Source organism: Rhizobium sp. CCGE 510 (assembly GCF_000292525.1).
Lineage (GTDB): Bacteria > Pseudomonadota > Alphaproteobacteria > Rhizobiales > Rhizobiaceae > Rhizobium.
The window spans coordinates 1-230,686 of sequence record NZ_AEYF01000055.1; the positions used below are offsets into that span (position 1 = coordinate 1).

The following is a 230,686-nucleotide window of genomic DNA, read 5'->3' on the forward strand; positions in this document are numbered from 1 at the left end:
GATCTCCCTGCCCTGTAGTAGCATTTAAGCCCTTGTTGCATTTACATTAGAAGTCACACGGCTATTTAGTAATGCGACAGTTGGGCCAGTTAGAGATGCGACACTCTCGCCTCTCGACGCGCTGGTCAACGTCAATGTTGGGAGCAAGCCTTTCCACTCAGGCGGTCCGTCTAACCATGCGCGCGATCGCGATAAGGATGCAGGCTCCAACGAATCCCGCGATGAGATATCCCAGCCATCCGCCGAGGACGACACCGAAGAGCGACAGAATGAAGTTGGCGACGATCGCGCCGACGATGCCAAGCAAGACGTTCATGAGGACGCCCATGTTGCTCTTCATGAACATTTCGGCGAGCCATCCTGCCAAACCGCCGATGATGATTGCTGCAATCCAGCCGATACCTGCGTTTTCCATGTGAATTCCCCCGAATGTTGGACGAAATGGCGATCGGCAGCGGACTGTCAGGTCGTCATCAATCTTCGCGGGAATGATTGCCGCGCGACCGAGAATTAAACACGCGCGGTGCCGATTGGTTCCAGCGGCCAGACGGCCTCCATTTCTGCAAACACTGGGCCGCCTTATCCAGCCACCGACTGATCGGATCGCATGGTTGGCCGCGAACCTGCACAAGGCGCATACGTCAAAATCGAAAAACTGTTCAACTCCAGATGCATGTGCCGCATCAAGCAGCTGAGCTTCTGCTGGTTGCGAATGCCGCATTCGAACCAGGAGACAAGCTCCCTTGCCACGTGCTGCGCTGCCGGACTGCCAATGTCATATGATTTTTCCTGACACCATTGCCTGAGCACCGCTTTCAGCATGGCCACGTCATCAGGCTGCAGCGCCGGCTTCGTAATTCCCGAATGCTGGGTCATCCGCATTCCCTCCCCATTACGTAAGTCGATCCTAATCTTCGGATTTCCGTTTTCAACCTCGCGTACGAAAACGTACGTATCCTGGCGGCGCCGGAATCCGGACAGCCGGCTGCATGTCAGGTCCATCTGCCTGCCGTGCCGGGCGACCACGATCATCCAAGTCACATCACGATCTGCGCCGACTCCTCCCCTCCGCAGGCACGCCGGGCGATCGCCCGAAGCTGGCGGCCTTGGCCGAGCCAGCATGGCGCCAACTGTGCAGACCCTTATCGCCCCCAGTCTAAGTTCCCGATTTCGAGTAGAGCCCAAGATCGCTGCCAATGGCGAACCCGCAGCGCTGATAAAATTTTGACAACGCGCCTTCTCGCTGCGAGACCAGCCAGACGCTGTTACAACCTTCGGCCATCGCTGTTTCGTAAATTGCCGAAAGCAGCGCTGTCCCTATCCCCGCGCCCTGCGCTTCAGGCAGCACCGAAAGCTCGTCCAGGTACATCACCGGACCGGAGTGACGCCGCTGTCGTATGCCCAACGCCACCCCTAGCACCTTGTCTCCCTCGATCGCCGCAAGGGCAATCGATTTGGGCGTTTCAAGTACAGTCCTCACATTCTCAACCGCCGCTTCGAGCGACCAATCCTCGTTCCACGGAGGTCGAGCGTAGGCACTTACCAGTACAGAGGCGGCGTTGCTGAGATGTTCTGGAATAAGACGTTTAATCTGAAACGGCATGAATCCACCCTACGTTGAGTAAGATGACATTTGCAGCAGTTTGACCGTCAACGCAACAGGGGCCACAGATGCGACGCACCCGCTGCTCATCACACCGTGAGCGATGGTATTGCGGAAGGGCCTTAGAAGCAGTCGCGGCAGGCCCAGCCAGGCCAGCCTCTGCTCTCGCTACTGGCCGATCCCACCCACAATTGACCCGCGCCAGGCCCGTGATTCAGCGGCAAATGGCAAAGCCGCGCATTCGAATTTAAGTTCTGGAACGTGGAACGAATAGGGTCGCATGAGGTTCTCTGCTCACGGATCTGAGAGGTCCGGCACGAGAGGAAATTCCCATGAACAAGTTTATTTTTGCTGCTGCGCTTCTCGGCGCTTCGGCATTGTCAGCCCTGGCCCAGACGGCGCCCGCAACGACAAGCGATGGCAAGACGCCCGCCGTTGCAACCCCTGGATCAAACAATGCGACCGCCCCGGTGGAAGGCGCCAATAGCTTCACCGAAGGTCAGGCAAAGGATCGCATTGAAGAGGCTGGATATACCGAGGTCAAGGACCTCAAGAAGGACGACAAGGGCATCTGGATGGCATCGGGCATGAAGGACGGCAAGGCCGTCGCGATCGCTCTCGACTACCAGGGCAACGTCGTCGCGAAGTGACGCAACAAGGTCTTCAGGAGAAATGAACATGAGAACCGTAACTGGACTTTTCGATGATTATACCGATGCGAGCTCTGCAGTCAGCGCGCTTGAATCCGCTGGTGTTCCCTCCAATGACATCAGCATCGTTTCCAATAATGCCGACAATCGCCACGGCGAGCATTCGAATGCAGGCGAAGGCGCCGGCACAGGTGCCGGCATTGGCGCGGTCGTCGGCGGTGCCGGCGGCCTTCTGACAGGCCTCGGCCTGATGGCTATCCCGGGTGTTGGCCCAGTCGTCGCAGCCGGCTGGCTGGCCGCAACCGCCGCCGGCGCTGCCGCCGGTGCTGTCGCCGGCGGTGCGACAGGGGGCATCATCGGCGCGATGACGAGTTCGGGCGTCTCTGACGAGGATGCGAACGTCTATGCCGAAGGCGTTCGTCGGGGCGGCTCGTTGGTCACCGCCAAGGTTCAGGATGCGCTTGTCCCGGAAGCGGAAGCGATCCTCAAGCGATCCAACTGGGTCGATCCAGCCGCGCGCCGCGCCGCCTACACCAAGGAAGGGTGGACCAGGTTCGATGACGCGCTCGACCCCTATGGTCCAGAACAAATCGAAAAAGAACGCAGCCGCTACCGCCTCTGAGACGTGATCCAGCGCGCGTCCTGAAAAGGGCGCGCGTTTAACACTATCACGGAATGCTGGTCAAAAGCGGGAGATGATCACGGGCCAGCAGCCATTACAGATGAATTCGGTTTAGCGTTGCCTTAAACAAACTGTGCAAGGGTACAGGCCTGTCACCCACACCGGCAACCTGATGAAGTTTCGAAGAAATCCAAAGATGGTGCGCAGCCTCACGGGCGCTGTAGATCGAACCGGCGCATTTGCTCCCGCGATATTTGCTGCAATTATTGCAATCATCGTCGTCTCTGTTGCAACGAACTGGCGGCTCGAGCGCTCGCTCGCCGATGAACGTTCGATTGTTGCCGGTGAGCTCGCCACCATATCATCTCGGCTCCAGACGAACCTCAATAGCAATGTGAAGCTGTTGCAAGGGTTGGCGGCTGGAATTGCGGTCGACCCGGCGATGGACCAGAACCGATTTTCCAAGCTTGCCGCGCAGATCCTGCAGCCTGATTCACAATTGCGCAGCTTCGCGGCGGCACCCGGCATGGTGGTCAAATGGGTCTACCCAGAAAAAGGCAACGAAAAGGCCATCGGGCTCGATTACCGAACGAATGAGAAGCAACGCGATAGCGCAATGCTGGCGCGCAACACCCATAATATCGTTCTGACCGGCCCTGTGGACCTTGTCCAAGGTGGAACCGCTTTCGTGGTCAGATGGCCAATTTATGTCACCGACGGAACGAGCCAGGTCTTTTGGGGGCTGTTGTCCGGGCTGATAGATATACCAAGGCTCTACCGAGAAAGCGGCCTTGAATCGACCGACCTTGAGATTGCCATCAGTACAGTGCCGGAGCCGGATCTGCCTAAAAAAGTTTTCCTCGGCAGCCTGCAAACTTTTTCGAAAAAACCGGTCAAGGCCTCCGTCGATATGACTTATGGACGATGGACCCTCGCCGCGGCGCCTAAGGGTGGATGGGGCCAAAAGAGCGAGATCGGCATTTTTGAGCTTTATGCGAGCCTACTGTCGTTATGTGTCGTTGCGCCGATTATCTGGGTCGGTTTTCTGACGAAATCACGCCAGAGAACCATTGAAAAGCTTCGCCTTCACAAGAAAAAGCTCGTTCGAGCACGGCAACGGCTGGAGTACCTGTCGTTGCATGACGCACTCACGGGACTTCCCAATCGACGTTTTGTCGACCGGATGATCTCGCAGCCACCGAGACCTGATCCAGAAGATTGTCTGATACTTATCCATATCGACCTGGATCGGTTTAAGGAGATCAACGATACGAAAGGGCATGCCGGCGGTGACGCGGTCCTGCAAGCGACAGCGTCGCGGCTTGCCGGGTTGGCCGGCCCAAACGAGGTCGCCGCTCGGATCGGAGGAGATGAGTTCATCTTTGCCAGCTGGAGTGCCAATCCCGAGCCTAAAGCAAAGGCATTGGCCGGCCTGATCGTCGATACCCTCGAGAAGACCATCCTTGTTGATGACGTGGAGTGTGTCGTCGGTGCCAGCGTCGGGGTCGCCTGGGAGACCCCGCGGGCTTTCGGGCGGGACCTCAGCCAATTGCTTCTGAATGCCGATCTGGCTCTGTACGAGGCAAAGAAGACCGGCCGCGGTCGCGCCGCCGTTTTCACCGAAGAGCTCCGCAGCGCCGCAATCCTTTCGAAAGAACTGGCGGATGAATTTCATCATGCGCTCGATTGCGACGAACTCGTTGCATTCTTCCAACCACAGTTCGATGCGAACACGTTGGCTATCGCCGGCGTTGAGGCACTTGCCAGGTGGGATCACCCGAAAAAAGGTCTGCTCGGCCCAAACAAATTTCTTGATGTCGCCGAAAGGCTGGGGCGTAGCGGGGACATGGACCGGCTGATCCTGCAAAAGGCTCTCTTCGAGCTTACACGATGGGACAGCTTGGGAATGCAGATCCCGCGGGTCTCCGTGAATATTTCAGCGCGTCGACTGGCGCAGGCAAATCTGCTTGCGGAACTGTCCGAGCTTCCCCTGGCGAGGGGCCGCCTGTGTTTCGAGTTGCTGGAGACGATCTCCTTCGAGCATCTCCAGCCTGTTCTCAACGAGATAATTCCAGCTGTCAAAGAGCTCGGCATTGAAATCGAGATTGACGATTTCGGCACCGAACATGCCAGTATCGTCAGTCTACTGAGATTTGAGCCGCGAAGATTGAAGATCGATCGGGAAATTATCAAGCCGATTATCGCCTCTCCATCTCAACGCCGTCTGGTTTCCTCGATCATCGAAATTGGCCGGTCACAGAACATCGACATCGTTGCCGAGGGCGTGGAGACAATGGAGCATGCAAAGATCCTGAAAGATCTTGGTTGCCATTTGCTGCAGGGTTACGCGCTGGCGCGACCGATGACCTCGGAGCAGTTGATCGAATTTTGCCGTGCGAAGAACGAGCGACTGACAGAGGCAAGCTGATCGCTATGCCCTGCCTCCCCAAGCACTCCAGGCCGGCGCGCTCCACAATCGGCTCAACGGGGGTTTGGCATCGCCGTGATAGGCATCGAAATAAGCAAGGGCTCGACGCGCTCCAACCGATTGATTTCGCTCGACCCGGCTGGGCAGATGCGCCCAGCCGGGTCGAGTCTGCACCTTTACTTGCCCATCATTTGCTTCGCGTTTTCGGGCGTGATGGCTATTGTATCGACCGTTACCGTTGGCTCAACAGACGACGCGCAGTCCAGCAATATCGACTTTGCCATGTCGATCGCCTCCTTCCCTCCCGTAGGATAGGTAAAGGTCGCAGACCAATCGCCCTTTGCGACCGCTTCAATTCCTCCGGCAGGGCCAGGCAAGCCGTCGGTGCCGATGATCTTCACGCTCTTACCGGCGCCTTTTGCGGCAAGCAGCGCCCCGGCCGCCATCATATCATTGCTGGCATAGACCATCTTGATATCGGGATGGGCCTGCAGCATGGCGGCAAACGCCGTTTGCGCTTTATCCGGCAGCCAGTCGGCCGCCTGTTCTGCCACGATCTGGATCTTGGAATTGGCTTTCACGCCATCCTTGAAGCCATTGAGCCGTTCGACGGCCGGTGTCGAACTCGGCAGCCCCTGCAGCACGGCGGCCTCGCCGCCATCTGGGAGAAGCGTCTTGCTGGTATATTCGCCGGCCGCCAGCGCAATCTTGTAGTTATCGCCTCCGATGAAAGCTGTGTAGTCCTTGCCGGCTTCGCCGTTCGTCTTGCGATCGAGTTCGATAACCGGGATACCCGCGTCCATTGCCCGCTTGACGGCGGGTGTCAGCGGAGCCGCCTCGAAAGGCGAGATCAACAGAAGGTCGACCTTTTGGGTGATGAAATTGTCGACCTGCGACGTCTGCGTGTTGACGTTGCCGGCCCCGTCGGCAATCTGCAGTGTGAACTGCGGGACTGCCTTAGCGGCTGACTCAAGTTCATCGTTGACGTGCTGCCGGTAGGGCTCCGCGTTGTTTGCCTGCGAGAAGCCGATGACGAATTCGCCATCCTTGGCGCAAGCCTTTACAAGCGGATCGGCAGCTTGGGCCACGCCGGCAATACAAAGACATGAGCCGGCCAGGAGCGCCATACGCCCGACATTCGAATATCGAAGTGCATTCTGTGTCATTACTTTCTCCTCCACATTGGTCCCGGATCCACCCTCCGGAAGATGCCGCCACACTACCTGCCCAATCCTTCGCGGCGACGAACGAGGGATTGAAGGACTGCCGCCAGAACGATAATTGCCGCTGTAGAAAGCAGCTGCATGGCTGGCGTGATGTTGTTGAGCTGAAGAATATTGGCCAAGGCGCCAAGCATGATCGTACCGGCGATCGTTCCGACCATGGACCCCGAGCCGCCAAACAGGCTGGTCCCGCCAATGACGACAGCCGCGATGGCCGTCAGTTCATATCCGGTGCCATCATTGGCACTTCCGAAATTAAATTGCCCGGCATGGACGATGCCGGCTAGCGCCGATGCAAAGCCGGTAATGGCGTAAACGGCGATCTTGATTGCCGAGACCGGAACACCTGAGATGCGAGCGGCGCGCTCGTTGCCGCCGACGGCATAGACGTAACGGCCGAACCTGGTCGTGTTCAGCACCAGCGTCGCGATGCAGGCAAAGATCAAGAAGACGATCGTGGCCACGGGAACGACGTTGCCGAACAATCGCCCGCCGAGAACGGCAAAGATGGGTGGAGCGAGCCCAGGGCCATCGCCATAAGAGATATTGATGTACTGATTGCCCGATACAACGAGTGCAAGCCCGCGAGCTGCCTGCAAACCGGCAAGCGTGACGATAAATGCTTCAAGCCGAAACTTGCTTGAGATCGCTCCCTGGACCAAGCCGAAACAAGTGCCCATCAGCAGCACGGCCAGCACTGTGGTAATCAGCCCAAAACCGCCGGAGACCATCAATGTTGCCGTGACGACGCTCGCAAGACCAAGGGTCGCCCCAACCGAGAGATCGATCCCGGCCGTTATGATCACGAAGGTCATCCCGATGGCGATGATGCCGGTTTCGGATACCGCGCGGACGATGTTGGCGATGTTGTCGGGTTGAATGAACAGGATGACTCCATGCCGACGCGGCGAGAATATGATGCCGCCGGCAAAGACCAGCACAAGCCCGATCAGGCTTTGGAAGCGGACGATCACCGCCAACGGATCAATGCGTTTTGCCGGTTGAATCGGAGAACTCGACGTAATTTGCTGTTCGGACATCATCCCTCCCTCCCGTTGGCGGCGGCCAGAACTTCGTGTTCGCTCACACCGCCAGAAAATTCGGCAACGCTGCAGCCGTTGCGTAGAACCACTATTCGATCGCATAGGCCAATCAGCTCAGGCATTTCGCTTGACGCGACAAGGATGCCCAATCCGTCCGAGGCAAATTCGCGCAAGCGGGCGTAAATCTCACCCTTTGCTCCGACGTCAACACCGCGGGTCGGCTCGTCGAGAAGCAACAAGCTGGGATTGCCCAACACTTCCTTGGCAAGAACGACCTTCTGCTGGTTGCCGCCGGACAGAGCGCCCACCGCGATCCCGGGATTCTTCGGACGGATGTCGAAATTCCCGAACGATCTCTTGATCGCATCGTCCTGTCGGCGTGCAGACAATAAGCCGTTTGGGGATATTCGGCGGATGATCGACATGACCAGATTGAGGCCGACAGACATGCGCAGCATCAGCCCGGCGCCGCGCCGATCATCGGTTACGAATGCGAGCCCGGCCCGGCGCGCGGCGGCGATGGATCTCAGCCTCGCAGGCCTGCCGCCAATGCTAACCTCACCCTGCCATCGGCCCGGCACGCCTGTCCCGTAAAGAGCGCTGAGAAGCTCCGTTCGCCCTGCACCCATCACGCCAGCCAAACCGACAATTTCACCGCGGTGAACATCCAGATCGATCTTCGATGGAGCTTGCCACCCGGGTGACGCCCGGTGCGGACGGAAGGAGGCCTGCCGCATCCTCAGTAGCACGTCTCCGACGCGGTCCGACCGAGGCGGGTAAAGCTCGTTCAACGGACGGCCGACGAGAAGCTGCACCAACTGGGCCTGTGGCGCGCTCGGTTCGGTAATGCCGGCGACCTTGCCGTCGCGCATGACCGTCACTCGATGGGCAATCTGCGGCACTTCCTCAAGGCGATGCGAAATATAGACGATACCGACGCCCGACGAGGCGAGCCCGCGCATGATATCGAACAATCGATCGACTTCGCCGACAGTCAACGCCGCTGTCGGCTCATCCATGATCAGCGCGCGCGATGCATAGGACAGCGCCTTGACGATGGCGACGACCTGGCGCTGGCCGATAGACAGCTCACCGACAAGCTGAGCGGGATCGATCGATCGGTCGATTGCCTCCAGTCTTTTGCGCGCTTCGTGCAGCATCGCCTTTCCGTCGAGCATGCCATGGCGATGGACGAGTTCACGCCCAAGAAAGAGATTGGCCGCGACGCTCAAACTCGAAACGAGATCCAATTCCTGGAAAATCGTCGCGATTCCTGCGGCTTGCGCATCCCGGGGGCTGTGAAATCGAGCGGGTTTGCCATCGATGAAAATCTCTCCCTGGTCCGGCGTGTGCACGCCGGACATCAGGTTCATCAACGTTGATTTGCCCGCGCCGTTCTCTCCAAGCAGGGCATGGATTTCCCCCACGTTAAGATCGAAGTCCACGCCACGCAGCGCTTGAACCCCGCCGAAATGCTTGGTGACCCCTCTCGCTGAAAGAACAACCTGGTTCATGCTGCTTCTCCACACGATTCACGCACCCGCAAAACCGGCGACAGTCGAACGGTCTCGCGCGGGCGGTGCTTGTTGCCGATCCGCGCAATCAGCAAGTCCGCCGCCTTCCTGCCGATCTCATCGCAAGGCTGGGCCATCAGCGTCAGGCGCGGCTCGAAGTAATCTGCCCATTCGAAATCATCGATCCCGAGCACCGAAATGTCCTCGGGAACGCGCAGCCCCCGTTCCCGAATGGCTCTCATCGCGCCGATCATCGCGAGATTGTTTGAGGCAAGGATTGCTGTTGGTGGCTCCTTCAGCTCCAGCAAGCGGTGCGTCGAAGCGGCGGCGTCAGCAGTGCTGTGGTTGCCGTTGCTGATGAAAGCATGCGGGACCTCTATTCCCCTCTCCGTCATCGCTGCCCGGAAAGCCTTGGTGCGCTCCACGGTCGTCGCAAATCCGGGCTGGCCGAGGATGATCCCAACCCGGTGGTGATGGAGCGTGACGAGATGATCGACCAGCATGCGAATTGCCGCCGTATTGTCGGTCCCGACCTGATCGAAACGATCGTCGGAGAGCCTGTCGACGAGCACACAGGGAACATCGCATTCGATGAGGTAGTCCAGCGACTTTTTAGGATCGCCTGAAGCGGCAAGGATAATCCCGTCGACACGGCGCTGGTGCAGATGCCGGACGAGCTCCAGTTCCCGATCAGGATCGTCCTGTGTATCGCACAGAAATACGATCAAGCCGCGCTTTGAACACTCGGCTTCGATCGCGCAGATGATGTCGCTGAAGTAAGGGTTCGAAATCGCCGAAATCGCCAGGCCGACCGTGCCCGTCGACGATAATTTGAGAGAGCGCGCAACCGCGTTCGGGATATACCCGATCTCATCCACCGCCTCCAAGACGAGCTTCGCCTTCTCGGGCGACACGTAGCGCGTCTTGTTGAGAACATGGGAAACCGTGGAGACCGAAACCCCCGCCGCCTTTGCAACCTCGGAAATAGTGGTCATGAGCGCGCTCCGGCGTTCGCCGGCAGCACAACAAGAAAGCGTCTCAAATTATCCTCCCAGGCGGAATTCCAACCTTAAAAAGGCTCTCCAAGGATCCGCGAATATGATCACGCTACCGCCATCGAAACGTTTGCGCAATCGTTTTTTTCCGGATAGTTTCCACTCGTGATCATTTCTTGGGAGGGAAGCGAGATGCTGAAAGGCGTTCCGTCGTTCGTTACGGCCGACTTGTTGTGGGTTATGGCCTCTATGGGCCATGGTGACGAACTGGCCATCGTCGATCGAAACTTCTCGGGCTTTCGGGTGGCGAGCCAAACCACCAGCAGAAAGCTTCTCATCCTGGAGGGGGTCGATGCACCGACTGCCGTCAGTGGCATCGTTAAGATGATGCCCCTGGACACATTCGGTGACACGCCGCTGATGCACATGGAGGCCGTCGACGCGCCGGGTGAGTTGCTGGAAGTGCACCGGGACGTCATCGCCGTGTGCAGTGAGGCAGAAGGGCGTCCGATCGCGAGCCAACTTGTCGAGAGGTTTGCATATTATCCCATTGCGATGCGATCGTTTGCGATCATCCAGACTGCTGAATCGCGCCCCTATGGAAACTTCATCCTGAGGAAGGGCGTGCTCTGAGGGTCATCCCTCAAGCAGCGCCGGCGATTGGGCTGCGTGGCCCTGACCTGGGCTCGACCGATATGGCCCATCCGAACGATGCAGGACATCGCGCGATCTTTGATGCTTTTACAAATGTGGGTCGGTCATAGCGAAGCGAGGGTAGCACGGTCTCCATCTGGAGCGCGACCAAGTGCGGCATATACCGTTGATCGGGGTCGAGACGACGGAACCGAATTTCGATTGCTTGAGTTATCGCAGAAGCCAAAAGCCCTTTATTTATGCGTATTTCGAGAGCCATGTATAATTTAGAAGAACTGAATGCTCGAAATAGCAAAATCGCCGGAAGTACTTATCCGATTTCCGCATTGAACGTCTTTAAACCTATAGGCGCAATCCTTACGTCGTCCATCGTCATGTCTATCAAGGCGACACCGATGTGAAAGCATTCACGACCACGCCGCCCCTCATCGGGGACTCGGGACGCGCGGTCATTTTTCCCAGACAATGAGCAGCCCAAGCGTTCGATGCACCTTTAGTGCCTCGAGCAAATAGGCGCGCCATTTCCCCGTCTTATCAACCAACACCAACCGGGCGGCCAGCGGGTGGACGAACCCGTGCGCCCATACGAGAGAAAAGATGGAAAACCTGCAATATTTTGGTCCGATGGGGTGGAAGGCGATCGAAATCGCCGTCCCGGTCATCGTGGTGGCAATCCTGTTTCGGTGGAGCGGGGTGATCCGCTATATCCCCAACGACAGGCTCGGCATTCTCGAAAAGCTGTGGAGTTTTCGCGGCTCCGTCGAGAATGGCTTCATTGCGCTCTACGGTGAGGCCGGCTTCCAGCCGGAAGTCGTGCGCGGCGGCCTGCATTTCTTCATGCCGTTCCAGTATTCGATGCATCGCGCCAATCTCGTAACCATTCCGCAGGGCCAGATCGGCTATGTCTTCGCCCGTGACGGCGAGCCGTTGCCGCCGACCCAGACGCTTGCCTCGAATATCGAAGCCGATGATTTTCAGGATGTGCGCGGCTTTCTCACAAAAGGCGGACAGAAGGGGCCGCAACGCAAGATCCTGCGCGAAGGCACCTATGCCATCAATCTCGCGCAGTTCATCGTGCTGACCGCACAGTCGAACTATGCGGTCAGCCTGAACGCGTCGGAACAAAGACTGTTCGCCGACATGTCGACGCTGATTACCGAGCGGAATGGCTTCGAGCCCGTCGTCATCCACGACGCCGAGGACCTGATCGGCATCGTCACCATCCATGACGGTCCGGCGCTGCCGGATGGCGAGATCATTGCGCCGACCGTTGCCAACAACCCTGGGGATGCAAACTTCCACAATAATTTTCAGGACCCGGAGAAGTTTCTCAATGCCGGCGGTTATCGCGGCCGGCAATTGCAGGTGCTTGCCGATGGCAGCTATTTCCTCAACCGCATCTTCGCGACCATCGAACTTGTGGAGAAGACGATCATCGACGTTGGCACGGTGGGTGTCGTCGTCTCCTATACCGGCCGTCGAAGCGCCGATATTTCCGGCTCATCCTATCGCCATGGCGAACTGGTCGAGACGGGCGCGCGCGGTGTGTGGTCGACGCCGCTGCTGCCGGGCAAATATGCGTTCAACACCTATGCCGGCAACATCATCATCGTGCCGACCACCAACTTCGTGCTCAAATGGACGAAGGAACAGTTCGGCGAGCACAGGCTGGACGAGAATCTTTCCGAAGTATCGCTGATCACCAAGGATGCGTTCGAGCCCGTGCTGCCGCTCTCGGTCGTCGTGCATATCGACTATATGAAGGCGCCCCTCGTCGTGCAGCGTTTCGGCGATATCAAACGGCTGGTCGAACAGACGCTCGATCCGATGGTCTCGGCCTATTTCAAGAATATCGCCCAGACCAAGACCTTGATCGAACTGCTGCAGGAACGCAGCGAAATCCAGCGTAAATCCGGCGACGAAATGCGCGAGAAATTTAACTCCTACAGCCTCGAACTGCAGGAAGTGCTGATCGGTACGCCGCGGGCCAACAATGGCCAGAACAGCATCGAGCAGATCCTGATCCAGCTGCGTGAGCGTCAGATCGCCGTTGAAAAGGTAGAGACCTATAAATTGCAGGAGGCGGCGGCGGTCCAGGAGCGCACATTGCGCGAGAAGCAAGCGCTCGCAGAACAGCAGGCGAAGATCACGACATCGGCACTCACCATCGAGATCAGCGAGAACGAAGGTAAGGCGCAACTCGCCCGCACCCGTCAGCAGGCAGAGACCATTCAGGTTACCGCCAAGGCCGAAGCCGAGAAGGTGCGCCTCGCCGGCCTCGGCGAAGCCGATCGGATCAAGGCCGTCGCGCTCGCCGATGCCGAACGCATCAAGGCGACCGGTTTTGCCGATGCCCAAAAGGTGCGCGCAATCGGCTTGGCGGAAGCGGAAGCCACGGAGAAGAAGGTCGCGGCCTTCGGTGGACCGGACTATCAGCTTCACTCGCAGGTCCTGATGCGTTTCGCCGAAGCGATCGAAAACGGCAGGCTGCCGCTCGTACCGCAGATCCAGGTCGGCGGTGGCGGTGGCGAAAAGGGCGCCACCAATGGTCTTGTGGAAATGATGCTGTCGATGCTGGTCGCCGATCGGCTTGGACAGCCGGTTTCACCGGCTGCAGTGCCGGCGCCGATCGAGCAGCAATGATTGTGGATGGGCCGGCTATGCCGGCCCATTATGCCGACGCCCTACCAAGGCCGCGATCGCGAGGAGACCCCTGCCGTCATGGCTCACGACGCTTGCTGTGCATTCTCACCTTTTACTGCCGAGCAACAACAATCGCGCGTTTATCTGTCAGGCTGCACCTGCTACACCGTCCTATCGCAACATCATTCTGTATTCATGGCCTATCGTTTCGTCCACACTGCCGATCTCCATCTCGACTCTCCCCTGCGTTCCCTGGCTCTTCGCAACGCGGAGCTGGCCGATCTCGTGAGCGATGCCAGCCGGCAGGCGCTGGTGGCGATCGTCGATCTGTGCCTTGAGGAGCAGGTCGACGCGCTCGTCATCGCCGGCGATCTCTATGATGGCGATCAGACCTCGATGAAGACGGCGCGCTTCCTGGCAAGCCAGCTGGAACGGCTGCACCGAGCGGCGATTAGCATCTTCAAGATCCGCGGCAATCACGATGCGATGTCGAAGATCGCCAAGGAACTGGTGATGCCCGATACGCTGAAGATCTTCGGCAGCCACGCCGAGATCGTGGAGGCCACGAAGGGTAACCTGTCGGTCGCGATCCACGGCCTGAGCTTCGCCAAGCCGCAAGCGCCAGACTCGCTTCTGCCGAAGTTCAAGCCGCCGGTGACGGGCGCGATCAATATCGGCATCATGCATACGAGTCTTGCCGGATCCGCGGGACATGACGTCTATGCGCCCTGCAACGTGCTCGACCTTCACGCCTCGGGATTCGACTACTGGGCGCTCGGCCATCTCCACCAGCGCAGCCAGCATTCCGGCACGGCGACGGTCATCATGCCTGGCATGCCGCAGGGCCGCGACATCAACGAGTCGGGCGTCAAGACCGTATCGCTGGTGACCGTGGCGGACGACCGGACGGTGACGGTCGAGGAGCGGCTCACCAGCGTCGCGCAGTTCGAACGCGTCGATGTCGATCTGACGGGTGTCGATGATTGGCGTGATGCGGCCATGGCGGTCGAAGCGGCCCTGACAGCGCAACGCGACCGCACGGCCTCGCCGCATCTCGTCGCGCGCCTGAGGCTTTCCGGCCGCACGCAGCTTGCCTGGCAGCTTCGGCGCGATATCGACGTCATGCAAGCGGAAGCCGAGCAGCGCGGCGACCGGATCGGCCGGACCTGGATCGAGAAGCTGGAACTCGCCTTCGAAGCACCCTTGCCCCCCTCAGACGCATCTGCCGCCGATCCCGTCGTCGAACTCGGCGCGCTGATGCGGGACGAGGTCATCACCCGCAGCGGGTTTCGCGACGATATCAGGGAGGTGGTTCGCGACCTGCTCGCCGACCTGCCGCCCGAGAGCCGAGCATTCGCCGGGCATGACGAGGCGGGCTTCGAACGCTTCATCGACAGCCTTCTCACCGATGGCGCCGAGGACATCGCCGCCCGGATGAAGGCAGCGGACCGGGCAGAAAGCTGATGCGCCTCCGACGCCTCGATCTCACCCGCTATGGCAAGTTCACCGATCACTCGATCGATTTCGGCGCAGTCCGTCCGGGTTCGCCCGACTTGCACATCGTCTATGGCCTGAACGAAGCGGGCAAGTCGACCACCTTCGCCGCCTATCTCGATCTGCTCTTCGGCATCGGCGAGCGCAGCACCTACAATTTCCTGCATCCTTACAACACGATGAAGGTTGGCGCCCGGCTGGAATTCGATGGCGCGCAACACGAGCTGGCGCGGCTCAAGCTCCGGACCGGCAGCCTCGTCGACGATCGGGGGCAAGCTGTGAACGAGGCGCTGCTCGCCGGCGCACTCGGCGGCATCGGCCGCGAGGCCTATCGCACGATGTTCTCACTCGACGACCAGTCGCTTAAAGAGGGCGGTAACGCCATCATCCAGAGCAAGGGCGAGCTTGGCGAGTTGTTATTCTCGGCAAGTTCAGGCCTCGCAGGCCTAAGCCGTTCGCTCGTTTCCGCCGCCGACGAAGCCAATGTGATCTACAAAAAGCGGTCGTCGAGCACGAAGCTTGCGGAGCTCAAGCGCTCGCTCGAAGCGTTGAAGGCCGAGCGCAATGCCATCGACACACTGGCCTCCGCCTATTCTGCGCTGAAATCGACCCATGAGCAGGCCGATGCCGCCTATATCGCGACCACGCGGGAACTGGCTGAGGCCAAGGCTCGGCATCAGGAACTGACGCGCCTTCTCGGCGCCCTCCCGGCGGCACGGGAACTCCGGCGGCTGGACGCAGATGCGGCCGTCATGGGCGACCTGCCGCGGCCGCCATCCGAATGGTTCGCGCTTCTGCCGCAACTTTTCCACGATGATACCCGGCTGCAGGTGCTTGTCGAAACCACCGACCGCACGCTGCGCCAGCTTACAGACGAGATCGAGGCGATCGCGATCGACGACAAGGCGCTGGCGCTAACTGCGAATGTGGACCTGCTGGATCAGGGCCGGGTTCGCTATCTCGCGGCCGAGAGCGACCTGCCGAAGCGCCGGCTGGCGCTGGCCGAACAGGACGGTGTGCTTGTCCGGCTTCTGGCCGATCTCGAACAGCCGGGCCATGCGACGCCCGAGGCGCTGCTGCTGCCAGCCTCGCTGATCGGTATCATCCGCGATCTCATCGAACGTCGTTCCGGCGTCGAGGCGAAACTGGCTGCCGCGGGTCGCGAACTGGTGCGAGCGCGCGAGAATCTCGAAAGGCTGGGCGAGGAAGGCAGCTCGCAAAATGGAGCTGCGGTGCTTGATCCTGCGCGTCTTGGCCGCATCGAGGCCGCCCTGGGCCGGCTGGCGGGGTCCGATCTGGCAGTGCGGCTCACCATGGAAGAACGTGCGCTTGTCCAGGCAAAGCGAATACAGGCGAACCAGTTCGCACAGCTTGCACCCTGGACCGGCGATGCCGCGGCACTGCAACGGACGCCCGCGGCAGAGCCTCGACAGATCGAGGCCTGGCGTGGCCAGGCGACTTCGATCGACAAGCGGATCGCGGATCACCAGGCCCGGCTACGCGATCTCGGCACCGAACAGGCGCTGACCAAAGCCCGGATCGCGGCCTTCGTCGCCGGCGGTTCGATCGACGATACCGAGGCCGCTAGGCTGCGCGACGAACGCGATGCCGCCTGGCAGGCGCATCTGGCCAACCTGAATGCCGCCACGGCCCGGACATTCGAGGATCGGATGCGCCAGGACGACATGTTGTCCGCCGGCCGGCTGTCGCGTGCGCAGGAACTGGCCGAGCTTCGCCAACTCCGCCAGACGGAGGCGGCAACGGCTGCAGCGATCGAACGGCAAAGGGAACTGCTCGCCGAGGCGCGCGCCGAACATGATGCGCTTGCCGAGCGCATCCGTCACCTGCTGCCCGGCGCGATCGAATCTGACGCCGAAGCCGCGGCGCGCATTGCAGCCCTCGAGGCATGGAGCACCAAACGGGCCGCGGCGCTGGCCGCCTGGGACGATCTGCAGCGAGCCGACGACGCCGTGGCCGCGCTTCGCGTCGAACTGGACCGGCATGCCGCAACCCTTGCGGCCAGCCTTGCGGATGCCGGTCGTGGTGACGCCGACCATCTGCCGGTCGCCGACCTGATTCAGGCCGCGAATGAAATGCTGGCTGCCGGCAAAGCCGAGCTGACGGCGCGCCAAGCGCATGAGAAGGCAGTCAGCGACCTCAGCCGCGATGTCAGGGAACGCGAGCGCGACCAGCAGGAGGCGGAAGCCACTATCGCGGCCTGGGACCGGGAATGGGCGGAGGCGCTGGCGCGAACCTGGTTTGCCGACAAGGCCGGCTCGATGGCCGCCGTCCGCGCCATGCTGGACGTGCTCGGCACGCTGCCCGCCATTCTGAAGGAGCGGCATGACCTCGCAAACCGCGTAACCGCGATGGAGCGCGATCAGGAACAATTCCGCGCAGATATTGCCGATCTTCTTGCAGAATGCGGCCTCAGCCAGTTGGCAGCGGATGCGCTCGCCGCTGCCAATGCGCTCGTCGAACGCCATGAGGCAGCACGGCGCGCGGCGCAGCTTCGGGCAGACCGGCAGGCGGGTCTCGAACAACAATCGGAGAAACGACGGGCGCTGGAGGAGGAACTGGCCGTTCACAATGCCCGCAAGAACGAATTGACCAGCTATTTCGGCACGGACTCGCTTGCTTCAGTCGAAACATTTTTGAACCAGGCCCGGGAGCGGGACCGGCTGGAGGAGCGAGCCACCACCTTGCGCAGCCAGATCACCGAGGCCTTGCGGGCTGCGAGTTTCGCCGGGGCCGAACGGCGCCTTGCCGATATCGACGCCGATGCCGTCGAGCGCGATGCAATGGAGCTGGACGCTCGCATCGAGGATCTCACCGAGCGGGCGAAGCTTCTCTATTCCGACATGTCGCTGGCGCGGCAGAAACTCGAGGCCGTCGGCGGAGACGATGCGGTAGCGCGGATCGAGGCCAAGCGGCGAACCATCTTCCTTGAGATCGAGGAACTGGCCGTGCGGCATCTGACGCTGCGTGCCGGGGCGCTCGCGGCCGAGCAGGCGCTGCATATCTATCGCGAGAAACATCGCAGCTCGATGATGAAACGCGCATCGGAAGCCTTCCGCCTGATCACCGGCGGCAACTATTCCGGCCTGACGACCCAGCCCGACCGCGACAAGGAAATACTGATCGGCGTGTCACGCGATGCCGGCTCGAAGCTTGCGGACGCGATGTCGACGGGCACGCAGTTCCAGCTCTATCTCGCGCTTCGGCTTGCGGGCTATGAGGAATTTGCAGCACTTCGGCCGCCCGTGCCCTTCGTCGCCGACGACATTATGGAGAGCTTCGACAATCCTCGATCCGAAGAGGTTTTCCGCCTGCTCGGCGAAATGGCAAAGGTCGGACAGGTCATCTACCTTACGCATCACTGGCATCTCTGCGAGATCGCGCGGAACGTCGTTTCGAACGTGACGATACACCAGCTGCCGTAACAGGCATAAGAAATGCCTTTCCAGGAAGCCGGAAAAGGTTCCGCAGTTCCGCCGTCAAACATTTAGCGCGTTGCGGTTCTCGGCTTGCTGCAACCGGCTCTTGTCTTGATCGAGGATAGTTCATATTGACTAAAGCATGTCGCGCAAAAGTGTGCAGCGGTTTTGCGCGACATGTGTAAAAACAAAGACCTAGAGCGCGAGGAGCGAATCTGAAAGATCGCGACGCGTTTTAGGGCGCCGGTCCCTTAAAAAACGAGTTATCCATGGCTTTCGTCTCTCGCCTGTGTTTGCTTGTTGCCCTCAGTGGTTGTCTTTTCTCAGCGGTTTCCCATGCGCAATCCTTTGATTGCGGCAAGGCGCAGTCCGCCATTGAAAAGGCGATTTGTGCTTCCCCTGCCTTGATTGCTCAGGACACCGCCTTGGCGGCCTCCTATCGGCAGGCATTGACGGATCGCAACGGCGACCCGACACGGCTGAACGATCTACGCCAGCAACAGCGACGCTGGTTGGCCGGCCGCAATAAATCCTGTGTAGACACCGATCCGGTTCGGCTGTCTGCATGCCTGACAACAAGCTATCAGACGCGTCTTGCGGCATTTGAGGCAGCGGGCGCTTCTCCGAGCCAGAAGCCTCCCGAATCTGGAGAGGCCGTCGAGGCTGCGCCATCAACCGCGCCGGAGACACCGTCGGGGGCCACACAAGATGCACCAGCACCGTCGGCTGCAGCTGTGTCGCAACCCGCGCCCATAAAAGCCCTGCCGCGGCTGGTGTCGCAGCCGCATCTGGCATTGGATCAACTGCCTGCCGATCGAGATGGCAGCACCTTGCTGACCGTCGAAACGCCCGGCCATATCACCATCCGCACGCAGAGCAACGCGGGTGTAGCATTGCAGCTCGTCGATATGATCGCAGGCCCGGGTGACCGCATGGGCGCAGCCGGCGTCAGCGACGGCCGGATCGATGCGCTGCTCGACAAAGGCACCTACAAGATCCGTGTATTCGGAGCCAAGGGCGCCGCCGGAGACGTCAAGCTTACCGCACAAGCCTATCAGGAGCTTGAACAGCCCGACGCCGCTTTGACCTCCGCCACCCCCATCCATGCCGATCTCAGCGATCTGCAGCAGAGATCCTATTGGATCGACATTCCCGCTTCCGGGCGCGTCGATATCGAGGCGGTTGGACGCTCGCTTCAGGATTTGCGCGTGTGGCGAAACGGCAGCGATATTGCCGCTCTCTCGCCGAAAATGGCGATCTTCGAACTGAAGCCGGGCCTCCCCATGACCCGAGCCACGCTGACGGGAACGGTCGAGCCCGGCCGCTACCTCGTGACGGCCTATGGCGGCCAGAAGCTTGTCTGGACCAACTCGGAGGCCGCAGAGCCATTCCATATTCGCACCGGCACGCAGATCTCGCTGGCCGGCGGAATTGCCGAAAATGTCATCGGACCTTTCGGCTCGATACGTTTTGAGGCGCCGGCAGATCTCGATACCTTCCGTCTGGAGCTGCCGCAATCGGCGCCGGCGGTGCTCCGGGCCGGGCGAATTTCCGATGTGGCGACGGCTTTTCAGAGCGCAGCGATCGACAAGGCTAGCCGTGAACCGACAGCCACGCTTTCGCTTTCGACAGACAGCCAGCCGAGCATTGTCGAAGTCTCGGGTTATGAAGGCCAGCCTTTCCAGCTCCGGGGGCTTCGGTTCGGCACCGAGACCCAATTCAAAGGCTCGGTGGCCAATCTCATCAGTCTCGACGTTGCCGGCGAAGGCGGCGATGAAATTCCGGCCACGGCCTTGCTGGTGCGCCAGGATCGCACTGGCAAAGCAACTATCGTCGCTTCCGACTTGCCTCATCTGGGCCCTGGCCAGGCGTGGCGGCGGCGCTTCAACTTGCGCGGGCCGACATCGCTGCTGTTCGAGATGACGCAAGCAGGCCAGATCGCGATCCGCACCTCAGGCGTTGCCCTGCATGCCGACATCAGCCCGGTTCAGATTGGCAATGCCCCGCGCGCCGATGGCCGCAATGCCGATCGTTTCGATCTGGACGCCGGCTATTATCTGCTGCGCCTGCTGCCCGACAATAATGCCGTCGGCATCGTCGACCTCTCCTTCGGTACGCCGGGCCTTGTCCCGCCGGTCCAACCCGCCGCTCCGGCACGCACCACTATTTCCTTTGGCATCCGCGAAGCCGAAAAGGCCACGCGCTACCAGATCATCACCAATGCCGCGCCCGGCTTGCTGACGGGACCTCGTGCGGTGGCGTTGCCTGCCGATCTGCAGGTGCGGCCACTGGCGCTTTGGCAGCCCGCCGATGCCTCGGCGCAGCCGCAACCCCTGCCGGATCAGCCGATGTCCAATATGCCGGCGCCCGTGCCGCGGGCCAAAGGCGCCGCGAATGACGACGCGAACGCCCTGTCGCGGCCGGCGTCAGCGGCGGATCTGCAGATCGACGTCCATGTGCCTCCAGGCGGGACCATCGCCGGAGTCGACATGCACAACACATCAGTCGCCTTTGCGACCAGCAACCAGCGCGCCGACGCAAAAGGCCGGACATTGACCCTGCGCTTCCCCGCTCCTGCCGCTGCCCGGTCGATTGTCGTCAGCTGGCAGCCCGATGCTGCTGCAACGCAGGAAATCGCACCACCTACCCCCGCATCGCCGTTGATTGCCGGCCAACGCCAGTTTCTCGAACTTGGCGAAAACGCGCAGAAATCCTACCGGCTCGAGGTTGCGGAAGGCGGGCTTTACCGCATCGAGACCCTTGGCCGGTTGCAGACGTCGCTGAGTCTCGGCACGTCCTTCCTGCCGGGACTCGGGGAAGCGTCGGACAATGGCGATGGCCATAATGCGCTGCTGCAAACCTATTTGCGCGCGGGGACCTATCAGATCGACGTCTCCGCCCAGAATTCCTCCGGCCATCTTGGCGTCGCCGTTACGCCGGCCTCGCTGTTGACCGCAGCAAGCCTAGTCGCCGATGGCACCAGCCGAGGGGCCCTCTCAGGCGGGCGCGGCGCCATCGTGCCGATCGAAATAACAACTGTAGGAACGTATCAGCTCGATCTCTATTCTCTTGGCGAAGACCTTACCGCGCGCCTCGAGGATGCGGAGGGATGGCCGCTCACCGCGCCAGGGCCGCTTTCCACGCTCAGTCAGGATTTTACGCCGGGGCACTACCGCCTGGTGATCCTGCCGCGCGACGTCGATACGCGGTTTGTCGCACGGTTAAGACCAGTGATCGATCCACCGCAGTGGCAGGGCCACGGACCACACCCATTGGCCGTCAATCAGGCCCAGGCATTTCAGTGGCGCGAGCCTCAGAGCAAAAATGACGCGCGCGTTGCCGATAGCTGGACTTTCGATCTCTTGGCCGATGCGGATGTCAGCATCGATCTCACCGAAGGCATGGTCGGTAGCCTGTTTCGCGACGACAACGACCAGATCGCCCGATTTGTCGCCGCGCCCCAATTTACCGGCACATTGAAAGCCGGGCACTATCGGATCGATCTCATGAGCCTCGCCCATGATGACCGGCTGGATTATCAGATTACCCTGAACATTCAGGACCTGCAGCCCGGCGAGGCACGCTTCGTCAACCTTCCGGCCAAGCTTTCCTTCAATGTCGAGACGGACCGGGTCGTCAGCCTCGGCACGTTCGGCCGCAGCGAAATCAAGGGCGTGTTGAAGGACGAGCATGGTACCGTCGTCGAACGCCTGACGGGGCGCAGCGATGATTGGAACATCGCCCTCTCCACCCGTCTGCCGGCTGGATCCTACACGGTGGTGCTTGATCCGGCGGCAGCGTCAGGTACGGCCAGCAGCCAATCGGATGATGGTTCCGACGATCAAGACGCCGACTCCGGTGACGGTGAGCAGGAGACAGGCGACGACCAGGCCGATGTCGGGGATATCGAGGTTCAGTTTGCCCTGCCGCAAGAGCAGCCGCAGCCAGCCCTCACCGCGAGCGGCACCGCCGAGGTCGACGGTGCTTCCGTCTCTATTTTCCCCCTACCGGCCAACACGAGGGATCAACTTGCGCTGGTGGCGGCGCGGTCCACCAGTGACCTCGTTCTCTCGGTCGAAAAACGGGACGCCGACGGCAGCTGGAAGGCGCAAGCCTTTGCCCGTGGCCGCACGCCGCTGATCGCCTGGCCTGTGTCCGAGGGGGATGCACAATGGCGCGCATCTGTCTGGACCCTTGATGGCGGAACAGCACCCATCAAAATCGCCGCGCGTGGCATCGCCCGCGATATGCGCGAGCCCGGCGACATCGCGTTGGAGCCAATGGCCATCGATGGCCTTGATCTCTCCTTAAACGTTGCTCTCGCGCACGCACCATCGGCCGGCCTCGTCGACGTCGGCGCTGCTGCGGACCTGCTTGTCGGCGCAAGTGCGGACCGTCCGCTCACGGCCGCCGGGCCGGGACTTTTTGCTCCGCAAACGGATCGTTTATGGCTGGTCTCCCGCACGACCGACCATGTGCAGGTGAGCCCGGCGCAGCCCGAGGAAGAGATCGCACTGACGCTTGCGCCAAGAGATCGGGCGGTTATTCCAGTCGCACCTCCTTTGCCGGGCAAAGTAAGATTGTGGCGCGCGGATTCGGCTTTTGGACAACCGGGCCTGACGGCCGGACGCGGCATGGGCATCAGCCTCAACAGTGCGGTCGCCGTGGCCGATAATCAGGATCTGCATATCTGGAACGCCGCAAGCGACGACAGTCTGCAGCTGCGTCTCAAGCCGATCGATGCGGCCGAACTCGAGGCGGTGCAGCTGAATGGCTCGTTGACGGCGACCATTCCAGCCTTGAGCGCGCGGCCGGTGAAGCTCGCACCGGGCGTGAAACGGCTCACTCTCGATCTGGCGCCGGGGATAGCCGTCGTCTCCGCTCCTTCAGCCTCGCAGTTGTTGAACGTCTGGTCCGGCGCGGCTCCGCTGTCGCGTAGCATCGCGACGTCGGCCGAAGAGCTCTGGCTCGTCAACCTGACGGGTGATGCCGGCTCGGCGCGCGTCAGCCTGTCGCCGGGACAAACGGTTACGCTTAGCAATGATCAGATCAAGCGCCGGTTCTTCGGCACGGTCGGATCGGAAGAAATCGCGGTTGATGCCATGAAAGGAGATGTCCTGAACGTCTCCGGCGGCGCGGCGACCTTTATCGGCCCCGACGGTCGGGTCTTGCGTGGTGACAGACTTCCCGTGTCAGGACCTGGGCAACTGATTGTCGATCACGGTGCCGGGCTGGTGGCGCTGTGGCTGGAACGTGACGGCAAGTCGCCATGGCCGAAGCCCGAACCAAAATCGATGACCCTGCCGCAGAGCGTGACGCTCGAGGGTGAAGCAATGGCGTTCCGCCTCGACCCGGCCGAACCGATGGTGCTTAACGTCAGCACCGACGCCCCCGTCATCGTCGGCCTGGAGCAAGAGGGGCACCGCGACCTGCAGCTGTTTCCGACGGGCGCGGAATTTCACGGCTATCTGGCCGCGGGCGAGGCTGTCCTGACGCTCTATTCCACGCATGAGGGCCCCTTGTCGGGCCGTGTGGATATGACGGCAACACCGGTCGTCCCGGTGAATGACGGCATCGGCGCCCCGGTCGTGCTCGCACCGGGCGCGACCGCCTTGTTCGGCTTCGAGGTTAGGAACAGCAACAATATCGGTGTCGGCCTGCGTTCCGATCCGGACCTTGTCATCGGCCGGCTGCTGGATGCCAAAGGCCAAGTGCTCGGCGACGGCGTCAATCAGCTGAAGCAGCTTGCCGCAGGCTCTTACCTCCTGGAAGCGCGCGCACCGGCGGACGCACCGACGCTCATTGTCAGGCCATCGGTAGTTGGATTGTCACCACCGCCCGCAGGTCCGCCACCCGAAATTGTCAGCGATTATTTGCAGCGTGCCGGTTTGAAGCCCACGGGATCGAAGTGAAACCAATGAAAAAGATCGTATTTCTCATTGCCCTCGCTCTTGCCTCTTCAACGCTGCTTTCAAGCGGTCACGCGCAGCAAGGTGCTGCCTCGCCGACACTGGATGTTCTGCAACGCGCAGACGGTGTCAAAATCGTGCCGGAGAGGTTCTTGCGCGCCTATGATCCGGTCACGATCTTCTTCCCCACCGATACCGGCCCCGCAGCCGGCGGCCCGGAGGATTCGCCCGAGCGTTTTGTGACCATGGAACCGGCGGCTGCCGGCGCCTGGCAGTGGCTCGGTCCGCGCGCCCTGCAATTCCGCCCGGCCGACAAGTGGCAGCCGCTGTCGCGCGTCAAGGTAACGATGCTAGCTCATGACACGGAGGCTGGTGGCGAGACGGAACTGATACCGCTGCTGCCAGTACCGGTATCCACGGCTCCGGCCGCAACCGATGATCCCGTCAGCGAGCTTGACCAGATCACATTGACCTTTGCCGAGCCCGTCGATGTCGCGGCGCTCAGCCGACTTCTGTCGATCGAACTGCGTCCGGCGCCCGGCATTGGCGACGAAGGCGGTTTGATGCTGGGGGCGCAGGATTTCGATATCCAGCCGCTTGAACGCAACAGCCGCAGCGACCAGCAATCCTATGTGGTGAAGCTGCATGCCAGCGTGCCCGATGGCCGCGTCGCCATTCTGCGGTTGAAGCTTGCCGACACGCCAGACTTCAGCGACCAGACCTTCGAGTTGCGTGTGCGCACCGCAGTGCCCTTCACCATGACCAGTTCCGATTGCGGACGAGGCTTCGACGCCGCCACAAGCGATGACATCATGCGCTGCACGTCCAATGCCACCGTCAGCGATGACAGCGCCGCAGCCGATGATGACGGCAACTCGCTCGACAATGCCGAGGCAGCGCCGACCGCTCGATCGGGTCGTGGCCTGATCTTCCGGTTTTCGAGCAATCCGGTGGCCGGGAAACAGTTTTCGGTCCGGGACGCCTTGCGCATTTCTCCACCGGTCGACGATCTGACGGCGGAAGCCAGCGACGGCCGCCTTTATATCAATGGCCGCTTCCTCACCGACAAGGTCTATACACTGGATGTCGCCGCCGGCGCCTTGACGGATGACCGCGGCAGACCGCTGGCGGCCGGTTTCGGCCAAAAATTTGCCTTTGCGCCGGAACAGTCCTCGCTGGTCTGGGATGCGTCGCAGGGCGTGGTCGAGCGCTTTGGTCCGCAACTCGTGCCGCTGCGCGGACGCGGCTATGACAGGGCCGATGTGCGCATCCACGCGATCGATCCGCTGTCCCGCGATTTTTGGCCTTTCCCGCAATCCGGCCTCGATACGGATGACGACGAAGCACCACCCTTGCCCGGCAAGGAGCCGCAGAAATGGGCCGACAGCGATGAGATTTCAGCCGACGCGATCCAGGCGCGCGTCAAGGCGCTCGGATCGCCGGCTATATCCGAGTTCGTGGACCTGCCGATTCGCAAGGGCGGCGTCGACAGCAAATTCGGCCTGGATCTGAAATCCTTTTTTGCCCGGATCGCCGGGCCTGACCAGCCCGGCACCTATCTCGTCGGCCTGCGCGCGGTGGACAATCAAACCCGACATTGGCTTCGTGTGCAGGTCACCGACCTGACCTTGAGCGCGGTGGAGGAGCAGGACCGGGTGCGCTTTGCCGTCACCTCGCTTGCCAACGGCAATCCGATCAGCGGGGCGCAAATCCGCCTCGATGGTTTGCGCGACGGCAAATTCGTCACGCTGGCGACAGGGACGACAGACGAACAGGGTTTCTTTTCCTGGGAGCTGCAGCAGCGCGCCGAGGCGAAGATCCGGCGCGTCATCGTGACGAAGGGGCTGGATACACTGGTCGTCGACCCCGATCATGCGCCTTCCCAATATGCTGCGGACAACTGGACCAAGCCGTCGGCCGCCTGGCTGGACTGGACGACCAATCCCGCGGAAAGCCGCACCGAACAGAGCCGCACCCTTTGCCACGTTTTCACCGAGCGGCCGATCTACCGTCCGGAGGAGCCCGTCCATATCAAAGGCTACGTCCGCAGCTATCTCGGCGGCCACTTGACGCTGCCGACGCAGGGCGGCCAGATCGTGATTATTGGCCCCGACAAACAGGAGTGGCGCGTACCGGTACAGCTGGACGCGTTCGGTGGCTTTTACCACAAATTCGACGCCGAGACGCCGGCAACCGGTGATTACGAAGTTCATTTCGAGCCCGGCGACACGGCGAAGGCTACGGACCAGACTCAACCGGCGCAGACATCCGGTGACGACGGAAATGCCGACGGCCAGGCGAGTGATAACGCGACCGATGATGCCCAGGCAGACGATAGCCAGGCCGACACTGCTGAGAGCGCCGATAGCGACAGCAGCGCCGCGAGCCCGGCCGACAACACGGTTCAATGCGGCAGCATCTCCTTCAAGAAAGAGGCCTATCGCCTGCCGACTTTCGAAGTCGTGCTCAACAATCCGCAAACCGTACCGCTCGATTCCTCCTTCAACGTTGATCTGATCGCCCGCTATTTCGCCGGTGGCCTGCTGGCGGATCGCCCGATCCGCTGGCGCGCCGTACAGTATCCCTACAATTGGACGCCACCTGGCCACGAGGGCTTCCTTTTTTCGACGGATTCCCGTTACTCCGGCGGCGATGAATTCAAATCCTCGCCGGCGCTCGAACGAGACGGCAGCACAGACGCCGGCGGTGCCTCGCGCATCAGCTTCGACACGACGATCGAGCCGACGGCACAACCCCGCCGCTATATGATCGAGGCGACCGTTACCGGCGACGATGATCTGCAGGTGCGCAGCATCACCAACGTCTTTGCCGTCCCGCCTTTCGTGCTTGGCCTGAAGGTGCCGCGTTATGTGCCAAATCCCGGCGCCATCGAGCCTGAGATCCTGGCGGTCGACGGCAATGGCGACCCGGTGGCCGGGCTGGAGATGACCGCACGCCTGATCCATCGCAACTGGACGTCGAGCCTGCAGGCGAGCGATTTCAGCCAGGGTTCGGCAAAATACGTCACGCAGGTCATGGACGACACCGTGCTGGAGCGCAAGATTACCAGCACCGGGGATATCCAGACCCTGGCGCTCGAGGCAAAGGACGCAGGCGTCTATGTCATTCAACTCGAGGCCAGCGACCGCATCGGCCGCCGGCAGCAGGTGAGCGTCGACTTCTTCGTCGGCGGCACCACGCCGGTTACCTGGGCACAGGCGCCCGCGCGCACCGCGGTGGTGACCACAGACAAGGACAGTTACATTCCCGGCGAAACCGCCAACCTGCTGATCCAGTCGCCCTTCCAGACGGCCCGCGCGCTCGCCGTCGTCGAAGAGCCGGAGGGGAAGTTCCGCTATGATTGGGTCGATATCGCCGATGGATACGGCCACTATGCCGTGCCCGTCCGCAAGGAATATACGCCGCAAATTCCCGTGCACTTCCTCATCCTGCGCGGCCGGCTGGAGACCAGTATCCCGTCGCCGAACGCACCCTTCGACCAGGGCAAGCCTGTAACGATCGCCGCGACGAAGACGGTGACGGTAAAGCCGGTGAAGAACACCGCAAATGTTACCTTGGATTATCCGAAGAAGGCCCGTCCCGGTGACGAAGTGGAGGTCACGCTGCATCTGGCCGACGATACCGGCCAGCCGATCGCGGGCGACGCGACTTTCTGGATGATCGACCAGGCCGTGCTGTCGCTCGCACCGGAACAGCCGCTGGATCCGCTGCCGAATTTTATCGTCAAGCGCCAGTCCACCATGGCGCTGCGCGATACCCGCAACATGGCCTTCGGCATCATTCCTCTGGACGAAGTGCCGGGTGGCGACGAGCGGGAGGAATGGGGCACCGACAACAATATTTCCGTCCGCAAGAATTTCACGCCGGTCCCGATCTATCTTCCCGACGTGAAGATCGGCCCGGATGGTCTCGCCAAGATCAAAGTGAAACTGCCGGACTCGCTGACCGTCTTCAAGCTGCGGGCCAAGGCCGTCAGCGGTCCCGACCGCTTCGGCTACGGCACCGGCGAAATGCTGATCCGGCAGGAAATTGTCGCTCAACCCGCCCTGCCCCGCTTCCTGCGCTATGGCGACCAATTCGAGGCAGGCATCATTGCCCGCGTCGTCGAGGGCGGTGGCGGCGCCGGCGCTGCTTCCATTGCTTCCGACGGACTGACGCTTGAGGGCAGCAAGGATCTCTCCTTCACCTGGGAACAGAACAAGCCGGCTCACATCGGCGTTCTGGCTGAGGTGCCCGAGCCAACACCTGGCAAGGAGGACGTGCAACTGCGTTTCGGGGTCGAGCGTGTCGCCGACCATGCCAGCGACGCCGTGGAAATCACGCTGCCTTTGAAGTCCGACCGCATCCCGAGCAAGCATTATGAGATCGTCGAAATCCCGGCGGGCGGCTCGAAAACGCTGCCGGCACCCCAGCAAGATGTGCGCACCGGATCGTTTCAGCGTGCGATGACGCTAACCGCCGATCCAGCACTGGTGAAGCTGGTCGCCGGGCTCAACACTTTGGTGGAATCTCCCTATGGCTCCACCGAACAACGCATATCGCTCGCCTCCTCCGGCCTCGCATTCAAAAGTTTCGCACCGATCCTGGCAGCGGCAAACCTTGAAAAACGCATCGATGGCGATGTGCACAACACGGTGCTGGCAATCGGCCAGGCGGTCGACGCCGATGGCCTTGTCGGCTTCTGGCCGTACAGCAAGGGCAATGTCTCGCTGACAGCCTGGGCCTATTCTTTCCTGGTCGCGGCCGACAAGGTGGGCGTGCCCACCGACAAGGCTTTGTCGGATCGCCTCGCGAGTGTGCTGAAACTTTCGCTGCGTTCGGATTATCCGCATCTGCTCAGCGGCGACGAAATTCGCGAGCGGGTCGAGGCTCTGACGGCTCTGGCCGAAGGCGGCAAACTCGACCCGGCCTATACAGCCGAACTTGCCCGCTCGGCCGCCTTGATGCCGAATGTCAGCGTTGCCAGAATGACGGCGGCAGCAGCTGGTGCGGCCGATGCCGACCCACGCCTCGTCGGCGGTCTCGCCGACACGATGTGGTCACGCGTCCGCGTCCTCTCCCGCAATGGCCAGCTGGTTTATGACGGCCAGGCAGAGGATGGGGGCAGTCCGATCATCCTGCCTTCGGAAACCCGTAGCCTCGCCGAAATGGTGCGCGCCGCGGCTTTGACCTCGGAAACGGATCCGCGCTATCCGGCTTTGAAAAATGCCTTGCTGCAACTCGGCGAAGGCGACGGCTGGGGCTCGACCAATGCCACTTCGGCTGCGATCCGCGCACTTGCCGCCGCCTGGCAAAGGCCGACGACGCCTTTGCCGCTGACGCTGGCGCAGAACGGCAATGTTCAAAACCTGACGCTCGACGCAAATGCTCCCGTGCTGCGACAGGTCACCCTGGATCCGGGCGCCGTCACCATCCAGAATGCCGGCACGACGACCGCCCTGGCGCTGGTGGAAACCTCCTACCTGTCTGCCGCAGCCGGCTATACTGCACAGGCCGAGAGCCGGGGATTTGCCCTTACCCGCACGCTTTACCGCGTCCCCACGGGCAACGCACCGCTGGAGAAGCTGGTCCCCGATGCTACGGGCGCGATCCAGCTCAAGGTCGGCGACGTGCTGGAGGAAAGGATCGAGCTGGTCGTCTCGGAAGATCGCACCCATGTCGCTCTTACCCTGCCGCTAGCAGCAGGGCTTGATCCGCTCAACCCCAACATCGCCACCGCCCCGCCTGAGGCGACACCGGCAGTCGCGCCGACCCTGCCGACCGATTGGGTCTCCTATGGCGACGATCAGGTATTTTGTGCTTCCGACCGGCTGCCGAAGGGCAACTATACCTTTGCCTACCGGACGCGCGCCTTGATCCCCGGTTCCTACACGCAGCCCCAGGCCTTTGCCGAAACCATGTACCAAAAGGGCGTGCAGGGAATGAGTGCCGCCGTGCAAATCGTGGTGGCGAAGTGAGCCTTCACAATCGGAACAGATATCAGACGAGGAGCCAGCCAGCCGGGCGATGACACTCTTGAGAAGCCGCCGATCAACGCTGGTCCGTCTCTCCTCGCTGGTTCTCGCAGCCGGCGTCCTGGTCTATGGCTATCTCATCAATCAGCGCGCGCAGCTGATCGCGCCTGCGCCGACGCCGATACTTTATGATCGCGGCGGCACGTTCCTCGCTCAGATCGGCCATGCCGACGGCGCAAGTGGGCGCATCGATTATGGCTATTGGCCGCTGGAGCAATTGCCCGACCGCGTCGTCAAGGCAACGCTTGCCCTCGAAGACGGGCGGTTCTACGACCATATCGGCATCGATCCCTATGCCGTCGGCCGCGCAGCCTGGCAAAATCTCGATGCCGTCGGCCGCCGCTCGGGCGCCTCGACCATTGCAATGCAAGTGGCGCGGATGCAGCAGCCGGAATCACGCACGCTCATCCACAAGGCTCTTGAGGCTGGCACCGGCGTCCTGCTGACCCTGCGCTACGGCCGCGACGCGATGCTGGGGCAATATTTGCGGCTGGCGCCGTACGGCAACGGCAGCCACGGCATCGCCCATGCGGCGCGGCTCTATTTCGACAAGCCGGTCGAAGACTTGTCCTGGGCCGAAATCGCGCTGCTGTCAGCCATCCCGCAGTCGCCGACGCGGCTGAACCCGCTGCGGCCGCAGGGCTTGCGCCGGGCCATTCACCGCGGCCATCAAATGCTGGGCGCGCTGGCGAAACAGAAGATCATCAGGGCTGACGAGGCAGAGATCGCCCATCGCCAGCTCGATCGGATGCGGATGCCCGACATGCCCCGCCGCCCGGATGCCCTGCACCTGATATTGCGCTATCACGACCTCATCGAGAACGGCCAGATTACGCCTGCCTCCGCCGGCACGCCGCTTATCCATACGACGATCGACCTCACCCTGCAGGCCGACACTACCGCTCTTGCGCGACAATATCTCGATCACTGGCGTTCTGCGGGCGCGCAGCAAGTCGGCGCCATGGTGGTGTCGCGCCAAACAGGCGAGGTTCTCGCCCAGGTGGGTTCGAGCAACTATTACGACAAACATGCCGGCGCCTTCGACTACACCCGGACACAGCGCTCTCCGGGTTCGACCCTCAAACCTTTCGTCTATGCGCTGGCCTTCGAGCGCGGCTTGCTGAAGCCAACCGACATGTTGCTCGATCTGCCGGAAGGCGCATCGGGCATCGGCGATGCGGACCGCGAGTTCCTCGGTCCCATGCTGCCGCGCCAGGCACTGGCCAATTCGCGCAATGTGCCCGCCACCAATCTGCTGCGCAGCATCGGTCTTGAGACGACGTTTCGGTTTTTGCGCGATCTCGGTCTGCACGACCTGGAAACCCCAGCCGATTATTTCGGCCTGTCGATGGCAATCGGCTCGCTGCCGACCCGCCTGGACAGGCTGATGCGGGCCTATGGGGCACTCGCCAACGATGGCCAGATGCAGGATTTGCGCTGGGCGCGCGAGCAGCCACAGCCGCAATCCGTCAGGGTCATTTCGCTCGATACCGCCCGGTTGATTACCTCCTTCCTGTCCGATCCGCAGGCCCGGCTGCCGAGCTTCCACCGTTATGGCACGCTGGAATATCCATTCCCCGTCGCCATCAAGACCGGCACCTCCCAAGGCTATCGGGATGCCTGGGCGATCGCCTATTCGGAGAAGGTCATCGTCGGCGTTTGGATCGGGCGGGGCGATGACGGCACGATGAGCCGGATGACCGGCGCCGGCAGTGCCGCTCGCCTCGTCCACGCGATCCTCGACAGAGTGCACGGCAATAAGCCGGGAGACATCGCCGATGTGCGCTTTCCGACGCCGCCGGACCGCAAGCCGATGCAGGTCTGCGTCGTCAATGGAAAGACGAATGACAACAGCTGCAGCCAGACGCTGGTGGAATGGCTAAAGCCCGACGAGATGCCGAAGGTCGCTGCACGATCGCCTGGCGCAGACGCCAACCTCAAACCTCCGCCGATCAGTGCAACAGCCGAGAGGAGCCAAAATTATTCACTCGCCAACGCCGATGGCTCCAGCCCGCAGATCCGCCTCGCTATCTCGACACCGGCCCGCAACAGTCAGATCTGGCGCAATCCGGAACAGCCGGCGGCATTCGACCGGCTGCCTTTGAAGGCCGATGTCCAACCGCATGTGCCGCAGATCGTCTGGTATGTCGACGGCCAGCCCTTCGCCGTCACCGACCCCGACAAGCCTGTCTTCTGGCCCATCCAGAGCGGGGAACACCGCTTCCAAATCCGCCTGCCCTACCGCGACGAAACCTCGGCAGTCGTCCCGGTGTATGTGCAATGAGGACGTCGCAGTGCCGCAATCGTACCGCGGCCGGCATATGGAACTGGAAATCCTTTGAACGAAGGGGGTCAGCAACGGCCGCAGAACCGCATAGAACAGGATGATTTTAGGCCCGGTCGGCCTACAATCTGAACCCTGTCCTACATTATAGGGTTAGAGCATGATGTCATGAGAAAACCGCTCACACTTTTCGGCATCATGCTCTAGCCATCGTTCCTCATCGCGGCGCGGAGCACATCGTTGATGCGGTCCTGCCAGCCCGGGCCATCCTCCTGAAAATAAACGAGCACGTCGCTGTCGAGTTTCAGAGTGACCTGTTCCTTGACGTTCGGCAGCGCCGGCCGCTCGACGGGCGGTGCGGCGGCCACCTTTTTGGCGGGCTTGAACAAGGCTTCCGCGGCATCAAGCGCATTGACGGGGCGGCGTGGAGTTTTGGTCACGGTTCTCTCCAATGGTTCGCGCATTTCCGCGGTCACGGTCTTATCATGGGATTGATCGTCCGCCTGGACGCTTCTGGGGTCGTTTGACCTGCTCCCGTCACGGCAACGAGACCCCCGTTTTGCAAATCGACCGCTCCTTCAGCAGTGCGTCGTATCGATCACGAATCTCATTTAACGAATAGAGGAAACGAAATCCAGACGACTTGGTTAGACCTTGGAAAGCGGCGCCTGGTTCCAGAGCCGCACCATGTGTAGCCGAGGAGCATGTTATGAAGCCGCGCTTTCTCTCACCGTAGACCCGCGCAAGGTGGATGGCACTCTTGCCCTTCATGTATCCCACAACCTGACTGATATTACTGGGTCAACCATCGCGATGGATCGTCATTCGATAGAGGATGGTTTCTGGCAAAGTTTGAGTTGACCGTTTTCGATGGCGAGGCGACACTTGCAATCGACAGCAAGGCAGGAGGAAAAATGATGGACGAGCCAGAGCGCTGGCGCGACATGGCAAGCGCACCGAAGGACGGCAGCCGGATTCTCGTCACCATCCGTCAGTCCGAACAGGGGCCGGCAGAAGTTGACCTCGCATATTGGTCGAATGGCGATCATTTCGGTTCAGAAGGCTGGCGCGCCTCCGATTCCTCGCCTGGCCGCATCATCGAATATGCCGCGCCGGAACTGAAGTGCTGGATGCCGATGCCCTCTGCCAATCTCAATCGCACCTCGATGCCCGCACCCTGGGAAGGCGAGGACGCTCAGCAGCTCGACGGGTCAGGAATTTAAGAACTCGCGCCAAGAGCGTTGTTCACAAGGCCATAGTTCGGCGTCGACCGTCGCAACAAATATCAGCGGCCCTTCGGCGGTTGGGAGACAACCTGCATCTGGAGTTCGCCTGTTTAAAAAAATCTTGAAGTGCTGCTGCGCGCAACCCCTACAGGTTCTTCCTCCGGATTGTCTTGTTGCCGCGCGGTCCAGTTTCCTGCGGCGTGTTCTTTACATTCTCGTCGAATAGGGCCCGCCATCGGGACAATCGATCACGAGACAAAGTTCCGGCCTCCACTGCCGACAGCACTGCGCAACCAGGTTCGTGCTGGTGGCTACAGTCCCGGAACCGACAATTTGGCGCCAGCTCGGTTATCTCTGAATATAATGCGTCGATTCCATCGGCAGCGTCGCTCACCTGGAGGGTACGCATTCCAGGCGTATCGATGACCCATCCGCCCCCTGGAATTGCGTGGATTGAGCGTGCTGTTGTCGTATGGTTGCCCTTGGCATCATGCTCTCGAATGCCGCCGGTCTTTTGAGACTGGTCACCGCGTAGTCCTGCCAAAGCATTGACTAACGTCGATTTACCGACCCCGGAAGAGCCGACGAGCGCGATCGTCTGCCCGGGCTGACACCACGGTGCGAGAGCGGCCGCGGCATCTACGGAGCGCGCGTCCAGTACCACCACCGGCAGATCGCGCTGCAGCGCCGCTGCGTCGCGCCGATAGATGTGTACGTCGTCGGTCGTATCCGCTTTTGTAAGGACGATTACGGGCGTGGTTCCTGCCTGATTGGCGAGTGCGATGTAGCGTTCCAATCTTGCCACGTTGAAGTCCAAATTGCAGGACGTGACGATCAACAATGTATCGACATTGCAAGCAGCGAGCTGGTAGGTCGCTCGGCCTTCGATCCGGCGCTGCAGCAACGTTCTGCGCTCCAGACGCCGAACCAACGCATGATCGCGCGGCTCGACCAGCACCCAGTCGCCCACGGCGAACTCGCCGGTGTTGATTTGATGCGATATCTTCAGCTTCGCTAGACCCTTTAGCGAGACAATGCTCAGACGGCTACGGTGAACCTCGGCAATGCGCCGTGGGACGAGATCGCTCTCTGCCAATATTACCTGATCCGAAAAGAATTCAGACCATCCCTGCGATTTCAGGAATGCCAATTCGCTTTCAAGGTTCGAAGACCAAGCCGTGGGTGTTGTGTCGCGTTCGATGTGCTAACTCCGTTCTGTGGAAACCGACGGTTTCGGTTAGTAGGGCAAGTACCACATTTTTCCGGCATTGTGCTGATCATGCGTGCACGAACGATGCGGGCGGCAGCCTGTCCGCTCCCCTATCAGGACTTTCGAAACGCGCTGAGGTGTCAGGTTGGGTGATCAGGCGAGGCAAGCTGGAGCTTGTTACGCGAAGCGGATCGCTGTTTTCGCGCGCGCCTTTGCGGCAACTTCCTCTCGATCGCGAGGGGGTTGAGATGTCTCAAGCGAACTCAACAGCTCGTGGGCGCACTTCGCGATTGCAATGACCGCCTGCTCGAACGCCGCCTCATTGCGTTTCGACGGCTTCGTGGCTCCGCTCAACTTGCGCACGAACTGAAGCGCGGCGTCATGAACTTCTTCGTCCGTAGCCGGCGGATCGAAATTGAATAGGGGTTTGATATTTCGGCACATCGCTTGCTCCCGATCGTCTCCGCTCTTCCACCGAGAAGAGGTTTGCCTCATATAAGTAGTCGCGTAGGCATGATTTACAAACGGACCGCCAGTTGAACGTTCCGAAAAGACGTTGATGCTGAACCAGTGCTCCCGATCAATCAGGCCGGCATCAATCGCTTTTCAGTCTTGGCGTCGAACAGATGCAGCTTGCTGAGATCGGGGGCAAGACCGAGCTTGTCACCCGCACAGAGTGCAAGGCGCTCCCTCACCGTCACAACGAGGTTCTCGGCACCGTGTTTGGCGGTGATCTCGGCTCCGGTCGGCTCGATGAGGGCGACTTCGGCCGTCACAAGACCTTGTCCGATCGTCGGGTGCTCAGGCCGGATACCATAGATGATTGCGGCGCCGCGCTCCACCTGAAGCCAAAGAATGGGCCCTACGGAGCAAGCCCTTTGCCCCGCCGGGCACTGCGCGAGACATCAGCCAGCTCGAATTCCAGACGAGTTAGTCGGCCGCCAGTGAGACCGGTCTCGCATCGTGTGCATCCCTAGTCGGGGTTTGTTTTCGGGGACGGTTTCAACGGGCGCTGTATTTCGCGTCGAGATCATCCATGGCCTTGACGTTACCGGCGGAGCGGCCGTTCTCGTCGAAGGTCTGGGCAAGAAACGCGTCAGCGATCGACTTTGCAAGCTCCGTTCCGATGACGCGGGCTCCCATGGTGATGATCTGCGCATTGTTGGAAAGCGCGGCACGCTCGGCTGAATAGGTGTCGTGCGTCAGGGCGGCGCGGATGCCCGGAACCTTGTTGGCCGAGATGCACACACCGATGCCGGTGCCGCAAACGAGGATCGCCTTGTCGTAGGTGCCGTCGATGACGCCTGAGGCAACGCGATCCGAGAGGTTGGCGTAGAAAGGATCGGCACCGGCGCTGGTGCGCGAGACTTCGTACACGTCGAAACGGTCCTTCAGATGGTCGGCCAGAACCTTGGCGAGGCCTTCGCCGGCGCTGTCTCCTGCAATGGCAAGCTTCATTGTCTTTCTCCTCAGAGTTTGGCGGCGCATCTGGCCAGGATGTCGAGGTAGCCTTCGACATTCCAAGCCGAACGGCCGATGAAGAGCCCGTCGATATGCGGGCTCGAAATCAGTTCTTCGCAGTTCTGCGGGTTGACCGATCCGCCGTAGAGGCAGGGGATCTTCCGGCCCAGCACAGTTTCGGCAACGGCGATGATTTCAGACTGGCGGGCATCCGCATAATCCGCAGTCGCCGGGATGCCTTTCTCGCCGATCGCCCAGACGGGCTCGTAGGCGAGCAGGATTTCGGCGCTTTTCTGGGCGCCCGAAAGTTTCGATAGCGCGCCGCGCACCTGGGTTGCGAGGATGTCGGCAGCCTTTCCGCTTTCGCGGTCGGAAAGCGTCTCGCCAATGCAGATCAATGGAATGAGACCGTGGCGAACCGCCGCTTCGGTCTTCAGACCCACAGTCTCGTCGGTCTCTCCAAAATGTTCGCGACGTTCGGAATGACCGAGCTCGACGAGATCGAGATTGCAGTCCTTCAGCATCACCGGCGAGACTTCGCCGGTCCAGGCACCCTGGTCGGCCCAATGCATGTTCTGGGCGCCGACCTTCACCGAGGTCTTGGCAAGCATCGCCTTGACCTCGCGCACGGCTGTGAAGGGTGGAATCACGAAGCGCTGGATACGCGGGTCGCGCGCGGCATCGGCAGCTTCGAGACCGCGGGCGAAATGCTCGGCTTCAGCAAGCGTCTTGTTCATCTTCCAGCTGGTGCCAATCCAGAAGCGCGGCTTTTCGGTCATGTCGGATCCTGCGTTGATGCAATGGTGAGCGTAATGCCCGCCTGCTCGAATTCCTCCAGGACAGCGGCATCCGGTGCGCTGTCGGTGATAATCGCGTCGAAGTCGGCCAGATCCGCCATGACATGCAGCGCGGTGTGGCCGATGCGCTGATGGTTGACCAGAAGGCAGGTCCTGGTCGACGACGCGATCATCGCCCGTTTGGCGCGCACGACGTTATCGTCCATGTGATAGGCGCGCCCGCCGCTGACGGCGGGCGTCGAAATGAAGGCGATGTCGGCCCTCAGCCGCGACAGTGCCTCCTCGGTGACAACGCCGAGATAGGCGTTGAACTTGGCCGAGTAGATGCCGCCGAGCGCGATCAGCGCGATGCCGGTTTCGCCTTTCAGCCGCTCCATGATCGCCGCGTTGTTGGTGATCAAGGTCAGCGGCCGCTTCTGCAGCAGCATTTCCCCGAGCACGGCCGCCATCGAGCCGTCATTTACCATCACCGTCATCCCCGGCTCGACCAGTTCCAGCGCGGTCTCAGCCATAGCCAGCTTGGCCTCGCTGCCTTGGCGCTCGCGAATGCGGAAGTCGCTTTCGAACTGAGTTCCGGCGTCAATGGTCGCGCCGCCGCGAACCTTGCGCAGGACGCCGGCCTGCTCGAGATCGTCGAGATCGCGATGGATCGTCATCTTTGACACGGTGAAGCGATCGGCAAGGTCGTCGAGATCGACGGTCTTGTTTTCGACGAGCAGGTTGACGATCAACTGCTGCCGCTCTTCCCGCCTCATCCCGATCTCCACCCTCGTTTGATGTTAAGATAACGGAGTATGCGTGATAATCAACATTTATTATGTTATTTTGCGATCAAATATTGTTGTGTTTCCATGGCTACTTCAGCAGCGCCTGCGCGGTTCGTTCGTCGGTGATCAGCCCGAAAAGGCGGCGGCTATTCAGAATTGCCCGGATGGCAGCCACTTTCGATTGTCCGCCCGCCAGCGCCACAAGCCGCTCTTTCTTGGTTTTGGGAAAAGACGCAGACAGCGTGCGCGCCGTCAGCGCGGTGTCGAGGATATGACCGTCGGCGTCGAAAAAATGTCCGAGGATTTCGCCGACGCCGCCCGCGGCAGCGATGTCGTCGATTTCACCGGGTTCGACCATGCCAGACAAAACCAGCTGCGCCTCGGCATCGACAGTGCCCAGGCCGACCAGCTTCAGATCGGCATTGTTGGCAAGATCGAAGACCTCCTTGACGGCACGCTGCGCCTTCAGCACTTCGCGGTCCTCGCCGGTATTGGCGAAAAAGGGAACCGGCATGACATAGGCATGGGTGCCGGTCTTTTCGGCGATGCGATGCATCACGTCATAGGGGTTGGCGCCGTAGTTTCGTGTCAGTCCGCCAAGCAATGAGACGAAGCGCAGGTTCTTCGCGCTTACCCTCGGCATATATTGGACGGCGGCGGAAAGCGTGCGGCCATGACCGAGGCCGATGACCGTATTGTCGCCGCGCTCGATCTCGCGCTTGAGATAGCCGGCGCCGGCATGGCCAAGTGCGCGCAGCGGCAAGCCTTCCTCGCCGAGATCGGGTGCGACCTCGCAATATTGAAGTCCGAACCGCTCCGAAAGCCGCATCTCCAGCTCGACGCATTCGACGATATCCCCGTCGATGGTGACTTTGACGACACCATCGGCAACCGCTCTGGCGATCAGGCGATGGGCCTTTACCGATGGCACGCCGAGGCGGCGAGCAACGTCGGACTGCGTCAGGCCACCGGCATAGTGAAGCCAGGCAGCACGCACGGCAAGCGTATCATCGGCGTCTGTCATCACGGCTCCTTTTCGAAGGTCATGCGGCGATTCCGCCGTATCGCAGTGCTGCCTTTTAAAGACCTCCGCCTCAGATGTTCAAGTCGGCGACGCCGGTGTCGATATGCGGCGCCCAGAAGGCGACGCTTTCGGCAATCTGCGGGATGACCTGGCGATCGTTCGGCTCGCGTTCCTTGAAGGAGAGTTCCAGGCAGATTTCATTGTCTTTTGCCCCACCTTCGGCCAGCGCCTGAAGCAGAGGTGCCGGCTGGATGCGGCCCTTGGCGTTGAATTCGGCGGTAAAGGGCCGGTGCCCGCCCTTGTCCATCAGGCTCTGTTTGATGTGGATGATCGGCGATACCGGCGGGACGGCGCGTGCCCAGGCATAGGGGTCGTAGTCGTCGGGATCGGTGGAGGTGATGTCGCCATGATCGATATCCGCCATCATCCACATCGGGATGGCCATTCCGGCGGCTGTCAGCCGCTCCTGCAGCGACAGACAGGCGGCGATCGTCTCGCCGAACTCGCGGCCGATGCTCATCGGCTCCCAGAACATGTAGGAGAGGCCTGCGGCGCGCGCATGCTCGGCGACATCGGCCCAACAATCGATGGCGATCTTGATCAGTTCCTCGCGCCTGGCCGGATCGTCGAAGTCCTTATAGGTGAAGATCGCAAATTGCGTGCCGACCGAGTGGCCGCCGAGATCGGCGGTGATGTCGGCAAAGGTCTTGAACCACTCGACGTAGTAGCGGCGCACATCGGCATCCGGATGTCCGAAATGGTTGAGGCGCCCATAGGGGCCCGTCATGCCCGAGGTGACCCGTACGCCGGTGCGCTGCAGGGCAGCGCTCATCGTGCGCGTCAGGCGGCGGATGACGGGCGCCTGCCAGCTCGGATTGATGAATTCGTGGGTCAGTTGGAGGTCGCGGATGCGCAAATCATGCGCCACCGTGTCGATGAGGTCGTCTGGGTCGGCGAAGCGGTTGACCAGCGGATTGGTATTGAGCGAAAGGGTCAGCGGCATGGCGGCATCCTTCAGGCGGCGGCAAGGCGGGTTGAAGCAAACCACTCGCCAAAGGCCGCGCGCTCCGCTTCGTTCAGATGGAGGTAGTGTTTGGTGCGGCGATAGAGAATGTCCTCGGCCGTTTCGGCCCATTCCGTGGCGACGAGATAGCGGGCCTCGGCCTCGTAGAGCTGTCCGCCGAAATGCCGCCCGAGCCCTTCCATGCCTGGCGCGCCGGCAACCACGTTCCTGGCGCGGGCGCCATAGAGACGGCCGTAGTGATGCACGAGCTTGCGGGGCATCCAGGGATAGATATCGCGCAGGCTGTTGGCGAAGCTCTCGTAGTCGGCATTCGGAATTTCGCCGCCCGGCAGCGGCGCTTTCTCAGTCCAGTCGCCTCCCATGTTCGGGAAGATGTGCTTCAGACGCTGCATGCCGCGTTCGGCGAGCTCGCGGAATGTGGTGATCTTGCCGCCGAAGACGTTGAGCAGCGGAGCGCCGCCTGTCTCGTCGAGATCGAAGACGTAGTCGCGGGTAACGGCCGACGGGTTGCCCTTGCCATCGTCAAACAGCGGGCGCACGCCGGAGAAGCTGTGCAGCACATCCTGCCGACGCAGCTTTTCCTTGAAATAGCGATTGACCGCCTTGAGCAGATACTCGATCTCCGTCTCCTCGGCGGCGACATCCTCGGCCCGGCCTTCGTAAGCGATATCGGTCGTCCCGATCAGCGCCTTGTCGCCCTCGTAGGGATTGATGAAAATGACGCGTTTGTCGTGGTTCTGCACCAGATAGGCATTGGCGCCCGCCCAGAACTTGGGCACGATGATGTGGCTGCCCTTGACGAGGCGGACATTGCGGCCGGAGTTCGAACCGGCGACGCGATTGATGATGTCCATCACCCAGGGGCCGGCGCAGTTCACCAGACATTTGGCACGAAAGGTTCGCGTCTCCCCCGTGGCGTTGCTTTTCGTGACCACGGTCCAACCGCCATTCTCGCGACGGGCCGACACGGCCGGCGAGCGGGTCAGCACCAGAGCGCCGTTTTCCGCTGCGCTCACCGCATTCAAGGTCACGAGGCGGGCGTCGTCGACCCAGCAATCGGAATATTCAAAGCCGCGTGTGTATTGATCGAGGATCGGCGTGCCTTCCGGGTCGCGGAGCAGATTGAGCGTGCGGGTCCCGGGCAGCTTCTTGCGGCCGCCAAGATGATCGTAGAGGAAGAGCCCGAGCCGCACGAGCCATGCGGGGCGATCCTCAGGGCTGTGCGGCAGGACGAAGCGCATCGGCCAGATGATATGCGGCGCGGCGTTGAGCAGCACTTCACGCTCGATCAGCGCCTCACGCACTAGGCGGAATTCGTAATATTCGAGGTAACGCAGACCTCCATGCACCAGCTTGCCCGAGCGCGACGACGTTCCCTGTGCCAGATCGTCCTTTTCGCACAGCACGACCTTCAGGCCGCGGCCGGCAGCATCGCGTGCTATCCCCGCACCGTTGATGCCTCCGCCGATGACGAAGAGATCCAGGAGTTCGGGTTCGGTCATGTCATGCTCCTTCGATGCCTGCTGCATCAGAATTACGCGCCCAGCGGCGACGTCGTTGCGGCTTCGGCAAGCTTGTCCCAGGCGGGCGTCATTGCCTGGCGCACATCGGTATAGGCAGAAAAGAGCCTGTCGAATCGGGCAGCCTCGCTGGCATCCGGCGTTTCCGGATCGCCGAGCAGCGGCGTCACCCAGTCGGCAATGCAATCGTCCATGCTGGAATAGACGCCGACGGCCACCGCAGCCATCATCGCCACGCCGGCCGCCCCCGTCTCCTCGCGGCGCGACTGGCGGATCGGTGCGTTGACGGCGGCCGAAAGCGAACGGCGAAGGGCGACGGAGCGTGTTGCCCCGCCCGTGACCCGCAGCTCTCCGGGCATCGGGCCCATCGCCGCGTAGCAGTCGCGGGTAGCAAGCCCCAACCCCTCCACCACGCTGCGCAGCAGGTCGGGGAAGCCGTGACGCATCGAAAGCCCGGTGAAGCCCGCGCGCGCATTGGCGTTGACGAAAGGCCCACGTTCGCCCGCTTCGGAAATGTAGGGATGATAAAGCACCGACCCCGGTCGGCTTTCTGCAAACCAGCCGTCGATGCGCGCAATGAGTTCTGCATGCGAAGCAGGCTTGCCTGCCTCGGCCATGAGATAGGCGGCGACATCGAGGATCCAGTCGATGTTGATCGTGGCGCCCATATTGGTCTGGACCTGGGTGACGATGCCGGGAATGGGCAGGGCGATCACATAGCCGGTACCCTCACGATTGAGCTGAACGTCGGCAACGGACTTGGCGCGCAAGTGCACGCCGGTCGAGCCGATCGTCGAACAGGCGGCGTTGCGAGCGCCGCTGCGCACGCCTGCACCAAGCGCCGTCATCACCATGTCGACATAGCCGAGGCAAACCGGCGTTCCGGCAAGCAGCCCGCAGGCCTTCGCCGCCTCTGATGTCAGCGCGTGGCTGATCTCGCTGCCGTCGATGATTTCGGGCAAAAGCCCGCGTCTGTGCTCAAGGCCGAGCGCGTCGATCACGACGGCATCATACTGGCGCGTTCTGAAATTGCCGAAGGTGAAACCTGCCTCCGATGGATCGGTTGCCCGCACGCCTGTGAGGTTGAGATAGAGCCAGTCCTTGCAGTGCAGCGCCGCCTCCGCCCGATCGAGAAGGTCCGGCGTGAAGCGGTCCATATGGGCGAGTTGCGCACCCTGCTGGCACGTGTTGAGGCCGGTGCCCGTTGCCTCGAAGCGGGCACGGTTCTGCGTTCCGCCGGCGAGCGATGTGACTGTCGGCGCGGCGCGCGCGTCGAGCCACAGCCAGGCATCGGCAACCGGCCTATTGCCGCGGCCGACGAGCCAGGTGCCGTCGCCCTGTCCGGTGACGGCGATGGCTGCGGTGCGGGATGCAAGATCAGTGACCTTTTCTCCGAGGCCACGCAACGCGCTGGCGCAATCGAGCCAGGTCTGGTCCAGCGACTGCGTTGCCGAGCCATCGTCTCCGGTGGCATATCGGTTGCGAACGGAGGCCGTGGCGATCTGGCGGCCGGACAGATCGAAGGCGACAGCCTTGATGACCGAGGTGCCGGCATCTATCCCAATGATGATCTTCCCGGTCGATGTCATTGCAGGCCTATCTCGCCATCCTAGCAAGTGTCACGGCGAGTAATACGCGCATCAAATTCATCTGAAGCCTCCCGATCCCTCAACTCTCTGGGATGATGCATCGGCTGCCAACTTCGGTTTTTAAGCCCAGATCGAGCACGCAGCCGAAACCTCTCTAGGTTCGCTTAAAAACATAACATAAAGATACCATAAAGCTAGTAAGATTTTTCTAGCGATGTAATTTTTTTCATCTAAAATAGAAGGGTACGGACGTTACGTCTGTGCCGCCCAACGATTGCGGTGCGGCATTGAAAACGGCCGCATCCGCAATGCTTAGTGAGAAAAATTATCATTTAAAAACAGCCATACACCGCCACAACGCAATCGAATGACAGACGTGACGATTTTAGCTTTGCCTGCCCCTTTTTGCTGCAATGCAGCGTGATAAACAAGATGTAAGGTCGGGTATTTTTATCGAAATACGGCGGAGGCGCCGTTGACAGCTCATAAAATTTATAACATCATTTACGGCATAAATAACATACTTCTATCACGGAAGCGCTCTTCCTGATGGAGAATTTGCAGGCCCAAGCGGTGGGAGGAGACAGCCGCCGGTCGTGTTGAGGAGGCTTCCAATGCGAATATTCGTCCAGAGTTGCGCTCTTGCGGGTGGCCCGCCGGTTTCTGTTCCGGTGCGGCGCAATGCTTCAGCCCGCGTGCGATCATCATCGCGCTAGCCCTCTCCATCTTGCCATTCCAAGCCAAAGGCCGTCCGGACATGAGTACCTCGCCCGATCATGCAGCATCAAAACCGAGTAGCGGCAATCGCGGGCTCCTTGTCAGCGCGGCGTTGGCAGTCATCGTCGTTGCAGCGATCGCGTTCGACACGACGGTCGTCAAGATCGGCTCCGAAAACGACGTCCGCCAGCAGGCATTCTCTCCGGAAACCTTCGGCGCCGAGCAGTTTCCGAAGATCAAGGCGAATGTCGAGGAGAGGGCGATTGCAGCCGCCGATCTCGCAGCCGCCATTGCCGCCGACAAGAAGGCGGCGGCCGAGAAATACGGTACCGCGACGAGCACCGGGCCGGTCATCCCCGTCACGCTGACCGGCGTTTTCGGCGCCCGCAAGTCGAACACCAACGAAATGAAGATCGATGGGTTGCCTCCCGAGACGGTGGTCCGTGTCCAGACCGGCCCTGCGGTCAACGGCACGGACCTCCGCGACGCAACCGGCACCATCGAATTCGGCCAGTTTACCAACCAGATCCAGTATCAGGATGCCGGCTCGGCCATCAATAACGAGATGAAGAAGGCGGTTTTCGCCGGCCTGGATGCTGACACCCTGGACGGAAAGCAGGCGACCGTCGTCGGCGTCTTCAAGCTCATCAACCCGAAGAACTGGCTCGTCACGCCGGTGAAGGTCGAGCTCAAATGAACCAGCCGCAACGCAGCAACGGGGCGAAAGGCGAGGTCGTCCTCGCTGCCCGCAACATCGCAAAATCCTACGGCAGCGTTCACGCCTTGAAGGGGGTGAACTTCGACATTCACCGCGGCCAGGTCACAACGCTGTTCGGGGAGAACGGCGCGGGCAAGTCGACCTTGATGAAGATCCTCTCGGGTGTCGCGCAGGCAAGCTCCGGCGAGATCATTCTCGACGGCTCGCCGATCAGCTTCAGCTCGTCGACCCATGCGCGCGAGTGCGGGATCTCCATCATCCATCAGGAGCTCAGCCTGGCCCCCAATCTCAGTGTCCGCGACAATATTTTCATGGGCCGGGAGATCGTCAAGGGCGGTCTCGTCGACTTCGCCGAAGAGGAGCGTCAGACCCGGGCGCTGATGGAAGAGCTCGAGGAAGACATAGATCCGCTGACGCGCGTCGAGGATCTTCGCCTCGGCCAGCAGCAGATTGTCGAAATTGCACGAGCCCTCTCCGTCAATTCGCGCATCCTGATCATGGACGAGCCGACCTCGGCGCTGAGCGCGACGGAGGTGGAAGTGCTCTTCAAGGTCATCCACGACCTGACGAGCCGCGGCGTGTCGATCGTCTACATCTCGCATCATCTGGAAGAGGCGCTGCAGATCACCAATCACGCCGTCGTTCTGCGCGACGGAAACATAACGGCCTATGCCGAGCGCAAGGATATCGATCTCGAATGGATCGTCCGCAACATGGTCGGCGAGAATTTCGACCTCGGTAGCCCACCGCAAGGTCACCAGTTCGGAAACGTCTCGCTTTCCATCGAAAACCTCAGTGTCCCCGGTCCCTCCGGCGCTGCTTATAATGCAGTCGATCGTCTGTCTCTCAAGGTGCGTGCCGGCGAAATCGTCTGCATCTACGGGCTGATGGGCGCCGGGCGTACGGAACTGCTCGAGTGCATTGCAGGACGTCTGCGCGCAAGCGGCGGACAGGTTCTGCTCGAAGGACAGGACGTCAGTGGGCTTAGCATCGCCGGGCGCATTGCCACCGGTCTCGTGCTCGTGCCCGAAGATCGCCAGCGCGACGGTCTCGTCCAGACGATGACGGTCGGCTCCAATCTGTCGCTTGCGAGTATCCGCGCCTTCACCAAAGGGCTTTTCACCTCCGGCCATCGGGAGCGCGATCTCGTCAATGACGCGATCCGGCGGGTGCATGTGAAAACCGATGGCGGTGCGGCTTCGATCGGCTCGCTCTCCGGCGGCAACCAGCAGAAGGTCGTTATCGGCAAGATGCTGGCAACCCAGCCGAAGGTCATCCTGCTTGATGAGCCAAGCCGCGGCATCGACATCGGCGCCAAGGCGGAAGTTTTCAAATTGCTCGCGGAGCGCGCCAAGCAGGGATTGGCGGTCGTCTATTCAACGTCCGAGGTCAATGAATGCCTGAGCATCGCGCACCGCATCATCGTCATGCACCGCGGCAGGATATCGGCCGAGTTCGGCTCGGATGTCACCAAGGAAAAGATCATGGCCGCCTCCGGCGAAGCCGTGGTCGCGCACTAGATCAGGATGATTTTAGGCCCGATCGGCCTAAAATCTGAATCCTGATCTAAATCAAAGAAGTAGAGCATGATGTCGTCCGAAAACCGCGCACACTTTTCGGCATCATGCTCTAGCCTGGATTATGGAGCACTGATTATGTCAGTCACGAACATCACCGAAAAGAAATCAGTTTCCAGCGGGCAGAAGCGCAACACCAATATCGTGCGTCTCATCTTGGAAGGCCGTGCCTTCTTCGCGTTGATCGTCATCATCGCGGTCTTCTCGTTCCTGTCACCCTATTACTTCACGCTGAACAATTTCCTGATCATGGCGTCGCACGTCGCGATCTTCGGCATTCTGGCGATCGGCATGCTGCTCGTTATCCTGAATGGCGGTATCGATCTGTCGGTCGGCTCGACACTGGGGCTTGCAGGCTGCATCGCCGGTTTCCTGATGCACGGCGTCACCCTCACCTATTTCGGCGTCATCCTCTATCCGCCGGTCTGGGCCGTCGTCGTCATCACATGTGCGCTCGGTGCGCTGGTCGGTGCGGTCAACGGCGTGCTGATCGCCTATCTCAAGGTGCCGGCCTTCGTCGCCTCACTCGGCGTGCTCTACGTCGCCCGCGGCATCGCTCTTTTGATGACCAACGGCCTGACCTACAACAATCTCGGTGGCCGTCCGGAACTCGGCAATACCGGATTCGACTGGCTCGGCTTCAACCGCCTCGCAGGCATTCCGATCGGGGTCATCGTGCTTGCGGTTCTCGCCATCATTTGCGGCATCGTGCTGAGCCGCACTGCCTTCGGCCGCTGGCTCTACGCCTCAGGTGGGAACGAGCGTGCTGCCGATCTCTCCGGCGTTCCGGTCAAGCGCGTGAAGATCATCGTCTATGTGCTTTCCGGCGTCTGTGCCGCAATCGCCGGCCTGGTCCTCTCCTCGCAGCTGACCTCCGCCGGCCCGACGGCAGGCACAACCTACGAGCTGACGGCGATCGCAGCCGTGGTCATCGGCGGCGCGGCGCTGACCGGCGGCCGCGGTACGGTTCGCGGCACCATGCTCGGCGCCTTCGTCATCGGTTTCCTTTCGGACGGCCTCGTGATCATCGGCGTCTCGGCCTACTGGCAGACAGTCTTTACCGGCGCAGTGATCGTTCTCGCCGTCCTCATGAACAGCATCCAATACGGCCGCCGGGTCAAATCGTCCTGACGGCTGAGACCGAAACTTATCCACGACGGCAGGCTGGAGTCCAGGAAAGCCGATTGGGGAAAGCAACGCCGGATCACCGGCAATAACTGAGCTCACGAATGGGAGAGAGACTATGTTTAAGAAAGGCATGCGCATACTTCTGGCCGCCGCGGCCGTAGCACCGCTTCTGGCAAGCTCGGCTTGGGCAGCGGGCATGATGACGATCATCGTCAACGATCCGTCGAATCCCTATTGGCTGACGGAAGGCAATGTCGCCAAGGCAACTGCCGAAAAGCTGGGCTACACAGCCTCGGTCAACGCCCACAAGGGCGACACCAATACCGAAAGCAACCTGATCGATACCGCGATCACCAACAAGTCGGTGGCGATCATCCTCGACCCGGCAAACGCCGACGGTTCCGTCGGTGCGGTCAAGAAAGCCGTTGCTGCCGGTATCCCGGTCATCCTCGTCAACGCCGAAATCAACCAGGAAGGCCTGGCGAAGGCGCAGCTTGTTTCCAACAACGCACAGGGTGCCGCCCTCGGCGCGCAGCAATGGGTCGAAGCGATCGGCGACAAGGGCAACTATGCCGAACTCTTCGGCGCGCCGTCCGACAACAACGCTGCAACGCGGTCGAATGGCTACGAGACTGTTCTTTCGCAGTATCCGGATCTGAAGAAGGTCGCCAAGGAAGTTGCCAACTGGGACCGCACCCAGGGCCACAACAAGATGCAGTCCATGCTGCAGGCCAACCCGGATATCGTCGGCGTCATCTCGGGCAATGACGAAATGGCACTCGGTGCGATCGCCGCGCTGAAGGAAGCCGGCAAGCTCGCCAATGTTAAGGTCGGCGGCTTCGACGGTTCACCGGACGCCGTTGCTGCCATCAAGGCGGGCGAACTCCAATACACCGTCCTCCAACCGGTTGCCGTCTTCTCTGAAGAAGCCGTCAAGCAGGCAGACAATCTGATCAAGACGGGTAACACGGGTGCGAAGAGCGAGAAGCAGCTCTTCGATTGCCTGTTGATCACCAAGGACAACATCGACAAGTACACCGGCCCGTTCGTTCTGGCGCAGTAAACGGTAAAGGGCGCTCGCAAGAGCGCCCTCATTTTCATGCTGGAAGCGATGGTCGGCGGTCCAACCGCGGGTTGCGTTTCGCCTTTTTGCCTTGGCGCGGCAATCACTGTACGAAGCTGGGATCCATAATTCAGCGACAGGGGTAACCCGTGACACAGAAGACCAGCCGGGACGACGATCTGTTGGACCAGCTCACCAGCGACAGCCGGCAGACGCGCCAGATCGCGCGCCGCCGCATGATTGCAGAGGCCGTAATGGGTGAAGGCTCGATGCGGATTGAAGACCTGACCGACCGCTTTGGGATCAGCCTGATGACGGCTCACCGTGATGTCGATGAACTCGTCAGCCGCGGCCTCTTCAGGAAAACGCGCGGCATCGTCACTGCGGCAGCGACCAATCTCATCGAATCCAGCGACGTCTACCGCGCGAACCGTCAGTCGGTGGAAAAGAAGTTGATCGCCGAGGCGGCAATGCAATTCGTCGAACCGGGACAGGCGATCTTTTTCGATGACTCGACGACGGTACTTCAGATGGCGGCGCATCTGTCTTCGAAGGTGCCGGTCACGGCAATTACCAATTCCCTGACGCTGATGAATGCGCTGACGGGCCTGCATGACGTGACGCTACTCGCCCTCGGCGGCCAATATTACAATTGGTGCAATGCCTTCATGGGTCGCATGACCATCAACGAGATCAAGGCTCTCAGGGCCGATGTCGCGTTCATCTCGATGTCGGCGATCAGCGATGGCACGGTGCTGCACCAGTCTCCTGAAACAGTCGATACCAAGCGCGCCATGTTCGACTGTTCCGTAAAACGCATCCTGCTTGCCGATCATACCAAGTTTGAACGGCGTGCACTTCATAGTTTCGCAGCACTGGATGAGTTCGACGTCGTTATCGTCGATGACAAGACCCAGCCGGTGCACATCGACCGCATGCGGTCCAGAGATATCAACGTGGTCATCGCCAAGGGCGCCGGAGGGCGCTCCTGACGGCGCGGGCCGGTTGTCCCTCATGAGGTGAACGTGAATGCCGACACTGCTCGGGATCGATAGTGGTTTGACAGTCACCAAGGCGGTCATCTTCAATATCGATGGCACGCCGCTTGCTGTCGCCCGGCGCCGCGTCACGCAGTTCATTCCGAAGGCCCGCCATATCGAGCGCGACATGGATGAATTGTGGAACGCGACGGCCGACGCCATCCGCGAAGCGATTTCACTCAGCGGGCGGCCGGCAAGCGACATTGAGGGCATTGCCACTACCGCGCATGGAGACGGCATCTACCTGCTCGATCACGCCCGGAAGCCGCTCGGCCGGGCCATTCTCTCGCTGGACAGCCGAGCAGGGTCGGTCGTCGACCGGTGGACGAAAAGCGACGTCGCCGAGCTGGCGATCGAACTGACGGGACAGATCCCGCACGTCTCCGCGCCATCGGCATTGCTTGCCTGGATCCGCGAAATGGAGCCTGAGCGCTACAAGCGCATCGGCCATTTCTTCAGCTGCAAGGACTGGCTGCGGTTCTGCTTGACCGGGATCATCGGTACGGACCGCACCGAAGCCAGCACCTCCTTCACCAATGTCAAAACGCAGACCTACAGTGAAGATGCCATGCGGCTGTTTGGACTGCAGGATCTCGTCCACGCCCTGCCACCAGCCTCACGCTCCGACCAGATTGTTGGACGCGTTACCCCTGGGGCCGCGCAACTGACTGGCCTTGTCGAGGGAACACCTGTCGTTGCCGGTCTGCATGACGTCACGGCCTCGGCGCTCGGGGCGGGGGGCTATGCCAATGGCGTTGTCGCCGTCATTGCCGGGACCTATTCGATCAACGAGACGCTTTCGTCGGAACCGCGTGTCGACCGGCGCTGGTTCTGCCGCAACGGGATTGCACCCGGCGTCTGGAACAGCATGTCGATCTCTCCGGCATCGACGGCCAATTACGACTGGTTTCTGGACACGCTCTGCGCTGCCGAACGGAAAAATGGCGAGATGCAAGGCAACTCGATCCACGGCTTGCTGGCGCCCGAGATCGAGGCCGCTTTCGAACGCCCCTCGACCGCGCTCTTCCATCCCTATCTGTTCGGCTCGCCGTATGGCGCGGCGGCCAGCGCCGGCTTCTTCGGGCTCGGTGGATGGCACGACCGCGGCGACATGCTGCGCGCCGTGCTTGAGGGCATCGCTTTCAATCATCGCATTCATGTCGACGCGCTTCGCAACGGCTTTGCCTTCGATCGGGCGCGGCTCGCCGGTGGCGTCTCGCGCAATCCTGCCGTCGTGCAAATGTTTGCCGATGTGCTTGGCATGCCGGTCACGGTAACCGAGACGGATGAGGCGGCCGCCTGGGGTGCTGCGCTTTGTGCCGGTTCCGGCGCCGGTATCTTTGCCGATCCGCAGAGCGATCCGCGCGACACGGCTTCCATCGCGAAAACTTGCCGGCCGGATGCGGCGCGCAGCGCGGATTATGAAAAGCGTTACCAGGTGTTCCGCGACATTGCCGACGCAATGGTCCCCCTTTGGTCGAAGATTGCCGCGCTTGCACCGGAGCAATCGGCAAACTGAAAAGACAGATGCCTGCTGCGGCGGGCAATTTAGGACGATGAGCATGACCCCCGATTTGCAGCAACGCTTCTCGAACCTCGGCGAGAACGATATCGACGTTTTGATCATCGGGGCGGGCATCAACGGTGCCGGCCTGTTCCGCGACCTCTCGCTACAGGGTGTCAATTGCCTGATCGTCGACAAGGCCGACTTTGGCTCCGGCACGAGCGCCGCACCATCGCGGCTCATTCACGGCGGCCTGAAATATCTGGAAACGGGTGAGTTCGGGCTGGTGGCGCAGTCGACGCTTGAGCGCAACCTCCTGCTCAAGAACGCGCCGCATTGCGTCGAACCGCTGCCGACCTTCATTCCGGTCTTTTCCTGGACCCGCGGCATCTGGGCAGCGACAAGGACGCTCCTTGGGTCGAAGACGGCGCCACGCAGCCGTGGTGCGGTTCTCATCAAGATCGGGCTTCGGCTCTACGACTTCTTCGGTTCGCGCGACCAGGTCATGCCGCGCCACCGGCTGATCCTGAAGAAACAGGCGCGCAGGGAAATGCCGCATATTACCCCCGCCATCGTCGCCGGCGGCATCTATTACGATGCCAAGATCAGCAGGCCGGAGCGGCTCGTCTATGAACTCGTGAGCGATGGTCTCGACGCGAATGCGAGGAGCCTCGCGGCAAATTTCGCGACACTGGCTGCCGTTTCAGAAGGGCGTTTGACCTTCCGGCAGCCCGATGGTCGCGATGTCACCGTTGCTCCCAAGCTGGTCGTCAATGCGGCAGGTCCTTGGATCGATCACGTCAACACTTTGCTCGGCGCTCCATCGCGGCTGATCGGCGGCACGAAGGGTTCCCATATCCTGCTTGACCATCCCGAATTGGTGCGAAGCCTCAACGGCCATATGATCTATTTCGAGGCCGACGACGGCCGCATCTGCCTGGTCTACGACTATCTCGGGCTGGCACTGGTCGGGTCGACCGACATTCCGGCGGATGATCCGGACAATGTCCGCTGCGAAGAGCCGGAAACCGAGTATTTCCTCGAAAGCGTCCGCTCGCTGTTGCCGACGCTCCGCTTCGATCGCAATCAGATCGTTTACAGCTATAGCGGCATCCGCCCGCTGCCGGCATCGGATGCGACCGCACCGGGGCTGATCAGCCGCGACCACTCCGCGCCGGTGAAGGAACCCGAGGACGGCAGACCTTTTCCGGTCATTTCGCTGGTCGGAGGCAAGTGGACGACGTTCCGCGGTTTTGCCGAAGAGGTCGCCGACACCGTTCTCTCCCGGCTGCAACGCCGCCGCAGCCAGTCGACACGCTATCTGGCGGTCGGCGGCGGCAAGGCCTTTCCGGCTGATGCTGAGCAGCGTAACGCCTGGATCAGCGATGCCGCGGCGCGCAGCGGCGTTGCTGCCGCGCGTGCCGACGAACTACTCGGCCGCTACGGCACGACGGCTGTGGCCCTGCTTTCTTCCCCTTCAAGCTATTCCGACCAACAGCGGCTGACGGGTGCTGCACGTTACAGTCTCCGGGAGATCGACTGGATCGCCCGGAATGAACTCGTTATCCACCTGTCGGACATCGTGATGCGCCGCACGACGCTTGCGATCGAGGGCCGGTTGACGCCGGAAGGCCTGCGGGAAATCGCCAACGTTGCCGGGGCAGCGCTCGACTGGGACGACGAACGAACGGCAAGCGAAATCCAGGAGGTTGTCAGCCAGCTGAGCCGTTTCCACGGCCAAGCACTGACAGGCAAGGTTGCGGCCGAGCCGGAAAAGGCCGCACGCCCGGCCGCAGGCTAACCCAGTTTCACAGGCTAACCCGGTTTCAAGAGAACGCGGGATCGAGGGAACCGGATTTATAACGCTTCGCCATTTCCGAAACGGCAAGGGGCGTGATGCGGCCAGCCATGCCAGCAGTGCCGAACTGTTCGAACCGCTCCTTGCAGAGCTTGGTCAGCGCCGTCATTGCCGGCTTCAGATATTTGCGCGGATCGAACTCGCTTGGGTCCTCCTGCAGCACGCGGCGGATCTGACCGGTCATCGCCATTCTGCCATCGGTGTCGATATTGACCTTACGCACGCCGTTCTTGATGCCGCGCTGGATTTCCTCGACCGGCACTCCCCATGTCGGTTTCATCTGGCCGCCATACTTGTTGATGATCTCCTGCAGCTCAATCGGGACCGAGGACGAGCCATGCATGACGAGATGCGTGTTCGGGAGCTTACGGTGAATTTCTTCGATGACGTTCATCGCCAGCACCGAACCGTCCGGCTTGCGGGTGAACTTGTAGGCGCCATGCGATGTGCCCATCGCGATGGCAAGCGCATCGACCTTGGTTTCGCGCACGAACTTCACGGCTTCGTCCGGATCGGTCAGCAGTTGGTCATGCGAAAGCTTGCCCTCGGCGCCGTGGCCGTCCTCGGCCTCGCCCATGCCGGTCTCCAGGGAACCGAGAACGCCGAGTTCGCCTTCCACCGAGATGCCGCCGAAATGCGCCATATCGGTCACCATCTTGGTGACGCCGACATTATAGGCCCAGTCGGCGGGCGTCTTGGCGTCCGCCTTCAGCGAACCATCCATCATCACCGAAGTGAAACCCGCCTGGATCGCCGTCATGCAGTTGGAGGGATCGTTGCCGTGATCGAGATGCACGCAGACCGGAATATGCGGATAGATTTCGACGACGGCATCCATCATGTGCTTCAGCATGATGTCATTGGCATAGGCGCGGGCTCCGCGCGACGCCTGCATGATAACCGGCGCCTGACAGGCGTCCGCGGCCTCCATGATGGCGAGCGCCTGCTCCATGTTGTTGATGTTGAAAGCGGGAACGCCGTAGCCTTCCTCCGCAGCATGGTCGAGCAGTTGCCTCAGCGTAATGCGTGCCATCCAAGATTCCCCCATATCGATGGTCGCACGAAACGCCGCCATCTCTTCGAGACTAGAGCCCGTGCGTGAGCCGTTCAAGCCTCTTATTTTAACAGCAAAATGGCATAGGAGGAGAACCGCAACAAGCAACAATAACAATAATGTGCATGCCCCGAAGCAAGGCTGTCCGTGGGAAGGATGTGGTTGCTGAGGGCTCGGTCACGCTCGATCTACCGGGCGTCGAGCTGCGTCTTGTCGTGGAAAGGGTGACACCGCTTCGGTTCTTTTCGCTATTGCGTCACACGAAGGACCGCTGAACCCGTTGTCGATCGACCTTCAAGATCCCGATGAGCCTCGACGAGGTCGTCGAATGAATAGATGCGGGTAGGATCGACCCTCAGGACGCCCGATTTTATTGCCGCAAACAGATCGGCGGCCGCCGCAGCGGTCTGGGCAGGCGTTGAAACGTAATGCTGCAGCATTGGCCATGTGAGATGCAGCCCTCGCGGGCCAAGTTCATAGGGATCAATAGGGGTGATTTCGCCGGACACTTTACCGAACTGGACCAAGGTGCCACGAACTTTGAGGACGGCGAGCGAACCACGGAAGGTGTCTTCTCCGACGGAATCAAACACCGCGTCTACGCCAACTCCATCAGTCAGTTCGAAGGTGCGCGCCACGAAATCTTCCGTGCTGTAGTTGATGACGTGATCGCATCCCGCCCGGCGTGCAACGTCTGCCTTGCTTTGGCTGGATACTGTTCCAATGACACGATACCCCAGTGACTTTGCCCACTGCACGAAGATCTGGCCCACGCCACCCGCGGCGGCGTGATAGAGGATCGTGTCGCCGGGCCTTAACGGCACAACGTCCTTGACCAGATATCTTGCCGTCAAACCCTTCAGAAAACTGCCCGCAGCCTGCTCGTCGGAGACGCCGTCCGGTATGATCACCAATCGGTCGGCGGGGTGGAGGCCAGCGCTGGCGTAAGCGCCTGTGCTGTGACCGAAGACGACGCGGTCGCCGACTTTCACAGAGGCAACGTCTCTTCCGACGGCCTCGACGACACCCGCTGCCTCGTTGCCGATAGTTGCGGGAAAGGACGGAACCTCCATCGTGCCGCGTCTGAAATAGACATCCACAAAATTGAGGCCAATGACTGTGCTGCGGACGAGGACCTCTGCGTCACCAGGATCTGGGACCAGGATGTCTTCGAACTTCAGGACCTCAGGCGGACCGTACTCGTGAATGCGTGCTGCTCGTGCTTTGAGCGACATTATGATTTCCTTTCAACGAAATAACGGCACTGTTTTGCGTGGCCGTCACCAAGACTGGCATTCCGCATATTGAACGTTTCCGCTAGGTCGATAGTCCTGTCGTTTTCTCCGCCCCAGGGTTGCCTGCGACCCACGCGTTTCCGGGCGCGCTTCTTGAGCACCTCCCTTAGGATCTGCCGGTCGGTGAACCTACGCACCGCCCGTCGGCTCTTGACCGCGTCACGTCCGTGATCGTTCGCCTCTTGGTCGGGCAATCAGGAGGTATCAATTCGAGACAAGCCGGCCAATTCTGCTCGGTATTAGTCCGCGCACTCCATTTGGTGGCCGAAATCCTCCCGGGGGTTAGACGAAGTCCTACCGACGTCGAGGATATTTGCGGGAGTTGAACAGGCAAATCCGCCGGATGTTTACGCCGAGGCAGCTTATCGTCGGTGGAGGGTTCCGCCCCATCACTATGGTCGCTTCAAGAATGCCGCGGGCTCGTCGGAGCAAATACTCTAACGGATCTGCTCATCACTCGGACCGACTTCGCGATGGAAATGCGGCAGCGTCGGGTATAGGATTGAGGTAAGGTCATCCGCTTGTGACCTGAAGCATCAGGCGCGGAACAACATCATGAACCCCTTATCCCGTTCCAGTCGCGCTCGTGAGCGTTTTCTCGAAGCCATACTCCAGAGTGCCATTGAATATGCAATCATCGCCGTGGATCTCGATTGCCTCGTGACCACCTGGAATGAGGGTGCGCGCCGGATCCTCGGGTGGGAGGAGAATGAAATTGTCGGCCAGCCCATGGCGGTAATTTTCACGCCGGAAGACCGTGAGGCAGGGGTTCCTCAACGGGAAATGGCCGCCGCGTTGACAGAGGGCCACGGAGATGATGAGCGCTGGCACATTCGGAAGGACGGCTCGTTATTCTGGGCGTCCGGCCAGATGATGGCGTTGAGATCGGATGACGGCGAGCTCGAAGGCTTCCTGAAGATTCTCAGAGATCGAACCGAGCAGCGAGACAATGAGGAGCGTCAGCGCATTCTGATGCACGAACTCTCTCATCGCATCAAGAATACGCTGGCCGTCGTCCAGGCTATCACCAACCAAACATTCCGAAGTGCCGTCAGCATGGAGGAGGCGGAGCAGTCGATCTCGGCGCGGATCAATGCTTATGCAAATGCGCATGACATTTTGCTGCAGAAGAACTGGCTGTCCGCGACCATGAATGCGATCGTCGAGGCGACCGCGCTCAATCTCGGACTTGGGTCGAACCGTATCAAGGCAACCGGCCCCGCAGTCAACCTCGCCCCCCAGGCGGCCCTTTCGTTCTCCCTCGTGCTGCACGAACTTGTCACGAACGCGACGAAGTACGGGGCTCTATCGGTGGATACCGGCTCTATCGAAATCGAGTGGTCGGTACGTCAAAACGCCGGCGATGATCGCTTCGACCTCTCTTGGCATGAGCGCGGCGGCCCGGTTGTGGAGGCTCCGAAAAGGAAGGGCTTTGGCTCCAGGCTCATCAATTCCAGCCTCTCCGCATTCGGAGATGTCTCTATCGACTACGCCGAAACAGGCCTCACACTCAGGCTCGACGCGTCGCTCCAGAAGCTGCAGGCTCAAAATTATTCCGACTCTCAGTTATAGATGTGCGGTGCGGCGGTCCGGACCGGAGAGCTACCCTGTATCCAGCTATACCGCTGCCCAAAGGCGTTGGCGCCAATATGAGAGCGTCATTCTCGTCCCGGTCCCAGCCGTTGCTTTCAGCGGTCGCCACAAGAGCTGCATAGTCCGCGCTTGTCCCTTCCAGCTTTTCACCAATCCCGAATCAGCTCCGCCAACGCCTTGTTTGGACGTCTCCCAATGTCCCCGGTGTCGGTCATGCACCGACTTAGAATGGACAGCTCATGCCTATATCCTTTCCGTCTCCCGCGTCGGGGGCCAGAGGATCGCGGCAAACAGCAGCGCGTAGACCAGGGCTCCGGCGACATAGGCGATGCGGGTGGCGAAAGATTCTGCAGCACTCCCCGGCAGAGGCGAGACCCCGAGGCCGAAGAGGATCAGGAATGTCGTCAGGGCGCCGGCGAAAACCGGAGCACCCTTCGAGCGGGCAGCTGCACGTCCTCCGATGAGGAGGACGACGACGAGAGTGATGAGGAAGGTCGACAGAAGGCTCGGGCGCAGCGACAGCGCGGCATAAGCGACGGAGGCGAGCACGCCGCCGAAGAGGTTGACGAGCACGAGCCCGACCGCCGCCCGGGCGCTCGCAGCAACGTCGAGTTGCCCCAGCAGCGACGCCACGGTTATCGGAACGACCGCCGCAGCGGTCAGGTTGTCGCTCGTCAGGCAGATCACAACGGCACCCAGCAGGATGACCGTGTTTGCCATTGCGCGAAACAAGGCCGGCGGCCGCCCGTTGGCCGGCGCCGTCTCGACATTCCGGGAGAACGGCTCGGGAAAGACCGCGTGGGCGAGCCACATCAAAATCGTGCCTGATAACACCCCGGCGACCAGGATCGACAGGATCGAATTAGCGAGCTCCTTGTTCAGAATGCCGAGCAGAGGCACGATAATCGAAACGACAAGCACGAGAAAAACCGCCGCCCCCCCCTTTCCTGTCGACTGTACGAAGAAGCACACAAAATAGGTCAGACCCAGGATCAGAAGAAAGGGCGCCGGACGGTCACCGAGGACATTGGTCAGAACCATCATCGCCGTCCCGGCGATCAGGATGACCATCGCCGCGCCGATGGTCTTGCTAAGTGGCATGGGGTGCGAACTGGCAAGCAGAAACTGGGCGGCAAAGAGCGGACCGAGGAACGGCACGATCGCTCCGGCATAGACTGCAAGCGTGAAGCCGATGGAGACCGCTAAAGCAACCCGCAGCCCCTTGCGTTTCTGCTCCTCGACCGCATGGCTCCTCTCAGTTGACATAGGTCAGTACCGACATGATGCGGATCCAGAGCGATCCCCACGCATTGGTCACCGGGTTATCGCCCGTATAGATGACCACCGTCGCCTGCGAACCGTAGCGCACGCCGCCCTTGGGCCGCTCCGTCTCCTCGATGACGAGCCGGACCGGAAACCGCTGCGCCTCCTGGACCCAGCCACTGTCGTTCCGGATCGTCGGCAATCCGGTATTCGGATCCGTGCTGCCTTGCGATACACCAAAACCAACGCTCTCGACGGTCGCTGGAAACAGTCGGCCCGGAAGGGCGTCGAAAAGGATGTCCGCTTTGTTACCGACGGCGACCTTCTCCAAGCTGTTCTCCTTGAAGGCCGCATTGATCCAGATCGTGCCGGCGTCGATGAAGGTCATGGCTGGCTGGCCGGCCGAGACCACCTTGCCGATGGTGAGCTGAAGGTTGGTGACGACACCGGCGGAGGGCGCGTGGACAGTCGTTCGTACCAGATCGAGCTGTGCCTTCTCCAGTCCCGCAAGGGCAGCACGCAGCTGAGGATTGTCGTTTCCGGACGGGCCGAGCTGCTCTTTCGCCTTGGCAAGGTCGGCCTGTGCCCCCGAAACAGAGGCCTCCGCCTGATCATAGGCGGATTTGGCCGCATCGAACCGTGCCTTGGAGAAGACCCCACGCTTCACGAGCTCGGTCGCTCGGGCATACTGGTCGCGCAAATTGTCTCTGTCGGCCTGTATCTGGACGAGCTTGGCCTGCGCCGCATCGACTGATGCAGTCGATGCCCCAATCGATTGGCCGACACTTGCAAGCGCTGCTTCGGCCTCGCTGACGGCGAGTTCATAGCGCTCGGGATCGATCCGAAAAAGAACCTGATCGGCCTCGACGCGAGAGTTGTCGGCAACCCCGACTTCCACGACCCGCCCGGTGACTTCAGGCGCGATGCCGACGATATAGGCCTGGACCTGAGCCTGGGAGGTCGATGGCGTCCGCCGCTCCATGAAGACGGAGAGGACGAACAGGACGAGCGCCAGCAGGACGACGGCGAGGGCTACCGTGCGGAGTGGATTCCGAGGCGTTGGGGAAATGGCAGGCTCGTCCAAGTTTTCTGGAACCACAGCAATATCCTTCGGATGCGTTTCGTTTCGTGGAAGCGCGGAATTTCAGCGCTGGACGTTTGTCGCGATGGTCGCTACGGGCCGATGGAACGCAAGTAGGTAACCGTAACATACGCCCGGCGATGCCTTACCACCGGCCTGGTTGCTCGTATCAGCGAGTACGTGGCGGCGGCGATGCCGAGATCTTGTCGAGCGCGCCCTCGATCTCCTTGGAAAGCTCTGTGATCAGCTCCCGGTATTCGGCCACGCGCTCGTCGCGCTTTGGTTCGGTTGAGGTGTTCCATTTCTCCAGCGCCGATTGCGCGTCGGCAAAGTCCCTGCAGATTTCCCGAAAATCCTCACTGCTGGCAGAGAGATCGTCGATCGCCTTGATCCTGGCTGGAAATTGCCGACGGACTGCGGTCACGCCTTCGTCCATGGTTCACTCCTTAACGGCATTTGGAACGCTGCCTCTGCAACGTGTGCCGGGTCCAATCTTCGTGGACGACGGAGGGTTCGTGGAGTATGTTACCGTAACATACGGTCTGGCAGTGATGTGACTCAACGGGGGATTGGGGCAGACATGCAGACGTGGATACCAGCAGAGGGGTCTGCAGCGCCCATTTTTTCAGAGCCTGCGCCCCAAGCCGACGACATCAGCGACCAACTCGAGCGTGTCATCGCCAGCCCGGAATTTCCGGGCGTCGGTCGCGCCGCTGCGTTTCTGCGCTATGTCGTCTCGGAAACCCTCGAGGGTCGAGGCAACCGGATCAAAGCCTATTCGATCGCGATCGAGGTGTTCGGCCGGGATGCCGGCTTCACCCAGGACGATCCTGTGGTCAGGATCGAGGCGGGACGGCTGCGGCGATCGCTTGAGCGCTATTATCTCGTCGCCGGGCAGCATGATCCGGTCAGGATCGACATTCCCAAAGGCGGATATATTCCAACCTTCACCTGGTCCTGTCCGGCGTCAATCGACACCGGAGACGAAGAAGCCGAAGACACATCGCCCTCTGAGGTCCGCTCGGGGCGCTGGTGGGCCGCAAGGCGGGTCTTGTTACCGGGTGCCGCCGCCCTCGCTGCGGCCGCTCTTTCGCTATACTGGATTGGGACCCGGTCTCCGGCTCCCTCGCTCGAACGCGGTGCGAGCCTGTCGCCTGATCGTCCGGCCCTTGTGGTGGCCCCTTTTGCAAATCTCGGAGAAGGGCCGGAGGCGCAGCTCTACACTGCCGGCCTGACCGAGGAACTGATGACCATTCTGCCCCGGTTCAAGGAGATCAAGGTCTTCGGCCGTGAAACGTCCAAGTCCCTCTCTGCGGATGTGGGCACATCGGAGATCCGGACCGAATTCGGCGCACGTTATCTCCTTGCCGGCGGGGTACGCACGTCGGGCAATCGTCTTCGCGTGACGGCCAGGTTGCTCGACACGTCGGACGGCGAAATCCTCTGGTCGGAGAACTATGACAATGACCTCGCATCGGGAGATCTGTTTGCGATCCAAACGGACGTCGCCAGAAAGGTCGCGACCGCCATTGCCCAGCCCTACGGAGTCATGGCGCAGGTCGACTCCGCCAGTCCGCCGCCGGACGACCTGGGCGCCTATCAGTGCACTTTACGATTCTATGCCTATCGTTCGGAACTGAGCGTCGAAGCGCATGCGCGCGTCCGGGATTGCCTCGAAGCCGCGCTCGCGCGGTTTCCGAGCTACGCCACCGCATGGGCGATGCTGTCGATCGTCTACCTCGATGAAGACAGATACAAGTTCAATCCGACAACAGGCCAGGATGCAGCCATACAGCGTGCACTGGATGCCGCCAGGAGGGCAACACAGATCGATCCGAACAATACGCGCGGCCTTCAAGCGCTGATGACCGCGCTGTTCTTCGACAGGCAGCTCGCTGAATCACTTCGTGTGGGAGAGCAGGCGCTCGCCACCAACCCCAACGACACTGAGCTGATGGGCGAGTTCGGAACGCGGCTTGCGATCGCTGGCCAGTGGCAGCGCGGAGCAGCCCTCCTTGATCAGGCCATCGCCCTCAATCCGGGCAGCGGCGGCTTCTACCACGGAACGCGAGCCCTGGCTGCCTACATGCTCTACGACAATGAGACCGCTGTGCTGGAGATCAGGCAGGCGAACATGCAAAAGTTCCCTCTCTTCCATGTTGTCGCCGCCATCATCTATGCCGAGGCCGGGATGATGGACGACGCCCACCGGGAAGGACAGGTGTTCGTCAGCATACGACCGGACTTCCTGCCGAACGTCGTCACCGAACTCGCGATGCGCAACATGCGGCCTGAAGATCGTGACCGCCTGATCGAGGGACTTCGCAAGGCAGGGATGACGGTGCCCGGCCCCGCTACGATCGCGTCGACGGCTACCACCTCGGACCTGCAACCCCGCTGATACTGTCTCCTCGACCGTAACATACCCGATCATACGGGCAAGCCATCTCATCTTCGCATAGTCTGCCTCAGTGCCGACTTCGAGCGCCGCGGCGCGTGGCGTCGAGGCCTGCGCGACCTTGACGGGGCGATGAGGAACAGCTGTGAGCACGAAATCCCGCGATGGCCAAATTCAACCAAACCTTTCCCCAGGTCTAAAATGGATCTCGGCTCTCCTGCTGCTCGGTGTGTTGGCCGGATGTGGCGGCCACCCGAAGAACGTGCTCATCCCGGTTGCCGATAGCGCGCCGAATTCCACCAAGGTCGACATGCTGGTGACCACGACGCGCAGTCGCTCCGCGATACAGGGCGAGATGTTTACGGGCGAGCGCGCACTCGCCCCGGCCTTTGCCGACATCACTGTGTCTATTCCCCCAGCCAACGTCCGCAAGATCGGCGAAGTCGCCTGGCCGAGGCGGCTTCCATCCAACCCGGCAACCGACTTCGCAACCTTGAAAGCCGATGAGATCACCCGCGACGACGCCAAGAAATGGCTGAGCGCCTCGGTCAGGAAGAGCCAAGACCGCAGCGTGCTGGTGTTCATCCATGGCTTCAACAACCGTTTCGAAGACTCCGTCTATCGCTTCGCTCAGATCGTCAAGGATTCCGGCGTCCACAGCACCCCCGTGCTGGTGACATGGCCGTCGCGCGGCAGTCTGCTGGCATACGGATATGACCGGGAGAGCACGAACTACACGCGCAACGCCTTGGAGACGCTCTTCCAGTATCTCGCCAGAGATCCCGAGGTGAAGGAAGTCTCGATCCTTGCGCATTCCATGGGGAACTGGCTGGCGCTGGAAGCGCTTCGCCAGATGGCAATCCGAAATGGTCGACTTCCCGCCAAGTTCGAGAATGTGATGCTGGCCTCGCCCGATGTGGATGTCGACGTCTTCCGCCAGCAGATCGTCGACATGGGCAAGCAGCATCCGAAGTTCACCTTGTTCGTGTCGCGAGACGACCGTGCGCTCGCAGTCTCCCGCAGGGTATGGGGCGACGTCGCCAGACTGGGCGCCATCGATCCCGAACAGGCCCCCTTCAAGAAGGAACTGGCCGACAGCCAGATCACCGTGATCGACCTCACCAAGGTCAAGGCCGGCGACAGCCTGAATCACGGAAAATTCGCGGAATCGCCCGAGGTCGTCCAACTGATCGGTGCGCGAATTTCCAACGGCCAGACGTTGACCGACAGCAAGGTCGGGCTCGGCGACAAAATCCTTGCCGCGACAACAAGCACGGCCGCGGCGGCAGGTAGTGCAGCCGGCCTGATCCTTGCCGCCCCGGTCGCCGTCGTCGATGCCGACACCAGAGATAATTATGCCGGCCAGGTCAGCGGGCTCACCGGTCCTGTCGGCACGAAGCCGCGAGCGCCCGACTGCACTGCCGCAGGCCGATCGAAGGAGTCGTGCAGGCAATAGCGATTCAGGAGCCGGCAAACTTACAGGTTCACAGATCAGGATAGATAATGCCCCTAGTTTCCAAGATCCGCATGATTAGACCGCTGCTCATGGCCGCCGCTCTGGCGTTCATTCTCCTTTGTGCCTCCATCGCTGTGGCGCAGAGCGTGACGCCTGCGAGCCCGCAGCCTGAAAGTGTCCAGCGCTTTATCGGTATGTTTTCGGATCCTGATGTCCAGCGCTTCCTGCAGCAGCAGTCGCAAGCAGCCAAGGTACAGGCGGAACCGTCCTTGGAAACGCCGAACGCCGACCCTTCGTTCTCGGAATTCGCGATGCGATTCCGTGCCCACGCCTCCGGCCTTTTCGGCGCCATCCAGACCTTTCCCCTGGAGACGATGCGCGGCGGAACCGTGCTCGAACGGGATATTCAGGCAAACGGTGGGACGCGGCCGATCTTCCTGATCGCCGCCTTCGTCGCCGCCGGGCTGGCCGCACAATGGCTGTTCTGGTGGATCAGCGCCGGCTGGCGCTCATGGATGGCGCGCGCGCCTTTTGCCACGGTTCTGGAAAGAGTGACCGCACTGACCGCGCGGCTTCTATGGGCGGCATGTTACGTCTTTTCCTTCGGCCTCGGCAGCATCGGCTTCTTCCTGCTGTTCCAATGGCCGCCAGTTATCCGGGAGGTCGTTGTCGGCTATCTTTTCGCGATCGTCCTCTTCCGCCTGGCGAGCGCGCTTTTCGACGTGCTTCTGGCGCCACGGGCGGAGGAAGAGGGTCGGTTCCGCGTCGTACCGATCACCAAGGATGCCGCCGGCCACTGGACGAAACGCCTGGGCTATCTCGTCGGCTGGTATGCCTTTGGCTGGGTGACCATCCGGCTGCTCGGCAACCTCGGCTTTTCCGTCCCGGCCCGGCAACTCGTAGCCTATTCGCTTGGCCTCGTGCTGCTGGTCATCGGCATCGAAGCTGTCTGGAGGCGTCCGTCCCGATTGCCTGCCGGCCAAGCCAGCCGGATCGGCCTGCGGGCGCGAAACTGGCTCTGGACGGTCTATTTCGTTGCCGTCTGGCTGCTGTGGGTGGTCGGCGCCATGAAGCTGTTCTGGATTGCGGTGGTCTGTGCCGCCCTGCCCGGCGCCATCGCCCTCACAAAAGCGTCGGTCAACAATATCCTGCGCTCTTCCGCGACCGACGAGGACGGCCACCAAAGAAGCACTGTCGTCTCGGTGATCGTCGAGCGCGGCATAAGAGCGGCGCTGATCGTCGGCGCCATCGTTCTGCTTGCGGACGCCCTCGATGTCAGGCTGACTGAGATGACGATGCAGGACTCGCCGCTTCTGCGCCTTGTGCGCGGCCTTCTCAGCGCCGGGATCATTCTGCTGGTCGTCGATCTCGCCTGGAATATCGTGAAAGTGCTGATCGATCGCAAGCTCGGCGATACCGAGGCCGTCCTTGAAATCGGCAGCGAACGGGAGCGGCGGCGCACGCGTATCAGAACCCTGCTGCCGATCCTTCGCAATTTCCTGATGATCCTCTTCGCCGTCATCGCGATCATGATGGCACTGTCCTCGCTCGGCGTGGAGATCGGTCCGTTGATCGCAGGGGCCGGCGTGGTCGGTGTCGCTATCGGTTTCGGTGCGCAGACAGTGGTCAAGGACGTCATTAGCGGGATGTTTTATTTGCTGGATGATGCCTTCAGGGTGGGCGAATATATCCAGAGCGGCAGCTACAAGGGCACCGTCGAGTCCTTCAGCCTGAGGTCGGTCAAGCTCAGGCACCAACGCGGCGCGGTCTACATTGTCCCGTTCAGCGAACTCGGCGCCGTACAAAACATGAGCCGCGACTGGGCGATCGAGAAGATGACGATCACCATCACCTACGATTCCGACGTCGAGAAGGCCCGCAAGATCATCAAGAAGATCGGTCTGGAGCTGTTCGAGGATCCGGAATTCAAACCGACGACGATCGAGCCGCTGAAGATGCAGGGGATCGATAGCCTGGGCGACTCCGGACTGCTCCTGCGCATGAAGGTCATGACCCTACCGGGCCAGCAGTTCACGCTGAAGCGGCGGGCCCTGCGAATGATCCATCAGGCTTTCAACGAAAACGGTATCAAGCTCGCCGTACCCACAGTCCAGGTCTCGGGCGGAAAGGACGATGCCGTTGCAGCCGCCGCCCAGCAGACGCTAGCAGCGCACAGCGCGGCGACCGCCGCGAACCCGGCTTAAAGAGCGATACTCTTCGGGCCATGAAGCGAAACACGACAGCAAGGAGGAAGTAAAATGAAGTTCATGAACATCCTATCGCACATGCTTGCGACGCTTGCCGTGCTGATGACGGTTTGCGCGCCCGTCCTCGTTCCGGCGACCGCCGAAGCCCGTCGTGGCGTGGCGGCATGCGGCCCGAGAGGCTGCGGGGCTGCGGCCTGCGGGCCGCGCGGATGCGCCGCGGTCGGACGCGCCCGTCCTGCCTACCGTCCTGCCGTTCGGCCACCCGTCCGGCGCGGTGTCGTGGTCGTCACCCCCCGCCGCTACTGGCGTCCGGGTACCGCCATCGCCGCAGGTGCCGCCATCGGCTTTGTTGCCGGAGCTGCCGCCGTTTCCCTGGCAGGTACGCCACCTCAGTCCGGTCAGTGCTGGTACTACACCTCGCCCGCCAAAACGACGGGCTTCTGGGACGTATGCCCGCGCTAAGCGGCTCGCAGAAAGACTGACGAGTCCGTCTGGTTTTCTTCGTCACCACCCTCCCCACCGTGGGGAGGGCCACGATTTTCGCACCACAAATTTTAGAGGGTATGTTCCATGGATTTCACAGTCATCGACACCGCACTCGTCGGAAAACTTCTGCTGCTGCTGCTGATCGGCATGGGGCCGAAGATCGCCTTGGTGCCGTTTCTGGAAAAGACCCACGCCTTCGATACCGAAACCAAGGTGCGCATCGGCCGCCAGATGGTTCTGATCGCTGTCGTCACCGCCCTCATCCTGTTCGCCACCGGAGCTCTGCTGATGCGGCTGCTCCACATTACCGGCGGCTCAGTCGCCGTTGCCGGCGGCATCATCCTCGCCCTTATCGCCATCAAGATGGCATCAGGACCGACAGAGAAGCCGCACGACGACTTTGCGGCTCCGGTCGACCCGGACAAGCTGGCCATATTTCCGCTCGCCGTCCCATACCTGCTCAATCCTGTCGGCATCACCGTCATCATCATCGCGTCCGGCGAAGTCGTCTCGATCGCAAGCGCGGTACTCGTCATCGCTCTAATCCTGATCGTCGGCGCGTTCGACTATCTGGTGTTCACCAACATCGACAAGCTCGCCAAGCGCATGAAGCCAGTCAGCATGATCGTTTCGGAGGTCGTCTTCGGCATTCTGCTGACCGCAGTGGCAGTCCAGCTGATCGTCGTTGGTCTTGGCAACCTCGGAATTATTACCCCGACCGGTGCGCATTAGAGGCGATAATGCAGGGTTTTTGGCCCGCCGATCCATCAGTATGAGGTCGGCAGCGGAAAAGTGGATCGGTTTTGTTTCAATCCCGATCCGGTCGGAAGTTGACGCCTTGCGAAGCGGACGAGCCAGCCGCGAGGACACGACAACAACCAGCCGACGATACCCCGTCCCCCGCCCAAACGGTCCCTTAGCGAGACAATAGTCGGTTGAAACGCGTCAGCCGACGATCTGGCATCAAGGGGCGGCCGGAAGCGGTTACTCGCCCTCGAAGAGTCCGAGCTGCAGACGGCGGGCTGAGTGGAAATCGTGGCTGTCGATCATCTTGGTCGTCATGTTGCCTGGCCATGTGTGCGGAGGCAAGAAGATCCGGCGTGGCACCTCGACAGATTCACAGTCGCTCATGAACTCGTATGGCCTTTGGGCGCTCGGCTCAGCGAATAAAGGGAACGAAATCCAGATGCCATGGTTAAGCCCTGGAAGCGGCGCCCGGGTCTGCGAGCCGCACGTTGAGATCCAGCCGAGGAGCTTAGTTGTGAATGTCCTGATGTTTAGCAGAGTAAGAAACAGTCGCGACGCTCCGGATGCCGCTTTTGTCACCACCGACGGTGATGAGCGGAAGCTCTACAGGTTCGCTCTGCAGTACGATATGGACGGCAAGAGCTGGGCGACCGAAATATGGGCCTATTCCTCCAAAGATGCGGAAGAGCGCGTGGCGGCGATGCGCGGATCGCTGACGATGTGCGGCCAGCTCTATGGCGAGGTGGAAGCTTAAAGCGGAATGGTGAAGCTCGAGCGGAGCCGCCCCGAGGTTCTTCGCATCTCCGATCATCGGCAACGAAGGTGCTCGTCCTTGTCTCCCGCCCTCGTCCGGAGCTGAAAGCGTCGAAATCGCGAAAATTCTCCACCGATCCAAACGATCCGATTGTCCGGTATCGTACAGCAACGAAGAGCGCGTGTGCGGCTTTCCTTCTTATAACAGGAGGAAAAAATGAAGTCCTCATTGCCAATAAGCTCTGCGTCGGACTGCAAAACAACGTCCGCCATCGAGTCGGAGATCGTCCAGTTGACGCCGGCTTTGCGCGCCTTTGCCCGAAGGTTTCTGCGCAGCGAGGACGACATCGATGATCTCGTGCAGGAAACCCTGCTGAAGGCATTAAACTCGCGACACCTCTACAAGCCGGACACCTCTCTCAAATCCTGGCTGTTCACCATCCTCAGAAATACGTTCTGCACCAACTACCGCCGACAGAAACGCGAGCCGACCGCGATGGACGCGGCCATGGAGCAAGTTGCGATTGCGCCAAGCCAGGAATGGGCGCTGCGGGAGCGCGAGCTGCAACAAGCACTCACCCGACTTCCGGACGACAGGCGCCGCGCGCTGATACTGGTGGCAGCCGGGACGAGCTACGAAGACGCCGCAAAGCTGTGCGGATGTAGGATCGGCACCTTGAAAAGCCGCGTCAGCCGGGCGCGCGGGTCTCTGTTGTCAATGCTCGGAAACGCCCTCGTCGACTGACCCTCATTGCGCAGGCGGCCAGCCAACTATTTGTCCGCGCTTCACTCCCGCAAATGAACGCTAACAGCCGGGCTTTCACGCCTCCGCATGGAACAGTTTGTCTCCGGCGGAGTTCGGCGTGAGCGAAGCGTCCGCCGGGAATTCTTGCTCGGAAAATGTCGAGGCGAAAATGTCAGCGAGATCCAAAAATCACCCCAAAATCGGTAAAGGAAGCCATGCAGCGGGGGGGTGGGGAGCAGCCAGATCGACCGGAGAGATTCTTCTGCGCGAGCACGTGCCGCGATCCGGATCGTCGCTGCTTGCCCATCAAAACAAGGCCGACGGCTATATGTGTGTCAGCTGCGCATGGGCGAAGCCTGCCAAACCTCACCCGATGGAATTCTGTGAAAACGGCGCAAAGGCAACCGCCTGGGAAATCACCTCCCGCCGGGCAGACCGCACCTTTTTCGCCGCCCATACCTTGCAGGAACTCGAAGAGTGGAGCGATCACGACCTTGAGGAGCAAGGCCGCCTGACCCACCCGATGCGCTGGAACAGCGAAACCGATAAATACGAACCGGTGAGCTGGGAGGAAGCCTTTACGGAAATCGGCCGGGAGCTAAGGGGCATCGCTCCCCAGAAAGTCAACTTTTACACCTCCGGGCGGGCCTCGTTGGAAACGGCCTATATGTACCAGCTTTTCGCCCGCATCTTCGGCAGCAACAATCTGCCCGACTCCTCGAATATGTGTCACGAAAGTTCCTCAGTCGCTCTCCCGGAAAGTATCGGCTCCTCCGTCGGTACGGCGATCCTTTCCGATTTCGAGAATTGCGATTGCATTTTCTACATGGCCCAGAACGTCAACACCTCTTCGCCGAGAATGCTTCACGACCTGCAGGATGCCGTCGACAGAGGCGTGAAAATCGTCACCTTCAACCCGTTGCGCGAACCCGGTCTCGAACATTTCATCAATCCGCAAATGCCGAGCCAGATGCTGACTGGCCGTTCGACGCCGATCTCCTCCGAATATTACCAGGTGAGAAACGGCGGCGACATTGCAGCTCTCTTCGGCGTCAGCAAGGCGCTGATCGAAGCCGACGATGCGCTGAAGGCATATGGGATGAGCAAGGTTGCCGGTACCGATGCCGTGCCGAAAGATCCGTCGAATGCTGCAACGGTCGCCTTTGCCGCCTCCATGGCGGCAGCTGACAGGAGGCATGTTCTCGACCATGATTTCATCCAGACACACACTGCAGGCTTCGAGGAATTTGCCGATGCGGCGCGCGGACACGATTGGGCCGAGTTGGAGCGGGTGTCGGGTCTGACCCGCGAACAGATGACCCAGGCAGCACACACCTATGCCAAGGCCGAAGCCGTGCTGATGATCTACGGCATGGGGCTGACCCAGCACGTGTTGGGCGTTCAGAATGTTCATATGGTCGTCAATCTTGCTCTTCTGCGCGGGAATATCGGCAAACCTGGCGCCAATATTTGTGCTGTGCGCGGTCACTCGAACGTTCAGGGGCAGCGCACGGTCGGAATAACCGAAAAGCCGGGCCTGGCGCCCCTCGACAAGCTGTCGGAACTCTACCGCTTCGATCCGCCGACCTGGGAGGGTCGCTCGACTGTCGATACCTGCAAGGCGATCATGCAAGGCGAGGCCAAGGCCTTTGTCAGCCTCGGCGGTAATTTCCTGCGCGCCGTACCGGAAACGGAAGCGATGGAAGCAGGCTGGCGAAAGCTTCGCCTGAGCGTCCAGATCGCCACGAAGCTCAACCGCAGCCATGTCATCCACGGCGAGATCGCCTATCTCTTGCCCTGTCTCGGCCGCCTGGAGATCGACGAACAAGCAAGCGGTCCCCAAGCCGTCTCCATCGAAAGCTCGTGGCGCATTTCCACGGATCGCGCGGCAGGGCAAAGCCCGCGAGCCAGGAACTCCTGTCGGAGCCTGCGATCATCGCCGGCATTGCCAAGGCAACGCTGACGAAAGGCCGTGTACCCTGGGACGAATGGGTTGGCGATTACTCGAAAATTCGCGATGCGATCGAAGGGACCTATCCCGAAACCTTCAGAGACTTCAACAAACGCATGTTCCAGCCGGGCGGCATTCCGCGGCCGGTACCGGCGCGGCAGCGCAAATTCGCCACGTCGAACAAGAAAGCCAATTTCATAACGCCGTCGCGGCTCTTTCCGGAATTCGACATCGACCCCGCCGCAGGCGAGGTTCTGAACCTCGCCACCCTGCGCTCGAACGACCAGTTCAACACGACGATCTACGGCTATGGCGACCGCTACCGCGGTGTCGATGGCACCAGAAAGGTCGTCTTCATGAACGAGGAGGACATAAAGCGACTGGGCTTTAAGGATGGCGATTTCGTCGATCTGACGACCGCTATCGATTTCGCGGCGACGCGCCGTGTCACCGGCTTCAGGGTCGCCCGGCATGACATGCCAAAGGGATGCTGCGCGGCCTATTACCCGGAGGCGAACCCGCTCTTTCCGCTGGCCCACCACGACGCGAAAGCCAAGACCCCATCTTACAAGCTGTTGCCGGTGAGCCTCAGCCTCTCCGGCACCTCATCGCCATCCTGATTCAGGAGCGCGGCGATGGGCGCGACAAGACATTTCAATTGGTTTGCGACAGGATCGCTCCTCTGCATGCTGCTCATCGGCGTATCCATCGGATGGGCACGACATCCGCGCCAATATCGGGCCGACCCGCCTGTCACTTCAGCCCTTGACCAGTTCCGGCTGACGCCCGGCCGCATCGGCGGCACACCGCCGGACGTCTATTTTGCCCTCGGCAAACCCTATGAGGCGACGGCCTATGATTTGAGCCAGGGCAAGCGCCTTTATTCCTGGTTCGGCTGCTCTACTTGCCATGGAGATGGACGCGGCGGAACAGGTCCCTCCTTCCTCGACGGGTGGTGGTTCTATGGTCCTGAAATGGTATCGGTCGTGGCGTCCATTCGCGACGGCCGGCCTCACGGCATGCCGTCCTACGCGAACAAGATGACAAGCGACCAAATCTGGCAACTCGCTGGTTATGTCAGGACGATCGGCGCCTATTCCACGCCCTATACCGCGCCGAGCCGCAATGACGATAAGCATACGAGACCGTCCGAGAACCGCGCACCGGCCGCGGGTCTTTTCGAGGAAGGACCGGCCGGCGTCCGTTCCGATCGAGGTGTCCAGCCTTGAAAATCGCCCCGGCATGCGTGCTTTTTCTCTCCGGTTGTGCCGGTCGACAATCGGCACTGGATGCGGGCGGGCCGTCCGCATCGGCGCTCGAAAACCTCATATTTCTATTCGTCGCCGTCTGCAGCATCGTCTTCGTGCTGGTCATGGGCGTCATGGCCTGGGCTTTGCTTCGTGCAAGGAACCAGACGCCTGGCAGGCCGCAGACCGAGCGGTCCATGGGCAGGGTGGTGGCCGGCGCAATCGTCGCAACATTCGTCGTGATCACTTTCCTGACCGCGGCCAGCTTTTACGCTACCCCCAGCCTCGATCGTGGGCAGGCTAACACCCCGACGATCGTCGTTCGCGGGCAACAATGGTGGTGGCAGTTCATCTACCTCGATCCCGACCCTGCAAAGTCTTTCCAGACCGCCAATGAGCTGCATATCCCCGTCGGAACGGATATCCGCCTTCGCCTGGAGGCAAGCGACGTCATCCATTCCTTTTGGGTCCCGAACCTCACAGGAAAGCAGGATCTGGTTCCCGGACGTGAAAATGCGTTGACGCTTCACGCCAGCAAACCCGGCGTCTACCGCGGTCAGTGCGCCGAGTTTTGCGGCCTGCAGCACAGCCATATGGCATTGCTGGTCGTCGCCGAGGAGCCCGAGGACTATGCCCGCTGGCTGGCAGCGCAAAGGGCCGCAGCAGCCCCGGTGGATGGTGAGGCGGCTGCGGGAAAGCTGGTGTTCATGAGCAAGCCCTGCGCCGCCTGCCATACGATCCGCGGCACCGAGGCATCCGGCACCACAGGTCCTGACCTCACCCATATCGGCAGCCGGAGCACGATCGGCGCCGGACTACTGGAGAATACGCGGGGCTCGATTGCTGCATGGATTGCCGATCCGCAAACGCTGAAGCCCGGAAACAACATGCCGTTGGTTCCCGTCACCAGTGAAGAGTTGCGCCAATTGAGCGCCTATATGAGGGAGCTCCAATGATATGGCGCGGTAAAATTCCCTCCCCCGCTGATCTGGCGGCCGGCGACGAAAAGGCCGAGGCCCTTCTCCGGCGCACCTGGTCGACGCCGTCAGGGCTGCTGGCGGCGCTCTCCACGGTCGATCACAAGGTCATCGGCCGTCGCTATATCGCCACTGCCTTCGTCTTTCTGATGCTTGGCGGCATTCTGGCGCTGGCGATGCGCCTGCAGCTCGCTTTCCCGGAGGCCCGTTTCATCAGCGCGGACCGTTATAACCAGATCTTCACCGTGCATGGGAGCAACATGATGTTCCTGTTCGCAGTGCCGGTGATGGAGGCGATGGCGGTCTATCTCGTTCCGCTGATGGTCGGTACCCGCAACATTGCCTTTCCCAGGCTGAATGCCTTTTCTTACTGGATGTTTGTCGCCGGAGGGCTGGTTCTGTGGATCTCTCTTGCCCTCGATACCGCTCCCGATGTCGGATGGTTCGCCTATGTGCCTCTTTCGGGCCCGCAATACGGCGCGGGCAAGCGGGTAGATATCTGGGCCCAGATGATCACCTTCACGGAAGTCTCGGCCCTTGCCGTTGCCGTCGAAATCGTCGTGACCGTCTTCAAGCTGCGGGCCCCCGGCATGTCGCTCGACCGCATCCCAATCTTCGTCTGGTCGATGCTTGTCACCGCCTTTCTGGTCATCATGGCAATGCCGGCGATCATGCTCGCCAGTTCGTCGCTCATTCTCGATCGCTTGGTCGGCACCCAGTTCTTCAATCCGGCGGAGGGCGGCGATGCCCTTCTCTGGCAGCATCTGTTCTGGTTCTTCGGGCATCCGGAAGTTTATATCATTTTCCTGCCCGCCGTCGGCATGGTGTCGGCGATGATCTCCACCTTCACGCAGCGCCCCACCTTCGGCTATTTGCCGTTGGTGCTGGCGATGATTGCCACAGGCGTTCTCGCCTTCGGTCTCTGGGTGCACCACATGTTCGTGGCCGGCCTGCCGCGCTTGGGCAGCAGCTTCTTCACCGCATCAAGCATGGCGATTGCCATTCCGGCCGGGACCCAGATCTTCTGCTGGCTGGCGACACTGTGGGATGGCCGCCCCATCTTCAAGACACCGATGCTTTTCATCATCGGTTTCCTCATTACCTTCGTTATCGGCGGGCTGACCGGGATTATGGTGGCGTCGGTGCCGTTCGATAGCCAGGTTCACGACACTTATTTCGTCGTGGCGCATTTCCATTATGTGCTGATCGGCGGGTCGGTCTTCCCGCTGATCGGCGCGATCTATTACTGGTTCCCAAAGATGACCGGCCGGATGATGAGCGAGAGGCTCGGCCGCTGGGCCTTCGGGCTGATCTTCACCGGCTTCCACCTCACCTTTTTCCCGATGCACATCCTGGGCCTGCAAGGCATGCCGCGGCGGATCTACACCTATCCGCCAGATCTGCCCTGGGCGGGTCTGAACCTCTTCGTCAGCCTCAGTGCTGTCATCCTCGCCGCCGGCTTCCTGGTCTTCGTCGTCGACGTCCTGCGCAGCTATCGGCATGGCCCGCCGGCCGGCGCCAATCCCTGGAACGCCTCGACACTGGAATGGGCGATGCCCTCGCCACCGCCTCCCTATAACTTCCGGCATATTCCCGTCGTCGAATCCCGAGAGCCGCTCTGGTGGTCGCGCGAGACGCTGCCAGTGGCAACTGGATTGCGGCTCGACCGGCGCGAACTGATCGTCAGCAGCGTCACATCAGCCGATCCGGAAGCCCGGGAATCCTCGCCAGCCGATTCCATCTGGCCATTCCTGGCAGCCATTGCGACGACCGTCATGCTGATTGCCTCGATCTTCAGCCCCTGGGCGGTGATCTGGGGGGCAATTCCGGTGGCGGTCACGCTGACCGGATGGTTCTGGCCGAAGCAAACGCCGGAGGACGAGTCGTGAAAGAACGCATAGCCCTCGATCTGTCGAAACTTCCCCCACACGGCATGGGCAGTGCAAGTCTGACCTTCTGGGGCACCAGCGCCTTCATGCTGATCGAAGGGACGGGCTTTGCTCTGGCGATCGCCGTCTATTTCTACCTGATGAGCCTGGCGCCGCAGTGGCCGATCAAAGCTCCTCCTCCGGATCTTCCTGCCGGAACCATCCTGACCCTGCTCCTTCTTGTCAGCGTGGTGCCGAACATTTTGGTATCGCGATGGGCAAAGCAGAGGGACCTTCGCAAGGTGCGGGCGGGACTGGTGGTCATGGCGTTACTCGGCATTCTTCCCCTGATACCCCGCGCCTTCGAATTTCCTGCCCTCCATATCGGTTGGGACAACAACGCCTATGGATCGATCGTCTGGACCATGCTCGGCCTGCATACGACCCACATCGTCACCGACCTCATCGATACCATCGTTCTTGCCTGCCTGATGTTTTCAAAGCACGGAGACAATGCGCGGCGCTACGGCGACGTCGAGGACAACGCGCTTTACTGGAACTTTGTCGTCCTGACATGGCTTCCCCTTTACGGATGCCTCTATTGGGTGCCGCGGTTATGAGATCAGGACGCGCATTGATGTTTCTTGCTGCCATTGCGGCAAGCCACCCGGCAGTCGCGCATGAAGACCATGTGCATTCGAGTTCGCTCCCATGGACTGCCGATCCCTGGATACTCGTGCCGCTTGGTCTCAGCGCAATCCTCTATGGCTGCGGCAGCCTTCGCTTACCCGTGCGATCACTTGCAAGCCGTCGTGCCGTCGTACGTCGGACCTTGATCTTCTGGAGCGGCTGGCTCGTGCTTGCCGGCGCGCTTGTCTCTCCGCTGCATTGGCTGGGAGAACAGCTGTTTACCGTTCACATGATCGAGCACGAACTGGTTATGGCGGTTTCCGCGCCGCTCATCGTGCTTGCGCGCCCTCCGGCGGTGCTGCTCTGGGGCTTTCCGAGGACCATCAGGCGCCGGACGGGACAGGCCCTTGCCAACAAGACGGTGCGCAGAACATGGACCTTCCTCAGCAGCGGCACGGTTGCAACGCTGGTGCATGGCATGGCGATCTGGGCGTGGCACGCGCCTGTGCTGTTCGACGCGGCTGTCGAAAGCGTTCCCCTCCACCGCCTGCAGCACCTTTGCTTTTTTGCGAGCGCCATCCTGTTCTGGTGGTCCGTCATCTGGAAGACCAACAGGGGGCTTGCCGCCTGGCATCTTTTCCTGACCATGCTGCATATGAGCATCCTCGGCGCCCTGATCGCGCTTTCACCAAACGTACTCTATGGCCTGCAGACACGAGCCTCGGAGGATTGGGGGCTCTTGCCGCTCGAAGATCAGCAAATGGCAGGCCTGGTGATGTGGGTGCCCGCAGGGGTGATCTACGCAGTTGTTGCCCTGGTGTTGGCAGCCCTTTGGATCAGGGACTCGGGGAAAGGAGGCGCAGGTGGAACACGCATCATCGCCCGGTAGGTCCCTGCGCCCGATCTTCGTCATAGGCGCGTGTGCGCTGAGCCTGACCGCGGCATTGGCTTTGACCGACATCTATCGTGGGCGATCCGAAAGACAAGCAACGGCTATCGCCATGACAAAAGGCGACCCCGCCCGCGCGCCGGTGATCTTTCGCCGATACGGATGCAGCGGATGTCATACGATCCCGGGCATCCACGGTGCCGACGGCAAGGTGGGCGGCGATCTCTCTGGTCTGCGCGAGCAGGTCTATATCGCCGGCGTGCTCAACAATTCCGCCGACAACCTCGTTGGCTGGATCGTCGCGCCTCAGGCCTATTCTTCCAAGACGGCGATGCCCGCTACTGGAATATCGGAGAACGAGGCGCGCGATTTGGCCGCCTATCTTTATGCTCGCTGATGCGCCCGCCTTTTCCCGTCAACGGCGGCGGCTGCCGTCAGTGAGCAAGGGATCCTTTGCCCGTGTCCCAGGACAAGGGATTATCGTTTTCTAATACAGACAATAAGCGCATGATCTATTGCCGGCAAAGGAGATTGAACATGGACCGGGTAATGGTGGAGAAACATTTGCAGCAGGCGCGAGAGCATGTCGTGTTGGGAGAACAGCACATCGCTCGGCAGCGCGAGATTGTGGTCGAACTGACCGCCCTTGGCGCCGACTTGAGGGAAGCGGAGCGCCTTCTACTGAATTTCGAAGAGTCGCAGGTCATGCACGTTGCTCACCTCGATCGGCTTAAGGCGGAGTTGCTTGCGCTGTGATCGGAAGCATGACGCCGGCTGCTAGGCCAAGGCGAACATTGCGAACTATCGATCGACAGGGCGATCGATTGACTAGGCGACTATGCCCCGCGAGACGTGCCGATAGCATTTTGCAAAGCTTCCACCAGCCGCGGCATATCGATAGGTTTGGCACAGCAACCCATCAACCGGAACCTTGCCGGCAGAACGGAGGCATCATAGCCGGTTGTGAACACAAAGGGGATATTGCGCTCCATCAGCAAATCAGCAAGCGGGTATACCTGCTTGCCCTGCAGGTTGACGTCCAGAATCGCTGCGTCAAGGACATCAGGCGTCGCCAGCAGCTCGATCGCACGCTCCAGCGATTGCGCTGGGCCGACCACCACGGCGCCGGCATCAGCCAACTCCTGGGACAGGTCCTCCGCCAGCATGAATTCGTCCTCGACGACCAACACATGACAACCGTGCAGGGACCCTTCAGCCATGTCCTTCATCCTCGATCAGATTGCTGAGGGAAACCGGGATCCCGATCATACAATGGATCCCGTCATCGCCAATTGAATAGGAGGTCTTCGCATCGAGCTGGTAGGGCAGCGCTCGCTCGATCAGTTCTCGACCTTGGCCACCCCCTTGCGGTCCAGAATTGGCGGGCGGCATCTCCACCTGGCTCTCCCGCCAGTCGACATGAAGCCATGGCTTGCCGCCTTCGCCTTGTTGCTCGATACGCCAGATGATAGCCAGATGCGCCTGAGGTTGACTAAGCGCTCCATATTTGGCGGCGTTGGTGCCAAGCTCATGCATCGCCAATGCCATCGTCTGCACAGTCGTCGAGCGAAGCCTCACGCCGTCCGGACCTTCCAGAGTGATCCGGTCCGTCTCGCTTTCCGATACGCCGTGGGCTGCAAGTTCAGAGCGGATGAGTTGATCGAAAGTGATCCGATCCCCCTCCTGCAACCGCGATAACAGGCCCTGCACTCGCGCCAGCACATCCAGGCGATCACGGAACCTCTCCTGGAAATCCGCCAGATCGGTGCTGGTGCGCATGGTCTTGTCGGCAATCGACCGAACGACGGCCATCAGGTTGCGCGTCCGGTGCTGAAGCTCGGCGACGAGAACTTTCATACGGTCGGCAGAGGTTTTTTCATCCGTGATATCGCGGCCGATCCCACCGATCTGCTTGACATTCCCGTCCTCGCCGACAAGCGGGAAGTCCGCACTCCGCAACCAGCGGATCTCGTGGTCCGAGGCGCGCCTGATACGGTACTCGAATTCCACGCGCTCGCCATCTCGCACCCGGCCGATTTCGGAAAGCGCCTGTTCCCGGTCTTCGGGAACGATGAGTTCGGCCCAACTGCGGAAATTGTTGCCGGTCATCGCCTGCTCTCGCTCGACACCATAAATGGTTTCGAAAGCCGGCGTCAGATAGACCCATTGCAGCGTCTCGGCGTCGCGGATCCACAGCACGTCGGAGGAGGCTTCGCCAAACAGGCGGAACTGCTCCTCCCCTTGTCGCAAAGCTGCTTGTGCCTGTTTTCGTGCCGAGATGTCGATGCAGAACTCAACGGTCGTGCCGTCGCCAAGATCGCGCCCGGCAAACAACAACCAGCGACGCGTCCCGTCGGCGAGGAAGTATTCTTTCTCGTATGGCCCGATCTTGCCCGTTTCTTTCAGAGCGTCCATCTGGGCCTCGCTCTCGGCAAGGTGCTCATCCGGGGTTAGCCGGCGCCAGTGCAGTTCGGCGCGCTCCATTTGCGAGCGACTGTAGCCGGACATCTTCAAGAAGACGTCGTTGGCGTCGAATATGACGCCTTCCTGATCGAAAAAGATCACTCCGACCGCATCGGTCTCCAGGACGCGCTGCAAGCGCTCCTCGCTGCGCCGAAGCGCCACCTCCGCCTCGTAAGTGGCGGTCAGGTCGGTAAAGGTAACGACAGCACCGCTGATATAGTTGTCGACACTGCGATACGGCAGGGCGCGTGCAGCGTAATGCCGGTCATTGGCGGGGTCGCTGACCTTTCTGTCGACGGGCATCAGTGTTCTGAGAACGAGACGAACATCGTCCAGCAGTTCGGGATAGGCGACGCGTGATACGACATGGTCGAGCGGCCGCCCGACGTCCGTGTCAAGCAGATGGAAGATTTCGGTGGCCGCCGGCGTGAAACTCCTGACGCGCAGATCATTATCGAGGAAAACCGTGGCTATCTGCGTCGCCTCGAGGAGGTTCTTCAAGTCCGAATTCGTCCGGTCAAGTTCGGTAACCCGATGGGCAAGCTCACCGTTGACGGTCTGCAGCTCCTCGTTGACCGACTGCAGTTCTTCCTTTGAAGTCTCCATCTCCTCGTTGGCCGACTGCAGCTCTTCGTTGATCGACTGATATTCTTCGTTGGACGATTTGAGTTCCTCGTTTGTCGATTCCAGCTCCTCGATTGTCGCCTGCAGCCGGTCACGCGTAACGCGCAGGTCGGTCTCCAGCCGCTGGACATGCTCTTCGCTTGTCAACCGTCCTCCGTCAGGCGCCGTCCCCTCGGCCACCTGCCCGGCGTCTTGAAACAGCACGATCAGCGAAGTGACGTCGCCGCTGCCAAGCGGTTCGACGATGATATTGACGGCGTAGGTGCGATCGTCCTGGCGCAGCAGCACCCTTGGAACCTCGACCTTGACGGCTTCAGTCGTTGCACGCTGCAGGGCTGAGCGCATGTCGAGCCGAAGATCGCGATGGGCAAGGCTCAGGAGATTGAGCGTCGCCGTTCCCGATGCCGGTTCGAGGTAGCGGCCCGTGCGTCCTGAGAAATGCAGCACGTCATAGTGCGAATCAACGACCACATAGGCTGGGGCAAAGCGCTCCGCGACGACCTCCGCTTGGCGACTGATCGTCGCTGACAGCCGCCCGGTCTGCAGCATGGGAGCAGGTATCGAGAGTGCATGGTCGGGGCTACGCGGGCGCGGACTGAGCGGAAAGTCCGGAATAATGCGGATTGCCGTCTCCAGCCTTCGAAACAGCCGATTTTTGCGGTCGACGGGCGCAAAAAGCTTGGCGTGCCGGGTGACGTTCTCCGAAGACCCCAAAAACAGAATGCCGCTTGATCTGAGGGCAAAGTGAAAGATCGGAATGACCCTGTTTTGCAGATCGCTGTCGAGATAGATCAGCAGGTTTCTGCAAGACAAGATGTCGATGCGGGAAAATGGCGCGTCCTTGACGATGTTGTGCGGCGAGAAGATGCACATCTCCCGCAATTCCTTGACGACGCAATAGGTGTCGCCTTCACGCACGAACCAGCGGGCAAGGCGTTCGGGCTGGACTTGCGACGTTATCGCGGCAGGATAGCGACCGGCGCGCGCAATCCCCAGCGCGCGGGCGTCGAGATCCGTCGCAAATATCTGCACGTCTGGCGGGTAGTCCATGGTCGCCATATGCTCTCGCAGCAGCATGGCGATCGAGTAAGCTTCCTCGCCGGTGGCGCAGCCCAGCACCCAGACGCGCAATTGGTCCGTTGGTTCCTTGCCCTCGAACAGCCTTGGAATCTCCCGTTCAAGCGCTTCGAACTCGCCGGGATCCCTGAAAAACTGCGTGACGCCGATCAGCAGGTCCTGAAAGAGGTTCTGAACTTCGTCACGGCTAGTGCGTAGCCGCTCGATATAGGCGTCAATGCTGCCGATCTGCAGCACCTGCATGCGTCGCTGAACCCGCCGCGTGAAGGTCCCGCGCTTGTATCCATGGAAATCGTGGCTGGTGACATTGCGAAGAACGGTGGCAATTTGGATAAGGTGCGCCTCCATGCCGCCGCTCGGCGGCTCGTCGTCCAGGCCAGCATCTTCTTCCTCGATAACGTTGCTCGCATAAAGCGCGATCTGCGTTGCGATGCTCTGGGCCGGCAGACGCAAGTCGGCAATCGCCACTGCCCCTCTCCCTTCTTCGGGAGATCCATTTTCGCTTTCGTTTATCTCCACGATCGAGAGGCCGCCGAACTTCTTGGTTGCCGCGACCCCGGCGGTGCCGTCGTTATCCAGCCCCGCCAGGACCACAGCAATCGCCCGCTCATGGGCGTGTTCTGCCAGCGAGATCAACATCGTGTCGACCGTGCCACGATGGCCGACGGGTTCGGAGGCCGGCCGGACGCGGATATGACCGTCTTCGAGTGTCATCATATCGTCGGAGCCACCGATGTAGATGTGATCCTGAAGGATCCGCTCGCCATCGACTGCGACGGTCACCGCCAGTCTGTCCTGCCGGCCCAGCATTTCAAGGACGGTCGCAGCACTGAGGCCCTCCTGCTGGTGCACTGTCACAAGGTAGGACGCGCCCAGGCTCACGCCGGTCTCGGAAAATATCTGTTCGAGCGAGCGAAGCGACTGCGCTGAAACCGCAATACCGACCAGCACGAGCGGCTGTTCGAGCTGATCCCGTTCAGGCGCGGCTGCCGGTTGCTCCATATTGTCCTGTTCGTCGTACGCCATCGTCGATCCATGTCTCTGTTGCACCGACTTTAGACGTTCGGCACGGCACAAAGATACACCTTTATCAAACGTCTTGGAAACGTGACGCTCGGCCGAGGCGCAGGGATGTCAGGGCGGCGTCGCGCAGGGTCGCGGAATACTGCCGATATTCTATAGCCCTCGCCTCGTAGAGTTCGGCGACGGCGTTGCGGCCGGTGTCGCGGGCGTCCCGCGCCATCCGCTCCACGAGCGTCACCCGCTCCTCCATGACCCGCATGGCAATCCTGATCGCACCATCAAGCTCATCGATATGCGCAGCAAGCGCGTCAGCGGTATAGGCGTGGCCGATCTGACACCGAAATCGCAACGGCCGGGAACCCCGAACCTCTGAAAGCACGCCATGGCAGTCCGGACAGGTGATAGCGATTGGCGACGCGATCTTACGAAGCTCGGCGCTGCCGGTTCGCCCACCAGTCGCGATTTCGACCTCGAGCCGCAACTCGTCCGATGGCAGATCAAGTTCCGGCCCCGCTTTGCTTCCTGCGATATCGGTCAGAAGTCTGCCGAGATCAGCGGCCGGGGCCACATGATCGACCTCCACTGCCTCAAGCGCGGCCAGCGGCATTTGATCCGCCTCCGCATCGAGAGGGTGTTGCACCACGGCCGTGCCACCATTAGATTTGATCGCATGCAGGCCTGCAGCTCCGTCATTGAGCATCCCGGTCAGGACGAGCCCCACCACACGTGGACCGAAGGACAGGGCAGCAGAGCGAAACATCGGGTCGATCGAGGGCCTGACCATGTTTTCCCGCGGGCCGGCTCCGAACTTGATCGTTTCCCCCATGAGCAGCAGGTGGCGATCGGGAGCTGCGAGATAGACATGGCCGCGCTCGATCGGCTGTCCGTCAACCGCCTGCGTCACCGGAAGCTTGCATCTTGCCGCCAGCATCTCCGGCAGAAAACCGGGAGAGTTTGCAGGAATGTGAGTGCTGACGAAGATACTCGCTGGAAGGTCGGCGGGTAAATCGGCGACGAGTGTCCTAAGGACGGCACCACTTCCTGCCGATCCGCCGATTGCAATAATATCCTTGGTCGCGCTTGAGGACATGACCTTTGACCTTTCATGATCATGCTCAACAATCGGCAAGGCCTCATGGTTCCGCATGGTGCGCGGACTTGCCTCATTCTTCCCCCGCATACCGCAGCTCACCCCGGCCATCGGCAGGATCAACGGCACGTCAGCAACTTTAAGACAGCTTCTGCGAGACGGTCAGTTAAGCCGTTCGATCCCGCCAGCTGGACCAAAGAGTGCGACGGCGATGTGTTCGAGTTCGGTCGGTTTTTCGCAGAGGGCAAATCCCTTGTATTTCACAGGAATGTGGGATGGGTCGTAGCCGGTAGCAAAGACGAAGTTGATGTCTCGCGCCTCCAGTTCATCGGCGACGGCAAATACCAGCTCGTCACCCAGGTAGACGTCGAGGATCGCCGCGTCGATATGTTCCTTGTTGATTAGGTCGAGGGCGCGGCTGACGTTTGACGTCGGTCCGACGACGATTGCGCCGAGGTCTTCGAGCTTGCGGCGGGTCTCGTCGGCAAGAAAATATTCGTCTTCAACGATCAGGATGCGCTTTCCCGAGAACAGTTTCGTTTGATTGTTTTTTTCCACCGTGCACCTTTCCAGCGAGGCGGGAGTGATAGGTGTCAAGACACCGGATGCACTCCAGGCCTCTGCTGCCGTGCCGGCAAGCCGGCGAGCACTGTCAATAATTCTTGTTCGTTACATGGTTTGTTGAGGTAAGGCATGGCCTTGAAAGGTTCTGGCACGGAAGAACACTCGTAGCCGGTGACAAAAACGAATGGGATTTGGTATTCGGTGAGCTTCTCGGCAACCGGGTAAGCCATCGTTCCGCGCAAATTGATGTCGAGAATTGCCCCGTCGAGTTCCAACGCCCGCTCGCGGACGAGTTCCACGGCACCCGCAACATTCGATACGGGTCCCGCGACTTCAGCGCCTTCGTCCTCAAGGGCGGTCATCATGCTGGTCGCTGCCAGATACGCGTCCTCGACGACCAGGTAGTAGCGCCCCGCGAGCGCGAGCGATTGCTGCATGATCGGACTCCTTCGCCTCTCAAACGATTGCTGAAGGGAAAAGTTGCGTCCGTTAACAGGATTAAGTGCTGCCACGAGGTGCTGACCGTTCGTGGATATAGACTTCATTTTCGCCCCTGGAATTGTGAGGCTGTAAAAGTGGAGAGACGATTGGCCGTGTTTAGTGCAATGTTCTCCGGGCTCCTCAAAGAAAAACCCATCAAGCGTTCGTATTCCGCCTCGGGGATGCCGTAGGAACCATGGGCTTTCAGGATGAGGCCATCCCGATCGACGACAATCACCTTTCCTCGTATGGATCTGATGAGCTTCTCGCCCTCCAGAACGTGGAGAGCGCTTGTCACGCCGGAACGCCGGACGCCCAGCATGAAAGACATATATTGGTGGGTAAGATTCAGCACTTGGCTGTCTACGCGATCATTGAGCATGAGCAGCCAGCGCGCCAGTCTCTGCTCTATGGAATATCGGCCGTTGGCCAGGGCCGTGTAGCCTATCTGAGTCCCGAGCGACCTCGCAAACGACGAGGAAAGCGCGCGCAACTGTGGCGCCTTATGCGTGACCCGAAGAAAGCTGTCGACGTCGATGCGCTGAGCTGTCCCTTCGATCTGTACCATCAGATTGTAAGGCGTGCGCCAGTCGCCTTGGAGCAGGCCGGTGCCCGTCACGCCTTCACGCCCGATCAGGCCAGCCTCCACCTGCGAGCCTTCGAGGGACATGGCGACGAGTGAGATAATTCCGGTTTCGATGAACGAGACAGCCGATATCTCTTTAAACTGCTGTTCGAGGATTTCGCCTTGGACCAATCGGACCCGTTCTAGGTGCGGCCGAATGACATCATTTTCACGGGGAGAAAGCGCGGAAAGAATCATATTTTCTTGATCGCCCGGTGCCTTCTGCGTGGAGTCCCGGCAGTCGGAAATGGCCCCGTAAATCGCGTTCTTATCTAGCGGCTTTTCGACGAATATCCGATCTGCGAATCGGGGAGGAACAACGTCCCGGCTGTAGCCGGTTGCAAAGAAGAAGGGGATATTTCGCTTCGATAGTTCATCAGCGACCGGGAACACCATCGTTCCTCGGAGATTGATGTCCAGAATTGCAACATCGATTTGAGAAAAATCCTCGATAAATTTAAGCGCTTGCTGGACATTGGGGGCCGGCCCAATAATCTTCATCCCGACTTCTGACAGCTTCGACGCGAGGTCACTCGCAAGGACGTAATCGTCCTCAACGACCAAGGCGACCCGCGCGGGCTTGTCAAAAGCCGTATTCATGCCGATGGCCTCCTGACGTCATGGTCTGTTTCAGACGAAAACGTTTGGGTTACCGACCTGTTCCGAGGAACCCGCAAAGCATCATTATCAGATATCGTGATCGGCTGTGGTATCAGAGACGTGCGAGAGATCGTATAGGGAGCCGCTTCGCGGTAGCCCTATGGCTAGGGATGGGGCGTCGGGCGCGGGGGAAGCGACTTCAGGTATCGAGCGATAGCAGTACGGTCGGCCTCAGTCAGTTCCGAGGTATTCTTAACGACATCTGCCATCGACCAGCCGACATAACCGTGATCAGGCGTCTTGCCGCTTTTGAGCATCTCCACGATATCATCCTCCGACCATGAGCCGATGCCCTCCGGCGTGATGTTCGGATTGAAACCGACACCCTCCGAGCTCACTCCGCCGGCAAAGCGGGTTTTCGGTTTTATCGCGCCGAAGACGTTGCGGGAGGCATGGCATTCGGCGCAATGGCCGAGGACCTCCACGAGATAAGCGCCGCGATCATGCACGGGATCACCGTTCAGCATCCCCTCGGATCGGCCCTCGTGAAAGAACAAGAACTTCCAGACGCCGACGAACCGCCGGATGCGAAACAGCAAGGCGATATCATGCGGTTGTGGCCGATCGGCAACCGGCACAAGCGTATGCAGAAAGGCATAGAGGTCCCTGACATCATCGAGTGTCATTCCAGTATAGCTGGCATAGGGAAAGACCGGGTAATAATGCTGCCTTGTCGGCGATACACCCGCAATCAGGGCGTTAGCCAAATCAGCCACCGACCAGGATCCTATGCCGGCTTGAAGGTCTGGCGAGATATTGGGTGTCCTGAAGGTTCCAAAGGGCGAGGCAAGCGCAAGATCGCCCCCGAGTTTCAGGCGATCCGGCTGACCGGGAGAGGCATGGCAGGAGGCGCAATCGCCAGCGGCAAATACCAGCCGGCCGCGCTCAGCATTTCCTGGTGTCAGCCTCGGATCGTCGGCAGCGAAAGGAGCGTGCGACCTAGTCAGCAGCCAGACCGTGGAGAAGCCAACGAGGATCGCCGCGATGGCGATGGAAAATAGCCGGGCACCTTTCAGCATGTTGAACCCGCAAAGTGTTGAACCATCGTCTCAAGCCGGCGACGGCTAGACCATGTACTCCCGCCGGCCGTGGCGAGAAACCGCAACTGCACACCATCGCCTCGTCCTCCGCCGGCGTGCAATCCAAACCACAGACAACAGCGAATGTTCCGACCTCGCCTGTTGGCGTGGACCTGCCGCAGGGAAAAGGGTGAAGAGTGATGGCGATTGTGCAGCTCGACTTTCAAAACCGCGTTCGTCGCCGGACTGAATCCCCGCATAGGGATCGATGGGAACATTTCTCCGACATCGAGGTTGGGCGCCATCAACGACTGCTGAGGAGAAACCGTTGTGAGAGCCCTTACCTGGCACGACAAGCATGATATTCGTTGCGACAGTGTCCCTGATCCTCAGATTGAAGATGGTCGGGACGCCATCATCAAGGTAACGGCCTGCGCGATCTGCGGATCCGATCTGCATCTTTACGACGGCGTCATGCCGGAGATGCACAGCGGCGATATCATGGGCCACGAGACCATGGGCGAGGTCGTGGAGGTCGGCAAGGAGAACACGAAGCTCAAGGTCGGCGATCGCGTCGTCGTCCCCTTCACCATTTCCTGCGGTGAATGCTTCTTCTGCAAGCGCGGTTTTTATTCCGGTTGCGAGCGCTCCAACCCCGATCGCTCGAAGGTGACGAAACTGTGGGGCAATTCACCGGCGGGACTTTTCGGCTACTCGCATCTGCTTGGCGGCTATGCCGGCGGACAGGCGGAATATCTGCGCGTGCCATATGCCGATGTCGGACCTATCAAGGTGCCGGACGGACTTTCTGACGAGCAGGTGCTCTTCCTTTCGGATATTTTCCCGACCGGCTACATGGCGGCGGAGTTTTGCAATATTCAGCCCGGCGATACGATCGCGATCTGGGGCTGCGGACCCGTCGGCCAAATGGCAATTCGCTCAGCTTTCCTGCTCGGCGCGGCGCGGGTGATTGCCATCGATGCCGTGCCTGAGCGCATGGCCCTTGCGAAAACGGCCGGAGCCATCCCGCTCGATTTCATGGATAAGGACATCTACGACCAGATCATGGAGTTGACGGATGGCCGCGGTGCCGACGCCTGCATCGACGCCGTTGGAACCGAAGCAGAAGCAGCTGCCAGCTGGGATTCGCGCCTCGACCGCATCAAGGTGGCGATGTTCATGGGAACCGACCGTCCGCACGTGCTTCGCCAGGCCATCCACTGCTGCCGCAACTTCGGCACTGTCTCGATCGTCGGCGTCTATGGTGGTTTCCTCGACAATATCCCGATGGGTTCGGCCATCAATCGCGGTCTGACCTTCAAGATGGCCCAGACGCCGGTCCAGCATTATCTGCCGATCCTGATGGAGCGTATTCAGAATGGGGAAATCGACCCGGCCTTCGTCATCACTCATCGCGGCACGCTGGAAGACGGTCCGGCTCTCTACAAGACGTTTCGCGACAAGCAGGACGGATGCATCAAGGTCGTTCTGAAACCTTAGAGGAGAAGCATCATGAGCCAAGGTCAAACAGGCAAGGGCCTCGCCGTTGTCACCGGCGCATCGACCGGCATCGGCTACGAGCTTGCGAAGTGCGCGGCACAGGACGGCTATGATCTCCTCATCGCCGCCGATGAGGAGCGCATCAACTTGGCGGCAGAAAATCTCAAGCAGTTCGGTACGGCAGTGGATGCCGTCGAAGCCGACCTTTCGACGCTTGAAGGCGTGGATCGCCTTGTCGAGCGCATCACTGCCGGCGGCCGCTCCGTCGATCTGCTGATGGCCAATGCCGGACGCGGCCTCGGCAAGGGCTTCCTCGACCAGAATTTCAGCGAAGCGCGCCGGGTGCTCGATACCAACCTCACCGGCACGATCTATCTGATCCATGCGATCGGCAACCAAATGCGCAGCCGCGGCGAAGGCCGCATTCTGCTGACGGGCTCGATCGCCGGTTTCATGCCCGGCTCTTATCAGGCCGTCTATAACGCCACCAAGGCCTTCATCAACAGTTTCTCCTTTGCCTTGCGCGAAGAATTGAAAGAATCCGGCGTGACCGTCAGCTGCCTCATGCCGGGCGCGACGGAGACCGAGTTCTTCAAGCGGGCCGATCTCATCGATACTGCAATCGGCCAAGCGAAGAAGGATGACGCCGGTGACGTTGCGAGGATCGGCTATGACGCGATGATGGATGGCGAAGGCGATGTGGTCAGCGGCTGGAAGAACAAACTACAGGCAGCCGTTGCCAACGTCACGCCGGCAAGCATTCTAGCCCATCAACATTCTAAAATGGCAGAGCCCGGTTCCGGCACAAAATAAGAGCAGGTCCTTGAGGCGGCGTGGGATCGGGTCCTCACGTCGCCGTCCCGGGATTTAATCGCGCTCGACGAATTTGTTGAAGCGGCTGGTCTTCCCGTCCTTGGTCTTGTCCTGGTAGAGAAAAGCCAGCTTGTTCTGGTCGAAGATCTTGAAGAATTCGTCCCAACCGATCTCGTCGAATTCCTCTTCCTTTTCTCCGAAGTCGATGCGCAGCACGCCGCCTTTGCCGCCGGCGCGGATAACCGCCGGCTTACCATCGCGTTTCTCAGCCCATTTCTGTATTGCCTCGTGGTCCGTCGTCGTCTCTGAACTGCTCATTGCTGCCTCCATCTGTTTTCGAATTCGGCGTAGATCGTCGGGCCGTCACAGCAGCGGTTGCCTTTGCTTCCAGTTGCGATAGGGCGCGAGCAGCTCGCCGGGATAGCGCCGCTCGATCTCGCTTTCGGTCAAAGCAATCCGGGGAAGGATCTCTTCCGCTGCGTCCTCCCTGGAAATGTCGCTGGCCTTTTCCAGCGCGCTCATAATCATGAACACCTCGTCGTCGGTCATCGCCTCTAGGCGGGAGGCAAGGTCTTCGACCGGTTCGTTGATAAGTGGGTTCGTGGACACTGACACCTCAGGGAAACGGAATTTCCTAGTTTGCATATGCCTGTCGAACTTCGCCCTTCACACTAAGTTCCCCACATGGACCGGGCAGCGCATCGCAATGACGGGGCCGTCCCTTGTTCCCATTCTTCTGCCGGGCCGGGAGCTTGCCCCTAGCCACAAAGCCGACAGTGGAGTTGCTCCATGGATATGACGCAAAGCCGAGATCGCATGGTGGAGCACCAATTGACGCGTCGTGGCATTCGCGATCGTAGCGTCACCGAGACGATGCGCACGGTGCCGCGCGAAAAATTCGTCTCTTCAGGCTGTGAGGAATTCGCCTACGAGGATGCGCCGCTGTCGATCGGCGAGGGCCAGACGATTTCTCAGCCGTTCATTGTGGCCCTGATGCTCGAAAAGGCCGAGTTGAAAGCCGGCGACAAAGTACTCGAGGTCGGAACGGGCTCCGGCTACGCTTCAGCCCTGATGAGCCGAATAGTAGGGCAAGTCTATTCCGTCGAGCGCCATGAAAGTCTGGCGCTTCAGGCCCGGGAACGGTTCGAGACGCTCGGATACCACAACATTGACCTTCGCGTAGGTGATGGCAGCAAGGGCTGGCCGGAAGCCGCCCCTTTCGATGCCATTATCGTTTCTGCGGCAGCACCCCAGGTGCCGCCCGCCTTGAAGGAGCAGTTGGGTGTTGGAGGGCGACTCATCATCCCGGTCGGCCGCAGCGAAGAGCAGCGCTTGAGACGCATTACCCGCAGCGGCGGGGCCGTGTTCGAAGATGAAGATCTCGGTGGGGTGGTCTTCGTTCCTCTGATCGGCGAAGACGCCTGGACTGCCGCACATCCGAGGTACACGGCGACGGTCGAGGTGACGCAGTTTACGACCGACATCGGCCTCTCCTACGTGAAGAGGTGGTGGCCGCGCGCAGCGCATATCATCGATGGCGTTCCAACCGTCCTGGTGACGGATGGCGTCTACGACGAACGCGCGCTCAAAGGAGCCCGCCTGCAGAAGGACGATGTCATGCAAGCGGCTCGACGTCAGGAAGGCATCGAGAGCGTGACGGAAATAGAATTTGCCATCCTCGAAGTGAGCGGCAACATCAGCATCATCAAGAAGCAGAAATCCGGCTGACAATCGGGGAACTCTCGGCTCGTCCGATAGTTGAGCGGATGATCAACCCAGGAGATCCCGATGAAACGCTTTATTATCGCCTCGCTCGCCCTCTCGCTTGCCGTCCCGGCCTTCGCACAATCCGCGGCCGAACAGACCGGCGTCAATTCTCTGATCGGCGTCCCGCCGAAAACAGAGGATTTCGTCAAGGAAGCAGCGACCAGCGACATGTTCGAAATCGCCTCCAGCAAGCTGGCTGTCGAACGCGGTGACGATGCGACGAAAGCTTTTGCGCAGCAGATGGTCGCCGACCATCAAAAGACCAGCGACGAACTGAAGGCATTGGTCTCCGGCGGCAAGGTCAAAGCTGCCCTTCCCAGCGCCATGACGTCGGCTCAGCAAAGCATGCTCGACAAGCTGAACGGTCTGCAGGGCGACGATTTCAACAAGCAATATCACTCGGACCAGGAGTCCGCCCACGAAGACGCCGTCGATCTCTTCAAGCGCTATGGCGACGAAGGAGATAATCCCGAACTGAAGGCATGGGCCGCAAGCACCCGGCCTGCTCTGGAACATCACCTTGAGATGGCCAGAGAGCTCAATAAGTAGGCAGGGAAAGCAAGAGTCGTCCGAAAGGCTGAGAGGTCGAGGTGATCTCGTCATTCGGCCTGTCAGTATGCAACGCCGATGATGCCTGGCACGCCGAACGGGAAGTGGACGTCTCAGGCATTCCGACGATCCGGGCGGCCTGAGAAAAAGCGCCGATCTGCCTCAGAAGGACAGGTCGAGCGCCCGGCCCTCGAACAACCGGTCGCGGGAGCCCTCGAGATGCGCTTTCATCAGCCTTTGCGCATCGTCAGGCAGGCCATCGGCGATCGCTTTGTAGATGGCGTTATGCTCTTCGTAGACCTGTTCCAGCCCTTGGCGGGGCCCAAGCAGCGAAAGGCCGTGGAGATGCATGCCGACGGCGATATGTGCCTTCAGCGCATCGATCGACGCCGTATAATAGTGATTGTTGGCTGCCTCCGTCACCGCGCGATGGAAGATGAAATCGGCATCGGTGCGGTGAAGCTGATGGCTGGTCGCCTCGCGCAGATCCGCAAGGGCGCCGGCGATTTTTTGGATCGCCTGCTCATTGCGGCGCTTGGCGGCGAAATAGGCGGCGGCCGGCTCGATGGTCAGGCGGAATTCGTAGCAGCGCTGAATGTCGGCGATCGTCTTGACCGGCGAATAGGCGAGCTGCGTCGTCGGCGATCCATGGGCGCTGACGAAGGTGCCGGCGCCCTGCCGGGCATAGACCATGCCCTGGTCGCGCAGGCGGGCCAGCGCATCGCGGACGATCGGCCTGGAAACACCCAGCATCGAGGCAAGTTCATGTTCGCCGGGAAGACGTGAATCCGGCGGATAGTTTCCGCCGCGGATACGCTCGAGCAGTTGGTCGAAGACGCGATCGACCAGCTTGACGGCCTTGCCGCGTTCGGGCTTGCCCGGCGGGCCGGCTTCCGCGTTCAAAGATTCGCCATTCACTTCAACCACGTCATTCTCCCCGGCGGTATCTTATGCCGCCTGATTCCAAAGAACCAGTTTTAACAAACTATCCGGATTGCCGAAGCCCCCCGACTTCACGGCGCATCGAAATTGCCGCCCGTCAGCGACCGTGACATCGAACCACGGCACGCCCGGTTCGATTTCGCCCTTCGGCGCCAGCACCCTGACCCCAAGGGCCTGGAAAACGGCAAGCGCCGTATCGCCGCCGCCGACCATCAGCATCTCAGGCTTGGTATCGTCGATGGCCAACCTGACGCTTGCTGCAAAGCGGCGGGCGACCAGTGCTGTATCGGCCTCCATCTCGCCGGTGCAGCGCAGCAGTGCCGGCAGCGCCAGGCCCTCGCCGCATTCGATCTCGCCCATCGGCGCGTCCGCCAGCACGCGCAAGGCGCCCGAGGCTTCGAGCCGGTTCATCTGGACTGAGGTGATCGGATCGCGTGAGCCAAAGGCAAACAGCGTTCGCGGGGTCGCCGTAAATTCCGTCATCGGCCCCCGCCCCGTCTCGCCGAGCCGGCGGGCGAATGCGCCACCGAGACCACGCGCACCGACGCCGAGCGTCGTCAGCCAGTCATGGCCCTCGGCGATCTGATCGAGATCGCCATCATCCTCGGCATCGGCAACGACCACATTGTCCGCGTTGCCCTCGAACAGCGTGGCGATCGGCAGCGGCTTATTGACGCCGCGGCCGACGACACAGCCGCGGTAGGTCACGCGTTCCTGATCGGGAATGGCGGGCGCCACGAGGATATTCTTCAGGCCAAGCGCCAGCGCCAGCGCCAGGCTTTCCGCAGCGACATTGCCCTTCAGCCTGGAGTCGATCTTCTTCATCACGATTGAAGGTCTCGCGTCACGAATGACTTCGGCAGCCGATCGAACCCTCTCGGCAGCTTCACGCTCACTGAGCGCCCGAGAGGCGGTATTGATGACCAGGACATCGCAGCCGGTGGCGATCGCATCCTGTGCCGCCTCGACATCGATGGCGACCGCAACCGAAAGGCCGGCCGCGACAAAGGGCGTGCCGGTATCGAGCGCACCCGTCAGATCATCGGCAATGATCGCAGCCTTCAGCGTCATGTAATCTCTGCCATATTGACGGCGTGGCAGGCGACGAGATGGCCGGGCTTGGCCTCCATCCAGGCGGGAATAACCTTGCTGCAGACATCCATGGCGATCGGGCAGCGGGTGTGGAAACGGCAGCCGGAAGGCGGGTTCAGCGGGCTCGGCACATCGCCCTGCAGGATCTGGCGCTGGCGGGTGCGCTCATGCTCTGGATCGGTCTCCGGGACAGCCGACAGCAGCGCCCTGGTATAGGGATGCAGCGGATTGTCGAACAGTTCCTCGCGGCTGGCAAGCTCGGCAAGCCGCCCCAGATACATGACGCCGACGCGGGTGCTGATGTGGCGCACCACCGCCAGATCGTGGGCGATGAACAGATAGGTCAGCCCATATTTCTCCTGCAGATCGAGCAGCAGGTTGATGATCTGTGCCTGGATCGACACGTCGAGCGCCGAGATCGCCTCGTCGCAGACGATGAATTTCGGCTGGCAGGCAAGCGCCCGGGCGATGACGACACGCTGGCGCTGGCCGCCGGAAAGCTCATGCGGGTAACGCTGGGCAAATCGCGTGGGCAGGCCGACATCGGTGAGCAGCGTCGCCACCTTCCCCTTCAGCTCGGCCTTGGTGCAGAGCTTGTGAAAGAGGATCGGCTCGCCGATCGCCTCGCCCACCGTCATACGCGGATTGAGCGTCGAATAGGGATCCTGGAAGACGATCTGCAGGTCGCGGCGGAAGGGCCGCATCTGCTTTTCGCCGAGTGTCGCAAGGTCCTGGCCCTGATAAATGACCTTGCCGCTGGTCGCCTTGTAGAGGTTGAGGATGGTGAAGCCGGTCGTCGATTTGCCGCAACCGGATTCGCCGACGAGGCTCAGCGTCTCGCCTTCCATGATGTCGAGGTTGACGTTGTCGAGCGCATAGACCGTTGCCGAGCGTTCGCCAAAGGCGCCGAGCTTGACGTGGAAATGCTTGACCAGATTTTCGACCTTAAGCAGCGGTTGAGCAGCCATCACGCGGCCTCCTGCATTCTCTGGACGACGAAACAGGCGGCCCGGTGATTGCTGCTGCCGTTTAAGCGTTCAAGCTGCGGCACCTTTTCGTGGCAGATCGCCTCGGCGAGCGGGCAGCGCGGCGCAAACGGGCAGCCCTTCGGCCTCCGGCCGGGTTCCGGCGGCGTGCCGCCAATCGAACTCAGCCGGCTTGCCGGCGAGTCGGATAGCTTCGGGATCGAGGAAAGCAGGCCGCGGGTATAGGGATGGCTGGGGCGGGCATAGAGCTCGTCGACCGGCGCATCCTCGACGACCGTGCCGGCATAGAGCACGGCGACGCGGTCGACCAGGCCGGCGATCAGCGCCAGATCATGGGTAATCCAGACGACCGACATGCCGAGCTTGGCGCGCAGGTCCTTCACCAGATCGACGATCTGAGCCTGGATGGTAACATCGAGCGCCGTCGTCGGCTCATCGGCGATCAGAAGCTTCGGATTGCAGGCAAGGCCGATCGCGATCATCACGCGCTGGCGCATGCCACCGGAAAGCTCATGCGGAAAGGCCTGCAGGCGCTCTTCCGGGCCGGGAATGCCAACGAGGCGCAGAAGCTCGACGGCGCGGGCGCGGGCCGCTGCCTTTTTCATGCCGCGGTGATAGATCAGCGGCTCGCAGATCTGGTCGCCGACGCGCATGACGGGGTTGAGAGACGTCATCGGATCCTGGAAGACGAAGCCGATATCGCCGCCGCGCACCTTGCGCAGCTCGCGATTCGACATCGTCTGCAGATCGCGCCCGTCGAAGGTGGCCGTTCCCTTGGTGACCTTGATCTTGTTCGGCAGCAGCCGCATCAGGCTCAGCATGGTCAGGCTCTTGCCGCAACCGGATTCGCCAACGACGCCGAGGGTCTCGCCCTTGTCGACGTGAAGATCGATGCCATCGACGACGACGGCCGGGCCATTGCGGCCGTCGATCTCGACGGTGAGACCCCTGACATCGAGCAGGCGTTCGGTGTTTTGGGTGTCGATCATTTGCTGCCCCGCGGATTGAGCGCGTCGTTGAGACCGTCGCCGAGGAAGCTGAAGGCAACCGAGGCAAGGCCGAGCACGGCCGCCGGAGCGGCGAGGAGATGCGGATAATGCTGCCAGACGCGAAGACCGTCCGAGATCATGTTGCCCCAGCTCGGCGTTGGCGGATTGACGCCGACGCCCAAAAAGCTGAAGGCGCTTTCCAGCACCATTGCCGTGCCGAGACCGGCGCTGACCGAGACAATCAGGGGGCCAAGCGCATTCGGCACGACGTAACGCTTGATGATGACCCAGTTCGAAAGACCGAGCGCCTGGGCCGCGGTGATATAGGGTCGGCTGCGGATCGACAGAACCTGGGCGCGCACGAGACGGGCATAGGGCGGCCAGGAGATCAGCGCCATCGACCCGAAGACGAGGATGAAATCCACCCATATCGTTTGGCGGTAGAAAGGATTGAGGGTCTCGAGGTAACGCGCCTCCATCCATCGGGTGATCGGCGATTTCAGCGAAGCGTTGATGACGACGACGAGCAGCAGATTGGGCACCGACATCGTCACGTCGGTCAGCCACATGATGGCGCGGTCGAAGGGGTTGCCGAAGAAACCGGCCACCGCGCCGAGCGTAAGACCGATCAACACCGCGAAGAAGGTGACGATGATGGCAACGAGGAAAGCGGTCCGCGTGCCGAAGACCACCCGGCTGAAGACGTCGCGGCCGAGGTCGTCGGTTCCAAAAAGATGGCTCATCGACGGCAGCGCGTTGCGGGCGTCGAGATCCTGGCTCAGATAGTCATAGGGCGTCAGGTAAGGCCCGAAGATCGCTGTGAAGGCGAGGATCACGACGATAACCAGGCCGAAGACGGCGAGCTTGTTGCGCTTCAACCGATACCAGGCGTCGCGCCACAGGCTGACCGGTGGTTCCTCGACGGTTTCGGTGGTGGAGAGAGGGATTGCGGACATGGTCAGCGGCTCCTTCTTGCATCATTGGCGCGCGGGTCGAGCAGCGGATAGAGCACATCCACCAAAAGGTTCGACACCATCACCAGGAACGATCCGATTAGCGTGATCGCCAGGATGACCGGATAGTCGGAATTGATCAGCGCCTGCACCGTCAGGCGTCCGAGCCCCGGCAGGCCAAAGACCAGTTCGACGAAGATCGCGCCGTTGACGATGGTGATCATGATCAGGCCGAGTTGCGTCACCACAGGCGTCAGCACCGGCCGCAGGATATGGCGCAACGCCACGATGATCTCCGGCACGCCCTTGGCACGGGCGGTGCGGACGAAATCCTCCGACAGCACCTCAATGACGGCAGCCCGGGTCTGCCGCACGATCAGCGCGATCGGCTGAAAGGAAAGCACGAGCAGCGGCAACAGGATGCGGACATCGAAGATGCCGCCCCAGCCATAGGGCACGCTGGCGCCCGGCAGCAGCACGATGAGGCCGACCATCAGCAGCGGCCCGGCGACATAGGCCGGGATCGCCCAGAGGAACAGAGCCGAGCCCAGAATGGCGTAGTCGAGGCGCGAGTTCTGGTTCAGCGCCGCGATCATGCCGAGCGGGATCGCAACGACGGTCGTCAGGACGACGGAACAGAGGGCGAGCTGGAAGGAGACGGGGGCGGCGGCTGAGACCATTGCCCAGACGGCGCGGCCCGACGTCAGCGAGTTGCCGAATTGGCCGTGCAGCAGGTTCCAGATGTAAAGGCCGAACTGCTCGATGAAGGGCCTGTTGAGGCCAGCACTTTCGCGGATGGCTTCGATGCGCTGCGGATTATAGGCGACGTCGCCCGGTGCGCGCAGGAAGATCAGCTTGATCGGGTCGCCGGCGCCATAGAAGGCCAGCGCGTAAACGGCCAGCATCACCACCAGAACGGAGGGAATCCAGATGGCAAACCGGGTTAGCACGTAGCGCAGCATGGCCACCTCCCACCAGTTGTTCGATGCGTTCTGTCCTTCGCAAAAGTCCGACAGATCGCATCTCTACTTGAAATTTGCGCGAAGACCTTGCGGCCTTCGCGCGCTTATCGCCAGGAATGATCGTTCAGGATCAGCCGATGGAAATGTTCCAGGGTTCAACGATCTGCCAGTCGAGGTTCTTGTCCAGACCCTTGACGTCCTTTGTTGCCCAGCGCGACATCGCCTGAGAATACCACGGAATGAAGGCCCAATCGTCGCGGAACGCCTTCTGAGCTTGCTGGGCGAGAGCGATGCGCTGCGGATCATCCGCCGCCTTGGTCGTCGCCTCGGCAAGGGCGCTGTCGACCTTGTCGTTCTTGTAGCCGCCGAGCTTGTTCTGCGCATTCGACGAGGTCGAGGCAATGCAGCCTGCCAGATAGGAGACGGCATCGGGAACGCGGGTGCCGACATCGTCGCGGAAGATCTGGACCGAGTTCTGGTCCGGGCCGGCATACGCATCCTGCTGCGGCTTCATGTCGACAGCAGTGATGCCGAGGTTCTGGCGCCATTGCTCGGCGATGAACTGGGCGGCGGCCTGAATGGCCGGCGCCGAGATGCCGACGAACATGATCTTCGGCAAGCGCTCAGGCCCGCCATAGCTCGATTCGGCGAGCAGCTTCTTTGCGGCTGCCGGATCATAAGGAAAGGGTTCGAAGCCGGAATTTTCGGCGCCCGGAACCGAGTTGAGGATCTGGTCGGCCTTCTTGTGCGGCCCGTCCGGATAGGATGCCTTGAACAGGCCGTCTCGGTCGATCGCCATGATCAGTGCCTGGCGAACCTTCGGATCGTCCATCGGCGCCCGGGAAATATTGAACCAGAAGTGCTGGCTGGTCGGGATCAGCGGGCCGGCCGAAAATTCGGGGCCGAGATCCTGGATGATCGTCGAGGTGACGAGTTCCGTATGCGCGTTGAACTCGCCGGATTTGATCAGCGATGTCGCCGTCACATTGTCCTCGATCGAGGTAACCTCGATGCGCGCGAGCTTCGGCTTCGGGCCGAAGAAGTTCTCGTTCGGCTCGAAGGTGAGCTTGCCGGCATCTATATCGATGCTCGTCAGCTTGAAGGGACCGGAGAAGGCCGGCTTGCTGTCAGGCTTGTACCAGTCGGCGATCTCCTCGCCGTCGCTGCCGCGCGACTGCGACGCCTTGGTGATCGGCGCGATGTGGTTTGCCAGGCGCATGAAGAAGATCGGATCGGCTGCCGTCAGCGTCACGACGACCGTCCCCTCGTCGGGTGTCGCGACACCGGTCAACTCCTTGCCGGAGCCGGCAGCGATCTCAGCGTAACCCTTGACCTTGCTCAGCACCTGGTCGGCGCGCTGGCTCTTGGTGTTCGGCATCGAGGCGACTTCCCACGATCCCTTGACATCGGCCGCGGTGATCTTGCTGCCGTCGGAGAAGACGGCCTTGGGGTCGATCTTGAACGTCCAGACGGCGTTGTCGGCAGATTCCCAGCTGGTGAAGACGTAAGGCTTGATTTTGCCTTGACTGTCGAAATACATCGGCGCGGCCCACCAGATCGAATTCCAGCGGAACGTCCTGCCGCCACCGCGCAGCGGCGACCAATCCTGGTCGAAGGCCGGATGTGCGACCTTGAGGACCTGGCCCTCGTCAGCCATGACGATGCGGGCATTCATCCCGAACACGGTGAGGCCGACGCCGGCCGCAAGGCCGAGCTTCAGCGCGTTGCGACGCGATATATTGGTTTTATCCGATTGATCTAAAGACATGGCATTCCTCCCAGGTGAATTCGGCAGCGCTCTCCCTGCCCCTTGCCAGGCGCAGCACAATCCGTCCCGTATCGTTCTCTCGTTATTGTAAATATGTCAACAAAAAATCGCATTTCTTTCTACAGCAAAATTTATGGCGAAAAATATGATAGCAATAACAATTAGATAATTTTTCCATCGAGAAAGAACGCATTTTGTCTTCTTGACAAAAGCACCGCAATGGAAAAGTTTTTCGCAATCCATCGCGACAAACGAATGACAATTGCCCGTGCAGCCGGAAAAACGGGACGCACCGAGGAGGGCGAAATGAGCCACAGGATTACAGGCGTTTTCAGCGCCGCCGCAACGCCGCTGACTGCGGACAATACGCCGGATCTCGCGCTTTTCACCGGCCATTGCCGGCAGTTGCTGGCCGAGGGATGTCATGGCGTCGCCCTGCTCGGCACGACGGGCGAGGCCAATTCCTTTTCCGCATCCGAGCGCCGCGCCATTCTGGAAGCGGCTGTGAAGGCCGGCATTCCGGCCGACAGGCTTTTGCCGGGCACCGGCGTCGTCGCCATTCCGGAGACCGTGGAACTGACCCGGCACGCGCTGTCGCTCGGCGTCACCAAGGTGGTGATGCTGCCACCCTTCTATTACAAGGGTGTCTCCGACGACGGCCTCTTCGCCGCCTATTCGCAAGTGCTGGAAAAGGTCGCCGACACGCGTCTGCGGGTGATCCTCTACCACATCCCGCAGGTTTCGGGCGTTCCGCTTTCCATTCCGCTGATCGGCCGGCTGATTGCGGCCTTCCCGGAAACGATTGTCGGCATCAAGGAATCTGCGGGCGATTTCAACAACATGCAGGCGATCATCGCCGCCTATCCCGGCTTTTCGGTGCTGGCCGGTGCCGACCCGCTGCTGCTGCCGCTGATGAAGGCCGGCGGCGCCGGCTGCATCACCGCAACCTCCAATCTAGTGGCGGATTCGCTGCGCACCGTCTACGACCATGTCCATGACCCCGCACGCGCCGCCGATGTCGAGGCGGCGCAGGCGCGCATCAACGCCTATCGCACCCTTTCCAACTCCTACGTCCAGATCCCGACCATCAAGGCAATGGTGGGGTTAAAGACCGGCAATCCCGCCTGGAAGCGCACACGCGCGCCGCTGATGCCGCTTGATGATGCGGACTATGCCGCGCTCGCCGAAAGCTACGCCAAGCTGCCTTGAGGAATTCTGCCATGACCTTTACCGGCCTGCCTTCGGAAGCCGTGCCCGCCCTGATGACGGGGCTTATCACCCCGCACTCCTCCATTCACGGCCGAGCGGATGCCTATCTGCCCTCCCCTTGCATCCAGAACCATGCGGCCAATCTCGCCTTTCTGCCCGACGGCACACTGACCTGCGTCTGGTTCGGCGGGACGATGGAGGGCATGGGTGATATTTCGATTTACATGTCGCGGCTGGCGCCGGGCTCCGAGCGCTGGTCCGAGCCGGAGAAAATGAGCGACGACCCGGAGAAATCCGAGCAAAACCCGTTGCTTTTCAACGCCCCGGACGGGAAAACGTGGCTGCTCTACACCTCGCAGACTTCGGGCAATCAGGACGGCTCTGTTGTCAAATGCCGGATATCGGGGGATGGCGGTAAAAGTTTCGGCCCGGTTCGCATCCTCTGCGACAGTCCCGGCACCTTCGTTCGTCAGCAGATCGTCGTCAACGACCGGGGCGACTGGCTGCTTCCGGTTTTCCGTTGCGTCGGCCTCAACGGAGAGCGCTGGAGTGGCGACGCCGATACGGCGGCAGTGTTGATCTCGCGAGACGGCGGTGCCAGTTGGCAAATGCGCGATATTCCAGACAGTATCGGCGCCGTGCACATGAACATCTTGCCGCTCGGCGGCGACGAGATGGTCGCGTTCTACCGCAACCGTTTCGCCGAGAGCATACTTTCCAGCGGATCGACCGATGGCGGCGAGACCTGGAGTGTGCCTGAGCCTACCGAACTGCGAACAACAACTCCTCGATCCAGGCTACCGTGCTGAATGATGGAGCGATCGCAATGGTTTACAACCATTCGAATGCCGGCATGTCGGATGCGCGGCGCCAGTCACTCTATGACGAAATCGAAGGCGGCGAGGCCAACGAAGCCACTGTTGGGACCGCCGATATCGGCCGCAAGGCGGTCTGGGGTGTTCCGCGTGCGCCGCTCAGCTTGGCGATATCGAGGGATGGCGGCAGGAGCTTTCCGCATCGCATGGATCTCGATACCGGCGACGGCTTCTGCCTCAGCAACAATTCCAAGGACGCGCTGAACCGCGAATTCTCCTACCCCTCGATCATCCAGGGCAGCGACGGCACGCTCCATGTCGCCTACACCTACTACCGGCGCGCCATCAAATATGTGCGGCTTGCACCGCAATCCCTGCCGTAAGCGAGCCGGCGGCCAAAAATTGTAAACCTGTGTCCGGTTGAGCGCGAAAGCATACAGGCTGGAACTGGCATTGATCGGCATCGCGATAGAATGTGATAACATCTCCGCGCTGTTCGTCGCCACGCAAATGGCGGCCCATCCTTCATTGTCGAATGCCACTTCATCGAACTGAAGTTTCATTAACATACTGATATAAAACAATATATTGGCGCGATGAAGGCAGTTTGAACCGCATTCGACGCCATGTTCGGCGATAAAAATTCCCGCGCTTGGGAATGCTGGCTTGACATTAATCTTACAACTTTACATTAAAGAGAGACGACATTGCCGCAAGGTCTTGCAGGGAGGACTGGTTCATGGCCAGCTTGGATTCGCCAATCACGATCGTTCGGCCGCACCTGATCGAATTCGGCATCGGCACGGCGGGAAAGCTCGGCAAATGGGCTGCCGAAAAGGGCTATCGGCGCACGCTAGTCATCTCCGATGCCTTCAATGCCTCGCGCATCGACGTGCTGGAACTGAAGGGCGAGGTGACGGTGTTTGCCGAGGTGACGCCCGAGCCGGATACGGCCAATCTCGAAAAAGTCCTGGCCGCGGCCAACGGCGCCAACGCCGAACTGATCGTCGGCTTCGGTGGCGGCAGCGCCATGGACCTGGCAAAACTTGCCGCCGTCCTTGCCGGCTCCACGCAAACGCTGCATGACGTCGTCGGCCCCAACAAGGTGCAGGGGCCGCGCAAGGCAGCACTCGCCCAGGTACCGACGACCTCGGGCACCGGCAGCGAGGCCGGCATCCGCGCGCTGGTCACCGATCCCAAGACGATGGCCAAGCTTGCGGTGGAAAGCCTGCATATGCTGGCCGACATCGCCGTCATCGACCCGGCCCTGACCTTCAGCGTTCCCACGCGCACGACAGCTGCGACCGGCGTCGACGCGATGGCCCATTGCGTCGAGGCCTTCACCAATCGCAAGGCCCACCCGATGGTCGATATCTATGCGATCGAGGGAACGCGGCTGGTCGGCAAATATCTCGCCCGCGCCGTCAGGGATGGCAACGATGCCGAGGCGCGCGCAGGCCTGTCGCTCGCCTCGCTTTACGGCGGTTTCTGCCTCGGTCCGGTCAATACCGCCGGCGGGCATGCGCTCGCCTATCCCCTCGGCACGCGATGGCATGTCGCCCATGGTGCCGCGAACGCGCTGATCTTTCCGCATGTGCTTGCCTTCAACACGCCGGCCGCCCCGGAAAAGACCAAGACGGTGATGGCGGCGCTCGGACGTCAAACCTCGGAAACCATCGCATCCGTCTTCGATGCGGCTTACGCTTTCTGCGCCGAACTCGGTATCGAGATGAAGCTCTCCGGCCTCGGCGTGCCGGAAAGCGATCTCGACGCCATGGCCGACGACGCCTTTGCCATTCGCCGCCTGCTCGACAATAATCCGCGCGATCTCACGCGTGCCGACATCCGCTCGATTTACGCAGCCGCGTTCTAGAAGGAAGTTTGACGATGGACAGGAATGCGAAAGTCGCCGTGACGCTCGGCGATCCGGCCGGTGTCGGCCCCGAGGTGATCGTCAAGGCCCTGGCGGCCCTTCCGAGCGAAGAGCGCCGCGATTTCGTCATTGTCGGCAATGTCGAAGCGCTGGAGCGCGCCGACCGCGTCACCGGCACCGGTCTGCGGTTCGGGCCCGCCGATGCCGCGGGTGACGACAGGATCGCCGTCGATGAGGTCGCGCTCGGCGCGGCCCTACCCGAGATCGGCAAGGTCAGCCCGGTCGCCGGCGATGCCTCCGTGCGTTATATCACCCGCGCCGTCGATCTCGCCATGTCTGGTCAAGCCGACGTCATCGTCACCGCCCCGATCAACAAGGAGGCGATGAACCTCGCCGGCCATCACCATGACGGCCATACCGGGCTTCTCGCCCATCTCACCGGCTCGAAGAGCTCCTTCATGCTGCTTGCCTCCGAGCGGCTGAACACCATCCACGTCTCCACGCATATTTCGCTGAAGGGCGCGATCGAACGCGCAAAGACCGAACGGGTGCTCGCCACTATCGAAGCCGGCCACAGGCATTTCCTGCGGCTCGGCAAAAAGGCGCGCATCGCCGTTGCCGGCCTCAATCCGCATTGCGGCGAAAACGGCCTGTTTGGCACCGAGGATACGGAATTCCTGGCCCCCGCCGTCGAGCAGGCGCAGGCGAAGGGCATCGACGTCGTCGGCCCGATCTCCGCCGACACGGTCTTCGCCCGCGCCTATAACGGCGCTTTCGATCTGGTCATCGCCCAATATCACGACCAGGGCCACATCCCGATCAAGCTCGTCGCCTTCGAGACGGCGGTCAACATCTCGCTCGGCCTGCCGATCGACCGCGTCTCGGTCGACCACGGCACCGCCTTCGACATTGCCGGCACGGGGAAGGCCAATCACGTCAACATGCTTTCGGCCATCGCCTATGCCAGACTGATGGCGCGTTCGCCGCGGCAGAAGGGGTGATCGCAGCAATTCGAGAGCAGCGATGGGCTCGGAAGGCGTCCGGTTTTTACCACAAACGTGGCTGCAACCAGCTGCCTTATCACACACCGAACAAACGGCGATCCCAGAAGACGGGTTGATGGAGACTGACGGTGATCGATAGGAATTCCGGGTGTGCCGGGTTGATCAATATGTTGCGGTCGACGCGGGCGACAACGCTTGGGACCAGCAGGATGGCGCTGCGTCTCTCCTGGCACCAGCGTTCGCCGAAAGCCTTGCTGACTCCAGCAGGCATGCTGTCCCAGCCCGGTAAAGCGGGTTCGGAGAACACCTCGTAGCTTAGCCCGCGCGGGATGGTGATGGTGACATAGTGCTGGTTGGGCGGCAGCCTGCCGCTGCCATGGACGAGCTTTTCGAGCAGCGCCGTCGAATAGTGCTCGCTCGTATAGATGATCGGGCTGGCCGATGTATTCCACCGCCCCGGCGCGATGGTCGAGCCGGTGGCATCGAAGATCGGATAGGTTCCACTGGGATCTCCGATGCGAACGGATGTCAGCGTGCGATCGAGAAGCTGTGCGCTCACGCAGCGCTGCCGTATTTCAGGCTTCCAAGGATATCGAGCACGAGCTCGCCGCCGATCTCGCTCTGGATGACGGCGTCGATCGGCCGCCTGTCTTCCAGCATCGCATGCGGCCGAAACAGGAAATCGCGCGCCTCGGTCTCGGTCTGCCAGACATCGAGCGCCAGGCCCCAGACACGCGCGAGACGGGCGAGCTTTATGCCCTCGTCGGTGGAGAGCCGATGCTTGGATTTGCGCCGCTCATAGGTGGCCTTGGGAACGAGCCGGTATTTGAACTGGGTATCATCAGGCGCCAGAAGCAACGCCATGCGGTCAAGCGCCTTGACCGGCAATCCCGCCTCGATGCTGGAGAGCAGGCCGAAGGCCGAGCGCGACGCCGGCTCCCTGGCAGGCAATCCAAGAACGTCGGCGACGATAGAAAATCCCATCATGACAATGGCTCCTTTTCACTTGATGTTATATTTAGTCTCAAGTGGAACGATGATCAAGCGCGTCATTTGCTTGCTTGGGTCCGACTGGTGGTTCGACACCCATGGCATCAGTCTCTCCGAACTCAGCGAGACGATCGACGAATAGCAAAACAAGGCCTCCTGGAGATAAAAACGGGAGGCCTTGCCGTATGTGGATAGTGTCAGCTTTTGGCCACATCCATTGCCGGCATCACTCAAGGCTACGCTGCATCGATCGTTCGCCAGAAATCTTAGGTCAGGAATGAGCCTGCGGTCCGCCTACTCTTTTTCTCGGAGAGCTTCTTTTTGGAAATTCCTTTCTCCTCATTCTCATTAGTCTACTTAATTTATAGACATAACTTAATTGGAGAGAGTGGTAATGAGCATCGAAAAGTCCGGAAGCGGTCTCGGAAGACGAGACCTGTTGAAACTGTCTGCCGCGGCGGGGGTCGCCGTCGCCGGCGCTTCGCTCGTCGGGCAGAAGCCGGTTTTCGCAGCCGGTGAAGAACTGTCGCTGAAAGGCAAGCGCATCGCCATCAGCGCAACCGGCACCGACCATTTCTTCGACCTGCAGGCCTATAATGCCCAGATCGAAGAGGTAAAGCGCCTCGGCGGCGAGCCGATCGCCGTCGACGCCGGACGCAATGACGGCAAGCTGGTCTCGCAACTGCAGACCCTGATCGCCCAGAAGCCGGACGCGATCGTTCAAATCCTCGGCACGCTGAGCGTTATCGACCCCTGGCTGAAGAAGGCGCGTGACGCCGGGATCCCGGTTCTGACCGTCGACGTCGGCTCGACCAACTCGATCAACAACACCACCTCCGACAACTGGGGCATCGGCAAGGACCTGGCACTGCAGCTGGTCTCCGATATCGGCGGCGAAGGCAATATCGTCGTCTTCAACGGCTTTTATGGCGTCACCCCCTGTGCGATCCGCTACGACCAGTTGGTCAATGTCGTCAAATATTTCCCGAAGGTGAAAATCCTCCAGCCGGAACTGCGCGACGTGATCCCGAATACCGTGCAGGACGCCTTCACGCAGATCACGGCAATCCTCAACAAATATCCGGAAAAGGGGTCGATCAAGGCGATCTGGTCGGCCTGGGATATTCCGCAGCTTGGCGCGACCCAGGCTTTGGCGGCTGCCGGTCGTACCGAGATCCGTACCTACGGCGTCGACGGCAGCCCGGAAGTGCTGCAACTCGTCGCCGATCCGAATTCGCCGGCCGGGGCTGACGTCGCGCAGCAGCCGGCGGAAATCGGCCGCACCGCCATTCGCAACGTCGCCAAGCTGCTCGCCGGCCAGACCCTGCCGCGCGAAACCTATGTTCCGGCGCTGCTCGCCAACAAGACCAATGTCGGCGAAGTCACCAAGAAGCTCGGCATCGGCTGACAAGACCCACGAGCGATCCGGCCATGCCGGATCGCTCAGCATCTGCTCGCCCGGAGAGATCGATATGACGGCCATTTCATTGAGCCAGCCAGTGACGGCACCAGACGACATCATCCGCCTCGAAGGCATCGTCAAGCGCTTCGGCGGCGCACAGGCGCTTGCCGGTGCGTCGCTGATCGTCGGGCGCGGCACCATCCACGGCCTGGTCGGCCAGAACGGTGCCGGCAAATCGACGCTGATCAAGCTGCTGGCCGGCCTTCACCAGCCGGATGGCGGCCGGATCGAGATCGAAGGACAAACATTCGATAGGCTGACGCCGCATCTTGCCGAAGAGCTCGGCATCCACTTCATTCACCAGGACCGGCTGCTGGTCCCGACCTTCACGGTCGGCGAAACCCTGTTCCTCGGCCGGGAACCGCGGATATCAGGTACGCCATTTCTCGACCGGCGACTGATGCAGCGCCACGCATCTGAAATTCTCAACGACTATTTCGGTCTCCGTCTGCCGAACGCCGCCCTGATCGGCGAATTGTCGACCGCCGAAAAGCAAATCGTGCAAATCACCCGCGCGCTCCTTAATAAGCCGAAGGTGCTCGTCTTCGACGAGCCGACGGCCGCATTGGTGGCTCGCGAGGCCGATATCCTCTTCCGGTTGATCCGCCGTCTGCGCGACGAAGGCGTCACCATCATCTATATCTCGCACTATCTGAACGAAATCGAGGAGCTCTGCGACCACGTTACCGTGCTGCGCAATGGGCTTGACGTCGCCTCCTTGCCGATCGGGGAAACTTCGGCCGCAGCGATCGCCCGGCTGATGGTCGAGCGCGATATCAAGGAGATGTTTCCGAAGCCGCAGGTCACATCAGGCGAGGAAATCCTCAAGGTCGAGCAGCTGTCGGCGCCGGGGAAATATAGCGACGTGAGTTTCACGCTTCGCCGCGGTGAGGTGCTTGGCCTCACCGGCCTGCTCGGCTCCGGCGCAAAAGAACTGGTCCGCACTCTCTTCGGGCTCGACGCGCCGGCTTCCGGCCGTATCGAGGTCAGCGGCAAGGCTGCCCGTTTCACCAATCCGACCCAGGCGGCCGGCCACGAGATCGCGCTGGTGCCGGAAGACCGGCGTCGCCACGGTGTCGCGCTCGACCTCAGCGTCGCGGAAAATATTAGCCTTTCGAGCCTTGGGCGTTTCACGCGTTTCGGTTTTCTCGATCGCAAACGCGAACAGAGCGAGGTCGATGCGCTGATCACGCGACTGCAGGTGAAAACCAATGGGCGGAATGCCCTGCTGCGTACACTTTCGGGCGGCAACCAGCAGAAGGTCGCCATCGCCAAATGGCTGAGCCGCCGCTCCGAGGTCTATCTCCTCGACGAGCCGACGGTCGGGGTCGATATCGGCTCCAAGGTCGAGATCTACACGCTGATTGGCGAACTCGCGGCGCGCGGCGCCGGCGTTATCGTGCTGTCTTCAGATCTGCCCGAACTCGTCGGCATCACCGATCGCATCCTTGTGCTCTTCCGCGGCCGCGTGGTGCGCGAATTCATCTCATCGGAGACCAGCGCGGACGCCGTGCTGGCGCAATCGACCGGATCATCCAGGGGGCAGCGCCATGTCGGCTGAAGTGGAATTTGCACCTTCCGGCCTTTCCGCTGCGGAGCCGCCTCCGCGGCCGGCCGGCAATATTGCGGCTGCCGCTTTGCGTTTCGGATCGCTGATCGCTTTTGCCGCCATCCTGCTCATCTTCTCGCTGAGCGCTCCCTATTTTCTCAGCATCGGCAATATCGGCAACGTGCTTGGCCAATCAGCCATCTCGGGCGTGCTCGCCATCGGACTGACGGTCGTGCTGATTGCCGGCGGCTCCAATGTCGTCACCGGTGGTATCGACCTGTCGCTGGCTGCCAATATGGGCCTTAGCGCCGCCGTTTATGCCAGCCTGACGCAACTCGGCTACGGCGACGCGACCGCGATTGCAGCGGCGATCTTGACCGGCGCGTTGATCGGCACGGTGAATGCCATTGCCGTCGTCTATGCCGGCATCGTGCCGCTGCTCGCGACGCTCGCCGTCATGAATGTCGTTGCCGGCCTGGAACTGGTGCTGACCGGGAATACCGTCCTCCCGGCCTCGAGCTCCTTCCTATCGGCGCTTTCGGCTTCGGATCTCTTCGGCATACCGGTCCTCGCCTATGTGCTCCTCGGTTTCACGGCGATCACCACAGCGATCGTGCAATACACCCCACTCGGCTTGCGCCTTTATGCCGTCGGCGAGTTTCCGGACGCGGCGCGTGCGGCTGGCCTGCCGCTTCGCCGCCTGCTCGCCGGCGCCTTCGTCGCCAGCGGCATATCCGGAGGCATCGCCGGCATCCTGTCCGTTTCCTATCTGAGCGGCAGCACAACTGGCTCCGGGGAGATGCTGTTGCCCGTCGTCGTAACCGCCCTGCTCGGCTCGGTCTTCTCGCGCCGGCTGGTTCCAACAATCACCGGGACACTGCTTTCAGCCCTGCTGGTCGGCTTCCTCATCAACGGTTTCCAGCTGCTGAACATTTCGAGCACATTGGTCAGCGGCGTCCAGGGCGTGCTCATTCTCATCGTCGTTTCCGCAACCACACTGCTGCGCCGGCAGGAGGCCTGATCATGTCGCTCCAGACCCCTATCCCCGCCACGACAGGCTTGCCGCGTCTTATCGCCGGCGGCCTGGTGCGCTATGGGTTGATCCTCGCCCTGATTGCAGTCTTTGCCGCCTTCTCCGCGGCAACGCCGACATTCCTGACGGTTGCAAACCTACAGAGCATCCTGGTCAATAACTTCACGCTGCTTGCCATCGTCTCGATTGCCATGACCTTCGCCGTCGCGTCAGGCGGCATCGATCTTTCTGTGGGAACGGCGATGGATTTTGCCAGCTTCGCCTTCGTTTCGCTCGTGCTTACCGGGCAGCCGGTGGCACTCGCCGCACTCGCGGGACTGGCGGCCGGGGCGTTCGTCGGCGCCTTCAACGCGTTTCTGATCTCCGGCATCGGCGTGTCGCCGTTCCTTGCTACGCTCGGCACACTGTTCATCGGCCGCAGCGTCCAGCAACTGCTGACCAACGGCGGCAATCCGGTCTATCTGCCGCCGAACGGCGTGCCGGAAGCCTTCCGTTTCCTCGGCCACGGCGCGATCGCCGGCTTTCCGGTGCCGCTTGCCGTTGCCATTGTCGTCATCGCGGCCGCTGCGGTCGTTTTTGCCCGTACGCGTTTTGGCCGCGTCATTCTATCGATCGGCATCCAGCCAGGCGTCGTGCGCTATTCCGGTATTGCAGCACCGGCCCACGTCGCGGTGACTTTCATCCTGGTCGGCTTGATCGCGGCAATCGCCGGTCTGATCCTGACCGCAACCGTCACCACCTACATCCCCTCCTCGGGCAACGCCTTCCTGCTGAATGCCATCGGCGCGACCTTCATCGGCACGACGCTCAGCCCGCTCGGCCGGCCGAATGTCGGCGGGACCGTTCTCGGCGCGCTACTGCTCAGCATCGTCGCCAACGGCTTGCTGCTGACCGATCTGAACTTCTATTGGCAGCAGGTCGGCACGGGAACGCTGATCTTCGCCGTACTCGCCCTGAGCTTCATCAGCAGGAAGGCGGCAAGCGGCACGTGATAAAAGCCGCCAGTGCCGGATGTTCGGAGAGGCCGATTACCCAGCCGAGGCGTCCGAAATCATCCGCGAGACGGAATTCTTCCAGCCGATGATCTTGGCCTGCCGCTCGCTCTCCTCCATCGAGGGGTTGAAGCGGCGGTCGCAGGCCCAGGCCTGCGCGAAATCCCGCTTGCCGGGCCAGATGCCGGCTTTCGAGCCGGCAAGCCAGGCAGCGCCGAGCGCCGTGGTCTCGCGGATCGCCGAGCGGTCGACCGGATTGCCCGTCATGTCGGCCAGGCACTGCATCGTCCAATCCGATGCCGCCATGCCGCCATCGACGCGCAGCACGGTTTCCAGCTGGTTGACGCCCCAGTCCTTTTTCATCGCCACCAGCAGGTCGAGCGTCTGATAGGCGACGGATTCGAGCACGGCGCGGGCAAATTCCGCCGGCCCGCTGTTTCGCGTCAGGCCAAAGATCGCGCCGCGCGCTGCCGGATCCCAATAGGGCGCGCCGAGGCCGGTGAAGGCCGGAACGATATAGACCTGCTGCCCAGGATCGGCCTTGGCCGCCAGCACGCCCGCCTCCGACGCCTCATCGATGATACCGAGGCCGTCGCGCAGCCATTGCACGGCGGCACCGGCGATGAAGATCGAACCCTCGAGCGCATAGGTCGTCTCGCCGTCGAGCCGGCAGGCGATGGTCGTCAGCATCCGGTTGGAAGAGGAAACACGATCCCTGCCGGTGTTCAGCAGCGCAAAGCAGCCGGTTCCGTAAGTGGATTTCATCATGCCAGGCTCGAAGCAGGCATTGCCCACGGCCGCCGCCTGCTGGTCGCCGGCAACGCCAAGGATTGGAAGCTCCGCACCGAACAGCGCCTTGTCGACGCGGCCGAAATCATCGGCGCATTCCTTGACCTCGGGAAGCATGGCGACCGGAATGCCGAGAATGCCGAGGAGTTCCTCGTCCCAAACGCCGTCATCGATGTTGTAGAGCAGCGTTCGCGACGCATTGGTCGCATCGGTGGCATGAACACGGCCGCCCGTCAGATTGTAGATCAGCCAGCTGTCGATCGTGCCGAAGCAGACGTCGCCCACTTCCGCCTTCTCACGCAGGCCGTCGACATTGTCGAGCAGCCAGCGCAGCTTGGTTCCGGAGAAATAGGGGTCGAGCAGCAGGCCGGTCTTGGCGCTGAAGAGTTTCTCATATCCATCAGCCTTCAGGCTCTCGCACATTTCGGCCGTGCGCCTGTCCTGCCAGACGATCGCGCGGTGAAGCGGTTTGCCGGACTTGCGGTCCCAGACGACGACGGTCTCGCGCTGATTGGTGATGCCGATCGCGGCAATGTCGGCAGCTTCGAGACCGGCATCGGCGATCGCCTTGCTCACGGTATCGACGACGGACTGCCAGATTTCGGCGGCGTCATGCTCCACCCAGCCGGGCTGCGGATAATATTGGGTGATCTCCGCCTGCGCCGAGCCGGCCATTTTCATGTCGCCGTCAAAGACGATCGCACGCGACGACGTCGTGCCCTGGTCGATCGAAAGAATATAACCGCTCATATCCGTCTCCGGCTCGCACGAAACCGCGCAGCCTGCTGGTGGTCGGCAGGACGCTGACATTTCATGAGAGAAAGATTGTGGGTGCCACCGGCCGGAGCCGGTGGCAGGAAGGAGTGGCCGGAAGCCTCGTCGCCTCCGGCCGGGTCCGCCTTACTTCGACTGCCAGCTCTTGACGAGTTCGTCGTAGTTGACAGTGACTGGCTTTTCCTTCTCGTTCTCGATCTTCAGCTGCGGCGCAAGGTTGCCCTTCTTCACCGCATCCGCGTTCCAATAAGCGAGATCATGCTCTTCGGCCAGTTTCGGGCCGATATCGCCCTGGACGCCCGATTTCTCGATACGGCCCATGACCTTCTCCTGCTCGCCGCAAAGAGAATCCATGGCTTCCTGCGGCGTCTTGGCACCGGCCGCGGCGTCACCGATAGCCTGCCACCAAAGCTGAGCCAGCTTCGGATAGTCGGGAACGTTGGTGCCGGTTGGCGACCACTGAACACGCGCAGGCGAACGATAGAACTCGATCAGACCGCCGAGCTTGGGAGCACGCTCCGTAAAGCTCTTGTCGCGAATGGTCGATTCGCGGATGAAGGTGAGACCGAGCTGGCTCTTCTTCACGTCAACCGTCTTCGAGGTCACGAACTGTGCATAGAGCCAGGCAGCTTTCGCACGGTCCGTCGGGGTCGATTTCATCAGCGTCCAGGAACCGACGTCCTGATAACCAAGCTTCATGCCGTCTTTCCAGTAAACGCCATGCGGGCTCGGTGCCATGCGCCACTTCGGCGTACCGTCCTCATTCATAACAGGCAGGCCAGGCTTGACCATGTCTGCGGTAAAGGCCGTGTACCAGAAGATCTGCTGCGCGACGTTACCCTGTGCCGGAACCGGACCGGATTCCGAGAAGGTCATGCCCTGAGCTTCCGGCGGTGCGTAGGCCTTCAACCAATCGAGATACTTCTGGATCGAGTAGACGGAAGCAGGGCCGTTGGTGTCACCGCCACGCGCGACGCACGAGCCGACGGGACGTGACTTCTCGTCGACCTTGATACCCCATTCGTCGACCGGAAGACCGTTCGGCAGACCCTTGTCGCCGTTGCCGGCCATCGACAGCCAGGCGTCGGTGAAGCGCCAGCCGAGCGACGGGTCCTTCTTGCCGTAGTCCATATGGCCGAAGACCTTCTTGCCGTTCACGTCGCGGCCGGTGAAGAATTCGGCGATGTCCTCATAAGCGGACCAGTTGACCGGAACGCCGAGATCATAGCCGTATTTCGCCTTGAAATCGGCCTTGTTCTTCTCGTCGTTGAACCAGTCGTAGCGGAACCAATAGAGGTTTGCGAACTGCTGGTCGGGAAGCTGGTAGAGCTTCTTGTCCGGTGCCGTCGTAAACTTGGTGCCGATGAAGTCGTCGATATCAAGGCCGGGGTTGGTAACGTCCTTGCCTTCGCCGGCCATCCAGTCGGTCAGGTTGCGCACCTGCTGATAGCGCCAATGCGTACCGATCAGGTCGGAGTCGTTGACCCAGCCGTCATAAAGGTTCTGGCCGGTCTGCATCTGCGTCTGGATCTTCTCGACAACGTCGCCTTCTTGAATGACGTCGTGGGTGACCTTGATCCCGGTAATCGCAGTAAAGGCCGGAGCCAGAACCTGGGACTCATACTGGTGAGTGGTCAAGGTTTCCGAGACAACCTTGATGTCCATACCCTGCAAAGGCTTCGCAGCATCGATGAACCACTGCATTTCCTTTTCCTGGTCGGCGCGAGAGAGCGTCGACACGTCGCCGATCTCTTTGTCCAGAAAAGTCTTAGCCTCGTCCATGCCGGCATAGGCCGACGCGGTCATCGCCAGCAGCAAGCCTGCTGTCGTCGTCAATAAGTGCCGTCGCATATAATATCCTCCCAGGGTTTGCGATTGCAGTCACGTCTCAGGCGGCCAAGGACCCCGGCCATCTGTCTTCACTTTGCCGTCACACGTAGCGGAACACGCCGATGGCGTAGACTACGGAGATGGCAAGAGCCCACCACAGGTTGGGCCCACCGAACCCAAGCCATGCAAGATGAATGAACGCTGCGCCGAGCAGCGAAAGGAAAAGCCGGTCACCGCGCGTCGTCTCGAAGCGCAGGATTCCGATCCGCGGATTGCCGCCCGGCACCGCATATTCCCATACCCCCATGCCGATCAGCAGCAATGCGATGACGATGAAGAAAGCGGCCGTCGGCCAAGTCCACGCCATCCATGAAAAATCGGGCAGCGAAAAGCTCATCAAACTCTCCCCAGGGCGAAGCCCTTTGCGATGTAATTGCGCACAAACCAGATCACCAGCGCCCCCGGGATCAGGGTCAGAACACCCGCGGCGGCCAGCAGGCCCCAATCCATGCCGGATGCAGAGACGGTGCGGGTCATGGTGGCGGCAATCGGCTTCGCGTCGGTCGTCGTCAGCGTTCGCGCGATCAGCAACTCGACCCAAGAGAACATGAAGCAGAAGAAGCAGGCGACACCTATGCCGCTCGCAATCAGCGGCGTGAAGATCTTCAGGAAGAACCGCGGGAACGAGTAGCCATCGATATAGGCCGTCTCGTCGATTTCCTTCGGCACGCCGGACATAAAGCCTTCAAGGATCCAGACCGCCAGCGGTACGTTGAAGAGGCAATGCGCCAATGCCACGGCGATGTGTGTATCGATCAATCCAAAGGCTGAGTAGAGCTGGAAGAACGGCAGGGCAAAGACTGCCGGCGGCGCCATCCGGTTCGTCAACAACCAAAAGAACAGATGCTTGTCGCCAAGGAACCGATATCGGGAGAAAGCATAGGCCGCCGGCAGCGCGGCTGCCACCGATATCACCATGTTCATGACGACATAGCTGATTGAATTGATATAGCCGGAATACCACGCCTTCTCCGTGAAGATCGTCACGTAATTGGCGATCGTCGGATTATGAGGATAAAGCGTCAGAGAGTTGACGATTTCCGCATTGGTCTTGAAGCTCATGTTGACGAGCCAATAGATCGGCAGCAGGAGCACGATGATATAGATCGTCGGAACCAGCCACCACCAGCGCGATTCCTCGCCCCGCCGGCGCATCAGACGGCTGACTTCATCGGCGGAGAGCCCGCTTGCGACACTGGTAACGCCTGGGATGTTTCGGCTCGATGTCGTTTCGTTGGAGACGCTCATTTCAATTCTCCGCGTCGTGGCTGGTCATGACGGTGTAGAACACCCACGAAAGCAGCAGGATGATCAGGAAATAAACCAGCGACATGGCAGCTGCCGGACCGAGATCAAACTGTCCGAGGGCGGTCTTGACCAGATCGATCGACAGGAAAGTGGTCGAGTTGCCCGGACCGCCACCCGTGACGACAAAAGGCTCGGTGTAGATCATGAAACTATCCATGAAACGCAGCAGCACGGCGATCAGAAGAACGCGCTTCATCTTCGGTAGCTGGATATAGCGGAACACTGCCCAACGGGACGCACCGTCGATCTTGGCTGCCTGATAGAAAGCGTCTGGAATGGAAACGAGGCCGGCATAGCAGAGCAAGACGACCAGGCTCGTCCAGTGCCAGACATCCATGATGATGATCGTCACCCAGGCGTCGAGCGGATCCTGCACATAGTTGTAATCAATGCCGATGGCGTTGACGTAATAGCCGAACAAACCAATGTCGTTGCGGCCGAACACCTGCCAGATCGTGCCGACCACGTTCCATGGGATCAACAGCGGCAGTGCCATCAGAACCAGGCATACCGGCACGCCGATACCTGATTTCGGCATGTTGAGCGCAATGAAGATACCGAGCGGAATCTCAAGAGCGAGAATGATCAGCGAAAAAATCAGGTTTCGCTGCAGCGCGGCCCAGAATCGGTCGGAATGCAGGATTTCGGTAAACCAGTCCGTTCCGTTCCAGAAGAACTGGTTGTTTCCGAAAGTGTCCTGAACGGAATAGTTCACAACCGTCATCAACGGAATGACCGCCGAGAAAGCCACCAGCACGAGGACCGGCAGAACCAGAAACCAGGCTTTGTTGTTCCAGGTTTTTTCCATGATCAAGCCTCCGGTCCGGCGCGCCAAGAGTCGGCATAGATACTGATGCCCGATGGCTCGAAGGTCACCCGGGGATCAGCCGGAATGTCCTCGTCCTCAGGAACGACGATCGCGATCGGCTGGCCGGCAAATTGCGCGCGGACAATCTTCTGGCGGCCGATATCTTCCACCTTGCTGACCGTCACAGGCATGCCCTCGCGGCCGAACCGGATAAATTCGGGCCGGATTCCAAGCTCTACCTTGGCCGCTGCCGAAGTCTTTGGCGCATAGTCGAGCGTCAGCGCGTGCTCACCGACTCGAACCGTACTGCCCTCAACCTTGGCCGGCATGAAGTTCATGCCCGGCGAACCGATGAAATAGCCGACGAAGGTATGGCTCGGACGCTCGAAGAGTTCGGCCGGTGTGCCGATCTGCACGATCTCGCCATCATACATCACCACGACTTTGTCGGCGAAGGTCAGCGCTTCCGTCTGGTCATGCGTGACATAGACCATGGTGAAACCGAACTGCTTATGCAGCCGCTTCAGCTGCGATCGCAGCACCCATTTCATGTGCGGATCGATAACGGTGAGCGGCTCGTCAAAGAGAATCGCGTTCACATCCGAGCGCACGAGACCACGGCCGAGCGAGATCTTCTGCTTTTGGTCCGCCGTCAAACCGCGCGCACGTCGCTTGGCCCAGTCGGCAAGATCGATCATCTCGAGGATTTCACGGACGCGCCGGTCGACATCCGCCTCGGCCACGCCGCGGTTGCGCAGGGGGAAGGCGAGGTTGTCGTAGACCGTCATCGTGTCGTAGATGACCGGAAACTGGAATACCTGCGCAATATTTCGCTGCTGCGTCGGCAGGTTCGTAACATCCTGTCCGTCGAAAAGAATTCGCCCTTCGGACGGCTGAATGAGGCCGGAAATGATATTGAGCAGCGAGGTCTTTCCGCAGCCCGAAGGTCCGAGCAGCGCATAGGCGCCGCCATCGTTCCACTCGTGGTGCACTTCCTTGAGAGCGTAGTCCTTCTCGCTCTTCGGATTCGGCCCATAGGCATGGCGAATATGATCGAGGGTGATACGTGCCATGATCTTCTCCTAGCCCCCTTGCCTGGCGGTGGTGATCGCCCGGCCGTCCGCGCCGAACGCCATCAGGTGGCGCGTATCGATGAAAACGGAGATGTCCGTGTCCGGGTCGATATTGTGGATGCCGTGCGCAAGCATCACCCAGCGGGTGCCGGCAAATTGCAGATGAACAAAACTTTCCGACCCGGTGATCTCCGAAACCTGTGTTCGTGCCGTCATCCGCGCCGCACCAGCCGTCTGGGCGGTTGGTGCAAGATGATGCGGGTGAAATGCTATGGTTGCCGGCCCGTCCGGCACGTTCTCAAGATGCGGCGGCACGGTAAAAATCACAGCGCCATCGCGCAGGAAATTGCCGTCCGATTTGACCAGATCAATAAAATTCAGCGGCGGATCGGCAAAGGTTTTTGCCGTCGTCAGATCGAGCGGATTGCGATAGACCTCGATCGTCGGGCCGAACTGCGTGATCCGACCCTCGCTGAGCGCTGCCGTATTGCCACCCAGCAACAAGGCTTCGGAGGGTTCCGTCGTGGCATAGACGAAGATCGCGCCGGACTGCGCGAAGATGCGCGGCAATTCCTGCCGCAGCTCCTCACGCAGCTTGTAGTCGAGGTTGGCAAGCGGCTCGTCCATCAAAACAAGGCTCGCATTCTTCACGAGTGCACGGGCAAGTGCGGTGCGCTGCTGCTGGCCGCCGGAGAGGTTGAGCGGCGTACGATCGAGATAAGGCCCGAGTTTCAGAAGTTCGGCAGCCTTGCGCACCTCCAGATCGATGGTCTTGGCATCCTTGCCGGCAATCCGCAGCGGCGAGGCAATATTCTCGTAGACCGTCAATGCGGGATAATTGATGAACTGCTGGTAGACCATGGCGATGTTGCGCTTCTGGACAGGCATACCTGTCACGTCAGCACCATCAAAATGGATTGTACCGGTTGTCGGCCGATCAAGGCCGGCCATCAGACGCATCAACGAGGTCTTGCCCGACAATGTCGGCCCAAGCAGAACGTTTAGCGTTCCTCTTTCAAAAACAAGATCGGTCGGGTGGATATGATAGTCTCCTCCCACCATCTTTGCGGCCTTCCGCAGTTCCAGCATTCCTGTTCCCGTGCCTCCACGCATCGGGGACCACATGCTGCCCTTATCCGGCCATCGCCGGTATGGCAGCCATGTACTCCTCCAGTGACTGAGCCTGCTCCTTCGAAAGGCGCAGACCATCCTTTGTTCTCCTCCACAGCACGTCTTCAGCGTGCCGGGCCCATTCATGTTCGACGAGATAGGTGACCTCGGCCTCGTAGAGATCGCCACCGAACAGCCGTCCGAGATCGTCGACGCCGCGGGCTTCACCGAGCAGCGCCTTGGTTCTGGTTCCGTAGCGGCGCACCAGCCGACGGGCATGCGGGTCGGCGAGGAACGGATAACGCCGCTTCAGATCGGCAACCTCGGCATCGTAACCACGGACCGGGAAGTCGCCGCCCGGCAGATGGCTCTTGGCCGTCCACGGGGCACCCTTGACGCCGATCGCAGCACCGATCTTCTCCAGCGCATGTTCGGAAAGCCGGCGATAGGTGGTGAGCTTGCCGCCGAAGACGTTAAGTAGCGGTGCACTACTCCCCTCGCCGTCCAGCTTCAGCACATAGTCACGCGTCGCCTCCTGCGCCTTCGAGGCGCCGTCGTCATAAAGCGGCCTGACCGCGGAATAGGTCCAGACGATATCCTCCGGCCTGACCGGCTCCTTGAAATATTCCGACGCCGCATTGCACAGATAGATGGTCTCCTCATCGGAGATCCGAACATCCTTGGGATCGGCGGTGTAATCGCGGTCGGTGGTGCCGATCAGCGTAAAGTCGCCCTCATAAGGAATGGCAAAGATGATGCGGTTGTCGGGATTCTGAAAGAAATAGGCGCGCGGACCATCGAACTTTTTCTTCACGACGATATGGCTGCCCTGGACGAGGCGGACGTGGTGAGCCTCGTTCTGGCCGAAGGCGGAGCGGATGACATGGTCGACCCAAGGACCAGCAGCATTGACCAGCACGCGGGCCTGGTGGTTGTCATTGCGGCCGGTCAGCGTATCGGTGGTCTCGATAAGCCAGAGGCCATTCTCGCGCCTTGCCGACACCACCTTGGTGCGCGGCATGATGGTCGCCCCCTTGTCGGCGGCATCACGCGCATTCAGCACCACCATGCGGGCATCGTCGACCCAGCCGTCGGAATATTCGAAAGCCTTGGCAAATAGCGCTTTCAGCGGCTTGCCGGCCGGATCGCGGCGCATGTCGAGGACTGCCGTCGGTGGCAGCAGCTTACGGCCGCCGAGATGGTCGTAAAGGAAGAGGCCGAGCCGGATCAGCCAGGCCGGCCGGATGCCGCCCTTATGGTAGGGCAGCACGAAACGCAGCGGCCAGATGATGTGCGGCGCCATCGCCCAGAGGATCTCGCGCTCCATCAGCGATTCTCGAACCAGGCGGAACTCGTAATGCTCGAGATAACGCAGGCCGCCATGAATGAGCTTGGTGGCGCCCGACGAGGTGCCCGAAGCAAAGTCGTTCATCTCCGCCAGCGCCACGGAGTAGCCGCGACCGACGGCATCGCGCGCAATGCCGCAGCCGTTGATGCCGCCACCGATGACGAATATGTCGTGTGTCTCCCGGCCCAATATCCCCTCCGAGCCTGATGCGGATTTCGCATCGCACAAAACTTGCGCAATTGCGAAAGTAAAGACAGTTAAAACGAAAGGGATACGAATGTCAAACGAATGTTTCGCGGCTGAAAATTCAGAGCAGCGCCGACATCATGTTCTAGCGAAACCTGCCATTCGTTTCGATCAACTTCACATTGTTTTCGAGGCAGAGATTGCGGATCGACGGCACCGGACAGTGGTCGGTGATGAAGGTATGAACCTGGGAAAGTTGGCCGATCCTGACTGGCGCGGTGCGTTCGAACTTCGTCGAATCCGCAACCAGAATGACATGTCGGGCGTTGGCGATGATCGCCTGGGCGACCTTGACCTCGCGAAAATCATAGTCGAGAAGCGCTCCATCCACGTCAATCGCCGACGCGCCGATCACGGCGTAGTCGACCTTGAACTGGCGGATGAAATCGACGGCCGCCTCACCGACGATCCCACCGTCCGAACCGCGCACCACACCGCCGGCGATGACCACTTCGATCGCCGGAAAAAGGCGCAACCTGTTGGCAACATTGATGTTATTGGTAATCACCATCAGCTCGTGATGATCGGCGAGTGCCTCGCCCACCGCCTCGGTCGTCGTTCCGATATTGATGAACAGCGAGGCCCCGCTCGGAATCAGCTCGACCGCGGCCATGCCGATCGCCTGTTTCTCGGACGCAGCGATCTGGCGGCGCGCCTCGTACTTGACGTTCTCGGTCCCGCTCGGGAATGTCGCGCCGCCGTGGATGCGCGTCAGCACCTGCGCATCGCAGAGATCGTTCAGGTCCTTGCGGATCGTCTGAGGTGTCACTGAAAAGCGGGACGCGAGCTCCTCGACCAGGACCCTGCCGCTCGATTTCGCTATCGCCACGATTTCAGTTTGCCGGTCGGTCAAGAACATGCGCGCGCACCTTTCGATCTGCTTTCGTTTTAAAGAAAGCGAACGCCTGCGCAATGCCTATCTGTTACCGGATCCCCTTCCGAGGCGAATTTGCGGCTATCGCTTCCGCATCACATTGACGACCAGCACACCGAGGATCGCCATCACGCCACCGACCGCGCCAAGCGCCGTCGGCGTCTCACCCAGCCAGAGGAAACCGATCAGCGTGGCGACCGGCGGAACGCCATAAAGGAAATTCGAAGCGCGGGCGGCCGTCAGCCGCTTCAGCGCGATCGCCCAAGTGAGGTAGCCGATCGCGGTCGGGAAGATGACGAGATAGGCAACACCCCAGTTCACCTCTGCCGGGGCGGCGGCCAGCGCCTGGACCGTAGCCGGCACAGCCGGAAACAGCGGCACGGAACCGATGAGCAGAATCCAGGCAGTGACGGCAAGCGCCGGCATCCGGCCGAGCAATGGCTTCTGCAGCACGCTGGCGATCGCCGAGCAAAGTGCCGCGCCGAGGATGAGGACGGCATTCGGATCGAGCTTGAAACCGCCGTCCGAAGCAACCGCAATCAGCGCTACGCCGCCGAAGGAAACCGCAGTGCCAGCCCAACCCCAGCGGCCGAAGCGCTCGCCGAGCGCGAACGTGGCGATGAGGGCGGTGAACACGGGCATGGTGTTGATGATGAAGCTCGCCGGTCCTGCCGCAACTGTCTGCTCGCCGGTGTTCAACAGAACCGCGTAGGCGGCGATGAAGAGCACCGCCGCGATGGAAAGGCGGACGAAATCGCGTTTTTCCGGCAACGGCCGGTATATGACGAGGTAGACCAGCGCGATGGCGCCGGCTGCCACATAACGCGCGGTCGCCAGTTCGATCGGCGTCAGCGGTCCGAGACAGATGCGGATCACCACGAAGGAGGACGCCCAGAAGAGGATGGTGACGAGGATGGCGCCAAACGCCACCAGATCGAACCCGCCCTGCTGTTTCGTCAAAATCGGTGTGCTTGCCGCCATGCTCATTTTCGCCTCCATTATTCTTCGACAATGGATTAGGCCTTCCATGCGTGCTTGAAAAGCATCGCAATCGATGATCAAATGTGTCTATGGTTCACAGCTCGCCCGTGCTTCCGCCGCTCGATACGCTCGAGACCTTTGCCCGCGCCGCCCGGCTTGGATCGTTTTCAGCCGCGGCCGAGGAAAGCGGTATCACCCATGGCGCAGTGTCGCGGCAGGTCTCGCGCCTCGAGCGCTGGATGGGGGTGCGGCTGTTTGCACGCGAAGCCAGAGGTGTGCGGCTGACGCCGGAGGGCATGCGGTTTTTCGCGCGGGCGGAGGAAGCGCTTGCGCTGCTCGGCAATAGCGGCGAACGCTGGCTGCCTCGCCGCAATAAGGCGGTGGTGCGCCTTTCGGTGACACCCTCCGTCGCCTCTCTATGGCTGTTTCAGCGCCTGGCGAAGCTCGAAGGAAATGAGCTGCATGTCGAGCTGACGCTCGAACACCGGCTGGCGGATTTCGGTGAAGGCACCGACCTTGCCATCCGCTGCGGCAAAGGGCCGTGGGCCGGCGTGCGCGCCCTGTCGCTCTGGCAGGAGAAATCCTATCCCATCGCCGCCCCGGCCCTGGCAGATCGGCTGGGGCAGCGCTCCGATGCTGTTTCGCTGCTCGACCTGCCGATCCTGCACGACTCCAATATCGAAGGCTGGCGCCGCTGGCTCGCGCGCGAAGGCGTCGACTATACGCCGCGTGGCCACGACCGTCGCTTCGAGGATTACAATCTGGTCGTTGATGCCTGTGTACAAGGGCTCGGCATCGCTCTCGCCCGGCCACCGCTGTCGGATGCCGTGCTTGCGGCCGGGCGCGTCGTCGCCGTGTCGGATCGGACGCTCGACAATCATGTGGCCTTCCACCTGATTCGGCCGGACGATGCGCTCAGAAGCCCCGCCATCGAATTTGCCAGTCGCTTCCTGCGCGAAGCCAGCCACGACGAGGCGACGATCGCTGCTTTTATCGCACCCGGCCGGGCAAAGGCGTAGGCGGAAGACGCGCCGTCAGCGCTTCGGTCATCGCCGTTCGTTACTCTGCCGGAAACTGCAGACGCATTTCCTTCGCCAGTTCAAACCCAGCGGCCCGATAGACGGGCTCACCGGCATCCGAGGCATGGATGACGGCCGTCGTGCAGCCGAGAGACTTCAAATAGTCGAGGGCCTTGTTGGTCAGCGTCAATGCGATGCCGCGCCGGCGGAAGGCGTCGGCGACATAAACGGACCAGATATAGCCATGCAGCCGCTGTTCCGGCTGGATGATTTCCGGAAACGGTGATTGGTGCATCTGGCAGGATGCGGAACCGGCTATTTCACCGTCGACGATGGCAAGGAACGAAGTCAGACGTCGCTCCTCGCGACCAGTTCTGATGAAAGACAGGATCCGCGCCGCCGCATCGGGCCTGTAGTGTTCAGGTGGCGTACCGTAGCTGTCCCAGATCTTCAGGTGGTGTCCGACCAGGATCTCATCCTCGTCGGGCGTTGCCGTTCGAATATTCATCATGTCGTGATCCGGCCGGGGCATATCGGGGCGTACAATCGCGTTCGGAAGGGTGGCGCCCCTGCCGCGTCGCGGCGGGGGCGCCAAAGGCATATCAATTGTCGGCTGTCAGCGTCATCGAGGCACTGCCGGCCGCAACGTTGAGGCCAAGCTGGCCGGTCAGGCTCACCGTCTGCAGATGGATCGAGCCGGAAGTGCCGCCAATCAGGAGATTGGCGCCGACACCGGCCCCGAGCGTGGCTTCGGCAGTGGCGCCGACATAGAGGCCGGCGAGCGATCCGCGGTGATAACCGGCTGTCGGCGCGAACACGGCCCAGATCAGGCGGCTGCGTGTGGTAAAGCCAAGGTCGATGCCGAGCTTCCTCATCTCCCCTGTATAACGATCCGACAGCTCGTTGCCGACAGTCGACTGGAAGATGCAATCGGCTTCCTTGGATGAACCGAGCACATAACCCGTACCGCCGCCGATATCGCAGGTGAGGTAACCGATCTTGACACCATTGCGCAGGTCCGGCTCTTCATATGTCCTGGTTGCGAGGTCGGCGGCACTGACCGCCCCAGCGCCGGCCAGCGTCAACGAAACCGCGGCAAATGCCTTTGCAAGAATTTTGTTCATAAGTCTCTCCTTCTCAAATCGTGACGGGAGCATACCCGGCTACTCGCCACCAGATTCGGCAATAGATAACGGACGGAACTGCAAAACGATCCCGATCCGGTACCATCTTCACGTCGCCTGTCAGAGCGCAGAAGATGCGCAAGCGACAAACACGCTTACGGTTCACGCCCCATTGGGACATTTCGAAGGCACTAATTCGCGCCATCCGGTTATTTCGAGATGTTGTCAGGAATGGTTGCCGGAAAGGCACGATCCTGAGCGCCGTCAAATTTCTGCGGGGGCACGGCTTTATTTTGGCCGGCCCGAACCACGACGACCGCATCGGCCGAAGCGAACTCTGTGTCAACGCACATTTCGCGACCGCTACCATGGGTCAATACAGAAAAACCCGGCGATGTGTTCGCCGGGTTTTTATACTGTTCTACTCGCGCTATACTCTTCGCATGAAGCGCATGACGAGCGATACGACGAACAGCACCAGGAAAATGAAGAACAGAACCTGGGCAATAGAGGCTGAAGCTCCTGCTATACCGCCAAATCCGAGGACGCCGGCAATCAAGGCCACAACGAGAAACACCAGAGCGTAATAAAGCATCGCAATCTCCTTTTACGTTGCTGCGGAGATAACGGAAGCCGCCCCATTTGGTTCCCTGCCCGTCTCACGGCCGGCAGATGCGACGTCGCATAGGTCAGCCGAAATGAACGGCGCCGCTGACCATCCGGTCGCCTTCATTCGGCTCGGGAGGCTCGGCCGCATCGAGATAGGCCTTGAGCGGCCCGGTCAGCACGAACCAGATGCTTGCTCCCAGCATGAAACAGGCCCCTGCCGGATCGTCGATGCGGGCAATGAAAGGAAGGCCGGCGGCGGCGAACAGGACGATGATGCGCACCGACCACTCGGCTTCACGTTTGGCGATGGCGCGCGCTCGCAGCGATTTGTATTGCCGGGCGCCATAACCGCCTCCCCGCGCCTTCATCGACGAAAGCAGTTTTCGTGCTGACGGCAACGCCAGCATGATCAGCGCGGCAACACCGAGCGCGAAAGGTTTGCCGGCCAGGACCTGCCAGCTGGCGATCAGGAGAAAGGAGAGCACGACGAGATTCCATGTCGGCTCCAACAACTCCGGCGGTTGCCGCGTGCGGAGATGCCAGCTCCGTAGCAAGCCTGCCGCGCCATGCAGTAGCGGCTGATCGATAAAGCGATTGATCCAGTCCATGCGGTTGCGCCCGTCCCCGATTGCATGAAGAGGGCTCCGAACACCATGGAATTTGGTCATCATCGTGGCAATAACAGCCGAATCCGTTCTTTGCGTAAAGGAAGCGGCTTGCCAAGGCCCTCGACGGCGGCGTTAGCGCAGCTCCTGCGCGACCTCCCAGACATGGCCGGACGGATCGGCAAAGGCCGCCGTACGGCGGCCCCATGGACGATCGATCGGACCATTGAGCAGCTTGACACCGAGTTTGCGCAGGTCCGCGCAGACCCCGTCGACATCATCGACCTTGATCGTGAGCAAGACGCGACTGCCCGAAGCGGATGCCGCTACCGGTGAGGGATCGACCAGCTGCGGCGCTTCCGCAACCTTGAGCAGATTGACCATCGTTCCCGAAAATTTCAGGACCGAGCATACCGTATCCTGATAGACGACATCGGCGGCAAAGACCTTTTGATAGAATGCCCTCGCCGCGTCGATATCGTCGACGAACAGGGTAATAACCTCGATCCTATCCAGCAGCATGGGCATTTCTCCTTTGTTGCTCCGATCGTCCACCGATGTCGATGGCCGGGCTCTCTGCTGGTCGCTTCGAGCCTGGCGGTTTCGACATGTTGGGAAAACAATCGTCAGCTCCGCAGACCAGGCGCCTCGTGGCCGGTGCGCGCCACATATTCCGTGTAGCCGCCGCCATATTGGTGGACGCCCTCGGGCGTCAGCTCCAGCACCCGGTTGGAGAGTGCGGCGAGGAAATGCCGGTCGTGCGAAACGAACAGCATGGTGCCCTCATATTGCGACAGCGCCTTGATCAGCATCTCCTTGGTGTCGAGGTCGAGATGGTTCGTCGGCTCGTCGAGGACCAGCAGGTTCGGCGGGTCGAACAGCATGATGGCCATGACCAGACGCGCCTTCTCGCCGCCGGACAATACGCGGCACCGCTTCTCGACATCGTCGCCGGAAAAGCCGAAACACCCCGCGAGCGCCCGCAAAGGCCCCTGCCCCGCCTGTGGGAACCGGTCTTCCAGCGATTGGAAGACGGTGTGCTCGCCGTCGAGAATATCCATGGCGTGCTGGGCGAAATATCCCATCTTGACGCTGGCGCCGAGAGCGACGCTGCCTTCATCGGGCTCGGCGGTCCCCGTCACCAGCTTCAGCAGTGTCGACTTGCCGGCGCCGTTTATGCCCATGATGCACCAGCGTTCCCGGCGCCGCACCATGAAATCCAGTCCTTCATAGATGCTTCGACTGCCGTATTTCTTGTGCACGTTCTTGAGGTTGATCACATCTTCGCCGGATCGTGGCGCCGGCTGAAACTCGAAGGAGACCACCTGACGGCGCTTGGGCGGCTCCACCCGGTCGATCTTCTCTAGCTTCTTGACGCGGCTCTGCACCTGCGAGGCATGCGAGGCGCGCGCCTTGAACCGCTCGATGAACTTGATTTCCTTTGCGAGCATCGCCTGCTGGCGTTCGAACTGGGCCTGCTGCTGCTTTTCGTTCTGCGCCCGCTGCTGTTCGTAGAATTCGTAGTCGCCCGAATAGGTCGTCAGCGTGCCGCCATCGATCTCGATGATCTTGGTGATGATGCGGTTCATGAACTCGCGGTCATGCGAGGTCATCAGCAGCGCGCCCTCGTAGCCTTTCAGGAACTCCTCCAGCCAGATCAGGCTTTCGAGATCCAGATGGTTGCTCGGCTCGTCGAGCAGCATGACATCGGGACGCATGAGCAGGATGCGGGCGAGCGCCACGCGCATCTTCCAACCGCCCGAGAGGGCGCCGACATCGCCGTCCATCATCTCCTGGCTGAAGCTTAAGCCCGCGAGCACTTCGCGGGCGCGTCCTTCCAGCGAATAGCCGTCCAGTTCCTCGTAGCGCGCCTGCACCTCGCCGTAGCGCTCGATGATGTTATCCATGTCGTCGGCCTGCTCGGGGTCGGCCATGGCCGCCTCGAGCTCACGCAGTTCGCCGGCAACGATGCTAACCGGGCCGGCGCCGTTCATCACCTCGGCGACGGCACTGTGGCCCGCCATCTCGCCGACGTCCTGGTTGAAATAGCCAATGGTGACGCCCTTTTCGCAGGAGACCTGCCCTTCATCCGGCTGCTCCTCGCCGTTGATCATCCGGAAAATCGTCGTCTTGCCGGCGCCGTTCGGACCGACGAGGCCGATCTTCTCTCCCTTGTTGAGTGCTGCGGACGCCTCGATGAAGAGGATGCGGTGGCTGAGCTGCTTGCTGATGTTCTCAATACGGATCATGATTTACGCGGGGCCTGGAGAAGGAGGTTTTGGCGCGCTTATGCCATGCGGGGAAACCGCAGGATAGCCCTGTTCCCACCCTCTCGATCAAGAGTATGACGCCGAAAGGTGTGAGTGGTTTTCGGGCGACGTCATGCTCGCCTTCTTTAATTTGGAACCGGATTGGATATCATCGCGGCTCATGCCAATGGAGACCTGTGCCAATGAGCGTTCGTCCGCCGCAGTCCTTCAGACCATCCGAGCGGAATAAAAACGGCTTCAACGTCCTCGAATACGAGCTGATGTCGGAACGCGCGGACTCGCTTGGACGTCACGGGCTGAAGGTGGAGGCGGCACTCGCCGCGCTGAAGGCCTGGGCGCCCGATCGCCGGAGCGCTGAGGAACGCGAGAGGCTTCTCAACGAAGCCTCCGACGCCGTCTGGGCATTCTTCGTCCAGCGTGAGATCTGCGGCTTGCGGAACAACCGCGACGCCATCCAGCGCTACGGCATCCCGAACGAAGTGATCGCCAGATTGGGCGCGGTGCGGAAATAACGCTGAGCGACGTGGGGCCGCTCCCTTACCTATTGAGTGGAAATCAACGGCGCAGAAAGGTATGGCTTGGTGCCGAACCATGGCGAAAGGGAATTGCGATGCCAAGCTCGATCCGGATTGGAAACCAGCACCTCACCGTCGACGTCTCCGCCCTCGGCGCTGAGATGCAGGCGCTCACGTCAAGCGACGGACGCTCATGGCTGTGGACGGGCGACCCAGCCTTCTGGACCGGACGGTCGCCGATCCTTTTTCCGATCGTCGGCAAGGCGCCGGATGACAAAATAGCGATCGACGGCACGATCTATCCGATGGCTCAGCATGGTTTTGCCCGCCGCAGCGAATTCGCGCTTGCGGCATCCACCGCGACGATGTGCCGATACGAACTGGTCGCCTCGGCGGCCACCCGGGCGGCCTATCCATTCGATTTCCAGCTGGCGGTGGAGCATGCGGTTGAGGGCCGCACGTTGACGGTGGCGGCAGAAGTCACCAATCGCGATCAGAAGGAGATGCCGTTCGGGCTTGGATTTCACTCGGCCTTCAGCTGGCCGCTACCGGGTGCTGCCGGGCACGACCATGTCGTTACGCTCGACAATAAGGGCGAGCCGCCGCTCGTGCGGCTGCAGGATGGCCTCATCAATCCTGCGCAACTGCCCTCGCCGTTCGCGGCCGGCCGGCTGGTGCTCGATCACGCCATGTTCGAGCAGGATGCGATGATCTTTCCGACAGCGGCAGGCGAAGGCTTAAGTTACGGCGCCGAAGGCGGGCCGGCCATGCGGTTCCGGTTCGAAAATCTGCGCAATCTTGCCCTGTGGACCAAACCGGGCGCCCCCTTCCTCTGCATCGAGCCCTGGCATGGAACGGCGGCGGAGGCCGGAAGGTCGAGCGAGCTGTCGAAGCGGCCCTCCACGACTATCCTGGCACCGGGTGCGGTCGCTCGCTTCGCCTTTACCGTCGAGATTTTACAATAGAAAGCCGCGCGCCCGACGAGGCGCGCGACGGAGAACTTTGCAGCTGTCGCAGGGCCGTTGTCAGTGAGCGCCGGCGCCAGCGCCAGACCGCGGCTTTTGGGTAAGCAGCAGAGCGACGGCAGCTATTGCAAGAACCACGCCGATGACGGCGAAGGTATCGGCGAATCCCAGGATCAGGGCCTGGCGCCTGACGATCTGACCGAGAACGACAACGGCCTTCTGCCCTGCAACCGCTGGATCGGAAATGCCGTGCTGCATGAAATAGCCGGTCGTTTGCGCAAGCCGATCGCGGACTTCATCCCGGGAGAGCGTGACCGACTGGCCGATGATGTTCGAGTGGAACTGCTCGCGTTTGGTCAGCACCGTGCCGAGCGTTGCCGTGCCGACGGCGCCGCCGAGATTGCGCAGCATGTTGGTCAGGCCCGAGGCGGCGGCGGCATCCGTGGCTGCGATGCCGGCGGTTGTGATGGCGGTGATCGGCGTCAGCACCAGCGCCTGGCCGATGGCGCGAACGATGTTCGGTATCCAGAACTGGTCGCCCGCGGTATCGGCCGAAAGCGTGACGTTCATAAAGCAGCTGATCGCGAAGATCGAGATGCCGAGGAAGCCGATGTAACGCGCGTCGAAGCGCTTCATCATCATCGGCACAAGCGGGATCAGCAGCAGTTGCGGCAAGCCGGTCCAAGCCAGCACCATGCCGATCTGCTCGGCATTGTAGCGCTGAACCTGGCCGAGATATTGCGGCAGGATATAGACAGTGCCGAAGAGGGCGACGCCAACCAGCACGTTGACGGCAACACCGATGCCGAAATTTCGCTGCGTCAGCAGGCTAAGCTTGACCAGCGGCTTCTTCACGGTGAGCTCGATCCAGATGAAGGCGGCGAGAAAGACGAAGGCGAGGATGCTGAGTTTGACGATGAAGGACGAGGAAAACCAATCCTCCTTGTTGCCTTCCTCGAGCACCGTCTGCAGCGCCGAGAGACCGATCGCCATTGTGAAGATACCCGCCCAGTCGCCTTCCCTGAGCAGGCGAAGCTGCATAGGCTGCTTGTCGAGCGTCATGGCGAGCGCTACGGCCATGACGGCGCTCGGGATGGCGTTGATGAAGAAGATGGTCTGCCAGCCATAGTTTTCGGTGAGGTAACCGCCGATGGTCGGACCGATCGCCGGTGCGAAGGTGACCGACAGCGCGAAAATCGCAAGGCCGAGCGGCTGCTGCGGTTTCGGCAGCTTGGTCAGCACCATGGTGAAGGCCATCGGGATCAGCACGCCACCGGCAAAACCCTGCAGGCCACGCAGTAGGATCATCGTACCGAGATCATGGGCGAAGGCGCAGGCGATCGAAAACAGCGGAAACAGGATTGAGTTGACGAGGATATAGCGGCGGAATGAAAAGACGCTGCTGAAATAGGCCGTCAGCGGAATGACGACGATTTCGCCGATTAGATATGAGGTCGAGATCCAGGCACCGTTGTCGACGCCCGTTCCGATGCCGCCCTCTATATCGAGGAGGGAGGCGTTGGTGATCTGGATATTGAGGATGGCCATGAAGGCGCCGATCATGCCGGCAAGAACGGCGATCCATTCCCTGGTGCTCGCCCGGGGCTGCGATGTGGCAACGGCTGTTGCTGCGATGGTGGACATGACACGCTCTCCTGATCCCGGCGCCTATTTGCGATCGGCATCGGCCATGGTGTCGATGCTCGGTTGGACCGACATGCCCGGACGCAGGTCGCCATCGGCGGCCTCGCCATCAAGCACGATCTTGACCGGAATGCGCTGAACGACCTTGGTGAAATTCCCGGTCGCATTGTCAGGAGGCAGCAGCGCAAACTCCTGGCCGCTAGCCGGAGCAAGGCTGTCGACATGGCCGTGATAGAGGCGGCCCGGGAAGGTATCGACCTCGATATTGACCGGCTGGCCAGCTCGAACATCGGTGAGCTGCGTCTCCTTATAGTTGGCAATGACGTAGACCTCGCTCGTCGGCACGACCGACATCAGCTGGGTGCCGGCCTGAACATACTGGCCGACACGCAGTGTGCGGTTGCCGACGGTGCCGTCGACAGGTGCGGCAATGGTTGTATAGGAGAGGTTCAGCTCAGCCTGATGCTGGACGGCCTGATCATGGGCAAGCGTCGCCCTCGCCTGGGCAAGCTCGGCATTCAGGAGATCGACCTGCTTGACGGCGGCATCGAGAGCGGCGTCGTCGCGAACGATGGTCGCCTGGGCGGCAGCGATGGCAGAGGCCGCCTGCTGCGCCGTCTGCACCGGAGCATAACCGTTGGTCGCAAGATTGGCATAGCGCTTGTTGTTCTGTTCGGCAAAGGTCTCATTGGCCTTGTCGACTTCGACCGTGGCGCGGGCGGCAGCAATCGTCGAGCGCTGAATATCGAGCGACGCCTGCTTCGCGTCGAGCACCGCCTCGGCCGCCGCGACATCGGCCTCCGCCTGATCAAGCGCGGCGCGGAAATCGCGATCGTCGACGCGGGCGAGCGGCTGGCCGGCCTTGACCATCTGATTATCGCTGGCCAGCACTTCCGCGATATAGCCAGGCACTTTCGGAGCGACGGTCGTATTGTCAGCCTTAACATAGGCGTCGTCCGTCGAGATTTCGAAACGGCCGACGGTCCAGTAGTTGTGGCCGTAATAGCCGGCGGCGGCGATCAGCACGAGCGCCGTTGCACCGAGCAACAATCCGCGCCCGCCGCGTTTGCGAACGGGAGGCTCCGAAACGACGGCAGGTTCGACGATGCGCGGCGAATTGCCGGCATCAAGGGTCGTGGGTGCTGCTTCCGCCGTGGTTTCCGGCACAGGTGCATTGTTATTAAGGGCCTGCAGCGTTTTGATCGACATGTCTCTCTCCTGGGAGTGGTCGCTGTCGCTACCGGCCGCGGCCTGTGAGTTCAGGTGGAATACTTTTGGAAACTTGATGTTTTCCAAAATATGTATTAGAAAACGGATGTCAACGATAATTTGGAAAATTGCTATGGTCCAAAATCACGAAATCGAGAAGAGGCCGCGAGGCCGACCGCAAGTCCGTTGCGACGACGATACGAGAAGCGTGATCATCGAGGCGGCCAACAGCCAGTTCCACGAGAGCGGCTATGCGGCCGCAAGCATCGCTGCGATCGCACAAGAGGCAGGGATTTCGACCAAGACGCTCTACCGCCTGTTTCCGACGAAGGCGGACCTCTTTTCCGAGATGGTTACGGAGCGGACGGGCCGCTTCCTCATAGCGCTTGACCCAGGCACCCTCGCCGTGGCCGATCTCAGGCAAGGATTGGAGCGCATGCTGATGGCCTATGGCATGCTGACACTTTCGCTGGATACGATCACTGTCACCCGTCTCGTCATCAGCGAGTCCGACCGTTTTCCCGAGATCGCCAATACCTTCTATGAGAAGGCCATCGTCAGAACCAACACGCTGATGGAGGACTGGCTGCGCAAGCAGATCGACCGGGGACTGGTTGCGCTTGACGATCCGCATGCCGCCTGCGGCATGCTGCGCGGCATGATGATCATGGAGCCGCAGCGCGCTGCGATGCTGCGCCAGCAACAGCCGCCTCAGATCGAGGAGATCGCTGTCAGGGCGAAAATGTGCGCCGATCTTTTTTTGAAGGGTTGCGCGCTCTGAAGCGTTGCTCAAGCTTCAGAGCGCGATGATTTCTGCTGAAAGGCGCAGCACTGCAAACTCGCCCTCAGTTCGGCGGCGCGCCCAACGCATGCAGGATGCCGCGCAGTTCTGCAAGGCCGCGCATGCGGCCGATGGCGGGGTAACCGGGGGTGACGATCTTGTCGAGATCGTCGAGCATGCGGTGACCATGGTCCGAGCGAAAGACGATCGTCTCGTGCGCGCTGCGGCGCCGATCTTCCGCAACCAGTTCCCGGAGCACCGCGACCATGTCGACGTCGCCTTCCAGATGGGCGCTTTCATGGAAGGTCCGGCCGTCGCCTTCGCGGCTCGTGGCCCGCAGATGGGCAAAGTGGATGCGCGACGCGAAACGCCGGGCGATCGCCGGCAGATCGTTTTCGGCGCGCACGCCGAGGCTGCCGGTGCAATAACACATGCCATTGGCTGCCGATGGCACCGCATCGAAGAGAGCGGCATAATCATCGGCCGTCGAGGCGATACGTGGCAGGCCGAACAGCGAACGCGGCGGATCATCGGGGTGCAGCGTCAGCTTGACGCCACGCGCCTCGGCAGCCGGCGTTACTGCCTCCAGGAATTCGATCAGATGCCGGCGCAGCCGTGCGGCATCGATACCGCTATAGGCGACCAGTTTTTCCCGGAAAGCCGGAATGGTCAGAGGCTCAGTGGTCGAACCCGGCAAAGCCGAGGTGATGATGCGGGTGATATCGGCGATCTCGTCGTCCGACATGGCTTCAAAGACGATACGCGCCAGTTCGCGGTCTTCCGCGGAATAGTGCTGCGCTGCATCCGGCCGCTCGAGAATGAAGAGGTCGAAGGCTGCGAAACGTTCGTGATCGAACCGCATGGCAGTGGCCCCCGTCGGCGTGACGAAATCGAGTTCTGTGCGGGTCCAGTCGACCACCGGCATGAAATTGTAGCAGACGATCGGAATGCCACAGGCGGCGACTGCTTCGAGGCTGGCGATCCACGCCTCGATTTCGGTCCTCGCCTCCCCTCCCTTGCGCTTGACGGCATCGGGGATCGGAATGCTTTCAACCACCGACCAGACGAGCGATGAACGGCCGCCAGGCGTCGTCTCGATCAGAGACTGGCGCTCGCGCACTTCCTTTTCCGTCCAGGCCCTGCCGATCGGCACCTGATGGAGCGACGAGACGATGTTTGTCGCGCCCGTCTGGCGGACATTATCCAGCGTCACCGGCGCCTCCGGCCCGAACCATCTCCAACCCTGCCGCATCCTTGTTCCTTCCCTCTGCCTTTTCGTTTCGTGTCTGGGTCTGCCATCAGCAGAAATAATCGGGGTAACGCGCGCGCAGCTCGTCGACATCGGGAATGACGGCGCTCAGGTGATGGATCATGGCGTTACGTGCAGCCGTCGCATCGTGGGCGGCGAGCGCATCGCGGATGATCATATGTTCGTGCACCACAGTGTCCATCCGCCCGAGCACCGGCAGCGTCAGCCGCCGCGCCCGGTCGATCTGCACCTTGACCGTTTTCAGGATCGCCCAGATTCCGGGATAACCCGCTATCTGCGCGATCGTCTCGTGAAAGGACTCGTCTTCATCATGGAAGCTCGAACTATTTCCCGTCGCGGCATGCGCCCGCTGGCGAGCGATGGCGGCATCGAGACGGGCAATGTCGGCAGCGGTGGCGGTCAAAGCCGCGGCCTCGACGGTCGTGCCTTCGAGCGCCTTGCGCACGACGACTGCCTCCGGGATCGCGGAAACCGGCACGCGCGACACGACGGTGCCCGACTGCGGGTAAATGTCGACCAGCCCGCCTTCGGAAAGCCTAAGCAGCGCCTCACGCACCGGCGTGCGGCTCACGCCGAAGTCGTCGGCGATGCGCTTTTCCTGCAGCGACATGCCAGGCGGCATCCGTAGCGACACGATATTGGCATGCAGGCGCTCATAAATGGCGCCGGCGGTGGTGAGGCGACGCAGCCTGCCGACAACCTCCGGCGGGACGACTAAAACTTCGGTTGCTGATGCCTGCCGCATAACGATACCGGACGGAGAAATTTGGCATACTAGTATATCAATTATTTTACCTTGCCAACACATGTCGTCGGGCGTGACGGCATGGCGCCATCCGCGGGTTGGCCTGCAGGCGCCGCGAACGAAAGCGGGCACATGCGGGAAACCTCCGCACCAAGGCAATCATTGTTTGGAACTTAGATCGGCCGAGCCGGTTGAAAGAGCCAAGGAGACGCTCATGAAAAACCCAGCACGACGCAAGAAAAACCAAGCCCTGGCCGACGGCCGGCCGGAATTTCCATCCGCCGCGGATGGTCGCGGAAAGAAGACGGCCCGGCGAGGCGAAAACGAAATTGACCAGCAGAGCGGCGGTTCGCCGGCAGCCAGCCGCGAGGAGGAGATCCGCAGCAGGGCATATTCGCTCTGGGAGAAGGAAGGTAGACCAGAAGGCCAGGACCGGCATCACTGGACCCTGGCTGAGGATGAGCTTGATGCACACGAACTCGATGAACAGGTCGAAATCGACAATCCTCCAAATCTTGCGGCACTTCGAGAAGCCTCGCGGCAACATACCGATACCTTCCTCGTCAAAACCGATCTCGAGGATGCCGATCAACGCGAAGCCTCCCCCGGTACGCGCGAGCAAAGTTGAATTTTCAGCCGATAGCTAATCTCAGGAAAGGTCTCGATATGGCCGACAAACAAAACTTGAACGCCGGATTTACTGGAACGCCCGCCGAGCCGCCGGAGGGATTGACCAAAGCTGCGCGGTCGGCGGCCAATGGGGTGACGCGTGAGGTCTACGCCGTCGCCTCCGGCGTTAGGGATCACCCGCATACCGCAAGCGCATTGTTGCTCGGCACCGGCATTCTGGCCTTCGGCCTCGGCTACCTCCTCGGTCGATCATCGAACGAGAGTATGACAAGCCGCTATTGGCGATAGTGCTGGCATTCAATGAAGCGGCTCACCGGATCGAAGATCTGTAGCGAGCCCCATCGACCTCCCCGCACCTTTTGTCCGTCGGCCGTGGTGCTAGAATAGGATGTCGCGCGAAAACCGCCGAGATCTTTCGACACCAAGCACGATCGGCGGCGAAGTCCTATCAGCCGGGGCGTTTCAAAGCGGCGTATCGCGTCATCTGCGTTAATGCTTCGCAGCCCGCCCTCCGTGGGCATGACGTCGTGCTCGGCGATCCCATATGCGAAAAAAATGCCTTTCGACGATCAAACCGTCGAACCAGACTTGCAGCTCAGACCTGCCAACTGTGAAGCTGGCCTTATGTCGCGCCTGCCATTTGATAGAACCACGTCCATCCATAGATCCTGTTGCTGGAATACCACTAGGAATAAAGCCATAGATTGCACGCAATCCCCGGCTTGACAGCCGTGAGCGCGATCCTTAGCGAGACGGCATCAGCGTGGTCAGGATCGGCAAGTGAAATACCTCAGACAACTGAAGATAGCGGTGCTTTATCCTGAAAACGGAACGGGAAGCGCACTCGATCGCAACAACCGCATAGCGGTCTTTCTCTTTGCGATCCTTCCAGGACTTTCGCCGAACTTTAACTCATTCATCCTTCTCGCGTCGATGGTGTGGGGTATTTACTGTCTGGCGACGGGCCGGCTTGCCTTGAACCTGTCGAAATCCGACCGGCTGGTTACAATTGGAATGTCGATCTACCCGCTGGTGATGATTGCGAGCATATTCATCAATCCACCCTACTCCGAAGAACTGGACTGGATATTCCGGCTGCTGCCGTTCTTTTCGGTCTGGCTGATATTGCCGCGAATGCGCCAGTCTCCCGATGGCCGCCTCGTGCCGCTGTTTATCCTCAGCGCAGGTATCGGCATGATCATTACCTTTCTCTTCAGTCTGCTGCAGATCATGTTTCTGATGGAGAGGGCAGAGGCTGGGACTTCGAATGCAGCACTGCTGGGAGTGATAGGGGTTCTTTTCGGCGGCATAGCGCTTCTTAACGTTCAATCTCCGAAAAGCGTGGAGCAAAGAATTGCGATCTTGGGGTATGCGGCCGGCCTAGGCTGCGTACTGCTTTCCGGAACGCGCTCGGCCTGGCTGGTGATACCCATTCATATCGTCATCTTTCTCTGGTATTTTCGCAAACACAGCTTCCATCTGAGTTTGCGCAGCCTTGCCATCACCGGCTCTTTGCTGTTTGCGGGACTTATCGCCCTCGGCAGCGGCCAAATCCTTCATCGCATCGAGGCGCTGCAGGAAAATATGGCATCGCTCGACCGCAGCGACGGCGGGGTCACGTCGCTCAGTGCACGGTTCGCTTTGTACAAAGGTGCCGTATCAGCAATCAGTAAAGACCCGCTGACTGGTTATGGCCCGCAAAACCGGATGGCTTCGGTGTTGGCAGAGCTGCCCGACAGCATAAGGCCGTATCTGACCTATTCGCATGTTCACAACGGTTTTCTCACCGCAGGAATCGACGCCGGTATTTTCGGCATTGCAGCACTTTCGCTGATGCTCGCGACGCCTGTGATAGGCGCGTGGAGAAAGGAGGCCGGGCCGGGCCGGGATCTCGCCATTGCGCTCGCTCTCCTGCTCCTCAGCAGCTACGTCATAACCGGCAGCTTCGGCATCATGTTCAATCAGAAGGCTTTGGATCCGATCTTCGCCTATCTGGTCGCCCTTATTTGTGCGGATCGCGGCAGCACAGGCTTTACGCCCGTCGTTCGCAACTGACGTCTTGCATCTAGCCAGGAGAGCGAAAAGTGAGAGCGGTTTTCGGACGGCATCCTGCTCCACTATTAATTTAGAGCAGGATGAATGACGTCTCAGGCGGCCGTATTGGTTTCGGCGCCGGTAAAAGCGAGATCCGAGACCTCGCCCGTTGACGAATAGCCGGAAACAAGCTCAGCCAATGTCGCACGCGCAGCGATCATATCGTTCCGATCCAATGCCGCATTGAGCGAGCTGAGCCTTCTCAAAAGCTCCGGCCAGAACAGGAAATCCTCACGCGCCTTCATAATCCGGGGATGCTGAGTTGTTTCCGGATTATCCCCGATCAGCAGTTCTTCATAAAGCTTCTCACCAGGCCTGAGACCAGTAACGGAAAGCTCGATATCCCCTTCGGGATTGGTCTCGTCGCGGACGGTCAAACCGGACAACTCCACCATCTTGCGAGCGAGATCTGCTATGCGAACGGGCTCGCCCATATCGAGGAGGAAAACATCGCCACCCTCGCCCATGGCGCCTGCCTGGATGACGAGCTGCGAGGCTTCCGAAATGGTCATGAAATAGCGGGTTATATCAGGATGTGTCAGCGTAACGGGGCCGCCTTCCTTGATCTGCTGCCTGAAAAGCGGCACGACGGATCCAGAGGAGCCGAGGACGTTGCCAAAGCGGACCATGGAAAAATTCGTTCGCATTCTGTCGGCCGATAGTTCTGCTGAGAGCGCCTGCAGAACCATCTCCGCCAGCCGCTTGCTGGCGCCCATCACATTTGTCGGGCGCACGGCCTTGTCCGTACTGATCAGCACGAAATTCGCCACGCCGCATTTACTCGCTGCGCGTGCCGTGACCAGCGTACCCATGACGTTGTTCTTAATGCCTTCCACGGCATTATGTTCGACAAGGGGCACATGCTTGTAAGCGGCGGCGTGGTAGAGCGTCTGAGGTCGCCAGCTCTGCATGACATGCTCCATGCGATCCTGATCGCGGACGGAACAGAGGATTGGAACGATCTGCAGATTTTTATGTTCGTAGAGTTCGGCTAGCTTCTGCAATTCGGCATGAATATTATATAGCGCGAATTCGTTCTGATCGATGAGGATCAGGCTGGAAGGTCCATTGCGCAGGATCTGACGGCATAACTCGCCGCCGATCGACCCACCGGCGCCGGTGACCATCACCACCTTGTTGCGCATTGCCTTGTCCAGCAACTCTTGGCGCGGTGCGACCGCTTCCCTCCCCAGAAGATCTTCGATCTCCAGCTCACGGATATCGGAGACGGCGACACGTCCCTGGGCCAGCGCCGTGAGATCCGGCAACGTGCGGACATTCACCCTGGCTTTGCGGATATGCTCCAGGATCTCGTTGCGCCGCTGCCGCGACGCGGAGGGAAGAGCGAGAAGCACATTGTGCACGCTAAGGGCTTCGGCGAGCATCGGCAGATCCGACGGATCGTAGATCGGCAATCCGCCCATAATGCCGCCCTTGAGACGCGGATCGTCATCGAGATAGCCGACGACATTGAGTTCGGCATTGTTGCTCAAGGCGGCGGCCAATTGCCGCCCGGCGTTCCCTGCCCCGTAGATCAGCACCTTCGCGACCGTATTCTTGTTGAGGATACGCTGGTAGGCGTCCCCAAGCCAATAACGGATACCCAGCCTCGACAGGCCGATGGCAATCAGCAGCAGGAAAGGCTGAAGAATACCGACGGTTCTCGGAACACCAGGCACGCTGAGCGCCGTAAATATCGTCATGAAGGCCAGGCCGTAGATCGCAATCGCCTTCAGGACGGCGATAAACGCGGCCAAATTCGCATAGCGGAAGATCGCCCGATACATGCCCATGACGATGAAGATCGGCAGTGCCATGCACAAGGAAACCACGACCGGCAACCACTGTACGCCGGTCAAAACCGTCCACTCGTTCAGGCGGAAGCAGTAGGCCAGCCAGATCGTCAGAACGCAAAAGCTGGAATCCACCAGCAAAGCCAGAGCGCGTTTGGCAACCCGCGGCATCGCCAGCAGAGGAGTGACGAGCGCTTGCATCGGCATCAAGAACCATGCTGAGCGCGACGTCTCAATGGGCGTATTGTCAGGCATTGCTAACCAGCGTCTCGTCGATCAATCGGACAAGCACCTTCTTGTCATTTTCTGCAACGAGCGCAACTGAAATAATCGGAAAGCAAAGTCTTCCGCACCGCATATCTATCAGAAGTAGGTAACTTAATGCCGTATTCCCTTTCGGCGGATAACCTTTCCTGCGGTCAGAAACAGGACGCGCATGTCGAAGCCGAATGAACGCCGCTCGATATATTCGACGTCGAATTTCACCTTCTCCGGAATCGGCAACTCGTCGCGGCCGTTGATCTGCGCCCACCCCGTCAATCCAGGCAGCAACTTGTCGACGCCGTGGGCCGTCCGCAATTCGATCAGATCATCCTGATTGTAGAGCGCTGGTCGGGGTCCGACGAAACTCATTTTCCCCTTGAGGATGCACCAGAGTTGCGGGAGTTCGTCGAGGCTGGATTTGCGCAAGAACGAGCCGATGGGTGTCAAAAACCGATCCGGGTTTTCGAGCAGATGCGTGGCAACCGTTGGTGTGTCGACGCGCATGCTGCGGAATTTCGGCATTAGGAAGATCTGATTGAAACGGCCGACACGTTTTGACCAATAGAGGATTGGTCCGGGCGAAGTAAGGCGAACACAAAGAGCGACGATAAGGATCGGAACGAGCAGGATGATCGAAGCAATCAAAGCCAGGAAAAAATCCACCGCCCTTTTCAAACCCATGCTCCGCAGCTCTCTTCAGTACCACCGGCGGTTCCCGCCACTTGCGCTATCGATTGCCGTATCGTCAAAAAGCATTTCGCGTCAACTGAAGGATATCGTATTCTCGCCGGCCCGGCTTGGTTTATCATTGGACCCGTTCCTTCCCTCACTCCGTAGAGCTGAGCATCCTTTAACTCTTTGATCCCAAAACGAGAAGCGTCCAATAAGAAGTAATCTCGGCCTTCATTTCCGTCACATTTCATTAACCATAGTCACACCGCACAGAGGATGAGCGAATCTTCATCCTGTCTTCCCTCTGATCGGCGAATTAGTACGGGCAAGCGCCATCAGCATCGGTCCGATGGCAAATTCCCCTTTTTCGGCGCGACGTGTCAGATCGCGCAGATAACCGCCGGCGGAGTTGATATGCCCCGCCCTTTCCAGGACGCAGGCCATGACGGTGGCGGCATTTTCAGCTCCCATGATCTCGCAAGCCTGCTCATAAGCCGACGGACTGACGCCAAGCATCGACCGAACGACCACAGCCGCGGCCATCAGATCGCGCCACGTGCCGATCGCGCCCTGGGGGCCATAGGCCGCGATCTCCGGGCACGCCTGCAGCACCAGTCCCAGCGGGAAGGATTTGAGCGCAGCGTTGGCCGCGGAGGCCGCGTGTCCGCCCGAGACAGGCTCGTTCGTCCCCTCATCCTTCTGTAGGCGGGCTATCGGATCGGCCCGACCTGCCGATCGATCATCTGCCGTCGCGTCCTGCTTCGTTTCGAAGCTTGGTTCAAGTTCAGTAATGGATTGTGGATTTGAATTCTGTATGTGCCGCTCAGACTGTTGGGCATTGCCGCCAGAATTATGGGTTTTAACCTGCATTTCCAACTGATTGACGATCTCTTCGCGCAGCATCTCCAATTCGTCCAGCGTAGCAGTGATTTGTCGGGCGGACGGCGACCGTGGCAGTTGCTCGACCACATTGCGAAAATGTAGATGCACGGCGCTCCAATCGCCGGCAGCCCCCTCCTCCAACGCCATCTCGATCAGTTTGGCGACGTCGCGTCGGCAAAGCGTCAGACGTTCTCTCAGCCGCTGCAGGTGCAATCGATCCGCAACCACCTCCGCCGCCAGCCGTTCGATCTCCTCAGCACGCACGAGCAGCGGCGCCAGCGAAAAGCCGAATGCTTCCCGCAGCTCCCCACCCTGCTCCTTGCGGGCGTAACGCTTGCCGTTTGGACTATCCTTGCGGATCAGCAGCCCCGCCTCGATCAAGCTCGCCAGGTGCCGACGGATCGTCTGCTCCGCCATTCCGTGCGCGCGCAGGGAGAGCTGTGCATTGGAGGGAAACACGATGAGCCCGTTGTCTTCGGAGAGCTCCCCCTTGGGATAAAAGCTCAGCAAGGCGTTCAGGATGGCCAGCGCCCGGTCTGTAATGCCGAGCAACGGCCTGGCCTCGCATAGCGCGCGATAGAGTTTCCATTTATCAATTGATTGGCCGGGCTCGATTTTTCGAGCAGCTGCCTGGCTTGCTAACATGCCAAGCGTCATCGACCGCCGCCGAAGGCGTCGTCACATTTCCGCTTTCCATTTTCTTCGCCTTCTTCAAGGCAAAAGATCACAGCTCACCAAATTCGGTGCCAAAGACTCTTGACTATGATTCGCGGAAATGTGATTCTCTGGTTGTCTAGATCAGAGAGGGCTTCCGCGACGGCAACGTTCGGGGGCCTTTTCTTTTGCTTATCGATCTCCGTCCTTCGTCAAATCCTGTGTCTTCTCGAACGCCTCGTAAAGACGATCCAGATTGCTGGCGATATAGGCTCCAAAGGCTGACGCCTTTTCCGCCTTCAGCGCGATGGTGAACTGTTTCCCGTCATCCTTGATCTTCGCCTTGACCACGCCGTCCTTGCGCTGCCAGGCGCGGGCTGCGGGCTGAAGCACCGCTAAGGACGGTGTCGATTGTTGCTTCCTGCTGATGAAGGCAACGAGCATATCGAAGCGGGCATCCGGCTCCGCCGTCTCGAATTCTGCCGACTTGCTGAACTCTATCGCCCGAGTAGAGAGGTTTTCGGTCTCGAATTTTACCGACAGATCGTGCCAGCGGTCACGGCCGGTAGTCTTTGCCGCACCGATCGCGGTCAGGACTTCGGCTGGGATTCGCTTGGTGACGGACAGCATCTTGGAAACCGTCGTCTTGTCGACGCTGAGCGCCGACATGATTGTTTCCCTGTCGAAACCCAACGTGTCGAGCTTGTCGGCGAACATCGTCCTCTCGATGAAGGAGAGATCGGCGCGCGCCGAATTCTCCTGGCCCTGCGCGATGACATGGTCGCGGTCGTCAAGTTTCTTGACAACGGCACGGACAGGTCTACCGAGTTCTTTGGCGGCCCGGGCGCGACGGTGGCCGAAGGCGATCTGATATCGGCCATCTTTCTGCGGATGCGGGCGAACGAGAATCGGTGAATCCTGCCCTCGCAGGCGGATCGCCTCGACCAATTCACGAAACTGTTGGTCGGTATGCGCCAGCCGGTCCGTCACGAACGAATCTTCGATCAGGGCAGGGTCGAGATCAATCACCGTCTCACCGGTCGCCAGCTTCTCCTCGATGGCTTTGGCCGCGTCCGCCTTGGCCGCCAGTGCATCGATACTGCGCGTAACGGCACCGAGGGCGCCGATCCCCTTATAGGCGATCTGCTGTTTCTCGTTGCTGTGGAGCGGCTCATCTTCATTGTTTACCGCAGTAAACTTCTTGGAATCGTCCATCAGGCCGGAGAGTAGATTTTTACGCGCCATCAGTCAGCTCCCCGCCGCGGTTTACCGCAGTAAACTCCGCGTTCATCTCCGCGCCCAGGCTTTGTGAACGAGATCGACGATCTCATTATTGACGGCATCCATCGCCTCCATGGCGCGGTCGTAGGTGGCGCGGGTAAACTGGCTCCGCTCCACCTCGTAAAGCGTCTGGTTGGTCATTGCCGCATCGGAGATTGCGACGCTGCGCAACATCGGATTGGTCAACACGTGGTTCTTGAACATCGAACGCATGAAGGCAACCATCTGCGTCTGCGGCCCGTCCTGCGGGTCGTAGCGGGTAACGAGATAACGAAGCCAATCGAGATTCATGTTGCCGCCGGCGCCCTTCAGCGTATTCAGAACCTCACCGAGCATCTGCAAAAATTAGGCGACATCGACATGACATCGAGCATCTGAGGATGGACGGTGATCAGAACCGCCGTTGCGCCGCAAATGGCGCTCATCGTCAAAAAGCCGAGCTGGGGAGGGCAGTCGATGATGACGACATCGTAATCGTCGGCGACCGAGGACAGCGCCTCGTCGAGCCGCGCGAAGAAGACGCGTCCATAGTCGCCGGCCTTGCCCTGAGCAAGCACTCGCGGCGTATCATGCTCGAATTCCATCAACTCGAGATTGCCCGGCACCAGATGAAGGTTCGGGAAATTCGTCGGCCGGATGATCTCTTTCAGCGGTCGCCGCTGGTCGTCATAGCGAATGGCGGCGTAGAGCGTCTCGTTCTCGTTGACGTCGAACTCAGGCTGAAACCCATGAATGGCGGAGAGAGACGCCTGCGGGTCCAGGTCGACGGCAAGGACGCGATGACCGGTCAGGGCAAGGTGCTGGGCAAGATGCGCGGCACTCGTCGTCTTTCCACTGCCACCCTTGAAGTTGACGACCGCAACGACCTGCAAATGTTCGTTGCCTCGACGATGACTTAGGTAATGGGTTCCGGCGCGAGCATTCTGTTCGAGGAAGCTGCGCATCTCTTCCATCTGCGCCGCCGTATACGATCGACGGCCGGACGGCGTGACCTGCGGAAGAGGACCTTTGCCCTCCAGCGACAGATTACGAAGATAGCCGCTGGTGACGCCGAGGAAGCGCGCCACTTCAGCAAGCTGAAACTCGCGCAGCCCCTTCAGCGCCCGCGGCGGAAACATTTCGAGCCGATGCTGCTTTAGCTTGTCGGATAGCTCCTGCGCCTGACCAATAATCAGCTGGTCGACATCGGAAATTGCTTTTTCTATCTGCGGTGCCATATTCATGGAAATCTCGAAAATGCGATTTGAAAGCCCGGCGAGCCTAGAAAACGCATTTAGTCCCGATTCTGGGAAAGTGGCAAGGCAAATAGGGTTAACAAGACCCTACCGCGAGGTTGTCCAATCTTTTTCAGAGGCTTGGACATGCCGCCGGTAGCACTGCCGGCGAAGCAATCCCGTCCTTACAGGCAGAATCGCAAGAACAATGATCACATCGGCATCATAGCCGATCAGAAAAGTTGGGAATCGAAATATCGATGTGTGCGGCGCGGCGAAGCAAGCCGGCAACGGCGAGGCATGTGGACAGGGGACGGCCGTTTAGTGGCGCGTGCCGAGCAGGTCGCCGCCATCCTGGCCGCTTTCGTGGGAAAGGGACACGCCGCTTCGGTCGAGGTCGTGCATCAGGGCGCCGAGTGCAAGGTCCAGGCAATAGGCGGAGAATTCGGCGTTCAGGTCTTTGGCGTTCTCTCGGGCATAGGCAACGAGCCTCGCGAGCGATACCAGCTCCTTGAGCTCTTCGTCACTTTTCGGCGTCATCGTCGCTTCGGTTGCATCGCGCATTTGAGAATTCTCCCGCTTGCCTTGCCGGCGCATGCCGACAGAGCAAAGGCAGCTTAATCCTCTTGAACGAAAGACGCGCGTGACACGGGCGTGACAGGATTTTTTTCGGCACCACTTTCCGGCGTCAGCCTCAGAAACCGGCCCTGCGTAGGGCCTCGCGATACTGTTCCTTCTGCCATTGCTCCTTGAAAGGAACGACGGAAAGCCATTTGTCGACATCGAAATCCGGATAGATCTCGCGCACCTTGCGCATATAGAGATGCGCGTTTTTCATATCGCCGAGCATCGCCCAGCAGGCAGCCGAAAGCCGGTCGGCCGGTGTGCGGTCGTCCATTGCCGAGATTTGCTCGAGCGCCTCGGCATAACGGCCGAGGGCGAAATTCGCGCCGGCCGCAGTCCATAGATAGTCGGTCGGGCACAGCGGATTGAGGGAGATGGCCCGCTTGATCTTGGCCAGCGCATCGGCAGGCCGCGACGCGTGGACGAGCGTATCGGCATAACTTGCGATGCCGTCGGCGTAATGCGGGCTCAGCTCTTCCGCGAGCTTTAACGCCAGCACGCTTTCGTCAAGATCTCCGAGATAAAGTTTGGCAACGCCGAGTTCACGAAAGCCGGCCGCAAGCGAAGGATCGGCGACGATCGCCCGGTTCGCATAATCCTCCGCAAGTCCGAGCAACTCCCTGTCGCCGCGTGCCGTCAGCAGCCATTCGACAAGAAACGTGCGCGACAATCCGCTGAGCGCAGGGGCGAAATGTGCGCTGTGCTGAAGCGCCTCGCGGAAAGCCTTTCGGGAGCGGCGCACGTCGGGGAGGGCAAGCCGCTTGATATCCCGCAGACCGAGAAGGTAGCTGTGATAGGCAGCCGAGTTGCCCTCGAAGGAATCGCGCATGGTTTCATGTCGGCGGACCTGGCCGGCAAGCTCTCTAGCGATCCGCCGGGCGATGTCGCGCCGGTGACTTATCAATTCGTACTTCTCAAGGCTGAAACGCTCGGCCCAGATGACTTCATCGCTGCCGGGATGGATCAGCTGGACAAAGAGCGCAGGGTTGCCCGAACGATCGGTCAGCCTCGTGTCGAGTACATAAGAAATCGAATGACGCAGGATCAGCTCAGTTCTGTCGGCATTGCGTGCAATCCGAGCGGCCGTGTGGGGCGCCACCACCGAAACCGTGTTCAGCGCGCAGAGGCCGATGGTGACGTCCTCGATCAGCGCTTCCGAGAGCATCGGCAAGGCACCGCCCGCATCGGTCCCGCCCGGCGGCAGCAGCACCAGACGGGGCAGGGGGCCAAGGGGCAAGGGACCAGGAACTCGAACGCTGCCGTCGAGCGGCACCGCAACGCTCTGCGCGAATTGACCGCCGGCAAAGATCTTACGGACCTCTGCCAGCGCCTGAACGTCAAGGCCGATATCGAATTTGCTTTCCAGCTGATGTTTGCTGGTCTCGAAAAGCCGGCGCGCTTTCTCCAATTGTCCTTCCGACTCGTAGGCCTCGAGAAGGATACGACGAATGTTCTCGTCATCCGGCGCCTCGCGGAAAATCCTGAGCGCCGCTTCCTTGATCAGGCTCACATCCTCCCTCGACCGGGCCGCGGGCAGCGCCGTCTTCAGCGCATCCACCAGGACTGCCATGTGCCTGTCGCGCTGGGCTGCGATCCATTGCCGCGTACCGATGCTTTGGTCGGTGAGACCCGCCAGGAAATCCTGGCGAAGGATGGTAACCAGTCGCCGCAGCTTGCCAAGGGCGTCGTTGCCATCGGGCTGGACGAGTTCGGAGAAATCACCAGCAAATGCGTCCGGCCTGACCTGCACACCGGTCGCCGTGAAGATCAGAAGTTCGGTGCCGAGCTGGGTCTGACGCGCCTGGACACGCGATATGGTCTTGCGCAGATTGGCCATGATGTCAGAATTGTCATGGCTGTCCCACAAGAACCGTGCCAACGCCGAGCGCGGATATTCGCTCTCAGCCCCTTCGCGCAGATCACGGTCCAGCAAATAACAAATCGCCAACAGGCCCTTTTCCGGAAAAGCCGCTGGTTTCCCGGCCGGATCGATTAACCGCAACTCACCAAACGACTCGAGCCTGAGCTTCATGCGAATATGCCTGACTATTCTCCAAGCGGAAGGGTGATATCCGCTGCGGAGACGCCCAATGTTACACCGCGGCTTTCCGTCTGCGCCATTGCCTTCACCAGTGCAATGATCGAATCACGGATATTCCGATCGGCAATTTTCAGAAAAGCGCGATTGAGCACCAATCCCTCTTTCGTTCTGAGGAATTCGACGACCGGATCGGTGTTTGTGGGCAGATCCAGCCCTTGCAACGTCAACGGTTCGGAATTTTCCTGTTCAAAGAAGAAGCTCGGCGACGTGTGGAGCACCTCGGCGATTCGCTGCAGACGGCTCGCGCCGATACGGTTGATGCCCTTCTCGTATTTCTGAACCTGCTGGAAAGTCACGCCGATTTGCTCGGCAAGCCGTTCCTGGCTCATTCCGAGCAACTGCCGGCGCATTCTTATGCGCGCTCCGACATAGCCGTCTATTGCATTCGGTGTTTTGACATTCATCGTGTGTTTTCAGCCTCGATCGCATTTTTCATCAGCGCAGCTGTAGTATCCCCCGCACCAGTTTTCCATGGTTGTTTTTATATCGCATACTATATATGCGGTGGTCGCGACCGATTATGGTATGAAGCCCCCTCCAGTCAGAGGTAAGGGCGACGTAGACTTAGGCGACAAAAGGACAAATCGAACAAAAGCCGTACCGATCCTGATGAAACTGGGCTGTGATCGCCGCCGGGCTTGCGCTAAATGCACTTCAGCGACCGTCGCTTGATCATCTCTCCCGGCCCCGATCGCCCGAAATCCATCGAACAACAGCGACGCGGCACGGCAACCACCGGGCCGTTCAGGAGAAACGTCCATGGCAACCGTTGCCGAGACCGCACCCCGTTTCGAAAAAACAACGATGTCCATCCTGGTGGCGGTCAGCTTCTGCCACATGCTGAATGACATCATGCAGTCGCTGCTGGCCTCGCTCTACCCGCTGTTCAAGGCGAACTACAATCTCGATTTTGTTCAGATCGGCCTCCTCACCATGACTTTCCAGGTCACCGCTTCACTGCTGCAGCCACTCGTCGGCATCGTCACCGACCGCTGGCCGATGCCCTATTCCCTGCCGGTCGGCATGGCGAGCACCTTCTGCGGCCTCATCCTGCTTGGCAATGCCGGCAGCTTCGCATTGCTGCTCGTCGCTGCCAGCCTGATCGGCTTCGGCTCGGCCGTCTTCCATCCCGAATCCTCGCGTGTCGCCCGTCTTGCCTCCGGCGGTCGCCACGGTTTTGCGCAGTCGTTCTTCCAGGTCGGTGGTAATGCCGGCCAGGCGATCGGTCCGCTGCTCGCCGCATTCATCGTGCTGCCACTTGGCCAGCACAGCGTCTCCTGGTTCGCCGCCATCGCCATGGTCGGCATGGTCGTGCTGAGCTGGGTCGGCAACTGGTACATGAGCCACAGGCGCCAGAACGCCAGCAAGCCGGCGGCAAGTAGGACCCTGCCGCTGCCGCAGAACAGGGTCGTCTGGGCGTTACTGATTCTCGTCCTGCTGACGGCGACGAAGAATGTCTACATGGCGAGCGTGTCGAGCTATTTCACCTTCTATGTCATCGACAAGTTTGCGCTGAGCATACAGCAGGCGCAGCTGATGCTCTTTCTGTTCCTCGGCTCTGTCGCCGTCGGTACGTTCCTCGGCGGGCCGATCGGCGATCGCTTCGGCGCCCGTTTCGTCATCTGGTTTTCGATCCTCGGCGTCATTCCTTTTGCGCTTCTCCTGCCCTATGCGAACCTTTTCTGGACGGGCGTCCTCAGCGTCGTCATCGGCCTGATCTTCGCTTCGGCATTCTCGGCGATCGTGGTCTTCGCCCAGGAACTGGTGCCCGGACGCGTCGGCCTGATTGCCGGCGTCTTCTTCGGCTTTGCATTCGGGGCAGGGGGGCTTGGTGCAGCGCTGCTCGGCAGTTTCGCCGATACTCACGGCATCGATTTCGTCTACCGCATCTGCTCCTACCTGCCGCTGCTCGGCCTGCTGACGGTCTTCCTGCCGCGCATTCCCAAACAGAAACCAGCCTGAGGCGATATCGCCTCGGATAGTATCAAGCCCGGAAGATCACGATGTTTGGGCTCTAAGCATCAGGGGATTTCATACGCGACGATCAATCACGGGATGAACGTATTTTTCTCTTCCCACCGGCAGGAGGGATCACCATTCCTTTAATCCACTATTTTTATAGATAATATTCATCCAATGATGACGCTGGTCTCGGCATGATATGGAAGGAAACGGCATGTCTGCTTACAAATTGGTCGGCCTTGCGGGTAGCTTCAATCGCCCCTCGAAGACCTTCGCGCTTGTCGAAAACGTCGCTGGCCTCGCCAGTGAGAAATACGGCTTCGACAACACTCTCTATGACCTCACCGATGTCGGCCCTTCGCTTGGCCAGGCGCTGCGCCGTGACGATCTCGACAATCGCGCAAAGGAAGTCATCGACGACATCGTCAATGCCGACGTGCTGGTGATCGGAGCGCCGACCTACAAGGGCAGCTATCCCGGCCTCTTCAAGCATCTGATCGACCTGATCGACCCGCATGAGCTGCGCGCCAAACCAATCATCATCACCGCGACCGGCGGCGGCGACCGCCATGCGCTGATGGTCGAGCATCAACTGCGCCCGCTGTTCGGCTTCTTCATGTCGCACACGCTGCCGACGGCCGTCTACGCGTCGGACCGCGACTTCACCGATTACCGTGTCTCATCCGAACAACTTTCCAACCGCATCACCGAGGTTATCGGTGAGCTTACGGCTTTCTTTCCCAACCGGCGTCACGCTCTTATCGCTGCCGAATGAAGAGTGTCGGAACAGGCTGAAACGGCGCCCCCTGAGGCGCCGTTTTCGTTTCGGGCACCATGCTCATCTCGTCATAGTCCACAAATTTGATGGAAATTTATCCTGCCGATATCGATGGCAGGGCAAGAGTTTTTCCGACCCTTCCTCCACATCAGACATTCGTGCTTCGCGCCCGATACGCGCATTTGCCATGATCGGCCAGCTTGGGGCGCTTGGCCTCATCCAGTCAGACGGGATATAAAATGACCAAGAACAAAAATCTTCACGGCCTCCACCTTTCGCGCCGGGCGGCTCTTGCCGCCGTCGCCGTTTCGGCTGCCGCACTCTTTGCCTTTGCAGCACCCGCTCCTTCTTTTGCTGAGGACAAGTCGATCAAGGTCGGCATCATGGCCGGCGAAGATGAAGACGTCTGGCGCGTCGTCACCAGCGAGGCGGCCAAGAATGGCCTCAAGATCGAGACCATCACCTTCAACGACTATACGCAGCCGAATGAAGCGCTGGAGCGCGGCGAACTCGACGCCAATGCCTTCCAGCACCAGCCCTATCTTGACAACCAGATCAAGCAGCACGGCTACCATATCGCTCGCGTCGGCTATACCGGGGTCTGGCCGATCGGCCTGTACACCAAGAAGTACAAGTCCGTCGCCGACATTCCCGAAGGCGCCGTCATCGGCGTGCCAAACGATCCCTCGAACGAAGGCCGCGCGCTACGTGTTCTCCAGGCCCAAGGCCTGATCAAACTGAAAGACGGCACCGGCATTCTTGCAACGGTTGCCGACGTCACAGACAATCCGAAGAAGATCGAGATCAAGGAACTCGACGCCGGCATCGTCGGCCGTTCGATCGACGATCTGGATGCCGGTATCGTCAACACCGACTGGGCGCTGAAGAGCGGTCTTTCGCCGGCCGAGCGCATTGCCCAGGAACCGATCGCCGACAATCCCTACCGCAACTTCATTGCCGTCAAAGACGACAATAAGGACGCCGAGTGGGTCAAGACGCTTGTCTCTTCCTATCAGAACGAGACCGTCAAGGCCGAGTTCGACAAGGTCTACAAGGGCACGGGTCTCAGCGCCTATTGATCCGAAATCAGGCCGGGTTAAGGCCTACTGAGAGGCGGCCCGGGGTTTCTTGCCCGGGCCGCCTTCCGTGTTTGCAAGGAAAAGCATATGAATTCCTTCGTCTCCACCACAGTGATCGAAGCACAGCCGCAAGCGGCGGCCGAAGAAGTGGTGCGGCTGACCGACGTCAAGCGGCGGTTCGGAGCCACCGCCGCACTCGACGGTATTTCACTGACGGTCAGAAAAGGCGAGATCCTCGGTATCATCGGCCGTAGCGGTGCCGGCAAATCGACCCTGATCCGCTGCCTGAACGGCCTGGAGCGCGCCGATAGCGGCGAGATCCTGATCGAAGGCCGTGACATCACCGGACTTGCAGAACAGGAACTGCAGCCGCTGCGCCGCCGCATCGGCATGATCTTCCAGCATTTCAACCTGCTTTCGGCCAAAACAGTCGAAGAAAACGTTGCCCTGCCACTGAAGATCGAAGGGGTTGCAAAAGCTGAACGCTTGAAGCGGGCGCATGAGTTGCTTGACCTCGTCGGCCTTGCCGACAAGGCGAAATCCTACCCCTCATCGCTGTCGGGCGGTCAGAAACAACGCGTCGGCATTGCCCGGGCGCTTGCGGCACGACCAGCGCTGCTCTTGTCCGACGAGGCGACATCGGCGCTCGACCCGGAAACGACCCGGTCGATCCTGACGCTCCTCAAAAGCATCAACCGTAAGCTCGGACTGACCATTCTGCTGATCACCCATGAGATGGAAGTGGTGCGCGGCATCGCCGATCGCGTCGCCGTCATCGATGCTGGGCGGATCGTCGAGGAAGGGCAGGTCTGGTCGGTCTTTGCCAACCCCAACGCTGATATCACCGCAAGCCTGCTCGGCGGCATCCGCCCGCAGCTTCCTGATCACATCGCCGGCCGGTTGTCGGCAACGACGGGCAGCGAGGCGATCCTCAGCGTCGATCTTGCCGGACCTGAAGCGCAGGGTGCGCTGTTTGCCGACCTCTCGGCGGCGCTGCCGCATTCCTTCCGCCTCGTCCATGGCGGCATCGATCATATTCAGAACCAGCCGGTGGCGCGGTTCTTCATCGCCATTCCGACGCGCGATCCCGCGCTTGCCGGAAAAGTCGAACAATTCCTGACGGCGCGTTCCGCCCGGGTGGAGGTGCTTGGTTATGACACCGATCATGCTTGAACTGCTTGTTCGCTCCCTCTGGGAGACGATCCTGATGACTGTCGCCTCAGGCGTGATATCCCTCGTCGCCGGCCTGCCGCTCGGCCTTGCGCTGGTCGCAACGGCACGCGGCGGCATCGCCGAAAACCTCTGGATCAATCGCGTGCTCGGCGGCATCATCAACGGCTTCCGCTCGGTGCCCTTCATCATCCTGCTGGTGGCGCTGATCCCGCTGACGCGGTTGATCGTCGGCACCGCACTCGGCACATGGGCAGCCATCGTCCCGCTCGCCATCGCCGCGACGCCCTATTACGCCCGCATCGCCGAAGTGTCGCTGCGCGAGGTCGACCGTGGACTGATCGATGCCGTGCGCGCCATGGGCGGCGATCGCTGGACGATCATTCGAGAGGTGCTGGTGCCCGAAGCGCTGCCTGGCATCGTTGCCGGTTTCACCGTCACCCTGGTGACGCTGATCGGCGCTTCGGCGATGGCCGGCGCGATCGGGGCCGGCGGCCTTGGCGATCTCGCCATCCGCTATGGCTATCAGCGCTTCGAAACCAATGTGATGATCGCGGTGGTGGTGGTCCTCATCGTCCTCGTCTGCGGCATCCAGTGGCTTGGTGACCGGCTGGTCGCCAAGCTGGATCATAGATAGATCAGCGCCTGTACCCAGCGGCGGGATGAGCGGCGGGCAACCTGCCATTTCCGCCGCCGAAGAGCTTCTGCCGCAGCGGCCCTTCAGCATAGTCCGCCTTGAAGACGCCGCGCTCCTGCAGCACCGGCACCACCAGGTCTACTAAATCGCGCAGGCTTTCCGGCGCCACGGTCCGCGCCAGATTGAAGCCGTCGATGCCGCCTTCCGCGATCCATGTCTGCAGATGATCGGCGATCTGTTCCGGCGAGCCCACCATCGGCTTCATCCCGCTGCCGGGAACCATCTGGTCGATGATGTCACGCGGTGTCACCGGCTTCGCCGCCTGTTTGGTGATTGAAGCAAGTGCCGATTGATTGGCGTTCGTCGAACTCTGACTGATGACCTCATCCAATCCATATTTCGACAAGTCGATGCCGATGGAGGCGGAGTAATGCGCAAGCGAAGCCTCGACGCTCGCATGACGGCGATAATCCTCAAGCTTGTCGCGTGCTTCCTTCTCCGTTCGCCCGACGACGACGCTGACCAGGTTCAGGATTTTCAGTGCATCGGCGCCGCGGCCGATTGCCTCTGCTTTTGCCCGCAACGCATCAGCGGTCGACCTGGCCGCTCTCGGATTCGAACTGGCGATGAAGACACATTCGGCGTGCCGTGCGGCGAAATCCTGCCCGCGAGCCGAAGCCCCGGCCTGGAAAAGCAGTGGCGTGCGCTGCGGAGACGGCTCGCAGAGATGGATGCCCTGCATCCGGTAATATTTGCCGTCGTGACTGACAGTGCGCACCTTCGACGGATCGGCATAGATGCCGCTCGCCTTGTGGCGCAGAACCGCATCGTCATCCCAACTGCCCTCCCAGAGCTTGTAGACGATCTCGAGATATTCCTCGGCGGCGTCGTAACGTGCGTCATGTTCCGGCAGCTTGTCGAAACCCATGCTGCGAGCGGCGCTGTCGAGATAACCGGTGACGATGTTCCAGCCGATCCGCCCCTTGGTCAGGTGGTCGAGCGTCGACATGCGCCGCGCCAGAAGGAAGGGCGGCTCAAAGGTGGTGTTGACGGTGACGCCGAAACCCAGATGTTTGGTGACATAGGCCATCGCCGAAATCGGCATCAACGGGTCGTTGACCGGGACCTGCGCCGCCGTCTCGATCACCGGCGCCGGGCTGCCCTTGTAGACGTCATAGACGCCGACGATATCGGCAAGGAAGATACCATCAAGCTTGCCGCGTTCGGCGGTCTTGGCGAACTCCGTCCAGTAATCGAGATCGGTATAGCCCACCGACCTGTCGCGCGGATGCGCCCACAGGCCGTGATTGATATGCCCGACGCAATTCATATCGAAAGCATAGATCTGCATTGTCTTCATGAGACGAGTCCTCAGCCGGAAATAAAAATCAAGGATTTGTATCGCACGGCGATCCTGTGGAATGGTAGGGTCCCGATGAGAAAGCGGAGGAAACGGATGACGAAGAAGACGCTGTCGGATTGGACGGAGCTTGCGCAAAAGGATCTGCGCGCCTCGCCAGAAACCCTGACCTGGCAGACGCCGGAGGGTATCGCCGTCAAACCGCTCTATACAGCCGAGGATCTAGAGGGCGCCGAGCACCTCGGCTCGCTTCCCGGTTTTTCGCCGTTCACCCGCGGCCCGCGCGCGACGATGTATGCGGGCCGGCCGTGGACGATCCGCCAATATGCCGGCTTCTCGACGGCGGAAGCGTCGAACGCCTTCTACCGCCGCAACCTGGCCGCCGGCCAGAAGGGCCTGTCGGTCGCCTTCGATCTCGCCACCCACCGCGGTTATGACAGCGACCATCCGCGCGTAGAAGGCGATGTCGGCAAGGCGGGTGTGGCGATCGACAGCGTCGAGGACATGAAGATCCTGTTCGATGGTATCCCGCTTGCCGATATGTCGGTGTCGATGACGATGAATGGCGCCGTCATCCCGATCCTCGCCGCCTTCATCGTCGCCGGTGAGGAGCAGGGCGTTTCGAAGGCCGATCTGTCGGGCACCATCCAGAACGACATCCTCAAGGAGTTCATGGTCCGCAACACCTATATCTACCCGCCCGAACCTTCGATGCGGATCGTTGCCGACATCATCGAATATACGGCAAGGGAGATGCCGAAATTCAATTCGATCTCGATCTCCGGCTATCACATGCAGGAGGCCGGAGCGACGCTCGTCCAGGAACTCGCCTTCACGCTGGCCGACGGCCGCGAATATGTCAGGGCGGCAATCGCCAAGGGTCTGAATGTCGACGATTTCGCCGGCAGGCTGTCCTTCTTCTTTGCGATCGGCATGAACTTCTTCATGGAGGCGGCCAAGCTTCGTGCCGCCCGGCTGCTCTGGACCCGGATCATGGAGGAGTTCCAGCCGAAGAAGGCGTCCTCGCTGATGCTGCGCACCCATTGCCAGACCTCCGGCGTCTCGCTGCAGGAACAGGACCCCTATAACAACATCATTCGCACCGCCTTCGAGGCGATGTCGGCCGTGCTCGGCGGTACGCAGTCGCTGCACACCAACTCGTTCGACGAAGCGATCGCGCTGCCGACGGAGTTTTCCGCCCGCATTGCCCGCAACACGCAACTGATCCTGCAGCATGAAACCGGCGTCACCAAGGTGGTCGATCCCTTAGCTGGCTCCTATTACGTCGAGAGCCTGACAAAGGAGCTTGCCGACAAGGCTTGGGCGCTGATCGAGGAAGTGGAAGCGTTGGGCGGCATGACCAAGGCCGTCAACGACGGCGTGCCGAAACGGCTGATCGAAGAAGCCGCGGCGCGGCGCCAGGCGGCCGTCGACAAGGGCGAGGAGGTCATCGTCGGCGTCAACCGTTACAGGCTCGACAACGAACAGCCGATCGACATTCTGGAGATCGACAACAGCGCGGTACGCACCGCGCAGATCAAACGCCTCGAGGAAACGAAGCGTCGCCGCGACAGCAACGCCGTGCACGAGACGCTGGCGGTGCTGGCGAACACCGCACGCAGCGGCCGCGGCAACCTGCTCGAAGCCGCGATCGAAGCGGCGCGAGCCCGCGCTACGGTCGGTGAGATATCCGACGCCATGCGCGAGGCCTTCGGCGATCACGCCGCCACGCCGGAGGTCATCAGCGGCGTCTATGGCGAAGCCTATAGCGACGAGCCAGAACTCGCCGTGCTGAAGACCCGCATGGCGGAGGTGACGGAGACGATGGGGCACCGGCCGAAGATCATGGTCGCCAAACTCGGCCAGGACGGGCACGACCGGGGCGCCAAGGTGATCGCCTCAGCTTTCGGCGACATCGGTTTCGACGTGCTCGCCGGTCCGCTGTTCCAGACGCCTGACGAAGCCGCAGGCGTCGCACTCAGGGAAAAGGTCAACGTCGTCGGCGTCTCGTCGTTGGCGGCTGGTCACAGGACATTGCTGCCGCAGTTGATCGACAGACTGAAGGAAAAGGGCGGTGGCGAGATCATCGTCGTCTGCGGCGGCGTCATCCCCCGGCAGGACTATGCATTCCTGCACGAACACGGTGTTGCGGCCGTCTTCGGTCCGGGTACCAACGTTCTCGAGGCGGCAAACTCCGTTCTCGACCTGCTGCAGGGCAGGCGGCGGAATCAGTAGGTTACAGCAATCCGCGCTTTGCGAGATTGCCCATCAGCGCCGAAATGCCGAAGGTCCAGGGTGGGCATTCGGTGGAGAGCCGCACGGTGTTGACGAGGGCACCGAGCCCTGCCGAGGAAATTTCGACGACATCGCCGATCTTGTGGGTGAAACCCTGCTTCGGCGCGTCGCGATCCTGGGTCGGCGCAAACAGCGTGCCGAGAAAGAGCATGAACCCGTCGGGATATTGATGATGGGCGCCAACCGTCTGTCTGACGAGATCGGTCGGGTCGCGACTGATCTTCGACATCGAACTCTTGCCGTGCAGCACAAAACCGTCCTTGCCTGACACCTTCAGGTCGAGTTCGGCCTTGCGCACATCATCGAGGCTATAACCGGCATCGAACAGGCGGATGAAAGGACCGATCGAGCAGGAGGCGTTGTTGTCTTTGGCCTTGCCGAGCAGCAGTGCCGAGCGCCCCTCGACATCGCGCAGGTTGACGTCATTGCCGAGCGTCGCCCCCTTGATTTCGCCGCGGCTGTTGACCGCGAGCACGATCTCCGGCTCCGGATTGTTCCAGGTCGAGATCGGATGCAGGCCGACATCCGCCCCCCAGCCGACGGAGGAGAGCACCGGCGCCTTGGTAAAGACTTCGGCATCGGGGCCGATGCCGACCTCGAGATATTGCGACCACATGCCCTCGTCGATCAGGGCCTGCTTGACCTTGGCGGCTTCCTGCGAACCGGCCTTCAGGTTGGTGAGGCTGCCGCCGATCAGCGTGCTGACGCGCTCACGAATCGAGGCGGCGCGTTCCGGATTGCCGGCAGCCTTTTCTTCGATGACGCGCTCGATCATCGACTGGGCGAAGGTGACGCCGCAGGCCTTGACTGCCTGCAGGTCAACAGGCGCAAGCAGATAGGGATGCGCTTCATCCGGTGCTCCGGAGCTGTTGGCGGCGATCTCCTCCAGGGAGCCGATCGCCTTGCCGCTTGCAGCGCGAACAAAGCCGGCGGCATCCTGTCTCTCGAGCAGGGCGCTAAGTGTCGGCGCTTCGCGCGACGTGATGTCGACCAGCGCGCCCTCCCGAAGCACCACGACACTCGGCCCGCCAACCTCGGGATTCCAGATGCGGCCGACAAAAAGACCGGCCGAAGCGGCAGCATCGAAAAGGGGATGAGACATGGTGATCTTCCGTCACAGCGAGCGGGGAGCGCTCTTTTGGATTTTGCGGGGTGGTGCCGCCCTCCGACCCGGCGGCGGCCAAAATCGATCACATTCACGCCGACGGGGCAAGATGCGCCGGGGAAAAAGAGTTTTGCCCGATCTGCGCAAGCGGCTTGTTTGGCGCGGAATTCCCACCGCAAAAGCCCGAAAATAACTATTTAGATACAAATTCGTCGTTTTGTTTCATACACTTAATATTCGATCCGAACGTTTCCACCCCTTATCTCGCCTTGACAGGCGCCGCCTTTCGTTATCTGTTTTGCTTAGACATGGAGGAGGCTGGCCCTTGCGGGCCGGATGAACATCCGAGGAGGATATTGCAGCGATGTTGAGATTTGCCGTCGTCGGAATCGACCATGGGCATACGTTCGATCACGTGAAGGGATTGCTTGCCGCAGGTGGCGAGTTCGTCGGCTATTGCCCGCAGACTTCGGTGCCGGCATTGCGCGAGGCCTTCGAGAAAACCTATCCCGATGCGCCGCAGATCGGCCGGGAAAAGCTGTTCGACGATCCGTCGATCGACGTCATCTGCATTGCCGCGATCCCGCGGGACCGAGCCGGGCTTGCCATCCGGGCGATGAGGTCGGGCAAGGATGTGATGACCGACAAGCCCGGCGTGACGACCTTCGCCCAATTGGAAGAGGTCAGGCGGACCGTCGCCGAGACCGGTAAGATCTTCTCGATCTGCTTTTCCGAGCGTCATTGCGTGCGCTCCGCCGTCAAGGCCGGCAAGCTTGTCGCCGAAGGCGCGATCGGCAAGGTGATCCAGACGCTCGGCGTCGGCCCGCACCGGCTGCAGCTGCCGACCCGGCCGACCTGGTTCTTCGATCCCGAAGCCTTCGGCGGCATCATCGTCGATATCGCCTCGCATCAGGTCGATCAGTTCCTGTTCTATACCGGCTCGAGCACCGGCGAGGTCATCGCCAGCTCGATCGGCAATTTCGGCATGCCCGACAAACCGGCCTTCGAGGATTTCGGTCGAGGTGCTGCTGCGCTCCGACAGGGCGGCGGGTTATGTTCGCGTCGACTGGTTCACGCCGGAGGCTTTGCCGACCTGGGGTGACGGCCGCCTCACCATCCTCGGCACCGAAGGTTATATCGAACTGCGCAAATATATCGATATTGCCGGCCGGCCGGGCAAGGATCACCTTTTCCTGGTCAACGGCAAGGAAATGACCCACATCGATTGCAGCGATGAAAAGCTCGATTACTTCGATGCTTTCACCGCCGATGTCGGCAACCGAACGCAGACGGCGATGACCCAGGATCACGTTTTCGAAGTCTGCCGCCTTTCGCTTGAAGCCCAGACGAAAGCCGCGCGGATCGGCGCTCGCTGAGGAGGATATCATGACCAGGAAATTGCGCGTCGGTGTCATCGGCGCAGGCATCGCTGCGCGGCATCTGGCCGGCTTCGGCTGGAACAAGGAGCTTTTCGAGGTTCCCGTGCTCTGCTCGCTCGACGAGGAGCGCGGCAGGGCGCTGTGCGAGGAGTACGGCATCGGCGAGTATACGCAGGACGCGGATTCGCTGTTTGCCCGTGACGATCTCGACATCATCGACATTTCGACTCCGCCGAGCTCGCATTTCGAACTCTGCCGCAAGGGCATCGAATCCGGCAAGCACGTGATCTGCGAGAAGCCGCTCTTCGGCTCGATCGCCGAGGTCGACGAGATGGGGCGCATCCTCGATCGTTACCCCGGCAGGAAGCTGATGCCGATCTTCCAGTATCGCTACGGCTCCGGCCTGCAGAAGCTGAAGCTGCTGATCGAAAGTGGCCTCGCCGGCAAGCCGTTCCTGACAACGATCGAAACGCATTGGTGGCGTGGACCGGATTATTACGCGGTGCCGTGGCGCGGCAAATGGGCGAGCGAACTCGGCGGCGGCCTTCTCGGCCATGCAATCCACGCCCATGACATGCTGAATTATGTGCATGGCCCCTGCGCCGAAGTGTTTTCCTATGGCGCAACGCTGGTCAATCCGATCGAGGTCGAGGATACAGCAGCCCTTTCGGTGAAGATGCAGAACGGCTCGCTGGCGACGCTGTCGATGACACTCGGCTCGCGCAAGGAGATCTCGCGGCTGCGCTTCTGCTTCAACGACCTCGTCGCCGAAAGCATCATCGAGCCCTATACGATGGGCCGTGATCCGTGGACGTTCGTCGCCGGGACAGAGGAACATCAGGCGCGGATCGACGAAGTGCTCGCCGCCTATGTGCCTGGCGAGGATGGCTATACCCGTCAGTTCGAGCTCTTCCACAAGGCGATCGTCGAGGATACTGACCCACCGGTGACATTACAGGATGCCCGCAATTCGCTGGAACTGGTAACGGCTGCCTACTTCTCGCAGCGAACCGGACAACCGACGCCGATGCCGATCGCCGCCGATCATCCGCTCTATCGCTCCTGGCTTCCGGCAGGGGAATGGCGTGCTGCGGCCACCGTCTGAACAGGGCTCTCCGATGCTGAAATCCTTCGAGCATGTCGGCATGACGGTCAGCGATATGGACCGCGCTATCGATTTCTACTGCGGCCTGCTCGGCCTCAGCCTCGTACTGCGCAAGACGATGGCGAACGGTATGCAGGTGGCATTCCTCGACGCAGGCGGCGGCATGCTGGAGGTCTTTGCGCCACCCGGCGGCGCGTCGAGGGCGATCGACGTGCCTGAAGATACGGCCGGCGTCCGGCACCTCACTTTCCATTTCGACAATGTCGACGAGACTTTCGCCCGCCTTGAACAGGCGGGTGTCGAGATCAAGGAGCGGCCGCGCTTCGCCGTCCACTCCGAGATGCTGAACAAGATCGCCTTCGTTCGCGATCCCGACGGCATCATCGTCGAGCTTGCCGAACGCTCTCAGAGACGCCAGGGCTGACACAGGCGGCGCCGATCGCTTCGCTGCGGGCGGTCAGACCGTCCCGCAGCAGATCGATCAGGCGCCGGATGAGCTTTGCTGCCATGCAAGGTTCTCCTCAGCTCGCCAGCTTGGCGCTGATATAGTTGCGCCAGCCGCCAAGCGCGGTGATTTCCTCGGCACCTTTCACCGCATGCGCCTCGCAGACGAAGCCGGAGACGCTGGAGCCGTCTTCGAGCAGCAGCTTACCGATGCCGAGGGGTGCCGGAATTTTCTGGACGAACCTGCCGAAAGCATCGGCCGGCAGTGCCCAGACCTCGACCTCCAGCCCCTGCCCCTTATGGCCGGGGTCGCGCAGCAGCCCCGGTTTCGGCGGCGTGGTATTGGGCAGAACGAAGAGGCGATAATCGCCTGATGTGCGGCAGGTCTTGACCAGACGCCCGCCCGCCAGTTCGTGATTGAGCGGCATACCGGTCAGATGTGCGCCAACGACCGCGATTTCGATGAAACCTTCATCGCCGAGAGAGACGTGGCTTGCTTCGGGGATCCCGGCCTGCCGGTCGATGCCCATGCCGGAACCTGCTGCACGGTGCAGCGCATCGGCAAGCGGCGCCAGCGCGTCATCGGTAAATGCAGGTGCAATCACCGTCACACCGCCTGGTAAGCCGCCTTTTCCGAAACCGGCCGGAACGGCGATCGCCGCGCAATCGAGCAGGTTGACGAAATTGGTATAGCGGCCGAGGCGGCCGTTGAGCACGACGGGATTGGCCAGCATGTCGGCGACCGTATAGGTGGTCGGTGCAGTCGGCAGCAGAAGCACGTCGGCCTTTTCCCATTCGGTTTCGGTCTTGCGGCGCAACTCCTCCAGCCGATAGCGGCCGTTGAAAGCCTCCACCGCGGTCTTGCCCTTGGCGCCCTCGATAATCCCCCGCACCGTCGGATCAAAATCGTCCGCATTCGTGGCAAGGAAATCCTCGACCGCCGCCAGACGCTCGGCAACCCATGGCCCGTCATAGAGGAGGGCTGCCGCCTCGCGGAATGGTGTGTAGTCGAACGGCACGATGGTCGCGCCGAGTGCCTTTGCCCGCTCGATTGCCTGGTCGTAGAGCGCCTCTACTTCCTTGTCACCGAAGAATTCCCGCTCGGCGCCCGCCAGAACGCCGATGCGCAGCCCCGATACCGGCAGGGTCATCGACTTGGCGTGGCGCGAGAAGGGATCGGCAGCATCGAAGCCTTCGGCGACTTTGCGGATGGCCACGCCATCGCCGACGGTTGCGGCAAAGATCGTGATGCAGTCGACGCTTTTGCACGCCGGTATGACGCCGGTGTTCGGCAGGAGACCGGGTGTCGGCTTGATGCCGACTAGGTTGTTGAAGGCGGCCGGCACGCGGCCGGAGCCCGCCGTATCCGTACCGAGCGCGAAGGCGGCGAGCCCGGATGCTACCGTGACTGATGATCCGGAACTCGAGCCGCCGGAGATATAAGCCGCATCGAAAACCGAACGCGGCGCGCCATAAGGAGAGCGCGTGCCGTTGAGGCCGGTCGCGAACTGGTCGAGATTGGTCTTGCCGATAATGATGGCACCGGCTGCTTTCAGCCGTGCAACGACGGTGGAGTCCACCTCCGGCCGATACGCATAGGCCGGGCAAGCGGCGGTCGTCGGCAGGCCGGCAGCATCGATATTGTCTTTCACGGCGAAGGGCACGCCCCAGAGCGGCAGGCTGTTTGCCTCCGGCGCGCGTGCCATTAAGGCCTTGGCGGCGGCGCGCAGCTCTTCATCCGGCACCGGCGTGATGAAGATCGCCGCATCTCTAGAGGCGGCACGCCGCGCAATCACCTCTTGGATAGCGTCGAGCGGCGTCAGGCCGGATTGATAGGCGGCGCGGAGGCTTGAGAGATCGAGGATGGTCGGCAGCATGTCAGCATTCCTCCAGAACGACGATGATATCGCCGGCTTTGACGTTTCTTCCCGGTCCGGCGCGCAGGTCGCGGACGCGGCCTGCCGCATGGGCGGTGACGTTGATTTCCATTTTCATCGATTCGATGATGGCAAGTGTATCGCCGGCCGCAACCGAGGCACCCGGCTCGACCAGCAATTTCCAGATATTGCCGGGCACGGCGCTGGCAACACCGAAGCAGCCGTCGGGAATATCCCCGTCCGGACTTTCGCCCGTGCCTTCGTCGGTGACGAAGCTGTCAAGCCCGGCATCCTTCCAGCGCTGGCGTTCGGCCTCGAAGGCGGCTTGCTGCGTTGCCTTGAAGCGGCCGATCGACGCCGCGTTGGCCTGCAATTCCTTCTCGTAGGCGGCATAGGAGAATTCCGTCTCCTCGATCTGGATGGGATAGCCCCCGTGCGGGAAGGCGGCGCGCGCTTCCGTCAATTCCCCGTTGCTCACCGGGAAGAAACGGATCTGGTCGAAGAAGTTGAGCAGCCAGGGTTTGCCCTTGGCAAAGACCGGGGTCTCTCGCCATGTGTTCCACACCTGGATGGTCCGGCCGAAGAGCTGGTAGCCGCCCGGCCCTTCCATGCCGTAGATGCACATATAGGCGCCGCCGATGCCGACGGCGTTCTCCGGCGTCCAAGTCCGGGCAGGATTGTATTTCGTCGTCACCAGGCGATGGCGCGGATCGGTCGGTGTTGCAACCGGCGCCCCGAGGTAGACATCACCGAGACCGAGCACGAGGTAACTTGCGTCGAAGACGATGTCGCGCACCGCCTGCTCATCGGGAAGACCGTTGATGCGGCGGATGAACTCGATATTCGACGGGCACCACGGCGCGTTCGGGCGCACGAGCTCCTGATACTTCCGCATCGCAAGCTCCGCATCCGGATCGTTCCAGGAGAGCGGCAGATGCACGATGCGGCTCGGCACCTTGACATCCTGTGCCGCAGGCAGCGTCGCTTCGATCTCGAAAAGCAACCCGAGTAGCCGTTTTCGTGTGAGCTGCGTGCCGTCGTAATGGATCTGCAGCGAACGGATGCCGGGGGTCAGATCAACGACGCCGGGAAGACGCGCCTCGACGACCGCCTGCATCAGCAGATGCACCCGCAGCCGAAGCGCGATATCAAGCGTCATCGGCCCATATTCGACAAGCAGATTGTCGTCTCCCTGACGGCGGTAGACAACGGAAACCGGGCCATTCTCGCTGGTACCGACGATCGGCGAACCCGTCTCTTCAAAAGCCCGCCGCACTGCCGGGCCGGCGATCGGGTCTTGCGGGCGCGCCACCGCGTGAAAACGGACGCGGTCGCCGGGCTTGAACTGACCCATCTTCCATTGCTCGTTGCGGGCGATCACCGCCGGGCAGACGAAGCCGCCAAGGCTCGGACCGTCAGGGCCGAGAATGATCGGCATATCGCCGGTGAAATCGATGGCCCCGATCGCATAGGCATTGTCATGCAGGTTGGAGGGGTGCAGCCCCGCCTCGCCGCCATCGCGGCGCGCCCAAACCGGCGCCGGGCCGATAAGGCGCACACCGGTGCGGGCGCTGTTGAAATGCACCTCGTAAGCCGTTGAGAATAGTGTCTCGATATCGCTATCCTCGAAGAAGTCGGGCGCACCGTGCGGGCCATAGACGACGCCGACATCCCATTCGCGGGTCAAGGCGGCAGGCTCCGTCGCAGGCGTTGCCGGTTCGGCCGGTGCCTGTCGGGCAAAATGCAGCACATGACCCGTCCTCAGCGTGCCGGTGGCGTTGCCGCCGAACTGGCCGAGGCCGAACGTCGCCCGCGAGCCGAGCACGATCGGTGCTTCAAAACCGCCGGCGACGGCGAGATAGGCGCGTTGCCCCGGTCCTTCGATCGTGCCGATCGACAGAACCTGTCCGGCCCGGATCGTTACCGGCTCGTCATGCGGCAGCCTTATCCCATCGCATGTCATCGGCATGCGGGCACCGGCCAGTGCGATCGTCTGGCCGGTATAAAATCGCAGCGTCGGGCCGGAAACCGTCAGTTCGAGCGCAGCCGTCACATCGGCATTGCCGACCAGCCGATTGGCATGGCGGAAGGAACGCTCATCCATCGGACCGCTCGGCGGTACGCCGACATGCCACAGGCCAAGCCGGCCCGGCAGCTCCTGAATGCTCGATTGCGCGCCCGGCGCCAGTACTTCGACGACATCAGGAACGAAGGCAAAATCGCGCAGCGCCGTCGTCGCAACTTTGGCACCGGCAAGCAGTTCGGAAGCAGCAATGGCCCTGAGATAATCGAGATTGGTCTCGATGCCTGATATCGATGTCGCAGCAAGTGCTGCCTTCAGTTTCTCGATCGCCGCCGGCCGGTTTTCCGCTGCCACGATCAGCTTGGCAAGCATCGGGTCATAGAAGGGCGTCACCTCGGTTCCCGTCTCGATCCAGCCGTCGACGCGGGCATTGTCGGGGAAAATGACTTCGGTCAGCAGGCCTGCGCTCGGGCGGAAATCGGCATGCGGCATTTCGGCATAGATCCGCATCTCGATTGCCGCGCCGCTCGGCTTCAGTTTCCCGGCGCCCGAGAGCACGTCCTCGCCTGCCGCCTGCCGGATCATCCATTCGACGAGATCAATGCCGAAGACGGCTTCCGTAACAGGATGCTCGACCTGCAGACGGGTATTCACCTCGAGGAAATAGAATTCCTCGCGCTGGGGATCATAGATGAATTCGACGGTGCCGGCCGATTCATAGGAGACCGAGCTTCCCAAATCGACCGCCGCCTTGTGCAGCCGCGCTCTTGTTTCGGCCGAAAGCCCAGGGGCGGGCGTTTCCTCGACCACTTTCTGGTTTCGCCGCTGCAGCGAGCAGTCGCGTTCGCCGAGTGCGATCACTCTGCCCTTGCCGTCGCCGAAGATCTGCACCTCGACATGGCGCGCTCGCGCAACGAAGCGCTCGATATAGACGCGCGCATCGCCGAAGCTAGCGCGTGCGGTCCGCTGCACGCTTTCGAAGGAGGCCGCGAGGCCTGCCGCATCAGCGCAGAGCTGCATGCCGATGCCGCCACCGCCGGCCGTGCTTTTCAGCATGACGGGGTAACCGACGGTCTCGGCGGCCGAAAGCGCCTCCTCGACGCTCTGTAGGAGATCGCTGCCGGGCAGCAGCGGCACGCCGCTCGCTTTCGCCAGTTGGCGCGCCGTGTGCTTCAGGCCGAAGGCCGACAGATGTTGCGGCCGTGGGCCGATGAAGGCGATGCCTTCGGCGGCGAGCCGTTCGGCAAAGCCGATATTCTCCGAGAGGAAGCCGTAGCCCGGGTGAACGGCTTCAGCACCGGTCGCCTTGCAGGCGGCGATGACGGCGTCGACGTTCAGATAGCTTTCTGCAGCAGGCGCCGGGCCGAGGTGTACCGCCTCGTCGGCAGTCAGCGCCGGCTTCGAGAACCGATCGGCATCGGAATAGACGGCAACCGAAGCGATGCCCATCTTCTTCAATGTCCGGATGACCCGGACGGCGATTTCGCCACGATTGGCGATAAGGACCTTGGTGAACATCGATCAGTCCTCGCCATCCCAGATCAGCACCCGGATCGGCGTCGGATCGAAGCCGTTGCAGGGATTGTTGATTTGCGGGCAGTTTGAGATGACGCAGAGCACGTCCATGTCAGCCACCAGCTCGACGTAGTCGCCCGGTGAGGAAATGCCATCGACGATGGTCATCTCTCCGTTTGGCTTGATCGGCACGTTCATGAAGAAGTTGATATTCGGCACGATGTCGCGCTTGCTCATGCCGTGCTTGGTCACCTCGAGCACGAAATTGTCGCGGCATGCATGCAGGTATTTCGTGCCATGGCCGAAGCGCACGGTGTTGCTCTCGCAGGAGCAGGCGCCGGCTGATGTGTCGTGTCGACCGCAGCTGTCGGCCGTCATGACCAGCATGACATTGCCTTCGCTGGAGATGATTTTCGTGCCGGTGCCGATATAGGCGCCACCCTGCGCCCGCATCGTATCCTGGTTGGAGTAACGCTCGGTAAAGTCATCGGCACGGTAAAACAGCGTGTCGATCGCCTGCTGTCCGTAGCTGTCTTCGATGCGGATGGTCTGGCCCTTGCGCACAATGCCGGACCACGGCGCTTCGGCCGGGATGAAATGGTCCTGCACGGCGTTTTCGAGGCTGCGCGAAGCTGAAGTCTTGATGAAATCGGTCATAACAATCCCCCTCAGGCCAGCATCGAGGCATTGTTCTCGAAGCCACGAAGGGCTTCGGCGGTCGCCGTGCGCGAGAGATCGTCGGCTGCGTGCGCGGCTGCGCGAAAGCGCGTGACGATGACAGACTTCGGCGCAAAGACCGGGTCGGGATCGAGCGGATGCGGGCAATTCGAAAAGCCGACGATCATGTCCATCTCAGCGCGCAGCTCGGCATAATCGCCGCTGTTGGAGCGCTTGCCGCGCCAGTGGAAGCCGCCGTCATCATCGACGCGGACGGGGGCGAAGAGATTGAGGATCGCCGGGATGTCGCGCCTGGTGAGACCGAGCTTGCCGGCGACGAGCACGAGATTGTCGCGGGTGTTGCGCGTCTTGGCGCCAGGATATTTCGCAGCGTTCGAAGCTGCCGTCGAGCCGCCCATCAGGCAGTCATGGGCGCCCGAACTGTCCTCGATCAGTGAAAACATTACCCGGCCCATATCCGAGAAGATGACGCGGCCCTTTCCGAGGGAGGTGGTCCACTGCACCTTGACCGTATCGACGAGATTGAGCCGCTCGCTGGTGTCGATGGCATTCCAGGCGACGAGCGCCACGGTCGATGCGCCTTCGCCCTGATCGATGCGGAGTGCCTCGCCGCGCTTCAGCGCGGTCGACCAGTACCAGCCGCCGGGGATGGTCTCCTGATGGATGATCGCAGCCGCATCGATTGCGGCGGCGGGCAGGGGGCTCGGCGCCGGCAGGGCCTTCGGCGCGAATTCCAACCCCTTCTTCTGATGTTCCTCGTAACGCTGCCGGTTGGCGGATATCTCTTCGGGCGAACGCCTGACATGCATCATGGTTTTTCTCCTGACGGACTGGAAGCCGGGTCGTCCCGGCGAAGGCCCAGAGAAATGACCGGGCCGTCCCGGTCGGGGCTGAAGACGGAGGGCGCGCCGGCAAGTCTCGGCGGCCAGATCGAAATATCCTTGGTAATCGTCGCGCCGTAGCGCTGCTTTTCCTCAGGGCGGTCACGCCGGCGCTCGAAGGCGACGACGCGTGTTGCCAGCGTGAAAGCCTCGCGCATGTCGTGCGTCACCATGACGACGGTCATCTGCGTTTCGTGCCAGAGCCGCTTCATCAATGTGTGAATCTCGGCGCGGATGCCGGGATCGAGTGCGCCGAAGGGCTCGTCGAGCAGCAGCACCTTCGGCTTCATGATCAGCGCCTGCGCCAGCGCCAGGCGCTGCTGCATGCCGCCTGATAGTTGCGCCGGATATTTGTCCTCTGCGCCGGAAAGGCCGACTTCGGCAATCAGCGTTCGTGCTTCGTCCATAGCACTGCGCCGGGCGCCGCCGAGAAGCTTGGCCTTATAGCGGGAGGCGGAGAATTCCCGTCCGAGCAGCACGTTGCCGAGCACGGTCAGATGCGGGAAAACGGAATAGCGCTGGAAGACGACGCCGCGGTCCGGCCCAGGCTCCTGCGGCAGCGCTTCGCCGTCGAGCAGGATTGCGCCCCGTGTCGGCCGCTCCTGGCCGAGCAGCATGCGCAGAAACGTCGTCTTGCCGCAGCCGGACGGGCCGACAAGCGCGACGAAGGCACGCGAGGCGACGGTCAGCGACACGTCTTCGAGTACGATCTGGTCGCCATACTCCTTCCAGACCCTCTCGATCACCAATTCGCTCATGCCTGCTTCTCCAGTTCCGACCAGGGGAAGACGGCAATGCGGATACGATCGAGGATGTAGTTCATGAGCACAGCGAGCAGCGTGATCCAGACGACATAGGGAAAGATGATGTCCATCGAGAGATAGCGGCGTACGAGGAAGATGCGGTAACCGAGACCGGAATCCGACGAGATCGCCTCGGCCGCGATCAGGAACAGCCAGGCGGGACCGAGCTGAAGTCTGAGGCAGGTGATCAGCCGGGGCAGGATCTGCGGCAGTACGACGCGAAGGCCGATCTGCCAGGAGGAGCCGCCGAGCGTTTCAGCCTTAACGATCTGTTCGCGCGGCAGCTCCAGCGCCTTCAGCGCAAGATCGCGGATCATCGTCGGCGCGACGCCGATGACGATCAGCGCGATCTTGGAGGCTTCCCCAAGCCCCATGGCGATGAAGAGGATCGGCAGCAGAGCCAGCGGCGGCACCATCGAGATGACGGCGACGAAGGGGGAGAGCAGCGCCCTGAGATAGGGCAGCATGCCGATCAGCATGCCGATGATAAGCGCAGTGATCGTCGAGATGCCGAGGCCGGCGAACAGCCGGATCAGGCTGGCGCCGGTATCGGACCACAGCAGATATTGGCCGGTGCGCGGATCGGCGATGAAGGCCAGGCGGTCGATCGCGTCGGCAAAACCGGCAAGGCCGGGCAGCAGCTTGTCATTGGCGTTGTCCGCCAGCCGCGCCGCCGAGCCGAAAGTGTAGGCAACGATCAGCAGCACGAAGGGCAGCAGCGTCAAGGCAAGCTGCGCGCCGCGGCTCGGCCTCGTGTTGATCCAGCGCATGGGGAAAGCTCCGCTGATGAAAGGTTTGGCGGCGCGGTCAGGACCGCACCGCTGCTTGGACATCGCTCAGAACGAACTGTCGGCAGCCGCCTTCATGTAGGTCTCGGTGAAACGCAGCTTGACGTTGCCGCTGTCGCCGAGAACCTTGCCGTCGGGCATTTCGATGCCGATGACGTCGGCCGAAGGCGCGCCGCTGCCGAGCAGGCCCTTTTCGAACAGGAAGTTGCGGACGAGATCCATGGTCTTCGGCAGGCTGCCCGAGGCTGTGAAGGCGACGGCATCGGCCGGCTTGGCAAACAGCTTGGTGGCTGCAAGCTGGGATTCGAAACCCTTGAGATCGGTACCCGATGCCTGGCCCATCGCCTCGCGCGCAGCCTTGCCGTCGGCGCTGTCTGATGTCAGCAGCGCTGCGGTCTCATACCAGATGCCGGCGAGCGCCTTGCCGAAATTCGGATTGTCCTTCAGCACGCCGGTGTTGGCGACCATCAGGTCGATGATTTCGCCCGGCACCTGCGAGCTGTCGAAGACTTTCTTGGCCGTGGGGTCCTCGAGTATGGTCGAGACCAGCGGGTTCCAGGTGACGACCGCGCTCACGTCAGCCGTCTTGTAGGCAGCGACCATGTCGGCATCGGAGGTGTTGACCACTTTCACATCGCGCTCGGTCATCTTGATGCTTTCCAGCGCGCGGGCCAGCAGATAGTGCGAGACGGAGAATTCGACGAGATTGACGTTCTGGCCCTTGATGTCGGCAAGGCTCGTCTTATCCTTGAGGATGACGGCATCATTGCCGTTCGAAAAGTCGCCGACGATCACGGCTGTCGTATCGACGCCGCCGGCGGCCGGGATCGACAGGCCGTCCATATTGGTGAGTGTTACGGCATCGAAGGCGCCGGCGGTATACTGGTTCATCGATTCGACGTAGTCGTTGAACTGGGTGACCTCGATTTTGATGCCGTATTTGTCGGCCCATTTCTTGACGATGCCGTGATCGGCCGCGTAACCCCACGGCATCCAGCCGACATAAATCGACCAGGCGACCTTGAAATCGGTCTTCTGTTCCGCCTTCGCGACGGCGCTGAGCCCGAGCGTCAGGGATGCCGTCAGCGCGGCCATCGATAGGATCTTCGAAAAAGTCTGCATTGAAATTCCCCTTTGCTTTTCTTCAAAAGGGATCGGCAATGACCATCGTGCCGCCAATCCCTTGGCTTACGAGGTCTCCCGGGCTTTTATCCCGCCGTGCACCCGACGGGATGTCTCCCCCGCCGGTGGTAGCTCTCGGACCAGCCGCGCCTTGCGACGCCGGAACCCTAGCCACCAACTCTGCAACTATCGAAGCAAAGGGTGTGCCAACTTATAAATTGTTGAATTCGTTGAGAGTGAACAGGCTCTCTTTCCCGGCAGCTCACATAGTGCATGCACTTGCACAGAAAATGTGCGCATTCTGCCGCCGTATTAGGCGATGGCCTATTCTGCTCAGAGGAGAGGCAAGCAGCAAACGCTAGAATGCCGAATTGCGACACGGATCTAATTTCGGAAGGCGCCGGCTGGAACCGTGGTCACCAGTCGGATATCGCGGCGGAAATCCGATGGCGACATGCCGGCGATGTGGCGGAAGGACTTGTTGAATGCGCTGATCGAGCCGAAGCCGCTGTCCATGGCCACCTGCAGCACGTTGGCGCCTTCGCTCATCAGCATCGCCTGGGCGCGCGACAGCCGCAGAAGCGTCACATATTTGCTGAGCGTCATACCGGTCGATCGCTTGAACAGGTTCATCGCATATTTCGGATGCAGATCGGCAGCGCGGGCAATATCGACCGAATCGATGTCGTGCAGGAAATTGGCGGCGATGAAATCGCACATGCGGGCGACGCTGCGCGAGGAATGCGAATGTGGATGATCACCGTCGAGATTGATGGCCGCCAGCGACGTCATCGAATAAGGTTCGAGCGCGATGCGCTCGATGCGCAGCAGCAGTTCGTCGACGGCGTGCTGGGACTTGGCGGGATTGCCTGAGTTGGCATAACGGAACCAGCGGGCGAAGTTGTCGATATCTGCGGCATCCGTTGCCGAAGTCAGCAGTGTCTCGCCCTTCATCAGCCGACTGGAAATGCTGATCGGCAGGCGCAGCCGGAAAAAATAGACGAGCGGCAGATGCGCACCAGCATAGAGCGAATCATCGGAGGATTCGTCCATCTGATGCGGCTGCCCACCCCAGAAGAGACACATTTCACCGGCGTTCAGCCGGAATTCGTGGTCGCTCATGCGATAGTGCACGCTTCCGCGAATCACGTAGTTGACCTCCACCTGCGCGTGCCAGTGCGGCATGGCCATCACAGGCGGGTGGGCATGAAACATTTGCAGCGCCGTCGGCGAACCCTCGATGCTGCTCGCTCCGGGCTGATAGATTGCACGCACACCAACCTTACTTTCCGCCAAATTCATATTCCCTTTGTAGGAGACAGCCGCTCCCTGACAGTTAGTTTAACCGGGTTCGTGAAAGGACGGCAATTGAAAAGGGAGGATTTTCAATGCGCTTCAAACTTCTGGCTGCCACCGCAGCTGTAGCATTGCTTGCTTCCGGCTCCGCATTCGCGCAGTCGGCCAATCTCACCATCTGGAGCTGGAATGTCGCCGCGTCGGCATTGAAGTCCACGCTTCCGGGCTTCAACAAACAGTTCCCCGATATCAAGGTCACCGTCGAGGACCTTGGAAACAGCCAGGTTTTCGACAAGACGCTCGCTGCCTGTGCAGCCGGCGGCGACGGCCTGCCTGACATTGTCAGCATCGAAAATTTCGAGGCTGAAATCTTCTGGAGCCGTTTCCCCGATTGCTTCGCCAATCTGAAGGAACTCGGCTACACGTCCGAGATCCAGGCGAAATTCCCTGATTTCAAGCGCACCGAACTTGAAGTCGGCGATGTCGCCTATGCCATGCCCTGGGATTCCGGCCCTGTCGCCGTTTTCTACCGCCGCGACCTCTACGAAAAGGCGGGCGTCGATCCGAGCACGATCAGCACCTGGGACGATTTCATCGCCGCCGGCAAGAAGATTTCCGCCGCCAATCCCGGCGTCGTCATGGCGCAGGCGGATTTCAACGGCGACAGCGAATGGTTTCGCATGATCGCCAACGAACAGGGCTGCGGCTATTACTCGACCGACGGCCAGAATATCACCATCAACCAGCCGGCCTGCGTCGCCTCGCTTCAGAAGGTGAAGGAAATGAAGGACGCCGGCACGTTGACGGCGGCCAACTGGGACGAAAAGATCCAGGCCAATACCGCCGGCAAGTCCGCAAGCCAGTTGTATGGCGGCTGGTATGAGGGCACCGTGCGCTCGACCTCTCCCGATCTGAAGGGCAAGTGGGGCGTCTACAAGATGCCGAGCCTGACGGCCGACGGCCCGCACGCCGCCAATCTCGGCGGTTCGTCGCTCGCCATTTCGGCGACCTCGGCAAACAAGGAAGCAGCCTGGAAATTCGTCAACTACGCCCTTGGCACGAATGAAGGCCAGATCACCATGCTGAAGGAATTCGGCCTGGTGCCATCGCTGCTTTCGGCTGAAAAAGACCCCTTCATCAGCGAACCGCAGCCCTATTGGGGCGGCCAGAAGGTCTGGGCCGATATCCTGGCGACGCTGCCGAAGATCGTGCCGAGCCGCGGCACCGCTTTCCAGAGCGATGCCGAAGCCATCTTCAAGGCAACGCAGACGAAATTCTTCGCCGGCGGTTATCCCGATGCGAAGGCAGCTCTCGACGACGCCGCCAAGCAGATCGCTTCGGCGACGGGGCTTCCAGTGGCGCAATGAATGACGATGCCGGGCGCTTCGGCGCCCGGCTTTCTCCCGGCTCGCAAAGCGGCCGGTCATTCGTTCGTGAGGAGGAGGCTTGATGCCGTTCAGAACCCGGAGCGCCTACGCGTTCCTTGCACCCTATCTGCTGGTCTTTGCCACCTTCTGGGTCTGGCCGATCATCAATTCGTTTCTGATTTCCTTTCAGAATACCCGCATCAACCCGTGGAAGTACAGTTTCCAGGCCAATTGGGGACGGCTGTTCTACGACCCGGCCTTCTATAATGCTCTTTATAACACGCTGATTATCCTGGTAATCCAGGTGCCAGTCATGATCGGCCTTGCGACCGTCATGGCCGTGATGCTCAATTCGCCGCTGTTGAAAGCGCGGCCGCTCTTCCGCTTTGCTTTCTTCGCGCCCGTCGTCGTCGGCGAGGTTGCCTATGCAGCGGTATTCCGGCTGATGTTCAGCCTCGATTTTGGCATCATCAACAAGCTGATCTCCGCCGTCGGCCTCAGCCCGGTGTCCTGGTTCGACAATGCCAACGCCGCCATGGCGCTGATCATCCTCGCCGTCACATGGCGCTGGGCCGGCTATAACGCCATCATCATCCTTGCCGGCCTGCAGTCGATTCCGGACGATGTCTACGAGGCAGCAACGCTCGACCGGGTGAGCAAGGTACAGCAGTTCTTTCATATCACCCTGCCGCTTCTGAAACCGATCATCCTCTTCTGTGTGGTGCTCTCGGTGATCGGCACCATGCAGCTCTTCACCGAGCCCTTCCTGATTACCAATCGCGGTGGTCCGGGCGGTGGCACGGAGACCCTTGGCTTGTTGCTCTACCGCCAGGGCTTCACCTCGCTGAACTTCGGCTATGCCTCGGCGATCGCCTATACGATGGCGGCGCTTGCCGTGGTCATCTCGCTTCTCAATCTCTGGGTCGGGAGGGATCCGAAATGAAATCCAGGTCGCAATCCCTTCTCCTGCGCCGGATCGCGCTGCACGCCGCACTGGCGCCGCTTGCGGTGATCTGGCTGTTTCCGCTCTGGATGATGTTCGTCTTCTCCACCATGCCCGACAACGGCATCTTCAGCCCAGACATCGTGCTCTGGCCATCGACCAACTTCATCGAGAACTTCAAGAACCTGCAGGCCGACACTGATTTCGTCGGCGCGATGGTGATCTCCGTCGGCGTTGCGCTCATCTATACTTTCCTGTCGGTGATGCTGACCTCGATGGCCGGTTGGGCGCTGGCGCGTTACCGTTTCGTCGGCCGCTCCATCGTCATCGCCATCATCATCGGCACGATCACGCTGCCTTTCTCCGTGGTGGTCATCCCGCAATTCATCATGGTTGCGCGTGAGTTCCGGCTCGCCAACACCTGGGTAGCACTGATCGTGCCGCCACTGTTCAACTCGCTCGGCGTGCTGTTCATGCGGCAATCCTTCTCAATGATGCCGGGCGAGCTTTTCGATGCGGCCCGCGTCGAGGGCGTCAAGGAATGGCAGATCTTCCTGCGCATCGCCCTGCCGCTGGCGCGCCCGACCATGGCGGCACTGGCGATCATCCTCTTTCTCGCCTCGTGGAACAACTACCTCTGGCCGCTCCTCATCAATTCCAGACCGGGAATGATGACGGCGCCGGTGGCATTGGGAACGCTGATCGGCCTCACCAAGGTCTCCTGGGGCGGCATCATGGCTGGAGCGGTGCTGCTGACGGCGCCGATCCTCGTCATCTTCGTGGCCCTTCAGCGCCATTTCATCGCCGGCATCGCGGCCGGCGCAATTAAATAATCGGGAGGCTGCATGGCAGAGCTTTCACTCAGCAATATCGTCAAGCGCTTCGGCGGCTTCGAGATCATCCATGGCGCCAATCTGGAGGTCAAGGACGGTGAATTCGTCGTCTTCGTCGGCCCCTCCGGCTGCGGCAAGTCCACGCTGCTGCGGATGATCGCCGGTCTCGAGGACATTACTTCAGGCGAGCTTCAGATCGGTGGCAGGGTCGTCAATGACGTCGAGCCCGCCGATCGCGGCATCGCCATGGTTTTTCAGTCCTATGCGCTCTATCCGCACCTGACCGTCGAGGAAAACCTGAGCTTCGGCCTGCGAATGAACGGCAATCCGAAGGCCGATACCGAGCGGCGCGTGAGCCACGTCGCCGAGATCCTGCAGATCACCGAGCTGATGAAGCGGCGGCCGAAGCAGCTTTCCGGCGGTCAGCGCCAGCGTGTTGCGATCGGCCGCGCCATCGTCCGCGAACCGGAGGTGTTCCTGTTCGACGAGCCCTTGTCGAACCTCGATGCCGAACTGCGCGTGCAGATGCGTGTCGAGATTTCCAGGCTGCACAAGAAACTCGGCACGACGATGATCTACGTCACCCACGACCAGACCGAGGCGATGACGCTCGCCGACAGGATCGTCGTGCTGCGCGCCGGCAATATCGAGCAGATCGGCGCACCGCTCGATCTCTACGACGATCCCGCCAACCAGTTCGTCGCCGGCTTCGTCGGCTCGCCGAAGATGAATTTCCTGAAGGCCGTGGTGGTCGAGACGCAGCCGGGCAGAGTGGTGATCGCGCTCGAAAGCGACCCCAACATGCGCCTGCCGCTGCCCGTCGCCGATCCCATCGACGCCGGTGCGAAGGTGACGCTTGGCATCCGTCCCGAACATTTCGTCGATGCGGGCATGGGCGATGCCGATCTCACCGTCGCCATCGACGTTGCCGAACATCTCGGCAACACCAGCTACATCTATGCCGCCATAGGCAGCGAGCAGATGATCATCGAGCGGCCGGAATCGCGCGTCGCCGGCAATCGCGAGACGCTGACCGTCGGCCTTCCCGCACGCCACACATTCCTTTTCGACGGCGCCGGCAAACGGCTTCGCTAAATCCCTCCCAAGGCAGAAAGACGAAAGAGGTTTCCATGACTTCCGATCAACCGATCCGCTGGGGCATCATCGGCCCCGGCACCATCGCCCGCACCTTTGCCGACGGCGTCGCCCATTCGCGCACCGGCAAATTGGTGGCGATCGCCACCCGCAATCCAGCGAAGCCCGGACTGGCAGAAAACTTCCCCGGCGCCCGCATCGTCAATGGTTACGAGGCCCTGCTTTCCGACCCCGAGGTTGATGCCGTCTATATCTCCGTGCCCCATACCGGCCATGCCGAATGGGCGATCAAGGCCGCGCGCGCCGGCAAACATATCCTCGTCGAGAAGCCGATCGCACTGTCGGCCTATGATGCTGAAGCCGTTTATTACGAAGCCAAGAAAGCCGGCGTCTTTGCCGGCGAGGCCTTCATGTACCGCGTGCATCCGCAGACGGAAAAGCTGATCGAACTCCTCAAGAGCGGCGTCATCGGCACCGTCCGCATCATTCGCTCGAGCTTCGGCTTCAACATGGGCAGCTATAAGCCGGAACACCGGCTTTTCGCCAACGATACTGCCGGCGGCGGCATTCTCGATGTCGGCGGCTACCCGGTCTCGATGGCGAGACTGATTGCCGGCGCTGCAGAGGACAAGGCCTTCCTTGAACCGGAGAAGGTTTCAGGTGTCGCTCATCTTGGACAGAGCGGCGTCGATGAATGGGCGTCCGCCGTGCTTAAATTCCCGAACGAGATCATCGCCGAAGTCTCCTGCTCGATCATGGCGCAGCAGGACAATGTGTTGCGCATCATCGGCTCCGAGGGCCGGATCGAAGTGGCCGACTTCTGGTTCGCCTCCGGCCACAAGGGTGGCGTCGGCAAGATCGAGATCTTCAAGGGCGGCAAACAGGAAACCGTCGAAATCAAAGAAGACCGTTGGCTCTATTCCTTCGAGGCGGATGCAGCGGGTGACGCCATCCGCGCCGGCAGAACCGAATTCAGTTCACCCGGCATGAGCTGGGCGGATTCGATCGGAAACCTGCGCGTGCTCGACCAGTGGCGCGCCTCTGTCGGCCTCGAATATGGGATCGAGAAAGCGGAGAAACGCACGACCAACATTGCCGGCGGCGCGGTAACGCGCGGCAGCAGCATTCCGCGGCGCCAGATACCCGGCATTTCCAAGCCGGCCTCGGTCGTGACCCTCGGCTTCGAGTTCTTCCCGAACTTTGCCGCTGCCTCGCTGACGCTCGACGCCTTCTATGAGGCCGGCGGCAATGTCTTCGATACCGCCTATGTCTACGGGGCCGGCAAGACGGAAGCGATCTTCGGCGACTGGCACACCAGCCGCAAGGTGCCGCGCGAGGAGATCGTGCTGATCGGCAAGGGCGCGCATTCGCCGCTCTGCTATCCCGATATGATCGCAAAACAGCTCGACCAGTCGCTCGCCCGGCTGAAGACTGACTATGTCGACATCTACTTCATGCATCGCGACAATACCGACGTGCCGGTCGGCGAATTCGTCGATGCGATGGATGCCGAGGTCAAGCGCGGCCGCATTCGTGGCATCTTCGGCGGCTCGAACTGGACGCGGGCACGTTTCGACGAGGCGATCGCCTATGCCGAAAAAACCGGCAAGGCAGCGCCGGCAGCACTTTCCAACAACTTTTCGCTCGCCGAGATGCTCGACCCGATCTGGGCCGGCTGCGTCGCCGCCTCCGATGACGATTGGAAGAAATGGCTGAACGACAAGCAGATCCCGAACTTTGCCTGGTCGAGCCAGGGCCGCGGCTTCTTTACCGATCGTGCGGGCCGCGACAAGCGAGACGATGAAGAGGTCGTGCGGGTCTGGTATTCCGAGCGGAATTTCGGTCGCCGCGACCGCGCCATCGAACTGGCCAACAAGCTCGGCCGCAATCCGATCCACATTGCACTTGCCTATGTGATCGCCCAGCCCTTCCCGGTCATTCCGCTGATCGGGCCGCGCACCGTCGCCGAATTGGAAGACAGTCTTTCGGCGCTCGACATCAAGCTGACGCCAGATCAGGTGAAGTGGCTGGAAGGCTGAACCAACAAGGGCGCGGTGCAAGCCGCCAGCCACCTACCTGGCTAGTTGTCAAATCTGACCCATCAACACCCCCGGCAGCTTCGGTTACCGGGGGTGTTGCGCATGGTGGAGTTCGTCATCGTCGTCCACGGGCAACCTCTCGACTGGAGCGTATGCATCATTCTGCCGTGCATCTCTGATTGCCGCAATCTCGACAATGCCGTCTCGTGAGCGAATGGTGAGCACGAGCGGAGGCATACTCACCTTGCGAGTTCCTTCCAGGATTCCCCTTTCCGTCATTTGGGGAGACGAGGAAAGAAGGTCTTTGCCTTTCCAGGCGTTCGACGAGTTTCCTTGCGGCGGCTGGATTAATCTCTGCGAGTTCGGCAACCTTGCTCAAAAACCAGCGTTCTGCACTTTTGGAAAGGCGAACGGGAGGCATCAACCCACCCGCATACGGCGTCGGTATTCGGCGGCATCGACGATTGCCCGGGTCTTCTCGAGCACGTCCTCCAGATCGACAGTGTCGCCGCGATCCAGTTCATCGAGGCCTTGAGCATCCGCAAGGATTTCGGCCCCTTCCGTTGCAAGATATTGACTGAGCGCCTTCTGCATGACCCAAGTACGGTCACGTTCAAGGATTGCGGCGATACGATCAAACTCCGAAACCAGCGACGTCGGCAGTCTTAGAGAAACTTGAGATTTTTCACTGTTCAGCATGGTTATCGCTCCGTAATACGGTGAATTACACGGCAACCCAAAACCGAGCGAAGTCAATGCGCCCTGGCCCTCGCGACGGCGTGATCCGCTTTAGGCGGCGCCGTGCGAGCCGCGCGGCCTGCATTTTACTTACGCGGCTCGGAAGCCTTCTTCCTGGCCTCGTCGTCCATCAGCTCATACCACATGGCGTTGAGGACGGCGAAGGCGGCTGCCAGCGGCAGGCCGAGGATCCATGCGAAATACCACATTGTTTCGTCTCCATCGAGCAACTCCAGGAAAAGTGCGAAGCGGTCCGGAATTGCGAAAAAAACAAAAAGTTAGAGCGGTTCTGCTGAACCGCTCTAATAGGCGTGACTGTTTTTATCGGTGACGGATTTCTCGTCAACCTTGCCCCACAGGACCTTGTAGACCCAGGCGGTGTAAGCAAAGATGATCGGCAGGAAGATCACCGTCACCACCAGCATGATGAACAGCGTCATGTGGCTGGAGGATGCATCCCAGACCGTCAGGCTTGATCGCGGATCGAGCGAGGAGGGTAGGATGAAGGGAAACATCGAGACGCCGACCGTCGAGATGATGCCAAAGATTGCCACCTTGCTGAAGAGCAACGTCATCACCTCGCGCCTTGCCCGCATGGCAATGAAGGCCAGAGCCGCGCCCGCGAAGCCGAGGACGGGTGCCACGATCATCCACGAATGGGTGGTGTAATTGGCAAGCCACGCGCCTTGCTCCAGCGCCACCGTTTTCAACAGCGGATTGGAGGGGCCGATCGGGCTGATATCGCTGGTGATGCGATAACCGCCGACACCGATCCATAGGAAGAGACCGCCAAGCGCGAAAAGCACGATGGCGGCAAGGGCGGCGATGCTGCCATAGCTTCTGGCACGCTCGGCAACCGGGCCACTTGCCTTCAACACCAGCCAAGCCGCGCCATGCATTGTCAACATGGCTAGGGAAAGCAGGCCGCAGAGCAGCGCATAGGGGTTGAGCAGGGCAAAGAACGAGCCTTCGTAGAAGATCCGCATGTCGTCGGCAAAGCGGAAGGGCACACCCTGCAGCACATTGCCGACAGCAACGCCGAAGATCAGCGACGGGACGAAGCCGCCGATGAAGAGCGCCCAGTCCCAGCCGGTGCGCCAGCGGGCGCTTTCGCGCTTCGACCGGTATTTGAATCCAACCGGACGCAGGATGAGCGCGAAGAGCATCGCGAACATCGCCAGATAGAAGCCCGAGAAGGAAACCGCATAAAGCGGCGGCCAGGCGGCGAAGATGGCGCCGCCGGCGAGGATCAGCCAGACTTGGTTGCCTTCCCAGGTGGCGCCGATGGTATTGATCGCCACGCGCCGTTCCGTATCGGTCCGGGCGACAAAAGGCAGAAGCGTGCCGACGCCGAGATCGAAGCCGCCTGTCGTCGCAAAGGCGATCAGCAGCACGCCGAGCAGCAGCCACCAGATGAGACGCAGGGTTTCATAATCGATGAGTTCGTGAAGGATCATGGCAGGTCACTCCGCGGCCGGGACGAGGGCTTCGGAAATCAGCACGGCTTCCGGCTCGTCGTCCGGCTCCGGCCCTTGTTTGATCGCCTTGATCATCAGGCTCATCTCGATGACGATCAGCACCGTGTAGAGCGTAGCAAAACCGATGATGGTCAAAAGCACGGTACCGGCGCCGAGGCTGGAGACGGCAGCAGCCGTTGGCAGCACGCCTTCGATCACCCAGGGCTGACGGCCGAATTCGGCGACGACCCAGCCGAGTTCTATGGCGACGAAGGGCAGGGGGATTGCCAGCACGGCAATCCGCAGAAGCAGTGGATATTTGTCGAGGTGGCGGCGCGCCGACAGCCAGAAGAAGGTGGCAGTCAGCAAGATGAAGAAGATGCCGAGGCCGACCATGATACGGAATGACCAGAAGAGCGTCGGCACGTGCGGGATCGTATCACGCGCGGCCTGAGCGATCTGCGCGTCGGTCGCCTGGCGCGGATCGTCGACATAGCGCTTCAGGAGCAGGGCATAACCGAGATCATGGCCGAGCTCCTCGAAGGAGCTGCGGACTTCCTGGGCGACCTGATCCTGGGCTGGCGCCGCGCGGATCTGCGCCAGCGCATCATAGGCCTTGATCCCGTCGCGGATGCGGACCTCGGCCTGCTGTTCGAGCTTGTCGATGCCGGGGATTTCGGTCGTCAGCGACCGTGTGCCGATCAACCCCATGACCCACGGGATATGGACGGCGAAATGCGTCTCGCGCGCTTCCTGATCGGGGAAGCCGAAGGCGGTAAAGGCGGCCGGCGCCGGCTCGGTCTTCCACATGCCCTCGATCGCGGCGAGCTTCATCTTCTGGTTCTCGGTGGCGAGATAACCGCTCTCGTCGCCAAGCACGACCACGGAAAGGGCCGAGGCGAGGCCGAAGGAGGCCGCCACCGTCATCGAACGCTTGGCAAGCTCGATATGCCGGCCCTTCAGCACATACCAGGCCGAGACGCCGAGCACGAAGATCGAGGCGCAGACATACCCTGCCGATACGGTGTGGACGAATTTCGCCTGGGCGACCGGATTGAAGACCACGTCGAAGAAGCTAGTGATCTCCATGCGCATCGTCTGCGGATTGAGCGCCGATCCCACTGGATTCTGCATCCAGCCATTGGCAATCAGGATCCAGAGGGCCGAAAAGTTCGAGCCGAGAGCGACCGCCCAGGTGGCGACGAGATGGCCGACCTTCGACAGCTTGTCCCAGCCGAAGAAGAACAGACCGACGAAGGTTGCCTCAAGGAAGAAGGCCATCAGGCCTTCGATCGCCAGCGGCGCGCCGAAGATGTCGCCGACATAATAGCTGTAGTAGCTCCAGTTCATGCCGAACTGGAATTCCATGACGATACCGGTGGCGACACCGATCACGAAATTGATGCCGAACAGCGTGCCCCAGAATTTCGTCATCTGCCGCCAGATCTGGCGGCCGGTCATGACATAGACGGTTTCCATGATCGCCAAGAGCACGGACAGGCCGAGCGTCAGCGGCACGAATAGGAAGTGGTAAAGCGCCGTCAGCGCGAATTGAAAGCGCGAAAGTGCTACGATATCTAGTTCCATTTGTCTTTCTCCCACGGTCCCACGGGGTACGGAGCGTTCCTCAGCGCCGACCGGCGCCTGAGGGCATGCGATCTTGCTCAATCCGGCCGAAGCCGATCGAGCGCCTTTCCGAACGCCGCCTCTCCGCGGCGCGAAACCTCTAGAATGCGGCCGCCTTCGATGACGGCGATGCGGTCCGCGATGGCTGCCTCGCGGCGAATATGCGTGGCGATGACCAGCGAGCGCCCTGCCGCCACTGCCGAGAGACGTTGGAGCACATCCCGGGCGGTGTCGCCGTCGAGACCTTCAGTCGGCTCGTCGAGCAGCCAGAGCGGCGTGTCGCGCAGGAAGAGCCGCGCAAGCGCCAGCCGGCGCGACTGGCCGCCCGAAAGGCCGAGCCCGCCTTCGCCGAGCGGCGTATCGATCCCCCGCGGCATGGCCTCGACATCAGCAAGCAGACCGGCCGCAGCGAGCACTTCCCGAAGGCGCGCCTCGCTTGCTTCCGGGTTCGCAAGGCTGAGATTGCCGCGCAGGCTGTCCTCGAAGAGTTCCGTCCGTTGCGTCAGCAAGGTCGCCGTTTGCGCGGCGACGCTTCCCGTCTTTGCCGACAATTCACCTGAGAGCACGGCAAGCAGGCTCGACTTGCCGGCGCCGCTGCTGCCGATGACGGCAAGGCACTCGCCCTGGTGGAGCTCGATGCCTTGAAGTGTTGGCATGGCGGAGTTTTCATGGAAGGCCGACACATCCATCAGCGAAAAGGCGTATCCCGGTAGTGGCGGCGCCAATGGTTCGGGAGCCGCCGTGACGGTAAGCCGTGGCGCGACACGCCTTGCCGCAAGCAGCGTCCGCCCAAGTTCCAGAGCACCGCGGCGCAACGCCGCAAAGGGTTCGACGGCCGCGAAGGCGACGAGCAAGCCGAGGGCCGCAACAGGGGCGGTGATCACTTTCGCTTCCACAAGGGTGCCGACGGCAAGCAGCGATGCCGTGAGCAAGAGGGTGGAGACAAGGCCGAAGCCAAATGTCAGGCCGGTCTCGATGCGGTTCAATCGGTCGTCGGCGCAGGCGGCGTAGTGGTCGGCGACAGCGATTGCCTCTCTCTGCGCGCCAAGCCGGCCGGCCATCAGGATATCGGTCTGACCGGCGACGAGATCGATCGTCCGCGACCGCAACGCCTCGATGCCATGGGCGCGCCTGCGGGCGTGTTTACGCGCCGCTCGAGCGGCGATCAGAGGCAAACCAAATCCCGCGCCGGCGAGAAAGAGCCCAAAGAAGAGGCCGAACAACGGATGCAGCAGCCCCAGCACGACGCTTACCGCAAGGGTAGCGCCGATCGCCACCGCAGTCGGGACGAGGATGCGGAGATACAGCGAATCGAGCGCGTCGATATCAGCCGTCAGCCGGAAAAGCAGCCTTGCAGGACGATGCAAAAGCGAACGCGCCGCACCCGGTTCAGCGAAGCCGCGAAACAGCCTTTCGCGAAGAGCCGCGAGCACACCGAGCGTCGCGTCATGAGTCGCAAGCCTTTCACCGTAACGTGCTGCCGTGCGGACAATGGCGAGCAGGCGGATGCCTGCCGAGGGCACAAAGACGTCGAAGGTGATGGCGGCAACGGAAAGGCCGGCAAGCGACGTGGCGGTGATGAACCAGCCGGATAGGCCGAGCAAGGCGATGCCGGCTGTGACCGTCGCTGCCGAAAGTGCGGCGCCGAGCAGCAGCGCGCGCCGGCGCTCGGCAAAAAACAGACGCAGGACCGGTTTGAGGTCTGCTGCAAATGTGCTCATTCGGCGGCCTCCCTGATCATGATATCGGCGTCGATGCGCATGGTGCGATGCATGCGCGCGGCAAGCCGCGGATCATGGGTCGCAACGATCAAAGTGCGGCCGATAGCGAGCGAAAGCAGGCTCTCGGTGACCTCGGCAGCGGTGGCGGCATCGAGATGCGCGGTCGGCTCGTCGGCAAGGATGATCCTCAGATGCGGATTGCAGGCGGCACGGGCGATCGCAAGCCGCAGCGCCTCGCCGCCGGAAAGACCGATGCCGCCCTCGCCGAGCGGCCGACTGCCATAGGCTTCGGCCACTTTTCCCAGTCTCGCGGCATCCAGTGCATCGGCAACATCGCCGCGCAGCACGCCGGGCCTTCCGAGCGCGATATTCCCCGCAATGGTGCCGGCAAAGATATGCGGCTTCTGGCCGATCCACGCCATGCCGCCGCGCAAGAGTGCTGCGGTATCATCCGCAAGCTCGAGGCCGCCGATGACGATGCGGCCGCCGGTGCAGGGCGCCAGTCCCGCCATCAGCGAAAGCAGCGTCGATTTTCCGGAACCGCTGGCCCCGAGCAGCGCCAGATGTTCGCCGGCAGCGATATCGAGGTTGAAATCACCGAGGATCAACGGTTCGTCGGCGCCATAGCGAAAGGCGAGATTTTCAAGGCGAATGGCCGGTGTTTCGGCGACGACAGGTACCGCTGGCGCGATTTCGGCTGCTCCTCGAATAGACAGACCGCCTTCAGCCAGAGCGTCAAGCGCCTTCAGCGCCGCTTCGCCGGCCGCCCGATCGTGCCAGACGGCCGAGAGTTCGCGCAGCGGCTCGAAAAAGGCCGGCGCCAGCAGCAGGATGAACAGTCCCTCGGTCAGGTCGAGCTGGCCGACCCAAGTGCCGAAGCGGATTTCTCCGAGCAGGCTGAAGCCGACATAGACGGCAATCATCGCCACGCCGAGTGCGGCGAAAAGTTCGAGCACGGCCGAGGAGAGAAAGGCGATCTTCAGCACCGCCATGGTGCGCAGACGCAGCGATTGCGCCTCCCGGCGCAGCTGCAGCGCCGTTGCATCCACCGCATCGAGCGCACGGATCGTCGCCAGTCCACGCAGCCGATCGAGCAGGAAACCGTTGAGGCCACCGGTCGCAACGAGTTGTCTTTCGCTGGCCGCCTGGGCGCGCCAGCCGATCAGCGCCATAAAGATCGGGATCAGCGGCGCGGCAAACAGCAACACCAGCGCGCCGACCCAGGAGACCGGAAAGATGACAGCAAGAATGATGAGCGGCACAAGGCTCGCCTTCATGCGCGCTGGCTGGAAACGGGCGAGATAGGGCACGATGAGTTCGGCTTGCTCACCAAGCACGCTTGCGGCTTTGCCGGAGGCCTGCCGGCCACGATCGATCGGCGATGATATCGAAAGTGCCGCAGCGGCGGCCCGTCGCCTGCGGCTGAGTTCAGCGCGCGCGACATGAAAGGCCAGCCGGCCACCAGCCGCGTCGAGACAACTCTTTGCAAATCCGAGCAGGAGGATACCCAGGGCCGGCCAGAGAACATCCTGCAATCCGCCGCCATCAGCGATGCGCCCGACCGAGGCGGCCAGCAGCCCAGCCTGCGGAATCCAGACCGCGGCTGCCAATGCCTGCAGCATCGCCGCTCTGCGCAGCCCGCCCTTCGCATCATCCGGGCCGGTGATGGACGACACGGTATCGCCGTCCGCCACCGGTGCGGTCTTCCTCCTGTCCTTTGCGTCGAAGAAAGCGGTGCCCATGGCGCTAACTCTTGTTCGCAGGATTCGGCCGGCGGCCGCGGCCGAGCGAAACGACCCGGTCCTTGGCCTCCAGAAGCTTGGTTACCTTCGCACCCAGCGAGAGTAACGTTGCGAGCCTTTCCGTTTCAAGTTGTTTTACGTCTTCATACCAATGGGTCAGCTGCTCGATCAGCGTGTGCATCTCGTTCATGCGTATCTGCGCATGGCGTTCGGCCTCGCTGGCCGGCCGTTGCATCAGGATTTCGCGCAGAACCGACAGCGTCGGATCGACTTCGCGCTTCTTTCGTTCCTCGGCAAGCGTCCTCAATATCAACCAGACATCATCAGGCGTGGTGAAGAAATCGCGGCGATCGTCCGGCCTGTGTTTGAGAAGGACGAGATTCCAGGCCTGCAGTTCCCGCAGGCTCATCGACACGTTGGAGCGCGAAATGCCGAGCGACTCGGCGATCTCTTCGGCGCAGAGCGGTGCGGGGGAAACGAAGAGCAGGGCGTAGATCTGGCCGACCGTGCGGTTTATTCCCCAGCGCGATCCCATTTCGCCGAAGTGAAGAACGAAGGACTGGACGAGAGGCGGAAGGTTCATCGTTGTTTCCGTTGCGTCTGTGATTTCAGAAATTTCTGAAATTACTGTATTCACTGTCACACCTCGTCGACAACCGGCAAGGCGGGCCTGCGTCAATTTGGATGGCCATTCGTTGATCGTGCGTCAGATATAACCCGACGCGACAGGGCTGGATTTGATTTGGATCAAGTCCGCCGCACTCTGCGGCTTGACGCAAAAACGCCCGGCAAGGCGTTACCGGGCGTTCTGGTGGGACTGCAATGTATAATGCGCGCCGCCACGGGTCGTGGCGGGCAGAATGCCGTCAGCTCAGATCACGCCGACAAGAATGCCGACACCGGCAACAGCGGCAAGACCGCCGGCGGTGCGTACGACGAAGGACCCTTGCCGCTCGCCAACGCGAGCGATCAGAAAGCCGAGACCGAGGCCAGTGGCATGAAGCAGCGCAGTCGCGATCATGAAACCGGTAGCGTAAGCAGCACCGCCGGCATCCTCTGGCATCTCCGCCCCGTGGGCGTGCCCGTGGAAGATCGCGAAAAGGCCGACGACACCCATCGCAACAGCGGTCGGCGCCTTGACGTTGAGGGCAACGATCGCACCAAGGACGATGACGGAAAGCGCGATGCCGGTTTCAACGAAGGGAACATTGACACCGGCGACACCGAGGGCACCGCCGAGCGCCATCACCAGAACGAAGGTCGTCGGCACCAACCAGATGGCGCGGCCACCGAGCTGAAAAGCGAAGACGCCGACCATTACCATCGCGAGGATATGATCGAGACCGGAAACGGGATGACTGAAGCCATGCACAAAGCCGGAGGTCTGACCAACGCCGGTATGCGCATAGGCGACGGCTGGAAGCGCGGCGGCAGCCAAGGCAAGCAAGCCGCTCTTGAGTGCTGATTTCATGGGTTCATTCCTCGTGAGTTTCGAAATCCTGCGACCGCCGAACACGGGCCTGGTTCCAAGTGGCGCGCCTCACGCTAATTTAAAGAATTCGTGTCGTCAACGAAAATGCCCGTGAAATACCAAGCCGATTCAACTGCTTATCTGATAGGCAGATGCCGCTTTCGATAGCGTCGCCCAGCACATCGGCCGGCGCGCCGCGCACCTCCGGGTTTTGTTTCTTCCATGACCTGGAAACGGCCCGGCGCAGCGGCTATCAATCGCCAACCGAGGCGGCGTATCGCCGCGATGGAGGAGACGCCCATGACGAATATCGAACGACCGCTGGCGATCAGCGCGCCCGAGCCGCGCACGCTCGATCTGATCTTCAGCGACAAGGCGCGCGCCGAACTGCATGCGAAATACGAGATCGTCGAGGCCGATCCAGAGAATATCGCCGGGCTCGACGACGAGATCCTCGCCAGGACACGTTACATCATTGGCCAACCGCCGCTTTCGGCGGAAACATTGGCAAGAATGCCTGCCTTGCGCTCGATCCTCAACGTCGAAAGCAATCTCTTGAACAACATGCCCTATGAGGTGCTTTTTGAGCGCGGCATCCATGTTGTCACGACCGGGCAGGTTTTTGCCGAGCCGGTTGCCGAAATCGGTCTCGGCTTCGCGCTGGCCCTGGCGCGCGGTATCGTCGATGCGGATGTCGCTTTCCGCCAGGGCACCGAACTCTGGGGCGGGAGGGCAATGCGAGCGCGCGGCTGATCGCCGGTTCAGAGATCGGCATCGTTGGCTTCGGCGATCTCGGCAAGGCACTGCGCCGGCTGCTGTCCGGCTTCAGGGCGCGCATCAGGGTGTTCGATCCCTGGCTGCCCCACTCGATCCTCGAGGAAAACGGCGTCGAGCCGGCAAGCCTGGAGGATGTCCTGACGAAGAGCGATTTCCTCTTCGTCGTTGCCGCCGTCACCAGCGAAAACAAGGGATTTCTCGGCACCGAGGCCTTCGCCAGCATGCGCAGGGGTGCGGCCTTCATCCTGCTCAGCCGTGCCGACGTCGTCGATTTCGATGCGCTGATGGCCGCGGTGTCGTCAGGCCAAATCGTCGCGGCAAGCGACGTTTATCCGCAGGAGCCGCTGCCGCCCGACCACCCGGTGCGGAGCTTGAAAGGCTTCATCCGCTCGTCCCACCGGGCCGGAGCCCTCGACAGCGCCTTCAAGAAGATGGGCGACATGGTACTCGAAGACATGGACCTGATGGATCGCGGCCTGCCGCCGATGCGCTGCAAGCGGGCGGAACGCGAAACGGTTTCGCGCATGCGTTCCAAACCGGTCGCGGTCAATTAAGCCAGGAGAGGCGCCGCTTCAGGCGGCGCGCTGCTCGCTTCCCTGGATCGCGGCGAGTTTCCAGTCGGCGCCGGGCTTGCGCACGAAGGTCCAGACCTCGATGCTTTCGCTCGGGCGGCGATCGTCGCCCGAAACGACGCGGCCACTGTCGCGTTCGACCATGGCATCGATCGAGGAGTAACGCATGGCGAGCGTTGCATACTCCCCGCCATCTTCGCGCCAGGCCTCGGCGATATCACCCTGCAGCAGCTTGACGTCAGAGACGCGGTTGCGCACGCCGTTGGTGGCGTTTTCGCCGAGTTCCTCGGCAAGATAAGACATCGCTTCGGGTGTCGTCAGCCGGCGCAAAGTGCCGTAATCCTCGGCACCGTAAGCGGTCTGAACATCGGTCAGCAGTTCCTCGAACTGGTCGAGGTCGGCCTGCGCCAGCCCGATCTCGTCGCTCGGGCGGTTGCCGCGCGAGGACGAACCTGAACCGGCAGCCGAACCAATTGTCGGGATCTGGAAGGACGAGTTGCTTGCTGGCGACATCCCATAGGACTGCTGGCCATAGGACTGACCAAAGGAGCCGCTTTGGCCACCGGCACCGTAGGAAGGTTGGCGCCGGTTAGCGAAATAACGCATGGCGAGCATGACGGCACCGCCGATCAGCGCAATCTGCAGCAGCAGTCCGAGGAAGCCGAATCCGCCGCCGAAACCGTGGCCAAGCAGCATGCCGAGCAAGCCGCCGGCAATCAGGCCGCCGATCATCGAGCGGCCAAAGCCGCCAAAGAGACCGGGGCGCTGGGCGCCGAAGGGCTGCTGAGCAGTAGCAGGTGCCGTGGTCTGCGTGCGCGGCGTCATCGATCGTTCGATCGGTGCGGCAGGGGCGGGCGCAGTTTGGGTGACAGGCGGAGCCTGGAAGGTCCGCGTACCGCGACTCCCGAAACCGCCGCCGGCGCGGCGCGCTTCGGCAGAGTCGAGGGAAGCAAAAATGGTAGCGCTCGTCAGGACGGCAATGGCCGCAATCTTGGCAAAACGCGAAACGGCACTCGGCATTCCTGATCTCCTGTCATACACAGTCACGGCATGTCGGGATAGAATATAGGTACTCTTTCGCAGGTTTGAAGTTTTTTCACGCCTTACTGGCAGACATCGACCCAACTGGCGCCGGTCAGCTCGGCCAGCCGCCCGGTTTCGATGCGCACGGCCGAATTCGTCGAGCCAGCCGCCGGCACGACCTCGTCAAAGCGTTTCAGCGAGATATCGCAATAGATCGGCAGCGGCGAGGGCAGGCCGAACGGGCAGACGCCGCCGACCGGATGGCTGGTGACCGCCGCCACCTCTTCGGCGTCGAGCATCCGTCCCTTGGTTCCGAACGTATCCTTGAACTTGCGATTGTCGAGCCTGGCCGTGCCGCCGGCAACGACCAGCATTACCTGCTGGCCGACACGCAGGCAGATTGTCTTGGCGATCTGCGCGGGCTCGACGCCATGAGCTTCGGCGGCAAGCGCCACCGTCGAGGAGCTCTCGCCGGTTTCGATGATTTCGATGTCGGGTGCATACGCACGGAGGAAAGCGCGGACGGATTCGAGGCTCATCGGGGCATGCTAGCGCATCGGCCCGACAATCGGAACCGATTTACCGAAAGCGCGATGCGCGGATTGAAAGTGTTGCAGCCTCCTTTTCCCGTCTGCAAAGACGCGCGGCGCTGCAAGGGGAAAAGACGCCCGTTGAAAACCGCCGCTTGCAAGTCTGAGAGACATCGTCATAATAATTTTGCACACGTGCTCAATTTTGTCATTCGGCCGTTACATCGAACCCATAGAGCGGGACTTGTCACGTTTTCGTGGGGTTTCGGAGCGGCCATCATCAGCAGTGCTGACCCGCCAAGAGGCTTCACACTGCTCTTCTAGGGAGACGAAGAAGATGACCATCTTGCCGACACTGAAATCCCTCGCCGTCGCTGCCGCGATCCTGGCGTCGAGTTCTGCCATTGCGCTTGCCAAGGACGTTCACATTAGCGTCTGGGCCGGCGGCACCGGCCCGAACGACGTCTATCGCCTGGACGCCATCGAAATCGCAGCCCAGCAGCTGCAGCGCGAAGCCGCCCTCAAGGGCGAAGACCTGAAGATCACCGTCGAGAAGAAGCCCTATTCTGCCTGGGAGGACTTCAAGCAGGCGCTGACCCTTGCGGCGGAAGCCAAGACCGCGCCGAACATCGTCGTCAGCGGCCACGAAGACATCGCGCCATGGTCGCAGGCAGGCCTCATCGTTCCGATCGAGGATTACGTCGATCTCGACTCCTGGCCGCTCAGCGACATCTATGAAAACCTGTTGAAGATCGCCTCTTATAACGGCGCCGTCTACGGTATTCCGCAGGATGCCGAGTCCCGTCCGATGTTCTTCTGGAAGCCTTACATGAAGGCGATCGGCTACAGCGACGCCGATCTGGATGCGTTGCCGCAAAGTGTCCAGGACGGCAAGTATACCATGAAGAACCTGCTCGAAGACGCCAAGAAGATGCAGGACAAAGGCCTCGTCCAGCCCGGCTACGGTTTCTATCCGCGCACCAGCAACGGCCCCGACTACTGGCAGTTCTACACCAGCTTCGGCGGCACGATGGAAGAAGGCGGCAAGCTCGTTTTCGACAAGGCCGCGATGACCCGCACCTATCAGTTCTTCGCCGATGCCGTGAAATCGGGTGTCACCAAGAAGAACCATATCGGCATGCCTGGTGATCAGTGGTGGAAAGAAGTCGCCACCGGCAAGGCCGGCATCTGGGACGGCGGCACCTGGCATTATGCCCGCCTCGTCAACCAGGAAGGCCTGAAGGACTTCTTCGGCAATGTGATCTTCACGCTGATCCCCGCCGGCGAAGGCGGCAAGGCCAACACGCTGACCCATCCGCTGGTCTACCTGCTGACCGCAGGTCACGACCAGGAAGACACCGAGATCGCCGCCCAGCTGGTCAAGATCGCCTCCGAGCCGCGCACCAACGCACTGCATGCGGTCAAATCGGCCCATCTCGGCATCTCCAAGTCGGAGTCCACCGTCGACTTCTACTCGGCCGACCGCTGGACCCGCGAAGCCACCGAGCGCCTGCTGCCGTATGCCAATGCGATGCCGAACAATTCCGATTTCGGCAAATATTGGAACATCATGTGGAAGAACCTCGAAGCGTCCTGGACCGGAGCCAAGACCGTCGACGCCGCCGTCGGCGACGCCGAGAGCGAGCTGAAAAGCACGCTCGGCGACAAGATCGTCATTCGCTGAAACACGCCTCCGGGTGGCGGCAACCCCGCCGCCCGGTCGGTTCCGCGAGGAGGCCTTCGATGAAATCGTCCAGAACGCTCGGACTGGTGATGATCGCGCCTGCGGCGGTCATGATCATACTGTTCTTCCTGATGCCGGTGGTTCTGACTGCGGTCTTCTCGATGACCAACATGACGACGGCGACGGGCATTTCTGGTGGCGTCTACCAGATCGCGCCCAACTCCCTGATCGCGTTGAAATCGGCAATGCCCGAGATCGCTGCCGAGATGGCCGAACCGCGCTACACGATCGACGAGGCGGGTCTTGCGGCCGTCGAGGGCCTCGGGATGGCGCCGGGGATTGCCGCCGAACTACGTGCCAAACATACAGGCGAGGTCTTCCCGGCACGCCGCGATGTCGAGCGCATGATCAAGGATCTTGCCGAGCGACCTTCGGTCCGCGAGGTCAAGCAGATCTCCGAACAGTTCAACCGCTCCGTCCTCAACACCCGCTTCGACAGCAAGGAGCAGCTCTTTTCAGCGCTGGACAGTCTGGGTTTCAAGCTGACGCCGGAAGAGAAGGAAACCGTTGCCAAGACCACCTATACCGGCTGGTCCTGGACGACCGAGAATTTCTCACGCATGGCCAGTTCGCCCGACATGGCGCGTGTGCTTTTCAATACCGTGCTGTATGTCGCGCTGGTGCTGACGCTCTTCAATGTCGGTTATGCCCTGCTGCTTGCCATCTGGACACATTATATGCCGCCGACGCCTGCCTCGATCTTTCGCGGCATCTGGCTCCTGCCGCGCATCACGCCGGTCGTCATCTACGTCCTGCTGTGGAAGTGGCTCGCCTGGGACAGCGGCTTCATCTCTATCCTGATGGGCAAATTCGGCTACCTCCCGAAGAACTACCTGCTCGATACCGCCTATAATGCCTGGTTCTTCGTCGTGCTGATCAACGGCTTCATCGGCGCTTCGATGGGCATGCTGGTGTTTTCCTCGGCGATGAAGGCCATTCCGAAGAGCCAGTTCTATGCGAGCGAAGTCGACGGCGCCTCGCGCTGGCAGCAGATCCGCTACATCATCCTGCCGCAGATGCGGTGGCCGATCCTCTTCGTCACCTGCTATCAGACGCTGTCGCTGCTCGCCTCATTCAATGAAATTCTGCTCGCCACCAATGGCGGGCCGGGCAATGCGACCGAGGTCTGGGCGCTTTCCGCCTATCACACCGCGCTGAGGAACTATGCCGGCAATCTCGAATACGGGCTGGGCGCGGCCATGGCGCTGGTGCTCGTCGTCATCGGCGTGACGCTGTCGCTCCTCTATCTGCGCGTCTTCAACTACGGCACGCTTGTCGCCAAGCCCCTGATCGAGGATTGACCATGGCCGAACGCTCGCAGCCCTCGGCAAACTATCGCAGCTGGCCTGTCATAACGGCGCTGACCATTGTCAGCCTACCGCTGCTCCTGATGTACCTCTATCTCTTCCTCGACACTGTGACGGTGAAGCAGCCGGATGCCTTGCTGCCCTCCGGCTTGACGCTTAATCACTGGCGCTTCCTGTGGCAGACGACGGCTGGTAAGGCGAATATCTGGCATGTGACGCTGAATACGCTGCTGTTTTCGGCCTGCACCACCAGCCTCGTGCTTATCGTCTCGTCGATGGCCGGCTACGTGCTGTCACGGCTGAACGTGCCGGCGCGCGGCTTCTTCCTTGCCGGCGTCATGGTGCTGCATGCCTTCCCGTCGGTGACGCTGATCATCGCCATCTTCATCGTGCTGCAGATGATCGGCCTCTATAATTCGCTGATCGGCGTCATCCTGGTGAAGGCGGCGATCGACCTGCCGCTCGGCATCTGGCTGATGAAGGGCTTTTACGACACCGTGCCCTGGGAAATCGAAATGGCCGGCGTCGTCGACGGCGCCTCGCGTTTCCGCGTCTGGCGCAGCCTCGTGCTGCCGCAGGTCAAGCCCGGCATCATGGCGCTCGGGCTGTTCTCTTTCCTCTCCGGTTGGGGCGAGTTCATCCTGCCGCAGGTGCTGGCGCCGGGCAATCAGGTGCAGGTGCTGTCGGTCTATCTTGCCGGCTTCCTCGCCGACGACAACAATTACGATTTCAATATGTTCAAGGCGGTCGGCCTCTTCTATCTCATTCCGGTGCTGGTCGCTTACGCACTCTTCAACAAATATCTTATGAACATCTATGGCGGCGGGAGCAAAGGCTGATGCGCATCCTCCTCGACAATTTCTCGAAGAGCTTCGGCTCCACCAAGGTCATCGAGAACATGCAGCTCGAAGTCGGTGACGGCGAGATGCTGGCGCTGCTCGGCCCTTCCGGCTGCGGCAAATCGACGACGCTTTTTTCGGTCTGTGGCATTCACCGGCCGACCGGCGGACGCATCCTCTTCGGCGACCGCGACGTCACCGATCTGCCGAGCCAGGCTCGCAATGTCGGCGTCGTCTTCCAGTCCTATGCGCTCTATCCGCACATGACGGTCGCCGAGAACATCGGTTTTCCCCTCAAGGTGAAGGGTGTCAACGCCGCCGACATTCGCAAGGAAGTCGAGCGCATTTGCGGGCTTGTTCATATCAGCAATCTCATGGAACGCCGTCCGGCGCAACTTTCCGGCGGCCAGCAGCAACGCGTGGCGCTGGCGCGCGCGCTGATCCGCAAGCCCGACGTGCTGCTGCTCGACGAGCCGCTCGCCAATCTCGACGCCAAGCTCCGTCTCGAAATGCGCTCGGAGATCCGCCGCCTGCAGCGCGAAACCGGCATTACCGCCATCCTCGTTACCCACGATCAGGTGGAAGCGATGAGCATGTGCGACCGCATCGCCATCATGAAGGAAGGCGAGATCGTCCAGATCGCCACGCCGGCCGAAATGTACAATAATCCGAAAACCGCCTTCGTCGCCGGCTTCCTCGGCAATCCGCCGATCACCTTCTTGCGCGGCGTCGTCGACAAGGGCGCCTTCACAATCCCGGAAAGTGAGATCCGCGTACCGCTGCCTGATACCGTTAGCGCCGCCGAAGGCACGAGGCTGATGCTCGGCGTCCGGCCGGAGCACTTCACCCCGGCGGGCGACACCCCCGTTTTCGGCAAGGTCACCTTCGCCGAAACGCAAGGGCGCGAGAACCTCTACGACGTGGCGCTTGCCGGCGGGCCGCTGCTGCGTTCGATCCAGCCGGTGCGCAGCGACATCCATGTCGGCGACGATGTCCGCTGGGCGATCGACAGCCGTGGCGTCTTCGTCTTCGACGAACATGGCGGGAGGCTTTGATGGCCCGCGATTTCCAGGCATTCTTTGGGCAATACGGCTGGCCGTCTGGAAAGGGCAGGCTTCCCTTCTGCATCGGCCACCGCGGCGCCAGCGGCCATGAGCGCGAGAACACGATCGCCGCTTTCCGGCGTGCCGCTGAACTCGGCGCTGAGATGTGGGAACTGGACACCCAACTGACCCGGGACGGCGTTGTCGTCGTCTCGCATGACGACCATCTTGAGCGTGTCTTCGGCATCGACCGCCGCATTTCCGAAATGACGGCGGCCGACCTCGCAGCCCTCGACGGCGTCGACGTGCCGAGTTTTTCGGAAGTGGCTGCACTCGGCCGCGAGACCGGAACCGGTCTCTATATCGAGCTCAAGGCGGCCGGGACCGGGATGCGCTGCTGGCGGCATCTTGCCGAGATGAACCAGCGTTTTGCCTGCCTCGGGTCGTTCGACACGGCGCAGGTGCGCGAACTCCGCGACGCGGCCTGCGATTTTCCCCTTTCGGTGCTGATCCGGGTCGGCCACGATCCACATATGCTTGGAGACGAGGCCGGCGCCGACATCCTGCATCTCTGCTGGGAGAGGGCAGGCGAGCGGCCGCAGGATCTGGTGACCGACGCGCTGATGCACCGTGCTTTCGAGGAGGGCCGCGAGATCGTGCTCTGGCATGAGGAGCGGCGGACCATTCTGAATGACATCATGGAACTTCCGGTTCTCGGCATCTGCACGGATCTGCCCGATCTGATGCGGCGGTCGGCAGTTGAGGAAAAAGCAGTTGGCAGACAGGGATAAGGGACCGCGCAAGGTAACCTCCTTCGACGTGGCGCGTGTCGCCGGTGTCTCGCGCGCCGCGGTGTCGCGCGCCTTCACGCCCGATGCCAGCGTCTCGCCGAAGACGCGCGAGAAGGTCTTCCAGGCCGCCAAAGATCTCGGCTACCGGGTGAACTATCTTGCCAGAAGCCTCACCAACAAACGCTCCGATCTCGTCGGCCTTGTCGCCGCCGGCCTCGACAATCCGTTCCGGACGCTGCAGATCGAAAACCTGGCAAGGGTGCTGATCGCCCGCAATTTTTCGCCCCATCCTGCTGCCGACCTCGCAGGAGGCGGATACGTCGACGGTCATCGGCCAGTTGCTGCACTACGCCGTCTCTGGCGTCATCGTCACCTCGGACGCGCCGCCGACCGAGATCTGCGAGCAATGCGCGGCCGAGGGCGTGCCGATCGTATTGATCAATAAGGGCAACGATATCCCGTTTGTCGACCGCATCATCTCCGACGATCGCATGGCCGGCCATCTCGCCGCCAACCATTTGATCGGCAGCGGCGTGCAAAGGCCCGCCGTCATGGCGGCTCCTGCCGTATCCTATACGGCGCGGCGGCGCAGCGAGGCGTTCCTTGCGCGCTGCAATCAGCTCGGCGGCGAGGCGCAGTTCCTGCAGCTCAGGGTCAACGACTACAAGAGCGGCTATGATGCCGCAGCCGAACTCAGCGCATCCGGCATCGACGGTTTGTTCTGCGCCAATGACTACATGGCCTGCGGCGTGGTCGACCGTGTCATGCAGGGCCTCGGCCGCGATGATCCACCGCCGCTCTCCATCATCGGTCATGACGACATTCCACAGGCAAGCTGGGCCGCTTACGACCTCACGACCATCCGCCAACCCTGCGACATTCAGGCCGAACAGACGGTCGACCTGCTGATCAGCCGGATGGCCGAGCCGGATTTGACGGCGCGTGTCGAATTCACGCCGGTGACGCTGGTAAAAAGAAGGACCGCCTGATGAATTCCGCATTCGACGCCGTTGCCATCCACGCCCGTGCGGAGGTCGCAATCACAGTCGCCCTCGAGGTCGGACGGGAAGCGGCCCGGTTTCGGCGCGACTTGAAGCCCGGCACGCTGGCCGTCGAGAACAAGGGATTGCAGGATTTCGTCACTATCGCCGACAGGAAGGCCGAACAGGCGATCCGTGACAGGCTGCTCTCGCGCTTCCCGGATGATACCTTCATGGGCGAGGAGAGCGGCGGGCGATCCGGCGAAGCCGGCACCTGGATCGTCGATCCGATCGACGGCACGACCAACTATATCAGGGGCTTCCGCCATTGGGGCGTCTCGATCGCCTTCGTCGCAGCCGGCAAGGTCGAGATCGGCGTGGTCTACGATGCCACCGAGGACAAGGTCTTTCACGCCGTCCGCGGCGGCGGCGCCTTCAAGGACGGAATTCCTGTCCATGCAGCGGCGACCACCGATCCGGCCAATGCGCTCGTCATTCTCGGCCATTCCCGCAAGACAAGTTTCGACGACCATCTGGCGCTCTCCAAGCGGCTCCATGAATGCGGCATGGACTATCGCCGCACAGGCGCGGCCGCCATCGATCTCGTTCGCGTCGCCGAGGGTGCTGCCGATCTCTATTACGAACGCCATCTCAACGCCTGGGACATGCTCGCCGGCGCGCTGATTGCCGAAGAGGCCGGCGCCATGGTGGCAATGCCGGATGTCCACAGGTTGCTAGCCGAAGGCGGGCCGGTCATCGCCCATTCGCCAGGGCTTGCCGGCGAATTCGCCTTCATCCGCGACATCGAGGGGCTATAGGGACACCATCCCCGGAGACTCGATCCGCCCGATTTGCGGAACGCCGTTACGCAGCAACGCGATTGCGACCGGTCTTTTTCGCCGTATAGAGATTCTGATCGGCGATTGCCAAAATCTCGTTCGGAGAATTGGCGGACAGGGTGCTGGCGACACCGATGCTGATCGTGACATGCAGCCCGTTGCAGATCTCCGACCAGTCCCACTTTTCAATGGCCGAACGCAGCCTCTCGCAGACATCGGCCGCACCTCGGGGGGCGCCCGCCAGCAGGACGACGAATTCCTCGCCGCCAAAGCGAATTGCCTGATCGGCAATTCGCAATTGGCTGCGCAATATGGCTCCAATCGTACTGAGGACCCGGTCGCCGATCATGTGAGAGAAATTGTCGTTGATCGACTTGAAGTGATCGACATCCAGCATCGCGATGGAATAGGGACGCTTCTCAGATGTCAGCTCCTTGAAGCGGCTGTCGAGATATTTGCGATTGTAGAGCCCGGTCAGCGCGTCCAGATAGACGGCATTGGCAAGGATATCGGTTTCTTCCTGCAGTTTCTGATAGGAGGCTTCCAGCGTATCGGCGCGCTTCGTCTCCGTTTCGGCAACTTCCTTAAACCGCCTGGTTTCGTAGTAGATTTCGGCGAGACGGGCGCGCTGCTGGGTCCTCTCGGCACTGTTGCGCAAATAGGCTTGGTGGTATTTTTTATGTGCCGCCAGCGCCGGATCGAACTGGCCCAGCCCCTCATAGGCCTGCGACAGGTGAAGATAGATCTGGATGTAGGAATCGAAACTGCCACCGTCGTCGATCAGTTCAACCGCCTCGAGCAGCGGCGACAGGGCTTCCGCGTATTTTCCGGAATTGTTGTAGATCTGGCCCAAGGTGTAGAGATATTGCTGCCTGTCCCTGACATAGCTGTTCTCTTGAAACAGCCGGTAGCGGACGATGCACTGCAGCGCCTTGTCGTGCTCGCCCAGATGGCTGTAGAACTCGGCTTTGTTGCCGAGGCAGATGCGGGCAGCCCAGCTGTCGCCGGTCTCGATTGCGATGTCGAGCGCCTGTTCGGTCAGTTCCAGCGCTCTCACTAGCATCCGGTGCCCTTCCTCCGGCTGGCCGAGCGCCTCGGCGATATATCCGCCCTCCGAATGTGCGCCGCCGAGATTGATGAGCCACCAGCATTCATAGGTCTTGTTGCCAATCGATCTGGCGAGTTCGACGGACCTCTCGCTCATCAGGATGGCCCGGTCGGGCTGCTTGTTGTACCAGAAGATAATCCCAATGACGTTGGTGGCCAGGCTTTGCGCCTTCGGGTCTGCTATCCTGTCGGCGAGATCCAGCGCGCGGGTGGCCTCTTCGATCGCTTCCTCAGGCAAGCCCAATTCCAGCAGCAACCATCCGAAATAGGCCCGGGCATAGGCTTCCTCGTTGGGCTCCCCGGTCGATTTCCAGAAGTCCACCGCGCGCCGGACATGCGTCAATCCAAGTTCGGCCTTGCCGACCTGAAAACAGTACCAGGCCATGTCGGTATCGCATTGAGCGGCGAGCCGATCATCGCCCCACGCCCTGGCATCGGCAAGAGTTTCGCCGGCCAGTGCGAGTGCCTCGACCGAACGGCCCGTACACCCAAAATGCCACGCTTTCTGTAAGCTGGAATTTGCTTGTTGAGTAATTGCTACAGTATCAACAACTTGCATATCACACACCAACATTTGTCTGTCGGGTAGGGATAACATCAGAAGTTTAAAATGATGCAAATTGTACAAAACATGCGACAAGGCCAGAAATAATGCATGTCGCCAGGAGGTTTGCAGCGGTTCCAGGATAACGGCATGCACAAAAACAAAGAGCTTAAAGCCACCTTTCGGCACCAAGCGCGGACACCAGATCAATCCGCCATGCGTCGGCGCCAGGCGCGTTCGGTTGCCGGTGCCTCGTCGGTGGTGATCTGATCCGGCTTCAGGGCTACCAGCGCCTGGAAGTTCCGCCATTCCTCTTGGCTGAAACCGGCCTCCGGATCCTTCAAGGTAAAGGTCCAGGCGTCGACCCGTTTGCCTTCGTCCCGGCAGAGCGCGATCATATCGAGACCTTCCCTGGCGGCGTCAAGGATCAGCGGCCAGTGGAGATAGATCGTGTCCGGTTCGGTCGGGCCGCGCAGGTCGGCACGCAATTCAATCTCGACCGCCTTCCAGCCGCTGGCCTGCCTGATACCGTAGAGCTTGTCGGTTGGATCGATGCCGCGCAGGAGATGCGGAAGCTTCTCCTTGACCGCGACGATCAGGTCGAGACTGCCGCCGCTGACGATCACCGAGGCGGTGATATCGCGGAAATGCGCGGCAAGGTGCTCGATGCCCCTCGCGCCGATCGCCTCATAATCGTCCTTCATGTCGAACTGCAGCAATGCGGCTGGATGCGTCGATTGCATCATGGCGGCAAGATCCTCGCTGAAGATCAGCGGCCGGTCGCCCTCTATCATCCTGATATCGCCGAGATCGCCGATGCTCTTTTCAGCAATCGGCCCAAATCCTGTCGTTTCGCCTTCGAGATCCTCGTCGTGCAGCACGACGAAACCGCCATCGGCGCGCACCCGCAGATCGAGTTCCATCGAAGCGCCGGCTGCAAAACCCTCCGCCATCACCTCGGCCGAGAACAGCGGATCGGCAAAGCGTTTGCGCAGCCGGTGCCATTTCAGGCGGGTGCGATGTCCCTCATGCGAAATCTCCAGGCCCTGCGCATCCACCAATTTCGTCATCCGCACAAATCTCCGTGATGCTACTCTCCTGCCTCGAAGAGCCGTGATTATCAAGGGCTGGATACGGCTTTCAGCGGCTGTAGGCCGTAGATATCGCCTCCGCAGCAGCGGCGATATCACAGGGATAACCAGCCTGCCGGAGGGCCGCGCCATAGGCCATGACATTCGAAAGCACCGTCTGGAATACGGCGCGCTGACCCGTGTGGTTCAGCCGCAGGAGACGGGCCGGTGCGGTTCCCACACCTTCGGTCAGCTCCACTCCCAACCGCCCCGCGGCGGCGATCAGCGCATCAGGCGCCAGTGCCTTCGGCACCGACACCGCCGTCACCAGGTTCGAAGCTTTGGCTGCCGGCACCCAGACCCCCATGCCGAGCGCTGCAAGCCCCGCCCGTGTCGCCGATGCTGCCAGTGCATGGCGGGCGACGACATTCTCCAGGCCTTCGGCCTCGATGCGGTCGAGTGCAGTCTCGAGCGCGAAGAATTCCAACGGCGCCGGCGTTCCCGGCAGAGCCTGTCGGCCACCATCGACCCAAGTCTTCAGATCGGCCAGCGACAGAATCGAATCGCGCGGCGCGCCATCGCTCAGAATGAGGTCCCAGGCGCGCCGGCTGACCGAGAGCGCGGAGACGCCCGCTGGACCGCCAAGCGCCTTCTGCGGGCCGATCACGGCGATGTCGATGCCGAAATCGTCGACGTCCAACCAATGGCCGCCGATCGAGGCGACCGCATCGACGACGGTAACAATGTCGCGGGCACGCGCCAGCGCCAGTATCTCGGGGAGAGGGTTGAGAATGCCGCTTGCCGATTCCGCATGAACCAGGGCGAGCACATCGATACGAGGACCGGCGTCCAACACCTTGGCGATCGCCTCGATCTCCACCGGCTGCCCCGGTTCGGCGGTGATATCCCTAACCGCAGCACCACCTCGCCGCAGCCATTGCCCGAACCAGCCGCCATAGGGGCTGGTGACGATGTTGAGAGCCGAGAGACCGGGACGGGCAAGGCTGGTTGCCGCCGCCTCCAGCGCCACCACCGCCTCTGCCTGCACCAGCAATATGTCGTTGCGGCTGCGCAGGACGCTGCCAACGCGGTCGGCAAGACAGGCATAGCGCTCCAGTGGATAAGAGGGCGCGCCATGCAAGGGATTCCAACCAAGACCGGACATGGATACTTCCTTCAAGATGGATCGGTGACGAGACGGGGGACTGCGGCAACGAGCGCGCGGGCCGCATCGGATTGCGGCGCGCCAACAAGCGCCACTGCCGGGCCGATCTCGACGATCCGCCCGCCTTCCATGACGGCGATGCGATGGGAGACCGCACGGACGACGGCAAGATCGTGTGAAATGAACAGACAGGCAATGCCCTGTTCTCTCTGCAGATCGACCAGAAGCTCGAGGATCCTACCGCGCACGGTGACGTCGAGCGCCGAGACCGCCTCGTCGAGCACGAGCAACGAGGGTCGTGTCGCAATCGCCCTGGCGATTGCCACGCGCTGGCGCTGGCCGCCGGAGAGCGCACGGACCGGCCGGGCGGAATGATCGGCGGTGAGGCCGACACGTTCGAGAAGCATGGCGATCTCGCCGGGGCGCTGCTCTTTCGGGACGACGCCATGGATGCGTAGCGGATCATCGAGAACAGTGCCGACGCTCGCCAGCGGATTGAAGGCCGCCAGCGGATCCTGGAACACCATCTGCATGCGTGGCCGTCGGCGCCGCAATGACGCGCCGTCCAGCGCGAGCCAATTCTCCCCCTCGAAGCGGATCGAGCCGGCATCGGCGGGGAGAAGCCGCAGCAGGATGCGCGACAGCGTCGATTTCCCGCTTCCCGAGGCGCCGACGAGCCCGAGTGTTTCGCCGGCCGCAATCGTCAGCGACACGTTGTCGAGGGCGGCAACCTGACGCTCCGCGGAAGAAAAACCTTTTGACAGGTTTTCGACAGACAGCAGCATATCATTCAAGACGGCACCTCCGCGATCAGCGGTGGTGTCGCGAGATCTCGGTGGCTGGCGATGAGGGCAGCGGTATAGCCGCTTTTCGGCGTCGAAAGTACTGAACGGACCGGTCCCACCTCGACCAGCCGCGCCTCGCGGAAAACGGCGATGCGATCGACAAAGCCGGAGGCAAGGGCGATGTCGTGGGTGATAAAGAGCAGCGTCATACCATCCTCGCGAACCAGCCCGTCGAGCAGGCTGACGATCTCGGCCTGGACGACGACATCGAGCGCGCTGGTCGCTTCGTCTGCGATCAGCATCGCTGGTTTCGCGGCAATAGCTGCAGCGATCGCCACGCGCTGGCGCTGGCCGCCGGAAAGCTGGTGCGGAAAGGCCCGCATCGCCTTGTCGGGCTGCGCTATCCGCACCCGCCCAAGCAGTTCCTCGGCTCTGATATAGGCTTGCTTCCAGCTGAGGCCGAGATGACACCTGGCGCCTTCGGCGATCTGCTCGCCGACCGTCAGGACGGGATTGAGGCTCGCGCCCGGATCCTGGAAGACGAAGCCGAAATCGCGACCAGGGCGGGGCGGATGGCCAAGGCCGGGCCAAAAAATCTCGCCGCCGACTGTCGCTCCCTCCGGCAGCAGGCCGGCCAGCGCGCGGGCAAGCGTGCTCTTGCCGGAACCGCTTTCGCCGATAATCGCCAGCCTTTCGCCCGCAGCAATATCGAGATCGACACCGGCGAGCGCAGTCGCGCCGTTCCTGCCATAGGTGACCGAAAGTTGCCGCAGGCTGCAGAAAACGCCGCTCATGCCGCTCTCCTGCCGTCATCGCCAAGCGCCTTGCCGAGACCCTCGCTGAAGAGATGGACGCCGAGCACGGTGACGGCCAGTGCCGCGCCCGGTATGACGGAGAGATAGGAGGCCGAGCGCAGCACACTGCGGCCCTCGGCGATCATCGAGCCCCAGGTGGCGATATTCGGATTGCCAAGACCAAGAAAGGACAGTGCTGCCTCGGTGAGAATTGCGCCAGCGACGATAGTGGCGGAAAGCGCCAGCACCGGCGGCAACGCGTTCGGCAGAATTTCCCGAAAGGCGATCTCGGCCGGATGCATGCCGATTACCCTTGCAGAGGCGACGTAATCCTGCTCGCGGATCGCCAGCACCTGCGCTCTCGTCAACCGCGCTGGATCGGCCCATGTACCGAGCGCGATGGCAAGGACGACCACAGGCGTCGAGACCCCGATGGTGCTGACGAAGGCAAGCGCGAGCAGAAAGCCCGGCACGATCTGGAAAGCGTCGACCACGCGCATCAGCGCCTCGTCGACCAGCCCGCCGGCAAAACCGGCCGCCATGCCGACGCAGAGCCCGAGCAGCATCGCCGAAAACGCCGCAGCAAGGCCGACGGCCAGCGAGGTTCGCGCGCCATAGAGCAGGCCGGCCAGCACGTCGCGGCCGAGCCGGTCGGTACCGAGCGGAAAAGCCGGATCGGTAAAGGGCGGGAGCAGCGCCCGGCCGGCGATGCGCAGCGGATCGCCCGGCGAAATGATGGGTGCGAAGAGCCCGGCTAAAAGCAGAACGAGAAGGATCGCAAGCCCGATCACGCCTTCCGGCGAGCTGACGAGGCGGCGGAGACGGCTCATGCGCCGCCCTCCGAAGCGCCGATGCGCGGATCGAGCGTGGCGTAGACGAGATCGACGAGGAAATTGACTGAAATGACGAGGACGGCACTGGTAACGATGATGCCCATCAACAGGGGCGCATCGCGGCCGTTGACCGCTTCCTGCGCCAGCCGCCCGAAACCGGGAATAGCAAAGACGCTCTCGATCACCACGCTCCCGCCCAGCATGGCCGCCGATTGCAGCCCGAGCATGGTGACGAGCGGCAGCAGCGCATTGCGCGCCACGTGGCGCAGGACGATGCGGCTGCGCGACAGACCTTTGGCGCGGGCAAAGAGGACGAAATCCAGCTTCCAAGCCTCCACCATGCCGGCGCGCATCACCCGCAGAAACAAGGCGAGATAGATCAAGGCAAGTGCGCCGACCGGCAGGACTAGATGATCGGCAATATCGAGCGCGCGTGCAAATCCCGTCTTGCCGGAAGCGATCGTCTCTATACCGGCGATCGGAAACCAGCGCAGCTTCACCGAAAAGGCGATGCTCAGAACCAGGCCGAGCCAGAAGCTCGGAATGGCATAGACGATCAGCGAGCCGATCGACAGCAGCCGGTCCCGAAAGCTTCCCGGCCGGGCGCCGGCAAGGATGCCGAGCGCCGAGCCGAGGCCAAAGGAGAGCGCCGTCGCACTGCCCATCAACAGCAGCGTGTTGGGCAGGCGTTCGGCAATCAGTGCGCCGACCGGCCGGCCGAAGGCAATCGACCAGCCAAGATCGAAGCGTGCGAGCGAGGAAAGATAGAGCCAGAGCCGTGCGAGCACGGAGCGGTCGAGGCCGTAGCTCTCGCGCAGCGCCTGCCTGAGTACCGCATCGCCGCCGCCGATCGAGCCGAGATAGGCATCGACGGCATCGCCCGAGGCGGATTCGAGCAGAAAGAAGGTGAAGATCACCACGATCAGCAGCACCGGAATGCTGCTGATCGCCCTGCGCCTCAGGAGGATGATTGCACGTTTCACGCCGGACAGGGCCTCTGGAACAGAATTGCCGCCGATCCTATCATGACTGCAGCGCGGTATCGCCCCAGTTCGAAACGGCCCAGCGCGGATTGTCCGAGACGTTGAGCACGGTGTCGCGCGCAACGGTGATGAAGCCCCATTCCGCGACGTTGATCAGCGGCAGGTCGGCGACGACGAGTTGCTGGAACTTGCGGTAGAGATCGGTGCGCGCCGCCGTGTCGACGGTTTCGGAGGCCTGATGGATGATCTTATCGAGCTCCGGATTGACGTAACCGCCCTGGTTGGAAAAGGGCACACCATCCGGTGTGCCTGATTGAACGAGAATGGTGGTGGAGATCGCCGGATCGCCGCGGAAGACCGGCGGACCGACGGCAAGATCGAAATCGTGGTCGGTATAAACCGCCTTCTGGTGGGCGGCCGCATCGGCATTGACGATCTCGGCATCGATGCCGATCGCGGCGAGCGCCTGACGAAGATAATCGCCGAACTGGCGGGTCTCGTTGAAGTAGGGCGCCGGGCGAAGCTTCAGCTTGAAGCGGTTACCGTCCGCCCCTTTGGCGTAACCGGCTTTGTCGAGAATATCGTTGGCGGCGGCGGGGTTGAAATCATAGGTCGCGACATCGGATGTATAGAACTGCAGCGCATTCTTCGGCACCGGGCCTGTGGAGGCGGCGGCATAACCGAGGAAGATCGTGTCGACCACGAATTTCTTGTCGATCGCCTGGGCGATCGCCTGGCGGACCCGGAGATCGGCCAGCTCCTTGCGGCGGTGATTGATCTCGACGACGAGCTGGTAGGTCAGGGCCTCGTAGCCCTTCGAAATCACCTTGATACCGTCGACCTTGGAGATGCGGCCGAGATCGGCAAGCGGCACTGCCGAAAAGGCCGCAAGCTGGATTTCGTCGGCTTCGAGCGCCGCCCCCGCCGACGCGCGATCCGGCAGCACGCGGAAGACGATCTCGTCGAGTTTCGGCTGGTCCTGGTCCCAGTAATTCTCATTGCGCGTCAGCCGGTAATATTCACCGGGCTTGTATTCGGCAAACTTGAACGGACCGGTGCCGACGAGCGCGTTGTTGGCCGGATTGGTGGCGATATCGCTGCCGTCGAAGATGTGTTTGGCGACGACGCTGGTGACGACGGGCAGGGCATTGCGGATCAGCTGAAACGGCGTCGGTTTGGAGAAGCGGAAAATGGCAGTGTAATCATCGGGAGTATCGACGGCTTCGAGATTGGCGAAGACCAGGCGGCCGAGATTCTGCAGTGGCTTCCAGATATTGAGCGCGGAAAAGGCGACATCGACCGAGGTGAACGGCTTGCCGTCGTGCCAGGTGACGCCGTCGCGCAGCTTGAAGGTGACGGAAAGGCCGTCGGCCGAGCCCTCCCAGGAAGTGGCGAGGCGCGGCGAAAGCCCGTCCTTGGCGTCGAACGAGGCTTCGGCCAGCGGCTCGATCACCTTGCTGGCGACGAAAAAGACGCCGTTCGAGGCGACAATGGCAGGATTGAGATTCTTCGGCTCGGAATCTGCCGCAACGATCAGCCGGCCACCGGCGGGCGCCGTGTGCGCCAGCGCGTGGCGGGTAAGCGCCGTCGAAGCGAGGAGCAGGGCGGCGCCCTTCATCAGCGTGCGCCGCGAGACAGATGGTACGGTCATGACCCCTCCTGATCGATCAAATTTCGAGCGCCCATATTCAGGGCGAAATGCCAATTGGCATAGAGGTTAAATTCGAAATGGCCGGGCGTCGCGAGACATTTTTGTCACCCAGCCATTATTTGCTCAGCCGCTGGCGGCGAGACGCGTTGGCTCGCTAAAGAGAGTGCGATAGGTGGCACCCGGATGCGGCGCGACCAACCGCGGTCCCTCTCCCCCAAGTTTTTCGCGCAGCGTTCCTTCGGCATATTCTTTCTTGTAGACGCCGCGCTTCTGCAGTTCCGGCACCAGCAGGTCGACCGCGTCCTCGAAACTCTCGGGCGTCACCGCATAGGCAAGGTTGAAGCCGTCGACATCGGTGTCCTCGATCCATTCCTGCATAAGGTCGGCGACGGTCTGCGGCGAGCCGACGAAAACAGGGCCGAAACCGCCGACGCCGACCCAGTCGGCCATCTCGCGCACCGTCCATTCCTTGGTCGGATCGATGGTGGTGAAGGTCTCGACGGCCGACTGCACCGCATTGGTATGGCGGTGCCGCAGCACTTCGTCCGGCCCGAACTGGCTGAAATCAATGCCAGTCCAGCCGGAGATCAGTGTCAGTGCGCCCTCGAAGGAGGCGTATTTGCGGTATTCGTTGAACTTACGCTGCGCTTCCGCATCCGTTTCGCCGAGGATCACGGTCTGGAGATTGAAGGCGAGGATGTCGCGCGGGTTCCGGCCGGCGCGTTCGGCTGCCTCGCGGACATTGGCGACATAACGCTTCAGCACGGGCTTCGACGGAGAGGCGACAAAGATGCATTCGGCATGGGCGCCGGCGAAATCCTTGCCGCGGCTGGAGGCGCCGGCCTGGTAGAGCACCGGGGTGCGCTGCGGCGAGGGTTCGCTCAGGTGAATGCCGGGCACATTAAAATGTTTGCCGGAGTGGCGGATCGGGTGGACTTTGTCGGGATGGGTAAAGATGCCGCTTTCGCGGTCGCGGACCACGGCGCCGTCCTCCCAGCTGCCCTCCCAGAGTTTGTAGCAGACCTCAAGATATTCCTCGGCGAGGGCGTAGCGATCGTCATGTCCCGTCTGCGCCGCCTGACCTATATTGAGCGCGCCGCTGTTGAGATAGGAGGTGACGATATTCCAACCGACACGGCCCTTGGTCAGGTGGTCGAGCGTCGAGATGCGGCGGGCGAAAGTGTAGGGATGCTCGAAGGAGAGCGACGCGGTTAGGCCGAAGCCGAGGTGCTCGGTCTCGTAAGCCATCGTCGGAATAAGCTGTAGCGGATCGTTGACTGGCACCTGCGCCGAATGGCGAAGGGCGGCATCGACATTGCCGTGCAGCACGTCGTAGACGCCAAGCACGTCGGCGATGAACAGCCCGTCGAACTTGCCGCGCTCTAGCGTCTTTGCCAGATGCACCCAATAATCGAGATCCTTGTATGTCCAGGATTTGTCGCGTGGATGACGCCAGAGCCCCGGCGACTGGTGTCCGACGCAATTCATATCGAAGGCGTTCAGCCTGATTTCGCGAGTCATGTCATTCTTCCTTGGAATTAAGGATTGCTGCGGCCGAGGCCGTAGGTCAGAGCTAAGGCTCCGACGAGCACGGCGCCCTTGACGAAATCCTGAGTGTAATAGGGGGCATTCAACATGGTGAGGCCGTTCAGCAGCACGCCGACAAAGACGGCCCCGGCAATGGTGCCGAGCACGTTCGGGCGGCGAAGATTGAGGACAGCAAAGCCGATCAACGCCGCTGCGACCGAATCCATCAGCAGCGAGCCACCGGAGGAGACATCGCCACGCCCGACGCGGGCGGCAATCACGATGCCGCCGAGCGATGCCAGCGTGCCGGACAGGACATAGGCGAGCGTCTTCAGTCTAACTGTCGAAGCTCCGGCAAGCCGGGTCGCGACCTCGTTGCCGCCTGTTGCAAACAGCAGCCGGCCGATGCGGGTGCGCTCAGTGAGGATGAAGAGCACGACCGCGACCGCCGCCATCAGCACCACGGCAACAGGCAGGGTGCCGAGGATGCTGTAGCGGCCGATCAGTAGAAAGGTCGGGTCGTAAGCGCCGGTCGCCTTCGAGCCGTCAGGCAAAGTGAGGCCGGCCGAGATCGAGCGCCCGGCTGTGGGTATCAGCTGCAGGCCGGAGAGCAGGAACATCATCGCCAGCGTCGCCAGCAGATCCGGCACTTTCAGACGAACGATGAGGACGGCGTTGACGAGGCCGACCAGCGCGCCGAAGGCAAGCACCAGCGGCACCGTTGCATAGGCGTCGAGGCCCCAGACGATCATCGCGTAGCTCGCAGCCATCACGCTCGATGCGGCGACCGCGCCGATCGACAGGTCGAAGCCGCCGACGGCAAGCGTCACGGTGACGCCGGCGCCGAGGATGGCGACGACCGACACCGCCTGCAGGATGCTCATTAGATTGGCGATATTGATGAAGGCGGGCTCGGCGATGGTGAAGCCGATGACGAGAGCCGCAAGCAGGATGAACACCGCGCCGGCGCGGAGAAACGCCCCAAAGGCTGCAAGGCGGCCGCTATCGCGTTGCGATGCCTCTGGTCGAGTGCCTGCCCGTGAAAGAGCGTCGTCGTCAATCGTCGTCATGCGGATATTCCCTGAATGGCGGAAGGAGCGGCAATTCCGCCTGCGGCGGGTGCCAGCACGTGGCGGTCGATGACCAGGATGCGGTCGGCCACCTCATAGGCTTCCTCCGGGTCGGAGGTCGCAATCAGCGTCGCCCGGTCGGTACGGGCGCGGATTGTCCGGATGATGTCGTGCCGGGCGCCGACGTCGACGCCCTGGAAGGGTTCGTCGAGCAGCAGAAGCCGGCTCGGTTCCGCCTCCCAACGTGCAATCACCGCCTTCTGCTGGTTGCCGCCGGAGAGCGACCAGATCGAAGCGAGCGGCCCCGGGGCCTTGATGCCGAGACGGGTGATGGCCTGCTCGGCCTCGCGGCGCTCGCGCCCGCCGACGAGGAAGCCATGCGGATACCATTTGGCAAGATGCGGCAGGCTGATCGTCGCCGACAGCGAATGGCCGGGCCATGCCGGCGGCATCAGCGAGGAACGATGGCGGTCTTCGGCGGCCATGGCGACACCTGCCGCAATTGCATCAGCCGGGCTTTTCGGCCCGTACGGCCGGCCATCGAGAAACATTGTACCGCCGGCAAGCGCCCTCACACCGAAGATCGCCTGGAGCAGCCGGCTCTTGCCGGCGCCGAGCACGCCGGTCACCGCGACCACCTCGCCTTCATGCAAAGACAGATCGAAGGGTGCGCCTGTCGGCAGCAGGCTGACATCGCGCATTTCGAAAATCTTCGGGCCGCTTGCGGGCCGTGCATCCGGCCGGGCCGCATCCAGCCTGCGGCCGATCATCGTCTCGATGGCGCTCGGAAAATCGATCGGCCGCGAGAAGGTGCCGACGACGCGGCCGCCGCGCATGACGAGCGCGCGGTCGGCAATCGCTTCGAGATCGGCGGTGCGATGCGATATGTAAAGGATTGCCAGTCCCCTCTGGCGAAGGCTCAGCAGAATGTCAAAGAGACGGCGGCTTTCCTCTCCGGAAAGGCTTGCCGTTGGCTCGTCGAGAATGAGGAGATCGGCGCGGTTGGCTAGCGCCCGTGCAATCGCCACCAATTGCCGGTCGGCGCTGGTGAGGTCGCCGAAATCACGGTCGAGCGGCAGGGTGAAGCCAGCAGCATCGAGTATCGCCTGCGCCGCACGACGGATGCCCGCGCGTGAGACGAAGAAAGGCGTGCTGCGATCGGCGAAACGGTTGAGAAGCAGGACGTCGGCAACGGTCAAGCCGGTCGCGCCGACCAGATCCGTCGACTGATGCACGGTGACGATACCGGCCCGTGCCGCTTCCGCAGGGCTGCGCGGCGCGAAAAGACGGCCATCGAGACGGACCGTGCCATCATCGGCCGGGAGTACGCCGGAAAGGATCTTGACCAGCGTCGACTTGCCCGCACCGTTTGCGCCCATCAGCGCCACGATCTCGCCGCGATCGATCACAAGATCGGCGCCGACAAGCGCCCGCGTCGAGCCGAAGCTGCGGCTGATATTTTCAATGTGAAGAAGCGGCATCGACAAGATCCGGGACTGCGTTTGTATCGGGAGTGTGCCTCGTTCGGGCGGTCGAATTCCAGGCACGCATTTCCCCGCCGGACGCTGCCGGGGAAACAAAGAATCTCCCGCAGCCCGCAAAATCGGATCATTTAATCTACTAAAAAGATAGAGATTATATCTAATAACTTGACGCGTCGCGGGGTTCTGCCTGTCAGACGACGCCTCTTATTGTTAAAAGGAACGCGACGATGAAATCCCTCGCACGGCTCGCACTGTCTGCCGCCGTCATTCCGTTCATTTTCATTCAAGGCGCAAAGGCCGACGGCCTGTCCGGTGCGCCGGCTCCCTTCGACAAGGGCGGCGTCAAGGTGGCGTTGATCAGCTACATCTCGGCCGGCGATTTCTTCCAGGCCTATCAGGCGGGCGCCGAGGCCCAAGCCAAGGCACTCGATATCGACCTGCGCATCTTCCCCGGACGGCAGGATGCCGCCGAGCAGCGCGAGCAGATCCTGCAGGCGATCAACCTCGGCGTCTCCGGCATCGTCATCGACCACGGCTTGCCGGAATCGCTTAGCGACGTCGTGCAACAGGCGCTCGACAAGGGCATCAAGGTCGTGGCTTTCGACGTCAACCTCAACAACCCCAAAATCCCGCAGGTGGAGCAGAGCGACCACGAGCTTGCCTCGCTGGCGCTCGAGCAGGTGGTGAAGGACAACGGCAACAGCTTCAACGCCGGTTACGTCTATGTCGCGGGCTTTGCGCCCCTCGACCGCCGCAACGAGGTCTGGGACAAGTTCAAGTCGGACAACAAAGGCGTGGTCGAAAAAGCCCGCTTCGGCAATGTCAGCGACACGACGGCAACCTCGACCGCCGACCAGGCGAAGGCCGCGCTTACTGCCAATCCCGATATATCGGTCGTCTTTGCCCCCTATGACGAATTCGCCCGCGGCGTAAAACTCGCCGCCAACGACCTCGGCATCGCAAGCAAGCTCAAGATCTATTCGGCCGATGTCTCGACGGCCGATATCCAGGAAATCACCGAGGAAGGCAGCCCGTGGGTTGCGACGGTCGCCACCAATCCGGCCGTGGTCGGCGCCGTATCGATCCGCGCCGCCGCTCTCGAAATCGCCGGCCAGACGGTTCCCCATCAGATTACCGTGAAGCCAACGCTTCTGACGCAGGAGAGCCTTCGCGCCGCCGGCGTCAAGACGATCGAGGAGCTGGCAGAAAAGGTTCCCGCCTTCAGCACGAGCGATGCGGTGACCGCCAGCTGGATCCCGGACAAGCTGTTCTAAGGCTTTTCACTTGATCCTTCCGGCGGTGAGCCTACGGCTTCCGCCGGAACATTCCTTTGGAGATTTGGAGTTCCGCCCATGAGCCAGTCCAATGTCGTCTTCGCGGCCCCCCGCAACCCGACGCGAGAAGACCTCTTTGCCCGTGCCGAGACGATCTCGGCCGACCTTTCCCGGCGCGCCGCCGAACTCGACCGCGACGGCCGTCCGCCGCTTGCCGAGATCGTCAAGTTGAAGAATGCCGGCCTGCTCAATGCGCTGCATCCGATAGAGATCGGCGGCGGCGGCCTCGATTGGGTCGACGGACTGCGGCTGGTGCGTATTCTCGCCCGCGGCGAAAGCTCGATCGGCCAGCTGCTCGGCTACCACTATGTCAATAGCCAGTATATCTACTGGGCACTCGATGCGGCGCGCGCCCAGGCGCTCGGCAACGAGACGGTGGCGAAGAACCTCTATTGGGGCGCGGCCGTCAACCCGCGCGACCCCGGGCTGGTGCTGACCCGCCGCGGCAACGGCTATGTGCTGAACGGCCGCAAATCCTTCTCCACGGCGGCGCGGGTCTCGGACTATATCAACGCCAACGCCACGCTCGATGACAAGATTGCCGGTTTCGTCGTGCCGACCAACCGTCCGGGCTACGTCGCCAACGACGATTGGGACAATATCGGCCAGCGCCTGTCCGACAGCGGCAGCGTCGAATTCCACGACTTCCCCGTCTACGAGGAGGATTTGGTCGGTGCGCCCGCTGCAGCCGATGTGGCGCCGCCGGTGCTGTCGACATTCAATACGCCGCTCATTCAGTTGGTCTTCGTCAACTTCTATCTCGGCACCGCCGAAGGCGCGCTGCAGGCAGCCGTCGATTACGTCAGAACTACGACTCGGCCGTGGATCACCTCTGGCGTCGAGCGGGCGGCCGACGATCCCTATATCCTCGAACGCGTCGGCGAATTCACGGCGGCGCTGAAGGCCTCGGCGGCCCTTGCCGACAACGCTGCATCAGCCGTGCAGGCGGGCCTTGGCCGCGGCCGCGATGTGACGGCGCGCGAGCGCGGCGAGGCGGCGGCGGAAGCCTATGCCGCCAAGGTCCACGCCACTCATGTGTCGCTCGACATCACGTCGCGCGTCTTCGAACTGACGGGCGCGCGCTCGACAGCCGACAAATTCCGCTTCGACCGGTTCTGGCGCAATGTCCGCACCCACACGCTGCATGACCCGGTCTTCTACAAGGCCAAGGAAGTCGGTGAATTCGTGCTGAACGACAAGATACCGGAGGTCAGCCTCTATAGCTGAGACGGTCGTCTTCCATCGACGCAAAAGCCCCACCGCCAACTCTGGCGGTGGGGCTTTCGTTTGCAAGCAACGGAGATTTCAGAGCGCGCCGTTTTTCGGCGGCGTCACGCCGTTCAGATGGTAGTTGCCGACGACATGGTATTTCCAGCGCACCGGATCGTGCAGCGTATGGGTGCGGGCATTGCGCCAGTGGCGGTCGAGATTGAGTCCGGCTTGTACCGACGAGGTTCCGGCAAGCTCGAAGAGCGTATTTGCCGCCTCGATCGCCACCTCCGTGGTCAGCACCTTCGCTGCAGCGACCGCAAGCGTCGCTGCAATCACCTTTTCCTCCGTCGTCTCGACCTGCGCGGCATCGACCTTGTGGCCGGCGCGCTCGACAAGGGCCGTTGCAGCTTCGAGCCGTATGGCGATCTGACCGACCTTGGCAATCGTCAGCGGATCGTCGGAAGCGCGCTCAAGGCCGCTATCCATCCAGGGTCGCGATTTCGTCCTGACGAACTCCAGCGTCTCGGCAAAGGCCGCCCTTGCAATACCGAGATCGACGCCGGCATGAATGATCTGACCGACAGAGCCGATCGTCGTCGGCCGCTCGAACCCCTTGTGATGGAAGACGACGGAATCGGCGCTGACATAGACATTGTCGAGGATCGTCGTGCCGCTGCCGGTGGTGCGCTGACCGAAACCGTCCCAGTCGTCGACGATCTCGACGCCTTCGGTGCCCTTCGGCACGAAGGCCATGGTCAGGCGGTCGTCGCCATCGAGCGCAAAGACCGTGATCCAGTCGGCGAAGAGGACGCCGGTCGAATAGAATTTGCGGCCGTTGATCCGGTAGCCCGGGCCGTCGCGGATGATGCGCGTGTTGTAATGTCCGACCGTCTTGGTGCCGCGTTCGGAAAGCGCATTGCCGAAACGGTCGCCGGCCAGCACCCGGCCGAAGAAATAACGCTGCTGCTCCTCGCCGCCATCGGTTCTCAGCGCCTCGAGAATATAGAAATGGTTTTGCGGGATCTGACCGATCGAACCGTCCGCCTCCGACAGGATCGCGGTGATCTCGGCAAGCACGGCGTTGGAGACGTCGAGCCCGCCATATTGCGCGGGCACGGTGATCGCCAGGAGGCCGGACTGGGCGAGCAGATCGAGTTCGGCGAAAGGCAGAATCCGGTCGGCGTCGCGCGCGGCGGCCCGTGCGGCAAATTGTGCCGCCAGCTTGCGGGCAACTGCGATCGCCTCGTCGTCACTGTCGATACGGTCGGCCACCGGCCGGATCTGGTCTGCTTGCCTCAAAACGGTATTCATCGATGTCTCCAATTCTGACGAGCCTATCGGTGAAAGAAATCGAGCGCGGAGATAAGAGTACAAATTCTATAGATGTGATAGAAAATAAAAAGTGTTTGCTTATTGGCACTCGGTCGCCGCCCTGATTAATGTTCCAGTCGGGTTCGCGCGAAAACGCGGCCGGAGTAGCAATAAAATTACCCCCGGAAATTACCGCGGCCGGCCTCGATTTGAATTCGGCTACCTCCTACTTAAACCGATATCCGATGCTTCACCGCAATCACCGAAGCAAACCGCCCAATGCGGGGCAGGCGGCCGCCTTGCCCGATCCATGAGGAAAATCATGACTCGTCCACGGCAGTTGCGCCTCGGCGCCTTCATGCGTCCCGTCAGTCTGCATACCGGCGCATGGCGTTATCCCGGTTCCTATCCCGACGCCAATTTCAGTTTCGCCCATCTGAAGTCCTTCGCTCACGCGCTGGAACGGGCAAAATTCGACGCCTTCTTCATGGCTGATCATCTTGCCGTGCTCAACATGCCGGTCGAGGCGCTCAGGCGCAGCCACACCGTCACCTCCTTCGAGCCCTTCACGCTGCTCTCGGCGCTGGCGGCGGTGACGGAGCGCATCGGTCTCGTCGCCACTGCTTCCACCACATTCGACGAGCCCTATCACATCGCCCGCCGTTTCGCCTCGCTCGACCACATCAGCGGCGGTCGCGCCGGCTGGAATATCGTCACCACGTCGAACCCCGACGCGGCGCTCAATTTCGGCCTCGACGAACATGTGGAACATGGCGAGCGGTATCATCGCGCTCGGGAATTCTACGATGTCGTGACCGGGCTCTGGGACAGTTTCGCCGACGATGCCTTCATCCGCGACCGGGAAAGCGGCCTGTTCTTCGATCCTGATAAGATGCATGTGCTCGGCCACAGGGGCGAGGAACTCAGCGTGCGTGGGCCGCTCAATATTGCCCGCCCGCCGCAGGGCTGGCCTGTCATCGTCCAGGCCGGCCAGTCGGATCCCGGCCGCCAGCTTGCCGCCGAGACCGCCGAGATGGTCTTCTGTTCACCGCGTGATCTTGCCGCCGGCAAGGCGCTCTATGACGATATCAAGGGCCGCATGGCAGCTATCGGCCGCAACCGCGACCACCTGAAGATCCTACCCGCCGCCTTCGTGATCGTCGGCGACAGCATCGACGAGGCACGCGCCAAACGCGCCACCCTCGACAGCCTGGTGCATTACGACAGCGCCATTGCCTCGCTTTCGATCGCGCTCGGCCATGACGCTTCCGGCTTCGATCCCGATGCACCGCTGCCCACCGATATTCCAGACACCAATGCCAGCAAGACCGGCCGCGCACAGGTGCTGAGACTTGCGGCGGAAGAAAATCTGACCGTGCGGCAGCTGGCGCAACGCTATGGCGGTTACGCCGGCCTTGCCTTCGTCGGTACGCCGTCCAGCATCGCCGGCGAGATGGAGCGCTGGCTGGAAGAGGAAGGTTCGGACGGCTTCAATATCGTCTTCCCCTATTTGCCGCAGGGACTCCTCGACGTCACCGACCGGTTGGTTCCCGAGTTGCAGCGCCGCGGCCTATTCCGCAGCGAATACGAAGGCACAACGCTGCGCGAGCATCTCGGCTTGCCCCGGCCGGAGAACCGGTTCTTCACGGCCAGCGCATGAGGCGTCGCTGGAGGCCACTCGACCCTTCGCGCGGCGGAAACGATTCGGTGTCGACCAGCAGTACCATCAGAACTCGACGGTCCTGTTGTCGAAGCTCAAGCGCTGGGGCTCGAATTGCTTTTCGCCTATCCTGGGATCGAACAGGTCACTTTCGCCCACGATCAGTTCGAGGGGCCAGATGATGTTGCGGCCGTCACCTGGATAGAAATCTTGATAGGCCGGCATGTTGGCGAGAAGCGTCCGGCCGAGTTCGACGCCGAGATCGTAAAGCGACATGCGGAAACAGCTGAGCGACGGCTGCAGGAACCTTGCGCGCGGGGCGTCACGGAAGCCGATCACCGCAAGGTCGCGGCCCGGCATGACGCCCGATTCCATCAGGCGGCGGTAAAGACCGATCGCCATCAGCTCATAAATGAGGATGACAGCCGTCGGCCGCTCTTCGAGCAGAAGCAGTTCATGGGCTGCCTGATAGCCGCCCTGTTCGCTCGATTTAACGCGGATGACGAGCGCCGGATCAAAAGGAATATCGTGCCGCTCGAGCGCGCGGCGATAACCATCGAGAAAGACATATCCGAGATTGACCTCACTCGACGGCGCAGTGATCGCAATCCGGCGATGGCCGCGCGCGATCAGCCGTTCGATGGCACGGTTGGCGACACCTTCGAAATCGAGATCGATCCATGCGGAGTGGCTTGCCGAAAGGCTGCGGCCGAGCGCGACAAAGGGGATCTTTGCGCGCGCGAGAAGGTCGATGCGCCGGTCGATGCGCTGGGTTTCCGAGATGATCATCGCGTCGACGATGCGCCGCGCCACCATGCGCTTGAGATATTCATGCGGATCCTCATCACTGGGGCAGGGCAGCATGATAAGGTCGAGCTTGTGGCGGGCAAAGACGCTCTGTAAGCCGCTGGTGACGCCGAGGAAGAAGTTGTCGGCATTTTCGACCGCCTCGGTGCTGGATTCGATCATCAACCCGATAACCTTCGTCTCCCCTTGCCTGAGGCTCCGTCCCGACTGGTTGGCGACGTAGCCGAGTTCCTCGGCTGCTGCCAGCACGCGCCGCCGCGTTTCCTCGTTGACATCGGACTTTCCATTCAGCGCCCGGGAGACCGTGCCGATCGAAATATCCAACTGTTCGGCAAGCTCGCGAATGCCCGTCATCGCTGTTGATTGTCCCTAGAGCATGACGCCGAAAACTCTGCGCGGTTTTCGGACGACATCCTGCTCTCCTTCTCTGATTTAGATCCATTCGGATCTAGGTCCGAAATTTCGCATTTGGCGTCTATTGACATCGCAAAGTGTTTCCGCCACCATTCGTAAACGTTTACGGAGTGCGTGTCACGAGGAGAGTTGGCGCCATTCCCTGGAGGAAATCGTGAAATTTAGTGCCATTCTGTGCGGGTGCGGAGCTATGTCAAAAGGTTGGTTGCGCGCCATCGCTTCCAACCCTCAACTGGCCGAATCCATAGCCATCGTCGGCCTCGTCGATCTCAACCGGGAGACGGCGGAAAAGCTCGCCGCCGAGTTCGGACTTAAGGGCGCTGTGATCGGTTCGGACCTGTCTGAGGTCATCGCTGCGACCAAGGCCGATCTGGTCTTCGACATCGTCATTCCATCCGCCCGTTACGATGTCGTTTCGACGGCGCTCAAGGCCGGCTGCCATGTGCTGAGCGAAAAGCCGATGGCCGCGTCACTCGCCGAAGGGGCTGCGCTGATCGATCTCGCCGCAGAAACGGGCCGCATCCATGCGGTCATCCAAAACCGCCGTTTTATCTCGGGCATCAGGCGCCTGCGCCGCTTCGTCGACAGCGGCGCGATCGGCGAGCTCACCGGAATCCATTGCGACTTCTTCCTGGCGCCGCATTTCGGTGGCTTCCGCGAGGAAATGGGCAATGTCCTGCTTCTCGACATGGCGATCCACACGTTCGATGCCGCCCGTTACGTTGCCGACAGGAAGCCGCTCGCTGTCTATTGCGTCGAGCGCAATCCGAAGGGGTCGTGGTACCGGCACGGCGCTTCGGCCAATGCTATCTTCGAATTTTCCGACGATATCGTCTTTACCTATCGCGGCTCCTGGTGCGCCGAAGGCGAGCGCACCAGCTGGGAAAGCCAGTGGCGCCTCGTCGGCTCGAAGGGAATGCTCGCCTGGGATGGCGAAGAGAGTTTCAAGGCGACCATCGCCGGCGAAGAGCCAGGCCTTTTACGTGGGCACGCTGCCGTAAACGTTCCCGGTCCGGAGCATGACGAGGAAACCCACGGCCACGCCAGCGTCATCGCCGATTTCATGGGGGCGATCCGCACCGGCAAACGGCCCGAAACGGTCAACTCCGACAATATCAGAAGCCTCGCCATGGTCTTCGGTGCGATCGAAAGCGCCAAGACCGGCAAGCGCATCGAAATTTCAGCATAGGATCAAGTGACGTGAGCAACCCTGCAAAATCCATTCGCATCGGCACCATGGTCAGCGGCAATAAGGGCGATACCGCCCAGCGCATCGGCGAGATCGCCGACATGGGCTTCGAAAGCTTCGAACCCTTCTTCTGGCAGACGACCAAAGGCCAGGACCTTTCCGAGCTCGGCAAGCGCTGCCTCGATACGATCGGTGACCGCGACATCACCATCTCGACGCTCGGCATGTTCGGCAATCCGCTGGAAGAGACAGCAATCGACTTGGAGACGCTGCAGGGCTGGAAAGACTGCATCGACAATGCCCATCATTTCGGCGCATCTTGCGTTGCCGGCTTCACCGGCCGCATCCGCGGCAAACCGCTGACCGACAGCCTGGCTCGCTACAAGCAGATCTGGAGCGAGCTCGCCAAACGGGCGGCCGACAAAGGCATCAAGATCGCCTTCGAGAATTGCGCCATGGACGGCAACTGGGCAAGCGGCGACTGGAACATCGCCCACAATCCCGATGCCTGGGAACTGATGTTCAACGAGACGCCGGACGACAATATCGGGCTGGAATGGGAACCGTGCCATCAGATGGTCTATCTGATCGACCCGTTGCCGCAGATCCGCAAATGGGCGCACAAGTTCTTCCACGTCCACGGCAAGGACGCGACCATCCGCTGGGAGGTCATCAAGGAACACGGAATCTTCGGCAAGGAGAAATTCGTCTTCATGCGCACGCCGGGCTTCGGCGACAGCAACTGGACCGACATCATTTCCGAGCTGCGCCTGGCCGGCTGGTCCGGTTCGATCGATATCGAAGGCTGGCACGACCCGGTCTATCGCGACGCGCTTGAAATGACCGGTCAGGTCTATGCGCTGAACCACCTCAAGCATGCCCGGGGCGGCGAATTCGTCGTCGACCCGGTCTGATGATATCGTTGCCGGCAAGGAGGAATTGCCGGAAACGGGGATAACCACAAAGGAGGAGAACCATGGCTATCCGTAAATATGCAATTCTCGGCGCTCTGGCGCTTGCAGGCGTCTCGCTGTTTGGCCTTTCGGCCAAGGCAGAGGACGTCACCCTGACGCTCTGGTCGCTGGATAAGGACACCCAGCCGGCGCCGAACCTCGTCAAGGAGTTCAACGCCCAGAACAACGGCATCAAGATCGAGTATCGGCTGATCCAGTTCGACGACGTCGTCACCGAGGCGATGCGCGCCTACGCCACCGGCCAGGCACCCGATATCATCGCCGTCGATAATCCGGAGCATGCGCTGTTCTCGTCGCGCGGCGCCTTCCTCGACCTTACCGACATGATCGCCAAGTCGACCGTCATCAAGCCGGATAATTATTTCCCCGGACCGCTGAAATCGGTGGAATGGGACGGCAAGTATTTCGGCGTGCCGAAGGCGACCAACACGATCGCGCTCTACTACAACAAGGACATGTTCAAGGCCAAGGGCCTCGACCCGAACAAGCCGCCGCAGACCTGGGATGAACTGGTCGAGGATGCGCGCAAGCTGACGGACCCCGCCAAGAACGTCTATGGTCTGGCCTTCTCGGCCAAGGCCAATGAGGAGGGCACCTTCCAGTTCCTTCCCTGGGCTCAGATGGGCGGCGGCAGCTATGAGCACATCAATGCCGACGGCGCGGTGAAGGCGCTCGGGATCTGGAAGACGATCATGGACGAGAAGCTCGCTTCTCCCGATACGTTGACACGCGGCCAGTGGGATTCGACCGGTACTTTCAACTCAGGCAATGCGGCAATGGTGATCTCGGGTCCCTGGGAACTCGACCGCATGACGCAGGAAGCGAAATTCGACTGGGGCGTCACCTTGCTTCCGGTTCCAAAGGAAGGGGCTGAACGTTCATCGGCCATGGGCGATTTCAACTGGGCGATCTTTGCCACCAGCAAGCATCCGGCCGAAGCCTTCAAGGCGCTCGAATATTTCGCCTCGCAGGACGACAAGATGTTCAAGAATTTCGGCCAGCTTCCGGCCCGTTCCGACATCTCGATCCCCGAGACCGGCCAGCCGCTGAAGGATGCCGCCCTCAAGGTGTTCCTCGAACAGCTGAAATACGCCAAGCCGCGCGGCCCGCATCCGCAATGGCCGAAGATCTCCAAGGCGATCCAGGACGCCATCCAGGCGGCGCTGACCGGCCAGATGAGCCCGAAGGACGCACTCGACCAGGCAGCCGACAAGATCAAGGCGGTACTTGGGTGAGGAACGGTTCGGCGCAGCCGAAGCAATCGATCCAGTAAATCGATTGCAGTGACGAACGCCCGGAGCGAAAGCGCAGGGCCGGGGGCGCCGCTGGCTCCCCCTTCTCCCCAGCGGGGAGAAGAGAATTCACCGATGGCACATGCCATCCAACTCTTTCCTCCCGGCAGGGGCCGTCTTCCGCATCATGCGCCAGGCGGCCCCGTTCGGAACATCGGAGGACGCATGAAGAGTATCCTGATGAGCGTCAGGGACGGCCGCGGTTTCGATATCGTGCTCGTCGCTTTCCCGCTCGGCTTTCTGTTCCTGATGGCGGGACTGCCGCTCATCTACAATGTGGTGATGAGTTTCCAGGAGGTCGACATGTTCAGCCTCGGGACCTTCTCGCGTCCTTTCGTCGGCTTCAAGAATTATACCGAACTCTTCGCGCAGCCGGAAACGCTGCCGATCCTCTATAACACCGTCATCTTCGTCACCGGCTCCATTGCCGGGCAATTCCTGATCGGCTTCGGCCTGGCGCTGTTCTTCTGGGTCAATTTTCCCGGCGCCTCGTGGATGCGCGGCCTGTTCCTCGTCTCCTGGGTGATGCCCGGTCTCGTCGTCGGCGCCATCTGGAATTGGATTCTCTCTGGTGATTTCGGCGTGCTGAATTTCATTCTCAAGGAAAGCGGCATTATCTCCAGCAATATTTTCTGGCGCTCGGACCCGCATTATTCGCTTTATGCAGTGATCATCGCCAATGTCTGGCTCGGCACCTCGTTCAACATGATCCTGCTTTCTGTCGGCCTTGCCGGCATTCCCGCCGATCTTTACGAAGCGGCCGAACTCGACGGCGCCAATGTCTGGCAGCGCTTCTGGACGATCACGCTGCCGATGATGCGCTCAACCATCGGCGCCATCATCTCGCTCGGCCTGATCTTCACCCTGCAGCAGTTCGATCTCTTTGCCGCGATCACCTCGGGCGGGCCGAACAATTCGTCGAACGTGACGCAATACTGGGCCTGGGATCTCTCCTTCCGGCAATACGACTTCGCCAAGGGCGCGACGATCTCCGTCATCATGATCGTCTTCGTCATGTTCGCGTCCGTCGTCTACGTCCGGTCCACACGCCACGAGGTGCGCGGATGATTACGACGAACCGCGACCGCCTGATGCTGGCGATATCGATCGTCATGGCGGCGATCTATCTCTTTCCCCTCTACTGGATGTACATCACCGCGCTGAAAAGCGGCTCGGAGATGTTTGCGACGCCGCCGAGCTTCTGGCCGGCAGTACCCCAATGGGGCACCTACGCCACTGTCTGGGAAAGCCGCGACATGGGCCGCTATCTCTGGAACTCGTTGGTCATCGCTCTCGGCTCCATGGCGCTCATCGCGCTGCTGGGGGTCGGTTGCGCCTATGTGCTCGCCAGATACCGCAATGTCTGGGTGGACATCGGTCTGTTCCTGATCCTGATGCTGCAGGTCCTGCCTGCCTCGCTGATGATCACGCCGATCTTCGTCGGCTTCTCGCAGATCGGCATGCTGTCCTATCCGCGGCTCGCCGTCATCATCGCGGTCGCGGCCAAGAGCATGCCCTTCTTCGTCATCCTGGTTCGCGCCACCTTCATGAGCGTTCCCCAGGAACTGGAGGAGGCGGCCCTCGTCGATGGCAATTCGCGCGTCGGCGCCTTTTTCAACATCGTGCTGCCGCTCGCCCGCAACGGCATTCTGGTCAGCGCCATCCTGATCTTCATGCAGGCCTTTGGCGAATTCGTCTATTCGAAATCGATGATCCAGGCGGTCGACCTTCAACCGGCAAGCGTCGGCCTCAATTCCTTCATGGGGCCGAACACCAACGAGTGGAACAACATCATGGCCTACGCCACGATGTATGTGACGCCGATCCTTGCCATCTTCGTTCTCTTGCAGCGCCGCATCGTATCCGGCCTCACCTCTGGAGCCCTCAAATGACCACGCAGATCGAGCTCAGAGGCGTCAATAAATATTACGGCGCCTTCCACGCCCTGAAGAACATCGACCTGTCGATTGCCAAGGGAACTTTCGTCGCGCTCGTCGGCCCTTCGGGCTGCGGCAAGTCCACGCTGCTGCGCTCGCTCGCCGGCCTCGAAAGCATCTCGACCGGCGACTTGAGGATCGCCGGCGAGTTGATGAACGGCGTGCCCCCACGCAAGCGCGATGTCGCCATGGTGTTTCAGTCTTATGCGCTTTATCCGCATATGACGGTGGAAGAGAACCTGACCTATAGCCTGCGCATCCGCGGCATTGCCAAGGCCGAGGCCAAGAAAGCGGCCGAGGACGTGGCGGCAACAACCGGTCTGTCGCATCTGCTGAAGCGCTATCCCCGCGAACTTTCCGGCGGCCAGCGCCAGCGCGTCGCCATGAGCCGCGCCATCATCCGCCATCCGAAGGCCTTCCTGTTCGACGAGCCGTTGTCCAATCTCGATGCGGCGCTGCGCGTCCACATGCGCAAGGAAATCCGATCGCTGCACGACCGGCTGAACGCAACCTTCGTCTACGTCACGCACGATCAGGTCGAAGCGATGACGATGGCCGACCATGTGGTGGTGATGCGTGACGGCATCATCGAACAGCAAGGCGCGCCGCTGGACCTCTACGACCGGCCGCTGAACCGGTTCGTCGCCGGCTTCATCGGCTCACCGGCCATGAATTTCATTCCGGCGATCGGCGCCGAAGACGGCAACAGCTTGATCCTGGATTTCGGCGCTGTGAAGCAGACGCTTGCGATCACCCGCGCCATCGAGCCGGGGCGCAAACTCGTCGCCGGCATCCGGCCGGAACATATCGGCGTCGTCGAGCCCGGGCATGGCAGTTTCGATGTGCCGATCGCCTTCGTCGAATCGACCGGATCGTCGACCTTCATCGTCGCGGAGACCCAGCCGGAACTGACGATCGTCGAGACGCGCCGCGACAGGGTGAAAACAGGAGATAGGATCGGGCTTTCGATCGATCCGGCCCAGATCCATCTCTTCGATGCATCGACGGACCACGTCATATAAAGGCAGCCACGCAGCCTGCTGGTTCGGATTTGTCATAAATCGAACGTGGGCGACAGCCTCGGGCAGGGTCTCGGACAGACCGCCCGAGGCTGGCTGCGCCACAAGCGCGTCCCGACGAACGTCTGAGCCGTCCGATCGAGCTCCGATCGGTTTATAGAAAAACACATCCCGCAGATTCATCGCTGTTGACAAAGACAAGCAATCGATATTGTCTTGTAAAGCGCTTTACTAAACCGCTTTACAATAGGTCCAGCCAATGGCCAAGGGAACGACACCAAGCTTGAAGGACGTTGCGGCCGCCGCCGGCGTGTCGGTCACGACCGTGTCGCGTTTCGTCAACGGCAGCCTCGATCTTCCCTTCCAGACCAAGAAGCGCATCGAAGATGCGATCAAGACGCTGAACTACCGGCCGAACCCGCATGCGCGCCGGCTGAGCCGGGGGCGCTCGGACACGATCGGTCTGGTCGTGCCCGATATCGCCAACCCTTTCTTCGCGACCCTCGTCGCCGCCGTCGAACAGGCGGCCGATGAAAAGAAGCTCGCCGTCTCGCTGCATGCCACGCTCAACCGGCCAGGGCGCGAGATCGAATATCTGCAGCTGATCGAGCGCAATCACGTCGACGGCCTGATCTTCGTCACCAATCACCCCGACGACGGCGCGCTTGCCACGCTGATCAACGGCACCGGCAAGGTCATCATCGTCGATGAGGACATTCCCGATTCGAAGGCGCCGAAGCTGTTCTGCGACAACGAGCAGGGCGGTTATCTCGCCGGCCGGCACCTGGCCGAGCAGGGCCATCGGCATGTGCTGTTCATCGGCGGCGACGAGCGTATGATCAGCGCCCGCAGACGTTATGACGGCCTGCTGAAGGCACTTAAGGAACGGCATGGCGAAATGGCCAGGGCCGATCGCTACGCCGGCGAATATACCATCGAATACGGCCGTGCAGCCGCGCTGGAATATCTCTCGGGAGACCGAAACGCGACGGCGATCTTCGCCAGCTCCGACGAGATCGCCATCGGCCTGGTCGAGGTCTTCAGAAGCCGGGGCGTCTCGATCCCTGCTGACATCTCGGTCATCGGCTTCGACGATGTCGGTCCGCTTCATCTTTTTGCACCGCCGCTGACCGCCATCCGTCAGCCGGTGCGTCAGATCGGAAGGCGGTCGCTGGAGCTGCTTCTGGAAACCAATTGGCACGAGTGGAAACCATCCGCTTCGGAGGAGCTGGTGCCTGTCGAAATCGTGGTACGGAACTCCGTTGCGCCGCCCGCGAAATAAGAAAAGCAACGTCAAAACCAAAAGAGGATGAGAACATGACACTGAATTTGACAAGACGAACGATGATCGCAGCCGCCGGCTTCACCGCGTTGACCTTCATTGGCCTGTCCGGCGCCCAGGCACAGGAAAAGAAGACCGTCGCACTGGTGCAGATCAATCAGCAGGCGCTTTTCTTCAACCAGATGAATGCGGGCGCCCAGAAGGCGGCCGACGCCGCCGGCGTCAAACTGGTGATCTTCAACGCCAACAACGAGACGACCGCGCAGAACAGCGCGATCGAAACCTACGTCCAGGAAAAGGTCTCCGGTCTTGCCGTCGTGGCGATCGACGTCAACGGCATCATGCCGGCCGTCAAGCAGGCGGCCGACGCCGGCATTCCTGTCGTTGCCATCGACGCCATTCTGCCGGAAGGGCCGCAGAAGGCGCAGATCGGCGTCGACAATGCGGCGGCTGGTGCCGACATGGGCAAATACTTTCTCGACTACGTCAAGGCGAACATGGGCGGCAAAGCCAAGCTCGGCGTCGTCGGCGCACTGAACTCGTTCATCCAGAACATCCGCCAAGACGGCTTTGAGAAGACCCTGAAAGGCGTCGACGGCATCGAGATGGCTGGCGTCGTCGATGGGCAGAACATCCAGGACAACGCCCTTGCGGCGGCTGAGAACCTGATTACCGCCAATCCTGACCTGACGGCGATCTACGCCACTGGCGAGCCGGCGCTGATGGGGGCGATCGCCGCTGTCCAGAGCCAAGGAAAGCAGGACAAGATCAAGGTATTCGGCTGGGATCTGACTGCCGAAGCCATTGCCGGCATCGATGCCGGCTTCGTCGTCGCCGTCGTCCAGCAGGATCCGGCCGCGATGGGCGGTGCCGCCGTCGACGCGCTGGTGAAGGCCTCGGCCGGCGAGGCCGTCACGAAGACGATCTCGGTGCCGATTACCATCGTGACCAAGGAGAATGTCGAACCGTACCGGGCCGTCTTCAAATGATCGAAAGCGGACAGCATCATCTCGCTGCCGCCGGTTCCGGAGGGGTCGCGCCCTCCGGAATCGGAACATCCGGCGGCACCCGATCCGACCCGCGCATCTCGCTGCGCGGTATCCGCAAGTCCTTCGGCTCACATCAGGCGCTGCGCGGCGTCGACCTCGATATCTTCCCCGGTGAATGCCTGGGCCTCGTCGGCGATAACGCCGCCGGAAAGTCGACACTGACGAAAATCATCTCAGGAACCTATATTCCCGATGCCGGCACGATCACCATGGAAGGCGAGGAGGTTCGCTTCTCCGGCCCCGCGGATGCGCGCGGTCGGAACATCGAAATGGTGTTCCAGGATCTCAGCCTTTGCGATCACATCGATGTCGTCGGCAATCTCTTCCTCGGCCGCGAACTCAGCCGCGGGCCGTTTCTCGATACCCGGACGATGCTGTCCGAAGCCCGCAAGATGCTGGATTCGCTGGAGATCCGCATACCCAGGCTGACGGGCAAGGTCGCTCAGCTCTCCGGCGGGCAGCGTCAGGCGATCGCCATTGCGCGCGCGGCCTCCTTTAAGCCGAAGGTGCTGATCATGGATGAGCCGACATCGGCGCTTGCCGTCGCGGAGGTCGAGGCGGTGCTATCGCTGATCAACCGCGTCAAGGCAAACGGGGTCTCGGTGATCCTCATCACCCACCGGCTCCAGGATCTCTTCCGGGTCTGCGACCGCATCGCGGTGATGTATGAGGGCACGAAGGTGGCCGAGCGGCAGATCGGCAGCACCAACCTCGAGGATCTCGTCCATTTGATCGTCGGTGAAGGAGCCAGGCAATGACGGCTTACACGGAACGCGGCCGCGGCTCGCGTGCGGCCGATTTCTTCGGCGAACATGCGCAGGTGCTGTCGATCGCCATCTTCTTCCTGGCCTGCATGATCTTCTTCTCGATCGGCAGCGAGACCTTCTTCACACTCGGCAACATCCTGAATGTCGTCCGACAGGCCGCCCCCATCCTGATCGTCGCCATCGCCATGACCTTTGTCATCATCACCGGCGGTATCGATCTCTCCGTCGGCTCGCAGGTCGCGCTCGTCAATGCGGTTGCGGCAATCGTCATGGCGATGGGAATTCCCTGGCCGACCGTGGTCATCGGCATGCTGGTGCTCGGCGCCTTCATGGGACTGGTCCAGGGCTGGTTCGTCGCCTATCAGGGCATTCCGGCCTTCATCGTCACGCTTGCCGGCCTCTCGATCCTGCGCGGCCTGGCGCTCTATCTGACCCAGGGTTATTCCATCCCGATCAAGGATGCGCCTGGTTTCTTCGCGCTCGGCCGCAGTGAAATTTTCGGATTCCCGATCCCGGCGGTCATCGCCATCGTCATTGCCGCGCTCGGCTATGTGATTATCACAGCGACGAAATATGGCCGGCAAGTCGTGGCGGTTGGTTCCAACATGGAAGCGGCACGGCGTGTCGGCATGCCCGCCAAATGGATCATCGCCTCGGTCTACATCATCTCCGGTATCGCCTGCGCGGTCGCCGGCCTGCTGATTGCCGCTCGGCTCGGCTCCGGTTCGTCCAATGCCGCCGTCGGTTTCGAGCTGCAGGTGATTGCAGCCGTCGTTCTCGGCGGAACGTCGTTGATGGGCGGGCGCGGCACCATCCTCGGCACGGTGCTCGGCACGCTGACCATCGCCGTCATCGGCAACGGCCTGATCCTGATGCACATATCGCCGTTCTTCACCCAGATCGTCACCGGCGCCATCATTCTCGTCGCCATCTGGCTGAACACCCGCATCTTCACCGTCAATTTCCGTTTCGGAATGGGCAGGAAAGGATGAGGCGATGAGTGAACAAGCAGCAGAGAGCTTGTCGGAAGCGCATGTCCGCTCCGGCAAGGTGATGACCGTTACCGGCCCCGTTTCGGCGGATGCGCTCGGCGTGACACTGATGCACGAGCATATCCTCAACGACTGCCGCTGCTGGTGGCATGCGCCGAAGACGCCGGAGCGGCAATATCTAGCCGAAAGCTTCGTCTGCATGGAGATCCTTGGCGAACTCCGGCAGGACCCCTTCGTCAACAAGCACAATATCACGCTGGACGACGAACATCTGGCGGTGGCCGAACTCAAGGATTTCGCCACGGCGGGCGGTCGCACCGTAGTCGAGCCGACGTGCAAGGGCATCGGCCGCGATCCGCTGGCGCTCCGGCGTATCTCCGAGGCGTCAGGCCTCAACATCGTGATGGGGGCGGGTTACTATCTCGGCTCCTCGCATCCTGAAGGCGTCGCCGCGATGAGCGTCGATGACATCGCGCTAGAGATCGTCCGTGAGGCGAGGGAGGGCGTCGACGGCACCGGCGTCAGGATCGGCTTGATCGGCGAGATCGGCGTCTCCTCGGATTTCACCGCCGAGGAAGAGAAATCGCTGCGCGGTGCGGCACGCGCGCAGGTGCTGACCGGGCTTCCGCTGATGGTGCATCTGCCGGGCTGGTTCCGTCTCGGCCACCGCGTGCTCGACGTGGTGGCGGAAGAGGGGGCGAATCTCCGCCACACCGTGCTTTGCCACATGAACCCATCACATGACGACCTTGCCTATCAGAGCGAGCTGGCGGAGCGCGGCGCCTTTATTGAATACGACATGATCGGCATGGATTTCTTCTATGCCGATCAGCAGGTGCAGTGCCCGAGCGACGAAGAAGCTGCGCGCGCGATCGTGCGTCTCGTCGAGGCCGGTTATCTCGACCGGATTCTTCTGTCGCACGACGTCTTTCTGAAGATGATGCTGACGCATTATGGCGGCAATGGCTACGCCTATATCCTTCACCACTTCCTTCCCCGTCTTCAGCGGCACGGCCTCGACGGGGCTACTCTCGACGAGATGATGCGCAGCAATCCGCGACGCGTCTTTCAAACCGGAGCCTAGCTCCATCAATTCAATCGATCACAGGTATGGTCATGACAAAGAAAATCCTCCTTGTCGGCGAGAGCTGGGTCAGCTCCGCCACGCACTACAAAGGCTTCGACCAGTTCGGCAGCGTCACCTTCCATCTCGGCGCCGAACCGCTGGTCAAGGCGCTGGCCGGCAGCGCCTTCGAACTCACCTATATGCCGGCGCATGAGGCGGTGGAGAAATTCCCCTTCGATATATCCGGGCTCGATGCTTACGATGCCATCATCCTCTCCGATATCGGCGCCAATTCGCTGCTGCTGCCGCCGGATGTGTGGCTGCATTCGCGCACGGTGCCGAACCGGCTGAAGCTGCTGAAGGCATGGGTGGAAAAGGGCGGCGGCCTGCTGATGGTCGGCGGCTATTTTTCCTTCCAGGGCATCGACGGCAAGGCGCGCTGGCGGCGCACCCCCGTCGAAGACACCTTGCCCGTCACCTGCCTGCCCTATGACGACCGCGTCGAGATCCCGGAGGGAACCGTTGCCGAGGTGGTGAAGCCTGAGCACCCGACGATGCAGGGCCTCGAAGGCGCCTGGCCGGTGCTGCTCGGCGTCAACGAGGTCGAAGTGCGCGACCGTGCGGATGTCGAAGTCGTCGCGCGCCTGCCCGAGGATCAAGGCGGTCATCCGCTGCTCGTCCTCGGCACGCACGGCACTGGGCGAACGGCGGCCTGGACATCGGATATCGGTCCGCACTGGCTCTCGCCGGCCTTCTGCGAATGGGAAGGCTACGGCCGGCTGTGGAAAAACATCCTCGGCTGGCTCACCGAGAACCAGGCGTGATTGCAGCACGCGGCAGGAATTGGAAAGGAAATGGACATGCAGGAAATTTCGGACAGATCATCCAACGCCGTCAGGGACATTTTCGGCAGAGACAAGGTTCTGATCGGCATGATCCACTGCCCGGCCTTCCCGGGCGCACCGCGTTACCGGGGGGCTGCGATGGATGCGATCTACGACGCGTGCATGCGCGACGCCGAAGCTTGCATGGAAGGCGGCCTGCATGGGCTGATTGTCGAAAATCACGGCGACGTACCATTCTCGAAGCCTGAGGATATCGGCCCCGAGACGACGGGTTTCATGTCTGTCGTGACGGACCGGATCGCGCGCGCGGCCGGTATTCCGCTGGGCATCAACGTCCTTGCCAATGCGCCGATTCCAGCCTTCGCCATCGCCATGGCCGGCGGCGCCAAATTCATCCGCGTCAATCAATGGGCCAATGCCTATGTTGCCAATGAAGGTTTCATGGAGGGCAGGGCGGCCGAAGCCATGCGCTATCGCTCGCTGCTCAGGGCCGAGCACATCAAGGTTTTTGCCGACAGTCACGTCAAGCACGGCAGCCACGCCATCGTCGCCGACCGCTCGATCCAGGAACTGACGCGCGACCTCGCCTTCTTCGATGCGGACGGCGTCATCGCCACCGGCCAGCGAACCGGCAATTCGGCGACGATGGAGGAAATCGAGGAGATCGGCGCAGCGACGCATCTGCCACTGCTCGTCGGCTCCGGCGTCAACAAGGACAATATCGTCGATATTCTAAGCCGCACCAACGGCGTCATCGTCGCTTCCTCGCTGAAGCATGGCGGCGTCTGGTGGAACCCCGTCGACATCGAGCGCGTCCGCGCCTTCCGCGCGGCAGCCGAGCCTGGACTGGAGGGTTGAGCATGGCGGCGGAAAGCCTCTCGGACCGCATCCTGCACGAGAACGACGCCGTCTTCCGCGCGATGCTTTCCCATCGTTTCGTCGAGGACGTCAAGAACGACGGGCTGAGCAAGGAGGCTTTCGATCGTTATCTCGTCTACGAAGGCGCTTTCGTCGACAGCGCCATCTCGATCTTCGCCTATGCGGCGGGGACCGCGAAAACGATGGCGCAGAAACGCTGGCTGATCGCCGTGCTCGACGCGCTCGCCAACGAGCAGATCGCCTATTTCGAGCGCACCTTCGCCAGCCGCGGCATCGACCCCTCGTCGTTCGACACCAGCATTGCCGGGGTCGAGGCCTTTCGCGTGGGCATGCTTGACATCGCCCGGCAGGGCGGCTTCCTCGACACGGCCGCGGCGATGTTTGCCGCTGAATGGATGTACTGGACCTGGTCGAAGGAAGCAGCCAGCCGCCCGATCAGCGATCCGCTGCTGAAGGAATGGGTCGACATGCACGTCGATCCGAACTTCGCCGCCCAGGCGCAATGGCTGAAGAATGAACTCGACATCGCCGGAGAAACGCTGGAAGAGGATGAAAAAGCGCGGCTCAGCGCGATCTTCGGCCGGGCGATGCAACTTGAGATCGATTTTCACGATGCGCCTTATCTTTAGCTTCAGCCTTGCGAAAGCGGATGCATGCGCGCCTACATAGTCGGCAATGTCGCCATCGACGAAACCATCGCCGTTTCCGAACTTCCGCTCGTTGGCGCCTCCATCCTCGGCACTGCCGGTGGCAGCGATCTCGGCGGCAAGGGTACGAACCAGGCGGTCGTCATGGCCCGCTGCGGCGTTCCGACAACGCTAGTGGCGCCCGTCGGCAGGGATGCGAGGGCCGACACCATCCGCCATTACCTGACGGAAGAACCGCTTCAGAGCGAACTGATCGAAATGGAAGGTACATCGAGCGACGTCTCGATCATCTTCCGGCTGCCGGGCGGTGAAAATGCCATCGTCACCACGACGGAATCGGCGCAGAGTCTCAACCTGTCCCATGTCACGCAAATCCTGTCGACGGCCGGTCCCGGCGATCTGATGATGCTGCAGGGCAACCTCTCCGACCGGACGACGCGCGACATTCTCGAGCATGCCCGGACGATCGGCATGATCACTGCCTTCAATCCCTCGCCGGTGCGCTCCTATTTCTCCGATCTCTGGGAATTGATCGACATCGCCTTCCTCAACAAGGGCGAGGCTCAGACCCTGACGGGAACGACAGGCAGGGACGCCGCCGAGCATCTCCTCGACCGGGGCCTGCGCGAGGTCGTCCTGACCCTCGGCGGCGAGGGCGCGATGCTGGTGAACCGAAACGCGTGCCTCGAAGTGCCCGCTCAAGCCTGCGATGTTGTGGATACAACGGGCGCAGGCGATACGTTCATGGCCGTGGCGCTCGCATCCTGCGCGTTGCGCGGGCAACGGCTGGACAGGCAAGCCATCGAACATGCGGCCGCCGCCGCGGCCATCACTGTCTCAAGGCACGGGACGAGAAAAGCGTTTCCGACCGTTTCCGAGCTTGAAGCGATCCTGAAATAGTCGATCCGGTGTTGACTATGTCAGTACTCACAAACAAGATTGGCAATCTCATCGACCGATAGTCGGTCTTTCGCTGGAGTGGTGGCAAGTAGGTTCATAAACCATCATCTGCCTCTGCGAAGGGATTGGCTGCGCACGATTCACTCCGTCACATCAGCAGTATCCGGACTTTCCTCATGACATCCTCCCCGATTTCCGCGCGCCTTTCCCCGACCGCGTCGTCCCGCCTCGTCGTGCTTGCCGAAACGGTGGTAAAGGCGGGCGAGACCGCCCGCGGTTCGCTCCGCCGAAGGACTTCGACGGAAATGCTGGCCAAGGCGCCGCGCGACTACCAGACCGAGATCGACGTCGCCGTCGAGCGGATTATCGTCGACGAGATGGTGAAGGCCTTCCCTGATTATGCGATCCAGGGCGAGGAAGCCGTCGGCAACCGCACGGCCGGGCCGGAAACGCCGATCATCTATATCGACCCGATCGACGGCACCACCAATTATGCCTGGGGCCTCCCGCATTTCGGCATGACGATAGCAATCGCCGAAAGCGGCAGGCTCGTCGCCGGCGTTGTCTATGACGCCATGCAGGACGAGCTGTTCAGCGCGGAGATCGGCGGCGGCGCCTATCTCAACGGCGAGCGCATCCGCTGCGCCGATGTCGGCGACATCGAAAACGTCCTCGTCGGCGCCGGCCTGCCGATTCCCGGCCAGGTCAAGGCGGTTGCGGAAGAGACCTATTTCGAAGCCGTCAAGCGCCTGATGGCCAATACGGCGGGCGTGCGCCGCCTCGGCTCGGCGGCGCTGTCGATCGCCTACGTCGCCTGCGGCCGGCTGGACGGATTCTTCGAAGATGGGCTCTCAATCCATGATTTCGGCGCCTCAGTGCTGATGGTCGAGGAGGCAGGCGGCATCGTCACCCGGTTTTCCGGCGCAGACGTCGACGGGAAGGGCGATATCCTCGCCGCCAGCAAGGCATTGCATCCCTGGCTCAAGGAAGGCTTTGCGAGCAAAGCGTAACTTAGACCGGCAACACCTGCGCCTTAGATTGCACAGCCGTGCGTGGTTCCACCTTATGGAAATCTGCGGCGCGAGACACTATCTCTTGGCAAACAAGGAGACATCCAATGACCGAAGAACGTGCAGTGCTCGCCGGTGGCTGCTTCTGGGGCATGCAGGACCTCATCCGCCGCTACAAGGGCGTGATTTCAACCCGGGTCGGCTATACCGGCGGCGACGTGCCGAATGCGACCTATCGCAACCACGGAAACCACGCCGAGGCGATCGAGATCATCTTCGACCCTGCAAGGATCGGCTATCGCGAGATCCTCGAATTCTTCTTTCAGATCCACGATCCGAGCACACGCCACCGCCAGGGCAATGACGTCGGCGCGAGCTACCGTTCGGCGATCTTCTACACCAGCCCTGAGCAGGAGCGTGTCGCCAAGGATACGATCGCCGATGTCGACGCATCGGGCCTGTGGCCCGGCAAGGTGGTCACCGAGGTCGTGCCGGTTAGCGATTTCTGGGAGGCCGAGCTCGAGCACCAGGACTATCTGGAGCGGATCCCGAACGGCTATACCTGCCACTTTGTCCGGCCCGGCTGGAAACTGCCGGTCCGCCAGAAGATCGCTTGATCCGATCAGGCTCCCATCGCCGCGCGGCTGGTTTCCAGAAGCGCGGCGACGAGATTTGTCCTCGGCGAGGATCGCGTCGCGACGATGCCGACCGTGCGAACGGCGGACGAACGGGGCAAGGGCAGCTTGAGGATATCAAGCCCGGCCGGCCACGGCGGCGCCCAATCCGGTACGATCGAGATCCCGAGACCACGGTTGACCATCACCGCGATCGCCTCCAGCGCGTCGAGCTCATAACGCTCGATAGGTCGGATGCCGAT

At 61.2% G+C, this 230,686-nt stretch carries 191 protein-coding genes, 9 pseudogenes and 1 riboswitch (1 of these 201 cut by a window edge); of the genes and pseudogenes, 96 read left to right on the forward strand and 104 right to left on the reverse strand.

What is annotated here, in order from left to right:
• Nucleotides 1–157 precede the first annotated feature (157 nt).
• The 3 genes from RCCGE510_RS30950 to RCCGE510_RS30960 form a co-directional block, all read right to left on the reverse strand.
• Nucleotides 158–415 (reverse strand): GlsB/YeaQ/YmgE family stress response membrane protein, encoded by a 258-nt coding sequence (locus RCCGE510_RS30950; RefSeq protein WP_007637043.1) that lies wholly within the window; start codon nt 413–415, stop codon nt 158–160.
• A 164-nt stretch (nt 416–579) separates the two neighbouring features.
• Nucleotides 580–876 carry a hypothetical protein gene (locus RCCGE510_RS30955; protein WP_037080636.1) on the reverse strand — a complete coding sequence of 99 codons (297 nt, stop codon included), beginning with the start codon at nt 874–876 and terminating at the stop codon, nt 580–582.
• A gap of 280 nt (nt 877–1,156) precedes the next feature.
• Nucleotides 1,157–1,603 (reverse strand): GNAT family N-acetyltransferase, encoded by a 447-nt coding sequence (locus tag RCCGE510_RS30960; RefSeq protein WP_007637051.1) that lies wholly within the window; start codon nt 1,601–1,603, stop codon nt 1,157–1,159.
• Nucleotides 1,604–1,935: 332 nt separating this feature from the next.
• Between RCCGE510_RS30960 and RCCGE510_RS30965 the strand changes: the two genes are divergently transcribed.
• From RCCGE510_RS30965 to RCCGE510_RS30975, 3 genes are all read left to right on the forward strand, one after another.
• Entirely contained in the window at nt 1,936–2,253 is a 318-nt protein-coding gene (locus RCCGE510_RS30965) for a PepSY domain-containing protein (RefSeq protein ID WP_007637052.1), read from the forward strand.
• 28 nt (nt 2,254–2,281) lie between these two features.
• The gene (locus RCCGE510_RS30970; RefSeq protein ID WP_007637053.1) at nt 2,282–2,875 is read left to right on the forward strand and encodes a general stress protein; all 594 of its coding nucleotides are present in this window, start codon (nt 2,282–2,284) and stop codon (nt 2,873–2,875) included.
• A gap of 172 nt (nt 2,876–3,047) precedes the next feature.
• Nucleotides 3,048–5,303, forward strand: coding sequence for an EAL domain-containing protein (locus RCCGE510_RS30975; protein WP_037080538.1), 2,256 nt, complete (start codon nt 3,048–3,050; stop codon nt 5,301–5,303).
• A gap of 176 nt (nt 5,304–5,479) precedes the next feature.
• Here the strand turns inward: RCCGE510_RS30975 and RCCGE510_RS30980 are convergent, their stop codons facing one another.
• From RCCGE510_RS30980 to RCCGE510_RS30995, 4 genes are read right to left on the reverse strand one after another with little or no spacing between them, the layout of a single operon-like run.
• On the reverse strand, nt 5,480–6,469 hold the full coding sequence (locus RCCGE510_RS30980) for a substrate-binding domain-containing protein (RefSeq protein WP_007637055.1): 990 nt from the start codon (nt 6,467–6,469) through the stop codon (nt 5,480–5,482).
• 53 nt (nt 6,470–6,522) lie between these two features.
• Nucleotides 6,523–7,566, reverse strand: coding sequence for an ABC transporter permease (locus tag RCCGE510_RS30985; protein ID WP_007637056.1), 1,044 nt, complete (start codon nt 7,564–7,566; stop codon nt 6,523–6,525).
• Complete coding sequence (locus RCCGE510_RS30990) at nt 7,566–9,083, reverse strand: sugar ABC transporter ATP-binding protein (RefSeq protein ID WP_007637057.1); 1,518 nt, start codon at nt 9,081–9,083, stop codon at nt 7,566–7,568. Before RCCGE510_RS30990 ends, RCCGE510_RS30985 begins: the two co-directional genes overlap by 1 nt.
• Entirely contained in the window at nt 9,080–10,078 is a 999-nt protein-coding gene (locus RCCGE510_RS30995) for a LacI family DNA-binding transcriptional regulator (protein ID WP_007637058.1), read from the reverse strand. Before RCCGE510_RS30995 ends, RCCGE510_RS30990 begins: the two co-directional genes overlap by 4 nt.
• A 192-nt stretch (nt 10,079–10,270) precedes the next feature.
• Here RCCGE510_RS30995 and RCCGE510_RS31000 point away from each other — a divergent pair, with 192 nt between their 5' ends.
• The 7 genes from RCCGE510_RS31000 (at nt 10,271) to RCCGE510_RS31030 (ending at nt 32,534) form a co-directional block, all read left to right on the forward strand.
• Nucleotides 10,271–10,711 (forward strand): RbsD/FucU domain-containing protein, encoded by a 441-nt coding sequence (locus tag RCCGE510_RS31000; protein ID WP_007637059.1) that lies wholly within the window; start codon nt 10,271–10,273, stop codon nt 10,709–10,711.
• A 618-nt stretch (nt 10,712–11,329) separates the two neighbouring features.
• Nucleotides 11,330–13,375 carry a flotillin family protein gene (locus RCCGE510_RS31005; protein ID WP_007637061.1) on the forward strand — a complete coding sequence of 682 codons (2,046 nt, stop codon included), beginning with the start codon at nt 11,330–11,332 and terminating at the stop codon, nt 13,373–13,375.
• Nucleotides 13,376–13,570: 195 nt separating this feature from the next.
• Nucleotides 13,571–14,839 (forward strand): DNA repair exonuclease, encoded by a 1,269-nt coding sequence (locus RCCGE510_RS31010; RefSeq protein ID WP_007637063.1) that lies wholly within the window; start codon nt 13,571–13,573, stop codon nt 14,837–14,839.
• The gene (locus tag RCCGE510_RS31015) at nt 14,839–18,312 is read left to right on the forward strand and encodes an AAA family ATPase (protein ID WP_007637065.1); all 3,474 of its coding nucleotides are present in this window, start codon (nt 14,839–14,841) and stop codon (nt 18,310–18,312) included. The genes RCCGE510_RS31010 and RCCGE510_RS31015 overlap by 1 nt, the downstream gene beginning before the upstream one ends.
• A gap of 728 nt (nt 18,313–19,040) precedes the next feature.
• Nucleotides 19,041–24,218, forward strand: a complete 5,178-nt coding sequence (locus tag RCCGE510_RS32975) for a hypothetical protein (protein ID WP_240539729.1) — start codon at nt 19,041–19,043, stop codon at nt 24,216–24,218.
• A 5-nt stretch (nt 24,219–24,223) separates the two neighbouring features.
• Entirely contained in the window at nt 24,224–30,193 is a 5,970-nt protein-coding gene (locus RCCGE510_RS31025) for an MG2 domain-containing protein (protein ID WP_007637067.1), read from the forward strand.
• Between the two features lie 49 nt (nt 30,194–30,242).
• Complete coding sequence (locus RCCGE510_RS31030; protein WP_037080550.1) at nt 30,243–32,534, forward strand: transglycosylase domain-containing protein; 2,292 nt, start codon at nt 30,243–30,245, stop codon at nt 32,532–32,534.
• A 203-nt stretch (nt 32,535–32,737) separates the two neighbouring features.
• On the opposite strand, the gene RCCGE510_RS31035 is transcribed toward RCCGE510_RS31030, so the two are convergent.
• Together RCCGE510_RS31035 and RCCGE510_RS34315 are read right to left on the reverse strand one after the other, a co-directional pair.
• Nucleotides 32,738–32,974 (reverse strand): BrnA antitoxin family protein, encoded by a 237-nt coding sequence (locus RCCGE510_RS31035; protein ID WP_007637069.1) that lies wholly within the window; start codon nt 32,972–32,974, stop codon nt 32,738–32,740.
• 268 nt (nt 32,975–33,242) lie between these two features.
• Nucleotides 33,243–33,326 (reverse strand): annotated as a pseudogene (locus RCCGE510_RS34315) (IS200/IS605 family transposase); the annotation flags it as partial.
• 125 nt (nt 33,327–33,451) lie between these two features.
• On the opposite strand from RCCGE510_RS34315, the gene RCCGE510_RS31040 reads away from it, so the two are divergent.
• Nucleotides 33,452–33,757 carry a hypothetical protein gene (locus RCCGE510_RS31040; RefSeq protein WP_007637070.1) on the forward strand — a complete coding sequence of 102 codons (306 nt, stop codon included), beginning with the start codon at nt 33,452–33,454 and terminating at the stop codon, nt 33,755–33,757.
• Between the two features lie 148 nt (nt 33,758–33,905).
• On the opposite strand, the gene rsgA is transcribed toward RCCGE510_RS31040, so the two are convergent.
• From rsgA to RCCGE510_RS31090, 10 genes are all read right to left on the reverse strand, one after another.
• Nucleotides 33,906–34,910 (reverse strand): ribosome small subunit-dependent GTPase A, encoded by a 1,005-nt coding sequence (gene rsgA, locus RCCGE510_RS31045; protein WP_007637072.1) that lies wholly within the window; start codon nt 34,908–34,910, stop codon nt 33,906–33,908.
• A gap of 237 nt (nt 34,911–35,147) precedes the next feature.
• Complete coding sequence (locus tag RCCGE510_RS31050; protein ID WP_007637073.1) at nt 35,148–35,414, reverse strand: DUF2277 domain-containing protein; 267 nt, start codon at nt 35,412–35,414, stop codon at nt 35,148–35,150.
• A gap of 140 nt (nt 35,415–35,554) precedes the next feature.
• Nucleotides 35,555–35,746, reverse strand: a complete 192-nt coding sequence (locus tag RCCGE510_RS31055) for a hypothetical protein (protein ID WP_007637075.1) — start codon at nt 35,744–35,746, stop codon at nt 35,555–35,557.
• A gap of 226 nt (nt 35,747–35,972) precedes the next feature.
• Nucleotides 35,973–36,428 (reverse strand): RpiB/LacA/LacB family sugar-phosphate isomerase, encoded by a 456-nt coding sequence (locus tag RCCGE510_RS31060; RefSeq protein WP_003562478.1) that lies wholly within the window; start codon nt 36,426–36,428, stop codon nt 35,973–35,975.
• 11 nt (nt 36,429–36,439) lie between these two features.
• Complete coding sequence (locus tag RCCGE510_RS31065) at nt 36,440–37,210, reverse strand: triose-phosphate isomerase (protein ID WP_007637077.1); 771 nt, start codon at nt 37,208–37,210, stop codon at nt 36,440–36,442.
• Complete coding sequence (locus RCCGE510_RS31070; protein WP_007637078.1) at nt 37,207–37,983, reverse strand: DeoR/GlpR family DNA-binding transcription regulator; 777 nt, start codon at nt 37,981–37,983, stop codon at nt 37,207–37,209. Before RCCGE510_RS31070 ends, RCCGE510_RS31065 begins: the two co-directional genes overlap by 4 nt.
• 100 nt (nt 37,984–38,083) lie before the next feature.
• The gene (locus tag RCCGE510_RS31075) at nt 38,084–39,019 is read right to left on the reverse strand and encodes a sugar-binding transcriptional regulator (protein WP_007637081.1); all 936 of its coding nucleotides are present in this window, start codon (nt 39,017–39,019) and stop codon (nt 38,084–38,086) included.
• 70 nt (nt 39,020–39,089) lie between these two features.
• The gene (locus RCCGE510_RS31080; protein ID WP_007637082.1) at nt 39,090–40,022 is read right to left on the reverse strand and encodes a TIM barrel protein; all 933 of its coding nucleotides are present in this window, start codon (nt 40,020–40,022) and stop codon (nt 39,090–39,092) included.
• An 11-nt stretch (nt 40,023–40,033) separates the two neighbouring features.
• On the reverse strand, nt 40,034–41,545 hold the full coding sequence (locus RCCGE510_RS31085; RefSeq protein WP_007637084.1) for a glycerol-3-phosphate dehydrogenase: 1,512 nt from the start codon (nt 41,543–41,545) through the stop codon (nt 40,034–40,036).
• Nucleotides 41,546–41,577: 32 nt separating this feature from the next.
• Nucleotides 41,578–43,152, reverse strand: a complete 1,575-nt coding sequence (locus RCCGE510_RS31090) for an FGGY-family carbohydrate kinase (protein WP_007637086.1) — start codon at nt 43,150–43,152, stop codon at nt 41,578–41,580.
• Nucleotides 43,153–43,909: 757 nt separating this feature from the next.
• On the opposite strand from RCCGE510_RS31090, the gene RCCGE510_RS31095 reads away from it, so the two are divergent.
• The 7 genes from RCCGE510_RS31095 (at nt 43,910) to RCCGE510_RS31125 (ending at nt 52,700) form a co-directional block, all read left to right on the forward strand.
• Entirely contained in the window at nt 43,910–44,566 is a 657-nt protein-coding gene (locus tag RCCGE510_RS31095) for a DUF2291 domain-containing protein (RefSeq protein WP_007637088.1), read from the forward strand.
• On the forward strand, nt 44,563–46,107 hold the full coding sequence (locus RCCGE510_RS31100) for a sugar ABC transporter ATP-binding protein (protein ID WP_007637091.1): 1,545 nt from the start codon (nt 44,563–44,565) through the stop codon (nt 46,105–46,107). Before RCCGE510_RS31095 ends, RCCGE510_RS31100 begins: the two co-directional genes overlap by 4 nt.
• Before the next feature lie 135 nt (nt 46,108–46,242).
• Nucleotides 46,243–47,295: an ABC transporter permease gene (locus tag RCCGE510_RS31105; RefSeq protein ID WP_007637093.1), complete on the forward strand. Its 1,053-nt coding sequence runs from the start codon at nt 46,243–46,245 to the stop codon at nt 47,293–47,295.
• A gap of 112 nt (nt 47,296–47,407) precedes the next feature.
• Nucleotides 47,408–48,355, forward strand: a complete 948-nt coding sequence (locus tag RCCGE510_RS31110; protein WP_003550839.1) for a D-ribose ABC transporter substrate-binding protein — start codon at nt 47,408–47,410, stop codon at nt 48,353–48,355.
• Between the two features lie 149 nt (nt 48,356–48,504).
• A complete protein-coding gene (locus RCCGE510_RS31115) occupies nt 48,505–49,347 on the forward strand; it encodes a DeoR/GlpR family DNA-binding transcription regulator (RefSeq protein WP_007637095.1) in 843 nt (280 codons plus the stop codon).
• 37 nt (nt 49,348–49,384) lie between these two features.
• Nucleotides 49,385–50,914, forward strand: a complete 1,530-nt coding sequence (locus RCCGE510_RS31120) for an FGGY-family carbohydrate kinase (protein ID WP_007637097.1) — start codon at nt 49,385–49,387, stop codon at nt 50,912–50,914.
• A 37-nt stretch (nt 50,915–50,951) separates the two neighbouring features.
• Entirely contained in the window at nt 50,952–52,700 is a 1,749-nt protein-coding gene (locus RCCGE510_RS31125; protein ID WP_037080560.1) for a glycerol-3-phosphate dehydrogenase/oxidase, read from the forward strand.
• A 25-nt stretch (nt 52,701–52,725) separates the two neighbouring features.
• Here RCCGE510_RS31125 and fba read toward each other — a convergent pair whose 3' ends face one another.
• Both fba and RCCGE510_RS31135 read right to left on the reverse strand, forming a co-directional pair.
• Complete coding sequence (fba, locus tag RCCGE510_RS31130; protein WP_007637099.1) at nt 52,726–53,790, reverse strand: class II fructose-bisphosphate aldolase; 1,065 nt, start codon at nt 53,788–53,790, stop codon at nt 52,726–52,728.
• Nucleotides 53,791–54,059: 269 nt separating this feature from the next.
• The gene (locus RCCGE510_RS31135) at nt 54,060–55,046 is read right to left on the reverse strand and encodes a quinone oxidoreductase (protein WP_007637100.1); all 987 of its coding nucleotides are present in this window, start codon (nt 55,044–55,046) and stop codon (nt 54,060–54,062) included.
• A 615-nt stretch (nt 55,047–55,661) separates the two neighbouring features.
• Between RCCGE510_RS31135 and RCCGE510_RS31145 the strand changes: the two genes are divergently transcribed.
• A complete protein-coding gene (locus RCCGE510_RS31145) occupies nt 55,662–56,678 on the forward strand; it encodes an HWE histidine kinase domain-containing protein (protein ID WP_007637101.1) in 1,017 nt (338 codons plus the stop codon).
• 264 nt (nt 56,679–56,942) lie between these two features.
• Here RCCGE510_RS31145 and RCCGE510_RS31150 read toward each other — a convergent pair whose 3' ends face one another.
• From RCCGE510_RS31150 to RCCGE510_RS31160, 3 genes are all read right to left on the reverse strand, one after another.
• Nucleotides 56,943–57,965: a DUF2955 domain-containing protein gene (locus RCCGE510_RS31150; protein ID WP_007637102.1), complete on the reverse strand. Its 1,023-nt coding sequence runs from the start codon at nt 57,963–57,965 to the stop codon at nt 56,943–56,945.
• On the reverse strand, nt 57,955–59,061 hold the full coding sequence (locus RCCGE510_RS31155) for an HlyD family secretion protein (RefSeq protein WP_007637103.1): 1,107 nt from the start codon (nt 59,059–59,061) through the stop codon (nt 57,955–57,957). Before RCCGE510_RS31155 ends, RCCGE510_RS31150 begins: the two co-directional genes overlap by 11 nt.
• Before the next feature lie 151 nt (nt 59,062–59,212).
• Nucleotides 59,213–59,479 carry a hypothetical protein gene (locus RCCGE510_RS31160; protein ID WP_007637104.1) on the reverse strand — a complete coding sequence of 89 codons (267 nt, stop codon included), beginning with the start codon at nt 59,477–59,479 and terminating at the stop codon, nt 59,213–59,215.
• 144 nt (nt 59,480–59,623) lie between these two features.
• On the opposite strand from RCCGE510_RS31160, the gene RCCGE510_RS31165 reads away from it, so the two are divergent.
• From RCCGE510_RS31165 to RCCGE510_RS31235, 15 genes and pseudogenes are all read left to right on the forward strand, one after another.
• Nucleotides 59,624–61,444, forward strand: a complete 1,821-nt coding sequence (locus RCCGE510_RS31165) for a hypothetical protein (RefSeq protein ID WP_007637105.1) — start codon at nt 59,624–59,626, stop codon at nt 61,442–61,444.
• A 142-nt stretch (nt 61,445–61,586) separates the two neighbouring features.
• Entirely contained in the window at nt 61,587–62,897 is a 1,311-nt protein-coding gene (locus RCCGE510_RS31170; protein WP_037080567.1) for an alpha/beta hydrolase, read from the forward strand.
• Nucleotides 62,898–62,944: 47 nt separating this feature from the next.
• Nucleotides 62,945–65,101 carry a mechanosensitive ion channel family protein gene (locus RCCGE510_RS31175; RefSeq protein WP_037080570.1) on the forward strand — a complete coding sequence of 719 codons (2,157 nt, stop codon included), beginning with the start codon at nt 62,945–62,947 and terminating at the stop codon, nt 65,099–65,101.
• Nucleotides 65,102–65,155: 54 nt separating this feature from the next.
• Nucleotides 65,156–65,566 (forward strand): hypothetical protein, encoded by a 411-nt coding sequence (locus tag RCCGE510_RS31180; protein ID WP_007637108.1) that lies wholly within the window; start codon nt 65,156–65,158, stop codon nt 65,564–65,566.
• 108 nt (nt 65,567–65,674) lie between these two features.
• On the forward strand, nt 65,675–66,322 hold the full coding sequence (locus RCCGE510_RS31185) for a MarC family protein (protein WP_007637109.1): 648 nt from the start codon (nt 65,675–65,677) through the stop codon (nt 66,320–66,322).
• A 541-nt stretch (nt 66,323–66,863) separates the two neighbouring features.
• Nucleotides 66,864–67,091, forward strand: coding sequence for a hypothetical protein (locus RCCGE510_RS35005; protein ID WP_052029525.1), 228 nt, complete (start codon nt 66,864–66,866; stop codon nt 67,089–67,091).
• A gap of 216 nt (nt 67,092–67,307) precedes the next feature.
• On the forward strand, nt 67,308–67,835 hold the full coding sequence (locus tag RCCGE510_RS31195) for a sigma-70 family RNA polymerase sigma factor (protein ID WP_007637111.1): 528 nt from the start codon (nt 67,308–67,310) through the stop codon (nt 67,833–67,835).
• A gap of 169 nt (nt 67,836–68,004) precedes the next feature.
• Nucleotides 68,005–70,406, forward strand: a pseudogene (locus tag RCCGE510_RS31200) (FdhF/YdeP family oxidoreductase).
• 15 nt (nt 70,407–70,421) lie between these two features.
• Entirely contained in the window at nt 70,422–71,015 is a 594-nt protein-coding gene (locus tag RCCGE510_RS31205; RefSeq protein WP_007637112.1) for a cytochrome c, read from the forward strand.
• Nucleotides 71,012–71,989, forward strand: a complete 978-nt coding sequence (coxB, locus tag RCCGE510_RS31210) for a cytochrome c oxidase subunit II (protein ID WP_007637113.1) — start codon at nt 71,012–71,014, stop codon at nt 71,987–71,989. Before RCCGE510_RS31205 ends, coxB begins: the two co-directional genes overlap by 4 nt.
• The gene (ctaD, locus tag RCCGE510_RS31215) at nt 71,986–73,899 is read left to right on the forward strand and encodes a cytochrome c oxidase subunit I (protein WP_007637115.1); all 1,914 of its coding nucleotides are present in this window, start codon (nt 71,986–71,988) and stop codon (nt 73,897–73,899) included. The genes coxB and ctaD overlap by 4 nt, the downstream gene beginning before the upstream one ends.
• On the forward strand, nt 73,896–74,498 hold the full coding sequence (locus RCCGE510_RS31220; RefSeq protein WP_007637117.1) for a cytochrome c oxidase subunit 3: 603 nt from the start codon (nt 73,896–73,898) through the stop codon (nt 74,496–74,498). The genes ctaD and RCCGE510_RS31220 overlap by 4 nt, the downstream gene beginning before the upstream one ends.
• Nucleotides 74,495–75,397 (forward strand): cytochrome c oxidase assembly protein, encoded by a 903-nt coding sequence (locus RCCGE510_RS31225; RefSeq protein WP_037080574.1) that lies wholly within the window; start codon nt 74,495–74,497, stop codon nt 75,395–75,397. The genes RCCGE510_RS31220 and RCCGE510_RS31225 overlap by 4 nt, the downstream gene beginning before the upstream one ends.
• On the forward strand, nt 75,372–75,794 hold the full coding sequence (locus RCCGE510_RS31230) for a c-type cytochrome (protein ID WP_037080578.1): 423 nt from the start codon (nt 75,372–75,374) through the stop codon (nt 75,792–75,794). Before RCCGE510_RS31225 ends, RCCGE510_RS31230 begins: the two co-directional genes overlap by 26 nt.
• Nucleotides 75,795–75,934: 140 nt before the next feature.
• Nucleotides 75,935–76,153: a hypothetical protein gene (locus RCCGE510_RS31235; RefSeq protein WP_007637120.1), complete on the forward strand. Its 219-nt coding sequence runs from the start codon at nt 75,935–75,937 to the stop codon at nt 76,151–76,153.
• A gap of 80 nt (nt 76,154–76,233) precedes the next feature.
• On the opposite strand, the gene RCCGE510_RS31240 is transcribed toward RCCGE510_RS31235, so the two are convergent.
• From RCCGE510_RS31240 to RCCGE510_RS31270, 7 genes are all read right to left on the reverse strand, one after another.
• Nucleotides 76,234–76,617 (reverse strand): response regulator, encoded by a 384-nt coding sequence (locus tag RCCGE510_RS31240; RefSeq protein ID WP_007637121.1) that lies wholly within the window; start codon nt 76,615–76,617, stop codon nt 76,234–76,236.
• Nucleotides 76,610–80,587 (reverse strand): CheR family methyltransferase, encoded by a 3,978-nt coding sequence (locus RCCGE510_RS31245; RefSeq protein ID WP_007637122.1) that lies wholly within the window; start codon nt 80,585–80,587, stop codon nt 76,610–76,612. Before RCCGE510_RS31245 ends, RCCGE510_RS31240 begins: the two co-directional genes overlap by 8 nt.
• 64 nt (nt 80,588–80,651) lie before the next feature.
• Nucleotides 80,652–81,674, reverse strand: a complete 1,023-nt coding sequence (locus RCCGE510_RS31250; RefSeq protein WP_037080643.1) for a chemotaxis protein CheB — start codon at nt 81,672–81,674, stop codon at nt 80,652–80,654.
• Between the two features lie 162 nt (nt 81,675–81,836).
• Nucleotides 81,837–82,232: a response regulator gene (locus RCCGE510_RS31255; RefSeq protein ID WP_007637124.1), complete on the reverse strand. Its 396-nt coding sequence runs from the start codon at nt 82,230–82,232 to the stop codon at nt 81,837–81,839.
• A 35-nt stretch (nt 82,233–82,267) separates the two neighbouring features.
• Entirely contained in the window at nt 82,268–82,675 is a 408-nt protein-coding gene (locus RCCGE510_RS31260; protein ID WP_007637125.1) for a response regulator, read from the reverse strand.
• A gap of 104 nt (nt 82,676–82,779) precedes the next feature.
• Nucleotides 82,780–83,943 (reverse strand): helix-turn-helix domain-containing protein, encoded by a 1,164-nt coding sequence (locus tag RCCGE510_RS31265; RefSeq protein ID WP_007637126.1) that lies wholly within the window; start codon nt 83,941–83,943, stop codon nt 82,780–82,782.
• A gap of 164 nt (nt 83,944–84,107) precedes the next feature.
• The gene (locus RCCGE510_RS31270; RefSeq protein ID WP_007637128.1) at nt 84,108–85,022 is read right to left on the reverse strand and encodes a cytochrome c; all 915 of its coding nucleotides are present in this window, start codon (nt 85,020–85,022) and stop codon (nt 84,108–84,110) included.
• Nucleotides 85,023–85,352: 330 nt separating this feature from the next.
• Here RCCGE510_RS31270 and RCCGE510_RS31275 point away from each other — a divergent pair, with 330 nt between their 5' ends.
• Entirely contained in the window at nt 85,353–86,522 is a 1,170-nt protein-coding gene (locus RCCGE510_RS31275; protein ID WP_007637130.1) for a zinc-dependent alcohol dehydrogenase, read from the forward strand.
• Nucleotides 86,523–86,534: 12 nt separating this feature from the next.
• Nucleotides 86,535–87,335 carry an SDR family NAD(P)-dependent oxidoreductase gene (locus RCCGE510_RS31280; RefSeq protein WP_007637132.1) on the forward strand — a complete coding sequence of 267 codons (801 nt, stop codon included), beginning with the start codon at nt 86,535–86,537 and terminating at the stop codon, nt 87,333–87,335.
• Between the two features lie 54 nt (nt 87,336–87,389).
• Here RCCGE510_RS31280 and RCCGE510_RS31285 read toward each other — a convergent pair whose 3' ends face one another.
• Both RCCGE510_RS31285 and RCCGE510_RS31290 read right to left on the reverse strand, forming a co-directional pair.
• Nucleotides 87,390–87,653, reverse strand: coding sequence for a hypothetical protein (locus RCCGE510_RS31285; RefSeq protein WP_007637134.1), 264 nt, complete (start codon nt 87,651–87,653; stop codon nt 87,390–87,392).
• A 45-nt stretch (nt 87,654–87,698) separates the two neighbouring features.
• The gene (locus RCCGE510_RS31290; RefSeq protein WP_007637136.1) at nt 87,699–87,944 is read right to left on the reverse strand and encodes a hypothetical protein; all 246 of its coding nucleotides are present in this window, start codon (nt 87,942–87,944) and stop codon (nt 87,699–87,701) included.
• Between the two features lie 180 nt (nt 87,945–88,124).
• Between RCCGE510_RS31290 and RCCGE510_RS31295 the strand changes: the two are divergent.
• The 3 genes and pseudogenes from RCCGE510_RS31295 to RCCGE510_RS31305 form a co-directional block, all read left to right on the forward strand.
• Nucleotides 88,125–88,790 (forward strand): annotated as a pseudogene (locus RCCGE510_RS31295) (protein-L-isoaspartate(D-aspartate) O-methyltransferase); the annotation flags it as partial.
• 42 nt (nt 88,791–88,832) lie between these two features.
• The gene (locus RCCGE510_RS36115; RefSeq protein ID WP_037080582.1) at nt 88,833–89,063 is read left to right on the forward strand and encodes a YetF domain-containing protein; all 231 of its coding nucleotides are present in this window, start codon (nt 88,833–88,835) and stop codon (nt 89,061–89,063) included.
• Between the two features lie 60 nt (nt 89,064–89,123).
• Nucleotides 89,124–89,651, forward strand: a complete 528-nt coding sequence (locus RCCGE510_RS31305; RefSeq protein ID WP_007637140.1) for a DUF4142 domain-containing protein — start codon at nt 89,124–89,126, stop codon at nt 89,649–89,651.
• 162 nt (nt 89,652–89,813) lie between these two features.
• Here RCCGE510_RS31305 and RCCGE510_RS31310 read toward each other — a convergent pair whose 3' ends face one another.
• The 7 genes from RCCGE510_RS31310 to RCCGE510_RS31340 all read right to left on the reverse strand — a co-directional run bounded on the left by RCCGE510_RS31310 (nt 89,814) and on the right by RCCGE510_RS31340 (nt 97,343).
• Nucleotides 89,814–90,578: a FadR/GntR family transcriptional regulator gene (locus tag RCCGE510_RS31310; protein WP_007637141.1), complete on the reverse strand. Its 765-nt coding sequence runs from the start codon at nt 90,576–90,578 to the stop codon at nt 89,814–89,816.
• A gap of 21 nt (nt 90,579–90,599) precedes the next feature.
• Entirely contained in the window at nt 90,600–91,664 is a 1,065-nt protein-coding gene (locus RCCGE510_RS31315) for a four-carbon acid sugar kinase family protein (protein ID WP_007637142.1), read from the reverse strand.
• On the reverse strand, nt 91,661–92,653 hold the full coding sequence (locus tag RCCGE510_RS31320) for an oligopeptide/dipeptide ABC transporter ATP-binding protein (protein WP_007637143.1): 993 nt from the start codon (nt 92,651–92,653) through the stop codon (nt 91,661–91,663). Before RCCGE510_RS31320 ends, RCCGE510_RS31315 begins: the two co-directional genes overlap by 4 nt.
• The gene (locus RCCGE510_RS31325) at nt 92,653–93,660 is read right to left on the reverse strand and encodes an ABC transporter ATP-binding protein (protein ID WP_007637144.1); all 1,008 of its coding nucleotides are present in this window, start codon (nt 93,658–93,660) and stop codon (nt 92,653–92,655) included. The genes RCCGE510_RS31320 and RCCGE510_RS31325 overlap by 1 nt, the downstream gene beginning before the upstream one ends.
• Nucleotides 93,657–94,616 (reverse strand): ABC transporter permease, encoded by a 960-nt coding sequence (locus RCCGE510_RS31330; protein ID WP_007637146.1) that lies wholly within the window; start codon nt 94,614–94,616, stop codon nt 93,657–93,659. Before RCCGE510_RS31330 ends, RCCGE510_RS31325 begins: the two co-directional genes overlap by 4 nt.
• A 2-nt stretch (nt 94,617–94,618) precedes the next feature.
• On the reverse strand, nt 94,619–95,575 hold the full coding sequence (locus RCCGE510_RS31335; RefSeq protein WP_007637147.1) for an ABC transporter permease: 957 nt from the start codon (nt 95,573–95,575) through the stop codon (nt 94,619–94,621).
• 130 nt (nt 95,576–95,705) lie between these two features.
• Nucleotides 95,706–97,343 (reverse strand): ABC transporter substrate-binding protein, encoded by a 1,638-nt coding sequence (locus RCCGE510_RS31340; RefSeq protein WP_007637149.1) that lies wholly within the window; start codon nt 97,341–97,343, stop codon nt 95,706–95,708.
• A gap of 306 nt (nt 97,344–97,649) precedes the next feature.
• Between RCCGE510_RS31340 and RCCGE510_RS31345 the strand changes: the two genes are divergently transcribed.
• From RCCGE510_RS31345 to pdxA, 4 genes and pseudogenes are all read left to right on the forward strand, one after another.
• The gene (locus RCCGE510_RS31345) at nt 97,650–98,552 is read left to right on the forward strand and encodes a dihydrodipicolinate synthase family protein (protein ID WP_037080645.1); all 903 of its coding nucleotides are present in this window, start codon (nt 97,650–97,652) and stop codon (nt 98,550–98,552) included.
• 11 nt (nt 98,553–98,563) lie between these two features.
• Nucleotides 98,564–99,750 (forward strand): annotated as a pseudogene (locus RCCGE510_RS31350) (exo-alpha-sialidase).
• A 356-nt stretch (nt 99,751–100,106) separates the two neighbouring features.
• Nucleotides 100,107–101,240, forward strand: coding sequence for an iron-containing alcohol dehydrogenase (locus tag RCCGE510_RS31355; protein ID WP_007637153.1), 1,134 nt, complete (start codon nt 100,107–100,109; stop codon nt 101,238–101,240).
• Between the two features lie 14 nt (nt 101,241–101,254).
• On the forward strand, nt 101,255–102,241 hold the full coding sequence (gene pdxA, locus RCCGE510_RS31360; RefSeq protein WP_007637155.1) for a 4-hydroxythreonine-4-phosphate dehydrogenase PdxA: 987 nt from the start codon (nt 101,255–101,257) through the stop codon (nt 102,239–102,241).
• 79 nt (nt 102,242–102,320) lie between these two features.
• On the opposite strand, the gene RCCGE510_RS31365 is transcribed toward pdxA, so the two are convergent.
• Together RCCGE510_RS31365 and RCCGE510_RS31370 are read right to left on the reverse strand one after the other, a co-directional pair.
• Nucleotides 102,321–102,803, reverse strand: a complete 483-nt coding sequence (locus tag RCCGE510_RS31365; protein ID WP_007637157.1) for an RES family NAD+ phosphorylase — start codon at nt 102,801–102,803, stop codon at nt 102,321–102,323.
• Nucleotides 102,800–103,231 (reverse strand): antitoxin Xre-like helix-turn-helix domain-containing protein, encoded by a 432-nt coding sequence (locus RCCGE510_RS31370; protein ID WP_007637159.1) that lies wholly within the window; start codon nt 103,229–103,231, stop codon nt 102,800–102,802. Before RCCGE510_RS31370 ends, RCCGE510_RS31365 begins: the two co-directional genes overlap by 4 nt.
• A gap of 397 nt (nt 103,232–103,628) precedes the next feature.
• Between RCCGE510_RS31370 and RCCGE510_RS31375 the strand changes: the two genes are divergently transcribed.
• From RCCGE510_RS31375 to RCCGE510_RS31390, 4 genes are all read left to right on the forward strand, one after another.
• Complete coding sequence (locus RCCGE510_RS31375; protein WP_007637161.1) at nt 103,629–104,642, forward strand: sugar ABC transporter substrate-binding protein; 1,014 nt, start codon at nt 103,629–103,631, stop codon at nt 104,640–104,642.
• 64 nt (nt 104,643–104,706) lie between these two features.
• Nucleotides 104,707–106,257 (forward strand): sugar ABC transporter ATP-binding protein, encoded by a 1,551-nt coding sequence (locus RCCGE510_RS31380; RefSeq protein WP_037080586.1) that lies wholly within the window; start codon nt 104,707–104,709, stop codon nt 106,255–106,257.
• On the forward strand, nt 106,247–107,266 hold the full coding sequence (locus RCCGE510_RS31385; protein ID WP_007637165.1) for an ABC transporter permease: 1,020 nt from the start codon (nt 106,247–106,249) through the stop codon (nt 107,264–107,266). Before RCCGE510_RS31380 ends, RCCGE510_RS31385 begins: the two co-directional genes overlap by 11 nt.
• A gap of 2 nt (nt 107,267–107,268) precedes the next feature.
• Entirely contained in the window at nt 107,269–108,270 is a 1,002-nt protein-coding gene (locus tag RCCGE510_RS31390; protein ID WP_007637167.1) for an ABC transporter permease, read from the forward strand.
• 36 nt (nt 108,271–108,306) lie between these two features.
• Here the strand turns inward: RCCGE510_RS31390 and glpK are convergent, their stop codons facing one another.
• The 10 genes from glpK to RCCGE510_RS31440 form a co-directional block, all read right to left on the reverse strand.
• Nucleotides 108,307–109,809, reverse strand: coding sequence for a glycerol kinase GlpK (gene glpK, locus RCCGE510_RS31395; RefSeq protein ID WP_007637175.1), 1,503 nt, complete (start codon nt 109,807–109,809; stop codon nt 108,307–108,309).
• A 150-nt stretch (nt 109,810–109,959) separates the two neighbouring features.
• Nucleotides 109,960–111,684, reverse strand: a complete 1,725-nt coding sequence (locus RCCGE510_RS31400; protein ID WP_007637176.1) for an ABC transporter substrate-binding protein — start codon at nt 111,682–111,684, stop codon at nt 109,960–109,962.
• 79 nt (nt 111,685–111,763) lie between these two features.
• Nucleotides 111,764–112,060, reverse strand: coding sequence for a DUF2160 domain-containing protein (locus RCCGE510_RS31405; protein ID WP_007637177.1), 297 nt, complete (start codon nt 112,058–112,060; stop codon nt 111,764–111,766).
• The gene (locus RCCGE510_RS31410) at nt 112,060–112,971 is read right to left on the reverse strand and encodes a carbohydrate ABC transporter permease (RefSeq protein ID WP_037080590.1); all 912 of its coding nucleotides are present in this window, start codon (nt 112,969–112,971) and stop codon (nt 112,060–112,062) included. Before RCCGE510_RS31410 ends, RCCGE510_RS31405 begins: the two co-directional genes overlap by 1 nt.
• Before the next feature lies 1 nt (nt 112,972).
• Nucleotides 112,973–113,839: a sugar ABC transporter permease gene (locus RCCGE510_RS31415; protein ID WP_007637179.1), complete on the reverse strand. Its 867-nt coding sequence runs from the start codon at nt 113,837–113,839 to the stop codon at nt 112,973–112,975.
• A gap of 2 nt (nt 113,840–113,841) precedes the next feature.
• Entirely contained in the window at nt 113,842–114,912 is a 1,071-nt protein-coding gene (locus RCCGE510_RS31420) for an ABC transporter ATP-binding protein (RefSeq protein WP_007637183.1), read from the reverse strand.
• Between the two features lie 9 nt (nt 114,913–114,921).
• Complete coding sequence (locus RCCGE510_RS31425; protein WP_007637184.1) at nt 114,922–116,001, reverse strand: ABC transporter ATP-binding protein; 1,080 nt, start codon at nt 115,999–116,001, stop codon at nt 114,922–114,924.
• A gap of 43 nt (nt 116,002–116,044) precedes the next feature.
• A complete protein-coding gene (gene glpD, locus RCCGE510_RS31430) occupies nt 116,045–117,559 on the reverse strand; it encodes a glycerol-3-phosphate dehydrogenase (protein WP_007637185.1) in 1,515 nt (504 codons plus the stop codon).
• A gap of 142 nt (nt 117,560–117,701) precedes the next feature.
• Nucleotides 117,702–118,475 (reverse strand): DeoR/GlpR family DNA-binding transcription regulator, encoded by a 774-nt coding sequence (locus RCCGE510_RS31435; RefSeq protein WP_007637186.1) that lies wholly within the window; start codon nt 118,473–118,475, stop codon nt 117,702–117,704.
• Nucleotides 118,476–118,571: 96 nt separating this feature from the next.
• Nucleotides 118,572–119,489, reverse strand: coding sequence for a DMT family transporter (locus RCCGE510_RS31440; RefSeq protein WP_007637187.1), 918 nt, complete (start codon nt 119,487–119,489; stop codon nt 118,572–118,574).
• Between the two features lie 71 nt (nt 119,490–119,560).
• Between RCCGE510_RS31440 and RCCGE510_RS31445 the strand changes: the two genes are divergently transcribed.
• Entirely contained in the window at nt 119,561–120,490 is a 930-nt protein-coding gene (locus RCCGE510_RS31445; RefSeq protein ID WP_007637189.1) for a LysR family transcriptional regulator, read from the forward strand.
• A 40-nt stretch (nt 120,491–120,530) separates the two neighbouring features.
• On the opposite strand, the gene RCCGE510_RS31450 is transcribed toward RCCGE510_RS31445, so the two are convergent.
• The 6 genes from RCCGE510_RS31450 to RCCGE510_RS31475 form a co-directional block, all read right to left on the reverse strand.
• Nucleotides 120,531–120,998: a GNAT family N-acetyltransferase gene (locus RCCGE510_RS31450; protein WP_240539732.1), complete on the reverse strand. Its 468-nt coding sequence runs from the start codon at nt 120,996–120,998 to the stop codon at nt 120,531–120,533.
• Nucleotides 120,999–121,092: 94 nt separating this feature from the next.
• A complete protein-coding gene (locus RCCGE510_RS31455; RefSeq protein ID WP_007637193.1) occupies nt 121,093–121,614 on the reverse strand; it encodes a DUF992 domain-containing protein in 522 nt (173 codons plus the stop codon).
• A 430-nt stretch (nt 121,615–122,044) separates the two neighbouring features.
• Nucleotides 122,045–122,209, reverse strand: coding sequence for a DUF1328 domain-containing protein (locus RCCGE510_RS34330; RefSeq protein WP_003571841.1), 165 nt, complete (start codon nt 122,207–122,209; stop codon nt 122,045–122,047).
• A 94-nt stretch (nt 122,210–122,303) separates the two neighbouring features.
• Nucleotides 122,304–122,894, reverse strand: a complete 591-nt coding sequence (locus tag RCCGE510_RS31465; protein WP_037080598.1) for a hypothetical protein — start codon at nt 122,892–122,894, stop codon at nt 122,304–122,306.
• A gap of 69 nt (nt 122,895–122,963) precedes the next feature.
• Nucleotides 122,964–123,356 carry a VOC family protein gene (locus tag RCCGE510_RS31470; protein WP_037080602.1) on the reverse strand — a complete coding sequence of 131 codons (393 nt, stop codon included), beginning with the start codon at nt 123,354–123,356 and terminating at the stop codon, nt 122,964–122,966.
• A 98-nt stretch (nt 123,357–123,454) separates the two neighbouring features.
• Complete coding sequence (locus RCCGE510_RS31475; RefSeq protein WP_007637213.1) at nt 123,455–125,077, reverse strand: ABC-F family ATP-binding cassette domain-containing protein; 1,623 nt, start codon at nt 125,075–125,077, stop codon at nt 123,455–123,457.
• 203 nt (nt 125,078–125,280) lie between these two features.
• Here RCCGE510_RS31475 and RCCGE510_RS31480 point away from each other — a divergent pair, with 203 nt between their 5' ends.
• Both RCCGE510_RS31480 and RCCGE510_RS31485 read left to right on the forward strand, forming a co-directional pair.
• A complete protein-coding gene (locus RCCGE510_RS31480) occupies nt 125,281–125,610 on the forward strand; it encodes a DUF6665 family protein (protein ID WP_007637215.1) in 330 nt (109 codons plus the stop codon).
• Nucleotides 125,611–125,708: 98 nt separating this feature from the next.
• Nucleotides 125,709–126,578, forward strand: coding sequence for an aldose 1-epimerase family protein (locus tag RCCGE510_RS31485; protein ID WP_007637216.1), 870 nt, complete (start codon nt 125,709–125,711; stop codon nt 126,576–126,578).
• A 60-nt stretch (nt 126,579–126,638) separates the two neighbouring features.
• Here RCCGE510_RS31485 and RCCGE510_RS31490 read toward each other — a convergent pair whose 3' ends face one another.
• The gene (locus RCCGE510_RS31490) at nt 126,639–128,222 is read right to left on the reverse strand and encodes a DHA2 family efflux MFS transporter permease subunit (RefSeq protein WP_007637218.1); all 1,584 of its coding nucleotides are present in this window, start codon (nt 128,220–128,222) and stop codon (nt 126,639–126,641) included.
• A gap of 24 nt (nt 128,223–128,246) precedes the next feature.
• Nucleotides 128,247–129,431 carry an HlyD family secretion protein gene (locus RCCGE510_RS31495; protein WP_007637220.1) on the reverse strand — a complete coding sequence of 395 codons (1,185 nt, stop codon included), beginning with the start codon at nt 129,429–129,431 and terminating at the stop codon, nt 128,247–128,249.
• 133 nt (nt 129,432–129,564) lie between these two features.
• Here RCCGE510_RS31495 and RCCGE510_RS31500 point away from each other — a divergent pair, with 133 nt between their 5' ends.
• On the forward strand, nt 129,565–130,212 hold the full coding sequence (locus RCCGE510_RS31500) for a TetR/AcrR family transcriptional regulator (protein WP_007637222.1): 648 nt from the start codon (nt 129,565–129,567) through the stop codon (nt 130,210–130,212).
• Between the two features lie 64 nt (nt 130,213–130,276).
• Here RCCGE510_RS31500 and uxuA read toward each other — a convergent pair whose 3' ends face one another.
• Nucleotides 130,277–131,464 carry a mannonate dehydratase gene (gene uxuA, locus RCCGE510_RS31505; protein WP_007637225.1) on the reverse strand — a complete coding sequence of 396 codons (1,188 nt, stop codon included), beginning with the start codon at nt 131,462–131,464 and terminating at the stop codon, nt 130,277–130,279.
• 46 nt (nt 131,465–131,510) lie between these two features.
• The gene (locus RCCGE510_RS31510; RefSeq protein WP_007637227.1) at nt 131,511–132,227 is read right to left on the reverse strand and encodes a GntR family transcriptional regulator; all 717 of its coding nucleotides are present in this window, start codon (nt 132,225–132,227) and stop codon (nt 131,511–131,513) included.
• 214 nt (nt 132,228–132,441) lie between these two features.
• Between RCCGE510_RS31510 and RCCGE510_RS31515 the strand changes: the two genes are divergently transcribed.
• From RCCGE510_RS31515 to RCCGE510_RS31525, 3 genes are all read left to right on the forward strand, one after another.
• Nucleotides 132,442–132,855 carry a DUF2934 domain-containing protein gene (locus RCCGE510_RS31515; RefSeq protein WP_007637229.1) on the forward strand — a complete coding sequence of 138 codons (414 nt, stop codon included), beginning with the start codon at nt 132,442–132,444 and terminating at the stop codon, nt 132,853–132,855.
• Nucleotides 132,856–132,893: 38 nt separating this feature from the next.
• Nucleotides 132,894–133,145: a hypothetical protein gene (locus RCCGE510_RS31520; protein ID WP_007637232.1), complete on the forward strand. Its 252-nt coding sequence runs from the start codon at nt 132,894–132,896 to the stop codon at nt 133,143–133,145.
• Between the two features lie 492 nt (nt 133,146–133,637).
• Nucleotides 133,638–134,912, forward strand: coding sequence for an O-antigen ligase family protein (locus RCCGE510_RS31525; protein WP_037080609.1), 1,275 nt, complete (start codon nt 133,638–133,640; stop codon nt 134,910–134,912).
• Nucleotides 134,913–135,004: 92 nt separating this feature from the next.
• Here the strand turns inward: RCCGE510_RS31525 and RCCGE510_RS31530 are convergent, their stop codons facing one another.
• From RCCGE510_RS31530 to RCCGE510_RS31565, 8 genes and pseudogenes are all read right to left on the reverse strand, one after another.
• Nucleotides 135,005–136,999: a nucleoside-diphosphate sugar epimerase/dehydratase gene (locus tag RCCGE510_RS31530; protein ID WP_007637237.1), complete on the reverse strand. Its 1,995-nt coding sequence runs from the start codon at nt 136,997–136,999 to the stop codon at nt 135,005–135,007.
• Between the two features lie 123 nt (nt 137,000–137,122).
• Nucleotides 137,123–137,689, reverse strand: coding sequence for a sugar transferase (locus RCCGE510_RS31535; protein ID WP_007637238.1), 567 nt, complete (start codon nt 137,687–137,689; stop codon nt 137,123–137,125).
• 279 nt (nt 137,690–137,968) lie between these two features.
• Nucleotides 137,969–139,259, reverse strand: a pseudogene (gene repC, locus RCCGE510_RS31540) (plasmid replication protein RepC).
• A 149-nt stretch (nt 139,260–139,408) separates the two neighbouring features.
• Nucleotides 139,409–140,461, reverse strand: coding sequence for a plasmid partitioning protein RepB (repB, locus tag RCCGE510_RS31545; protein ID WP_007637240.1), 1,053 nt, complete (start codon nt 140,459–140,461; stop codon nt 139,409–139,411).
• Between the two features lie 42 nt (nt 140,462–140,503).
• A pseudogene (repA, locus tag RCCGE510_RS31550) lies at nt 140,504–141,720 on the reverse strand (plasmid partitioning protein RepA).
• Between the two features lie 312 nt (nt 141,721–142,032).
• Nucleotides 142,033–142,275 carry a hypothetical protein gene (locus RCCGE510_RS31555; RefSeq protein ID WP_007637241.1) on the reverse strand — a complete coding sequence of 81 codons (243 nt, stop codon included), beginning with the start codon at nt 142,273–142,275 and terminating at the stop codon, nt 142,033–142,035.
• A gap of 130 nt (nt 142,276–142,405) precedes the next feature.
• Nucleotides 142,406–144,367 carry an SARP family transcriptional regulator gene (locus RCCGE510_RS31560; protein ID WP_007637242.1) on the reverse strand — a complete coding sequence of 654 codons (1,962 nt, stop codon included), beginning with the start codon at nt 144,365–144,367 and terminating at the stop codon, nt 142,406–142,408.
• 14 nt (nt 144,368–144,381) lie between these two features.
• Complete coding sequence (locus RCCGE510_RS31565; protein WP_007637243.1) at nt 144,382–144,840, reverse strand: helix-turn-helix transcriptional regulator; 459 nt, start codon at nt 144,838–144,840, stop codon at nt 144,382–144,384.
• Between the two features lie 355 nt (nt 144,841–145,195).
• Here RCCGE510_RS31565 and RCCGE510_RS31570 point away from each other — a divergent pair, with 355 nt between their 5' ends.
• The 5 genes from RCCGE510_RS31570 to RCCGE510_RS31590 all read left to right on the forward strand — a co-directional run bounded on the left by RCCGE510_RS31570 (nt 145,196) and on the right by RCCGE510_RS31590 (nt 150,062).
• A complete protein-coding gene (locus RCCGE510_RS31570) occupies nt 145,196–146,398 on the forward strand; it encodes an MFS transporter (RefSeq protein WP_007637244.1) in 1,203 nt (400 codons plus the stop codon).
• Between the two features lie 214 nt (nt 146,399–146,612).
• Nucleotides 146,613–147,173, forward strand: a complete 561-nt coding sequence (gene msuE / locus RCCGE510_RS31575) for an FMN reductase (RefSeq protein ID WP_007637245.1) — start codon at nt 146,613–146,615, stop codon at nt 147,171–147,173.
• Nucleotides 147,174–147,415: 242 nt separating this feature from the next.
• A complete protein-coding gene (locus RCCGE510_RS31580) occupies nt 147,416–148,255 on the forward strand; it encodes a MetQ/NlpA family lipoprotein (protein ID WP_007637246.1) in 840 nt (279 codons plus the stop codon).
• Between the two features lie 87 nt (nt 148,256–148,342).
• On the forward strand, nt 148,343–149,428 hold the full coding sequence (locus RCCGE510_RS31585; protein ID WP_007637247.1) for a methionine ABC transporter ATP-binding protein: 1,086 nt from the start codon (nt 148,343–148,345) through the stop codon (nt 149,426–149,428).
• The gene (locus RCCGE510_RS31590) at nt 149,409–150,062 is read left to right on the forward strand and encodes a methionine ABC transporter permease (protein WP_007637249.1); all 654 of its coding nucleotides are present in this window, start codon (nt 149,409–149,411) and stop codon (nt 150,060–150,062) included. Before RCCGE510_RS31585 ends, RCCGE510_RS31590 begins: the two co-directional genes overlap by 20 nt.
• Nucleotide 150,063: 1 nt before the next feature.
• Here the strand turns inward: RCCGE510_RS31590 and RCCGE510_RS31595 are convergent, their stop codons facing one another.
• On the reverse strand, nt 150,064–151,422 hold the full coding sequence (locus tag RCCGE510_RS31595; protein WP_007637251.1) for an LLM class flavin-dependent oxidoreductase: 1,359 nt from the start codon (nt 151,420–151,422) through the stop codon (nt 150,064–150,066).
• A gap of 96 nt (nt 151,423–151,518) precedes the next feature.
• On the opposite strand from RCCGE510_RS31595, the gene scpA reads away from it, so the two are divergent.
• Nucleotides 151,519–153,657, forward strand: coding sequence for a methylmalonyl-CoA mutase (scpA, locus tag RCCGE510_RS31600; RefSeq protein ID WP_007637253.1), 2,139 nt, complete (start codon nt 151,519–151,521; stop codon nt 153,655–153,657).
• Between the two features lies 1 nt (nt 153,658).
• On the opposite strand, the gene RCCGE510_RS31605 is transcribed toward scpA, so the two are convergent.
• Nucleotides 153,659–154,819 carry a fumarylacetoacetate hydrolase family protein gene (locus tag RCCGE510_RS31605; protein ID WP_007637255.1) on the reverse strand — a complete coding sequence of 387 codons (1,161 nt, stop codon included), beginning with the start codon at nt 154,817–154,819 and terminating at the stop codon, nt 153,659–153,661.
• A gap of 367 nt (nt 154,820–155,186) precedes the next feature.
• Between RCCGE510_RS31605 and RCCGE510_RS31610 the strand changes: the two are divergent.
• The 3 genes and pseudogenes from RCCGE510_RS31610 (at nt 155,187) to RCCGE510_RS31620 (ending at nt 157,730) form a co-directional block, all read left to right on the forward strand.
• A pseudogene (locus RCCGE510_RS31610) lies at nt 155,187–156,198 on the forward strand (Gfo/Idh/MocA family oxidoreductase).
• A 10-nt stretch (nt 156,199–156,208) separates the two neighbouring features.
• Entirely contained in the window at nt 156,209–157,306 is a 1,098-nt protein-coding gene (locus tag RCCGE510_RS31615; protein WP_007637256.1) for a Gfo/Idh/MocA family oxidoreductase, read from the forward strand.
• Between the two features lie 13 nt (nt 157,307–157,319).
• Nucleotides 157,320–157,730, forward strand: coding sequence for a VOC family protein (locus tag RCCGE510_RS31620; RefSeq protein WP_007637257.1), 411 nt, complete (start codon nt 157,320–157,322; stop codon nt 157,728–157,730).
• Nucleotides 157,731–157,827: 97 nt separating this feature from the next.
• Here the strand turns inward: RCCGE510_RS31620 and atzF are convergent, their stop codons facing one another.
• From atzF to RCCGE510_RS31660, 8 genes are all read right to left on the reverse strand, one after another.
• Nucleotides 157,828–159,627, reverse strand: a complete 1,800-nt coding sequence (gene atzF, locus RCCGE510_RS31625; protein ID WP_007637259.1) for an allophanate hydrolase — start codon at nt 159,625–159,627, stop codon at nt 157,828–157,830.
• 1 nt (nt 159,628) lies between these two features.
• The gene (gene uca / locus RCCGE510_RS31630) at nt 159,629–163,168 is read right to left on the reverse strand and encodes an urea carboxylase (protein WP_007637261.1); all 3,540 of its coding nucleotides are present in this window, start codon (nt 163,166–163,168) and stop codon (nt 159,629–159,631) included.
• A 3-nt stretch (nt 163,169–163,171) separates the two neighbouring features.
• A complete protein-coding gene (locus RCCGE510_RS31635; protein ID WP_007637263.1) occupies nt 163,172–163,822 on the reverse strand; it encodes an urea amidolyase associated protein UAAP2 in 651 nt (216 codons plus the stop codon).
• 11 nt (nt 163,823–163,833) lie between these two features.
• Nucleotides 163,834–164,655 (reverse strand): urea amidolyase associated protein UAAP1, encoded by an 822-nt coding sequence (locus RCCGE510_RS31640; RefSeq protein WP_007637265.1) that lies wholly within the window; start codon nt 164,653–164,655, stop codon nt 163,834–163,836.
• Nucleotides 164,652–165,482, reverse strand: coding sequence for an ABC transporter ATP-binding protein (locus RCCGE510_RS31645; RefSeq protein WP_007637267.1), 831 nt, complete (start codon nt 165,480–165,482; stop codon nt 164,652–164,654). The genes RCCGE510_RS31640 and RCCGE510_RS31645 overlap by 4 nt, the downstream gene beginning before the upstream one ends.
• Nucleotides 165,479–166,297, reverse strand: coding sequence for an ABC transporter permease subunit (locus RCCGE510_RS31650; RefSeq protein WP_007637268.1), 819 nt, complete (start codon nt 166,295–166,297; stop codon nt 165,479–165,481). Before RCCGE510_RS31650 ends, RCCGE510_RS31645 begins: the two co-directional genes overlap by 4 nt.
• A 66-nt stretch (nt 166,298–166,363) precedes the next feature.
• The gene (locus RCCGE510_RS31655) at nt 166,364–167,437 is read right to left on the reverse strand and encodes a putative urea ABC transporter substrate-binding protein (RefSeq protein WP_007637278.1); all 1,074 of its coding nucleotides are present in this window, start codon (nt 167,435–167,437) and stop codon (nt 166,364–166,366) included.
• A 73-nt stretch (nt 167,438–167,510) separates the two neighbouring features.
• A riboswitch (guanidine-I (ykkC/yxkD leader) is annotated at nt 167,511–167,619 on the reverse strand.
• Between the two features lie 202 nt (nt 167,620–167,821).
• Nucleotides 167,822–168,739, reverse strand: a complete 918-nt coding sequence (locus tag RCCGE510_RS31660; RefSeq protein ID WP_007637280.1) for a helix-turn-helix domain-containing protein — start codon at nt 168,737–168,739, stop codon at nt 167,822–167,824.
• Nucleotides 168,740–168,825: 86 nt separating this feature from the next.
• Between RCCGE510_RS31660 and RCCGE510_RS31665 the strand changes: the two genes are divergently transcribed.
• From RCCGE510_RS31665 to RCCGE510_RS31685, 5 genes are all read left to right on the forward strand, one after another.
• A complete protein-coding gene (locus RCCGE510_RS31665) occupies nt 168,826–170,100 on the forward strand; it encodes an extracellular solute-binding protein (RefSeq protein WP_007637282.1) in 1,275 nt (424 codons plus the stop codon).
• Nucleotides 170,101–170,182: 82 nt separating this feature from the next.
• The gene (locus tag RCCGE510_RS31670; protein WP_007637285.1) at nt 170,183–171,043 is read left to right on the forward strand and encodes a sugar ABC transporter permease; all 861 of its coding nucleotides are present in this window, start codon (nt 170,183–170,185) and stop codon (nt 171,041–171,043) included.
• On the forward strand, nt 171,040–171,876 hold the full coding sequence (locus RCCGE510_RS31675) for a carbohydrate ABC transporter permease (protein WP_007637287.1): 837 nt from the start codon (nt 171,040–171,042) through the stop codon (nt 171,874–171,876). Before RCCGE510_RS31670 ends, RCCGE510_RS31675 begins: the two co-directional genes overlap by 4 nt.
• Before the next feature lie 12 nt (nt 171,877–171,888).
• Entirely contained in the window at nt 171,889–172,971 is a 1,083-nt protein-coding gene (gene ugpC / locus RCCGE510_RS31680; RefSeq protein WP_007637289.1) for a sn-glycerol-3-phosphate ABC transporter ATP-binding protein UgpC, read from the forward strand.
• A 35-nt stretch (nt 172,972–173,006) separates the two neighbouring features.
• Complete coding sequence (locus RCCGE510_RS31685) at nt 173,007–175,010, forward strand: aldo/keto reductase (protein WP_007637291.1); 2,004 nt, start codon at nt 173,007–173,009, stop codon at nt 175,008–175,010.
• Between the two features lie 420 nt (nt 175,011–175,430).
• Here the strand turns inward: RCCGE510_RS31685 and RCCGE510_RS31695 are convergent, their stop codons facing one another.
• The 8 genes from RCCGE510_RS31695 to RCCGE510_RS31730 all read right to left on the reverse strand — a co-directional run bounded on the left by RCCGE510_RS31695 (nt 175,431) and on the right by RCCGE510_RS31730 (nt 183,765).
• Nucleotides 175,431–175,709, reverse strand: a complete 279-nt coding sequence (locus RCCGE510_RS31695; RefSeq protein WP_037080615.1) for a ribbon-helix-helix protein, CopG family — start codon at nt 175,707–175,709, stop codon at nt 175,431–175,433.
• 125 nt (nt 175,710–175,834) lie between these two features.
• Nucleotides 175,835–175,957, reverse strand: coding sequence for a cytochrome bd-I oxidase subunit CydX (cydX, locus tag RCCGE510_RS34335; protein WP_007637296.1), 123 nt, complete (start codon nt 175,955–175,957; stop codon nt 175,835–175,837).
• A 93-nt stretch (nt 175,958–176,050) separates the two neighbouring features.
• Nucleotides 176,051–177,205 carry a cytochrome d ubiquinol oxidase subunit II gene (cydB, locus tag RCCGE510_RS31705; RefSeq protein ID WP_007637298.1) on the reverse strand — a complete coding sequence of 385 codons (1,155 nt, stop codon included), beginning with the start codon at nt 177,203–177,205 and terminating at the stop codon, nt 176,051–176,053.
• A gap of 6 nt (nt 177,206–177,211) precedes the next feature.
• Nucleotides 177,212–178,792, reverse strand: a complete 1,581-nt coding sequence (locus RCCGE510_RS31710; RefSeq protein ID WP_007637301.1) for a cytochrome ubiquinol oxidase subunit I — start codon at nt 178,790–178,792, stop codon at nt 177,212–177,214.
• Nucleotides 178,793–178,869: 77 nt separating this feature from the next.
• On the reverse strand, nt 178,870–180,552 hold the full coding sequence (locus RCCGE510_RS31715) for an ATP-binding cassette domain-containing protein (protein ID WP_007637307.1): 1,683 nt from the start codon (nt 180,550–180,552) through the stop codon (nt 178,870–178,872).
• Complete coding sequence (gene cydD, locus RCCGE510_RS31720) at nt 180,549–182,294, reverse strand: thiol reductant ABC exporter subunit CydD (RefSeq protein ID WP_007637310.1); 1,746 nt, start codon at nt 182,292–182,294, stop codon at nt 180,549–180,551. The genes RCCGE510_RS31715 and cydD overlap by 4 nt, the downstream gene beginning before the upstream one ends.
• Nucleotides 182,295–182,298: 4 nt before the next feature.
• Nucleotides 182,299–182,877 (reverse strand): GbsR/MarR family transcriptional regulator, encoded by a 579-nt coding sequence (locus RCCGE510_RS31725; protein ID WP_007637312.1) that lies wholly within the window; start codon nt 182,875–182,877, stop codon nt 182,299–182,301.
• A 288-nt stretch (nt 182,878–183,165) separates the two neighbouring features.
• Nucleotides 183,166–183,765, reverse strand: coding sequence for a HupE/UreJ family protein (locus tag RCCGE510_RS31730; RefSeq protein WP_007637327.1), 600 nt, complete (start codon nt 183,763–183,765; stop codon nt 183,166–183,168).
• A 300-nt stretch (nt 183,766–184,065) separates the two neighbouring features.
• Between RCCGE510_RS31730 and RCCGE510_RS31735 the strand changes: the two are divergent.
• A pseudogene (locus tag RCCGE510_RS31735) lies at nt 184,066–185,096 on the forward strand (hydroxyacid dehydrogenase).
• Between the two features lie 18 nt (nt 185,097–185,114).
• Here the strand turns inward: RCCGE510_RS31735 and RCCGE510_RS31740 are convergent.
• Both RCCGE510_RS31740 and RCCGE510_RS31745 read right to left on the reverse strand, forming a co-directional pair.
• On the reverse strand, nt 185,115–186,134 hold the full coding sequence (locus tag RCCGE510_RS31740) for a Tim44 domain-containing protein (RefSeq protein WP_007637329.1): 1,020 nt from the start codon (nt 186,132–186,134) through the stop codon (nt 185,115–185,117).
• Between the two features lie 83 nt (nt 186,135–186,217).
• On the reverse strand, nt 186,218–186,676 hold the full coding sequence (locus tag RCCGE510_RS31745) for a YbaK/EbsC family protein (protein ID WP_007637330.1): 459 nt from the start codon (nt 186,674–186,676) through the stop codon (nt 186,218–186,220).
• Between the two features lie 328 nt (nt 186,677–187,004).
• On the opposite strand from RCCGE510_RS31745, the gene RCCGE510_RS31750 reads away from it, so the two are divergent.
• The 7 genes and pseudogenes from RCCGE510_RS31750 to RCCGE510_RS31780 all read left to right on the forward strand — a co-directional run bounded on the left by RCCGE510_RS31750 (nt 187,005) and on the right by RCCGE510_RS31780 (nt 194,189).
• The gene (locus RCCGE510_RS31750; protein WP_007637331.1) at nt 187,005–188,351 is read left to right on the forward strand and encodes an extracellular solute-binding protein; all 1,347 of its coding nucleotides are present in this window, start codon (nt 187,005–187,007) and stop codon (nt 188,349–188,351) included.
• Between the two features lie 59 nt (nt 188,352–188,410).
• Nucleotides 188,411–189,712 carry an ABC transporter permease subunit gene (locus tag RCCGE510_RS31755; RefSeq protein WP_007637332.1) on the forward strand — a complete coding sequence of 434 codons (1,302 nt, stop codon included), beginning with the start codon at nt 188,411–188,413 and terminating at the stop codon, nt 189,710–189,712.
• Nucleotides 189,713–189,714: 2 nt separating this feature from the next.
• Entirely contained in the window at nt 189,715–190,557 is an 843-nt protein-coding gene (locus RCCGE510_RS31760) for a carbohydrate ABC transporter permease (protein ID WP_007637333.1), read from the forward strand.
• On the forward strand, nt 190,557–191,612 hold the full coding sequence (locus RCCGE510_RS31765; protein ID WP_007637334.1) for an ABC transporter ATP-binding protein: 1,056 nt from the start codon (nt 190,557–190,559) through the stop codon (nt 191,610–191,612). Before RCCGE510_RS31760 ends, RCCGE510_RS31765 begins: the two co-directional genes overlap by 1 nt.
• On the forward strand, nt 191,612–192,391 hold the full coding sequence (locus RCCGE510_RS31770; protein ID WP_007637335.1) for a glycerophosphodiester phosphodiesterase: 780 nt from the start codon (nt 191,612–191,614) through the stop codon (nt 192,389–192,391). The genes RCCGE510_RS31765 and RCCGE510_RS31770 overlap by 1 nt, the downstream gene beginning before the upstream one ends.
• Nucleotides 192,375–193,380, forward strand: a pseudogene (locus tag RCCGE510_RS31775) (LacI family DNA-binding transcriptional regulator). The gene RCCGE510_RS31770 and the pseudogene RCCGE510_RS31775 overlap by 17 nt, the downstream one beginning before the upstream one ends.
• On the forward strand, nt 193,380–194,189 hold the full coding sequence (locus RCCGE510_RS31780; protein WP_007637336.1) for an inositol monophosphatase family protein: 810 nt from the start codon (nt 193,380–193,382) through the stop codon (nt 194,187–194,189). The pseudogene RCCGE510_RS31775 and the gene RCCGE510_RS31780 overlap by 1 nt, the downstream one beginning before the upstream one ends.
• Nucleotides 194,190–194,235: 46 nt before the next feature.
• Here the strand turns inward: RCCGE510_RS31780 and RCCGE510_RS31785 are convergent, their stop codons facing one another.
• The 11 genes from RCCGE510_RS31785 to RCCGE510_RS31835 all read right to left on the reverse strand — a co-directional run bounded on the left by RCCGE510_RS31785 (nt 194,236) and on the right by RCCGE510_RS31835 (nt 207,220).
• Nucleotides 194,236–195,891, reverse strand: a complete 1,656-nt coding sequence (locus tag RCCGE510_RS31785) for a GGDEF domain-containing protein (RefSeq protein WP_037080618.1) — start codon at nt 195,889–195,891, stop codon at nt 194,236–194,238.
• 176 nt (nt 195,892–196,067) lie between these two features.
• Nucleotides 196,068–196,931: a hypothetical protein gene (locus tag RCCGE510_RS31790; protein ID WP_007637338.1), complete on the reverse strand. Its 864-nt coding sequence runs from the start codon at nt 196,929–196,931 to the stop codon at nt 196,068–196,070.
• Nucleotides 196,932–197,001: 70 nt separating this feature from the next.
• Nucleotides 197,002–198,096 carry an aminotransferase class V-fold PLP-dependent enzyme gene (locus RCCGE510_RS31795; protein WP_007637339.1) on the reverse strand — a complete coding sequence of 365 codons (1,095 nt, stop codon included), beginning with the start codon at nt 198,094–198,096 and terminating at the stop codon, nt 197,002–197,004.
• A gap of 11 nt (nt 198,097–198,107) precedes the next feature.
• Nucleotides 198,108–198,890 (reverse strand): dipeptide/oligopeptide/nickel ABC transporter ATP-binding protein, encoded by a 783-nt coding sequence (locus tag RCCGE510_RS31800; protein WP_007637340.1) that lies wholly within the window; start codon nt 198,888–198,890, stop codon nt 198,108–198,110.
• Entirely contained in the window at nt 198,887–199,675 is a 789-nt protein-coding gene (locus RCCGE510_RS31805) for an ABC transporter ATP-binding protein (RefSeq protein ID WP_007637341.1), read from the reverse strand. Before RCCGE510_RS31805 ends, RCCGE510_RS31800 begins: the two co-directional genes overlap by 4 nt.
• Nucleotides 199,672–200,505, reverse strand: coding sequence for an ABC transporter permease (locus RCCGE510_RS31810; RefSeq protein ID WP_007637342.1), 834 nt, complete (start codon nt 200,503–200,505; stop codon nt 199,672–199,674). The genes RCCGE510_RS31805 and RCCGE510_RS31810 overlap by 4 nt, the downstream gene beginning before the upstream one ends.
• Nucleotides 200,502–201,491, reverse strand: coding sequence for an ABC transporter permease (locus RCCGE510_RS31815; RefSeq protein WP_007637343.1), 990 nt, complete (start codon nt 201,489–201,491; stop codon nt 200,502–200,504). Before RCCGE510_RS31815 ends, RCCGE510_RS31810 begins: the two co-directional genes overlap by 4 nt.
• Nucleotides 201,492–201,531: 40 nt before the next feature.
• Nucleotides 201,532–203,142, reverse strand: coding sequence for an ABC transporter substrate-binding protein (locus RCCGE510_RS31820; RefSeq protein ID WP_007637345.1), 1,611 nt, complete (start codon nt 203,140–203,142; stop codon nt 201,532–201,534).
• Between the two features lie 123 nt (nt 203,143–203,265).
• Nucleotides 203,266–204,663 carry an LLM class flavin-dependent oxidoreductase gene (locus RCCGE510_RS31825; RefSeq protein ID WP_007637347.1) on the reverse strand — a complete coding sequence of 466 codons (1,398 nt, stop codon included), beginning with the start codon at nt 204,661–204,663 and terminating at the stop codon, nt 203,266–203,268.
• A 17-nt stretch (nt 204,664–204,680) separates the two neighbouring features.
• The gene (locus RCCGE510_RS31830; RefSeq protein WP_007637349.1) at nt 204,681–205,739 is read right to left on the reverse strand and encodes an ABC transporter permease; all 1,059 of its coding nucleotides are present in this window, start codon (nt 205,737–205,739) and stop codon (nt 204,681–204,683) included.
• Nucleotides 205,736–207,220, reverse strand: coding sequence for a sugar ABC transporter ATP-binding protein (locus RCCGE510_RS31835; protein ID WP_007637351.1), 1,485 nt, complete (start codon nt 207,218–207,220; stop codon nt 205,736–205,738). The genes RCCGE510_RS31830 and RCCGE510_RS31835 overlap by 4 nt, the downstream gene beginning before the upstream one ends.
• Before the next feature lie 230 nt (nt 207,221–207,450).
• On the opposite strand from RCCGE510_RS31835, the gene RCCGE510_RS31840 reads away from it, so the two are divergent.
• Nucleotides 207,451–208,497, forward strand: coding sequence for a substrate-binding domain-containing protein (locus tag RCCGE510_RS31840; protein WP_007637354.1), 1,047 nt, complete (start codon nt 207,451–207,453; stop codon nt 208,495–208,497).
• Nucleotides 208,498–208,575: 78 nt separating this feature from the next.
• Nucleotides 208,576–209,784, forward strand: coding sequence for an acyl-CoA dehydrogenase family protein (locus RCCGE510_RS31845; protein WP_007637355.1), 1,209 nt, complete (start codon nt 208,576–208,578; stop codon nt 209,782–209,784).
• A gap of 78 nt (nt 209,785–209,862) precedes the next feature.
• Here the strand turns inward: RCCGE510_RS31845 and RCCGE510_RS31850 are convergent, their stop codons facing one another.
• The gene (locus tag RCCGE510_RS31850; RefSeq protein WP_007637359.1) at nt 209,863–211,080 is read right to left on the reverse strand and encodes an SfnB family sulfur acquisition oxidoreductase; all 1,218 of its coding nucleotides are present in this window, start codon (nt 211,078–211,080) and stop codon (nt 209,863–209,865) included.
• A 322-nt stretch (nt 211,081–211,402) separates the two neighbouring features.
• Here RCCGE510_RS31850 and RCCGE510_RS31855 point away from each other — a divergent pair, with 322 nt between their 5' ends.
• Nucleotides 211,403–212,740 (forward strand): LLM class flavin-dependent oxidoreductase, encoded by a 1,338-nt coding sequence (locus RCCGE510_RS31855; RefSeq protein ID WP_007637360.1) that lies wholly within the window; start codon nt 211,403–211,405, stop codon nt 212,738–212,740.
• Nucleotides 212,741–212,806: 66 nt separating this feature from the next.
• Here RCCGE510_RS31855 and RCCGE510_RS31860 read toward each other — a convergent pair whose 3' ends face one another.
• Entirely contained in the window at nt 212,807–213,901 is a 1,095-nt protein-coding gene (locus tag RCCGE510_RS31860; protein WP_007637363.1) for a substrate-binding domain-containing protein, read from the reverse strand.
• A gap of 214 nt (nt 213,902–214,115) precedes the next feature.
• Between RCCGE510_RS31860 and RCCGE510_RS31865 the strand changes: the two genes are divergently transcribed.
• The 17 genes from RCCGE510_RS31865 (at nt 214,116) to msrA (ending at nt 230,426) form a co-directional block, all read left to right on the forward strand.
• Nucleotides 214,116–215,150, forward strand: a complete 1,035-nt coding sequence (locus RCCGE510_RS31865; protein ID WP_007637367.1) for a Gfo/Idh/MocA family oxidoreductase — start codon at nt 214,116–214,118, stop codon at nt 215,148–215,150.
• An 11-nt stretch (nt 215,151–215,161) separates the two neighbouring features.
• Nucleotides 215,162–216,064 (forward strand): sugar phosphate isomerase/epimerase, encoded by a 903-nt coding sequence (locus tag RCCGE510_RS31870; RefSeq protein ID WP_007637368.1) that lies wholly within the window; start codon nt 215,162–215,164, stop codon nt 216,062–216,064.
• 62 nt (nt 216,065–216,126) lie between these two features.
• Nucleotides 216,127–217,359, forward strand: a complete 1,233-nt coding sequence (locus tag RCCGE510_RS31875) for a sugar ABC transporter substrate-binding protein (RefSeq protein ID WP_007637371.1) — start codon at nt 216,127–216,129, stop codon at nt 217,357–217,359.
• A gap of 222 nt (nt 217,360–217,581) precedes the next feature.
• Entirely contained in the window at nt 217,582–218,484 is a 903-nt protein-coding gene (locus RCCGE510_RS31880; protein ID WP_007637372.1) for a sugar ABC transporter permease, read from the forward strand.
• Nucleotides 218,481–219,308, forward strand: a complete 828-nt coding sequence (locus tag RCCGE510_RS31885; RefSeq protein ID WP_007637374.1) for a carbohydrate ABC transporter permease — start codon at nt 218,481–218,483, stop codon at nt 219,306–219,308. Before RCCGE510_RS31880 ends, RCCGE510_RS31885 begins: the two co-directional genes overlap by 4 nt.
• Nucleotides 219,305–220,375: an ABC transporter ATP-binding protein gene (locus tag RCCGE510_RS31890; protein WP_007637376.1), complete on the forward strand. Its 1,071-nt coding sequence runs from the start codon at nt 219,305–219,307 to the stop codon at nt 220,373–220,375. Before RCCGE510_RS31885 ends, RCCGE510_RS31890 begins: the two co-directional genes overlap by 4 nt.
• A gap of 256 nt (nt 220,376–220,631) precedes the next feature.
• Nucleotides 220,632–221,654 (forward strand): LacI family DNA-binding transcriptional regulator, encoded by a 1,023-nt coding sequence (locus RCCGE510_RS31895; RefSeq protein WP_007637377.1) that lies wholly within the window; start codon nt 220,632–220,634, stop codon nt 221,652–221,654.
• Between the two features lie 35 nt (nt 221,655–221,689).
• Nucleotides 221,690–222,643 (forward strand): substrate-binding domain-containing protein, encoded by a 954-nt coding sequence (locus tag RCCGE510_RS31900; RefSeq protein ID WP_037080621.1) that lies wholly within the window; start codon nt 221,690–221,692, stop codon nt 222,641–222,643.
• Nucleotides 222,640–223,461 (forward strand): ATP-binding cassette domain-containing protein, encoded by an 822-nt coding sequence (locus RCCGE510_RS31905; protein WP_007637379.1) that lies wholly within the window; start codon nt 222,640–222,642, stop codon nt 223,459–223,461. Before RCCGE510_RS31900 ends, RCCGE510_RS31905 begins: the two co-directional genes overlap by 4 nt.
• Nucleotides 223,458–224,462, forward strand: coding sequence for an ABC transporter permease (locus tag RCCGE510_RS31910; protein ID WP_007637380.1), 1,005 nt, complete (start codon nt 223,458–223,460; stop codon nt 224,460–224,462). Before RCCGE510_RS31905 ends, RCCGE510_RS31910 begins: the two co-directional genes overlap by 4 nt.
• 4 nt (nt 224,463–224,466) lie before the next feature.
• Nucleotides 224,467–225,546, forward strand: a complete 1,080-nt coding sequence (locus RCCGE510_RS31915; RefSeq protein ID WP_007637381.1) for a phosphotriesterase — start codon at nt 224,467–224,469, stop codon at nt 225,544–225,546.
• Nucleotides 225,547–225,578: 32 nt separating this feature from the next.
• Nucleotides 225,579–226,352 (forward strand): glutamine amidotransferase, encoded by a 774-nt coding sequence (locus tag RCCGE510_RS31920; RefSeq protein WP_037080648.1) that lies wholly within the window; start codon nt 225,579–225,581, stop codon nt 226,350–226,352.
• A gap of 36 nt (nt 226,353–226,388) precedes the next feature.
• A complete protein-coding gene (locus tag RCCGE510_RS31925; protein ID WP_007637383.1) occupies nt 226,389–227,231 on the forward strand; it encodes a BtpA/SgcQ family protein in 843 nt (280 codons plus the stop codon).
• A gap of 2 nt (nt 227,232–227,233) precedes the next feature.
• Nucleotides 227,234–227,881 carry a TenA family protein gene (locus tag RCCGE510_RS31930; RefSeq protein ID WP_007637384.1) on the forward strand — a complete coding sequence of 216 codons (648 nt, stop codon included), beginning with the start codon at nt 227,234–227,236 and terminating at the stop codon, nt 227,879–227,881.
• Nucleotides 227,882–227,905: 24 nt separating this feature from the next.
• Nucleotides 227,906–228,799, forward strand: coding sequence for a ribokinase (locus RCCGE510_RS31935; RefSeq protein WP_007637385.1), 894 nt, complete (start codon nt 227,906–227,908; stop codon nt 228,797–228,799).
• 176 nt (nt 228,800–228,975) lie between these two features.
• Entirely contained in the window at nt 228,976–229,809 is an 834-nt protein-coding gene (locus RCCGE510_RS31940; RefSeq protein WP_007637386.1) for an inositol monophosphatase family protein, read from the forward strand.
• Between the two features lie 107 nt (nt 229,810–229,916).
• Nucleotides 229,917–230,426, forward strand: coding sequence for a peptide-methionine (S)-S-oxide reductase MsrA (msrA, locus tag RCCGE510_RS31945; protein ID WP_007637387.1), 510 nt, complete (start codon nt 229,917–229,919; stop codon nt 230,424–230,426).
• Nucleotides 230,427–230,431: 5 nt separating this feature from the next.
• Here msrA and RCCGE510_RS31950 read toward each other — a convergent pair whose 3' ends face one another.
• Nucleotides 230,432–230,686, reverse strand: the 3' end of a protein-coding gene (locus tag RCCGE510_RS31950; protein WP_007637388.1) for a LysR family transcriptional regulator. 618 nt of this gene lie beyond the right edge of the window; 255 of the gene's 873 nt are visible here — the last part of the coding sequence; the start codon falls outside the window, past its right edge; its stop codon occupies nt 230,432–230,434.

Excerpts from the sequence above, each read along its gene's own strand:
- RCCGE510_RS30950 (WP_007637043.1), bottom strand. The coding sequence starts at position 415 with ATGGAAAACGCAGGTATCGGCTGGATTGCAGCAATCATCATCGGCGGT.
- RCCGE510_RS30955 (WP_037080636.1), bottom strand. The coding sequence starts at position 876 with ATGACCCAGCATTCGGGAATTACGAAGCCGGCGCTGCAGCCTGATGAC.
- RCCGE510_RS30960 (WP_007637051.1), bottom strand. The coding sequence starts at position 1,603 with ATGCCGTTTCAGATTAAACGTCTTATTCCAGAACATCTCAGCAACGCC.
- RCCGE510_RS30965 (WP_007637052.1), top strand. The coding sequence starts at position 1,936 with ATGAACAAGTTTATTTTTGCTGCTGCGCTTCTCGGCGCTTCGGCATTG.
- RCCGE510_RS30970 (WP_007637053.1), top strand. The coding sequence starts at position 2,282 with ATGAGAACCGTAACTGGACTTTTCGATGATTATACCGATGCGAGCTCT.
- RCCGE510_RS30975 (WP_037080538.1), top strand. The coding sequence starts at position 3,048 with ATGAAGTTTCGAAGAAATCCAAAGATGGTGCGCAGCCTCACGGGCGCT.
- RCCGE510_RS30980 (WP_007637055.1), bottom strand. The coding sequence starts at position 6,469 with ATGACACAGAATGCACTTCGATATTCGAATGTCGGGCGTATGGCGCTC.
- RCCGE510_RS30985 (WP_007637056.1), bottom strand. The coding sequence starts at position 7,566 with ATGTCCGAACAGCAAATTACGTCGAGTTCTCCGATTCAACCGGCAAAA.
- RCCGE510_RS30990 (WP_007637057.1), bottom strand. The coding sequence starts at position 9,083 with ATGAACCAGGTTGTTCTTTCAGCGAGAGGGGTCACCAAGCATTTCGGC.
- RCCGE510_RS30995 (WP_007637058.1), bottom strand. The coding sequence starts at position 10,078 with ATGACCACTATTTCCGAGGTTGCAAAGGCGGCGGGGGTTTCGGTCTCC.
- RCCGE510_RS31000 (WP_007637059.1), top strand. The coding sequence starts at position 10,271 with ATGCTGAAAGGCGTTCCGTCGTTCGTTACGGCCGACTTGTTGTGGGTT.
- RCCGE510_RS31005 (WP_007637061.1), top strand. The coding sequence starts at position 11,330 with ATGGAAAACCTGCAATATTTTGGTCCGATGGGGTGGAAGGCGATCGAA.
- RCCGE510_RS31010 (WP_007637063.1), top strand. The coding sequence starts at position 13,571 with ATGGCCTATCGTTTCGTCCACACTGCCGATCTCCATCTCGACTCTCCC.
- RCCGE510_RS31015 (WP_007637065.1), top strand. The coding sequence starts at position 14,839 with ATGCGCCTCCGACGCCTCGATCTCACCCGCTATGGCAAGTTCACCGAT.
- RCCGE510_RS31025 (WP_007637067.1), top strand. The coding sequence starts at position 24,224 with ATGAAAAAGATCGTATTTCTCATTGCCCTCGCTCTTGCCTCTTCAACG.
- RCCGE510_RS31030 (WP_037080550.1), top strand. The coding sequence starts at position 30,243 with ATGACACTCTTGAGAAGCCGCCGATCAACGCTGGTCCGTCTCTCCTCG.
- RCCGE510_RS31040 (WP_007637070.1), top strand. The coding sequence starts at position 33,452 with ATGGACGAGCCAGAGCGCTGGCGCGACATGGCAAGCGCACCGAAGGAC.
- RCCGE510_RS31050 (WP_007637073.1), bottom strand. The coding sequence starts at position 35,414 with ATGTGCCGAAATATCAAACCCCTATTCAATTTCGATCCGCCGGCTACG.
- RCCGE510_RS31060 (WP_003562478.1), bottom strand. The coding sequence starts at position 36,428 with ATGAAGCTTGCCATTGCAGGAGACAGCGCCGGCGAAGGCCTCGCCAAG.
- RCCGE510_RS31065 (WP_007637077.1), bottom strand. The coding sequence starts at position 37,210 with ATGACCGAAAAGCCGCGCTTCTGGATTGGCACCAGCTGGAAGATGAAC.
- RCCGE510_RS31070 (WP_007637078.1), bottom strand. The coding sequence starts at position 37,983 with ATGAGGCGGGAAGAGCGGCAGCAGTTGATCGTCAACCTGCTCGTCGAA.
- RCCGE510_RS31075 (WP_007637081.1), bottom strand. The coding sequence starts at position 39,019 with ATGACAGACGCCGATGATACGCTTGCCGTGCGTGCTGCCTGGCTTCAC.
- RCCGE510_RS31080 (WP_007637082.1), bottom strand. The coding sequence starts at position 40,022 with ATGCCGCTGACCCTTTCGCTCAATACCAATCCGCTGGTCAACCGCTTC.
- RCCGE510_RS31085 (WP_007637084.1), bottom strand. The coding sequence starts at position 41,545 with ATGACCGAACCCGAACTCCTGGATCTCTTCGTCATCGGCGGAGGCATC.
- RCCGE510_RS31090 (WP_007637086.1), bottom strand. The coding sequence starts at position 43,152 with ATGACATCGACCGGGAAGATCATCATTGGGATAGATGCCGGCACCTCG.
- RCCGE510_RS31095 (WP_007637088.1), top strand. The coding sequence starts at position 43,910 with ATGAGTACCTCGCCCGATCATGCAGCATCAAAACCGAGTAGCGGCAAT.
- RCCGE510_RS31100 (WP_007637091.1), top strand. The coding sequence starts at position 44,563 with ATGAACCAGCCGCAACGCAGCAACGGGGCGAAAGGCGAGGTCGTCCTC.
- RCCGE510_RS31105 (WP_007637093.1), top strand. The coding sequence starts at position 46,243 with ATGTCAGTCACGAACATCACCGAAAAGAAATCAGTTTCCAGCGGGCAG.
- RCCGE510_RS31110 (WP_003550839.1), top strand. The coding sequence starts at position 47,408 with ATGTTTAAGAAAGGCATGCGCATACTTCTGGCCGCCGCGGCCGTAGCA.
- RCCGE510_RS31120 (WP_007637097.1), top strand. The coding sequence starts at position 49,385 with ATGCCGACACTGCTCGGGATCGATAGTGGTTTGACAGTCACCAAGGCG.
- RCCGE510_RS31125 (WP_037080560.1), top strand. The coding sequence starts at position 50,952 with ATGAGCATGACCCCCGATTTGCAGCAACGCTTCTCGAACCTCGGCGAG.
- fba (WP_007637099.1), bottom strand. The coding sequence starts at position 53,790 with ATGGCACGCATTACGCTGAGGCAACTGCTCGACCATGCTGCGGAGGAA.
- RCCGE510_RS31135 (WP_007637100.1), bottom strand. The coding sequence starts at position 55,046 with ATGTCGCTCAAAGCACGAGCAGCACGCATTCACGAGTACGGTCCGCCT.
- RCCGE510_RS31145 (WP_007637101.1), top strand. The coding sequence starts at position 55,662 with ATGAACCCCTTATCCCGTTCCAGTCGCGCTCGTGAGCGTTTTCTCGAA.
- RCCGE510_RS31150 (WP_007637102.1), bottom strand. The coding sequence starts at position 57,965 with ATGTCAACTGAGAGGAGCCATGCGGTCGAGGAGCAGAAACGCAAGGGG.
- RCCGE510_RS31160 (WP_007637104.1), bottom strand. The coding sequence starts at position 59,479 with ATGGACGAAGGCGTGACCGCAGTCCGTCGGCAATTTCCAGCCAGGATC.
- RCCGE510_RS31165 (WP_007637105.1), top strand. The coding sequence starts at position 59,624 with ATGCAGACGTGGATACCAGCAGAGGGGTCTGCAGCGCCCATTTTTTCA.
- RCCGE510_RS31175 (WP_037080570.1), top strand. The coding sequence starts at position 62,945 with ATGCCCCTAGTTTCCAAGATCCGCATGATTAGACCGCTGCTCATGGCC.
- RCCGE510_RS31180 (WP_007637108.1), top strand. The coding sequence starts at position 65,156 with ATGAAGTTCATGAACATCCTATCGCACATGCTTGCGACGCTTGCCGTG.
- RCCGE510_RS31185 (WP_007637109.1), top strand. The coding sequence starts at position 65,675 with ATGGATTTCACAGTCATCGACACCGCACTCGTCGGAAAACTTCTGCTG.
- RCCGE510_RS35005 (WP_052029525.1), top strand. The coding sequence starts at position 66,864 with ATGTTTAGCAGAGTAAGAAACAGTCGCGACGCTCCGGATGCCGCTTTT.
- RCCGE510_RS31195 (WP_007637111.1), top strand. The coding sequence starts at position 67,308 with ATGAAGTCCTCATTGCCAATAAGCTCTGCGTCGGACTGCAAAACAACG.
- RCCGE510_RS31205 (WP_007637112.1), top strand. The coding sequence starts at position 70,422 with ATGGGCGCGACAAGACATTTCAATTGGTTTGCGACAGGATCGCTCCTC.
- ctaD (WP_007637115.1), top strand. The coding sequence starts at position 71,986 with ATGATATGGCGCGGTAAAATTCCCTCCCCCGCTGATCTGGCGGCCGGC.
- RCCGE510_RS31225 (WP_037080574.1), top strand. The coding sequence starts at position 74,495 with ATGAGATCAGGACGCGCATTGATGTTTCTTGCTGCCATTGCGGCAAGC.
- RCCGE510_RS31235 (WP_007637120.1), top strand. The coding sequence starts at position 75,935 with ATGGACCGGGTAATGGTGGAGAAACATTTGCAGCAGGCGCGAGAGCAT.
- RCCGE510_RS31240 (WP_007637121.1), bottom strand. The coding sequence starts at position 76,617 with ATGGCTGAAGGGTCCCTGCACGGTTGTCATGTGTTGGTCGTCGAGGAC.
- RCCGE510_RS31245 (WP_007637122.1), bottom strand. The coding sequence starts at position 80,587 with ATGGCGTACGACGAACAGGACAATATGGAGCAACCGGCAGCCGCGCCT.
- RCCGE510_RS31250 (WP_037080643.1), bottom strand. The coding sequence starts at position 81,674 with ATGTCCTCAAGCGCGACCAAGGATATTATTGCAATCGGCGGATCGGCA.
- RCCGE510_RS31260 (WP_007637125.1), bottom strand. The coding sequence starts at position 82,675 with ATGCAGCAATCGCTCGCGCTCGCGGGGCGCTACTACCTGGTCGTCGAG.
- RCCGE510_RS31265 (WP_007637126.1), bottom strand. The coding sequence starts at position 83,943 with ATGAATACGGCTTTTGACAAGCCCGCGCGGGTCGCCTTGGTCGTTGAG.
- RCCGE510_RS31270 (WP_007637128.1), bottom strand. The coding sequence starts at position 85,022 with ATGCTGAAAGGTGCCCGGCTATTTTCCATCGCCATCGCGGCGATCCTC.
- RCCGE510_RS31280 (WP_007637132.1), top strand. The coding sequence starts at position 86,535 with ATGAGCCAAGGTCAAACAGGCAAGGGCCTCGCCGTTGTCACCGGCGCA.
- RCCGE510_RS31285 (WP_007637134.1), bottom strand. The coding sequence starts at position 87,653 with ATGAGCAGTTCAGAGACGACGACGGACCACGAGGCAATACAGAAATGG.
- RCCGE510_RS31305 (WP_007637140.1), top strand. The coding sequence starts at position 89,124 with ATGAAACGCTTTATTATCGCCTCGCTCGCCCTCTCGCTTGCCGTCCCG.
- RCCGE510_RS31315 (WP_007637142.1), bottom strand. The coding sequence starts at position 91,664 with ATGACGCTGAAGGCTGCGATCATTGCCGATGATCTGACGGGTGCGCTC.
- RCCGE510_RS31320 (WP_007637143.1), bottom strand. The coding sequence starts at position 92,653 with ATGGCTGCTCAACCGCTGCTTAAGGTCGAAAATCTGGTCAAGCATTTC.
- RCCGE510_RS31325 (WP_007637144.1), bottom strand. The coding sequence starts at position 93,660 with ATGATCGACACCCAAAACACCGAACGCCTGCTCGATGTCAGGGGTCTC.
- RCCGE510_RS31330 (WP_007637146.1), bottom strand. The coding sequence starts at position 94,616 with ATGTCCGCAATCCCTCTCTCCACCACCGAAACCGTCGAGGAACCACCG.
- RCCGE510_RS31335 (WP_007637147.1), bottom strand. The coding sequence starts at position 95,575 with ATGCTGCGCTACGTGCTAACCCGGTTTGCCATCTGGATTCCCTCCGTT.
- RCCGE510_RS31340 (WP_007637149.1), bottom strand. The coding sequence starts at position 97,343 with ATGTCTTTAGATCAATCGGATAAAACCAATATATCGCGTCGCAACGCG.
- RCCGE510_RS31345 (WP_037080645.1), top strand. The coding sequence starts at position 97,650 with ATGAGCCACAGGATTACAGGCGTTTTCAGCGCCGCCGCAACGCCGCTG.
- RCCGE510_RS31355 (WP_007637153.1), top strand. The coding sequence starts at position 100,107 with ATGGCCAGCTTGGATTCGCCAATCACGATCGTTCGGCCGCACCTGATC.
- pdxA (WP_007637155.1), top strand. The coding sequence starts at position 101,255 with ATGGACAGGAATGCGAAAGTCGCCGTGACGCTCGGCGATCCGGCCGGT.
- RCCGE510_RS31370 (WP_007637159.1), bottom strand. The coding sequence starts at position 103,231 with ATGATGGGATTTTCTATCGTCGCCGACGTTCTTGGATTGCCTGCCAGG.
- RCCGE510_RS31375 (WP_007637161.1), top strand. The coding sequence starts at position 103,629 with ATGAGCATCGAAAAGTCCGGAAGCGGTCTCGGAAGACGAGACCTGTTG.
- RCCGE510_RS31380 (WP_037080586.1), top strand. The coding sequence starts at position 104,707 with ATGACGGCCATTTCATTGAGCCAGCCAGTGACGGCACCAGACGACATC.
- RCCGE510_RS31385 (WP_007637165.1), top strand. The coding sequence starts at position 106,247 with ATGTCGGCTGAAGTGGAATTTGCACCTTCCGGCCTTTCCGCTGCGGAG.
- RCCGE510_RS31390 (WP_007637167.1), top strand. The coding sequence starts at position 107,269 with ATGTCGCTCCAGACCCCTATCCCCGCCACGACAGGCTTGCCGCGTCTT.
- glpK (WP_007637175.1), bottom strand. The coding sequence starts at position 109,809 with ATGAGCGGTTATATTCTTTCGATCGACCAGGGCACGACGTCGTCGCGT.
- RCCGE510_RS31400 (WP_007637176.1), bottom strand. The coding sequence starts at position 111,684 with ATGCGACGGCACTTATTGACGACGACAGCAGGCTTGCTGCTGGCGATG.
- RCCGE510_RS31405 (WP_007637177.1), bottom strand. The coding sequence starts at position 112,060 with ATGAGCTTTTCGCTGCCCGATTTTTCATGGATGGCGTGGACTTGGCCG.
- RCCGE510_RS31410 (WP_037080590.1), bottom strand. The coding sequence starts at position 112,971 with ATGAGCGTCTCCAACGAAACGACATCGAGCCGAAACATCCCAGGCGTT.
- RCCGE510_RS31415 (WP_007637179.1), bottom strand. The coding sequence starts at position 113,839 with ATGGAAAAAACCTGGAACAACAAAGCCTGGTTTCTGGTTCTGCCGGTC.
- RCCGE510_RS31420 (WP_007637183.1), bottom strand. The coding sequence starts at position 114,912 with ATGGCACGTATCACCCTCGATCATATTCGCCATGCCTATGGGCCGAAT.
- RCCGE510_RS31425 (WP_007637184.1), bottom strand. The coding sequence starts at position 116,001 with ATGCTGGAACTGCGGAAGGCCGCAAAGATGGTGGGAGGAGACTATCAT.
- RCCGE510_RS31435 (WP_007637186.1), bottom strand. The coding sequence starts at position 118,475 with ATGTTCTTGACCGACCGGCAAACTGAAATCGTGGCGATAGCGAAATCG.
- RCCGE510_RS31440 (WP_007637187.1), bottom strand. The coding sequence starts at position 119,489 with ATGGAGGCGAAAATGAGCATGGCGGCAAGCACACCGATTTTGACGAAA.
- RCCGE510_RS31445 (WP_007637189.1), top strand. The coding sequence starts at position 119,561 with ATGGTTCACAGCTCGCCCGTGCTTCCGCCGCTCGATACGCTCGAGACC.
- RCCGE510_RS31450 (WP_240539732.1), bottom strand. The coding sequence starts at position 120,998 with ATGAATATTCGAACGGCAACGCCCGACGAGGATGAGATCCTGGTCGGA.
- RCCGE510_RS31455 (WP_007637193.1), bottom strand. The coding sequence starts at position 121,614 with ATGAACAAAATTCTTGCAAAGGCATTTGCCGCGGTTTCGTTGACGCTG.
- RCCGE510_RS34330 (WP_003571841.1), bottom strand. The coding sequence starts at position 122,209 with ATGCTTTATTACGCTCTGGTGTTTCTCGTTGTGGCCTTGATTGCCGGC.
- RCCGE510_RS31465 (WP_037080598.1), bottom strand. The coding sequence starts at position 122,894 with ATGATGACCAAATTCCATGGTGTTCGGAGCCCTCTTCATGCAATCGGG.
- RCCGE510_RS31470 (WP_037080602.1), bottom strand. The coding sequence starts at position 123,356 with ATGCCCATGCTGCTGGATAGGATCGAGGTTATTACCCTGTTCGTCGAC.
- RCCGE510_RS31475 (WP_007637213.1), bottom strand. The coding sequence starts at position 125,077 with ATGATCCGTATTGAGAACATCAGCAAGCAGCTCAGCCACCGCATCCTC.
- RCCGE510_RS31480 (WP_007637215.1), top strand. The coding sequence starts at position 125,281 with ATGAGCGTTCGTCCGCCGCAGTCCTTCAGACCATCCGAGCGGAATAAA.
- RCCGE510_RS31485 (WP_007637216.1), top strand. The coding sequence starts at position 125,709 with ATGCCAAGCTCGATCCGGATTGGAAACCAGCACCTCACCGTCGACGTC.
- RCCGE510_RS31490 (WP_007637218.1), bottom strand. The coding sequence starts at position 128,222 with ATGTCCACCATCGCAGCAACAGCCGTTGCCACATCGCAGCCCCGGGCG.
- RCCGE510_RS31495 (WP_007637220.1), bottom strand. The coding sequence starts at position 129,431 with ATGTCGATCAAAACGCTGCAGGCCCTTAATAACAATGCACCTGTGCCG.
- RCCGE510_RS31500 (WP_007637222.1), top strand. The coding sequence starts at position 129,565 with ATGGTCCAAAATCACGAAATCGAGAAGAGGCCGCGAGGCCGACCGCAA.
- uxuA (WP_007637225.1), bottom strand. The coding sequence starts at position 131,464 with ATGCGGCAGGGTTGGAGATGGTTCGGGCCGGAGGCGCCGGTGACGCTG.
- RCCGE510_RS31510 (WP_007637227.1), bottom strand. The coding sequence starts at position 132,227 with ATGCGGCAGGCATCAGCAACCGAAGTTTTAGTCGTCCCGCCGGAGGTT.
- RCCGE510_RS31515 (WP_007637229.1), top strand. The coding sequence starts at position 132,442 with ATGAAAAACCCAGCACGACGCAAGAAAAACCAAGCCCTGGCCGACGGC.
- RCCGE510_RS31520 (WP_007637232.1), top strand. The coding sequence starts at position 132,894 with ATGGCCGACAAACAAAACTTGAACGCCGGATTTACTGGAACGCCCGCC.
- RCCGE510_RS31530 (WP_007637237.1), bottom strand. The coding sequence starts at position 136,999 with ATGCCTGACAATACGCCCATTGAGACGTCGCGCTCAGCATGGTTCTTG.
- RCCGE510_RS31535 (WP_007637238.1), bottom strand. The coding sequence starts at position 137,689 with ATGGGTTTGAAAAGGGCGGTGGATTTTTTCCTGGCTTTGATTGCTTCG.
- repB (WP_007637240.1), bottom strand. The coding sequence starts at position 140,461 with ATGGCGCGTAAAAATCTACTCTCCGGCCTGATGGACGATTCCAAGAAG.
- RCCGE510_RS31555 (WP_007637241.1), bottom strand. The coding sequence starts at position 142,275 with ATGCGCGATGCAACCGAAGCGACGATGACGCCGAAAAGTGACGAAGAG.
- RCCGE510_RS31560 (WP_007637242.1), bottom strand. The coding sequence starts at position 144,367 with ATGAAGCTCAGGCTCGAGTCGTTTGGTGAGTTGCGGTTAATCGATCCG.
- RCCGE510_RS31565 (WP_007637243.1), bottom strand. The coding sequence starts at position 144,840 with ATGAATGTCAAAACACCGAATGCAATAGACGGCTATGTCGGAGCGCGC.
- RCCGE510_RS31570 (WP_007637244.1), top strand. The coding sequence starts at position 145,196 with ATGGCAACCGTTGCCGAGACCGCACCCCGTTTCGAAAAAACAACGATG.
- msuE (WP_007637245.1), top strand. The coding sequence starts at position 146,613 with ATGTCTGCTTACAAATTGGTCGGCCTTGCGGGTAGCTTCAATCGCCCC.
- RCCGE510_RS31580 (WP_007637246.1), top strand. The coding sequence starts at position 147,416 with ATGACCAAGAACAAAAATCTTCACGGCCTCCACCTTTCGCGCCGGGCG.
- RCCGE510_RS31585 (WP_007637247.1), top strand. The coding sequence starts at position 148,343 with ATGAATTCCTTCGTCTCCACCACAGTGATCGAAGCACAGCCGCAAGCG.
- RCCGE510_RS31590 (WP_007637249.1), top strand. The coding sequence starts at position 149,409 with ATGACACCGATCATGCTTGAACTGCTTGTTCGCTCCCTCTGGGAGACG.
- RCCGE510_RS31595 (WP_007637251.1), bottom strand. The coding sequence starts at position 151,422 with ATGAAGACAATGCAGATCTATGCTTTCGATATGAATTGCGTCGGGCAT.
- scpA (WP_007637253.1), top strand. The coding sequence starts at position 151,519 with ATGACGAAGAAGACGCTGTCGGATTGGACGGAGCTTGCGCAAAAGGAT.
- RCCGE510_RS31605 (WP_007637255.1), bottom strand. The coding sequence starts at position 154,819 with ATGTCTCATCCCCTTTTCGATGCTGCCGCTTCGGCCGGTCTTTTTGTC.
- RCCGE510_RS31615 (WP_007637256.1), top strand. The coding sequence starts at position 156,209 with ATGACCAGGAAATTGCGCGTCGGTGTCATCGGCGCAGGCATCGCTGCG.
- RCCGE510_RS31620 (WP_007637257.1), top strand. The coding sequence starts at position 157,320 with ATGCTGAAATCCTTCGAGCATGTCGGCATGACGGTCAGCGATATGGAC.
- atzF (WP_007637259.1), bottom strand. The coding sequence starts at position 159,627 with ATGCTGCCGACCATCCTCGATCTCTCAAGCCTCCGCGCCGCCTATCAA.
- uca (WP_007637261.1), bottom strand. The coding sequence starts at position 163,168 with ATGTTCACCAAGGTCCTTATCGCCAATCGTGGCGAAATCGCCGTCCGG.
- RCCGE510_RS31635 (WP_007637263.1), bottom strand. The coding sequence starts at position 163,822 with ATGACCGATTTCATCAAGACTTCAGCTTCGCGCAGCCTCGAAAACGCC.
- RCCGE510_RS31640 (WP_007637265.1), bottom strand. The coding sequence starts at position 164,655 with ATGATGCATGTCAGGCGTTCGCCCGAAGAGATATCCGCCAACCGGCAG.
- RCCGE510_RS31645 (WP_007637267.1), bottom strand. The coding sequence starts at position 165,482 with ATGAGCGAATTGGTGATCGAGAGGGTCTGGAAGGAGTATGGCGACCAG.
- RCCGE510_RS31650 (WP_007637268.1), bottom strand. The coding sequence starts at position 166,297 with ATGCGCTGGATCAACACGAGGCCGAGCCGCGGCGCGCAGCTTGCCTTG.
- RCCGE510_RS31655 (WP_007637278.1), bottom strand. The coding sequence starts at position 167,437 with ATGCAGACTTTTTCGAAGATCCTATCGATGGCCGCGCTGACGGCATCC.
- RCCGE510_RS31660 (WP_007637280.1), bottom strand. The coding sequence starts at position 168,739 with ATGAATTTGGCGGAAAGTAAGGTTGGTGTGCGTGCAATCTATCAGCCC.
- RCCGE510_RS31665 (WP_007637282.1), top strand. The coding sequence starts at position 168,826 with ATGCGCTTCAAACTTCTGGCTGCCACCGCAGCTGTAGCATTGCTTGCT.
- RCCGE510_RS31670 (WP_007637285.1), top strand. The coding sequence starts at position 170,183 with ATGCCGTTCAGAACCCGGAGCGCCTACGCGTTCCTTGCACCCTATCTG.
- RCCGE510_RS31675 (WP_007637287.1), top strand. The coding sequence starts at position 171,040 with ATGAAATCCAGGTCGCAATCCCTTCTCCTGCGCCGGATCGCGCTGCAC.
- ugpC (WP_007637289.1), top strand. The coding sequence starts at position 171,889 with ATGGCAGAGCTTTCACTCAGCAATATCGTCAAGCGCTTCGGCGGCTTC.
- RCCGE510_RS31685 (WP_007637291.1), top strand. The coding sequence starts at position 173,007 with ATGACTTCCGATCAACCGATCCGCTGGGGCATCATCGGCCCCGGCACC.
- RCCGE510_RS31695 (WP_037080615.1), bottom strand. The coding sequence starts at position 175,709 with ATGCTGAACAGTGAAAAATCTCAAGTTTCTCTAAGACTGCCGACGTCG.
- cydX (WP_007637296.1), bottom strand. The coding sequence starts at position 175,957 with ATGTGGTATTTCGCATGGATCCTCGGCCTGCCGCTGGCAGCCGCCTTC.
- cydB (WP_007637298.1), bottom strand. The coding sequence starts at position 177,205 with ATGATCCTTCACGAACTCATCGATTATGAAACCCTGCGTCTCATCTGG.
- RCCGE510_RS31710 (WP_007637301.1), bottom strand. The coding sequence starts at position 178,792 with ATGGAACTAGATATCGTAGCACTTTCGCGCTTTCAATTCGCGCTGACG.
- RCCGE510_RS31715 (WP_007637307.1), bottom strand. The coding sequence starts at position 180,552 with ATGAGCACATTTGCAGCAGACCTCAAACCGGTCCTGCGTCTGTTTTTT.
- cydD (WP_007637310.1), bottom strand. The coding sequence starts at position 182,294 with ATGGGCACCGCTTTCTTCGACGCAAAGGACAGGAGGAAGACCGCACCG.
- RCCGE510_RS31725 (WP_007637312.1), bottom strand. The coding sequence starts at position 182,877 with ATGAACCTTCCGCCTCTCGTCCAGTCCTTCGTTCTTCACTTCGGCGAA.
- RCCGE510_RS31730 (WP_007637327.1), bottom strand. The coding sequence starts at position 183,765 with ATGAAATCAGCACTCAAGAGCGGCTTGCTTGCCTTGGCTGCCGCCGCG.
- RCCGE510_RS31740 (WP_007637329.1), bottom strand. The coding sequence starts at position 186,134 with ATGCCGAGTGCCGTTTCGCGTTTTGCCAAGATTGCGGCCATTGCCGTC.
- RCCGE510_RS31745 (WP_007637330.1), bottom strand. The coding sequence starts at position 186,676 with ATGAGCCTCGAATCCGTCCGCGCTTTCCTCCGTGCGTATGCACCCGAC.
- RCCGE510_RS31750 (WP_007637331.1), top strand. The coding sequence starts at position 187,005 with ATGACCATCTTGCCGACACTGAAATCCCTCGCCGTCGCTGCCGCGATC.
- RCCGE510_RS31755 (WP_007637332.1), top strand. The coding sequence starts at position 188,411 with ATGAAATCGTCCAGAACGCTCGGACTGGTGATGATCGCGCCTGCGGCG.
- RCCGE510_RS31760 (WP_007637333.1), top strand. The coding sequence starts at position 189,715 with ATGGCCGAACGCTCGCAGCCCTCGGCAAACTATCGCAGCTGGCCTGTC.
- RCCGE510_RS31765 (WP_007637334.1), top strand. The coding sequence starts at position 190,557 with ATGCGCATCCTCCTCGACAATTTCTCGAAGAGCTTCGGCTCCACCAAG.
- RCCGE510_RS31770 (WP_007637335.1), top strand. The coding sequence starts at position 191,612 with ATGGCCCGCGATTTCCAGGCATTCTTTGGGCAATACGGCTGGCCGTCT.
- RCCGE510_RS31780 (WP_007637336.1), top strand. The coding sequence starts at position 193,380 with ATGAATTCCGCATTCGACGCCGTTGCCATCCACGCCCGTGCGGAGGTC.
- RCCGE510_RS31785 (WP_037080618.1), bottom strand. The coding sequence starts at position 195,891 with ATGTTGGTGTGTGATATGCAAGTTGTTGATACTGTAGCAATTACTCAA.
- RCCGE510_RS31790 (WP_007637338.1), bottom strand. The coding sequence starts at position 196,931 with ATGACGAAATTGGTGGATGCGCAGGGCCTGGAGATTTCGCATGAGGGA.
- RCCGE510_RS31795 (WP_007637339.1), bottom strand. The coding sequence starts at position 198,096 with ATGTCCGGTCTTGGTTGGAATCCCTTGCATGGCGCGCCCTCTTATCCA.
- RCCGE510_RS31805 (WP_007637341.1), bottom strand. The coding sequence starts at position 199,675 with ATGAGCGGCGTTTTCTGCAGCCTGCGGCAACTTTCGGTCACCTATGGC.
- RCCGE510_RS31810 (WP_007637342.1), bottom strand. The coding sequence starts at position 200,505 with ATGAGCCGTCTCCGCCGCCTCGTCAGCTCGCCGGAAGGCGTGATCGGG.
- RCCGE510_RS31820 (WP_007637345.1), bottom strand. The coding sequence starts at position 203,142 with ATGACCGTACCATCTGTCTCGCGGCGCACGCTGATGAAGGGCGCCGCC.
- RCCGE510_RS31825 (WP_007637347.1), bottom strand. The coding sequence starts at position 204,663 with ATGACTCGCGAAATCAGGCTGAACGCCTTCGATATGAATTGCGTCGGA.
- RCCGE510_RS31830 (WP_007637349.1), bottom strand. The coding sequence starts at position 205,739 with ATGACGACGATTGACGACGACGCTCTTTCACGGGCAGGCACTCGACCA.
- RCCGE510_RS31835 (WP_007637351.1), bottom strand. The coding sequence starts at position 207,220 with ATGCCGCTTCTTCACATTGAAAATATCAGCCGCAGCTTCGGCTCGACG.
- RCCGE510_RS31840 (WP_007637354.1), top strand. The coding sequence starts at position 207,451 with ATGAAATCCCTCGCACGGCTCGCACTGTCTGCCGCCGTCATTCCGTTC.
- RCCGE510_RS31845 (WP_007637355.1), top strand. The coding sequence starts at position 208,576 with ATGAGCCAGTCCAATGTCGTCTTCGCGGCCCCCCGCAACCCGACGCGA.
- RCCGE510_RS31850 (WP_007637359.1), bottom strand. The coding sequence starts at position 211,080 with ATGAATACCGTTTTGAGGCAAGCAGACCAGATCCGGCCGGTGGCCGAC.
- RCCGE510_RS31855 (WP_007637360.1), top strand. The coding sequence starts at position 211,403 with ATGACTCGTCCACGGCAGTTGCGCCTCGGCGCCTTCATGCGTCCCGTC.
- RCCGE510_RS31860 (WP_007637363.1), bottom strand. The coding sequence starts at position 213,901 with ATGACGGGCATTCGCGAGCTTGCCGAACAGTTGGATATTTCGATCGGC.
- RCCGE510_RS31875 (WP_007637371.1), top strand. The coding sequence starts at position 216,127 with ATGGCTATCCGTAAATATGCAATTCTCGGCGCTCTGGCGCTTGCAGGC.
- RCCGE510_RS31880 (WP_007637372.1), top strand. The coding sequence starts at position 217,582 with ATGAAGAGTATCCTGATGAGCGTCAGGGACGGCCGCGGTTTCGATATC.
- RCCGE510_RS31885 (WP_007637374.1), top strand. The coding sequence starts at position 218,481 with ATGATTACGACGAACCGCGACCGCCTGATGCTGGCGATATCGATCGTC.
- RCCGE510_RS31890 (WP_007637376.1), top strand. The coding sequence starts at position 219,305 with ATGACCACGCAGATCGAGCTCAGAGGCGTCAATAAATATTACGGCGCC.
- RCCGE510_RS31895 (WP_007637377.1), top strand. The coding sequence starts at position 220,632 with ATGGCCAAGGGAACGACACCAAGCTTGAAGGACGTTGCGGCCGCCGCC.
- RCCGE510_RS31900 (WP_037080621.1), top strand. The coding sequence starts at position 221,690 with ATGACACTGAATTTGACAAGACGAACGATGATCGCAGCCGCCGGCTTC.
- RCCGE510_RS31905 (WP_007637379.1), top strand. The coding sequence starts at position 222,640 with ATGATCGAAAGCGGACAGCATCATCTCGCTGCCGCCGGTTCCGGAGGG.
- RCCGE510_RS31910 (WP_007637380.1), top strand. The coding sequence starts at position 223,458 with ATGACGGCTTACACGGAACGCGGCCGCGGCTCGCGTGCGGCCGATTTC.
- RCCGE510_RS31915 (WP_007637381.1), top strand. The coding sequence starts at position 224,467 with ATGAGTGAACAAGCAGCAGAGAGCTTGTCGGAAGCGCATGTCCGCTCC.
- RCCGE510_RS31920 (WP_037080648.1), top strand. The coding sequence starts at position 225,579 with ATGACAAAGAAAATCCTCCTTGTCGGCGAGAGCTGGGTCAGCTCCGCC.
- RCCGE510_RS31925 (WP_007637383.1), top strand. The coding sequence starts at position 226,389 with ATGCAGGAAATTTCGGACAGATCATCCAACGCCGTCAGGGACATTTTC.
- RCCGE510_RS31930 (WP_007637384.1), top strand. The coding sequence starts at position 227,234 with ATGGCGGCGGAAAGCCTCTCGGACCGCATCCTGCACGAGAACGACGCC.
- RCCGE510_RS31935 (WP_007637385.1), top strand. The coding sequence starts at position 227,906 with ATGCGCGCCTACATAGTCGGCAATGTCGCCATCGACGAAACCATCGCC.
- RCCGE510_RS31940 (WP_007637386.1), top strand. The coding sequence starts at position 228,976 with ATGACATCCTCCCCGATTTCCGCGCGCCTTTCCCCGACCGCGTCGTCC.
- msrA (WP_007637387.1), top strand. The coding sequence starts at position 229,917 with ATGACCGAAGAACGTGCAGTGCTCGCCGGTGGCTGCTTCTGGGGCATG.